Source organism: Lysobacter sp. BMK333-48F3 (assembly GCF_019733395.1).
Taxonomy (GTDB): Bacteria; Pseudomonadota; Gammaproteobacteria; order Xanthomonadales; family Xanthomonadaceae; genus Lysobacter.
Map to the genome: position 1 here is coordinate 4,863,069 of NZ_JAIHOO010000001.1, position 197,896 is coordinate 5,060,964.

Consider the following 197,896-nt stretch of genomic DNA (forward strand, 5'->3'; position numbering starts at 1 on the left):
CCCGGGCCAAGGCGAAAGCCGCCGGCCGACCGCCGGACTGAACCGTTCACCCGCCCCACTGCCTCCGCATCGTCCGCATGCCCAAGCCCGCCTCGCGCCAGCGCCCCGCACACCCCTCCGCCGACTCCGGACCGAAGGCCGCCCGCTCCGCCGCAACCGCCGCGCCCAAGGCCGCGACGTCCAAAGCGGCGCCGTCCAAAGCGCTGCCGTCCAAAGGCGCGAGGTCCAAAGCCGGCACGGCCCAGCCGGCGCCGTCGAAACCGCGTCCGTCGCGATCCAAGGCGGCGACAGAGATTCCGTCGACGCCGCGCGCAGCGGCCAAGCCGAACCGGTCCGCGTCGTCCTCGCCGGCATCCAAGCCGCGCGCCGGCAAGCGCACGCCGCGCTTGAGCCCGGCCGAAGCCGAGGAGATGTTCTCGCGCCTGCGCGCGCTCAATCCGCACCCGACCACCGAACTGGAATACGCCACGCCGTTCGAATTGCTGGTCGCGGTCGCGCTGTCAGCGCAGGCCACCGACGTCGGCGTCAACAAGGCCACGCGCAAGCTGTTCCCGGTCGCCAACACGGCGCAGGCGATCGCCGCGCTGGGCGTCGAGGGGCTCAAGCCGTACATCGCCACCATCGGCCTGTTCAACACCAAGGCGGCGAACGTGGTGGCGCTGTCGCAACAGTTGCTGGAGCGTCATGGCGGCGAAGTGCCGCGCGACCGCGCCGCGCTCGAAGCCCTGCCCGGCGTCGGCCGCAAGACCGCCAACGTGGTCCTCAACACCGCGTTCGGCGAGCCGACGATGGCGGTCGACACGCATATCTTCCGGGTCTCCAACCGCACCGGCCTGGCTCCCGGCAAGGACGTGCGCGCGGTCGAGGACGCGCTGCTGAAAGCGGTGCCGGCGCAGTACCTGCAGGACGCGCACCACTGGCTGATCTTGCACGGACGTTACGTTTGCAAGGCGCGCAAGCCCGATTGCCCGCATTGCGCGATCCGCGATCTGTGCCGCTTTACGGACAAGACGCCGGGCGAGCCGGAGCCCGTAGCCATCTGATTCGCAAGGAAATCCGATTCGACGCAGGACGGTTGCGCCGGCGTCATCGCGCGGTCATCCCGGAGAAATAAGTCAGATCTGTCACATTTACGCAACTTTCACACCCTAGCCTGCGCGCCATCACTCCACGCCTCAGGGCTAGACCATGAAACTCTCGCGTAACACCCTCGCCGTAGCGTTGCTCGCCGTGCTGGCCGCTCCCGCCGCGCATGCCGAAGTCGCGCTGGACGTCATCGGCGACTCCGAAGTCTCCTTCGAAGGCCTGCTGCAGGCGGATTACAACGATTTCAACAGCGACGTCCTGAACCTCAACGCCGACCTGCCGGACGGCAAGGACAGCGACAACGAGCTGCGCCGCGCCGAGCTGGTCCTGAAGGGCAAGGGCCCGGGCAACATCGAGTGGGTCGCCGGCTACGACGCCAAGGCCGACAAGTTCCTCGACGTCAACGTCAAGTACAAGCTCGGCGGCGACAGCAACCACTACATCCAGGTCGGCCAGTTCAAGCAGCCCAACAGCCTGGAAGAGCTGTCCTCGACCAAGAACAACGACTTCGTCTCCAAGGCGATGGTCACCAACACCTTCGGCGTCGCCCGTCGCCTCGGCGCCGCCTACAGCTACGGCACCAACGACTGGAGCATCACCGCCAGCTACTTCGGCCGCGAGCTGACCCGCAACCTGGCGCACGGCGCCGGCTTCGGCCTGCGCGGCACCTTCGCCCCGATCAACGAGAAGGGCAACCTGCTGCACTTCGGCCTGTCCTACGTCGACCTCGACACCGACGCCGACACCGCCCGCATCCGCACCCGTCCGCAGGCCGACCTGGCCGCCGGCCGCCTGGTCGACACCGGCAACATGCTCAACGTCGACCGCCAGAACACCATCGGCGCCGAGGCAATGTGGGTGCGCGGTCCGTTCAAGCTGCAGGCCGAGTACATGCGTTCGGAATTCGACCGCTACGCGACCCGCGCCAGCACCCAGCCGGGCAAGAAGTTCACCGGCGACAGCTGGTACGTCAGCGGCGTGTGGAACATCACCGGCGAAACCTGGGGCTACAAGGCCGGCGTGCCGACCACCCCGCTGCCCGACGAACCCGCCAGCGGCATGTGGCAGGTCGGCGTGCGCTACGACAAGATCGACCTCAACGACGGCTCGCTGCGCCCGGGCGCGACCCCGACCGCGGCGCCGATCGTCGCCGGCGTGCTCGGCGGCGAGATGGACGCCTGGACCGTCGGCGTGAACTGGTACTGGCGCTCGAACTTCAAGTTCATGCTCGACTACTCGATGGTCGACAGCTCCAAGTACATCGGCCGCACCAGCGCGACCTACTCGCAGAACCCGCGCTACAACAACCGCACCTTCAACCGCGTGGTCGACGACAGCCCGAACATCATCACCGCGCGCGTCCAGTTCTACTGGTAAGCGGTTCCGGTCATCTCTCCCCCTCCGATCGGCGACGGTCGTTACGGGCGCGGCGCTGCCGCGCCCTTATTTTTCCCGCGCCACGGCCCGCGCCGTGTCATCCGGCTGTCACATAAGTGCCTCGCAGCGGTCATCGGACCGTTATCAAATGCGCGGCAACGGTTACGTGCCAGCCGTCTCTTTTCAGGAGCCCACCGTGTTCAAGTCCCTGTCCTTCCGCCTGAGCGCCATCGCCATGGCCAGCGCGCTCGCCGTCACCGCGCAGGCCGCCGACGTCACCGGCGCCGGCGCTTCCTTCGTCTACCCCGTGATGTCGAAGTGGTCGGCCGACTACGCCAAGACCACCGGCAAGAAGGTCAACTACCAGTCGATCGGCTCCGGCGGCGGCATCGCCCAGATCAAGGCCGCGACGGTCGATTTCGGCTCTTCCGACGCCCCGCTCAAGCCCGAGGAACTGGCCAAGTTCGGCTTGGCCCAGTTCCCGTCGGTGATCGGCGGCGTGGTGCCGGTGGTCAACGTCCCGGGCGTGGCCTCCGGCGCGATGAAGCTCGACGGCGAGACCCTCGCCAACATCTTCCTCGGCAAGGTCACGATGTGGAACGACCCGGCGATCGTCGCCCTCAACGGCGGCCTCAAGCTGCCGGCGAAGAAGATCACCGTCGTCCACCGCTCCGACGGTTCGGGCACCACCTTCAACTTCGTCAACTACCTGTCCAAGGTCAGCGGCGAGTGGAAGAGCTCGGTCGGCGAAGGCACCGCGGTCAAGTGGCCGACCGGCATCGGCGGCAAGGGCAACGAAGGCGTGGCCGCCTACGTCAAGCAGATCCAGGGCGGCATCGGCTACGTCGAGCTGTCCTACGCGCTGCAGAACAAGATGGCCTATTCGCGCCTGAAGAACGCCGACGGCAAGTACGTGCTGCCGACCGACGAGACCTTCTCCGCCGCCGCCGCGAGCGCGCAGTGGGCGACCGCCAAGGATTTCTACCTGGTCATGACCAACGCGCCGGGCGAGAACTCCTGGCCGATCACCGCGACCAACTTCATCCTGATGTACAAGCAGCCCAAGAACGCCGCCGGCGCCAAGAACGCCAAGGAATTCTTCCGCTGGGTCTACGCCAACGGCGACGCTCAGGCCAAGTCGCTGGACTACGTGCCGCTGCCGGACGCGCTGGTCAAGCAGATCGAGACCTACTGGTCGGCGAACATGAACTACTGATCGGTCCGGAGGCGACCGGACCGGGGGGTTATCGGTCGCCGCCAGGGGAAGCAGATCGCGCAACGGGCCTTCGGGCCCGTTGTTGTTTTTGGGGATTGGGGGCGGGGCAGCTAAATCCCTCCTGCCGTCGTTCCCGCGAAGGCGGGAACCCAGGGCTACACCGAGGCAGGGCGCTGAAGTCTCTGGATCCCCGCTTTCGCGGGGATGACGGCCTGGGAGTTTCAGCCCGCATCCCAAATCCCAATCCCGAATCCCGACGCCGGGGCGTTTGTGACCGCCAGACCGCAGCCCGCCCCCAACACCGTCATCCCCGCGAAAGCGGGGATCCAGAGACTTCAGCGCCCTGCCTCGGTGTAGCCCTGGGTTCCCGCTTTCGCGGGAACGACGGCAGGAGAGGATGCCGCTCTCCCACACCGTCATCCCCACGATCGCACCATCCCGCCCCCCGATCCCCCGATCCTCAGGGCCGCGAACGCCCTCCCGTATCGCCCGTGCCGCGGTCACGCCCGAATCCCGACGCCGGGGCGTTTGTGACCGCCAGACCGCAGCCCGACCCCGCCAAACCGCGACGTCCGGCACCCGGAACGGCGCTTCGCTACAGATTCATTACCGATCCATGTCATAGCGGTGTAACAAAAAGATCATCAAATGGCGCCACCCAGCCGGCGCCCACGCCGGCCCCTCCTGGAGCAGTCATGAAATCGCCGGCCCGTATCGCCGTCCTCTCCCTCGCCATCGCGCTCGCCGCCGCGGCGTGCTCGGGCAGCCAGTCCCCGGCCCCGGCCGGCGACGCCAAGACCGAGGCGGCCGCCCCGGCCGGCGACCAGGTCGCCGCCCAGATCACCGGCGCCGGCGCCACCTTCATCTACCCGCTGCTGTCCAAGTGGTCGGACGACTACCACAAGGCCACCGGTGCCAAGGTCAACTACCAGTCGATCGGCTCCGGCGGCGGCATCGCCCAGATCAAGGCCGGCACGGTCGATTTCGGCTCCTCGGACAAGCCGCTGGCCAGCGACGAGCTCGCCGCCGCCGGCCTGGGCCAGTTCCCCTCGGCGATCGGCGGCGTGGTGCCGGTGGTCAACGTCGACGGCATCGCCCCGGGTCAGCTGCGCCTGACCGGCCCGCTGCTGGCCGAGATCTTCCTCGGCACGGTGGCGAAGTGGAACGACGCCAAGATCGCCGCGGCCAACCCGGGCGTGGCCCTGCCCGACCTGAAGATCAACATCGTCCACCGCTCCGACGGCTCGGGCACCACCTTCAACTTCTCCAACTACCTGTCCAAGGTCAGCCCGGAGTGGAAGACCAAGGTCGGCGAAGGCACCTCGGTGCAGTGGCCGGGCGGCGTCGGCGGCAAGGGCAACGAGGGCGTGGCCTCGTACGTGAAGCAGATCAAGGGTTCGATCGGCTACGTCGAGCTGGCCTACGCGCTGCAGAACAAGATGGCCCACACCCAGCTGCAGAACGCGGCCGGCCAGTTCGTCCAGCCCAGCGCCGAGGCCTTCCAGGCCGCCGCCGCGACCGCGGACTGGGCCAACGCCAAGGACTTCAACCTGGTGATCACCAACGCCGCCGGCGAGAAGTCCTGGCCGATCACCGCGACCAATTTCATCCTGATGCACAAGCAGCCCAAGGACGCCAAGCGCAGCGCCGACACCCGCGCCTTCTTCAAGTGGGCGTTCGAGAACGGCCAGTCCCAGGCGCAGTCGCTGGACTACGTGCCGCTGCCGGCGGAACTGGTCAAGCAGATCGAGGCGTATTGGGGCGCGGAGTTCAAGTGACGTTCTGACCCGCGCCCGCGCAGCGGGCGCGGCTTTGTCGGAACGTCATTCCCGCGCAGGCGGGAATCCAAAGCCTTCAGCGCCGTGCCTCCTACCTGGAAGCCACGTCGCGATGAAGCCCTGGATCCCCGCCTTCGCGGGGATGACGGCACAACACTTCACCGCAACACCCGCCAGCAACCCCAATCCCACGCGTGGCCCCGCCGGACCGACACCCGCCAATGAACGCGACCGCCCTACCCGCCGCCCCGACCGCGCCCGCCGCGCGCGACGTCAAGGACGCGCGCAACGACCGCCTGTTCCGCTACGCGCTCACCGCCACCGTCGTCTTCGTCCTGTTCGCCCTCGCCAGCGCCGCCCTGTCGATGCTGTGGGGCGGCCGCCACGTGCTCGCCCATGAGGGCCTGAGCTTCTTCGTCACCGCCGAATGGAATCCGGTCGAGGACAAGTACGGCGCGCTGGTACCGATCTACGGCACCGTGGTCACCGCCCTGATCGCGATGCTGATCGCGGTGCCGGTCAGCTTCGGCATCGCCTTCTTCCTGACCGAGGTCGCGCCGCGCTGGGCGCGCGGTCCGATCGGCACCGCGATCGAACTGCTCGCCGGCATCCCCTCGATCATCTACGGCATGTGGGGCCTGTTCGTGCTGGTCCCGGTGATGACCGAACACGTCACCCCCTGGCTCAACGACAACGTCGGCACCTGGCCGGTGATCGGCAAGCTGTTCCAGGGCCCGCCGCTGGGCATCGGCATGCTCACCGCCGGCATCGTCCTGGCGATCATGGTGATCCCCTTCATTTCCTCGGTGATGCGCGAAGTGTTCCTGACCGTGCCCACGCGGCTGAAGGAATCGGCCTACGCGCTGGGCTCGACCCGATGGGAAGTCAGCTGGGACATCGTCCTGCCCTACACCCGCTCGGCGGTGATCGGCGGCATCTTCCTCGGCCTGGGCCGCGCGCTCGGCGAGACCATGGCGGTGGCCTTCGTGATCGGCAACTCGGTCAACTTCTCGGCCTCGCTGCTCGAACCCGGCACCACCATCGCCGCGCTGATCGCCAACGACTTCGGCGAAGCCACCGAGACCTACCGCTCGGCCCTGCTGCTGCTCGGCTTCGTACTGTTCATCGTCACCTTCGTCGTGCTCGCCGCCGCGCGGCTGATGCTGCTGAAACTCTCGCGCAAGGAGGGCACCTGATGAGCGCCGCCGCCAACGCTGCCCTGCAGCAACGCCATCGCACCGCCGACGCGTTGTACCGGCGCCGCCGCCTGATCAACGCCGTGTCGGTGCTGCTGGCAAGCGCCGCCGCCGGGTTCGGCCTGTTCTTCCTCGGCTGGATCCTCTACACCCTGATCGCCAAGGGTCTGGGCGGGATCAACTGGGCGCTGTTCACCCAGAACACCCCGCCGCCGATGCAGGAAGGCGGCCTGATGAACGCCTTCTTCGGCAGCGCGGTGATGTGCGCGATCGCGATCGCGATCGGCACCCCGCTGGGCATCGCCGCCGGCACCTGGCTGGCCGAGTACGGCGCGGGGCGCAAGATCGGCACCGTGGTGCGCTTCGTCAACGACATCCTGCTGTCGGCGCCGTCGATCGTGCTCGGCCTGTTCGTCTACACCCTGGTGGTGATGCAGACCGGCGGCAATTTCTCCGCCCTCGCCGGCGCGATCTCGCTGGCCTTCATCGTCCTGCCGGTGGTGGTGCGCACCACCGACGAGATGCTGCGCCTGGTTCCGGCGCAGATGCGCGAAGCGGCGCTGTCGCTGGGCGTGCCGCAGTGGAAGGTGATCGTGCAGGTGCTGTACCGCAGCGCCTCGGCCGGCATCGTCACCGGCGTGCTGCTGGCCCTGGCGCGCATCTCCGGCGAGACCGCGCCGCTGCTGTTCACCGCCTTCGGCAACCAGTACTGGAACCACAACGTGCTGCAGCCGATGGCCAGCGTACCGGTGGTGATGAACCAGTTCGCCGGCAGCCCGTACGAGACTTGGCAAACCCTGGCCTGGGCCGGTGCCCTGGTCCTCACCTTCTTCGTCCTGATCGTCAGCCTGCTCGCCCGCACCCTGGTGCTGCGCAATCGGATCTCCAATGACTGACCTGTCCAACATCTCCGTCGCCCGTACCCCGGCCGCCATGAACGAGCCCCGCCTCACCGTCGCCACCCCGGAGCGCGCGGCATCCGCCGACGCGCCGGTCAAGCTCGCCGCGCGCGGCCTGAACTTCTACTACGACAAGTTCCACGCGCTGAAGAACATCGACCTGGAGATCCCGGAAAAGCGCGTCACCGCGCTGATCGGGCCCTCCGGCTGCGGCAAGTCGACCCTGCTGCGCATCTTCAACCGCATCTACGCCCTGTACCCGAAGCTGGAGGCGCGCGGCGAAGTGCTGCTGGACGGCGAGAACATTCTCGATGCGCGCTATCCGATGAACCGGTTGCGCAGCAAGGTCGGCATGGTGTTCCAGAAGCCGGTGCCGTTCCCGATGACCATCTTCGAGAACGTCGCCTACGGCATCCGCCACCACGAAAAGCTGTCCAAGTCGGAAATGAACGACCGCGTCGAGCAGGCCCTGCGCCAGGGCGCGCTGTGGGACGAAGTCAAGGACAAGCTCGGCCAGAGCGCGCTCGGCCTGTCCGGCGGCCAGCAGCAGCGCCTGTGCATCGCCCGCGCCGTGGCCCTGCGCCCGGACGTGCTGCTGCTCGACGAACCGACCTCGGCGCTGGACCCGATCTCGACCAGCCGCATCGAGCAGTTGGTCGAGGAGCTGAAGAAGGACTACACCATCGCGATCGTGACCCACAACATGCAGCAGGCGGCGCGCGTCTCCGACTTCACCGCCTTCATGTACCTCGGCGACCTGATCGAGCACGGCGCGACCGAGCAGATCTTCTCGCAGCCGACCAAGCAGCAGACCGAGGACTACATCACCGGCCGGTTCGGTTGATGTGGCCGGGAATGGGGAATCGGGAATAGAGAATGGTTAAAGCACTCCTCCCAGTCTCCAGGAATCTCCCGCCCTCCCCGCTTCGTCTTTTCCATTCCCTATTCCCCATTCCCTATTGCCGACCATGACCATGCACGACCACATCGTCAAAAGCTACGACGACGAGCAGCGCCGGCTGCTCGACGAGACCCTGCGCATGGGCGAAATGGCGGCCGCTCAGCTGGAAGCCGCGCTCGACGTGGTCCAGCGCCGCGACGACAAGGCCGCCGAGCGGATCATCGCCAACGACGAGGCGATCGACGCGCTGGAGCAGGAGATCAGCCACGACGTCATGAAGCTGGCCCTGCGCGGCCCGATGGCGCGCGACCTGCGCGAGATCCTGGCCGCGATCCGGATCGCCTCGGACATCGAGCGGGTCGGCGACTACGCCGCCAACGTCGCCAAGCGCTCGACCGCGCTGAACCTGGCGCCGCCGCTGCCGCACGTGGCCGGCCTGCACGCCCTGGGCACCCTGGCGGTGGCGCAGCTGCGCGACGTGCTGGTCGCCTACCGCGACAACGACGTCGAGCTGGCGCAACGGGTGCGCGCGCGCGACGCCGAGATCGACACCGCCTATACCGGCCTGTTCCGCGAATTGCTGACCTACATGATGGAAGACGCGCGCAGCATCACCGCCTGCACGCACCTGCTGTTCATGGCCAAGAACATCGAGCGCATCGGCGACCACGCCACCAACATCGCCGAGAACGTCTGGTTCCTGGTCAAGGGCGAGCATCCGCTGCCGCCGCGCGAGAAGCGCGACGACACCAACACCGCCAGCCCGGTCTGAGCCCGCGGACGGACGCCGAACGCGCCCGTCCGCGCTGCGCCGCAACATAATCCGGCCTGCGCCGAAGTCCGGCCGGCAGGCTCGCCTTCGCCGTTGCCGCCGCGCCGTGCCGGCGCGGGCCGGCCGATGAATCGCGATTTCGCCGCGATGCCGCGCATGCAAACGGTTTCATGCGGCGCGGACTGAATCCGTTCTGAACAAAACGCGACCCAGGTCGCGTTGCGCGAACCCGTTCGCCCCTCCCCCGACTCTTGGTACATGCCCGCAGCGCTGCGCGGCGGTGTATTTTGGCAACCCGGAGGAGGACCGGCATGACCCTGCTGATGGCCAACGGAGATTTGGCGGCGGCCCGCTCGGGCGATCGGGCGGCGCTCGAACGCGTGCTGACGCATTCGCGCCAGGACCTGCGGCGCTACGCCGAATTCCACTGCGTCATCAACGACGTCGAGGACGCGGTCCAGGAAAGCCTGATCACCGTCTCGCGCAAGCTGCGCGACCTGCGCGTGCTGGAATGCTTCGTGTCGTGGACCTTCCGCATCGTCAAGCGCGAATGCAACCGGCTCAAGCGCGCCCGGCGCCTGCTCGCCGGCCAGCCGATCGGCGAGGAGATCATGCCGGTGACGACCCCGGAACCGGTCGAGTGGCGCCACGACGTCGCCGCCGCGCTGGAATCCCTGCCCGCGCACTACCGCGAGATCATCCTGTTGCGCGACCTGGAGGGGCTGACCGTCGAAGAGCTCGGCGCGCGCCTGGACATGACCCGCGAAGCGGTCAAGTCGCGCCTGCACCGCGCCCGCGTGCTCGCCCGCGAGTACCTGCAGACTTGACCCCGCGCCGCCCGCCGCATGGCACCCGGCCGCGCCGGATTGCGTATTCCCTTTGGTTCGACCCACGCTCTGTACCCGCAAACCCGAATTCAGCGCAAACCACGGACCCGACCTGTCGGACCGTCATCCCAACCGGCGGATAACCGCCGACATCGCCACGTAGGAGTCATTCCATGTCCAAGCAAATCAAGAAGCCCGTCGCCCTCGCCCTCGGCGCCACCCTGATCGGCGGCCTGAGCCTGTCGGCTTCCGCGTTCGCGATGACCGATCTGTCGCAGGGCTACCTGCTGGGCGCGCAGTCGGCGCAGACCGCCGACAAGGCCGTCGACGCCAAGGCCACCGACGCCAAGAAGGCCGAAGGCACCTGCGGCGCAGACAAGAAGGCGAAGGAAGGCAGCTGCGGCGCCGACAAGAAGGCCGCCGAGGGCAAGTGCGGCGAAGGCAAGTGCGGCGCCGACAAGAAGAAGCACGCCGAAGGCAAGTGCGGCGGCGACAAGAAGGACGCGGCCAAGCCCGCCGACGCCAAGCCGGCGGCCAAGAAGGCCGGCGAGGGCAAGTGCGGCGAAGGCAAGTGCGGCGGTTCGGTCTAATCGCCGCCACGCGATGACGATGGACGGCACGCGTCCCCTGAAACCGGATGCCGTCGGCCTCGGCCTGCGGCGGGCCCTGCTGGGCCCGCTGCAGTCCGCCGCGGACGGGGATTTCGATTTCCTCGAATGCGCGCCGGAGAACTGGATCGGCGTCGGCGGCCGCTACGGCGAGGCCCTGCGCGAACTCGGCGCGCGCCACCCGCTGGTCTGCCACGGCCTGTCGCTGTCGCTGGGCGGCACCGAAGCGCTGGACGAGACCTTCCTGGTCCGGGTCCGGCGTTTCCTCGACGAGCACCGGGTCGCCTGCTACAGCGAGCACCTGAGCTACTGCAGCGACGACGGCCACCTCTACGATCTGCTGCCGATTCCGTTCACCGAAGAGGCGGTGCACCACGTCGCCGCGCGCATCCGCCGCACCCAGGACCTGGTCGGGCGCCGGATCGCGATCGAGAACGCCTCCTACTACGCCGCGCCGCACCAGGAGATGAGCGAAATCGAGTTCACCCTGGCGGTGCTGGCCGAGGCCGACTGCGAGCTGTTGCTCGACGTCAACAACGTCTACGTCAATTCGATCAACCACCGCTACGACGCGCGCGCCTTCCTGGCCGCGATGCCGGCCGAGCGGATCGCCTACCTGCACGTCGCCGGCCACTACGACGAGGCCGAAGACCTCAAGGTCGATACCCACGGCGCGCCGGTCAAGGATGCGGTGTGGTCGCTGCTCGGCGAGGCCTACCGGCTGTTCGGCCAGCGCCCGACCCTGCTCGAACGCGACTTCAACTTCCCGCCCTACGAAGAGCTGGTCGGCGAACTCGGCCAGGTGCGCCGGATCCTGGCCCAGGCCGCGCCTGCCGCCGCCCGCCGCGCGCGCGGCTGAGCCCCCATGAACGACGCTCCCTCGCGCCTGCGCGCGCAGCAGTTCGAACTGACCCGGCACCTGCGCGACCCGCAGGCCAGCCCGGCCCCGGCCGGCCTGGAAGACCGCCGCCTGGGCATCTACCGCGACCTGTTGTTCAACAACATCGAAGGCCTGCTGGCCGGCAATTTCCCGGTCATCCGCCGCCTGCTCGGCGACGAGCGCTGGCCGCGCATGGTGCGCGACTTCTATCGCGACCACCGCTGCCGCACGCCACTGTTCCCCGAGATCGCGCGCGAGTTCATGCGCTACCTGGAGCAGCGCGAGAACGCGGACGACCCGCCGTTCCTGTCCGAGCTGGCGCATTACGAATGGGTCGAACTGGCCCTGCAGCTCAGCGAAGCGCAGGCGCCCCGCGACGACGCCGGCATCGCCGACGCCGACCTGCTCGAACACCCGCCGCAACTGTCGCCGCTGGCCTGGCCGCTGGCCTATGCCTGGCCGGTACACCGGATCGGCCCGGATTTCGAGCCCGACCGCGCCCCCGCCGCGCCGAGCCTGCTGCTGTTGCGCCGCGAGGCCGACGGCGAGGTCCGCTTCTCCGAACTCAGCCCGCTGGCCTACCGCCTGATCGAACGCATCGGCGAGGCGCCGCAGTTGAGCGCGCGCGAACAACTCGCCGCGCTCGCCGCCGAGGCCGGCAGCGACGATCCGGCCGGGTTCCTCGAACTCGGCCACGGCCTGCTGCGGCAGATGCGCGCCAACGCGGTGATTTTTTTCGCCGCGGCGAACCCTTCGGCCTGAGCGGCGCCTCTTATCGGTAAAGCGCCGGCATTTCCGGCGCGACCGTGGAGTGCCCGCAATGCCGTCGTTCTGCCTGATCAAGTCCTGCCTGTCCTTGCGCGACCGCCTCGCCGGCGTCGGCGCCTGGCTGGCGCCCGTAGGCCTGCGCCTGATCCTGGCCTGGGAATTCTTCGAATCCGGACGCGAGAAACTGCGCGGCGAGAACTGGTTCGGCGAAATCATGGCCAACTTCCCGTTCCCGTTCGACCGCGTGCCGGCGTCATTGAGCTGGTCGCTGGCGACGTGGTTCGAACTGCTCGGCGCGGCCGCACTGCTGCTCGGCCTGGCCACCCGCTTCGCCGCCGCTTCGCTGTTCGCGCTGACCGTGGTCGCCACCGCCGCTGTGCACTGGCCGCAGGACTGGATGGGCCTGGCCCAGTTGGCGCAAGGCTATGCGATCCGCGACAGCGGCGCCGGCAACTACAAGCTGCCGCTGATCTTCCTGGCCATGCTGTGGCCGCTGATCCTCGGCGGCGCCGGGCGGCTGAGCCTGGACGCCCGGCTGACGCGCCGCGCGGCGCTGCCGGCGACCGCGCCGCGCGCCGATCTGTTCGGCTGGGGCCTGGTCCTGGCGCCGTTCGGCCTGCTCGTGGCGATGCTGCTGCCGGCGCCGGGCCTGGCCCTGGCCGGACTCGGCGCGGCGGCCCTGCTCGTCGGCGCCCGGCGCGCGCCGGGCTGCACGCTCGCGCCGGCGAACTGAACCGCCCCTGCCTGCCGCCGCGGCCGGACCGCGGCGGCGGCCATGCGCGAGGCCGGGGCCGCGTACGGACGAAGGCTCAGCATCAACCTGCTAGGCTTTCGTCCATGATCGAAACCGGCCCCATCGCAACCGCCCCCGTCGCGCCCCCTACCCTCGCCACCCGTTTCCGCGGCTACCTGCCGGTGGTCGTCGACGTCGAGACCGGCGGCTTCGACTGGAACAAGCACGCCCTGCTGGAAATCGCCGTGCAGCCGCTCGAGCTCGACGGCGAAGGCCGGCTGGTGCCGGGCGCGGTCGCCAGCGCCCATGTGGTGCCCGCCCCGGGCACCCTGATCGACCCCAAGTCGCTGGAAGTCACCGGCATCGACATCGACCATCCGTTCCGCGACGCCAAGCCCGAACGGCAGGCGCTGGAGCAGGTGTTCGCGCCGGTGCGCGAGGCGGTCAAGCGCCACGGCTGCCAACGCGCGATCCTGGTCGGCCACAACGCCCACTTCGACCTCAACTTCCTCAATGCCGCGGTCGCGCGCAGCGGCCACAAGCGCAATCCTTTCCACCCCTTCAGCGTGTTCGACACCGTGACCCTGGCCGGCGTCGCCTACGGCCAGACCGTGCTCGCCCGCGCCGTGCAGGCCGCCGGCCTGTCCTGGAACGCGCAGGAGGCGCATTCGGCGGTCTACGACACCGAACGCACCGCCGAGCTGTTCTGCAAGATCGTCAACGCCTGGCCGGCGGGCGCTGCGCGCGGCTGAACCTGGCGTAATTCAACGACACGGACCGTCGATGGACGAATACCGTTGGATCCCCGGCCAAGGGCCGGACCGAACCGCCTTGCAGCGCCTGCGCGCCCTGACCCGAGTGCCGAAGCAGCCGATGGGCGAAGCCTGGTTCATGGGCGAGACGCGGCGCATGTACCCGGCGCTGATGCACGACGATCCGTCGCGATGGCCGCGGGACGAACTCGACTCGGCGCTGTACGAATTGGCTTCCGGACCGGTCGCGTTCGGCCCGCTGCGCGAGTGGAGCCTGTGGTTCGCGTTCCTGCTGCCGCGCGCGCTGGAACTGCTCGGCCGATCCGACGCGGCAGCGTTCGACGACAGTCGATTGCTCAGCGGCCTGATCACCGCCACCTTCGTCCATTATCCCGATGGCGAACGACTGCCCGCGAACCTGCGCCAGGATTTGCTGGATACGTTGGGGCGAGCAATGTTCGCGCCTTCGCTATGGAACGCATCGGGCATGCAGAAAAACGCCTTCTGCTCGCCGTGGCAGCGCGGAACCCGGCACGGCGACATGCTCGACCCGAGCGACGCGTTTTCCGCCTCTTGCATCTTGATCGCAACCTACCTGGATCCCGAGCGACTCGCCCACTGGCTGGATTCGGTCATGCGCATCGCCGACCCGTTCTGGCGCGCCGGCTGGGTGGTCTGGCTGGCCGGCGCGGCGCCGGTCCTCATCGATGGCGCTTATCCGAGCGCGCTGGACAGCGGCGGCTTCCACCTCGCCGATTGGCTCAACGCCCATCTGCTGGACGCGCCCTCGAAGCCGATCGTGCCGGACGTGCTGCCGGCGGCATTCGTCGATGCGGAACGGCGCCAACTCCTGCAGGCATCGCTGAGGCGGAACCTGGATCGCCGCCGGCTGCAGCAGTGGGGCGCCGACCTGCGCCAAGCCGGCGCGCCGCGCGGCGAAGCGTTCGAGTACGTCTTGTGGCAGTACGACAGCGCCGCCGAGGCCGTGGCCGAGCGCTATCGGCTCGACTGAGGCGCATTCGCTATCCCGCGCGCCGATGTTGCGCGCGCGCAACATGCCCGCCCTGGCCGCCCGCCTCGTGCGGCCTCGTTTCCTGGAGTGCGAGCGGCGCTGTGCCGCCGATCCGGCCCGCGACGCGGGTCGCGGCCCAGGACGGGAGGACAGGATGTTCGCTTTCGACGACGAGCAGTTTCTCGATGGCTATCGCCGGCGCTTCGGCCCGCTGCGGGCCGATCTGGTGCAGGCGCTGCGCTTCCTGATGGGGCGCATCGAACAGGACCGCAGCTTCAGCGACAGCGCGGTGCACCGGCAGCAGATCGCCTATTGCATGGCCACTTTCAAGTGGGAGACCGCGCATACCCTGCGCCCGATCGACGAGTTCGGCGACGATGCGCGCTTCGAGCGCCTGTACGGCGCGCACACCCGGATCGGCAAGACGCTGGGCAATACCAAGCCCGGCGACGGCGCGCGCTACCACGGCCGCGGTTACGTGCAACTGACCGGCCGCACCAACTACGAACGCGCCGGCAAACTGCTCGGCGTCGACCTGCTGGGCAAGCCCGACGACGCCAAGCAGCCGGAGATCGCCTACGCGATCGCGATGGAAGGCATGAAGAAGGGCTGGTTCACCGGCAAGAAGCTCGACCACTACTTCAAGCCGGGCCAGGCGCCGAACTACGAAGACGCGCGGAAGATCATCAACGGCATGGACAAGGCCCAGACCATCGCCGACATCGCCCGCCGCTTCGACGAGTTGTTCGCCAGTTCACTGGAGCCGGCGTGATCGGCGGCCACGCCCGCATCGCTGCCGCAGCGACGCGGGCGTGTCCGGTCAGGCGAGCTTGAGACCGACCAGGCCGGCGACGATCAGGGCCATGCTGCCGATGCGCAAGGCATTCGCCGGTTCGTTGAACAGGACGATGCCGAGAATCACCGTGCCGACCGCGCCGACGCCGACCCAGATCGCGTAAGCGGTGCCGACCGGCAGCGACTTCATCGCCAGGCCGAGCAAGCCGACGCTGATCGCCATCGCCGCGACGGTGCCGACCGACGGCCACAGCCGGGTGAAGCCTTCGGTGTACTTCAGGCCGATCGCCCAACCCACTTCGAACAGGCCGGCGAGAACGAGCAGAATCCAGGGCATGACGCAGCTCCCATGCAGATGGGGCCGTCCCCTGACGAAAACGCGCGCCGCTGTCGGGCTGCGCGGACCCGGGTCGTCCCGGATCGCGGCGCAGTATATCGACGCCCGGCGCGGACGGAGCGCCGGCGCGAGCTCGGGGTCAGCGGGGGGTTACAGAGGCCGACGGCGCGTGAAGACCCGGGATGGAGCTTTCACGTTCGGGGCCTCAAGCAACGCGGAGGAAACAGGAACGAGTGGAGCGGGAACGGCGCGTCGGTGCCTTGTTCGCCTAGTGAGACTGGCGCTGGGACGAAGCCGGACCGGGCATGAAGGCGCGGGGAAGCGCCTACACGGGGCTCAACGAACCCCAGGGCCTGCGCCGCAGGCGGGATGCCGCGGTCGCGGCTTGCGACCGAAGGAAATCCCTGTGGAACGCCGCTCCTACCGCTTGGCGCGAACGCGCGCCACGGAGGAGCGGAACTCGCGGCCCAGGACCGGGCCATTCGTTACTCGTTGCTCGGCACTCGTTCCTTCCCAAGCGCCGCGCCGGCCGCGGGTTCCGCGGCCTTTCGCTTACACGCCCCCTGGCTTCAGCCGCGCTGGCGCACGGCTTCGAACAGGGTCACGCCAGCGGCGACCGAGACATTCAGGCTTTCCACACCGCTGGCGGCGTTGCCGCCCGGCATCGGGATCTTGACCAGTTGGTCGCAGGTCTCGCGGGTCAGGCGGCGCAGGCCGTCGGCTTCGCCGCCGAGCACCAGGGCGACGTTGCCGCGCAGGTCGATCGCGTACAGCGAGGCCTCGGCTTCGCCGGCCAGGCCGTAGATCCACACGCCCAATTGCTGCAGGTCGCGCAGCGCCCGCGCCAAGTTGGTCACCGGAATCACCGGGATGCTGTCGGCGGCGCCGGCGGAGGTCTTGCGCACGGTCGCGTTGACCTGCACCGACTTGTCCTTGGGGATGATCACCGCGGTCGCGCCGGCGGCGGCGGCGCTGCGCAGGCAGGCGCCGAGGTTGTGCGGGTCTTGCACGCCGTCCAGTACCAGCACCAAGGCGCGGCCTTCGGCGGATTCGATCAGGCCTTCCAGCTCGTTCTCGTTCCAGGTCTTGGCCGCGGCATAGCGCGCCACCACGCCCTGATGGCGCAAGCCGCCGACCACGCCGTCCAGGGCCTGGGTCGCAACCCGGCGCACGTCGATGTCGGCGCGGCGCGCTGCGGTCTCGATCTCGGCCAGACGCGGGTTCTTGGCCCCGGCTTCGATCAGGACCTCGCGCACGTTCTGCGCATCGTGTTCGATCGCGGCGGACACGGCATTGATGCCGGCGATCCATTGTTTCTGGCTCATGGGACTTCCGTGGGGCTGGGAGGCCGCGCGGCGGCCGGAACGGCGGCGCGGCGGGGGCGGACGGCAATTCTAAGCTACCCGGCCGCACCGGGCCCGGTGCGGCCTCAGGAGCCGATATCGCGGGCAGCCCCCCAAATGCAGTTCCCCCCTTTGAAAAAGGGGCCAGGGGGGGATTGGCTTTGGCTTTGGCTTAAGCCCTCCTCACAGCAAGAGCAAATCCCCCGCGCCGCTGGACCATGACAAAACCGATTGACGCAAGGCGCTCGCCCCCTTTGCCAAAGGGGGCAGTGATTACGGCCAGTGTCCGACACGGCCGTAGGAATCGACGCCCGGGCGCCTCCCAAGCGCAGTTCCCCCCTTTGAAAAAGGGGGGCCAGGGGGGATTTGCTTTGGCTTTGGCTTTGGCTTGGCCCCACCCTCACCGCAAAAGCAAATCCCCCGCGCCGCTGGAACACAACAAAACCGACTAACGCAAGGCGCTCGCCCCTTTGTCAAAGGGGGCGGTGGTTCAGCGGCGACGGTGCGGGAGTGCTGGATCGAGGCGGCGCTGGTTCGAATGCGCGGCGGCCACCAGGCCATCGGACGCCGGCGCCTCAGTACTTCTGCTTGACCCGCTTGGCCGGCTGGCCGCGCGGGGGCAGCGGCTTCACGCCGCGTTCCTCGACCAGGCGGAAGTCGATCTTGCGGTCTTCGACGCTGGCCTTGAGCACGATGATGTCGACCCGGTCGCCGAGCCGGAACTCGCGGCCGGTGCGCTCGCCCTGCAGGGTTTTTCGGATCGGGTCGAAGTGGTAGTAGTCGTGCGGCAGCTGGGTCACGTGGACCAGGCCGTTGACCTTGGACTCGTCGAGTTCGATGAACAAGCCGAAGCTGGTCACGCCGCTGATGACGCCGGCGAACTGGCCGCCGACGTGCTGCTCCATCCACGCCGCGCGGTAGCGCTCGTCGACCTCGCGCTCGGCCTCGTCGGCGCGGCGCTCGCGCTCGGAGCATTGCAGCGCCAGCGCCGCCATCTGCCGCGGCGAGTACTCGTAGGCGGCCGGATTGACGCCGCTCAGCGCGTGCTTGATCGCGCGGTGCACCAGCAGGTCGGGGTAGCGGCGGATCGGCGAGGTGAAGTGGGCGTAGGCCTCCAGCGCCAGGCCGAAATGGCCGACGTTCTCCGGCGCGTACACCGCCAGACTCTGGCTGCGCAGCAACACCGACTCGATCAGCGCCGCATCGGCGCGTTCGCGGATCTTCTTGAGCAGCGCGGTGAAATCGCGCGGCTCGACCTGGTTCCAGGCCGGCATGCGCAGCTTGAACTCCTCGAGGAACTCCTGCAGGTCGGCGTACTTCTGCTCCGGCGGCCGGTCGTGGATGCGGAACGGCGCCGGCACCCGCTGCGCGATCAGGTACTTCGCCGCTTCCACGTTGGCGGCGATCATGCACTCCTCGATCAGCTTGTGCGCATCGTTACGCTGCAGCATGCCGGCCTGCACCACCTCGCCGTCCTTGCCCAGCACGAAGCGCACTTCGCCGGATTCGAACTCGATCGCGCCGCGCTTGGCGCGCGCCTTGGACAGCACCTGATACAGCTGGTGCAGGCGCTGGATATGCGGCAGCAGCGAGCCGATCTGCGCCTGCGCCTCGGCCTTGGCCTCTTCGGGCACGTCGCCGACCGCGTTCCAGACCTGGGTGTAGGTCAGTCGGGCATGCGAATTCATCACCGCTTCGTAGAACCTGGACTCGCCGACCTGGCCCTCGCGATCGATCTGCATGTCGCAGACGAAGCACAGCCGGTCGACCTTCGGGTTCAGCGAACAGATGCCGTTGGACAGGGTCTCCGGCAGCATCGGCACGACGAAGCCGGGGAAGTACACCGAGGTCGCGCGCTTCTGCGCTTCCTCGTCCAGCGGCGTGCCCGGACGCACGTAATGCGAGACGTCGGCGATCGCCACCACCAGGCGGAAGCCGTTGCGGTTGCTTTCGCAATACACGGCGTCGTCGAAGTCCTTGGCGTCCTCGCCGTCGATGGTCACCAGCGGCATCGCGCGCAGGTCGACCCGGGTGGCGGCGACCGACTCGGGTACCGTCAACGGCACCGCGGCGGCCTCGTCCAGCGTGGCCTGCGGGAACTGGTCGGGAATTTCGTGGCCGTGGATCGCCGCCTGCACCGCCAGCGAGGCGGTCAGCTTGTCGCCGAGCACGGCCAGCACGCGGCCGATCGGCGGACGCTTGGGGTCGGGCGCCTGGACCAGTTCGCACACCACCAACTGGCCGTTGTGCGCGTCCATCCGCGCGTCCGGCGGAATCTGCACGTTGCGCTGGATGCGGCGGTCGTCGGGCACCACGTAGCTGATGCCCTGCTCGAGGGTGAAGCGGCCGATCAGGCGGTTGAGGCGCCGCTCCAGCACTTCGACGATCGCGCCTTCGCGGCGGCCGCGGCGGTCGACGCCGGTCACGCTGACCAGCACCCGGTCGCCGTGCATGGCCTTGCGCATCTCGAACGGCGGCAGGAACAGGTCGTCGCCGCCGGCCTCCGGGCGCAGGAAGCCGAAGCCGTCGGGGTTGGCGATCACCACCCCGGGGATCAGGTCCATCTGCGCCACGGGGGCGAACTCGCCCTTGCGGTTCTGCAGCAACTGGCCGTCGCGCAGCATCGCGCCCAGGCGCTTGGCCAGCGCTTCGGCGCGCTCGGGTTCGGTCAGCTGCAGGCGCTGCGCCAGGTCCTCGGCGGTGACCGGGCCGTCGGCCGCGATCAGGGTCTGCAGGATCAGTTCGCGGCTGGCGATCGGCTGCGCGTAGCGCATCGCTTCGCGCTCGGCGTAGGGGTCGTGGTAGGCGGGCGCGCGGCCTGCGGCGGCCGGGGCCGCGGACTTCTTGCGCGGGCCCTTGGCCTGCCCGTGCTGGAGATTCTCCGGCAGCCAGGCCGGGCGCGGCGCCGCATTCTTGCGGTTGCGCGGGGCGGCGGACTTGCCGGCGGTGGTGCGGGAGGGGGTTTTGCCGCCGGTGTTTCCGGTCTTCTTGCTCTTCGTTTTTTTGGTCATGGCCGCTATGGTCGCACATCGCCATGAACGCGGCGTCTGGACGCGCCCCGGCGGTCCGCCCCGTCCGACGCGCGGTCGCGCCCTGCCCTCGCGTTGCGCTGCGGCAAAGCACGTTGCGGGAAAGCGTAAACGCCGCGCCATCGCCGCGCGACGACGCACGCCGATATGCAAAGACGCGCACAGATCCCGCGCGGCGATTTCCCCCAGGCCGCTTGCGCTCGCGGCGCTTGCGCGAAGCCCCGACCACCGCACAAAAACCGCCTCCGGCGCGGCTTAGGGTCGCCACGTCCGCCGCTCGCGCGGACCGGCGGCTGCCTCGCCGACCTCCCCTCAGACTTCCAAGGAAACGCACGATGATCCGCAACAACGCGCTTTGCCTCGCGCTGCTCGCCGGCCTGTCCGGCGCGTCGGCCCACGCCGCCGGGCCCGCGACGGTCGAAATGGATTCGGCGCCGGTCGTCGAAGCTCCCTCGGCCGGCGCCATGGGCGCGGCCGAATTCGCCGTTTCGGCCAAGACCGGCGCGGTGCGTCCGATCAGCCTGGTCCGCCCGACCGACCTGGAACGCTCGGCGCTGAAGCAGCGCCGCGTGCAGCAGGACAAGCACGGCCAGCCGCTGGAAATCGGCTTCGCCCGCGACATCGCCCGCAGCGACATCGACCTGCGCACCCTGGCCTGGCAGCCGCTGGCCGACGGCGGCCAGGCGGCGCGCCTGGAACTGCGTTCGGAAACCGCGGTGGCGCTGCGCGCCGGCCTGTCCCTGCGCGGCGCCGGAGCGGCCTCGGCGGTGCTGCATTTCGCCGGCAACGACGGCCGGGTGTTCGCCGCGCGCGGCGCCGAGTTCGCCGGCAACGCGGTCGGCTGGTCGCCGCTGGTCGCCGGCGACACCTTGAGCGTGGAAATCGTGCTGCCCAAGGGCGTCCGCCGCGACGGCCTGCGCCTGAAGGTGCCGCAGCTCTCGCACCTGGACGTCAGCCCGGTCGCCAGCGAACGCGAGTTCCAGGCCCTGGTCGGCGAAAGCGACTATTGCGAGAAGGACATCGTCTGCCGCACCAGTCCGCCGTCGGGCTTCGTTTCCACCGCCAAGTCGGTCGCGCGCATGACCTTCACCAGCGGCGGCGGCACCTACCTGTGCACCGGCACCCTGCTCAACAACAACCACTCGCCGAAGAAGCGCCTGTTCTGGACCGCCGCGCACTGCATCAGCACCCAGACCGTGGCCAATTCGCTGCAGACCTACTGGTTCTACGACGTCACCACCTGCGGCGGCAGCACGGTCAACCCGGCCTACACCACGCTCAGCGGCGGCGCCTACCTGCGCCACGCCAACCGCACCCGCGACACCGCCCTGCTGGAGCTGAAGAGCGCGCCGCCGGCCGGCGCCGTGTACGCCGGCTGGTCGAGCTCGGCGATCGGCTCCACCGGCACCGCGATCGAAGGCATCCATCACCCGGCCGGCGACGTCAAGAAATACTCGCTGGGCTCGGTGACCGGCCTGTCGACCTCGATCGACGGCAAGTCGCCGCTGTATCGCGTGGTCTGGAACACAGGCGTCACCGAAGGCGGCTCCTCGGGCTCGGGCCTGTTCACCGTCACCAGCAGCGGCGGCTACCAGCTGCGCGGCGGCCTCTACGGCGGCTATTCCTATTGCAGCGCGCCGCGCGACCCGGACTACTACTCGCGCTTCTCGGACATCTATTCGAGCGTGTCGAGCTACTTCAACCCGTGATCGGTCCCGCGTCGTCCGCCGCCGCGCGCGGCGGGCGACGCATCGCAGCCGCCCCGTGTAGGAGCGGCGTGAACCGCGACATCCGCAGCGACGTACGCAAGCGGCGCTGGCCGAAGCCGCGGGGCAACTGGAGACCGTTCGGAAGACGCCCGACGACTCGCGACTTCAGATGCGACCGTGGAATTGCACCGCTTCGGTTGTCGCGGCTTATGACCGGAGGAAATCCCCGTGGGACGCCGCTCCTACAGGCGGCGTCCCTGCCTCCGTCCAGGAAAACAGAACGGCCGCTGCGCAGGCAGCGGCCGTTCGATGCATCGACGCGTCGCGAACGACGGCTCAGGGCCAGGGCATCTCGCCCTTGGCGACCTTGGCGCTGATCTCCAGCGACAGCTCGCCGCCGAGCTGCGGATAGCGTTGCTTCAAGGCCGCGATCAGGGCCTTGGCGTCCTTGGCCTTGGCCGCCTCCTCGTCGAAGGCGCGGATGTAGTCGGCGCTGAAACGCACCGCATCCAGGGTCTGCGCCGAGCCGGGGGCGAAGTGGCCGGGGATCACCGTCTGCGGCTGCAGCGACTCGATCTTGGCCAGGGTCGCCAGCCAATCCTGGTGCGATTTCGGCGTCTGCGTGTCGGCCATGAACAGATGCTCGCCGGCGACCACCGGCACGCCGCCGGCGACGGTGCGGATCGACGGGATCCAGACGAAGCTGCGGTCCGGGCTGGGGCCGTCCAGGCCGACGATCTGCAGGCTCTGCCCTTCCAGCTCGATCCGGTCGCTCTGCAGTACCTGCGGCACCACGATGCGCTTGGGCGCGTCGGCGCCGAGCTTGGGCCCCCAATAGGCCAGCTTGCCGGCCTGGGTGCTGCGGATGTGCTCGACCGTAGGCGCGGTGGCGAGGATTTCGGCTTCGGGGAAGGCCTCGTGCAGGGTGTCCAGGCCGAAGTAGTAGTCCGGGTCGCCGTGGCTGATGTAGATCGCGCTCAGGCGCTTGCCCGAGGCCTGGATCCGCTCGACCAGTCGGCGCGCATCGGCGGCGGAGAACTGGGCGTCGATCAGCACCGCGTCCTTGGCGCCGACGACCAGCACCGAGGCGACCTGGAACAGGCCTTTCTCGCCGGGGTTGTAGACCTCGGTCTTGAGCGGCGCGGCCACGGCGACCGGCGCGGGCGCGGCGGCGGTCGACGCCGGCGCTGCGGCGGGCGCGGCTTCGCGTTGGCAGGCGATCAGGCCCAGGCTCAGGCCGGCGGCGGCGAGGGCAAGAAACAGACGGGTTCGGGACATGGCAGGGCCTCATGACGGTCGGACGGGCGAAGCGGCGCGGCTGAGCCGGTATACCGATGCCGGCACGCAGGACGCGTGAGGCGGGCCGGCCGGCCCGGTCGGCTGCGGCATGTCCGGCAGAATAGTTGACCGAAACGACGCTAAAAACGGCGCATCAGTCGACTATCTGTTGCACATAACAGACATATCCCGTTCCGATCGCGCCTGCGGCGGCTCGAGGCCGCACCGGGCTGGAAACCTTTAAAATTGCCATTGCAGGTTACAAGCGCGCGATCTACCCTGCCCGCATCCACGAGGGAAGCCTATGCGCCTGGAACCCCACGACTTCCGCCCGGCCGATCTGGTCGGCGGCGATCCGGCCCTGGATCTGGTCAACACCGTCACCGCGCGCGACAGCGAACCGCGCGACTGGCTCGACGGCTACCCCGCCCTGCTCGACTGGGCCGCGCGCAGCGGCGCCTTCGCCGAGTCCGACCTGGGCCGGTTGGACGCGCTGCGGCGCGAATCGCCCGCCCAGGCCGCGGCGGCGCTGAGCCGCTGCAAGCAACTGCGCGAGGCCTTGTGCGAAGCCCTGTATGCGCTGGCCGGCGGACGCGCGCCGGCGCCGAGCGCGCTGGACGCCATCGACCGCGCCCGCCTCGATGCGTCGCGCGCCGCGCAGTTGGTGTCCGACCGCGGCCGGCTGCGCACGCAGTGGTCGCCGCAACGTTCCGGGCTGGATTTGATCGCGCACGTGATCACCGCCTATGCGATCGACCTGCTCAAGGACCCGCGCATCGACCGACTGCGGGTCTGCGACGGCCGCGACTGCGGCTGGGTGTTCGTCGACACCTCCAAGAACGGCCGCCGCCGCTGGTGCGACATGGCCACTTGCGGCAACGTCGCCAAGGCGCGGCGTTTCCAGCAGCGCCATCGCGAAGCGGACTAGGATCGCCCGTCATGACCGCTCCGCGCGTCCGACTGCACGGCGACCTGCGGGCCGTGTACGTGCTCGCCCTGTGCCTGCCGCTCGCCGCCGCAGCGGCGGGCGCGCCGCCCGCGCCGGTCCGCTGGACTCCATCGGTCCTGGCCAGCGACGGCTACGAGTCTTCGCCGAGCTTCAGCCCGGACGGCGACGAAATCGTGTTCATGCGTAGCGACCGCAATTTCGCCGCCTGGCGCCTCTTGCAATCGCGCTGCGAGCGCGGCCGCTGGTCGCCGCCGCGCCCACCGGCGTTCGCCAGCGCCGAAGCCGGCGTCGACGCCGATCCGGCCTTCAGCCCCGACGGCCGCCGGCTGTATTTCGTCTCCTCGCGCCACGACCCGCGCCGCGAAGACCTGGACATCTACGTGGTCGAGCGTCGCGGCCGCGACGGTTGGTCGGCGCCGCGGCGCCTGCCGGCGCCGGTCAACTCGCCGGCGTCGGAGCTGTTGCCGCGGCCGACCGGCGACGGTCGCCTGTATTTCGGCTCCAGCCGCGACGGCGGCCATGGCCAGGGCGATCTGTACCTCGCCCGGAGCGATGCCGACGGACGCTGGACGGTGGCCAACCTCGGCCCGCCGCTGAGCAGCGCCGGCAACGAATACGAAGCCGACGTCTCCGGCGACGGCCGCCGGTTGGTCGCGGTGATCGATCGCGGCGACCGCTCGCACCTGTATCGGTTCGAACGCGAGCGCGGCGTGTGGCGCGAGCGCGGCCGCCTGCCCGCGCGCGAGGACGTGTTCCAGGTCGGCCCGCTGCTGTCGCCGGCCGGCGACCGGCTGCTGTTCGCCCAGGCCGACGGCGAACGCTCGGGCGAACTGTTCCTGCTCGACCTGGTCGAGGCGCCGGACCGCCGCTGGCCGCCGGCCTGCGGCGCGCCGTCGGCGCGGCCGCGCGAGGGCCGGGACTAAGTCGCGGTACCGGCTGCCGGCGCTTCGGCGCCGGCCGCGCCGGCGCGCGGCTTGGGCGCGATCAGCGGGGTCTGCTGCATATTGCCGTACAGCAGCGGCACGCCGGCGCGGGTGCCGCCGACCAGTTCCAGTTCGAAGCGTTCGGCGTCGCGACGGCGGATGTCGGCGACCACCTCGCCGGCTTCGTCGGCCGGCACGCCGAGTTCGACCAGCGCCGCTTCGCCGAAGCGCATCGCCGACTCGAACGTCTCGCGGATCTGCAGGTCGACCCCGGCGTTGACCAGTTCCAGCGCGTGTTCGCGGTCGAAGCTGCGCGCCAGCACCTTGGCCTGCGGGAACTGGTGCCGCACCAGCTGCACCGTGGTCGTCGCCGCAGCGCGGTCGTCGATGCAGATCGCGATCAGCTGCGCGCTGCCGGCGCCGGAGGCGTGCAGCACGTCCAGGCGGGTGCCGTCGCCGTAATAGACCTTGAAGCCGAAACTCTGCGCGCTCTGGATCATCTCCACGTCGGTGTCGATGATCGAGACCTCGACCCCGCGCGACAGCAGCGATTGGCAGACCACCTGGCCGAAGCGGCCGAAGCCGACCAGCAGCACGCTGCCGCTGAGGCCGTTGGGCTCGTCCACTCCTTCCAGCGACAGCGCCGCCTTCGGCGCCAGCCGGCGCAGCAGCAGGATCGCGATCGGGGTCAGCGCCATCGACAGGACCACGATCGCGGTCAGGTTGGCGCCGGTCTCGGCGTCGAGGAGGCGCGCGCCGACCGCGGCCGAGAACAGCACGAAGGCGAACTCGCCGCCCTGCGCCATCAGCACCGCGCGGTCCAGCGCTTCGGTGTGGCAGGACTTCAGCAGCCGCGCGACCGCGTAGATGCACGCCGCCTTGGTCAGCATCAGCACCAACACCCCGCCGACGATCGACGGCCAGTTCGCCGCCACCACGAGCAGGTCCAGCGACATGCCGACGCTGAGGAAGAACAGGCCGAGCAGGATGCCGCGGAAAGGTTCGACGTCGGCTTCGAGCTGGTGGCGGAAAGTCGATTCCGACAGCAGCACCCCGGCCAGGAACGCGCCCATCGCCATCGACAGCCCGCCGATCTGCATCAACAGCGCGGCGCCCAGCACCACCAGCAACGCGGCCGCGGTCATGACTTCGCGCGCCTTGGCCGCGGCCAGCAACCGGAACAGCGGGTTCAGCAGCCAGATGCCGGCGGCGAGCAAGGTCGCCAGCGCGGCCAGGGCGATGCCGATGTCGGCCCAGCGCGAACGCGCCGCGCCGTCGGCGACCGCATCGGCCGGCGCCATCAGCGCGACCAGGGCCAGCAGCGGCACGATCAGCAGGTCCTCGAACAACAGGATCGAGACGATGCGCTGGCCGCGCGGCAAGGCCAGGTCGCCGCGCTCGCCGAGGATCTGCATCACGATCGCGGTCGAGGTCAGGACGAAACCCATCGCACCGATGAAGGCCACCACCGGCGGAAAACCGAACAGCAGCCCCACCCCGGTCATCGCCGCCGAGCAGACCAGGATCTGCACGCTGCCCAGGCCGAAGATCTCGCGCCGCAGGCTCCACAGGTGCGAGGGCCGCATCTCCAGGCCGATCAGGAACAGGAACATCACCACGCCGAGTTCGGCCACGTGCAGGATCGCCTGCGATTCGGCGAACAGGCCCAGGCCGAACGGCCCGATCGCCAGGCCCGCGGCCAGGTAGCCGAGCACCGAACCCAGGCCGATGCGCTTGAAGACCGGCACCGCGACCACCCCGGCGGCGAGCAGCACCACCACCTTCACCAGTTCGCTGCCCTGCGCTTCGGCCGCCATGGTCCCACCTCGCTTGCGTCTGGATCGTATCGGTCGCAGCCGCGCCGCAGCGCGCTCCGTCGCGACAGCCTAGCAGGCGCGCCGATGCGGTCTGAAGCCGGGCGTCCGCCGTCGCCGCGTTGCTATGATCGCCGCCTGCCGACCGTCATCGAAGGACTCGATCATGCTCCGCCGCGCGCGCGCCCTGGCTCCGGCCGTCGTACCGTTCGCCGCCGGCGCGCTCGCCGCGGCGGCATTGACGGCCGCATCGCCGGCACGCGCCGCGGGACCGGCCAACATCGCCGCCTCCGATCGCAGCGCCTGGCCGCAGCCGCTGAACGCCCCGGCCGCCTTCGACCGCGCCTCGCGCGCCGAGATCCTCGCTTTCGCCCACCAACTCGCGCTCAGCGAAACCCTGGACGACGAGGCGCTGCGCGCGCGCCTGGGCCTGAAGCAGATCGACCGGCCGGCCCTGGAACGCATCCGCGGCCGCTTCTGGCAACGCCTGGCCGCCGGCTACCGCAGTGCGCTGGGCAGCTGCGTCCGCCAGGACGTCTTCTGCGCCCCTGCCGGCGACGCCGCCGCGCTGCGCGCCCTGGCCCTGCGCTTCCAGGCCGCGCCGGAGCCGGCCTACGCGGCCTGGTACGCCGATGCGGCGCGCTTCCATCGCACCTACCTGGACGAGCAGCTGCGCCTGGCGGCGCTGTTCCCCCGGGTCAGCAGCGAGATCGACACCTATTCCGCGGTCGAGTCCGATGGCAGCGAGCTCGGCGACCGCCGTTTCCTGCTCAGTTTCGACGACGGCCCGACCGCGCCGGGCGGCAACACCGACCGGCTGTTGCGCAGCCTGCGCGAGCTGCGCCTGCAGGGCACCTTCTTCGTCCTCGGCGAATCGCTGCAGCGCCGCGGCGACGACGCCGCCCGGCTCTACGCCGGCATGTGCGTGGCCTCGCACGGCTGGCAGCACCAGTCGCATGCGCGCTGGCCGCAATGGCAGGACTCGGTGGCTCGCAGCAGCGCGCTGGTGGCCCAGCGCGTCGGCAGCGGTTACGTGCCGCTGTTCCGTCCGCCCTACGGCCAACGCCTGGCCGACAGCGGCGCCTTCTTCCGCGCCCAGGGCCTGCGCGTGGCCTTGTGGAACATCGACAGCCAGGACTGGAACGCCAAGGTCTCGGCCGATGCGGTCGGCCAGCGTTTGCTCAGCCTGATGCTGCTGTGGCGGCGCGGCACGATCCTGTTCCACGACGTGCACGACAAGGCCCGCCAGGCGCTGCCGTGGCTGCTGCGGCAGACCCGCGGCGCCGGGGTGGAGTGGGTGGACTGCAAGCGCTATCCCGCGTCTGCTGGCTGAGCGCTCCGGTTCGCGCGAACCCCGGCGCGCGCCGCGAGATACGGCGTTCGCGGCGAGCGGAAAAACGCGACGAAACCCGGCCTGGCGCGACGGTTTCGCTGGACGCCGCACGAGTTTTTAGAACTGTCGTGCGGCCGTCGGAACGTCGCAATCGCTGCGTCGCCCCTGACCCAGAATGAGCTTCGGCCCGCCGCCCGAGGCGGGCCGGCTCGGACCGCGACGGACGCGTCCGCGACGATCGCTCGTTGCCCGCCCCGCGCGCATTCAAACCATCACGCAAGGAACTGCGTATGACCCATCATCGCTCGCTCGCGGCTTGCGCCGCCACCGCCCTGCTCATGCTCGCCGCGCCGCTGGCCTCGGCCGCCACGCCGCCGCCGGATACCGAACTGCACGTCAACATCTGCGGCGCCTACACCGCCGACATGTGGCTGGACTTCGGCAACAGCGGCAGCACCGCCACCGTGGTCGCCAAGGCCAGCGTGCGCCAGGGCTTCAGCCCGCCGGCGCCTGCACCGGCCTGGTACATCGTCACCGCCCAGGTCTCCGGCCGCAGCCACGACGGCGTCCCGGTGACCACCGACTCGCAGTCGCTGGACGGCACCTACAGCTTCCCGGGCACGCCGGCGCGCAAGGGGCTGAGCGTGTTCCGCAGCTCGACCTGCGAACTGACCGGCAAGGCGATCGTCGAAGTCGCCTGTCCGAACGGCGGCTCCGACATCAAGACCCTGACCGTCAGCTGGCCGCGCTGCGGCACTTGATCGTCGCGCTGTCCGCGCGGTCGCGGACAGCCACCCCGCATCGGGCGCCATGACGGCGTCCGATGCGTTCCACGCTCAGACCAGCGCAGTTCGGATCAGCGCGGCTCAGATCAGCACGGCTCAGACCAACGCGGACTGGTGCACACCGGCCACCGCGCGCCCGGACGGATCGGCGGCGTTGGCGAAAGCCGCGTCCCAGGCGATCGCCGCCGGCGACGAGCAGGCGATCGACTTGCCGCCCGGCACCGTCTGCGCGCAGGCCTCGCCGGGGAACTGGCGCTCGAACAGGCTGCGGTAGTAGTACGCCTCCTTGGTCTGCGGGGTGTTGATCGGAAAACGCACCGCCGCCGCGGCGAACTCGCGGTCGCCGACCTGGGCTTCGGCATGCGCCTTGAGGCCGTCGATCCAGCCGTAGCCGACGCCGTCGCTGAACTGCTCCTTCTGCCGCCACAGGATCTCCTTCGGCAGATAGCCCTCGAAAGCCTCGCGCAGGACCGCCTTCTCGATCCGTCCGGCCGGCTTGTCGACCATCTTGGCCTGCGCGTCCATGCGCATCGCCACGTCGAGGAATTCCACGTCCAGGAACGGCACCCGCGGCTCCACGCCCCAGGCCATCATCGACTTGTTCGCGCGCAGGCAGTCGTAGCTGTGCAGCGCGTCGAGCTTGCGCACCAGTTCCTCGTGGAATTCGCGCGCGTTCGGCGCCTTGTGGAAGTACAGATAGCCGCCGAAGATCTCGTCCGAACCTTCGCCCGACAGCACCATCTTCACCCCCATCGCCTTGATCCGCCGCGCCAGCAGGAACATCGGCGTGGACGCGCGGATGGTGGTGACGTCGTAGGTCTCGATGTGGGCGATCACGTCCGGCAGCGCGTCCAGGCCCTCCTCGAAGGTGTAGGTGAAGCCGTGGTGCACCGTGCCCAGCGCCTTGGCGGCGATTTCCGCCGCGGCCAGGTCGGGCGAGCCCTCCAGGCCGATGGCGAAGGAATGCAGGCGCGGCCACCAGGCCTCGGCCTGATCGTCTTCCTCGATCCGGCGCCGGGCGAAGCGCGCCGCGCAAGCCGCCACCAGCGAGGAATCCAGGCCGCCGGACAGCAGCACGCCGTAGGGCACGTCGCTCATCATCTGCCGGTGCACCGCGCGCTCGAAGGCCTCGCGCAGCTCCTGCAACGAGACCTCGACCCCGCGCACCGCCTCGTACTCGCGCCACGGCCGCTGGTAGTACTTCACCGCCACCCCGACTTCGCTGTCGTAGTAGTGCCCCGGCGGGAACGGCGCGACGTCGTCGCACAGCCGCGCCAGCGCCTTCATCTCCGAAGCCACCCACAATCGGCCGTCGGCGTCGTGGCCCCAGTACAGCGGACACACCCCGATCGGATCACGCGCGATCACGTAGCGGCCGCGCGCCGCATCCCACAGGGCGAAGGCGAAGATTCCGTTGAGCCGGCCGACCCACTCGCCGATCTCGCCGCCTTCGCGGTACAGGGCGTTGATGACCTCGCAGTCGGACTTGGTCTGGAACGCGTAAGGCGTACCCAGTTGCTGCTCGAGTTCGCGATGGTTGTAGATCTCGCCGTTCACCGCCAGCGCCAGCTCGCCGTCGGCCGAACGCAGCGGCTGCGAGCCGCCGGTGGGGTCGACGATGGCCAGGCGCTCGTGGACCAGGATCGCGCGCGGCTCGACGCTGACCCCGGACCAGTCCGGACCGCGGTGGCGTTGGCGCGCCGACAGGGACAGCGCCAGCGGGCGCAGCGGGCGCAGGTCGGCGCCGGGACGCAGGTCGAACAGACCGAGGATCGAGCACATCGGGGTATCTCCAGGAGGGGGTGAGCGGCGGTTGAGGTGGGATGGGAAAGCGTTTCGGGGGCCTGAAACGCAAGAAGCCCGCACTTCGCAGTGCGGGCTTCCTGAGCGATTTAGCGTGTGTTGCGCGCGCTAATCGCCGGCCCGCGGGAGGCTGGCGTTATTGCGGTTATTGTTGTTGGCGCGCACGTTGGCCACGGCCGCGCAGGCGCTGCCGGCGCGAGTGGCGCTGCGGCGGTCGGCGATGGCGGACGGGAAGGTCATGAGCCGATCCTGCTTGAGGATCGCCCCGGATGCAAGCGCCCCCTCCCCACCGCCCCCGGGAGTGCGCCCCGCCGGCCGCCCCTCCCCCCTTGAACACTCCGCTCTCGCAACCCCGCGAGACCAGTCCCATTCCCCATTCCCCATTCCTGACTCCCGACTCCCGACTCCCGATTCCCGATTTCCGCCCTCCCGTAACAAGCTAAGCTCGCCCACGGAGGAACCCCATGGCCAAATGGATCAGGCGCGCTCTGCTCGCGCTGTTGTGCCTGTCGTTGATCGGCGCCGTCGCAGCCTGGTGGCTGCTGCGCGGCAGCCTGCCCCGCCTGGACGGCGAACTCGCCCTGGCCGGCCTGTCCGCGCCGGCGAAGCTCGAACGCGATGCATTGGGCGTGGTCACGGTGGACGCCGCGAACCCGGCCGACGCGGTGCGCGCGCTGGGCTTCGTCCACGCCCAGGAACGCTATTTCGAGATGGACCTGTTGCGCCGCACCGCCGCCGGCGAGCTGTCGGCGCTGTTCGGCGAACGCGCGCTCGACTTCGACCGCCGCCACCGCGTGCACCGCCTGCGCGCGCGGGTGCAGCAGCATCTGGCCGAGTTCAGCGGCGACCAGGCGGCGCTGCTGCAGGCCTATGCCGAAGGCGTCAACGCCGGCCTGCGCGGGCTGTCGCGCAAACCCTGGCCTTATCTGCTGCTGCGCAGCGAGCCCGAGCCGTGGACCGTGGCCGATTCGGCCCTGGTCGGCTATGCGATGTACTTCGACCTGCAGGGCGGCGACAACGCGCGCGAGTTGGCGCTGTGGCGGATCCGGCCGCATGTGCCGCCGGCCCTGTTCGCCCTGCTGACCAATCCCGGCAGCAGTTGGGACGCGCCGCTGTACGGCGCGCCGTTCGGCGATGCGGCCCTGCCGAGCGCCGAGCAACTGGACCTGCGCAAGCTGCCGGCGCCGGCCTCGGCCACGCTGATCCCCCTGCCCTTCCTCGACGAGATCGGCAGCAACAACTTCGCCGTCGCCGGCAGCCTGACCGCGGACCGCCGCGCGATCGTCGCCGACGACATGCACCTGGGCCTGCGCGCGCCCAACATCTGGTTCCGCGCGCGCCTGCGCTACCCGGATCCCGGCGCGCCGGACGGCCGCATCGACGCCTCCGGCTTCACCCTGCCCGGCCTGCCGGCGGTGGTGGTCGGCAGCAACGGCCATGTCGCCTGGGCCTTCACCAACAGCTACGGCGACTGGGCCGACTGGTCGCTGCAGCCCGGCTGCGCCGCCGGCGCCCCGCCCGCGAGCTGCGCCGGCCTGCGCGTGCACGAGGAAACCATCGTCGTCGCCGGCCGCGCGCCGGAAAAACTCATCGTCCGCGAAACCGCCTGGGGCCCACTGCTGCACGACAACGCCGACGGCAGCGCGTTGGCCCTGCGCTGGAGCGCGCACCTGCCCGGCGCGCTCAACCTCGGCCTGGCCGAGCTGCAGCGCGCGGGTTCGGTCGACCAGGCGCTGCAAGCGGCCCGCACGGTGGCGATGCCGGTGCAGAACCTGGTGGTCGGCGACCGCGCCGGCAAGATCGCCTGGCGCCTGCTCGGCCCGATTCCCGAACGCGAGGGCTCGTGTACCACCGACGCGCTGGCCGAGAACGCCGATGCCGACGGTCGCCCCCTGCAGGTACCTACCTGCCCGCCGTGGACGATTCAGACTGCGGATGCGCCGGACCTGGTGGCGCCGCCGTCGGGGCGTTTGTGGACCGCGAACACGCGTACGCTCGACGGCCTGGAACTGGAACGCATCGGCCAGGGCGACTATGTGCTCGGCGCGCGCGCCGGCCAGATCCGCGACGGCCTGTTCGCCAAGCAACGCTTCAACGAACGCGACCTGCTGGCGATCCAGCTCGACGACCGCGCGCTGTTCCTGCAGCGTTGGTGGCGCTTGCTGCAAGACCAGGGCCGGCACGCGCAGCAAGCCGGCGACTCGCCGGCGCTGGCCGCGCTGGCGCAGGCTGCGCAGCGCTGGGAAGGCCGCGCCGAACCGGGCTCGGTCAGCTACCGCATGGTCCGCAACTGGCGCCGCGCGGTGTTCATCCGCATCGCCAACGGCCTGACCGCACCGGCGCAGGCGGCGTTGGGCGCGCAGTTCGAAATGCCCGACCTCAAGCAACTCGAAGGAGTGATCTGGCCGCTGCTGAGCCAGCGCCCGGCGCACCTGCTGCCGCGCAGCGAACGTTCCTGGGACAGCCTGCTCGAGCATGCCGCGCGGGACGTGCTGGACGAACTCAAGGTGCCGCCGGGACCGAACGCGGCCGCGCAATTGGCCAGGCACCCCTGGGGCGAGCACAACACCGCCTCGATCTGCCATCCGCTGGCCTCGGCCCTGCCCGGCTTCGCCCGCGGCGCGCTGTGCATGCCGCCGGACCAATTGCCCGGCGATGCGGCGATGCCGCGGGTGCAGCGGCCGAGCTTCGGTGCGTCCGAGCGCATGGTGGTATCGCCCGGTCACGAAGCCGACGGCATCGTGCACATGCCCGGCGGCCAGAGCGGCCATCCGCTATCGCCGTTCTGGGGCGCGGGCCACGACGATTGGGTCCACGGGCGGCCGACGCCGTTCCTGCCCGGGCCGGCGAAGTACAGGCTGGAGTTGCGGCCGATCGAGTGAGCGGCCGACCTCGGAGCGGCCGCCGCGATCCGCAACATCGCGGTCGCGGCCTGTGACCGAAGGAAATCCCGGTGGAACCCCGCTCCCTCGAGGGAGCGGCTGATTTTTTGGGTAGTTCCCTACGAATCTGGACCAGATTAGGCTGGTTCCAGATGCAAAAATGTCCTGTTTGCCAACGTGCGCGGCCATGGAAATTGAGCGATGGACGGCTCAAGTGCCGGGCGTGCGCCCATCGCTTTCGTCCGGCCGTCTTGGCCTGGGAATCGGTCCGATTGAGCGCTTCCCAGAAGCGGCAACTGATCGAACGTTTCGCTCTGGGCGTACCGGTCTACCGGCAGCGATTCCGGCCCGTATGCAGCCCGGCCACGGCAGAAAAGTTCTACCGCGTCCTGCGGGCTTGCTGCGCCTTCGAAGAGCAGTGGCGAGGGCCGTTCGATGGGGTCGTGGAATGCGACGAAACTACGTTTGGCGGCATACGTCATGGCAAAACCGGTTGGGGCGCCGCCGGCAAGGTGATCGTGTTCGGCATCGTCAAGCGCAACGGCCAGGTCAAGGCCATGCCGATCGCGGCGCACGATCGCGACAGCGTGATGCAGCAGATCGAGGCGCACACCCGCGAAGGGTCGCTGTACTACACCGACCGCTGGCAGGCGTACGCCACGCTGAAGCTACGAGGCGACCACGTGATGATCCGCAAGGAGAAGGGCAAGCCGGTCGGACGCGACCACATCAACGGCATCGAAGGCTTCTGGAGCTACGCCAAGAACTGGTTAGCCCCGTACCGTGGGGTGCCCCGCCAATTCTTCCATCTGTATTTGGGTGAAGTTTGCTACCGCTACAACCACCGGGCCGAAGATCTGCAAGCCTTGCTGGACAAGGCTCTGCGGGTCATAGACCTTGACCAAATCACTCCACTTTTGGTCCAGAAACGTTAGGAATTACCATTTTTTGTAGGAGCGGCGTGAGCCGCGACCGGGGACCCACGTCGTGCCCGTGCGCCGCGCAATCGCAACGAAGCGATCGCGCGCCTGCGCCCGCCTCAGCCGTTCTCGATCAGCAAGCGCTCGATCAGCGCCAGGTACAGCTCCGGCAAGGCCTCCAGGTCGGCCACCGAGACGTTCTCGTCGACCTTGTGGATGCTGGCGTTGACCGGGCCGATCTCGATGCACTGCGCACCCAGCGGCGCGATGAAGCGCGCGTCCGAGGTGCCGCCGCCGGTGCTTTCCTCCGGCGCGGCGCCGGCGAAGCGGCCCAGCACCTCGCGCGCCGCGGCGCGCAGCGGACCTTCCGGGGTGTAGAACGGCTCGCCGCCGCGGAACCACTGCAACCGGTACTCCAGGCCGTGCGCGCGCAGCACCTGCTCGCACTCGCGCTCCAGCCGCTGCGCGTTCCAGTTCGGGTTGTAGCGCAGGTTGAACAGCACCTGCAGCTCGCCCGGAATCACGTTGTTGGCGCCGGTGCCGGCGTGGATGTTGCTGATCTGCAGCGAGGTCGGCGGGAAGGTCTGGTAGCCCTCGTCCCAGCGCCGCGCGGCCAGTTCCGACAATGCGGGCATGGCCTGGTGGATCGGATTGCGCGCCTTGTCCGGATAGGCCACGTGGCCTTGCACGCCGATCACGCTCAGCGTCGCCGACAAGGTGCCGCGCCGGCCGACCCGCAACAGGTCGCCCAGCGTGCGCGTCGACGAAGGCTCGCCGGTGACGCACCAGTCGATGCGCTCGCCGCGGGCGCGGAAGGTCTCGGCGACCTTGCGCACGCCGTCGATGGCGTCGCCTTCCTCGTCCGAGGTCAGCAGCAAGGCGACCCGGCCGCGGTGGCCGGGATGGCGCGCGGCGAAACGCTCCAGCGCGACCACGAACGCGGCCACGCTGCCCTTCATGTCGGCCGCGCCGCGGCCGTACAGCACGCCGTCGCGGATCTCGGGCCGGAACGGGTCGCTGGCCCAGCTCTCGGCCGGACCGGACGGCACCACGTCGGTGTGGCCGAGCAGGACCAGGGTCGGCCCCTCGCCCGCGCCGTGGGTCGCCCACAGGTTGTCGACCTCGCCGTAACGCAGGTGCTCGCAGGCGAAGCCGGCGCGCTGCAAGCGCTGCGCGATCAAGTCCTGGCAGCCCAGGTCGGCCGGCGTCACCGACGCGCGCGAAATCAGTTCGCAGGTCAGCGCCAGGACTTCGCTGGGCGCGACGGCGCTCACGAGCCGATCCCGAAGCGCTGCTTGAAGCCGTTGTCGCTGAAGCCCTGGCTGACCTTGCCGTCGTCGGTGACCACCACCGGCCGGCGGATCAGCTGCGGATACTCCTTCAGCAACAGCTTCCACTCCGCATCCGAGGCCGGCTCCTTGCGGTTCGGCGGCAGGGTGCGCCAGGTGGTCGAAGACTTGTTGATCAGGCTGTCCCAGCCGCCGAGCTGGTTCTTCCATTCGATCAGCGTTTCCGCGCTCTGCCGGTTGTCGCGGTAGTCGACGAAGCTGTGGGCGACGCCGAAGCGGTCGAGCCACTTGCGGGCTTTCTTGCAGGTGTCGCAGTTGTTCAGGCCGTAAAGAGTGGTCATGGCTGTCTCATCGATGTCGCTTTGATCGTGGCGATGCGTTGCTTGAGTTCGCCGGCCAACGGGTTCGGCTTATAGGGAAGGCAGTCGGACGCGGCGGACAACGGCACGAAGGCGATACGGTCGCCCAGCGCGCCGGCGCGGTCCAGCCGCAAGCTCAACCGGGCCGGATTGGTGTTGCGGGTGACGCTGACGTCGACGATGTCGCGCAACGCGACGGTCTGCTCCAGTCCGCCCTTGCGGACCTTGAGTTTATCGCCGTCGTCCAGCACTTCGTCGGCCAGATCGGCCGTGTAACGGCGCACGACGAAGAACCCGACCGCGATCATGAGCGGCAGAACCAAGACAGGGGTGGATCCGGCCGGCTCGTTGAACAGCAAATACAAGAACGAGAGGCTCGGCAGTCCCAAAAAAAACGCCGGAAACACCTTTTTGTAGCAGAACGTCATCGACGACGAGATCCTGCGCACCGTCAGCCCCCCGATAGTTTGCAACGCATGGTTTTCGGCGCGCTGCGCAGCGCTCGCGCACGGCCATCGACTCGACCGCACCGCTCTTTCATCGCCGTGAGGAGGGCCCGGGCCGCGCATCGCGCATCTGGCCCACGCGCCTCTCCAGATCGGCCACCGCCGGGTGCTTGCGATACCCCGGCCATGGATCGCCCAAGGGCAAAAAAACGATGTGCCGGCCCAGGACGCCGGGCTTGCGCAGTTCCAGCATGAGTTGGCCGCGCTGCAGCCAGCCGGCCGGGCGCAGCGCTTGCACATCGGCAAGCGCCACCCGGGTCTCGACCTTGCCTCGCCGCACGCGCAGCACGTCTCCGGCCCACTCGACCTCATCGGCCAGTCCCCAGTTCAGCGGCAGGAACGCCGCCGATACTGCCGCATAGGTGCCGAACACGGTGGCCGCCCACATCACCGGAAATCCCGCTGCGTAGGTCGCCGCGCATGCGATCGGCAGGAACGCCAGCGGCAGCAGCGGACGCCACTTGCGCCAGGCCGTCCAGGGCGACGAGATCCGCAGCATGCGGGCGGCGTCAGTCCGCCAAGCCGCGCAGCAGGTCGTTGATGCTGGTCTTGGACATCGTCTTGGCGTCGACCTGCTTGACGATCACCGCGCAGTACAGCGAGTGCGAACCGTCCTTGGCCGGCAACTGGCCGGACACCACCACGCTGTACGGCGGCACGTAGCCGTAGGAGATCTCGCCGGTGGCGCGGTTGTAGACGCGGGTGCTCTGGCCCAGGAACACGCCCATGCCGATCACGCTGTGGTGGCCGACCACGAAGCCTTCGACCACTTCCGAACGCGCGCCGATGAAGCAGTGGTCCTCGATGATGGTCGGCGAGGCCTGCAGCGGTTCGAGCACGCCGCCGATGCCGGCGCCGCCGGACAGGTGGCAGTGCTTGCCGATCTGGGCGCAGGAACCGACCGTGGCCCAGGTGTCGACCATGGTGCCTTCGCCGACGTGGGCGCCGATGTTGACGAAGCTCGGCATCAGCACCACGTCCTTGCCGATGTAGGCGCCGCGGCGGGCGATCGCGCCGGGCACGACGCGCGCGCCGAGCTTGCGGAAATCGCTTTCGCCGTAGCCTTCGAAGCGCGCCGGCACCTTGTCCCAGAACGGCGCCGGATCGGCCTCGACCACCTGCATGTCGTTGACCCGGAAGTACAGCAGCACCGCTTTCTTCAGCCATTCGTTGACCTTCCAGCCGCCCTCGCCGTCCGGCTCGGCGACGCGGAACTCGCCCTGCTCCAGGCCGGCGATGACCCGCTCCACGGTCGGCCGGGTCGAACCTTCGATCTCGTCCGGGGTCAGCATCGTGCGCCGTTCGAAGGCGCTGTCGATCATGAACTTCAGCTCGTCGGCGCCCGGCGCTTCGTGGCTCTTCTTGGCCGTCTTCTTCGCGGCCTTCTTGGTGGTCTTCTTGGCGGGGGGGCTCATCGGCTGTCTCCTTCGAGGCAGGCCAGCAACGCGTCGCGCAGGGCCTGCTGTTGCGTTTCGTCGAGCGCACGGTCGCGCCCGTCGGTGATCTGGAACACGTCCTCGGCGCGTTCGCCGAAGGTGGCGATGCGCGCGTCGTACACGCGCAGGCGCTGCTTGCGCAGGGCCTGGGCGACGTCGGCCAGCAGCCCCGGCCGGTCGGTGCAGACCAGGCTCAGCGTGGTCCGCGCCGGCGCCGCGCCGTCGTGCTTGCGGTAATCGGAAAACTCGATCTGCGGGGCGATGCGGAAGTGGCGCAGGTGGCGCGGCTGGGCGCGCCGCGCCGGCTGGATCCGCTCCAGTTCGCCGGCCAACGCCGACTCGAGCCGGCGCTCCACGTCCTCGGCGCTCGGCGGCTGGCGCGGATCGGTCGGCACCACTTCGAAGGTGTCGAAGATCGCCCCGTTCGGGCCGTCGAGCACGCGCGCCTGCTGGATCGCCAGGCCGAGCCGATCCAGGGTGGCGACGATCGCCGCGAACAGGCCGTCGCGGTCGGGCGAATGCACGAACACTTCCAGGGCGCCGGCATGCGCGCCGCCGTGGGCGCTGACCGGCCGCGCGCGCACCCGGGTGTCGCCGAGCGCGACGCCGCGCAGCGAAGCCGCCTGCCAGGCGATCTGGTCGGGCCGGCCGCGCTGGAAGGCGATCTCCGGCATGCGCGCGAACAACGCGGCGATTTCCTCGTCGCGGGCGCCGAATGCGGCCAGCATGGCCTGCGCCGCCTCGCGCGTTTCCGCCGCGCGCTCGGCGCCGGCGACCGGATGTTCCAGTCCGCGCCGCAGCGCCAGCCGGGTCGCGGTGTACAGGTCGGCCAGCAGCCGGTCCTTCCACGCGTTCCAAAGCTTGGGCGACGTGCCGGCGATGTCGGCGCAGGTCAGCAGATAGAGATGGTCCAGGTGCTCGCGGTCGGCGACCTTGGCCGAGAAGCGGTGGATCACTTCCGGGTCGGCGATGTCCTGCTTCTGCGCGGTCACCGACATCAGCAGGTGATGGCGCACCAGCCATTCGATCAGCGCGGTGTCCGACTCGCTCAGGCCCATGATGCCGCCGAACGTGCGCGCGTCCTCGGCGCCGAGTTCGGAATGGTCGCCGCCGCGGCCCTTGGCGATGTCGTGGAACAGCCCGGCCAGCAGCAGCAGTTCCGGCTTGCGCAGGCGCGGCCAGACTTCGTGGGCGATGCTGAAGCGCTCGTCGGCCACGCCGGAAGCGAAGCGGGCCAAGTTGCGCAGCACCGCCAGGGTGTGCTGGTCGACCGTGTAGACATGGAACAGGTCGAACTGCATCCGCCCGGAGACTTTCGAGAACGCCGGAATCCAGCGCCCGAGCACGCCCAGCCGGGCCATGCGCTCCAGCGCGTGCACCGGGTGCGGGCCGCGCAGCAGCTTGAGGAAGCGCTCGCGCAGCGCCGGCTCGGCGCGCTCGAAGCTGGGCACCTTGGACAGCGCCTCGGCCAGGGCGCGCGCGGTCTGCGAGTGCAGACCGCGAATGCGGTCGTGCGCGGCCCAGGCCGCGAACAGGGCGAAGATCTCGTGCGCGTCGCTCGGCCACTCCGGCTGGCTGGCGGCGATGTAGTCGCGACGCAGTTCGAAGGCCTCGTACGGCGTTTCCAGCGGCTGCGGCTGGGCCTCGCCCTCGATCTGCTCCTCGAAGCGCTGCAGCAGGCGCTCGCCGATCCGCAGCACCAGCGCGGCGCTGCGGTAGAAGCCCTGCATCATCTGCTCGACCGCCAGGCTGTCGGCGTGGTCGACATGGCCCAGGCGCTCGGCGAGCAGTTTCTGGTAATCGAAGCGCAGCCGCTCTTCGCGCTTGCGCGCGACCAGGTGCAGGCCGAAGCGCAGGCGCGACAGGGCGCGGCGCTCGCGCTCCAGGGTCGACAGTTCGTCGGGGCCGAGCTGGCCGATCGACAGCAGCGATTCCAGGTCGGCGGTGCCGATGATGCGCAGCGCCATCCAGTGCAGGGTCTGCACGTCGCGCATGCCGCCCGGGCCTTCCTTGAGGTTGGGCTCGAGGTTGTCGGCGGTGTCGCCGTAGCGGGCGTGGCGCTGGCGCAGTTCCTCGCGCTTGGCGATGAAGAACTCGCGCGCCGGCCACACCTGCGAGGTGGAAATCGCCGCCTGCAGGGCCATCTGCGCGACCGCGTCGGCGGCGATCGGGCGCGCTTCCAGCATCGCCGTGGCCACGGTCAGGTCGGCCGCGGCCTCGGTGCACTGCGCGGCCGAACGCACCGCGTGGCCGACCGGCAGGCCGGCGTCCCACAGCGCGGCGAAAAACTCTCCCAGCGCTTCGGCCCGGGCCGCCTGGGCCTCGGGCTCGGCCAGCACCAGCAGGTCGATGTCCGATTGCGGGAACAGTTCGCCGCGGCCGTAGCCGCCGACCGCGAACAACGCCAAGTCCGCGCCGCTACCCAGGTGACGCTGCCAGGCGGCGCGCACCTGCGCGTCGACCGCGTCGGCGCGGGCGCGCAGCAAGCGGTCGATGTCGGCGTCGCCGTCGCGGTCGAAACGTTCGGCCAGGGCGGCGTCGACCGCGGCCAGGGCCGCGCGGATCGCCGCCGGAGTGCCGGCCTCGGGCGCGGCGTCGTCGGCCGCGACGGGTGCGGTCATAGGTCGTTGTCGTCGCCGGGCACGCGGGTCAGGATTTCGACGCCGTCTTCGGTCACCGCAATGGTGTGCTCCCACTGCGCCGACAACTTGCGGTCCTTGGTGACCACGGTCCAGCCGTCCGGCAGCGTCTTATGCCGATAGGTGCCTTCGTTGATCATCGGCTCGATGGTGAAGGTCATCCCGGGCACCAGCTTGAGCCCGGCGCCGGGCTGGCCGACGTGCAGGACCTGCGGGTCTTCGTGGTAGACCCGGCCGATGCCGTGGCCGCAATAGTCGCGGACCACGCTGAAGCGCTCGGACTCGGCATAGGTCTGGATGACGTGGCCGATGTCGCCCAGGGTGATGCCGGGCCTGACGATGCGGATGGCGCGGAACATCGCCTCGCGGGTCACCTCGACCAGGCGCTTGGCCATGACCGACGGCGTGCCGACGTAGTACATGCGGCTGGTGTCGCCGTGCCAGCCGTCCTTGATCACGGTGACGTCGATATTGACGATGTCGCCGTCCTTGAGGATCTTGCCGTCGCTGGGAATGCCGTGGCAGATGACGTTGTTGACCGAGGTGCAGACGGTCTTGGGGAAGCCCTTGTAACCGACGTTGGCGGGAATCGCCTTCTGCACGTTGACGATATGATCGTTGCAGATGCGGTCCAGTTCGCCGGTGCTCACGCCCGGCTTCACGTGCGGGGCGACCACTTGCAGGACCTCGGCGGCCAGTCGGCCGGCGACGCGCATCTTCTCGATGTCTTCGGGGGTTTTGATGGTGTAGGCCATGGCCGGGATTATCGCCTATTAACGCCCCGGCCATCACGGTTCGCGGACCGCCACGGCCGCGACGCAGCGTGCCGCCGGCGCCGCCCGTCGATCCGGAAAATCTCACGCATCAGTGAGATGCCGGCTTTCGCGCCTGCCGCCCTTGCCCGCCAGGCACGGATTTGCCCTGCCGGCCCGCCGCGCTTACAATTCCGCGGCTGTGCGCCGGACCGGGTTCCCGGATCGGCCGCGCCGTCCACGCCGGACGTCACCGGCGAATACACACCTGTCGCCCCAATTCGTGCCGGGGTGCCGCGAAATCGGCCGCAAGCCGATCCGCGGTTCGGACACGAAAGCGCCAGGGAGGCCCAACCCCGGAACCATCGCCACGCGGCCAGGCCGCGCGGCAGCGCCCTCACCTATCGCGGCGCCGGTTCCACTGCCTTCGGAGTCTTTGCAATGCCCCAGATCACCATGCGTCAGATGCTGGAAGCCGGCGTCCACTTCGGCCACCAGACGCGCTACTGGAACCCCAAGATGGGCCCGTACATCTTCGGCGCCCGCGGCAAGATCCACATCATCAACCTCGAGAAGACCGTTCCGCTGTTCAACGACGCGATGAACTTCATCTCGGGCATCGCCCAGAAGCGCGGCACCATCCTGTTCATCGGCACCAAGCGCTCGGCGCGCGAGTCGATCAAGGAAGAGGCCGAGCGTTGCGGCATGCCGTACATGACCCAGCGCTGGCTGGGCGGCACCCTGACCAACTTCCGCACCGTCAAGCAGTCGGTGTCGCGCCTGAAGGAACTGGAAGCCGGCGAAACCGACGGCACCTTCCTGAAGATGGTCAAGCACGAAGTGCTGGGCCTGCGCCGCGAGCGCGCCAAGCTGGAAGCCTCGCTGGGCGGCATCAAGGACATGAACCGTCTGCCCGACGCGCTGTTCGTGATCGACATCGGCCATGAAGACATCGCGATCAAGGAAGCCAAGAAGCTCGGCATCCCGGTCATCGCCGTGGTCGACACCAACTACGATCCGGCCCTGGTCGACTACGCCATCCCGGGCAACGACGACGCCATCCGCGCCGTGCAGCTGTACGCCCGCGCCGCCGCCGACGCCGTGCTCGAAGGCAAGGCCGCCGCTCCGTCGGCCGGCGTGCGCGAGGAAGAGTTCGCCGAAGCCGGCGAAGAAGGCGCCGCCAAGGACGACCGCAAGGCCCCGCGCGGCCGCGCGCCGGCCAAGAAGGGCCCGGCCCCGGCCGCGAAGAAGGCCGACGGCGAAGCGCCGGCTGCCGAGTAAGCGTCATGTAATGCAGCCGCGCCACACTGCGCGGCTGCGATTACCCGTATCCGTTCCGGGCAGCCGCCGCGCAAGCGGCGATGCGTCGCCGCGATCCGCGATGAAAGCGCGGCCTGCGCCGTCCCTGCCCGGACTTTATCGAACACCCGAGGTAACCCCATGGCTGAAATCACCGCTTCCCTGGTCAAGGAACTCCGCGAGCGCACCGGCGCCGGCATGATGGAGTGCAAGAAGGCCCTGACCGAAAACAACGGCGACCTCGACGCCGCCGCCGAGTGGCTGCGCAAGTCGGGCATCATCAAGCTCGAAAAGAAGGCTGATCGCGTTACCGCCGAAGGCCGCATCGCCGTCGCCCAGAACGGCGGCAAGGCCGTGCTGGTCGAGATCAACTCCGAAACCGACTTCGTCGCCAAGGACAGCAATTTCGTCAGCTTCACCGACACCGTCGCCCAGGTCGCCCTGAGCTCCGGCGCGGCCGACGTGGAAGCCCTGAAGGCCGCCAAGCTGCCGTCGGGCGAGACCGTCGAGGAAACCCGCGCCGCGGTCATCGCCAAGATCGGCGAGAACATTCAGGTCCGCCGCATGGTCGCGATCGACAGCGCCAACAACGTCGCCGCCTACGTGCACGGCGGCAAGATCGGCGTGCTGATCGAGCTCAAGGGCGGCGATGCCGACCTGGCGCGCGGCCTGGCGATGCATGTCGCGGCGATGAACCCGCCGCACATCAAGGCCAGCGACGTGCCGGCCGCGTTCGTCGAGAAGGAAAAGGAAATCGAGCTGGCCAAGATGTCCGAGAAGGACAAGGCCAAGCCGGCCGACATCCTGGAGAAGATCATCGGCGGCAAGATCGCCAAGATCGTCAACGAGGTCACCCTGTACGGCCAGACCTATGTGCTCGGCGACCAGACCGTCGAGCAGGTGGTCAAGGCCGCCGGCGCCGACGTGGTCGGCATGCACCGCCTGGCCGTGGGCGAAGGCATCGAGAAGCAGGTCGACGACTTCGCCGCCGAAGTCATGAAGCAGGCCGGCCTGGCGTAAGCCGAGCCGCTGCGAAGCGAGACGAAAAAGGCCGCGGATTCCGCGGCCTTTTTCTTTGTTCGGGAATCGGGAATCGGGAATCGGGAATCGGGAGTCGGGAGTCGGGAGTCGGGAGTCGGGCGACAGCGTATCCGCCTGCCGTCATGCCCGCGCAGGCGGGCATCCAGGGCTTCATCGCGACATAGCTCTGTAGCCACATGGCTCTGAAGCCCCTGGATCCCCGCCTTCGCGGGGATGACGACTGGAGGCCGCAGGACAGCGCGCAGGACGGCAGCGGACCGCCGCGCGGCCTCACTCGATGGGTGGACAGGATTCGGAGTAGTACGAACTCTGCGACAGGTACACCCACTGTCCGCCGCTCCAGCGGTACTTGACCGTGACCACCTCGTAGGCCCAGCCGCGGTCCTCGCAACTGGTCTGGCTCATGATCTCGCCCTCGGCCGGATCAGCCTGGGCCGCCACCGGCAGCACCAACAGCAGGCCCGACAGGCCCAGCGCGCGCAACGCATTCCGATACGTCATCTCACCCCTCCTGGGAACGGCGAACGTCTCGCCGGCGTCGATCTTAGCCAGACCGGGCCGCGGCGCCCGCGCCGTACCCTGTCAGATCCGACAGGCCGGCCGCGGCAACCACGACCGCCGTCGCAAAGCCACGCGCCAAGGGCGGGCACGGACACAAAAAAGGCCGCGTCGTCGACGCGGCCCTCGGCAGTCCGGGCGCAGGCGCCCGCGGGCTCAGCCCTGCTGCTGGAAATACACCTCTTCGTACGGCTGCACCACGACCCAGCCGGTGCCGGCGAACTTGAGCTGCACGCTCTCGCCCGAGCCGCGGCCGAACAGGGTGCCCAGCGAGATGTCGGTGACGATGTCCGGGCTCAGCCCGCCCGACCAGGCCACGGTCGCGTTCGGGTCGGTGAACACCGGCTGGTCCGGGGTCACCGCCAGGGTCAGCGGCTCGTAGTGCGAGGTGATCGCGACCACGCCCTGGCCGCTGAGCTTGATGTTGAACAGGCCGCCCGAGACCATGCCGGCGACCTTGCGCATCATCTTGATGTCCGAGGCGATGCCGTCCTCGTAGGCCAGCACGTCGTTGCCGTTGACGAAGATCGACTCGCCGTTCAGGCGCAGCAGGGTGATCTTCTTGCCGGCGTCGGCGATGTAGACCCGACCCTGGCCTTCCATCTTCATCAGCTGGGTGCCTTCGCCGCTGATCGCCTTCTTCAGCAGATTGCCCAGGCCCTGCTCCAGCACGCCCTGGCGGACGAACTTGACGCCGCCGCGGTAGGCGACCATCGAGCCGGCCTTGGCCCAGACCCGGCCGTTGAGCTTGACCTCGAGCAGGTGCGAGCTTTCCAGTTCGAACGCCTCCTGGCTGAGGTCCTTCTGCTTGGAAGCCTCGAGGAATTCGTTGAGATTCTTGATCGACACGGTCCATCTCCTTGGGTGGTGCGCGGCGCGCGCCGCGGCGGCGCCGGCGCGATGCGGCGGTCCCGCCATGGGACCGGCGGCGCGATGATACGGGATCGCGGCGGCGCTACGATGGCGAAACCGGTCGCGGTCGGCGCGCGACGGCGATCGCACCCCGCCGCGGCCTCGGCGACGGCCGCCGGAGCGCGTGGGTTACCCCAATCGCGCCCAAACCGCGAGCGATCGGCTCGATTCCGCACGCCGCAGCATGGAGGGCTTGGGCTACAATTCCGCCGCCCCGTCGCTCCCCCGAGAAAGCCCATGTCCCAGCTCGCCTATCGCCGTGTCTTGTTGAAACTTTCCGGCGAGGCGCTGATGGGCGACGAGGATTACGGCATCGATCCCAAGGTGATCGGCCGCCTCGCCCGCGAGGTCATCGAAGTCCAGCAGGCCGGCGCCGAAGTCGCGCTGGTCATCGGCGGCGGCAACATCTTCCGCGGCGCCGGCCTGGCCGCCGGCGGCATGGACCGGGTCACCGGCGACCAGATGGGCATGCTCGCCACGGTCATCAACGCCCTGGCCATGCAGGATTCGCTGGAGAAGCTCGGCGCCAAGGTGCGGGTGATGAGCGCGATCAAGATCAACGACGTGTGCGAGGACTACATCCGCCGCCGCGCCATCCGCCACCTGGAAAAAGGCCGCCTGGCGATTTTCGCCGCCGGCGTCGGCAGCCCGTTCTTCACCACCGACTCGGGCGCCGCGCTGCGCGCGATCGAGATCGGCGCCGACCTGCTGCTGAAGGCGACCAAGGTCGACGGCGTGTACGACAAGGACCCGAAGAAGCACAGCGACGCGGTGCGCTTCGACAAGCTCAGCTACGACGAGGTGATCAGCCGCGACCTGCAGGTCATGGACACCGCTGCGTTCGCGCTGTGCCGCGACAGCGAACTGCCGCTGCGCATCTTCGACATGAGCCAGCCGGGCGTGCTGCTGAAGATCCTGCGCGGCGAGAACATCGGCACCCTGGTGCAGGGCCGCGGCTGAACCCAGCCCGCCCCGCGCCGATCGCGACGGCCGCCCTCGGGCGGCCGTTTGCGTTCGAGGACCGGCGAGCGCGACCGCCGCCGTCCCGGCCGGCTCAGCCTTCGCGGCTGAACTCGCGCGCCGCCTGGGCCGCCTCGCGCGCGGCCTGCTCGGCCTCGCGGGTCGCTGCCGCGGCTTCGCGCATGGCCTGCGCGGCCGCGCCCCGGGCCTGTTCGGCGATGCGCTCGGCCTCGACCTGCCCGCCTGCCGCACGGCGCGCCTGCTGCTCGGCGCGGGCGGCTTCGCGCGCTGCCCGATGCGCCTGCTCTTCGGCCCGGGTGGCGTGCTGCCGAGCAATCGCCTGCGCCCGCTCGGCCACGCGTTGTCCGCGCTCGGCTTCGCGCCGGCCCTGCTCGGCCGCGCGCTCGCCTTCGATCCGGGCCGCGCGGGCGTGGCGTTCGGCCTCGCTCGCCGCCACCGCCGCTTCGCGCCGCGCGCGTTCGCCGGCGATCTCGGCCTGGCGCGACTCGCGCATCATCCGCTGCAGCCGTTCGCGCGTCGCCGGATCGACGACCTCGCGGTAAGCGCCGTCGTCGCCAATTCGGTAGTAGCGCTCGCCGCGCACCGCCCAACGCTGGTCCGGCACGCCGGCGCCGCGTTCGGTGATGTGGGTTTCGCCGGCGCTTTCCCCGGCGCGATCCGGGTCGACCTTGGCCTGTACCGGCTGGGCGATATCCGCGGCGGCGATCCGGTACGGGGCCAGACCGAGCGCGGCGACAGCGGCGGTCAGGCATAGGGCGAGCAGGCGCGAAGTCGGAACGGCGTTGTGCAGCATGGTCAGTCTCCTCTTGAGGATCAGATAGGTCGGCGAGGCGCTGGCGAGGCCGGCCTGCGGCCGCGGACCGACGCCCAGCCGCACCAGCAGGCGGCCGTAGTCCTGGGCGGCGTAGCGCCGGCTGTCGAGCACGGCCGCATCGACCGCGGCCTCGCGCGCCAGGGCGTACTCGCGCGCGATCAGGTGGGCGAGCGGGTGGAAGAAAAACAGCCATTGCGCCGCGGCCGGCACCCAGCCCCACCACAGGTCGCCGCGACGCAGGTGTTCGAGTTCGTGGTGCAGGGCCATTTCCAGTTCGGCCGCGCTCATGCCCGCCAGCCGCGCCTGCGGCAGCAGCACCGTCGCCGGCCACGGGCCCAGCAACTGCGGCGATTCGATCTGCGCCGACAGCCGCAGCGCCGGCATCCGGCGCAAGTCGAGCGCGACGCCGAGCCGATGCCAGATCTGCAGCGCGGCGGGGTGTTCGCAGCGTTGCGAATCGGCCAGGCGGCGGCGCGCGGCGCGCCAGGCCCGAGCCTGCGGCGCCAGCATCGCCAGGCAGCCGGCCAGCCACAGCCCGGCCAGCACCAGCGACCAGACCGGCAGGTCCGGGCCGGCGTGCGGCGCCGCATTCGCCGCTTCGCCGGCGGCGATCGCGAACGGCAGGCGCTCCGGCCAGGGCGCGGCCGGCAGTCCGTCGCCGGCGGCCAGCGCCGGCCACCACGACGGCGCCGACAACGCCAGCGGTGTCGGCCAACACAGGCCGATCAGCAACTGCAGGGCCGCCAGCCACCACAGCCGGCAACGCGCCGCCGCGCTCAGCCGCGGCAGCCAGCGGCAGGCCGCGGCCACCAGCGCCACCAGCAACAGCGATTGCAGGCTCGCCGCCGCCAGCCTGGCGATCAGTTCCGACACCCAGTCCGCATCGATGCCCATGTCAGCCGTCCTTGCGCCGCGATTGCAGTTGCGCGACCAGTTCTTCCAATTCGCCCAGTTCCTCGTCGCTGACCTCGCCGCGCTGCGACATCCAGGCCACGAACGGCGACAGCGAGCCTTGCAGGGTGTTGGCGACGAACTGGCCGACCGCCGAACGCATGACTTCGTCGGGCGCGGTCGCGCTGGCGTAGCGGTACACGCCGCCGGCCTTGCGCCGGCGCAGGAAGCCCTTGGCGCGCAGGCGCTCCATCATGGTCAGCACGGTCGAACGGGCCAGGCCGCGGGCCTGGCCGTAGTCGGCCGCCACTTCGCCGACCGAGGCGTCGCCGCGCTCGTCCAGGTAATGCAGCAGGGCCAGTTCCTGGTCGCCGATCGATTTGCGGTTCATGGACCCTCCTGACTACGTCTGTAGTCAGAGTGCGTTTGACTACAGGCGTAGTCAAGCGGCCGAAAGTCATGGGTCCGGGGCGGCGGGACGGCGGCGGGAGCGCTCCGGCAGCGCCGCTCCAATCTCGGATTCCGTGCCCGGCTGCCGGGTTTAAAGCCGCGCCGCGGCGGCCTGTAATAGTGTTCGTGCCCGGCCGCGTGACAGCATGGCCGCATGCATTCCCACGGCCACCATCACCACGCCCACGGCGGCACCCGCGCCTTCGCCGCGGTGACCTTGATCAACCTCGCCTACACCGTGCTCGAGGCCGGCTACGGTTTCGCCACCAATTCGCTGGCGCTGCTGTCCGATGCCCTGCACAACCTCGGCGACGTGCTCGGCCTGGGCCTGGCCTGGGGCGCCGCCGCCCTGGCCCGGCGCAGCCCCACCGACCGCCACACCTACGGCTGGCGCCGCGCGACCCTGCTCTCGCCGCTGGCCAACGCGCTGCTGCTGGTCGCCTTTTCCGGCGCCCTGGGCTGGGAGGCGATCCGCCGCTTCGGCGCGCCGCCGCAGATTCCAGCCTTGCCGGTGATGCTGGTCGCGGCGATCGGCATCGCGGTCAATCTGGGCGCGGCCTGGCTGGTGCGCGACGGCCACGAGCACGACCTCAACCGCCGCGGCGCCTTCCTGCATTTGATGGCCGATGCCGCGGTGTCGCTGGCGGCGGTGCTGGCCGGCGCCGGCATGTGGCTGACCGGCTGGGCCTGGCTCGACCCGGCGATCGCCTTGCTGATCGGCGCGGTGGTCGCGATCGGCGCATTCGGCCTGCTGCGCGAAAGCTTCGACGCGGCGATGGACGCGGTGCCGCGCAGCATCGACCGCGGCGAAGTCGAGGCGCTGCTGCGCGCGCAGCCGGGCGTGGAGACCGTGCATCACCTGCACATCTGGTCGCTGGGCGCCGGCGAGATCGCGATGACCGCGCACATCGTGCGTCCCGACGACAGCGACCACGACGCTTTCATCGACCGCCTCAACCGCGAGCTCGACCGCCGCTTCGGCATCAATCATCCGACCCTGCAGGTCGAGCACGGCCGCGCCTGCGAGCACGACCGCCACGACCGCGCGCCGCACGGCGGCCACGGCCATGGCCACGAGCACCATGAGCACCACGATCACGGCCACCGCCACGATCATCATCACCACGAAGACGGCTGCGGCCACGACCACCAGCACGGTCACGACCACGCCGCCGGCCACGATGGCGACCATCCGCACGATCACGATCGCCCGCACCCGCATCCGCAGCGTCCGAACCCCGGTCCATCGGCGTCGCGCTGAGGTTCATGCTGCATCGCAGCGAATCGCGCCGGGGCGCCGGATCTCCCACGATCCCTGCCCTCCGGCGCGCGCAAACCGTGACCGCCGACGCCCGTCGCACCGCCCCTGCGGCCCCTGCGCGGCCTCCTCGGGGCGGCCGCCCGGCCCGCAAAACCCGCCCGAGCCCATATAATCCCGCGATTACCCTTGCAGTTACCGTTACGAAAGGACCGGAGCCGGCGATGCTCAACGACATCAAGAAAGACGCACAGAACCGCATGGCCAAGAGCGTGGAAGCGTTCCGCCACGATCTGACCAAGGTCCGCACCGGCCGCGCCTCCACTGCGCTGGTGGACCATCTGAAGGTCAACTACCACGGTTCCGACATGCCGTTGAACCAGGTCGCCAGCGTCCAGGTCAGCGATGCGCGCACCCTGACCATCACCCCGTGGGAAAAGCAGATCGTCGGCGCGGTCGAGAAGGCCATCCTCGCCTCCGACCTGGGCCTGACCCCGAACACCGCCGGCACGGTGATCCGGATCAACCTGCCTGCGCTGACCGAAGAGCGCCGCAAGGAGCTGACCAAGGTCGTGCACAGCGAAAGCGAGAACGCCAAGGTCGCGGTCCGCAACATCCGCCGCGACGCCAACCATCAGGCCAAGGAACTGCTCAAGGACAAGAAGGTCACCGAGGACGAGCTGCGCCGCTTCGAGGACGAGATCCAGAAGGTCACCGACAGCGCGATCAAGGACGTCGACGGCGTGGTCAAGGCCAAGGAACAGGAGTTGATGGCGGTCTGATGCCGCCAGGCGCCGCACGCGGGTTCGACTGAACTTCCGCGCGCCGCGCCGGTCCAGTTCCGGGTTCCGCGCGCGCGGGGCCCGGCTCCGCCCGGCCGCCATCCCCCGTCAACGGCCGACCGTCCGCCTACCGAGATTCCCGTCATCGGCGCCATGCCCAACGAGTCCGCCCCCTCGCCCGCCCGCATCCCGCGCCACCTCGCCGTCATCATGGACGGCAACGGCCGTTGGGCCGAACGCCGGCGCCGGCCGCGCATCATCGGCCACCGCGCCGGCGCGCGCACGGTCAACGTCTGCATCGATTTCTGCATCGCCCGCGGCATCCAGGCGCTGACCCTGTTCGCGTTCTCGAGCGAGAACTGGGGCCGCCCGGAGGACGAAGTCGGCGGGCTGATGAAGCTGTTCCTCAACGCGCTGGAGCGCGAAGTCGAAGAGCTGCACCGGCGCGGCGTGCGGGTGCGCTTCATCGGCGAACGCGACCGCTTCTCGCCCAAGATCCGCGAACGCATGGCCGCGGCCGAGGCGCAGACCCGCGCCAACGACCGCCTGCACCTGACCATCGCCGCCAGCTACGGCGGCCGCTGGGACATCGTCCAGGCGGCGCGTTCGCTGGCCGCCGACGTCGCCGCCGGCCGGCTGGCCGCGGACGCGATCGACGAATCCCTGTTCGCCTCGCGGATTTGCCTGGCCGACCTGCCGCCGCCGGATCTGTTCATCCGCACCGGCGGCGACACCCGGATCAGCAATTTCCTGCTCTGGCAGCTGGCCTATACCGAACTGTGGTTCACCGAGGCGCTGTGGCCCGAACTCGACGAGGCGATGCTGCAACGCGCGCTGGACGAGTTCGGCGGCCGCGAGCGGCGCTTCGGCCTGACCGGGGCGCAAATCGCCGCCCAGCCCAAAGAGACCGTTGAATGACCCGAACCCGCCTGCTCGCCGCGCTGGTCATGGCGCCCGTCGCGATCGCTGCGATCCTGCTGCTGCCGACGCCGTGGATGATCGCCGTGGCCGCGGTGCTGTTCCTGGCCGGCCTGTGGGAGTGGTTCGACCTGGCCGAGATCGAGGACACCCTGTCGCGCACCGTGCTGCTGGTCGCGCACCTGGCGCTGATGGTGACCATCGTCTGGGCTTCGCGCGGCGGCGGCATGGGCGCGGTGCAGGCGCCGTCGATGGTGTTGTTCAAGATCGCCTCGCTGGTCGGCGTGGTGTGGTGGCTGCTGGCCCTGCTGTGGCTGCAGCGCTTCCAGTTCGCCAGCAACCACGAGACCTATGCGCGCGCGTTCAAGCTCGCCGCGGCGGCGCTGAGCGTGATCCCGGCCTGGTGCGCGCTGGCCTGGATCCACGCCGAGGGCCCGAACGGCCATTGGTGGCTGCTGACCGCGCTGGCCGTGGTCTGGGCCGCCGACAGCGGCGCCTATTTCGCCGGACGCAAGTTCGGCATGCTCAAGCTGGCCCCGCGGGTCAGCCCGAACAAGACCGTCGAAGGCCTGATCGGCGGCGCGATCGCCGGCGTCGCCGCCGGCGTGGGCTTTTCGCTGCTGGCCGGCGCCCGCACCGAGCAACTGCATTGGATCGCGCTGGTGTCGCTGGCGGCGGTGCTGTTCTCGGTGATCGGCGATCTGTTCGAAAGCCTGCTCAAGCGCCATGTCGGGGTCAAAGACTCCGGCCACCTGATCCCGGGCCACGGCGGCATCCTCGACCGCATCGACGGCGTGCTCGCCGCGCTGCCGGTGTTCGCGCTCGGCAAGGCCATCTTCGGGTTCTGATCCGGCCATGACTGCTCCCGCCCGCAAGGTCGCCGTACTCGGCGCCACCGGTTCGATCGGCACGTCCGCGCTGGACGTGATCGCGCGCCATCCCGATTCGCTGCGCGCCAGCGTGCTCGCCGCCGGCGGCAAGGTCGACGCCCTGCTCGCGTTGTGCGAACGCCATCGCCCCGAGCACGCGGTGATCGCCGACCCGGGCGGCTTCGCCGCGCTGCGCGACGGCCTGCGCGAACGCGGCCTGGCCACCCAGGCCCATTGCGGCGACCAGGCCCTGGTCGAGCTGGTCGGCTCGCAGGTCTGCGACACCGTGGTCGCGGCCATAGTCGGGGCGGCCGGGCTGACCTCGACCCTGGCCGCCGCCCGCGCCGGCAAGCGCCTGCTGCTGGCCAACAAAGAGTCCTTGGTGCTGGCCGGCGAGCTGCTGATGGACGCCGCCGCCCAGGCCGGCGCCTGCATCGTGCCGATCGACAGCGAGCACAACGCGATCTTCCAGTGCCTGCCCGACGCGCACGCCCACGCCGGTCTCAAGCGGATCCTGCTGACCGCCTCGGGCGGCCCGTTCCGCGGCCGTACACGTTCGCAGCTGACCGAAGTCACCCCGGAACAGGCGGTGGCCCATCCCAAATGGTCGATGGGGCCGAAGATCTCGGTCGATTCGGCGACGCTGATGAACAAGGGCCTGGAAGTGATCGAGGCCCACCACCTGTTCGGGGTCGGCGGCGAACGCATCGAAGTGCTGGTGCACCCGCAGAGCCTGGTCCATTCGCTGGTCGAATTCGTCGACGGCTCGACCCTGGCCCAGCTCGGCCTGCCCGACATGCGCACCGCGCTGGCGGTGGGCTTCGGCTGGCCGCAGCGGATCGACTCGGGCGTGGCCGGACTCGACCTGCTGGCCCACGGCCGGCTCGATTTCGAGCGCCCCGACCTCGCCGCCTTCCCCTGCCTGCGCCTGGCCTTCGAGGCCCTGGCCGCCGGCGGCACCGCGCCGGCGGTGCTGAACGCCGCCAACGAAGTGGCGGTTTCAGCGTTTCTTCAGCGGCGCATCGGTTTCCTAGCGATACCGGCGCTGGTCGAGGACACCCTCGCCGCGCTCCCCTCCCAACCGGCCAGTTCGCTGGCGGCGTTGCGCGACGCCGACGAACGGGCCCGCCGCCACGCCGAACAGGCGATCGTTCAACGAGCCTGAACCATGGCAGCAGCCCAGCCACCGTCGTCGAGGCAGCCATGAGCGAGGTCCTGGGATCGCTGTGGTGGCTCATCATCAGCATCGGCTTGCTGGTGACCATCCACGAGTTCGGCCATTTCTGGGTCGCCCGCCGCTGCGGGGTCAAGGTGCTGCGCTTCTCGATCGGCTTCGGCAAGCCGCTGTGGCTGCGCAAGGGCGCCGACGGCACCGAGTACGCGATCGGCGCGATTCCGCTCGGCGGCTACGTCAAGATGCTCGACGAGCGCGAATTCGAGATTCCCGACGCGCTGATCCCGCAGGCCTTCAACCGCAAGCCGGTGTGGCAGCGCATCGCCATCGTCGCCGCCGGCCCGGTCGCCAACCTGATCCTGTGCGTGGCCCTGTTGTGGGGCATGTTCGTGATCGGCCGCCCCGACTTCGCGCCGGTGATCGGCGACGCCGTCGGCCTGGCCGCCGAGTCGGGACTGCGCCGCGGCGACAGCGTGCTGCGGATCGGCGACCGCGACACCCCGACCTGGAGCGAGGTGCAACTGGCCCTGCTGCCCTACGCGCTGGACCGCGAGAACGTGGCGGTGCGGATCCGCGCCGAGAACGGCGCGCAGGCCACTCGCCAACTGCAGCTGTCGCGCCTGCCGGCCGAGTTCGACGAACGCCGCGCGGTGCAGATCGTCGGCCTCAGCGGCCGCCACGAGCTGCGCCCGACCGTGATCGGCCGGATCGCCCCGGGCGCCCCGGCCTGGGGCGTGCTGGCCGAGGGCGACCGGGTCACCGCGCTCGACGGCGATCCGGTGCGCAGCTGGGACGACCTCAGCGCGGCGGTGACCAAGCTCGGCGAGCGCGGCGGCGCGGCGATGATAGAAGTGGCCCGCAACGGCGACCGCCTGGCCCTGGAAATCGCCCCCAAGCGGATGGCCAGGCCCGACGGCAAGGCCTACTGGGGCCTGGGCCTGACCTCGGCCGCCGTGCCCGAGCCGGCGCGCGACGCGGTGCTGCGCTACGGCCCGCTGCAGGCGGTGCCGGCGGCGCTGCGCGAGGGCGTGCACCAGACCGAGCAGTTGTTCGCGATGATCGGCCGCGCCTTCACCGGCCGGGTCTCGCTGCAGAACACGGTGGCCGGCCCGGTGACCATCGGCCGCGCCGCCAACGCCTATGCCCGCAACGGGCCGGCCTGGTATCTGCAGCTGCTGGCCCTGCTGTCGCTGAGCCTGGGCATCCTGAACCTGCTGCCGATCCCGATCTTGGACGGCGGTCACCTGCTGTATTACCTTATCGAGCTGGTCAAAGGCAGCCCGGTCAGCGAGCGCGTGATGGCGGCCGGACATTTCGTCGGCCTGGCCCTGATCGCCAGCCTGATGGGCCTGGCGTTCTACAACGACATCCTGAACAACTTGGTGCGCTGATGCCGGCCTGACGCTCGAACGAACGCTTTGCCCTCTATCCTGCCGCACTTCGACCCGATGCCCGACTGCCGGCATCCAGCCCCAAACGGACGTAATGATGACGCGAATCCCTAATCGCCGCCTGCTCGCCCTCGCCCTTGCCACGGCAATGACCTCGGCGCCGGCGATTCCCGCGATGGCGCAGTCCGCCGATCCGTTCTCGCTGGGCGGCGGCGCGCCGAACGCTCCGGCACCGGGTTCGTTCACGGTCAGCGACATCCGCATCGACGGGTTGCAACGCATCTCCGCCGGCACCGTCTTCACCTACCTGCCGGTCGAGCGCGGCGACACGATGGACACGGCCAAGGCCGGCGACGCCATCCGCGCCCTGTACAAGACCGGCTTCTTCGAAGACGTCCGGCTCGACCGCCAGGGCACCATCCTGGTGGTCACCGTCGCCGAGCGTCCGGCGATCAACAAGCTGACCCTGACCGGCAACAAGGACATCAAGAGCGAAGACCTGCTCAAGGGCCTGAAGGAAATCGGCCTGGCCGAAGGCGAGACCTTCGACCGCCTGGCCCTGGACAAGGTCACCCAGGACCTGACCCGGCAGTACAACAACCGCGGCAAGTACAACGTCGAGATCACCAACTCGGTGAACCGCCTCGACCGCAACCGCGTCGACCTGACCATCACCGTCAAGGAAGGCAAGGCGGCCAAGATCCGCCACATCAACCTGATCGGCAACGACAAGTTCGAGCAGAAGGACATCCTCGACGGTTGGGAATCGCGCGAGCACAACTGGCTCAGCTGGTACCGCCGCGACGACCAGTACTCGCGCGAGAAGCTGTCCGGCGACCTGGAAAAGCTCAACTCCTATTACCTCGACCGCGGCTACGTCGACTTCAGCATCGACTCGACCCAGGTCGCGATCAGCCCGGACCGCCAGGACATGTTCCTGACCGCCGGCGTCACCGAGGGCGACCAGTACAAGGTCGCCAGCGTGCAGGTCACCGGCGACACCATCCTGCCCAAGGAAGAGATCGAGAAGCTGGTCATCGTCAAGCCGGAACAGATCTTCTCGCGCCGCCTGCTCGAGATCAGCTCCGACGCGATCACCGCGACCCTGGGCAACGTCGGCTACGCCTTCGCCCAGGTCAATCCGATCCCGGACGTCAACCGCGAGAACAAGACCGTCGGCATCAACATGCAGGTGGTGCCGGGCCCGCGCGTCAACGTGCGCCGGATCGTGTTCAAGGGCAACACCCGTACCGCCGACGAAGTGCTGCGCCGCGAAATGCGCCAGTTCGAAGGCACCTGGTACTCGCAGGCGGCGATCGACCGCTCCAAGATCCGGCTGCAGGGCCTGGGCTATTTCGAGAACGTCGACGTCGAGAGCAAGCCGGTGCCCGGCACCAACGACCAGGTCGACGTGGTCTACAACCTCAAGGAAACCACCTCCGGCAGCTTCGTGTTCGGCCTGGGCTATTCGCAGCTGGGCAAGCTGACCACGCAGATCCAGCTGTCGCAGAACAACTTCCTCGGCAGCGGCAACCGCGTGTCGGTGCAGGCGCAGCGCAGCCGTTACCAGTCGCGCTACGACTTCTCCTACACCAACCCCTACTTCACCGACGACGGCGTCTCGCTGGGCTACAACCTGTCCTGGCGCGAACTCGACTACTCCGACTTCAACACCGCCCAGTACTCGACCACCAACGGCACCGCCCAGGTCGTGCTCGGCGTGCCGCTGACCGAGACCGACTCGGTGACCGGCCTGCTCGGCATCGACAGCAACGAGATCCTGGCGTTCGAGAACACCGCGCCGCCGAGCATCATCGATTACCTCGACGCGCTCGGCCAACGCACCTTCCACGCCTGGCGCGCGCAGATCGGCTGGGGCCGCAACAGCCTCAACCACGCGCTGACCCCGACCGCCGGCACCCAGCAGCGGGTGTGGCTGGAAGCGACCCTGCCGGGCTCGACGGTCGAGTACTACAAGATCAACTACAACTTCTCCAAGTTCTGGCCGCTGTCGCGCCACCTGGTGCTCAACACCCGCGCCGAACTGGGCTACGGCGACAGCTACGGCAAGGACAGCAGCCGGGTCGTCGACCGCGACGGCACCGGCCCCAACCCGCCGAAGACCATCACCGCGACCGGCCTGCCGTTCTTCGAGAACTTCTACGCCGGCGGCGTGCGCTCGGTGCGCGGCTTCACCGACAACACCCTCGGCCCGCGCGAGGCCGCCTTCGTCGGCGCGACCTACAAGCAGCCGCTGGGCGGCGCGTTCAAGACCACCGGTTCGCTGGAAATGTATTTCCCGACCCTGCTCGACACGCCGGCCGCGCGCATCTCCGCGTTCCTGGACTTCGGCAACGTCTACAAGGACTACGACGCCTTCGACGCGGGCGAGCTGCGCGCCTCGGCCGGTATCGCCCTGATGTGGCGCTCGCCGATGGGCCCGATCTCGATCAGCTACGCGTTCCCGTTCAAGAAGCAGGGTCCGGAGTACAACGCGCAAGGCCAGCAGGTCGACCGCGGCGACGAGCTGGAACGCCTGCAGTTCACCTTCGGCGGCACGTTCTGATCGCCGACCGCGCTTTGGGCACCCCGCTGTGAGCAACGACGGTTACACCGCGCAGGAACTGGCCGAGCGCTTCGCGCTCGGCTTGCGCGGCGACGGCGCCGCGCGCGTGCTCGGCGTCGGCACCCTGGCCCGGGCCGAGCCCGGCCAGCTGGCCTTCCTCGCCAATCCCAAGTACCGCGCCCAGCTCGCCGCGAGCCGCGCCGGTGCGGTGGTGATGCGCGAGGACGACGCCGAGGGCTACGCCGGCACCGCGCTGATCGCGCGCGATCCCTACGCCGCCTTCGCCAAGATCTCGGCCCTGTTCGAGCCGCGCCCGCTGCGCGAACCCGGCATCCACGCCTCGGCCGCGATCGATCCCAGCGCGGACGTGTCGCCCCAGGCCCATATCGGCCCCTTCGTCAGCATCGGCGCGCGCAGCCGCATCGAGGCCGGCGCCATCGTCGGCCCCGGCTGCGTGATCGGCGAGGACTGCGTGGTCGGCGCCGGCAGCGAACTGATCGCCCGGGTGACTCTGGTGACCCGGGTCCGGCTCGGCCAGCGCGTACTGATCCATCCCGGCGCGGTGCTCGGCGCCGACGGCTTCGGCCTGGCGATGGAGGCCGGCCGCTGGCTCAAGGTGCCCCAGCTCGGCGGCGTGGTGGTCGGCGACGATTGCGAGATCGGCGCCAACACCACCATCGACCGCGGCGCGATCGAGGACACGGTGCTGGAAGAGGACGTGCGCCTGGACAACCAGATCCAGATCGGCCACAACGTCCGCATCGGCGCCCACAGCGCCATGGCCGGCTGCTCGGCCGCGGCCGGCAGCGCCCGGATCGGCCGCTACTGCCTGATCGGCGGCGGCGCCGGCGTGCTCGGCCATCTGGAGCTGTGCGACAAGGTCGTGATCACCGCGATGAGCCTGGTCACCAGCTCGATCCGCGAGCCGGGCGAGTACTCCTCCGGCACCCCGCTGATGGACAACCGCAGCTGGCGCAAGAACGCCGCCCGGTTCAAGCAGCTCGACGCGATCGCCCGCCGCAACCCGCGTCCGCGCGAGGACGGCTGAGCCGCCCTGCCCCGGCGCCACCATACGCCGGCGCCACACCCGCGGCGAAAACTGCGGGACAATGGGCATTGCGGCGCAAGCCGATCACGACGGGCCGCGGACGGACCGCGGACTCCCAGCGCAGGACGCGCATAACGGAAGAACCCAAGAAGATGAGCCAGACCCTGCAACTCCCGCTCGACGTTACGGCGATCCAGAAGCTGCTGCCGCACCGTTACCCGTTCCTGCTGGTCGACCGCGTGGTCGAGTTCGAAGCCCACAAGCGCGTGCTCTGCCGCAAGAACGTGAGTTGCAACGAGCCCTACTTCAACGGCCACTTCCCCGGCCACCCGGTGATGCCGGGGGTGCTGGTGATCGAAGCGCTGGCCCAGGCCGGCGGCATCCTGACCCAGCTCTCGCACGGCGGCGTCGCCGACGGCCGCCTGTTCTACCTGGTCAAGATCGACAACGCCAAGTTCTCGCGCATGGTCACCCCGGGCGACTGCCTGGAGCTGGAAGTCACGCTCAAGCGCACCATCCGCAACATGGCCATCTACACCGGCGTGGCCCGCGTCGACGGCGAGCAGGTCGCCTGCGCCGACATCGTCTGCGCCGAGGTCAAGGAGTGACGCGATGAGCGCCACGATCCACCCCACCGCCTTCGTCGAACCCGGCGCCCGCCTCGGCGACGGCGTCGTGGTCGGCCCGTTCTGCTACATCGGCGATCAGGTCGAGGTCGGCGACGGCACCGTGTTCGGCCCGCACTGCGTGGTCCACGGCCCGACCCGGATCGGCCGCGGCAACCGCTTCTACGCCCAGTGCGCGATCGGCGGCGATCCGCAGGACAAGAAATTCGCCGGCGAACGCACCGAGCTGGAAATCGGCGACGACAACGTGTTCCGCGAGTTCGTCACCGTCAACCGCGGCACCGGCAACGGCGGCGGCCTGACCCGGATCGGCAACGGCAACTGGTTCCTGGCCTACACCCACGTCGCCCACGATTGCCAGGTCGGCAACCAGTGCGTGTTCTCCAACAACTCGACCCTGGCCGGCCACGTCACCGTGGAAGACCAGGTGATCATGAGCGGCTTCTCCGGCATCCATCAGTTCTGCCGGATCGGCGCGCACGCCTTCATCGGCATGGGCGCGCTGGTCAACGGCGACGTGCCGCCGTTCCTGATGGTCGCCCAGGACGGCTACGGCCGCCCGCGCGGGATCAACAGCGAAGGCCTCAAGCGCCGCGGCTTCGACGCCGAACGCATCGGCGCGATCAAGCGCGCCTACCGCACCTTGTACGTCTCCGGCGCTTCGCTGGAAGAAGCGCGGGCCAAGCTCGAGGACATCGCCGCCGACAGCCCGGACGTGCGCGCCCTGCTCGACTTCATCGGCAACGGCGAGCGGCCGCTGCTGCGCTGAGCCCGCCCGCGGCGGGACGGCGCCGGCCGTCCCGTCCTGCGCAGCGCTTCCCATCCGATTCCGCGTCGCGGCGCCCCGCGCGCGCCGAGGCGCGCGGCGTGATCGCCGCCCGGCTTGGCCCACGACCGCGATCACCCGCCTGGGCAGGATCTGACCCTCGGGGACGACGTTGGCCCCACGACAGGGCACAATGCGACGGCAAGTCCGGTTTCCCCCGCTGACGCCCGTCGCGCGCCGCGCCTCGCCGCCGCGCCCCACGGCACGAACTGGAACGTCACAGCGCCGATGAATGCCGCCGCTACCGCCCCGATCGACGAGATCTTCCCCGCTCCGCCGCCTCCGCCGCCGCGCTACGCCCTGATCGCCGGCGAGGCCTCCGGCGACCTGCTCGGCGCCGCCCTGATCGAAGAGCTCAAGCGCCGCCACCCGGGCGCCGAATTCGTCGGCATCGGCGGCGAGCAGATGCGCGCGGCCGGGATGGACACCTGGTTCGACGCCGGCGAACTGGCGGTGATGGGCCTGTCGGAAGTGCTCAAGCACCTGCCGCGCCTGTTGCGCCTGCGCCGCGACGTGCGCCAGCGGGTGCTGGACTGGAAGCCCGACGCGTTCATCGGCATCGATGCGCCCGATTTCAATCTCGGCGTCGAACGCTGGCTCAAGCAGCGCGGCGTGCGCACCGTGCACTACGTCAGCCCCTCGGTCTGGGCCTGGCGGCGCAAGCGCGCGCAGAAGATCGGCCACAGCGCCGACCGGGTGCTGTGCCTGTTCCCGATGGAGCCGCCGATCTACGCCGAGTTCGGCGTCGACGCGCGCTTCGTCGGCCATCCGCTCGCCGACGAGATGCCGATCCACCCCGACCGCGACGAAGCGCGGATGAACCTGGGCCTGGACGAAGAAGCGCCGGTGCTGGCGATGCTGCCGGGCTCGCGGGTCGGCGAAATCGAACGCCTGGCCGGCGACTTCCTCGCCGCCGCGGCGCTGATGCTAGCCGCCGAGCCGCGCCTGAGCGTGGTCGCGCCGATGGCCAACGCCGCCTCGCGCGCCGCGTTCGAACGCATCCTGCAGGCGCACCCGGACGGTGCGCGGCTGAGCCGCGCGCTGCGCATCGTCGACCGCGGCGCGCGCACGGTGATGGTCGCCAGCGACGCGGTGCTGCTGGCCTCCGGCACCGCCACCCTGGAGGCGATGCTGGCCAAGCGGCCGATGGCGGTGGCCTACAAGGTCGCGCCGCTGACCTATGCCCTGGTCAAGGGTCTGGGCATGCTCAAGGTCGACCACTACGCCCTGCCGAACGTGCTCGCCGGCGAAGCGCTGGTGCCGGAGCTGATGCAGGCCGAGTGCACGCCGGAGAACCTGGCCGGCGCCTGCCTGCGCTGGCTGCGCGACCCGCAAGCCGCCGCCGCGCTGTTGCCGAAGTTCCAGCGCATCCACCTGGAGCTCAAGCGCGACGCCTCGGCGCGCGCCGCCGATGCGATCGAGCAGTTGATCGGCGAGAATGCGGCGAGCAACGCCTAGCGTTCGAGATCGACGGCCGGCGCAGCGGAACCGGGAACGAGTACCCGCCTGCGCACCGGCTTCGATCGGTTTTCCCGCCCTTTGCATGTCCTGCCCTTTGCGCCGGCCTCGTTCTTCGCCGCTCGCTCCTCTCCACTCATTCCTCTGCACCCGCCCGCTGCCTTGAACGCCCCCGCCGCCACCGTCCGCCCCCGCGCCAAGCCGCGCCTGATCGCCGGCGTCGACGAGGCCGGGCGCGGCCCGCTGGCCGGGCCGGTGGCGGTCGCCGCGGTGATCCTGAACCCGCGCCGGCGCATCGAAGGCCTGGACGATTCCAAGAAGCTGACCGAGGCCCGCCGCGAGGCGCTGTTCCCGCTGATCCAGGAACGCGCCCTGGCCTGGCGGATCGAATTGGTCGAGGTCGAGGAAATCGACCGGATCAACATCTTCCACGCCACCATGACCGGCATGCGCCGCGCGGTGCTGGCGCTGAACCCCGGCGCCGACCTGGTCCGGGTCGACGGCAACCGCCTGCCGTCCGGCCTGCCCTGCGCCGCCCAGGCGCTGGTCGGCGGCGACGCGCTGGAGCCGTCGATCATGGCCGCCTCGATCCTGGCCAAGGTCGCCCGCGACCGGATCATGCGCGGCCTGCACGAGCAGTACCCGCACTACGGCTTCGACCAGCACAAGGGCTATTCCACCGCCGCCCACCTGGCCGCGCTCAACGCCCACGGCCCCTGCCCCCAGCACCGCCGCAGCTTCGCCCCGGTGCGCATCGCCGAAGGCCAGTTGGCCTTGTTCTGAGCGCGTCTGCGCGGCGCGAGATCGGCGCTGGCGGTCGCGGCTTGCGCCGCTGCTACTGCAACGATACGCACTGTTGCTTTTGCTTTTGCTTGAAGAGCTCGGCGCAGCAACGAACTTGCGAGAACGACCGTAGACCCGAAGGGCGGCGCACAGGATGTGCGCCGTTTTTCGATAGGACAAGGATGTCCTATCGAAAAATCCCCGCGCCGGCACCGAACTCGCAGGGGAGGTTTGCGCAAGACGCGTTTTTCTTTGGTGACTTTCTTTTGGGGCGCCAAAAGAAAGTTACCCGCCCGCTTGCGGGCGGAAGCTTCGCATTTGAAGCCTTCGAACGACAGACGCGGCGAGACCGACACAGCGCGGTCGCGGCTCACGCCGCTCCTACAGGGCGCCAAAAGAAAGTTACCCGCCCGCTTGCGGGCGGGTAACTTTCTTTTGGCGCCCTGTAGGAGCGGCGTGAGCCGCGACCGCGCTGTGTCGGTCTCGCCGCGTCTGTCGTTCGAAGGCTTCAAATGCGAAGCTTCCGCCCGCTTGCGGGCGGAAGCTTCGCATTTGAAGCCTTCGAACGACAGACGCGGCGAGACCGACACAGCGCGGTCGCGGCTTGCGCCGCTCCTACAGGGAACCGGCGACACCGGTCGTCAGAGAGGGCGCGCAAGTGCGGGCGCTACCGCCGATCGGCTGAATGCGCGCTCCCTGCCATCGGTCACAGCGACTTCATACCGGCGCGCCCACACTGCCGACAGGCGCAGAGTCACCCCCTGCAGACCCTGCAGGTTCGCGTCGCCGCCGGCCCGCGACGCGCGCCGCCGCCTCCCCCGTAGGCCGGACGCGAGGTGTTCCCATGCGCATGCCTCACCCCACCCCGACCGCCGAGCCGCTGCCGTTCGAACGCGACGCCGTCGCCCCGCCGGTGCCGCCGGCCTACCAACCCGCCCTGGCGATCCGGCCCGCCGCGATCGCCGAATTCGACGCCCTGGTCCACGAACTGCAACCCGATGCCGCCCGGGTCGACGCGGCGCGGCTGCAGCGCCTGGCCGGCTGGCTGGCCGCGTTGCCGGCCAGCGAAGCCCGCCGCGTCATCGACGACCGCATGCAGCGGCTGCAGGAGCTGCACGCGATGGTCGACGACCCGGCCTGGGACTGCGATCCGGCCCTGCGGGTACGCCTGGACAAGCTGTTCGCCTACATCGACCGCAACGACGACCTGATCCCGGATCCGACCCCGCTGCTGGGCCTGCTCGACGACGTGCTGCTGCTGGAACTGGCCTGGCCGACCTTCGCCGCCGAAGCCGACGACTTCCGCGACTTCTGCGCCTATCGCCGGCTTGAGCACCCGCACGGCGAACCCGCCGAACAGCGCGCGGCCTGGATGCGCGACCGCCAGGCCGAACTGGCCCTGTTGCAGCACAACGCCCGGGTCAACGACAGCCACTACGCCAACGGCCGCACCCCCGAGCCGGTGTTCCGGATCGCCTGACCCGACCCGCGGCCGCCCGGCTGTTGCGGCGGCCGCCGCCACCCGCCTTCGGCGCCGCCGAAGGCCCGGGCGTCCGACGCCGCGGGCGCCCGCGCGCACCGGTCCGCGCGCCGCACGAGCGCGCGCCGCCGAGGACCTCGCCGGGAAAGTTTTCGCCGCGTGGTGAGATTCCACGCAGTGCGCCGTCGCGGCCGGTTTCCAGCCCTGTCAAGGCTTGTCCCGAGCCGCCGGGCTGATACCCTGCAATCCGGCACGCAACCGCTGCCGTCCCCCGGCTTGGCATCATCACGGCACGGCCGCAGAACCGGTACGCATGTCCGCTCCATTCGTTCATCTTCACTTGCACAGCGAGTACTCGCTCGCCGACTCGACGATCCGCATCGGCGATCTGGTCAAGCGCTGCGTCGCTCACGGCCAGCCCGCGGTCGCCCTGACCGATCTCGACAACCTGTTCGCCGCGGTCAAGTTCTACAAGACCTGCGAAGGCGCCGGGATCAAGCCGATCATCGGCGCCGACGTGCACCTGGCCGACGGCAACGAGGCCGCCTCGCGCCTGACCCTGCTGTGCCGCGACCGCGGCGGCTACCTGACCCTGTCGCGCCTGCTGACCCGGGCCTGGATGGAAGGCCACCGCACCGAAGGCGTGGTGCTGCGTCCGGAATGGCTGCGCGAGGACAACGACGGCCTGTTCGCCATGGCCGGCCGGCACAGCCTGGCCGGGCGCCTGGCCGCGACCAATCGCCACGAGCTGGCCCACGCCTGGCTGGTCGACTGGCAGGGCGTATTCGGCGATCGCCTGCACCTGGAACTGACCCGCACCCGCCGCGACGGCGAGGAAGCCTTCAACGCCTTCGCCCTGCACGCCGCCGGCAAGCGCGGCCTGCCGGTGGTGGCCAGCAACGACGCGCGCTTCCTCGACGCCGACGGTTTCGACGCGCACGAGGCGCGGGTGTGCATCGCCTCCGGCCGCGTGCTCGACGACCCCAAGCGGCCGCGCGACTACAGCGAGGAGCAATACCTCAAGTCCAGCGAGGAAATGGCCGAGCTGTTCGCCGACGTGCCCGACGCGATCGACAACGCGCTGGCCCTGGCGACGCGCTGCAACGTCGAACTCAAGCTCGGCGAATACGCCCTGCCGGCGTTCCCGGTGCCCAGCGACCACACCATCGAATCCTGGCTGCGCTCGCAATCGCGCGAGGGCCTGGCCAAGCGCCTGGAGAAGAATCCGCTCGCCCCGGGCAAGACCCGCGAGGAGTACGACGAACGCCTGGAAGTCGAGCTGGACGTCATCATCAAGATGGGCTTCCCCGGCTACTTCCTGATCGTCGCCGACTTCATCAACTGGGCCAAGGACCACGAGATTCCGGTCGGCCCGGGCCGCGGTTCGGGCGCCGGCTCGCTGGTCGCCTGGGCGCTGGGCATCACCGACCTGGATCCGCTGCCCTACGACCTGCTGTTCGAGCGCTTCCTCAATCCCGAACGCGTGTCGATGCCCGACTTCGACATCGACTTCTGCATGGACCGGCGCGACGAGGTCATCGACTACGTCGCCCGCAAGTACGGCCGCGACCGCGTCTCGCAGATCATCACCTACGGCACCATGGCGGCGAAGGCGGTGGTGCGCGACGCCGGCCGCGTGCTCGGCCATCCCTACGGCTTCGTCGACGGCATCGCCAAGCTGATCCCGAACACCCTGGGGATCTCGCTCGACGACGCCCTGGGCGAGTCCGAGGCGGCGCGCAAGAATCCCGAACTGGCCTCGGCCGACCTGATCCAGCGCTATCGCAACGAAGACGACGTGCGCGACCTGATGGATCTGGCGCGCAGCCTGGAAGACCTGACCCGCAACGCCGGCAAGCACGCCGGCGGCGTGGTGATCGCGCCCAGCCCGCTGTCGGACTTCTGCCCGCTGTTCGCCGAACACGACGGCGAGGGCCGCGGCAAGAGCCCGGTGACCCAGTTCGACAAGGACGACGTCGAAGCGGTCGGCCTGGTCAAGTTCGACTTCCTCGGCCTGCGCACGCTGACGATCATCGATTGGGCGGTGCGCGCGATCAACAAGCGCCGCGCCAAGGAAGGCAAGGAGCCGCTCGACGTCAACGCCCTGGAGCTGACCGACAAGGAAACCTACGAGCTGTTCGCCCGCGGCGACACGGTCGCGGTATTCCAGTTCGAATCGCGCGGCATGCGCGAGCTGCTCAAGCGCGCCAAGCCCGACACCTTCGAAGACATCATCGCCCTCGCCGCGCTGTTCCGTCCCGGCCCGCTGGGCTCGGGGATGGACAAGGACTGGGTCGACCGCAAGCACGGCAACGCCGAGGTCACCTACCCGCACGACTCGCTGGAACCGGTGCTGTCGCCGACCTACGGCGTCATCGTCTACCAGGAACAGGTGATGCAGATCGCCCAGGTCCTGGCCGGCTACACCCTGGGCGGCGCGGACATGCTGCGCCGCGCGATGGGCAAGAAGAAGCCTGAGGAAATGGCCAAGGAGCGGGCCAAGTTCGAGGCTGGCTGCGCCGAGCGCAACATCCCGGCCAAGCAGGCCAGCCCGATCTTCGACTTGATGGAGAAGTTCGCCGAGTACGGCTTCAACAAGTCGCACTCGGCCGCCTACGCCCTGGTCGCCTACCAGACCGGCTGGCTCAAGCGCCATTACGGCGCCGAGTTCATGGCCGCGACCTGTTCGTCGGACATGGACAACACCGACAAGGTGGTGAACTTCCTCGACGAAGCGCGGGTGATGGGCATCACCGTGCTGCCGCCGCACGTCAACGAATCGGAGTACATGTTCGAGGCGATCGACGCCGACACCATCCGCTACGGCATCGGCGCGGTGAAGGGCGTCGGCCGCGGCGTCTGCGAGGCGATCGTCGAGGCGCGCCGCGCCGGGCCGTTCGTCGACCTGCTCGACTTCTGCAAGCGCGTCGACAGCGGCAAGCTCAACCGCCGCGCGCTGGAAGCGCTGACCCATGCCGGCGCGCTCGACGGCCTGGGCAAGAACCGGGCGAGCCTGATGATCCAGCTGCCGGAAGTGCTCAAGGCCACCGACCAGTTGGCCAAGGAGCGCGCGGCCGGCCAGGTCTCGCTGTTCGGCGGCTTCGAGGCGGCGGCGCCGGCGCTGCACCTGGACCTGTCGGAAACCGAGGAGTGGCCGCTGGCGCAGATCCTGCACGGCGAGCGCGAGACCCTCGGCCATTACCTCAGCGGCCACCCCTTCGATCCTTACCGCGAGGAACTGCGCGGCTTGGTCGGCAACGACCTGGGCGAGTTGGAGAAGATCTGGGAAGGCCGCCCGGAAAGCGCGCGCGGCGGCTGGCGCCCGGAGCTGGAGGTCATCATCGCCGGCCAGGTGGTCGGCCTGCGCAAGAAGGGCGACAGCCAGATGTTCGTGCAGATCGAGGACGGCCGCGGCCGCCTGGAGTGCGCGTTCTTCTCCGAGACCTATAGCGAGTTCGCTTCGATGCTGGCGCGCGACCGCCTGCTGGTGATCCAGGGCGGCCTGCGCGAGGACTCCTTCAGTGGCGGCTTCGCCCTGCGCGCGGCGCGCTGCTGGGACTACAACCAGGTCTGCGCGCGCTACGCCCAGCGGCTGTCGCTGCGGGTCGACCTGCGCGTGCCCGGCGCCTGGCAGCGGGTCGACGCCTTGCTGGCCAAGCAGCGCCCCGGCAACACCCCGATCCGGCTCGACCTGCTGCGCCAGGGCGCGGCCGGCATGCTCGACCTGAACGGCCCGCAGTCGGTGCGCATCGACGCCGAGCTGACCGGCATCCTGCGCGCCCAGCCCGGGGTCCGCGCGGTCAAGCTGAGCTTGAACAAACCCTGGGCGCAGAGCTAGGAAACAGTGGGTCGTAAAGAGGAACGAGCGGACCGGGCGCCGTCCCGGGTTTCTCGTTCCTCTGCACGGGTTGCTTAGCCCGGAACCGTGGCGCTCCTCACGCCTGCGAAGTGCCACCGATGCCCCGTTCCTCTTGACGCGCTTCCCGCCGCGCCCCATGCCCCTCGGTACGGTCCGCCCCCCTAGGCTAGACTGTGCCTCGACCTAGGCCCACGGCCCCCGAATGAATCCGAACTACCTCGACTTCGAGCAGCCCATCGCCGACCTGGAAGCCAAAATCCAGGAACTGCGCCACGCCAGCAGCGGCCCGGCCGTCGACATCGATGCCGAAATCCACGCCCTGCAGGACAAGCTGCGCCTGCGCACGGCGCAGATCTTCCGCGACCTCTCGTCCTGGCAGATCTCCCAGCTCGCCCGCCACCCCGCCCGCCCCTACACCCTGGATTACCTGCGGGTGATGTGCGACGAGTTCCAGGAACTGGCCGGCGACCGCGCCTTCGCCGACGACAAGGCCATCGTCGGCGGCCTGGCCCGCATCGCCGGCCGCAGCGTGGTGGTGATCGGCCATCAGAAGGGCCGCGACACCAAGAGCAAGATCAAGCGCAATTTCGGCATGCCGCGTCCGGAGGGCTACCGCAAGGCGCTGCGGCTGATGAAGCTGGCCGAGCGTTTCCGCCTGCCGCTGCTGACCTTCATCGACACCGCCGGCGCCTGGCCGGGCATCGACGCCGAAGAACGCGGCCAGTCCGAGGCGATCGCGCGCAATCTGATGGAGATGGCCGAGCTCAAGACACCGGTGATCTGCACCGTGATCGGCGAAGGCGGCTCCGGCGGCGCGCTGGCGATCGGCGTCGGCGACCGCACCTTGATGCTCGAATACAGCACCTATTCGGTGATCACTCCGGAAGGCTGCGCATCGATCCTATGGAAGACCGCCGAGAAGGCCAAGGACGCGGCCGAACAGCTCGGCCTGACCGCCAAGCGCCTGCACGACCTGGGCCTGGTCGACAAGATCGTGCGCGAGCCGATCGGCGGCGCGCACCGTAATCCCAAGCAGATGGCCACCCGCCTGAAGGCGGTGCTGCTCAACGAACTCGACGCGCTGGAAGGCGTGCCGACCGAGCAGTTGCTGCAGCGCCGTTACGAGCGCTTGCGCAGCTACGGCGCTTACGAAGCCGCGTAACGCGACGACAACGCGGACATGGACGTCCGGACCGCCCCACCCCGCAACGACGCCCGGCGCTGGCCGCTGCGGGCGTTCGGCTATCTGGCGGCGCTGCCGGTGGCGCTGTTCTGCCTGGCGGTCGCGTTTTGCTATGGCCTGTACTGGCAGGGCCTGGCCGATATCCCGGCCGAGTTGCCGCAAGCGCGGCGCACGTATCCAACCGAGTTGCGCCGCTTGTACTGGCGAGCGCACGACGGCCAAGGCGAGATCCGCCTGCCGCGATCGAGTTCGCCGCGCCTGGCGAGCGAGCTGTTACGGATTGCGGCAAGCAGCCAAGCGCGACCGCCGAGACCGTCCGCGGCCTGGCAGGTCCTCAGCCAGTCCGCCCGCGTAATGCTGGCCGAACTCGAACCCGCGCCGGGCCCGAATTTGCGCCGGCACCAGACCGAATTCTCGCTGCAGATCCTGCTCAGCCGCGAGCGCAGCGGCGAGCAGTTGATCGACTACCTGCTCGATCGCAGCTACTTCGGCCAGGACGCAGCCCATCGACCCATCCACGGCATCGAAGCCGCCTCGTCGCACTACTACGGCCTGCCGGTCGAACGACTGACGGCCGCCGAACAGCTCGCCCTGCTGGTGCTGCCGCGCGGTCCGTACTACTTCGATCCGGCTTGCAATCCCGAGCGGTTCCAGCAGCGCTATGCGTTCCTGCTCGGCCGCGTCGGCCTGGTTCCGGCGAACACCACCGAGCATTCCCCGCCTCCGCGCATGCGCATAGGCGGATGCTCACGCAAGGCACGCGCCAAGCCGGTTGCACCGAACGTCGAGCCATCGACGACTTAGACGGAAGTCGCAGCCGGTGAAACGAATCCGGCGCAGGTTATCTACCTTGCCGCTCCTGCCGGCCTGAAACTCGGCTCGTGCGCCTGCCGCCAATCCGATGCGCCGGCACCGGGACCATCGCCCACGCCTGAGTTCCAAGCCCGCTGATAGCGTTACGCCAGTCGCGGCTTCGCCCCTGATTCGCTCACGGCGCTGCACGACCGGATCGGCCTCGCAGCCGCGCCTCTGCGAGTTCCGCTCCGGAATCCGTTCGGACGCTGCCGCCGGTGGGGCAGGCCCCATTACGACCGTTGCCGCCTGCAGCCGCATGCGCAGGCGACCTCGCATCGATGGCATCGCCCCCCCTTCCACCGCCGACCCGTGTGCGGCGGCGAGAGTCTTTCACACCACTCACTACAGACTTCCCGATGATTGCAGAACTCTATTGGCTACCCGCCTCGACTTCCTTGCGCCTGGCTCTGGCACCGAGACCGCGCGCCGGCGACTGGCTAGACGACGAGATGCGGGCCTGGGCCCGGACAGGCGTCGATGTCGTGGCGTCGCTGCTCGAGCCGCAGGAGATTCGCGAACTTGGCCTGCACGGCCAGGAACAGGCTTGCCGGGTTTCGGGCATGCGCTACCTTTCGTTTCCGATCGCAGACCGCCAGGTTCCGCCCTGCCTGCGGGCGACGCGGCGTTTCTGCGGCGCGCTTGCCGACGACCTGCGCTCGGGGCTGGCCGTCGTCGTCCACTGCCGCGCCGGCATCGGCCGCAGCGGATTGATCGCAGCCTGCGTACTGCAGGAATTCGGCATCACCGGCGATGCGGCGTTTGCGATGCTCGGCGCTGCGCGGCGGGTTCAAGTACCGGACACCGAGCAACAAGCGCAGTGGGTGCGCGACTATGCGGCGCACCGCTCCTTGAGCGGGTCGGCCGAGCCTCGCGCCGATGTTCACCAGGCGCGCTGATACTGCTCCGGCACCTGCAGACTCGCGCCCAGCTCGCGCGCGGCGCGCTGCGGGAAATACGGGTCGCGCAGCAACTCGCGCGCCAGCAGCACCGCGTCGGCCTCGCCGTCGGCGACGATGCGCTCGGCCTGCGCGGCTTCGGTGATCAGGCCGACCGCGCCGGTGGCGATGCCGGCTTCGCGGCGGATGCGCGCGGCGAACGGCACCTGGTATCCGGGTTCGACCGGAATGCGCGCGTTCGGCACCAGGCCGCCGCTGGACACGTCGATCAGGTCGACGCCCAAGTCCTTCACCTCGCGCGCCAGGGCGACGCTCTGCTCGATGTCCCAGCCGCCGTCGGCCCAGTCGGTGGCGGAGATGCGCAGCCACAGCGGCAGCCGCTCCGGCCAGACTTCTCGGACGGCGGCCAGCACTTCGCGCAGCAGGCGGGTGCGGTTGTCGTAGCCGCCGCCGTAGCGGTCGTCGCGCCGGTTCGACAGCGGCGACAGGAACTGGTGCAGCAGATAGCCGTGCGCGGCGTGGATCTCGACCAGTTGGAAGCAAGCGTCGAGCGCGCGCTGCGCGGCGGCGGCGAAATCGTCGACCACGGTGCGGATCTCGATCGGCGACAGCGCGCGCGGCACCGGCGACTCGCTGCGGAACGGCAGCGCCGACGGCGCCACCGGCAGCCAGCCGCCGTCGGCCGGCGCGACCGGCTTGCCGCCCAGCCAGGGCGCTTCGACGCTGGCCTTGCGCCCGGCATGGCCGAGCTGGGCGCCGACCGCGGTGCCGCGCGAACGCAGGAAGCAGTTGATCCGGTGCCAGGCCTCGGCCTGGGCGGTGTTCCACAGGCCGGTATCGGCCGGCGAAATGCGTCCTTCCGCCGATACCGCGCTGGCTTCGCTGAGGATCAGCCCGGCGCCGCCGACCGCGCGGCTGCCGAGATGGACCAGATGCCAGTTGTTCGGCAGCCCGTCGACGGCCGAGTACTGGCACATGGGCGAGACCACCAGGCGGTTGCGCAAGGTCAGCGACCGTTGCGCGAGCGGAGCGAAAAGCCGGGACACGGCACGATTCCTAGAGGGGATTATGGGTAAAAACGGTAGCGATCCCGGCGCGCCGGCGCAGCATCATCGATGGGTTGCTGCATCCCGCCGCCGTGGCACCATGAACCGATGCCCCTCCCCCGCGCCGATGCGATCGTTTCCGCCCTGCGCGAGCTGCCGCCGACGCCGCTGTGCGTGGCCTACAGCGGCGGCCTGGATTCCAGCGCGCTGCTGCACGCCCTGGCGGCCTCGGCGCAGGCGCGCGCGCAGGGCCTGCGCGCCTGGCACGTGCACCACGGCCTGCATCCGCAAGCCGACGCCTGGACCGCGCATTGCGCGCGGATCTGCGCCGGACTCGGCCTGGAACTGACCGTTTCGCGGGTATCGGTTGAAGCCGGACGCGGCGACGGGCCGGAGGCCGCGGCGCGGCGCGCGCGTCATGCCGCCTTCGCCGCCGGCCTGGGCGCGGGCGAGACCCTGGTCCTGGCCCACCACCGCGACGACCAGGCCGAAACCCTGTTGCTGCGCCTGCTGCGCGGCTCCGGCCCGGACGGGCTGGCGGCGATGCGCGAGCAGCGCGACTGCGGCCGCGGCAGGCTGTGGCGGCCCTTGCTGGCGCTGTCGCGCGCGCAACTGCAGGCCTATGCGCAGGCCCAGGGGCTGGAATGGATCGACGACCCCAGCAATGCCGACCCGGCTTTCGACCGCAACTTCCTCCGCCTGCGCGTGCTGCCGCTGCTGCGCGAACGCTGGCCGCAGGCCGATGCCGCGTTCGCCTTGTCGGCGCGGCTGCAGGACGAAGCGGCGCAACTGCTCGAACAGGACGACGCGCTGGCGCTGGCCGCGGCGCGCAGCCTGGACCCACAGGCGCTGTCGCGCAGCGCGCTGCGCGGGTTGACGCCGGCGCGGCGCGCGCGGGTGCTGCGGCGCTGGATCGCCGAACTCGGCCTGCCGCCGCTGCCGGCCGCGGGCGTGGCCCGGATCGAGGACGAATTGCTCGACGCGCGCGCCGACGCCGAAGCCGAGTTCGCCTGGCACGGCGCGGTGGTGCGGGCCTGGCGCGACCTGCTGCATGCGCAGCCGCAACGCCCGGCCCTGCCGGCCGACTGGAGCGCCGAGTGGGACGGCCGCGCCGCCCTGACCCTGCCCGACGGCGGGCAATGGCGCCTGCTCGGCGCCGAGGCCTTCCCGGCGCCGCTGCGCGCGCATGCGCGGCGCGGCGGCGAGCGCATCGTCCTGCCCGGCCGCGACCACGGCCACGCGCTCAAGCAGGCGCTGCAGGACCTCGGCGTACCGCCCTGGGAACGGCGCCGGCTGCCGCTGCTCAGCGACGCCGGCGGCGAGCTGCTCGCGGCCGGCGATCTGCTGTATTCGGCGCGCCTGGACGCCTGGCTGCGCGAATGCGGCGCGCGCCTGGTCTGGCGCCCCTGACGCAGCGCGCGCCTGCGCCGCATTGACCCGGCCCGGGAGCGGCCGCACACTTCTCCCATGCCTCGCAAACCCGCCAACGAAGCCTCGCCGGTGGCCGATTTCGAACAGTCGCTCGACGCGCTCGAGCAACTGGTCGAGAAGATGGAACACGGCGAAATGAGCCTGGAAGAATCGCTCGCCGCCTACGAACGCGGCGTCGGCCTGTACCGGCGTTGCCAGACCGCGCTGGAACAGGCGGAACTGCGCGTGCGCCTGCTCAGCGACCCGCAGGATCCGGCCAGCGCCGAACCGTTCGGCAACGCCGGCCCGCCGGGCAGCGATATCGATGCCTGATGCCCGCCTGGGCGAGGACCGCCTGAGCGCTTGGCGCGGGCGGGCCGACGCCGCCTTGACCCGCGCCCTGCCGGCGCCCGACGCCGAGCCGCAGCGCCTGCACCAGGCGATGCGCCACGCCGTGCTGCTCGGCGGCAAGCGCATGCGTCCTTTACTGGTTTACGCCTCCGGCGCGCTGTTCGACGCCGCGCCGGAAACCCTGGACGCGCCGGCCTGCGCGGTCGAGCTGATCCACGCCTATTCGCTGGTCCACGACGACCTGCCGGCGATGGACGACGACGCCCTGCGCCGCGGCCAGCCGACCGTGCACGTGGCCTTCGACGAGGCCACCGCGATCCTCGCCGGCGACGCGTTGCAGTCGCTGGCCTTCGCCGTGCTCGCCGATGCGCCGGCCGCGGCCGACGTGCGGGTGGCGCTGATGCGCACCCTGGCCGAGGCCGCCGGGGTCGCCGGCATGTGCGGCGGCCAGGCGTTGGACATCGACGCCACCGGCCGCGGCGAACGCCTGAGCCTGGCCGCGCTGGAGCGCCTGCATGCGCTCAAGACCGGCGCGCTGATCCGCGCCGCGGTGCGGATGGGCGCGCTGTGCGGCGGCGCCGACGCCGACGCCTTGGCGGCGCTGGACCGTTACGCGCATGCGCTCGGCCTGGCGTTCCAGGTTCGCGACGACATCCTCGACGTCGAAGGCGACAGCCAGACCCTGGGCAAGACCGCCGGCAAGGACGCGGCGCAGGACAAGTCCACCTTCCCGGCCCTGATCGGCCTGGACGCTTCGCGCGCGCGCCTGGACGAGCTGGCGGCGGTCATGGAGCAGGCTTTGGCGCCGTTCGGCGCGCCTGCGCAGGCCTTGCGCGCGCTCGGCCGCCTGGCGATCGAACGCGACCGCTGAGCCATGCGGCGCCGCGCTCGCGGCGATCGCTTCCGACCCGCTTCGACTCGATCGGCATGGGCCGCCCGCATCGTCGGGCAGCGTGCGCCTGCGCGAACGGACCGGCGCGGACGCGCCGGCGCAAAGCGGTTGCGCAAAAAAAACGAAGGCGGACCGTAGTCCGCCTTCGTCGTGTCTCGCAACGATGTCGCGCGCGATCAGTTGACCAGGCGCAGCGTCATCGGATAGCGGTAGGCCTCGCCCTTGTTGGCGGACAGCGCGGCGAGGATGGTCAGGACCAGCCAGGCCAGGCCGACGACCAGCATCAGCAGGAAGCCGATCAGGACGATGGTCAGGATCGCGCTGACGATGAAGGCGATCAGCACGGTGATGTTGAAGTTCAGCGCTTCCTTGCCCTGTTCGGCAGCGAAAGGCATGGTGTCCTTCTTGATCAGCCAGACCACCAGCGGGCCGAGGACAGAGCCGAAGGGAACGATCAAACCGACCAACGTGCTCAGATGAGCCAGCATGCCCCAAGTCTTCTCGTCCTGACTGATTTCGTTCATTACGCTTCCCCTACGTGTTTGATGGTCGTGTTTGGTGGCCGTGCTTTTGGTGGCCGTCTTGACGGTCGACGACAAGGCCCACGGCGGACATTGTCGCCCTCGCCGGCATCATAAACCTTTCCGCGTCACAGAATAAGCACGCGACCGCTTGCGGCAGCGGCCGCGCCGTGCAACGTAGCGCGGCCTGCGATCCGGCCATCGGGCCCGCAGCGGGCCGCGCGCACGGACGCGTTGCGACTCAGGTCGCACGCCAGCCCGACAGCGGCGCGATCGCGCGGCTGTCGGGAAACAGGCCGGTTTCCAGCACCCGTTCGGGCACTCCCAGGTGCTCGCCGGCCAGCGCCTTGAACAGCGCGCGCAGGTCGGTGGTGGCGCGCAGGTCGCGGCCTTCGTTGAGCTGGTTCGGGCCCAGGCCGGGCCAGTCGCCGGCGATGCGTCCGCCGCGCACCGCACCGCCGCACAGCAAGGCCATCGCGCCGGTGCCGTGATCGGTGCCGCCGGTGCCGTTGACCTGGGCGGTGCGGCCGAACTCGGTCACCACCGCGATCACGCTGCGCGACCAGGTCGCGCCGAAACCCTCGCGCGCGGCGGCCAGGCCGCGATCGAGCTCGGCCAGCTTGCGCGCCAGCTGCTGCGCCTGGTTGCGATGACTGTCCCAGCCGCTGTCCTCGACGAAGCCGATCCGCGGCCCGCCGTCGGCGCCCATGCGCTCGCCGGCGACGCGCATCGCCTCGGCCAGGGCGAACGCGCCCGTCCCCGCGCGCGTCTGCGCGACGACCTGGGCCGAGCGCTCGAAGGTCTCGCCCAGGCGCGGATCGGCGGCGTACAGCGGTCCCAGCGTCTGCAACAGTTGCGGATCGACCGCCTTCGGCAACGGCGGCCACCAGTTGCTCGCGCGCTCGCTGCCGCGCAACGCCAGCGGCATCACCGCGGCGACCGCGAGCGCGGACTGGCCGGCCGGCAACGCGCTCACGCAGCGGCCCAGCCAACCGTCGCGCGCGCCGCCCGGGCGCGCGGTGCCGTTCTCCAGGCAGTCCTGGGCGTCGAAATGCGAGCGTTCGCGATACGGCGGCGCGACCGCGACCACCGGCAAAGCCTGCCCGGCGCGGTACAGGGCCGCGGTTTCGGTCATCGCCGGATGCAGGCCGAACAGGCCGTCGATACGGATCGGCTCCTCCACCGCGGCGGCGGCGCGCAGGCGCGCATAGACCGGATCGGCGTACGGCGGCAGCCAGTGCAGGCCGTCCAGGCCGCCGCGCAGCAACACCACCAGCAGGCGCGTATCGGCGGCCGAACCGGCGCGCGCGGCGGCGCCGGCCGCGGCCGGGAACAGGGTCAGCAGCGCGCTCGCGCCGAACGCGGCGAGCAGACCTCGACGTTGCGGATCCATCTCATACCCTCCACTGGAACGCGGGACCGGCGAACAGCAACGCATGGCCTTCGCTGGCCGAGCCGGCGCGGCGCAGGCCGATCGCGAAATCGCCCTGCACCGCGCGCTCGCCCAGCACCGCCAGCGCGCGCGGATACGGCGCGGCGCCGCGGCTGTCGATGCGCGCGGCCAGCATCTGCGCGGCCTGGATGCGCTTCCACAAGCCGTCCGGACTGCTCCAGTCGGCCGCGGTGTCGGCGAAGCCGGCCGGCGAGCGCGGAGTGAACACCGGCTGGCCCAGGCGCGCAAGCAAGCCGGTCAGGGCGCGCGAGTCGACCGCCAGTTCGCCGGCGCGCAGCGCGGAAATCACGAAGTCGTTCGGGGTCTTGAACTTGCGCGCGTCGGCGCTCCAGGCCGCGTCGCTCTCGACCAGCGCCCGGTACATCGCGCGCAGGTCGCCGTCCGCTCTCAGATAGGCCTGGGCCATGCGCTCGACCAGCGGCTTGGGCGGTTGGTCGGCGACGAAATGGCGCGCCAGCTTGAAACTCAGATGGCGCGCGGTGGAGGGATGGCGGGCCAGGTCGGCCAACACCGCGCGGCCCTGCTCGACCCCGCCTTCGGCATAGTCGCGGCCGAGCACCCGCCGCGCGCCGGGCTCGTGGGTGCGGGCGCGGAACACGAAACCGCTGTCGGGCGCGCGATCGCCGTAGTCCTGGGCCTCGTTGGAATTGAGCGCGCTCCAGCCGGTGATCGCGCGCGCCAGCTCGACCACATCCTCCTGGCGGTAGCCGCCGTCGACGCCGAGCGTGTGCAGTTCGAGGATTTCGCGGGCCAGGTTCTCGTTGAGCCCGCGCCGCTCGCGGCGCAACTGCTCGGCGCGCTGCGCGGCGACCGAGTCGTTGCCGATCGAGATCGCATTGTCCAGGTAGCGCAGCATCGCCGGGTGGGTTTCCACCGCCAGCAGCATGTCCTGGAAGCGGCCGAGCACGTGCGGCCGGATCGCCTCGCGCTCCATCGACGCGGCGTACAAGCGGGTGTCGCCCTTGTCGGCGGAGACCGCGAAATGGTTCGACCAGAACTGCACCAGCCGCTCGACGAACGGCGCATCGGTATGCGCGGCGTGGGAAAAGCGCGCTGCGTATTCGCTTTGCTGCTGTTCGCGCAATTCCCGGCGCATGTCCGCCGAGCGCCGGTCGGCACGGCCGCCGCTGCCGTTCTCGTCGCTCGTCTCGGCGTTCATCGCGGGCGCCGCCGCGGCCATCGCCGGAGCGTCCGCCGCCGCGCCTGCGGTGGATTTGCGCTGCGCCCGCGCCGCGCGCGAGGCGGCCAGTTGCGCGTGCTCGCGCAGCATCGTCGCCGCGCTGCTGGGCAGGCCCTGGAACTCGGCCTGCGCCGGCACGCGCGCCAGTTGGGCGAGCAGGATCTCGCGCCCGTCGCCGCTGCGTTCGAGTTCGCCCGGCCTCGCGCCGAGCCCGAAACGATTCGCGGCCGTCGCCTTGCTTGCGCTCATGCGGCCTCCCGGAAGTGGACTTCCAGGATGAACGTCCCAGCTGAGCCTACGTTGACCGGATCGGGCCGGGGCCCGATCGGCAGTGCGATACCGCTTAGCGGTTCTCAGTCTGCGGCGGTTTCGCCGGCGACGGTCATGCGCCCGACCAGGATCGAACCGGTGCGCACGTGCGAGCGGTAGTCCACGTCGCTGCCGACCGCTTCGATCGCCGCGAACATGTTGCGCAGATTGCCGGCGATGGTGATGCCGTCGACCGGATACTGGATCTCGCCGTTCTCGACCCAGAAGCCGGCGGCGCCGCGCGAGTAATCGCCGGTGACCGCGTTGACGCCCTGCCCCATCAGCTCGGTGACCAGCAGGCCGCGGCCCATGTCGCGCAGCATCGACTCGAAATCGCCGGCGTTGGCGGCGACCTGCAGGTTGTGCACGCCGCCGGCGTTGGCGGTGGTCTGCAGGCCGAGCTTGCGCGCCGAGTAGCTGCCCAGCACGTAGCGCTGCAGCACCCCGCCGCGGACCAGCGAGGACTCGCGCGTGGCCACGCCTTCGGCATCGAACGAAGTGGAGCGGAAACCGCGCGGCAGGAACGGCTGCTCGTCGAGCTGGAACCAGGACGGGAACAAGGCGCTGCCGACGCTGTCGACCAGGAAGCTGGCGCGCCGGTACAGGGCGCCGCCGCTGACCGCGCCGAGCAGGTGGCCGATCAGCGAACGCGCGCTCTCGGCCGCGTACAGCACCGGGTACTCGCCGGTCGGGATCTGCCGCGGCGCGAGCCGGGCGACGGTGCGCTCGCCGGCGCGGCGGCCGACGCTGACCGCCGATTCCAGGTCGTCGGCGGCCAGCGCCGAGCTGTACCAGCCGTCGCGCTGCATGCCGTCGCCGCGGCCGGCGATCAGGGCGCAGCCCAGGCTGTGCTGGGTGCTGCGCTCGCGGCCGAGGAAGCCGTGCGAGTTGGCGTAGACGCCGAGGCTGGCGCCGGTGCCGATCGAGGCGCCGTCGGAGTTCTCGATCCGGGCGTCGGCGGCGCGCCCGGCCGCTTCGCAGGCCAGGGCCAGCTCGACCGCGCGGTCGGCGTCGATCAGCCAGGGATGCCAGGTGTCGAATTCGCGCAGGTCGCCGGCCATCAGGCCGGCGTCGGCCAGGCCGGCGGCGCTGTCGTCCTCGGTGTAGCGGGCGATCGCGCAGGCCTGCTCGACCGTCGACTCCAGGCTTTCCGGACGCAGGTCGGCGGTGCTGGCGCTGCCCTTGCGCTGGCCGAAGTAGACGGTCACGGCGATGCCGCGGTCGCGGGTCGCCTCGACCGTCTCGACCTCGCCCATGCGGACGTTCACGTTGAGGCCGGTCTCTTCCGAACAGGAGACCTCGGCCTGGCTGGCGCCGCGCGCCCGCGCCGCCGCCAGCAGGCGCTCGGACAGGTCGGCGAGCGCGTCCAGGCGCGCTTCGGGGTCGGCGAAGGTGTGGGCCAGAGCGGCCGGACTCAGGGCGACTGCGTTCAATGTCTTATCCTTACGCTGTGCGGCGCCGCGGGCGCCGCCGATTCTTGTTCAGTTTGCAGGTTAGAGAGAGGTTTTGCGATGCGCGGCAGAGACGAGGACACCGGCGAATTCTTCAGCCCCAGCCGCAGCCAGAACCGGCGCGAAGCGCTGGAAGTGCTGGCCCTGGGCGAAAAACTGGTGGCGCTGACCGAGGCCCAGCTGGCCAAGCTGCCGGTGCCCGAATCGCTGCTGCCGCACATCCGCGAATGCAAGCGCATCACCGCCCACATCGCCCACAAGCGCCAGCTGGCGTACCTGGCCAAGCAGATGCGGCGCGAGGACGACGAGGCGCTGGAAGCCTTGCGCGACGCCCTGGACGAGAACGGCGAGGCGGCGCGGCGCGAAGTCGCGGCCATGCACCGGGTCGAGAACTGGCGCGAGCGCCTGCTCGACGGCGGCGACGCGGCCCTGGCCGAGCTGCTGGACGAATACCCGCAGGCCGACCGCCAGCGCCTGCGCCAGCTGGTCCGCAACACCCTGGAAGAACGCAAGCGCAACAAGCCGCCGCATGCCTTCCGCGAGCTGTACCGCGAACTGCGCGATGCGATCCTCGGCGCGCGCGATTCCGGCGACGAAGCCGACGACGACGCTTCCGAGCACGACTGAACCGCGCCGCGGGCGAGCGCCAGGGCCATCGACGAACGATTGCTCCACATCGAGACCTGGCGCACCCGCTTCATCGCCGAAGGCATCGAGGCTATCGATGCCTTCGTGCTCGAGTATCCGGCGGCGGACAAGCAACGGCTCAAACGGCTGGTGCAGCAGGCGCAGGCGATAAAACACCGCTACGGCACGCCGCGCCGGCTGCTGCGCCATCTGCGCGCGCTCGACTTGGCGCGCTGAGCCGCGTCGCCCGCTCCGCCGCGGCGACGATCACGACTGGGTGCCGCCGACGGTCAACTGGTCGATCAGCAGCGAAGGCTGGCCGACCCCGACCGGCACGCTCTGCCCGTCCTTGCCGCACACGCCCACGCCCTCGTCCAGGGCCAGGTCGTGGCCGATCATGCTGACCCGCTGCATGGTCTCCGGACCGTTGCCGATCAGGGTCGCGCCCTTGACCGGCGCGGTGATCCTGCCGTCTTCGATCAGATAGGCCTCGGTGGCCGAGAACACGTACTTGCCGCTGGTGATGTCGACCTGGCCGCCGCCGAAATTGACCGCGTACAGGCCCTTCTTGACCGAACGGATCATCTCCTCCGGATCATGGGTGCCGGCGAGCATGTAGGTGTTGGTCATCCGCGGCATCGGCAGGTGGGCGAAGGATTCGCGGCGGCCGTTGCCGGTCGGCGCCATGCCCATCAGCCGCGCATTGAGGGTGTCCTGCATATAGCCGACCAGCACGCCGTCCTCGATCAGGGTGGTGCAATTGGTCGGCGTGCCCTCGTCGTCGATGTTGAGCGAACCGCGCCGGCCTTCCAGGGTGCCGTCGTCGACGATGGTCACGCCCTTGGCCGCCACCCGCTGGCCCATCCGGCCGGCGTAGGTCGAGGTGCCCTTGCGGTTGAAATCGCCTTCCAGGCCGTGGCCGACCGCCTCGTGCAGCAGCACGCCCGGCCAGCCCGAGCCGAGCACCACCGGCATCACCCCGGCCGGCGCGTCGATCGCTTCGAGATTCACCAGGGCCTGGCGCAGGGCCTCGCGCGCCAGCCGCTCGGGGCGGTCGCCGCCGAGCAGTTCGGCGTAGCTGTAACGGCCGCCGCCGCCGGCGTAGCCGCTTTCGCGGCGGCCGTTGTGCTCGACGATGATCTGCACGTTGAGCCGCACCAGCGGGCGCACGTCGCCGGCCAGCACGCCGTCGCTGCGCGCGACCAGGATGGTGTCGACCCCGCCGCTGAGGCTGACGATGACCTGCTTGACCCGCGGGTCGGCGGCGCGCAGCAGCTTGTCCAGCCGGCGCAGCGCTTCGACCTTGGTTTCGTTGGCGACCGAATCGATCGGATCCTCGCTCGGGTACAGCGAGCGGCCGCCGCCGCGCACCAGGGCGCGCGCCGCATGGGCGTTGCCGTCGCGGGCGATCGCCCGCGCCGAGCGCGACGCCGCCAGCAGGGCTTCGCCGTTGATCTCGTCGGAATAGGCGAAGCCGGTCTTCTCGCCGCTGATCGCGCGCACGCCGACGCCCTGCTCGATCGAATGCGAGCCGTCCTTGACGATGCCGTCCTCGACGCTCCAGCTCTCGCGGCGCGCATGCTGGAAGTAGAGATCGCCGAAATCGACGCCCGGACCGAGCAAGGCGCCGAAGCTGCGCTCCAGGCCGCCGGCGTCGAGCCCGGCGGGCAGCAGGAGGCGGGTTTCGGCGATCTGCAGAGGAAGGGTCATGGGGGAACCGTGAAGTCGTGGAAAGGCCATCTTAGGCGGCCGGAACGGCGCGTGGACGAGGCGGACGGCGAAAAACGCCGATCGCGCCGCTCCTGCGCACCGGGAACGTAGGACAGATGGTGGCGTGAGGGCCGCCGATCAATCCCGGCGGCGCCCGGCGCGGCCGGCGTTCAGCCGGCCGGCGGGGCCGGCGCGGCGGCGGCGCGGGTCTGTTCGCGGGTCACCACCTCGACCTTGGGCTCTTTCCACGGCCCGGTGACCCGGTAGGTCTTGGAAGCCAGGCTGCCCAAGGGCTTTTGCAGCACCGCATTGGCGGCGGCGCCGATCGCCGCGCCGACCGGGCCGGCGGCGAGCGCGCCGACCGCGGTCAGTACGTTGGCCGCCTTGGGCCGCACTTCGATGGTCTGGTCGTAGCGCTGCGCGCGCAGGTCGGCGGCGCCGCGGATCGAGATCGCCGCCGCCGGGCCGTCGATGGTCAGGTCGTCGCTGCGCGCGCTGCCGTTGCCGAAGCGCACCGTGCCGCCGATCCGGTCGAAGGCGAAGCCCTTGGAGAACAGGTCGCGGAAATCCAGGGTCAGCCGGCGCGGCAGCTGGGCCACGCTGAGCAGGCCGAGCACGCGGCCGGCGCCGGGCTCGATCTCCAGCAGGCGGCCGTCGCGCGCGTCTAGAGTCAGGCTGCCCTCGAGCGAGCCCAGGGCGAAACCGGCCGGGCTGCCCGGCCAGCCGGCCTCGAACGTGGCCTTGGCCCGACCGCCGCCGATCTGGTTGGCGAAGCCGAAGCCGTTCATCAGCGCGCCGACGTCGCCGCTGTCGACGCTGAGGTTCAGGTGCGTGCGGGCGTTGCCGCCGCGCCCGGTCCAGTCGCCGCTAAGGTCGATCGACTGCTTCGGCGCGCGGGTGCTGATCTGTTCGATGCGCATCCCGGCCGGGGTCGGCCGGGTGCGCACGCTGGCCTTGCCGAGCGCGGCGTCGCCGACCCGCAAGTCGGCGATGTCGAGCAACAACGCCGGGATCTCGGACGGATGCAGGCCCTGCTCCGCGCCTGCGCCCGCGGCATTCGCCGCAGCCGCAGCCGAGGCCGGCGCGCCCGCGCTGGCGTTGGCATTCGCGCCGCCTGCGCTGCCTGCGCCGGTACCGGGCGCCGCTGCGGCCGCCTTTGCCGGCGCCCGCCAATGCACGCGGGCGAAGCGGCCGGCGATGGCGCCGCTGTCGCCGCCGGGAATCAGCACCGCGCCCTCCAGGGCCGCGCCCTCGGCGCGCACCGCGGTGGCGCCGCGCGGCGCCGGCGCGACGATGATGCGGGTATCGGGGAACTGGCCGCCGATCAGTTGCAACTGCTGCGCGCTCACGTCGATGCGCTGCAGGGGCAGCCCGCCGCCCGCGCCTTCGCCCCCGCCGTCGCCATGCGCCAGCGCGATCCAGTCGACCGCATCGAGTTGCGCGGCGCGGCCGGTGGCGATCAGGCCGCTGGCCGGCGGCGCCTCGTCGACCCGGTTGCCGCCCAGCACCACGCGCACGCCGGTGCGGCCGTTGGCGGTGCGCGCGCGCAGCGCCAGCACGTTGCCCAGCGAAACGCGCACGTCGCCGCTGCCGAGCGGCAGCGGGGTTTCGACCGTGGTCGGCAGGCTGGCCGCGGCCGGCTTGGCCAACGGCGCCGGCAGGGTCAGCGCGGTGCCGACCAGGTTGGTCTGCAGGCGCAGCATGGTCGGCACCGGCGCGGCCACGCCGGTGGCCTTGACCGCGGTCGTCGCGCCCGGGCTCTTGGGAATCGAAATCGCCGCGGTCCACAGCGAGCGGCCGTCCAGATAGGGCTTGAGCCAGGCCAATTCGTCCGGACCGCGCGCGATCATCTCGTCGGCGCCGGAGGCGGTATCCAGCGCGGCCTCGAACACGTTGCCGCGGTCGCGCACGTATTCGTCGCCGGCGCGCAGCGACAGCTTGCCCGGCGCGCCCTCGTGCTGCACCGCCAGTTCCTCGGCGCCGAAACCGCCGCGGCCGTACTCGGCGCGGCCGCGCACCTGCTCGAAGGCCAGCTTCCAGCGCGGGTCGGCCAGCTTGGCGTTGTCCAGCGCGACGGTGCCGGCGATGTGGGTGCGGCTGTTCGGCCGCAGCGGCAGTTCCATCTCGAAACCGACCTGGGCCGGGCCGCTGGCGCGCACGTTGTTCAAGGTGTCGGCGTGATCTTTCTGCAGCGGACTTTGCTTGAGCAGGGCCACCAGTTGCGCCGCGTCGGCGGCGCCGTCGGCCTCGACGCGCAGGCGGCCGTCCTTGTAGTGATCGATGCCGGCTTCGATCCGGCGCACGCCGACGCCGGCCAGGCGGCCCTTGCCGGCGACGCTGAAGCCGTCGGCGACGAAGCGCACGTCGGCGTCGAGGCCTTCCACCGCCGGCCAGTCGGGCTGGAATTTCACCACCGCGCCTTGCAGGCGGGCGCTGGCCTCGAACAAACCGTTGTTGCGGTTGAACGGCCAGTCGTCGAGATCGCCGGAGACCACCGCGTGGGCATCGCTCAAGCGTCCGCCGACCAGGGCGGTGTCGAGCCAATGCAGCAGGTTCGCCGACATCTTGTCGCGGATCCAGAAACCCTTGGCGACCGGCACCTGGGTCGGGTCGAGGTCGGCGGCGATGTCGATCCACGGCCGGCTGCCGTCGCCTTGCCACCACAGGCCGCCGCGCGCATGCACGCCGAAGTCCTTGCCCTGCACGCGCAGCGCGGTGGTGCCGACGCGCCAGCCGGCGCCTTCGCGCCAGCCGCCGACGCGGCCGTCGAGGCTGACCGTATGCGCCACGCCGAAGCCGGTCGGCCAGTCGAAGCGCATCGGCGAGTTCGGGTCCAGGTCGAGCACGAAGCCGTCGGCGTCGCCTTCGAAACGGCCCGACAAGCCTTGCAGGCCCGGCGAGGAACCCACCGCGTCGAAGCCCAGCGCCTGGATCCTGCCGCTGGCGAACAGCGGCCCGTTGCGGCGCCCGTCGATCGCGATCTCGCTCAGCGACACGCGCGGCTTGGCGGTTTCCAGCCAATGCCGCAGGCGTTCGGGCAAGGCGTCGCTGAGCGCGAGCACCGCGATCAGCGGACCGGCGTCGATGCGCGGGGCGCGCAAGGCGTAACGCTCGCCGCCGGCGACGGCCAGGCCGTCGAGCGACTGCGCCTGCTCGCCGCTGCCGATGCGCAGGCGCTGCGCGTCGTAGCGCCAACCCTGCTCGGTCAGGCGCCAGTACGACAGGGTTTCGACATGTTCGAATTCGGTCCGCGCCGGCGGGCCGGCGGCCGCCGCGCTGCCCGCGGCGCGCTCGGCGCGCAGGCCGACCCGGTCGAGCGCGGCCGACACCGTCACCGCCGCGACCCGATGCCCGCGCAATTCGCCCCAGGCCTCGGCGCGGCCCTGGCCGGACTCGACCCGGATGCCGGCCAGCTTCAACAGCGGCGACCAGCCGGCCAGATCGGCGCGGGTCGCGCCGGCATAGGCGCGGCCGTCGCCGCGGCGGCGATCGAAGTCCAGCACCGCGTCCAGCGGCGTCGACGGCGCGCCGGCCACGCCGACGCTGGGCCAGACCCGCGCGCCGGCGCGCACCCGCGGCCCGTCCACGCGCAGGCGCAGATCGATCTTGGGTATCCGCGCATCGACGCCGAGAGCGGGCGCGATCACCGCCAGCTTGCCGTCGACCACCTGCAACTCGCCCAGGCCTTCCAGCGCCGACAGCGGGTCGCGCTGCGGCGCGGTGTCCTGGCCCGGCAAGCCGCGCACCTTCCAGCGACCGTCGGCGGCGCGCTCCAGGGTCAGGTCCAGACCCTTCAGGCGCAGCTCGGAGAACGACTGCCCCGGCAGCAGGCCGGCATACACCGAAACCAGCATCTCCGCATCGCCGATGGTGAAGGCCTGCGCGCCTTCGCCGATGCGCAAGCCGTTCAAACGCAGCAACGGCCCGCGCCGGGTCCATTGGGTCTCGACCCGGTCGAACGCCACCGGCCGCCCGGCGCGCTGGCTCAACCACTGCGCGACCTGCTCGGGATGGCTCTCGGCCAAGGGCAGCACCTGGCTCGCCGCGCCCAGCAGCACGGCGACCAGCACCAGCACCACCGCGACGCCGTAGAAGGCGCCGCGGCGGGCCATGCGCAGGCGGCGGCGCAGCGGGGTGGGCATCAGCGCGCCGCTCCGGGTCGCGCCGGGAATGGGGAATGGGGAATGGGGAGTCGAACAAGCAAGAGCTTGCTTGGCTGGCGCCGGACGCACGGCCGCGCCGAACCGCTCTCACGATTCCCCATTCCCCATTCCCGATTCCCGCCCTCAGAGCAACACGACATCGAACTGCTCCTGCGCATACTGATCGTCGGCCTGGAAGCGGATCGACTTGCCCAGGAATTCCTCCAGTTCGGCGACCGCGGCGGATTCTTCGTCGGTGATCCGCGCCACCACCTTGGGCGAGGCGATCACCAGCAGGCGCGCGGCGTCGAACTGGCGCACCTGGCGGACGATGTCGCGGAAGATTTCGTAGGTCACGGTTTCCGGGGTCTTCAACGTGCCGCGGCCGCCGCATTCGTGGCAGGCCTCGCTGAGCTGGCGCTCCAGGCTTTCGGTGGTGCGCTTGCGGGTCATCTCGACCAGGCCCAGCGGCGAGAACTCGTACACCGTGGTCTTGGCGTGGTCGCGGGTCAGCGCCTTCTCGAGCTGGCGCAGCACCTGGCGGCGATGCTCCAGGTCGGTCATGTCGATGAAGTCGATGATGATGATCCCGCCCAGGTTGCGCAGCCGCAGTTGCCGGGCGACCGATTGCGCCGCCTCCAGGTTGGTCCGGTAAACGGTCTCTTCCAGGTTGCGTTGACCGAGGAAGGAACCGGTGTTGACGTCGATGGTGGTCATCGCCTCGGTCTGGTCGATCACCAGGTAGCCGCCCGACTTCAGCGGCACCTCCTTGTCGAGCGCGCGCTGGATCTCGTCTTCGACCCCGTACAGGTCGAAGATCGGCCGCGCGCCGGTGTAGTGCTCGATCTTTTCGGCCAGGCCCGGCATGTACTGGGCGGCGAAGCTGCGCAGGCGTTCGCAGGTTTCGCGCGAGTCGACCTTGACCTTCTCCACGTCGCGCCGGATCAGGTCGCGCACCGCGCGCAGCGGCAGGCTGAGGTCTTCGTAGACGCGCTCGCCGACCTTGCAGCTGCGCGACTTCTCGGCGATCAGCGCCCAGGCCCGGCTCAGGTAGGCGATGTCCTCGGCCAGCGCCTCTTCCGGCTGGCCCTCGGCGTTGGTGCGGACGATGTAGCCGTGATGGTCGGCCGACGGCGCCAGCGCGGTCACCAGGCTCTTGAGCCGGGCGCGCTCGCCTTCGTCCTCGATCCGCGCCGAGACCCCGACCACCCGGGTGCGCGGCAGCAGCACCAGGTAGCGCGAGGGAATGCTGAGCTGGGTGGTCAGGCGCGCGCCCTTGCTGCCGATCGGGTCCTTGACCACCTGGACCACGATCTCCTGGCCCTCGCGCAGCAGCTCGGCGATCGGCCGGGTCGGGGTCGGCGGCAGCGGCGCCTCGTCGCCCTCGCTCTCGCCGCTCTGGCTCGGCTTGACGATGTCGGCGGCGTGCAGGAACGCGGCGCGCTCCAGGCCGATCTCGACGAACGCCGCCTGCATGCCGGGCATGACCCGCTGCACCTTGCCCTTGTAGATGTTGCCGACCACGCCGCGGCGCCAGCCGCGTTCGATGTGCAGCTCCTGCAGCATGCCGTTTTCGACCACGGCGACGCGGGTCTCGCGCGGGGTGACGTTGACCAGGATCTCTTCAGTCATGGGGGCGGCGCGGGGTCCAGGGCGGGCGGCGGAAAATCGGGGGACGAGCCAGAGAAGCGAGGTGCAGGCGGCCGGCGCCGCCGGCGCTAGCCGAGGCCGAACTGGCGCAGCAACTGCGCGGTTTCGTACAGCGGCAGCCCCATCACCCCGGAGTAGCTGCCGGACAACCGGGTCACGAAGGCCTCGGCCGCGCCCTGGATCGCGTAGGCGCCGGCCTTGCCTTCCGGCTCGCCGCCGGCCACGTAGCGGGCGATGGTCGCCTCGTCGAGCTCGGCGAAGCTGACCTCGGACACCGACACGGCCTGGGCTTCGCGCGCGGGCGAGACCAGCGACACCGCGCTGATCACCCGGTGGGTGCGGCCGGACAGCCGGCGCAGCATGGCCGCCGCGTCGGCCGCGTCGCGCGGCTTGCCGAACACCTCGTCGTCGAGCACGACCTCGGTGTCCGAGCCCAGCACCACCGCGGCCGGATTGCCGACCACCTTGAGCAGGCCGGCGCCGGCCTTCTCGCGCGCCACCCGGCGCACGTAGTCCTCGGCCGGCTCGCCGGGCTGGCGATGTTCGGGCACGTCGAGTTCGAGCAGGCCGAATTCGTGGCCCAGGCGGGCCAGCAATTCGCGTCGCCGCGGCGACTGGGAGGCTAGATAGAGCATGCGCGAAAGCATAACCCGCGCTGACTGAGCGCCAGCCGACATTCCCTCGCGCAAACCCCGTCACGAATCACGGTTCGTTAACCAGTTCAGCAAGACCCTTACCTCGTCACCCAAGGAGCTCCACATGATCCGGTCGCCGTTCCTGCGTTCCGCCCGCACGATGCACCCCGCCGTCCCCGCCCCCCGCCCCGCTTCCCGTTCGGCTTCGCTGCGCCCGCTGGCGCTGGCCGCCTTCCTCGCCTTCGGAGCCGTCACCGCCATGTCCGCGTCCGCCCAGACCACGCCCTACGTCGCCACCGACGGCACCTTGTTGTCGGTCTCGGCCGAGTCCCAGGCCAAGCGCACCCCCAACATCGCCACCGTCTCCACCGGCGTGGTCACCCAGGCTGCCGACGCCAATGCGGCGATGCGCGCCAACGCCGAGCAGATGGCCAAGGTGGTGGCCGCGATCAAGGCCGCCGACATCGCCGAGCGCGACATCCAGACCAGCGGCATCAACCTCAACCCGCAGTACCGCTACCAGGAAAACCAGCCGCCGCAGATCACCGGCTACCAGGCCAACAACAACGTCAACATCGTCATCCGCGACATCTCCAAGGTCGGCAAGATCCTCGACTCGCTGGTCGCCACCGGCGCCAACCAGATCAACGGCCCGAGCTTCGACCTGGACGACAAGGACAAGGAAGCCGCCTTCGACGAAGCCCGCCGTGGCGCGATCGAGAAGGCCCAGGCCCGCGCCGACATGTACGCCAAGACCCTGGGCATGAAGGTGCGCCGGATCGTCAGCGTCAGCGAAGGCGGCCGCTTCGCCCCGCCGATGCCGATGCCGATGATGGCCATGCGCATGGAGAAGGCCGGCGCCGCCGCCGATACCTCGGTCTCGCCGGGCGAAAACACCTTGTCGATGAACCTCGACGTGGTGTTCGAGCTGGGCAAGTGATCATGGCCGGCGCCGACAAGCAGCCCCCGCGCGGGCCCGACGGCAAGCCGGCGCGCGCGCCGGGCTATCCGGAGCCGCAGCCGCGCGACCGCGAGGACGCGCAGCGGCCCAAGCGCCCGCCGCCGTCGCCCGACGAGGGCGGCCTGAAGCGCAAGCCCGGGACCGGCCCGGACCCGGCCGAGGACTGAGCGGCGCCGCCCTCGCCGGCCGCCCGTGGCGGCCGCAACGATCGACCCGACGAGGCCCGCGCAAGCGGGCCTCGTTGTTTGTGCCCGCCTGGACCGCAAGTGGCCCACGGCCTAGGCCCAGGCGAGCCGTTGCCGTCCATTCAGCCAGATCCGGACCGCGCCCAGCTCGGCATCTGCGATCTCGCTGTCCTGATCGCACCTGCATCCTCGGCGATTCTGCTGCGATCTGCGTCCAGGACGCCGACACCGATGCGCCCCCTCGCACCGACCAAAGTCGCAAACGAGAACCGCTTGCGTTTGGCAAACGTACGGAGCAGTTTGTGATCGAAAGCCGGCTTCAGATTCGACCCCGTTCGCGGTAACCGCACGTTGATTGTCGTTGTGTCGATCATCCAAGGAGGAAGCCCATGGTTCGTGCGATCCCCTCTTCCCACCCCCGCCAGCCGCTGGACGGCGTGCGCATCGCCGGCAATACCGGCGCGATCGCGTTCAATACCGTGATGCTGTTGCTGCTGCTGGCGCCGCTGAGCGCGCCCAAGCTGATCCTGCCCAAGGCCGACGACGGTCCGATCATCCAGTTCATCCGCCCGCCGGTGCTGATCGAGCCGCCGCCGCCGAAGCCGGAAGAGCCGCTGACGATCCGCCGCGAGCCCGCGCCGCCGGTCAGCCAACCGATCCGCACCGAACCGACGCCCTCGATCGTGGTCGACAACCCCGAGCCGGGCCCGACCGACTTCGTCGGCATCGAACAGCCGCATATCCAGGTCGCCAAGGCCGACCCGCCGGCCGGCTCCAACCCGGGCATCCAGACCGGCGCCAGCCTGCAGGCCCTCAACAATCCGGCCCCGCCCTACCCGCCGCAGGCGGTGCGCGAGAACCTGACCGGCGTGGTCGAACTGGAAATCCTGGTCGGCATCGACGGCAAGCCGATCGAGGTCAGCGTGGTCCGCAGCAGCGGCCACCGCCTGCTCGACCAGGCCGCACGCCGGGCGGTGCTGAGCCGCTGGACCTTCCAGCCGGCGATGCGCGACGGCCAACCGGTCCAGGCCCGCGGCCGGGTGCCGATCGAGTTCAAGTTGGCGCAGTGAGCGCGCGTGCAACAGCGAAAACCCGGGCTTTGCCCGGGTTTTTGCTGTTGCTGCGGGAATGGGGAATCGGGAATCGGGAATCGTAAGAGCAGGTCGCTGTTGCTGTTGCTCTCCGATTCCCTATTCCCCATTCCCGATCACCGGGCTACGCCCGGTGATACGGATGATTCGCCAACAACGCCGCCGCCCGGTACAGCTGCTCGGCCGCGACCAGGCGCACCAGCATGTGCGGCAGGGTCAGCGGGCCCAGCGACCATTGTTCGTCGGCGCGGGCCAGCACGTCGGGGGCGTGGCCTTCCGGGCCGCCGATCAGGAAGGCCAGGTCGCGGCCCTGGCCGCGCCAATGCTCCAGGCGCTGCGCCAGTTGTTCCGAGGTCCATAGCCGGCCGCGTCCTTCCAGCGCGACCACGCAGGCGTTCTTCGGCAGCGCGGCGAGCACCCGCGCGCCTTCGTCCTGGGTCGCGCGCGCGGCGTCGCGGCCCTTGCCGCGCAGGCCGGGCTCGATCTCCACCAGCTCCAGCGGCAGCCAGTGCGAGAGGCGTTTCTGGTATTCGCCGAAGCCCTCGGCGACCCAGCGCGGCGCGCGTTCGCCGACCGCGATCAATCTGCTTTTCATCCGCGCATGGTAGCCAAGCGCGGCACCTCATCGCGCGCTTGTCATATCCCGGTTACCGCGCCGGCCTAGGGTGCAGGGTTCCCCCGCCCCCCAGCCCCGCAGGAGTATCCCGATGGATGCGTTCGCCCCCTCCCGCCGCCAGGTCCTCAAGAGCAGCGCCGCCGCCATGGCGGTCGGCGCGATCGGCAGTCTCGGCGCCTTGTATTCGCGCCAGGCCGAGGCCGCGACCGACCCCAGCCGCATCGCCCCGGTGCCGAGCCGCTACGGCCCGCTCGCGCCGGTCGCCGACCTCAGCACCGGCTTGCCGCTGCTGCAGTTGCCGCGCGGTTTCAGCTATCGCTCGTTCGCCTGGAGCGGCGACCGCATGGCCGACGGCCGCCCCTGTCCGGACCGCCACGACGGCATGGCCGTGGTCGCCGCGCGCCGCGTGCCGCATCGTCCGCACGGCCGCGGCCACGCCAGCCACGAGCTGGTGCTGATCCGCAATCACGAACGCGGCGCCGGCACCTCGCCGATCCAGGCGCCGGGCATGTACGACACCGGCACCTTCGCCGGCGGCCAGCCCGGCGGCGGCACCACCACCCTGCGCTACCGCTACGACGGCGGCCGCCACGGCGGCGGTTGGGACAGCGCCGAGTCCAGCCTCGGCGGCACCATGGTCAACTGCGCCGGCGGCCCGACCCCGTGGGGCACCTGGCTGAGCTGCGAAGAGATCAAGAGCAATGCGGTGTCCAGCACCGGCCGCAAGCACGGCTACGTGTTCGAAGTCGACCCGCGCAGCGAGCGCACCACCGGCCGGCCGCTGATCGGCCTGGGCCGCTTCAGCCACGAAGCGGTGGCGATCGATCCGCGCACCGGCATCGTCTATCTGACCGAGGACGACCGCAACAAATCCGGCCTGTACCGCTTCATCCCCAACGACCGCTTCGGCCGCCCGGGCTCGCTCGAACACGGCGGCCGGCTGCAGGCCGCGCGCGTGCGCGGCAAGCGCAACGCCGACCTGACCACCGCCTCGATCGGCAACGAGTTCCAGCTCGAGTGGGTCGACATTCCCGATCCGGACCTGGATTCGATCGTCGCCCCGAACGGCTTCCCCGACATCGGCGCCGGCGACACGCTCAGCGGCCCGTTCGCCCAGGCCTGGAGCGAAGGCGGCCTGCGCATGAGCCGCGGCGAAGGCATCTGGTACAGCTACGGCAAGATGTTCATCGTCGACACCAGCACCGGCGTCGACGCCCAGGGCCGCAAGGGCCGCGGCAACGGCACGGTGTGGGTGCTGGATCTGTTCACCCAGCGCCTGCGCGCGCTGTTCGTCAGCAATCACCAGCTCGCCGCGCACAACCCGGACAACATCACCGTCAACGTGCGCGGCGGCGTGGTGCTGTGCGAAGACCCGGACGCCGCGCCGGCCGGCAGCCCCGACGAGTACGGCCCGGGCACGCGCCTGCTCGGCCTGACCCGCGCCGGCGAATCGTTCTACCTGTGCAAGAACAACGCCGAGCTGACCTCCAGCCAGATCGCCGACGCCGGCAAGCAGGTCGCCGAAGGCGATTACCGCGACAGCGAGTTCTGCGGCGCCTGCTGGGATCCGGCCGGGCGCACCCTGTTCGTCAACATGCAGAGCCCGGGCATCACCTTCGCCATCACCGGTCCCTGGGAACGCGGCCCGCTGTAAAGCCGCCGGCCGCCGCCAACGTGCGGCGGCGGCCGGCCCGATCCGCGATCGATGCGGAACGACAAAGGCAAAGAAAAAGGCCCGGCGCGAGCCGGGCCTTTCTCGTGTCGCGGGCGCCGTCGCCGGCGCCCCGCGCGCGGATCAGCGCAGGTTGTCTTCGATCACCTGGATCTTGACCCGCTTGCGCAGCTCCGAGGTCAGCTCGCGGCCTTCCTCGTAACCGCCCAGCTGCGAGATCTGGGTGCGCATCATGTCCAGTTGCGCCGGCGGGATCTCGGTCTTGCTGCCCGGCACCACCTTGTCGACCGCGAACACCGCGACCCGGCCGTCCGGCAGCTTGGCCTTGCCCGCGCTGGCCTTGCCGGCGGCCGGCGCCTTCAGGGCGAAGATCGCTTCGCTCACTTCCGGGGTCGGCAGGGGCATGCCGCGGGCCACGTTCGGCACCGCTTCCGGCGCCGACAGCTGCTTGGACGCGGCCACCGCGGCCAGGGTCTCGCCGGCGTTGACGCGCGCGACCAGCGCCTGCGCTTCCTGCTCGGCCGCCTTGCCGGTACGGTCGGCGCGCACCGCGGCGATCACCTTGTCGCGGACCTGGGCCAGCGGCAACGCGCGCTCCGGGGTATGCGAGACGACCCGGATCAGCACGCTGTGCTCCTGGCCGATCTCGATCGGATCGCTGACCGTGTTGTCCTGCAGGCGCGCTTCGGAGAACGCAGCGCGGATCACCGCCGGGTTGGCGCCGATGCCGCCGTTGTTGAGCGCCGCATCGCGGGTGATCGGGCCGGTCTTCATCACCGCCAGGTTCATCGCCTTGGCCGGTTCGGCCAGCGAAGTCGGGTTCTTGTAGACCATGTCGACCAGCTTGGCCGAGAAGTCGTTGAACGCGCGCTCGCGGCCGGTCTCGCTCTCTTCGCGCAGCAGGGTCTCGCGCACCGCTTCGAACGGCTGCACCTGGCCGGCCTTGACCTCGCGCACCACGATCACGTGCCAGCCCGACTCGTCCTTCACCGGCGCGCTGACTTCGCCGACCTTGAGCTTGAACATCGCGTCTTCGAACGCGCCCGGGAAGGTGCCCTTGTTGATCCAGCCCAGGTCGCCGCCGACCGCCTTGGAGCCGAGGTCTTCGCTGTTGGCGCGCGCCAACGCGGCGAAATCGGCGCCGACGGCCTTGGCCTGGCCGGCGAGCTGCGCGGCCTTGGTTTCGGCGGCCTTCTGCGCCGCGGCGTCGGCGCCGGCGGCGACGTTGATCTGGATGTGCGAGACCAGGCGCTGTTCTTCGGCGACGAAGCGGCTCTTCTCGTCCTCGTAGCGCTTGCGCAGCGAGGCTTCGGTCGGCGCGCCCGGCGGCGGCAGGGTCGCGCCGGTCAGCTCGACGTACTCGAGGATCACGCTTTCCGGGGCGCGGAAATCCTTGCCGTGGCCGTCGTACCACTTCTGGATGTCGGCGGCGGCGACTTCGGCGGTGTCGGCGGCCGGCGGCGGCATCAGCAGCAGGCTGACGTCGCGGCGCTCGCCCATCAGCTTGATCAGGCGGTCCATCTCGGCCTGGGTCAGGAAGCTGCTCTGGCCGACGTTGCCGACGATGATGTTCTCCATCAGGCGGTCGCGCACGAACTGCTCGAACTCGGTCGGCGACTGCGGCGGCTGGCGCATCTGCAAGCCGTACAGGTAACGCTCCTGGCTGAACTTGCCGGTGCCGTCCTGGAATTCGGGCACGGCCTGGATGGTCTTGACCACCGCGCCGTCGGCGACCGCCAGGCCTTCGACCTCGGCGGCGAGCATGCGCACGCGCTCGTCGATCAGCTGGTCGAGCACCTTGCGCTTGCTTTCCGGCTTCTCGAACTCGCGCGCGTCGAAGGCCTCGCCTTCGGCCGCGCGGCGGCGGTCGCGCTCGCGCTGGAAGCGCTCGTCGAACTCGGAACGCTCGATCGCCGCCTTCTTCCACAGCATCGACGCCGGCCACCACGACGGCGCCGAACGCCACCACGACGGCGCGATCTCGATCCGCGCCACGGCGTTGTCGACCCGCTGCACCAGGTACTGCTCGATGCCGACGAAGGCGAAGGGAATGATCAGCAGGCCCAGGATCACCGTGGCGATCCAGCCCGAGGTCTTGTCGCGAAGTGTCTGCAGCATGTTCCGGGTCGCGTTCAGTCGTAAGCCGGACAGTTTAGCGCGGTTCCGGGCGGCGGGCGGAGGCCGGCGACGCCGGTCGCAATCCGCCCGGCCGGGCCCGGTCCGCCCCGCTGTCCGGGCCGCTCTCCGGCCCGGTCGCCCGGCCGCACAAGCCGGCCGGAGCAGGCGCCGAACCATGCTGCACAGCAAAACGAAAACGCGCCGCGACCGCGGTCCGCGCGGGCAAAAGAAAAGGCGCCGTTTCCGGCGCCTTCGGCAAAACTGGCGGAGTGGACGGGACTCGAACCCGCGACCTCCGGCGTGACAGGCCAGCATTCTAACCGACTGAACTACCACTCCGCGTTTTGAACTCGGTGCAACCGAACCCGACTCGTACCCGCTTGGATCCCGTCGTTGGACGGATCCGGCAGAAGACCAGGCCGAACCTGGTGGGTGCTGAGGGTTTCGAACCCCCGACCCTCTCCTTGTAAGGGAGACGCTCTACCGCTGAGCTAAGCACCCCGAGTCTAGGGTTCCGCTGGCGACTGCCCCTGGCAGCCCCGGCGAGTTGCTTAGTTTACAGCGTCCTTCAGAGCTTTGCCAGCCTTGAAGGAAGGATTCTGCGAAGCGGCGATCTTGATGGTCTCGCCGGTCTTCGGGTTGCGGCCCTGGCGAGCGGCGCGCTTGCGCACCTGGAAGGTGCCGAAGCCAACCAGCGTAACAGTGTCGCCCTTCTTGAGCGCCTTGGTAACGACATCGATCAGCGCGTCAACGGCAGCGGTAGCGTCGGTCTTCGACAGCTCTGCGGTTTCGGCGACTGCCGCTACGAGTTCGGCCTTGTTCATTATTTTCTTTACTCCTATGCGGATAGACCGCGTGTTCTGAGAATCGCCGCGACGTTGCGGCGTCGCTACGATCAAGCGAGCCGCGTCGCAGTTTTGTGATGAATGCCTGCGACGCGGTTGCGGTCGTTATACCAGCGGCATATTAGGGGCGCAAGCTGGAAAGCTAGCTGTGGCGCGGCTTTCAGCGGTTTTCGACGTTTCCGACAGGCGGCCCGAATCAGTGCTTGACGTCGGGCTGAGTCGCCGCCTTGCCGCTCTCGCGCACCGGGATTTCTTCCTCCCCGGAAGCGCTCGGCGGCGCGATCGGACGCTCCAGTGCGAGGTCGAGCACTTCGTCGATCCAACGCGCCGGCACGATCTTCAGCCCCTGGGTCACGCTCTTGGGCAGGTCGGCCAGATCCTTGCGGTTCTCGTCCGGGATGATCACCGTGCGGATGCCGCCGCGCAGCGCGGCGAGCAGCTTTTCCTTCAGTCCGCCGATCGGCAGCACGCGCCCGCGCAGGGTGATCTCGCCGGTCATCGCCACGTCGGCCTTGACCGGGTTCTTGGTCAGCATCGACACCAGCGCGGTGGCCATGCCGATGCCGGCGCTGGGGCCGTCCTTCGGCGTCGCGCCCTCCGGCACGTGCACGTGCACGTCGTGCTTCTGCAGGAACTCCACGTCGATGCCCAGCCGCTCGGCGCGCGCGCGCACCACCGACAGCGCCGCCGACGCCGATTCCTTCATCACGTCGCCGAGCTGGCCGGTCAGCAGCAGCTGGCCCTTGCCCGGCACCAGGGTCGCTTCGACCTGCAGCAGGTCGCCGCCGACTTCGGTCCAGGCCAAACCGGTGACCAGGCCGATCTCGTTGGCTTCCTCGGCGCGGCCGAAGTCGTAACGGCGCACGCCCAGGTACTTCTCCAGGTTCTTGGAGCCGACGCTGACCGCGCCTTCCTTGCTCTTCTTCTTCGGCCCGGCCAGGGCGATTTCCTTGACCACCTTGCGGCAGATCTTGGAGATCTCGCGCTCCAGGTTGCGCACGCCCGATTCGCGGGTGTAGTAGCGCACGATGTCGCGCACCGCCGATTCGGCGATCTTGATCTCCTCGACCTTCAGGCCGTTGGCCTTGATCTGCTTGGGCAGCAGGTAGCGCATGGCGATGTTGAGCTTCTCCTCCTCGGTGTAACCCGGGATCCGGATCACTTCCATGCGGTCCAGCAGCGGACCGGGGATGTTGAGCGAGTTGGAGGTGGCGACGAACATCACCTCGCTGAGGTCGAGGTCGACTTCCAGGTAGTGGTCGTTGAAGGCGTTGTTCTGCTCCGGGTCGAGCACTTCCAGCAGCGCCGAGGACGGATCGCCGCGGAAGTCCATCGACATCTTGTCGATCTCGTCGAGCACGAACAGCGGATTCTTGCTGCCGACCTTGTTGAGGTTCTGCACGATCCGGCCCGGCATCGAACCGACATAGGTGCGGCGGTGGCCGCGGATCTCGGCCTCGTCGCGCACGCCGCCCAGCGACATGCGCACGAACTTGCGGTTGGTGGCCTTGGCGATCGACTGGCCGAGCGAGGTCTTGCCCACGCCCGGCGGGCCGACCAGGCACAGGATCGCGCCCTTCATGTTCTTCACCCGGGTCTGCACCGCGAGGTACTCGAGGATGCGTTCCTTGACCTTCTCCAGGCCGAAGTGGTCGGCGTCGAGCACGTCCTGCGCGGCCTTGAGGTCCTTGCGGATCTTGCTGCGCTTCTTCCACGGCACGCCCAGCAGCCAGTCCAGGTAGTTGCGCACCACCGCGGCTTCGGCCGACATCGGCGACATCTGCTTGAGCTTGTTGAGCTCGTTCTTGGCCTTGGTCTCCACCGGCTTGGGCATGCCGGCTTCGGCGATCTTGCGCGCGAGCTCGTCGACGTCGTTGGGCGCGTCGTCGATCTCGCCGAGCTCCTTCTGGATCGCCTTCATCTGCTCGTTGAGGTAGTACTCGCGCTGGCTCTTCTCCATCTGCGACTTGACCCGGCCGCGGATGCGCTTCTCCAGCTGCTGCACGTCGATTTCGCCGTCGACCAGGCCGACCAACTGCTCCAGGCGCGCGCCGATCTCGTGCGTTTCCAGCAGCTTCTGCTTGTCGCCGATGCGCACGCCCAGGTGGGCGGCGACGGTGTCGGCCAGGCGGCCAGGCTCGTCGATGCCGGCCAGGGTCTGCATCAGCTCCGGCGGCAGCTTGCGGTTGGTCTTGACGTACTGCTCGAACAGGCCCATCAGCGAGCGGGCGATGGCCTCGATCTCGCGCTCTTCGCGATCGATCACCGGCTCGACCGACGCAGCCTGGCCGGACAGCGCGCCGTCGGCCTCGACCACTTCGGTGACGCGCACGCGCGACACGCCCTCGACCAGCACCTTGATGGTGCCGTCGGGCAGCTTGAGCAGTTGCAGCACCTGGGCCAGGGTGCCGATCTCGTACAGATCGGCGGCGCCCGGGTCGTCGGTCTCGGCGGACTTCTGCGCGACCAGGAGGATGCGCTTGTCCGCTTCCATCGCCAGGTCGAGGGCGCGAATCGACTTGTCGCGGCCCACGAACAGCGGGATCACCATGTGCGGGAACACGACCACATCGCGCAGCGGCAGCACCGGCAGGGTCATGAATTCGGCGGAAGACTGAGTCATCGGGGGTCTCGACAAGCGTGGGGTGAGGATGCCGGGGCATCCAGGCTCCCGTTATGGGGGTGCCGGCCCGAGAGCGCAAGCAATGCCTGCCGGGCGGCCCGCAAAATCGACAAAAACCGCTTGAAAATCATCGCCTTGTGATACAAAGCCGAGCCCGGGACAGAGCATTCCAGCCGCCCGCCCCATCGCCAGGACGCCACCGATGCAACGATTGCAGGACGCCATCGATCAATACAACGCAAGCCGGGCCCGCTACTGGGACGACGACTACAACACCTTGCTCGCCGCCGGCCCGGCCGAGCCGGCGCAGCTCGAGCGGCTGCAGGCGCTGGAACCGGCACCGCTGCCGGCCGAACTGGTGGCGTTCTATCGCCGCTACGGCGGCCTGCACAACCGGGACAACACCGAATCCCATTGCATGGAACTGCCGGCGCCGGAGCAATTGGCCGATGGTCTGGAGCAGGCCGACGGCTACGCCCGGATCCGCTCGCTGGGCCTGGCCGACATGATCGTCTACAGCTGGGGCAACGACCGGCCGGAGTTCGCCCCCGGCCGTGCTTTCTCGCAAGCCGACCTGGACGAGCTGAACGGGCGCTACCGCTGCTACGGCTGGTACCGCACCTACACCGTGCTGGAAAGCGCCTGGTACCTGTACGCCGACCCGGACGGCCGCTTCGGCGCCCTGTTCTACGACCAGGACCGGTTCGACGCGGCCGCGCGCGAGCTGCGCGCCCTGCTCGCCGCCAGCCCGGCCCGGCAGAGCCTGGAGCAGGCGCTGTGCGAGGGCGTGGAGCGGATGCGCGCGGCGATGATCGAGTGGTGCGACGAGGACGCCTGAACGGGCGACCCTGTTCTGCGGCGACCGCCCCGCCCGCGATCGGGCGCCAGTCGCCGGCGGAGCCGGAGCGGGCCGCCCCGGCTGCGCGGACTTGACCCCGCGTCGAGCCAGAAACGAAGCGCCCCGCCGGAGCGGGGCTACAAACGAACAGCCCCCGCCGGAGCGGGGGCCATAAACCGATCGCCCCCGCCGGAGCGGGGGCCAAACCAATCGCCCCCGCCAAGGCGGGGGCGAGGTGCTCACTCGGCCGAAGCCACCTTGGGCTGGGCCGGCGCGCTCTGGTAGATCAGGTAGGGCTCGGACTTGTGCTCGATCACCGACTCGTCGACCACCACCTTGCTGACGTTCTCCAGCGAGGGCAGTTCGTACATCGTGTCCAGCAACACCGACTCGACGATGGTGCGCAGGCCGCGCGCGCCGGTCTTGCGCTTGAGCGCCTTGCGCGCGATCGCCGCCAGCGCGTCCGGACGGAACTCGAGCTCGACGCTCTCCATCTCGAACAGCTTGCGGAACTGCTTGGTGATCGCGTTCTTGGGCTCGGTCAGGATCGAGATCAGCGCGGCTTCGTCCAGCTCCTCCAGGGTCGCGACCACCGGCAGGCGGCCGACGAACTCGGGGATCAGGCCGAACTTGATCAGGTCTTCCGGCTCGACCTCGGCCAGCACCTTGCCGATGTCGGCCTTGCGCTCGCTGCTCTTGACCTTGGCGCCGAAGCCGATGCCGCCGGCCTCGGTGCTGCGCTGCTGGATGATCTTGTCCAGGCCGGCGAACGCGCCGCCGACCACGAACAGGATGTTGCGCGTGTCGACCTGCAGGAATTCCTGCTGCGGGTGCTTGCGGCCGCCCTGCGGCGGCACGCTGGCGATGGTGCCTTCGATCAGCTTCAGCAGCGCCTGCTGCACGCCTTCGCCGGACACGTCGCGGGTGATCGAGGGGTTATCGCTCTTGCGCGAAATCTTGTCGATTTCGTCGATGTAGACGATGCCCTGCTGCGCCTTCTCGACGTCGTAGTCGCACTTCTGCAGCAGCTTCTGGATGATGTTCTCGACGTCCTCGCCCACGTAGCCGGCTTCGGTCAGCGTGGTCGCGTCGGCGATCGTGAACGGCACGTTGAGCAGGCGCGCCAGGGTCTCGGCGAGCAGGGTCTTGCCCGAACCGGTCGGACCGACCAGCAGGATGTTCGACTTCGACAGTTCGACGTCGTCGTTCTTCTGCCGGCTCTCGATGCGCTTGTAGTGGTTGTACACGGCGACCGCGAGCGTGCGCTTGGCGCGCTGCTGGCCGATCACGTACTGGTCGAGCACCTCGAGGATCTCGCGCGGCTTGGGCAGGTGGCTGCGTGCCGACTGCGCCTTTTCCTCGAGCTCCTCGCGGATGATGTCGTTGCACAGCTCGACGCACTCATCGCAGATGAACACGCTCGGGCCCGCGATCAGCTTGCGGACCTCGTGCTGGCTTTTACCGCAGAACGAGCAATACAGGATCTTGTTGCTGTCGCCCGTGCTGCGTCCTTGTCGATCGTCGGTCATGCGTTGGCCCGTTGGTGCTCTAAATCGTACTCGTGTTCCGGAGCGGGTCCGGCGGCCCGGGCCGCCGCAGCTCGTTCAGCTGTCACGGCCCGAGGATAACACAGCGGTCCGCCCCCGCCTTGGGTCGGGGGCCGGACGGTTATCCGATGCGGATCAATGGCTTGCGGCCCGCGTCGTTCAGACCGACTGGATCGTCTCGTCCGGACGGCGTTCCAGCACCTGGTCGACCAGGCCGTAGTCGCGGGCGGCCTCGGCGCTCTTGAAGTTGTCGCGCTCGGTGTCGCGCGCGATGGTCTCCAGGGACTGGCCGGTGTGCTTGGACAGGATCTCGTTGAGGCGCTGGCGCAGGGTCAGGATCTCGCGGGCGTGGATGTCGATGTCGGTGGCCTGGCCCTGGAAGCCGCCCAGCGGCTGATGGATCATGACCCGCGAGTTCGGCAGCGCCAGGCGCTTGCCCTTGGCGCCGGCGGCGAGCAGCAAGGCGCCCATGCTGGCGGCCTGGCCGATGCAGATCGTGCTCACGTCCGGCTTGATGTACTGCATGGTGTCGTAGATCGCCATGCCGGCGGTGACCACGCCGCCCGGGGAGTTGATGTAGAAGTTGATGTCCTTCTCGGGATTCTCGGCTTCCAGGAACAGCATCTGGGCCACGATCACGTTGGCGACGTGGTCGTCGACGCCGCCGACCAGGAAGATCACCCGCTCCTTGAGCAGGCGCGAATAGATGTCGTAGGCGCGCTCGCCGCGGCTGGTCTGCTCGACCACCATCGGCACCAGATTGAGGGCTTTGGTCAGGTTATCCATTTCGACGGCACCTATTGACTGACATAGAAGTTGCGCTTGTTAACGCAAGCGCGGCCCGACCAACTTGGGGCCGGCCGGGCCGCAGCGCAAGAGGCGCGATTGCTAATTGCTCGCGCGCCGGCGCGAACGCCCGATCGGGCATGCTCGCGCCGGCACGGACCCGGCTCAGGCCGGGCGGATCGCTTCGCTGAACGACAGCGGCTGCTCGGTGTGCTGGGCGCGCTCGGCGATCCAGTCGATCACCTGCTCTTCCATCACCCGGTTCTGCAGGCCGGCCATCAGCTGCTGGTCGTTGCGGTACAGGTCGATCACCTGCTGCGGCTCCTCGTAGGTCGAGGCGATCAGGCGCAGGGTCTCGTTGACGCGCTTGGGCTCCAGGCGCAGCTCGTTGCGGCGGGCGATCTCGCCGACCAGCAGGCCGACCAGGACGCGCTTGCGCGCCGCATCCATGTAGTTCAGGTGGGCGTCGGCCGGGGCTTCGATCTGGCGGCCCTGGCGGCGGGCCTGCTCGACGGTCTGCCAGACCATGTCGCGGGCTTCGGCCTCGACCAGCTTCGGCGGCATTTCCACCGACTCGTAGGCGGCGATCAGCTGCTCGCCGACTTCGCGGCGCAGGCGGGTCATCAGCGCGCCCTTGAGCTCGCGCTCCAGGTTGGTGCGGATGTCGTTGCGGAACTGGTCCGCTTCGCCGCTCTTCACCCCGAAGCTCTGGATGAACTCGGCGTCGACTTCCGGCAGGACCGGCTCGGACACGTTGTTGAGCTTGAGGTGGACCTTGGCCTGCTTGCCGGCCAGCTGCGGCGCGCGCCAGTCGGCCGGGAACTCGACCTCGGCGACGGTCTCGTCGCCGGCCTTGACCCCGACCAGGGCCTCTTCCAGCGGCTTGAACATCGATTCCGAGCCGATCACGGTGCTGCCGTATTCGGCGCCTTCGGCCGGGAAGCGCTCGTCGCCGATCTCGGTCCAGGTCTCGACCTCGACCACGTCGCCGGCCTGCGCGGCGCGCTCGGCCTTCTGCAGGGTGCGGCGCTGCAGGCGCAGGTTCTCGATCATCGCGTCGATGTCGGCATCGGCGACTTCGGAGGTGTGGCGGACGATGTTGAGCTTGGCCACGTCGATGTCGCCGAAGTCCGGCACGACTTCGAAGGTGGCGACGTAGGACAGGGTCTCGCCGGCGTCGGCCGCCGGCTCGATGCGCGGCTGGCCGGCGATCTGCAGCTGTTCCTGGCGCACGGCGTTGCTGAAGCCTTCGCGCAGCATGCCGTCGAGGATCTCGGCGCGCACCTGAGCGCCGAAGCGCTGCTCGATGACCTTGGCCGGCACCTTGCCCGGGCGGAAGCCCTTGATCTTGGCGCCGCGCGCGATCTCGCGCAGGCGGCCGCCGACCTGGTTCTCCAGGTTCTCGGCCGGGAAGCTGAAGGTCAGTCGGCGTTCGAGCGAGCCCAGCGATTCGAGCGAAACTTGCATATCCACTCCTGCGACCGCGGCCCCGCCGCGGCACGAATGTTGATGATCCTGTCCGGCCGCCGGCTATAGCGACAGCACCAGCCAGCGGAACTTGCTAGTTTGGCCGATAAAGGTCGCCGCTGCCAGCGCCCGCAGGCGGCAAATCCCCTCCGGACGGGGTTTTGCGCGCAGTTCGGCGGTTTTTTTGCGCCGCCGGGCACCGCCGCGGCGGCCCGGACGGGCACGGGGGCGGGTTCGCCCACCCCACCCAACGGTATCCCGGGGCATTGAGACGCTCGACCCCGCCGGCACGGGCGCCGCAACCGCGATCGCCGGCGAAGGCCGTCTTACTGCGGAATCTGCGCCAGCAGCAGCGACTGCCGCCGGCTGGCCTTGTGGTGCATGGCCAGCGCCCAGGCCAGCTCCGGCTTGGCCCGGACGACCAGATCGAAGCTGTCGCGGATGCAGCGGTCGATGCGCGGGCCATACCCGCCCAGCAACGCGGCGGCCAAGGCCGGCACCACGCGTTCGAGCAGCAGTGGATGTTCGCCGACCGCGGCCGCCAGGGCCCGCAAGGCATGCGAGCGCCGCAGATGGTGCGGCTCGGTCTGCGCCAATCGCACCAACTTCGCGACCTGCCCGCCCGCCGCCTCGCTCCCGGCATCGGCCAGGCCACGGATCGGCCAGGCCGATACGGTCACGATGCGGTTGACCTCGTCCTGTTCCCAGGCGGCCGCCAGCGCCGACATCAACGCCCGCTCACGCTCCGGGCCGCTCAGGTACTCGGCCGCCATCGACAAGGCCTGGCAGCGGTACCAGGGGTGCCCGATGGCGCGGGCCGTGGCGAGTGCGCGGGCGGTGTCCAGCAGCGCGAGTTCGCCGGCGCGCTTGCGCCCCGCTACGTCCTCCCGGGTGACTTCCATTTCGCTCATGCCGGTTCCTTCCGATGCCGCCAGTCCGGTAAACCGCGATCGCTGCGGCAGGAACATCCACCCGCTCCGGCTGGGCGGCCGGCAACGCGGGATAGGTGCGATCCGCGCACTCGTCGCGCCGACGGCCGGGCTGGGCGGGTTCCCTGGGTGGGCTCGCTGGCCGAACTCAAGGACCGGACGGGTTGGTCGGCCATTGTTGCTTTCGTCGCGGACTAGTCTCGACCCGCCTACGTGGTGCGAAAGGCGGGACTCGAACCCGCACGCCTTGCGGCGCTGGAACCTAAATCCAGTGCGTCTACCAATTCCGCCACTTTCGCATGCGCCGGTACGCGCGGTGCCGGCGCATTCTAGCGGCCGCGCCGGGGGAACCGCCACGACTGTCGCGCAAGCGGTGGCGGCGCGCGCCGCCGTCACGGTCGCCGCCGTCGGCACGATCTTCCGCCCGCCCGGGGTACGGCACGGCCTTGCGAGGGCGCTATGCTCGCCCGTCCCCAGCGGAGAACGCCCGTGCGCGAGCTGTACCCGGAAATCGAGCCCTATCGCAGCGAACGCCTGCAGGTCGACGCGATCCACGAACTGCACATCGAGGAATGCGGCAACCCGGACGGGTTGCCGGTGCTGTTCCTGCACGGCGGCCCCGGCGCCGGGGTCTCGCCTTATCACCGCCGTTTCTTCGACCCGGCGCGCTACCGCATCGTCCTGTTCGACCAGCGCGGCGCGGGCCGCTCGACGCCGGCCGCGGAACTGCGCGAGAACACCACCTGGCACCTGGTCGCCGACATCGAAAAGATCCGCGCCCACCTCGGCATCGAGCGCTGGGTGGTGTTCGGCGGCTCGTGGGGCTCGACCCTGGCCCTGGCCTACGCCCAGGCCCATCCCGAACGCGCGCTGGGCCTGGTCCTGCGCGGCATCTTCCTCGGCCGCGATTTCGAGCTGCGCTGGTTCAACGAACTCGACGGCGGCGCGCGCTACATCTTCCCCGAGCGCTGGGCGCGCTACCTGGCCCATATCCCGGCCGAAGAACACGGCGATCTCACCGAGGCCTACTGGCGCCGGCTCGACAGCGCGGACCCCGAGGTGCGCCTGGCCGCAGCGCTGGCCTGGAGCGACTGGGAAGGCGGCGGCAGCACCCTGGTCCACGACCCCGACGGCGCCGACACCCGCGAGGAGCCGCAGGTCGCGGTCAACGTGTCGCGCAACGAGGCGCACTACTTCCGCAACCGCGTATTCCTGCAGCCGGACCAGTTGCTGCACGGGGTCGACCGGATCCGCCATATCCCGGCGACGATCGTGCACGGCCGCTACGACATCATCTGCCCGGTCGCCAGCGCGATCGACCTGGCCCGGGCCTGGCCGGAAGCCGAGCTGCGCATCGTCCTGGCCGGCCACAGCGCCGCCGACCCGGCGATCATCGACGCCCTGGTGAGCGCCACCGACGCCCTCGCCGATCGCTTCGGCTGACCCACGCCCGCCGCCGCTCCTGGCCTTCGGGACGGGAGCGGCGCGAGTCGCGACCCACCGGTGCGATACCGCGCGCCTTGTCCGATGCCGGGCCGCCTCACCGCCTGCAGGCGCGGCGCGAGCCGCAACAGCCCCGCACTTGCAGCGGCAGCGCCTGCCCGGCCGCACCGCTGACGGTGGCCGCGCTCGACAGCGGCGTGGCGCTGGGCTTGCTGGCCAACGGCGCTACGATGACGGTGACGCTCGCCTGCACGGTGAATTGAGGGCAACGCAACCGCAAGGCACGGCGGTACCGCGGCGCTGCGAAGCGCGACCCGATAGGTCGCGCGCGCCCGACAGGACGGCGCGGTTCGGCTCGGCCTCAGCTCCGGTCCGGATCGCGCCCCAGCACCCGCACCACCGTGCTGCCCTGGTAGAGCGCGACGAAGTAGCCGGTGTCGGTCAGGTACCAGTAGATGCCCGGGTGGAAATAGCCCGGCCAGCCGTTGGCGTTGCTCCACAGGATGGCGTCGTTGAAGTCGCGCACGGTCAGGATGCCGTAGGCTTCGAAGCTGGCGCGATGGCCGCCGGCGGCCTGGGTGCCGCTGTTCCACAACGGACGCAGGTCGGCCACGCGGTAGAACACCAGGTTGCCGTCGTGCTGCATGCTGAGCTTGTACTGGCCGTTGTTCGAATAGATCTCCTCGCCGGCCCAAAGCTGGGTGCCCTGCGCGATCTGCTTCGAAGCCGATTGCGCGAACGCGGCCTGTGCGCAGGCCAACAGCAAAGCGAACAGCGCGGCCCGCATCCAATGCCTTGCGATGATGTTCATGACGCCTCCTTGTCGGTACGAAGCCGCAGCTGATCGCAAGCGCGGCGCCGGATCAAGCGCGACTGCCACTTGCGAATGGCCTGGCCGCGCCAAATGTGATCGCGGCGGGGTTCGCGGCGTGACCGGAGGCGATGGGCCGGCGCCCGGAGCTGCAGGGGCGGCGTTGATATATTGCGGTTCCTCCCGCCCGCGACGGATGGCGCCGCAACGTATGGACCGCGTACTGCTCAAGCTGGACGACTCGGCGCCGACCTGCCGGATCGGCTACCAGACCGGCGCCGCGCTGCTGGTCGAAGCACTGCGCAGCGACGGCACGCCGCTGGTGGCGGTGCGCTTGCGCGACTGCCTGATCGTGCGGGTGCAGAACGACCGTCCGCGACTGACGGCCACCGGGCGCGCGGTGCCCGAGGATTTCCTGTTGATGGAATTCACCGGCGACAGCGACTTCAAGCAGGAAGCCGGCGGCTGCTACACCCGCGAGCAGGGCGAGCCGAGGCACTTCTATCTGAGCGTCGGCGACGAAACCATCGACGTGATCGCCTTCGCCGAACCGGAGATCCTCCGCTAGGCGACGCCCCGGCACCCCGGCGTGCACAGCGCGCACAGCTGCTGTGCGCGCGCGGGGCTGCCTGGGTTCGGCGGCGGCGCGCAGCATGGCGCCTCCCATCCAGAGGCCCACGCCCATGCGACTGACTTCCCTGCTCGGCATCGCCACCCTCGGCATCGCCGCCCTCGGCCCGCTCGACGCGAGCGCCGCCCAGGCCCATCCCACCATCCGCGCCATGGCCGGCGCCGCGCCGATCGCCGAACTGCAAGCCGACAAGACCGTGCTGGTGGTGATCGACTTCCAGAACGAGTACTTCGCCGGCGGCCGCATGCCGATCCCCGACGGCGCGGCGGCGCTGCGCCAGACCCAACGCCTGCTCGACTTCGCCGACCGCCATCGGATCCGCGTGGTCCACGTCCGGCACGTGCTGCCGGCCGGCGCGCCGCTGTTCGCCGAAGGCGGCGAAACGGCGAAGTTCCATCCGGCGATGCAGCCGCGCAAGGACGAACCGGTGGTGCAGAAGGACACGGTCAGCGTATTCGCCGGCGCCTCCGCCGCGACCATGGACCGGCTGCTGCGCGAGGCGAAGGCAGACACCCTGATCCTGGCCGGCCTGCAGACCCACGCCTGCGTCGCCGGCGCCGCCCGCGACGCCGCCGCGCGCGGCTACAAGGTGCTGGTGTCCTCCGACGCCACCGCCACCCGCGACCTGGACCTGCGCGACGGCGCCCGCATCGGCAACGCGCAACTGCACGCCGCCGCCCTGGCCGAAATCGAAGACACCTTCGGCGACGTGATGCCGACCGAGCGGATTCTCTCGCTGCCGGTGCGCTGATACCCTGGGGCTGAACGCGGCATCCGCACTGCGCGGATGCCGCCCTGTCGATGCGATGGCGGAGGCCGCGATGGATCAGTTGTCCGCGATGCGCACCTACCGCTGCATCGTCGAAGCCGGCAGCTTCACCCGCGCGGCCGAACGCCTGGGCACCACCCACACCTCGCTCTCGCGCCAGCTGCGCCAGTTGGAAGAGCACCTGGGCGTGCGCCTGCTCAACCGCAACAGCCGCGGCCTGACCGCGACCGAAGCCGGCCAGCGCTATTACCGCGACTGCCTGGACATCCTCGAACGCGTCGACGCCGCCCGCCAGGCGCTGAGCGCAGACGCCGCACAGCCGGCAGGCCGGCTGCGGCTGAGCCTGCCGCACGCGGTCGGCGCCCTGGAACTGGCGCAGTGGCTGCCGGAGTTCATGCGCCGCCATCCGCAGATCGAACTGGACCTGTCCTGCGACGACCGCATCGTCGACCTGGTCAAGGGCGGCTTCGACCTGGCGATCCGGATCAGCGAGGCGCTGGCCGACAGCCGCCTGGTCGCGCGCGAACTGGCCGCGTTCGAACGCGTGCTGGTGGCGGCGCCGTCCTACGTCGCCCGGCACGGACTGCCGCGCGCGATCGCCGAGTTGGCCGACCATCGTCTGCTGGCCTATGCCGGCGACGGCCGCGGCCTGGCGCTGGGTTCGCAACGCGGCGAAGAGTTGTCGGTCGAATTCGACGCCCGGCTGCGGGTCGACTCGATCCTGTCGCTGCATGCCGCAGCCGTGGCCGGCCTCGGCATCGCCGCCTTCACCTTTCCGACCGTGCGCGATGACCTGGCTGCGGGACGCCTGCTGCGGGTTCTGCCGCAACATCACGCCGGCCGGCGCCGCTATTACGCGGTCTATCCGAACGCGCGCCAGTTGCCGCCGAAGGTGCGCGCCTTCGTCGAGTATCTGCGCGCGCACTACGCCGCGGCGGCCGTCCCGCCGCAGGACTGAGCCTGCCGCCCTTGCGGCGTCCGCCGGCGCATCAATTGGGGTGAAACATCATCCCCGCGACCTGCTCCAGGAACCGCATGCAATCGCAGGCCGCCGCTTCGCCGTCGCAGACGATGCCGTACAGCATGACCTGGTAGCGGCCGCTGCGCGGATCGCGTTGCGCGCTCCAGACCCGGCTCTGCCCTTCGCCGAGGTACTCGGGCTTTTGCCGCACCCACTCCACCGGCCAGGGAAAGGCGCGCTCCGCCTCGGGCGGGCGCGCGACGGCGAGCGTGCCCGAGGCGAACCCCAGCGCCTGGGTCGGCGATACGAAGATCGTCACCGACACATCGACCTGATACTCCGCCTGCGGCGTCCGCTCAGTGCCCAAGAACCGACTCCGGCAGCTTCATTCCCGGCGTCCAGCCGCTGCGCTGCAGGAAGGCCTTGGGATCGTCCATCTCGATGATCGCCTTCAGCGCTGCCTTGCGGTCCTTGGACTGCAGGTAGTAAGCCTTGACGATGCGGTAACCGACCCAGTAGCCCAGGTCGTAAGGCTGGTCGGAACCCGGGCGGTAGTCGTAGAACCATTGGCTGATGTCGGTGCCGTCCATGGCCTGGACGAAGGCGGTCTCGATCTGCGCCTCCTTGCCGCGGGTCCAGCCGGCGTGCTTGCCGTTGCCGACCCCGCCGGAGGTCAACTCCGCCAGCAGTTCGGCGGTGCCCTCGGCCAGGGCGAAGCGCAGCACCGTCGCGTTCGGGTCGCCCGGCTCGAACTCGGTCTGCAGGGTCTGCTGGATATGGCCGTACTCGTGGGCGATGACTCGGACGAAGCGCTCTTCCAGATCCGGATGCATGAAATCCGCGGCGCACAGCGCCTCCAGGCCCAGGGTCACGCCGGCCGGGTTGGTGATACCGACCGGCTTGCCGCGTCCTACCACGATCGCCACCGGCGGAAACTTCGCCTGCGGGTAGAGTTCGGCCAGTTCGGCGAACACCGGCAGCAGGCGCCGCTTCACCGCCGGCAGCACTGCCAGGCAGTCCTTGGCCTTGGCGTAGATCGCCGGCTCCGCGCTCATCCGCTCGGCGATGCGCTGCGCGGTGACTCGGCGCGCCTGGGCGAACTCGTGCAGGCTCTGGGTGCCCTGCGCCAGATAGTCCCGTTCGATCTGCTCCACCGTCGGCCGGCCATCGGTGGCGTCGTACAAGGCGTAGAAACGGGTCACGTCGTCGGTGCGGATATCCGGCCCGCGACGCGGTTCGGCCGGCGCGGCGGCGGCCGCGGCCAAGGCGGCGAACAAGGCGGTAAGACGCAACAGTCTGGGCATGGTCCTGGATCCTGATGAGGCGCGGCGCGGCAGGGCGTCGGTCGGCCACGTCTGCGGCGAAGGGCCGGGGTGCGAACGATGGCCCGGCTCACTCCAGGCCGGGGTCGCGCGGCACCCCGGCGGAACGGCGCAAACGCAACGCGCGCGCCGCCGCAAGCGCCGCGGCGCCGGCAAGCGGCGCACGGATCGGCGGGTGCGGTGACGCGGTCCCACGGTGCATTGCCGAGCGGGTCGACTCGCGCATCACCGCACATCCGCGGCGCGACCGGAAGTGTTTTTTTGTGACCGGACTCGATCGCCGCTCGCGGCGGCGATGTCCGGCGCGCGGACGCAACGACGCGGGCCGGACACGCTCCCTGCGCCGATGCGCCGCCCTATTCTCCGCGCAGCCCGCGTCGGCCAGAATCGAGCGCCCGCCTCCACCTTCGCCCGCCATGCCCGCCCCACCCCGCCAGGACCTCTGGACCGGCACCCTGCTGCTCGGCGAACACGTCGCGGTGCTGCAGGGCCGGGCCGGCGGCAGCCTGCGCCATGCCCATTACGCGCATCAGCTGCTGCTCAGCGAGCACGCGCCGTGGCAGGTCGAGATCGACGGCGAGCGGCGCGAGGGGCGACGCCTGTGGCTGCCCTCGTTCCAACCCCATGCCGTGCTCGCCGCGCCGGCGGACGGCTGCACGGTGTTCCTGGAACCCGGCCATGCCGACGTCGCCGCGGTGCTGCGGCAACTGCCGCAACTGCCGGCGCGATTGCCGGCGTTGCAGCCCTTGTTGCCCGGCCTGTGCCGCGCGCAAGCGCTGGACCGGCGCCTGCGCGCGGCCGTCGCCGAGATCGGCGCGCGATTGCCGGACGGCATCGCCGCGACCGACATCGCCCAGGCCGCGCACCTGTCGCCGAGCCAGTTGCACCGGCGCTTCCAATCCGACCTGTCCATCACCCTGCGCGGCTGGGTGCTGTGGCGACGCCTGCGCCATGCCCTGGTCCGCCACCTGGCCGGCGACAGCCTGACCGCCAGCGCGCATGCCGCCGGCTTCGCCGACCTCGCCCACCTGTCGCGCAACCTGCGGCGCATGTTCGGCATCGGCGCGGCGCAGCTGCGCGAGTTGCGATTGCGCCGCTACGACAACGACTGAGCGCCTGTCCTTCGCAGCGCCGCCGGCAAGGCCGGTTCGGCCTTCTGCGGCAAGCGGGCGAACGGCGCCCGCAACTGATCGAGATAGTCGCGCGGGTAATCCGGCTGACTGCCGATGCCCAGGTCGCCGCCGCCGATCCGATAGCCCGGCGCGTCGAAGGCGGTGCCGAGCAACCGGTCCCAGACGGTGAAGAACAGGCCGAAATTGACGTCGCCGGCGCTGCCGTAGCGCAGATGATGGAATCGGTGCAGCGGCGCCCAGGCCATCAGCCGCCACAGCGCCCCGGGCCGCATGTCGACGTTGGCGTGCTGCAGCAGCAGTTGCACCGCGATGGCGAAGGCCAGCACCGCCGCCACCGGCTGCGGCATGCCGAGCAGCAGCAGGGGCAGCACGCCGCCCAGCGCTTCGACTGCCTGATGCAGCGGATGCTTCATCAAGCCATTGAAGCCGTACATGCGGGTCACGCTGTGGTGCACCGCGTGCAGGCGCCACAGCCAGCCGACGCGATGGCTGGCGTAATGCATCAGGGTGATGCCGAAATCGGCGCAGACCACCGCCAGCAGCAGCTGCGCCGCAAACGGCCACTGGCTCGGCCAGGCCTGCCACGCCACCCAGCCCGCCGCCAACGGCACCAGCGCGATCGAGGCCAGGTTCAGGCCTTCGTTGACCAGCGCATGGGCGACATCGCGGCCGCGATCGCCGTGGTCGCGGTTGAACGCCGGATCGTAAGGCCAGCGCCGCTCGGCCAAGAACGACAGCCCTATCGCCAGGGCCAATCCCGGCAACAACCACAGCGCGCTGCCGTGGCGATAGCCGACCCACCACGCCGCCGCGGCGACGAAGCCGAACAGAAACACAGGCGCATACAGACGCAATATCCAGGTCTTCACAGTCGCTTCCGCACAGAACGGGAGCCACAGCCTCGCCTGCGCGGCGGATGCGCGGCTTGAACAAACCGCGCATGCGCTCAGCGCCGAATCGGCCCCAGACGCTGCGTTATCCAGTCCACCGCCTCCACGACGGTATCGGCGCGGGCGCGCTCGCCGGCGCTTTCGAGCGCGAACGGGCATTCGCCGCTCGGCGACTCCAGCTGCAGTTCGTCCGGATACGGTGGAAGGCGGAAGAACCACAGCCCGTCGTCGTCCGCCCCCGGGTGCAGGACCCGCAGGCGCTCCACCTGCAATTGAGGCTAGGCGTAGACAAGAGTCCGGATGATTCGGTCGATATCGCGCATGGCTTGCTCGGTTTGACTGTCCGCCGCCGTATCGGTCGGGCCCGTCCTAGATCACGCAGGCGAAGGTGGATGCGATCCATCAAATCCAACCAGGGGGCGCCGCGCAAGCTGCGAGCGCCCTGCGAAGAGACGCACGGACGGGTCAGCTGCGCAGGATCTTGTCCAGCGGCTTGCCCTTGGCCAACTCGTCGACGAGTTTGTCGAGATAGCGGATCTGGCGCATCAGCGGGTCTTCGACCTCTTCCACCCGCACGCCGCAGACCACGCCCTTGATCAGCGCGGCGTTCGGATGGATCCGCGGCGCTTGCGCGAAGAAGGTCCGGAAATCGCTGCCGCTTTGGATCTGCCGTTCCAGCCCGGCCGGGTCGTAGCCGGTCAGCCAGGCGATGATCCGGTCGACCTCGTCCTTGCTGCGGCCCTTGCGTTCGGCCTTTTGCAGATAGAGCGGATACACGCTCGCGAACGCGGTGGCGAATATTCGATGCTGCGCCATGTCCATGCCTCCATCGATGCGGTGCTGCGCACGCCCGCGCACGGACCGGGCCGGGCCGCGCGGCTGGTCGGCCGCACGGCAGTCGCGCTCAGGTCCGGGCGGGAACATGCTGCAGCCATTGGCGCAGGATGGCCTTGAGCGCATCGGCCTGCGCGTCCACCTCGCCGGGCCGGGTGAAACTCACGCAGGCCCGGTCCGGCCCCAACCATTGCAGCAGGCCCGCCGGGTCGTCGATCGCATCCGGCGGCATGAGGCTTTTCTTCGCGCCCAGATGGAGGATCAACTGCAGCGGCACCTTGCCGTTGAGGCGCAGGGTGGCGAAGTGTTCGCCGGCATGGAAGCTCGGCGCGTTCCACTTGATCTCCTCGCCGATGCCCGGCCCGAGCGAACGGATCGTTCGCCGCAGCGCCTCGACCTCCGGCTGGAGCGGGGGCGCGAGCGCCGCGACGAAAGCATCGACGGACGCCGCGGGTTTGGGCTTGGGACTGGCCATATTCCCTCCTGGACGGCCGACGCAGGTCGAGCGGTCGGTCTGGGCCGGCAGCGGCGCCGTGCGGGCGCCGGCCGCCGGTTCGGTGCCGGCCCCAGAGTACCCGGTCGCGCAACGGATGTCGGTTTGCGATCGAAGCGGGCGCCAGCGCGCTTCGATCGGCGCCGGAGCGTCGCTCGCCGGATCAGCGCGGGGGTTCGAGTTCCGGGATGACCGCCGCGGCCAACGGCGCGAGCACCGACCAGCCGAGGGTCGCATACAGGCTGCGGCCCTCGTCCGTCGCGACCAGCAGCTGCGGCGTGGCCGCGGACCGCTTCGCCGCGCCGAGCGCGATCATCACCGCGACGCCCAAGCCTTTGCGCCGGTGCGCCGGCGCGGTTTCGATCCGGTCGTAGACGAAGACCTCATCGGTTTCCGCCGCGCAACCGCTTGCGGCCAACTCGCCGTCGGGGGCGAAGACGCTGGCCCGCGCGACCGGACCGACCCGGTCCACCTGTACCCGGTAGCCGTCCGGCAGCGGCCTGGTATCCGCGCTGGCGGCGCTGGCGAGCATGAAATAGTTGATCGGCTGGATTTGCCAACGCGCCGGCAGCGCGCTGCGCAGTTCCTCGTCGGTGCCGCACAGCTTCAGGTAATGCCGCGGCGCGACGATCTCGTCGGCGACGGCACGCAGACCGTCGCATAGCTGCGGGAACACCCAGCGCTTGGTTTCCTTTTCCGAATGGGTATCCACCCGGAAGCCGCCGCGATCGAGGACCGGTGGCGGCGAGCCGCGGCCGATGGAATGCGCGGCCTGCCAGGCGAGAACGAGCTTCGGATCGATGCGGGATGAGGTCATGAGGGATAAGTGGAGGTGCGCGAAAAGAAGGCGCGCTCCGGCGATCACACTGTCGTGCCGATCGGCTCCCGGCCGCGCGCCGCCGTGGTTCGCGACTAGAGCATCGTTCCGTCTCAGCAGCCAAGACGGCCGCCGCGGCCGAGTCCGAAGGACAGCCCGGGCAAACCGCCGCAGGACGCATTGCGCTCATACCCCGCAGAGCGCACCGTGCGGAACGCATCACGTACGCGCGCCATCGCAACGAATGCCGCAAGCGCAGGGAACCTCCTGCATCGCGTTCGTTCGTTGGCTAGCTAGTTACCGCCCGCCGCAACCGCGCCGGCCGGCGCGCGCCTCGCGCGATAAGGACGGACAAAGAAAAAGCCCCAGCGTTTCCGCTGGGGCTTTCCGGGATTGGTGGGCCGTCAAGGATTCGAACCTTGGACCTATTGATTAAGAGTCAACTGCTCTACCAACTGAGCTAACGGCCCGGTGAAGCTAGGAGCGAAATGATACACCAGTATTTCGCACCGCACAACAACTTCAAATTACTGCATTACCGCGTACTGCCATGCAACTGGGGTGGCTGAGGGGACTCGAACCCCCGACATCTGGAATCACAATCCAGTACTCTAACCAACTGAGCTACAGCCACCATAAAACGTTCGGAACGCACCGCCATTCGGCCCACGTTCCACTGCGATTTGGCGCGCCCGGCAGGAATCGAACCTGCAACCACCGGCTTAGAAGGCCGGTGCTCTATCCGGTTGAGCTACGGGCGCCAGTCGAACAATCTTAACTGACGGCCGGCCTGGGACGGATGGTCGGGGCAGAGGGATTCGAACCCACGACATCCAGCTCCCAAAGCTGGCGCTCTACCAGGCTGAGCTATACCCCGAAGGGACTTCCTAGGCACGCCAATGCCGCGAAAGGCCGCATAGTGTGGTCGGCGATGCGGTCCGTGTCAATCGTCTCGACGCATTCCGAAACGCACGCCGAACCGACCGGGTTCGCAGCACTCGTTTCGGGCATCGCCGCCTTGGCCGAATCCGGCGGCGCGGCTGGGCCCGCCGTCCGGCCGATCCGGCCTCCGCCGGCCCCGTGTATGCTTCGGCGGTCGGCCGGTCTCCCGCGCCGCGCCCTATCCAGCGATACGTTTCCCAAGGAGCAACACATGCGCAGCGGCAATCCCGCATTGAAGGAATCGACCTTCCTCGACCTCGGCAGCGGCGCCGTCGTGCGCGGCAGCGACCAGGCGATGACCCTGAACGGCACGGTCAACAAGACCGGCATCCTGCTGCTGCTGACGGTGCTGACCGCTTCCTTCGCCTGGAACCAGATCCAGATCACCCCGCAGGGCGCGGTGGGCGCCACGCCCTACCTGCTCGGCGGCGCGATCGGCGGCCTGATCCTGGCCCTGATCACCAGCTTCAAGCACGCCTGGGCGCCGGTCACCGCGCCGCTGTACGCGCTGGTCGAGGGCTTCTTCCTCGGCGCGATCTCCTCGATGTTCGAGGCCCGCTTCCCGGGCATCGTGATCCAGGCGGTGATGCTGACCTTCGGCACCATGTTCGCGCTGCTGTTCGCCTACCGTTCCGGCCTGATCAAGGCGACCGAGAACTTCAAGCTCGGCGTGGCCGCGGCCACCGGCGGCATCTTCCTGATCTACCTGGTCAGCATGGTGCTGCGCCTGTTCAACATCAACATCCCCTACATCCACGAGTCCGGCATCATCGGCATCGGCTTCAGCCTGTTCGTGGTCGTGGTCGCCGCGCTGAACCTGGTGTTGGATTTCGACTTCATCGAAACCGGCGTCGAGCGCGGCGCGCCCAAGCACATGGAGTGGTACGCGGCGTTCGGCCTGATGGTCACCCTGGTGTGGCTGTACGTCGAGTTCCTGCGCCTGCTGTCGAAGCTGCAGTCGCGCAACTGATCCGGCCGCATCGGTCGGGCAGAAAGGGGCGCCACGGCGCCCCTTTCTTTTTGCCCCTTCGAGAGCGTCCGCGGCGGATACGAAAACGGCGCCTCGCGGGCGCCGTTTTCGCGATCGGGCGACGGGCGCCCGCTGCGGAACTCAGAAGCGGTCGTCGTCCTGGATCTCGAACTCGCCTTCGATGCCTTCCTTCGCCGGCGGCTGGTCGCCGACCGTCCACAGGCGCTCGAGCGCGTAGAACTCGCGCACCCGCGGCAGCATGACGTGGACGACGACGTCGCCGAGGTCGACCAGCACCCACTCCGCCTCGCGCTCGCCTTCCACGCCCAGCGGCATGACGTCGAGGTTCTTGGCGAACTTCACCACTTCGTCGGCGATCGACTTGACGTGGCGGGTCGAGGTGCCCGAGGCGATCACCATGTAGTCGGTGACGCTGCTCTTGCCGCGCACATCGATTTCCACGACATCCTTGGCCTTGAGTTCTTCCACCGCGGCATGGACCGTCTTGAGCAGCAGCTCGGTCGGCGGCGGCGGGTTCGGCAGCTGGGTCTTGATGACTTGGGCTTGGCTGGTCAAGGGACGATCGGCTCTGTCTTCGGATGTGCCGGGATTATACCGGAGCGTCGGGAACGGCCACGTCATAGAGCCCGTGCCGCTCGATGTAGGCGGCCACCGGCGGCGGCACCAGGTCCGCCCAGGGCTCGCCGGCGGCGATCCGGGCGCGAACCTGACTGGCCGATTCAGCCTGCAACGGCTGGCGCAGGCGATAGACCCGGCCGGCCGGAGCCTGGCGCAGCGCGTCCACCGATGCCGTCTCGCGTCCGGCTGCGAACGGAATCCGCTCGGCCTCCAGCGGGCTGCCGGGGCGTTCGGCAATAACAAAATGGGCCAGATCGAACAGCGCCTGCCATTCGCGCCACTGCGGCAGGTCGAGGAAGCTGTCGGCGCCGACCAGCAGCGCCAGCGGCCGCGCCGCACCGACCTCGGCGCGGACCTCGCGCAGGGTTTCGACCGTGTACGAGCGGCCGTCGCGGCGCAGCTCGCGCCGGTCGACCACCAGGCCGGGTTCGCCGGCCACGGCCAGGTCGAGCATGCGCGCGCGATGCGCGGCGCTGGCGCCCGGCACCGCGCGATGCGGCGGATCGGCGGCCGGCATCAGCCGCACCTGCGCGGCCAGCGCGTCGCGCGCGGCGCAGGCGATGGCCAGGTGGCCGTCGTGGATCGGATCGAAAGTGCCGCCGTAGAACACCAGCAGATCGGCTTCGCCGTCGTTCGCCGCACGCATCGGCGGACCTCAGCCCGGCGACAGGGCGAGCAGGCGCAGCGCGCGCGGTTCGGCGACCGCCAGCAGCAACCGCTCCAGCGCGACCCAGGCGTCGCCGGCCTCGCGCCCCTTGGCCATGCGGTCGACCCGCCCGGCCTGGGCCAGCAACGCCTCCCAGCGGCGCGCGTCGTGGCGCTGCAGCGCGCGCCGGTACATCGGCTGCTTGGAATCCCAGATCCGTTGCGCCTTGAACTCGGCGGCGATGTTGCCGCCGCGCGCGTTGACCCGGGCCAGGGCCGCGGTGCGCTGCAGTTCCATCACCACCATGCCGAGCAGTGCCGGCACCGCCTCGCCCTCGGCGCGCAGGCCGGCGAGCATGCGCGAGACTTGCGCGCCCTGCCCGTTCATCGCCGCGTCCAGCACCCGGAACACGTCGAAGCGCGCCGCGTCGGCGACCAGCGCCTGCATGCGTTCCAGGTCCAGCGGTTGGCCGTCGGACAGCAGGGCGAGCTTGTCGACCTCCTGCGCGGCGGCGAGCAGGTTGCCCTCGACCCGGTCGGCCAGGCTTTGCACCGCCTCGCGCTCGGCGCGCAGGCCGCGCGCGCGCAGGCGGCGCTCGATCCATTCCGGCAGCTCGTGCGGCTTGATCGCCCAGGCGACGGCGACGTGGCCGATGCGGGCGATCGCCTCGCTCCACTTGCCGCCGTGCTGCTTGCTCCACTCGCCGGCGGTGACCAGCAGGCTCACGTCCTGCGGCGGGTCGGCGCAGAAATCGGCAATGACCTCGGCGCCCTCCTTGCCCGGCTTGCCGCTGGGCAGGCGCAGCTCGAGCAGGCGCCGGCTGGCGAACAGGCTGGGCGCGCGGAACGCGCCGGCCAGCGCGTTCCAGTCCGGCTCGCGCTGGTTGCCTTCGGCTTCGAACACTTCGCGTTCGCCGATGCCCTGCTTGCGCGCGGCGGCGCGCACCGCGTCGGCGGCCTCGAGCACGCGCAGCGGCTCCGGCCCGGCGATCAGATAAGCCGGGCGCAGCGGTTCGGCGTCGAGTTGGCCGAGCAGGCGTTCGGGAGTCAGTTCCATGATCGGCGATGCCTCATCGGCGCGAGCCGGGCGCCGCTCAGCGCCGCTCGCTGACCGCGCCGACTCGGCGCAGCACCGCGGCGCTCATTTCGCGACGCAGCTCGCGCATCAGGATTTCGCGCTCGCCCTCGGTGCCGATCGCGTTGACCGGGTTGGCGACGTAGTCGCGCGCCAGCTCCACGCTCTGTCGCGGCAGCAGCGCCGAGCCGTCGGCCTTGCGCAGTTCGAACACCACCGCGTAGCGCAGGGTGTACTCCTGCACGCGGCCGAGTTCGTCGAGCGCGGCCGGGGTGTCGCCCCAGCGCTCGGACATCAGGTCGAGCACCGCGACTTCGCTGCTGTCCGCGGTCGCCGGCACCGCGCCGGCGCGGGTCAGGGCCTGGGCCAGCGATTCGGCCAAGGGGCTGTAGCGGTCGGAGGAGACCACCCGCACCGGACCGAGGTCGGGCGGCAGGGTCAGGGCCTGGCGCAACTGGAAGCCGCAGGCCGACAGGGCCAGCACCGCGGCCGCGAGCGAAGTGCGCACGGCGGCGCGCAGAAAGGGGGAGCGAGGCGTCATGGGGCAAAGTCTGGACGAGGCGGCTGCGGGCATCAATAGCGGAGCCTGAACCGCGCCGCCTTGTCGCGCCATGGCGCGACTCAGTACCGGATCTCATGCCCGGCAAACAGCGCCTGCGGGGTTTGCGCGCCGGGCAGCGCCAGCAGCCGCTGCTGCCAGGCCTGCACCGCCGGCCAGCGCTCGGCCCAGGTCCGCGCCGGGAAGCCGGCGGCTTCGGCCCAGGGCTCGACCGCGTAGAACAGGTAGCCGTTGCAGGCCACGTCGGCGATGGTCGGCGCCGCTCCGGCCAGCCACGGCGTGGCGCTGAGCTGGGCCTGCAGGCGGTCGAGGTCGGCGATCGAGCGGCGGTCGTACCAGGCCAGCACCGCCGGGTCGTAGCCGCCGAACTGGCGGCCGTAGCGCGAGTGGGCGACGTTGAGGCTGACCCGGTTGGCCTCCCAGCTCAGCCATTCGCGCACCTGCAGGCGCTGGTCGAGATCGGCGCCGTCCAGGCGGTCCTCGCGCTCGGCCAGGTAGTCGAGGATCACGTTCGACTGGCACAGCACCCGGCCGTCGATGCGCAGCACCGGAATCTCACCGTGCGCGGCGAGCTCGCGGAACTCCTGCGAGCGTTGGTCGCGCGGGCGGCGGATGTCGACCTGGCGCTGTTCGAACTCGATCCCGAGCAGGCGCAGGGCCAGGGCGACCTTGTAGCTGAAACCGGAATCGGGGTGGCAGTAGAGGATCGGGGTCATGGCGGGCGGGTCGGAGATGGGGTTGGGGATGAGGGTGGGAGTAAGAGCGGAGCAAATCCCCCCTGCCCCCCTTTTTCAAAGGGGGGAACAGCAACCGCAACAGCGCCAGCAACGGCAACAGCCAACAGCAACACGACAACAGCCAACGGCGCCAGCGCCAGCTACGACAACGATGCACCCACCTACCGGGTTCCCCCCTTTGAAAAAGGGGGGCCAGGGGGGATTTGCCTTGCGCTGTTGCCTTGCGCTGTTGCCTTGCGCTTTTGCCTTGCGCTTTTGCCTTGCGCTCTTGCCTTGCGCTCTTGCCTTGCGCTCTTCCCTACTCCGTCGCCTCCCGCTCCGCGCTTGCGGCTTCGAAGCGGTCAGCTGGCGACGATGTTGACGATCTTGCCCGGCACCACGATCACCTTGCGCACGGTCAGGCCTTCCATGTACTTGACCGCGTTCGGCTCGGCCAGGGCCAGCTGCTCGATCTCGTCCTTGGGCGTGTTGACCGCCACCTCGATGGTGCCGCGCAGCTTGCCGTTGACCTGCACCGCCAGGGTCACCGCGTCGCGCGCCAGCGCGGCCTCGTCGGCCTGCGGGAACGGCAGGTCTTCGAGCAGGGTCTCGGCGTGACCCAGCGCCTGCCACAGCGCATGGCTGGTGTGCGGGGTGATCGGGTTGAGCAGCAGCACCATCGCTTCCAGCGCTTCCTGGCGCAGGGCGCGGCCGTTGTCGCCGGCGTCGTCGAACTTGTACACGTGGTTGAGCAGCTCCATCACCGCGGCGATCGCGGTGTTGAAGCTGTGGCGGCGGCCGTAGTCGCCGCCGACCTTCTGCACCGCCTCGTGGATCTGCCGGCGCAGGGTCTTCTGCGGCGCGCTCAGCGCGGCCGCGTCCAGCGCCGGCGCGGCGCCGCCGTCGGCGTGCTTGTGCACCGCCGTCCACAACCGGCGCAGGAACCGCGCCATGCCTTCCACGCCGGCCTCGTTCCACTCCAGCGACTGGTCCGGCGGCGCGGCGAACATCGAGAACAGGCGCACCGTGTCGGCGCCGTACTTGCCGACCATCAATTGCGGGTCGACGCCGTTGTTCTTCGACTTGGACATCTTCTCGGTGCCGCCGATCTGCACCGGCTGGCCGTCGGCCTTGAGCACCGCGCCGGTGATGCGGCCGCGCTCGTCGCGCACCGTCTCCACGTCGGCCGGGTTGATCCAGTCCTTGGACCCGTCGCCGTTGTCGCGATAGAAGGTCTCGGCGATCACCATGCCTTGGGTCATCAGGTTGACCGCGGGCTCGTCGCTGTTCACCAGCCCCTGGTCGCGCATCAGCTTGTGATAGAAGCGGAAGTACATCAGGTGCAGGATCGCGTGCTCGATGCCGCCGATGTACTGGTCGACCGGGGTCCAGTACTTGGCCCGCTCGTCGACCTGCTGGGCCGCGCCCGGCGAGGTGTAGCGGGCGTAGTACCAGCTCGACTCCATGAAGGTGTCGAAGGTGTCGGTCTCGCGCTCGGCCGCGCCGCCGCAGCTCGGGCAGGTGGTCTTGCGCCAGTTCGGATCGGCCTTGATCGGCGAGGCGACGCCGCTGAACTCGACGTCCTCCGGCAGCACCACCGGCAATTGGTCCTCAGGCACCGGCACGTCGCCGCAAGCCGGGCACAAGATCACCGGGATCGGGCAGCCCCAATAGCGCTGGCGGCTGACGCCCCAGTCGCGCAGGCGGTAGTTGACCCGGCGCGCGCCGCGGCCGTCGGCCTCGAAGCGCGCGGCCAGCGCGTCCAGCGCCTGCTGGAAGTCCAGGCCGTCGTACTCGCCCGAATTGACCAGCCAGCCGCGCTCGGTGAACGCGGCCTGCTCGGCGATGCCCTGCACGAACTGCTCGACCACCTGCACCGCGGCGCTGGTCTCGTACACGTCGACCGCGGGCGCACCGCCCAGGGCGCTTTGCATCGGGTCCTTGTGCGCGATCAGGTCCTGGCCGATCTCGGCCAGGGCGTCGCGCACCGCGTCGGGCACGATCACGGTCTTGATCGGCAGCTGATAGCGCTTGGCGAACTCCCAGTCGCGCTGGTCGTGGCCGGGCACGGCCATGACCGCGCCGGTGCCGTAGTTCATCAGCACGAAGTTGGCCACGTACACCGGCACCGCTTCGCTGGTGACCGGGTGGATCGCGCGCAGGCCGGTATCGCGGCCGCGCTTTTCCTGGGTTTCCAGCTCGGCCTCGGACACCCCGCCCTGGCGCAGTTGGGCGATGAATTCGGCCAGGTCGGCGTCGCCTTGCGCGGCATGTGCGGCCAGCGGATGCTCGGCGGCGATCGAGACGAAGCTCACGCCCATCAGGGTGTCCGGACGGGTGGTGAACACGGTCAGCGGCTCGACCGCGGCGCCGTGCTCGTCGACCACGTCGAAGCGGATCTCCAGGCCCTCGCTGCGGCCGATCCAGTTGCGCTGCATGGTCTTGACCGCATCCGGCCAGCCCGGCAGCGCGTCCAGGCCGTCGAGCAGCTCCTGCGCGTAGTCGGTGATCTTGAGGAACCACTGCGGGATTTCGCGCTTTTCGACCAGGGCGCCGGTGCGCCAGCCGCGGCCGTCGATGACCTGCTCGTTGGCCAGCACGGTCTGGTCGACCGGGTCCCAGTTGACCACCGAGTTCTTGCGGTAGGCCAGGCCCTGCTTCATCAGGCGCACGAACATGCGCTGCTCGTGGACGTAGTAGTCCGGGGTGCAGGTGGCGAACTCGCGCGACCAGTCGATGGCGTAGCCCAGCTGCTTCAGCTGCGCCTTCATGTGGGCGATGTTGGCGTAGGTCCACTTCGCCGGCGCGGTCTTGTTCTTGATCGCGGCGTTCTCGGCCGGCAGGCCGAACGCGTCCCAGCCCATCGGCTGCAGCACGTTGTGGCCGGTCATGCGCTTGTAGCGGCTGATCACGTCGCCGATGGTGTAGTTGCGCACGTGGCCCATGTGCAGCGCGCCGGACGGGTACGGCAGCATCGACAGGCAGTAGTACTTGGGCTTGTCCGACGATTCGTCGACCTCGAACGCGCGGGAGTCGTCCCAATAGCGCTGGGCGGCGGATTCGACCGCGCCCGGGTCGAAGGCCTTGGTTTCGTGCTTGGGGTCGTGCGATGCGGGGGAGACGTCGGTGGACACGGGCAGGCGGGAAGCGAAAGGACAGGACCGGCAAGCCTACCGCAGCGCACAAACCGCCGCCATGCGCGGCGCGGCGCGAGCCGGGCCTTTTTTGCCGGTCTAGGTCCCGCCGACCATGACTCTTGGCATCGGCCGCGGCCGCCGGGGCCTGGGTAGGATCGGGCCTTTCTCCGCCCCTTCCGCACCGGAAAACCGCCCATGACCCGCCTTGCCGCCGCCGTCGTCACCGTGCTGTCCGCCGCTGCCCCCGCCCTCGCCGGGGCCGCTCCCGCCGCCGCCGAGCCGGTGGCGCTGCAATGCGGCCGCCTGTTCGACGCACGCAGCGGCAAGATCCTGGAGGCGCGCACGGTGGTGGTCCGCGACGGCAAGGTCGCCGAGGTCCTGGCCGGCCGCGCCGAGGCCCCGGGCGCGCGCGCGATCGACCTGTCCGGCCACACCTGCAGCCCCGGCTGGACCGACCTGCACGTGCACCTGGGCTCGCAGTCCAGCCCGCAGAGCTATTCCGAGGGCTTCCGCCTGGACGAGGTCGACTACGCCTTCCGCGCGGTCGGCTACGCCAAGAAGACCCTGCTGGCCGGCTTCACCAGCGTGCGCGACCTCGGCGGCGAGGTCAGCCCGCACCTGCGCGACGCGATCAACCAGGGCCTGGTCGACGGCCCGCGGATCTGGGCCGCGGGCAAGTCCATCGCCACCACCGGCGGCCACGCCGACCCGACCAACGGCTACAACGACGCGCTCTCGCACCTGATCGGCCCGCCCGGCCCGACCGAGGGCGTGATCAATTCGATCGACGACGCCCGCCAGGCCGTGCGCCAGCGCTACAAGGAAGGCAGCGACGTGATCAAGATCACCGCCACCGGCGGCGTGCTGAGCTACGCCAAGTCCGGCGACGCGCCGCAGTTCACCGTCGAGGAGGTCAAGGCCATCGTCGACACCGCGCGCGACTACGGTTACCGCGTGGCCGCCCACGCCCACGGCACCGAGGGTATGAAGCGCGCGATCATGGGCGGGGTGACCTCGATCGAGCACGGCACCTACATGACCGACGAGGTCATGAGCCTGATGAAGCAGAAAGGCACCTGGTACGTGCCCACCGTCTACGCCGGCCGCTTCGTCGCCGACAAGGCCAAGCTCGACGGCTACTTCCCCGAAGTGGTGCGGCCCAAGGCGGCGCGGATCGGCGCGCTGATCCAGGACACCGCCGCCAAGGCCTACAAGAGCGGGGTCAAGATCGCCTTCGGCACCGACATGGGCGTCGGCCCGCACGGCGACAACGCGCGCGAATTCCTCTACATGGTCGAAGCCGGCATCCCCGCCGCGGTGGCCCTGCAGGCCGCGACCATCCGCGCCGCCGAAGTGCTGGGCGTGGACGACCAGGGCACGATCGAGCCTGGCAAGCGCGCCGACATCGTCGCCGTCCCCGGCAACCCGGTCGAAGACATCAACGCGGTGCTGAAGGTCGACTTCGTGATGAAGGACGGCCAGGTCTACAAGCAGGCGCTTTGACTTCTAAGGGACGGAGGGGGTTAAGCCCGCTTAACCCCCTCCGTCCCTGTCGCGGCCCCGCTCCGCTTCGATAGCGCTGGGCTAAGGCCTGGCCTGACCGACGTCGCCGATGCGCGTATCGGTCGCGATCCAGTTGACCTCCCAGCTGCGCCCGCCGTCTTCCGAGTACGCCTGCTCGAACCGCGCGGTGTCGGCGGCGATGCGGGTGATGACGAAGCGGACCAGCACGGCCTTGCCGTCGAGGTCCTCCTGCCCGTAGAACTCGCCGCGCCCCAAGCGGAAGCCGCCATGGACCGGAGACGTCAACGCGCCATTGCGCAGGCTGGCGTAGTGCAGATTCCACTGCCGCACCTGCGGGTTGTACAGGCGCAGGTTCAAGCCCTCGATCTGCCCCGCCGCCCCCTGCACGCGCAGCTCGACCAGGTTGGCGCGCCCGCCCATCACCTTGCGCACGACGCTGGTGCCGGAGTACTCCAGCCACTCCTGCGACCCCGACAGCGGGTTCGCCAGCCTGCGTAATTCGGTTCTCCACACGCCGATCTCCCAGTCGAAATCGTGCTGGCCGTCACTGGGCAAAGCCTGGGCCACGCCATGCCGCGGCGACTGTTGCGCGATCGCGTTCGGCGCCAGCAGCGCGATCGCCAGGCAGGCACGGCCGATCCATTTCGATCCCTTGCGTTGCATCGTCTCGTCCTCGCTCCCATGATGCGGCGAGGATGCGAGCGCGAGGCCGCCATGAACAAGAACGCACCTGCAGGTAACCATTCCAGACCAAATCCGGACCCACTAAATCCGGCCCGCTCCAATCCGGCCCGGCCCAATCCGCTCGAAGGCTGCCCGCTGGCGGCGGCCTTCGCAGCGATCGGCGGCAAATGGAAGCTGACCATTCTGTACTGGCTGGCGCATGGCGAACTGCACTTCGCCGGCCTGCGCGGCCGGGTCGCGCCGATCTCGCCCAAGGTGCTCGCCGAGCAACTTCGCGAACTCGAAGCCGACGGCATCGTCGTGCGCACCCCGACCGGCGTGGTGCCGGCGCCGGTGATCTACCAACTCACCGATTACGGCCTGACCTTGTCGCCGATCGTCGAAGCGGTACGGGTATGGGGCGAAGGCCACCTGCAGCGCTCGTCGGCGCGACAGCGCAGCGACGGCATGGGCTGCGGCGAACGCCTGCGCCCGCGGACGCAGGCCTGACGGTCCGGATCGATTGCGTCGACCGCCCCTGTCGCGGCATCGTGGCGGATGTCGTTCCTGGAGCCCTCCAGCATGTTCAAGGATTGGATCGCACTGTGGCGGCCGAAGCGTTCCGATGTCGCCGCCCATATCGCCGCGCTGAAGGCCTTGCCGTTCCTCGCCTACGAAGGCCGCCGACTCAACGGAAACGGCGAGCGCTGGCGGAGCTTTCATTTCCGTGTGAGCGGCACCGACTGGGTCGCGATCCTGCACGACCAGGGCGCGAACACGGCACCGTGGACCATCTTCGCGCGCCGGCCGCCGGGCACCACCTACGGCGGTTCGTTCTCGAGCTTCGAACGATTCCTGGGCCAGATACCGAACGAACTCCAGGCAGGCTTTAGCGAGAACGCTCACCTGTTTCATCCCGCCAATCCGTCGGCATGAACAGGCCCTTATCTGGACCTCTGGACCTCTGGACCTCTGCAGCTCACCTACTGGCGCAAGAACCGGCGACTGTTTTGTAGACGAATGTTAAGGAGACCGCCGGACAGGGCGGGCGTAAACTCGACCCAAGCTGCGCGCTCGACCACGTCAATCGAATTCCCGGCAAAGGACGTGCTATGCCCCTCCCCTTCCGCCCTGTCGGATCTGCCGCCATCGGCCTGCTGGCCTGCTTGGCGCTGGCCGGCTGCGCACAGAAGCCAGCTCAGGCTTCTCCCCAGGGAAAGGACGCCCCCATGACTCAGCCCGTCCCCGAGAGCGGCGAACGCGCCGCGGATGAAGTGGCCGCGATGCTGGACCGCATCGCACGAGAGTCCACGAACACATCGGCCGCACCGCCACAGCCCGTCAACGAACGACCGGCCGCACAGGGCAAGGCACTGACTGCAAACGAATTGATCGCAATCACCTTGCAGCTCATCGATAGCCTCAGGTCTTCGCGAGATCTATCCCCGGAACGCGTCGGCGACGCAGTCGGGGTCGAACTTTCCGAACGCAACGGAAACAGCGTCAAGGGAGCGTTGGCGGAGGGCGGAACCTATTCCATCTCAAGCCAGGCGCTCTATCGCGAGCGACCCGACAAGTGGACGACCAGCATTTTGCTGCTCCCTTCTGGAGCAGATTCGAATTGCACATTCCCCCTTGAGACTCTGCGCCGACACACGGCGACAAAAGGATTTCGGGCCACGGAGAACATACGTCGCCGCGATGGGGGCGAACGCGCCTTGTATCGCTTGCCGACGACAGCCGAAGACATCGAGTTCGTCATAGAAGCCGATGTCGCACGAGCCACCGGCTCTCCGCCTTGCATCCGCGAACTGATCATCGAAGCCAATACTGAAGAGGATCGGTAATGAGCCAGATGCGCGCGGAAATCAGGCCTCTGCTCGAAGAGTTTGCGCAACAGGACGGACTACCGCCCAACGCGGTGTCCGATCTTGAGGCGACGATCGCCAGTTCGCCCTACTTGCAGAACGTCATGGCGAGCGCCATCAAAGGCGGAACGCTGAAGCATCTGGCCATCACCGACGCACCGCACGAAGGCGGGCGCTATGTCGGCTCCAGCGGAACGATCAACCTGGACGTCGACAACTTCAATTCGAGCCAGTCCCGAAGCTTGCTGGCTCATCGCGACAACTTGGCGGTCATACTTGGGCACGAAGCGGGGTACGCCCTGCTGGCCGATGCGGAACTGCGCGAGCGCTACAAGCTGAGTTACGAGACAACCGATGCCATCCGGGCCGCTTCGCGCGACGGTACTGCGGCCGACCTGACCGCTTCGGTGGAACGTTACCTTAGCTTCACCAGGAGAAATGAGGCGCTGGCTGAGTTGATCGGCCTCAATTCCCTGGCCAGCCGCACGACCGGCGGCGTCGCCGCCGCATTCGATCGCGATAAATTCCTGGCCCGGGCAGATCCATCGACACCCTGCATCGAGAACGGGATTCTGGCCGAAGGCATCGCACTAGGCGAAGGCGGCATCCAGTTCACCGGCAACAAGCTCATAAGCCCCGCCGTGGAGGCCGTGGCGCAATGCTATGCGGACAACGCCTCAAGCTTGGGACAGCACGGCGACTCCGGCTATCGGGCGTACTACGGCGGCGGTCTCATGGAGACCCTGTACGAGGCCCGTCGGGAATACGCCAAGGGGACGACGATGCACGTCCCCGATATCGAACTCGATCTGGCAAAACTGAAATTGGATCCACGCAAGATCGAACGCGCTGGGGTGGACCTGGGTGGCCGCGGAAACTCTTTCGACTTTATCGACACCAGCGCCGGCCGCCGCGAGTACGAATCCGTATCTCACACCCACTCAGGGCGAGCGGCACAACCGACAAATCCGCGCGAGCCTGTGGCCAGAACCGAGGCACCGGACGCGCCCACCTTCCGAGCGGACCATCCCGATCACCCCGACCATCCCGCGTTCGACAGTATCCGAGCGGCTGTACGCGCTGACGGAAGATGGGACGACGAGCAGTCCAGCAATATCGCCGCAGCACTGCTACGAGAGCACAAGGCCGACCCGCTCAGCCATCGACTCGACCGCGTAATCATCGGCAACACGACCGCGCAAGGCGAGACCAACGTGTTCGCTGTCTACGCACCTCATGGCGGCAAAGATCCATTTTTCACCACCCGAGTGGAAATGAACGCGGCGGCCCGGATTCCCGCCGAGCGCAGCCTCGAACAGATCGAGCAGATCAACCGGCAACAAGCCCAAGAGCTCAACCGATCCCAGCAATGGGATACGCAACTGCAAAGCCAGAACGTCAATCGGATGACGATGTAGCTGGGATGCCGCAGCTAGCGGCACTGCGACGGCATTGCTGTCATGCCGCTCTGCCGCGTGAATCCGATCACGGCAGCGCCCTATCAGGCATGCCATAAGCATGCCGCCGGCCACACCCGGCAGGAGTTCCTATCTCGCCACCCGGGCCTCGTCCGTCCGCGTCAGCGCGCGTGCGGCGCCGCCCCACGAAAACGGAGTTTCGCCATGACCCGATCGCAATCCCTGCTCGCCGTCTGCGCCCTGGTGTTCGGCGGTGCGTTCTCGATCGCCACCACCCAGGCCGCGCCGCCGTGCCCCGACTGTTATTACCCGTATCGGGCCTGCATGCGTTCGGCGACGACGCCGGCCGAGCAGCAGGCCTGCTCGGACGAGTACCAGGAGTGCTATGCGATGTTCTGTTCGATCCCCTGATCGAACTCGCGCGCCGATCCGCGGCGCTCGGCAGCGGGCCCGGTGCGCCGGGCTTCGCTGTCGGCGCGGCTCAGACGCGGCCGGCGCGCGGCGCCATCCACGCCGCGCCGGCGTAGGTGCCCAGCCACAGCAGCAACGCCAGGCGCTGCGCGGGAGGCGCCGCGACCAGGCGCAGTTCCGAGCCGATCACGATCGCCAGCACCGCGGCGGCGCCGGTCGCGGCCAATGCGGCCAGCGCGGGTCGGGTCTTGCGCGCGCCCAGGGCGAGCAGCGCGGCGCCGGGCACGAAGGCCAGCCACCACAGCATCCAACTGGTCGCGTGCAGGCGGCTGGCATGGGCGTCGAGGTCGGTCGGGTCCAGGCTCAACAGGCCCTGCCCGGCCCAGGCCAGCGCCGACAGCGCGCACAGCCAGGCGCCGATGCGCGCAGCGGCGCCGAGCGCGTCGTAGCGTTCGCGCAGGCGCCAGGCCAGCGCGGCCAGCAGCAGGCCCGGGACGATGAAGCCGAACAGGTTGAACGCAGCCGCGCGCGCTATGCCTTGCGCGCCGAGCAGGCCGGGCGGGTGGCGCCAGTGCGAATAACCGTCGAGCGCGGCGCCGAAGCCGAGCAAGGCTCCGAGGCAGCATACGGCCGCGAGCAGCGCCAGGGCCGGTTCCAAGCGCAGGCGCGGGTCGGCCGAATTCGATGCGCGCGGCGCCGGGGCGCCGGCGGCGGAAGCGCCGGGCGTCGCCGGACCGGGCCTGGATGAGCGTTTCATCGTCACATGCTAGCGTGCGCACCGACCCGGCGCGCTTGCCTTGCGTCCGCGCCGCCCCCACCTCCGAGTTCGCCCCGCGCGGACTTTGCGCGCCGAACCCTTGAAGAGCCAGCCGATGACCGCCACCGCCCTGCCCCACGTCTTCGACGCCACCACCGAACGTTTCCAGGAAGAGGTGCTGCAGAAATCGCTGCAGACGCCGGTGCTGGTCGATTTCTGGGCCGATTGGTGCCAGCCTTGCAAGGTGCTGGGGCCGATCCTGGAAAAGCTGGCCGGCGAATACAACGGCGCGTTCGAGCTGGCCAAGGTCGACGTCGAGGCCGAGCAGCAGCTCGGCGCGGCGTTCCAGATCCGCTCGATCCCGACCGTGTTCCTGATCAAGGGCGGCCAGTTGGTCGACGGCTTCGCCGAAGCGCTGCCGGAAAGCGCGGTGCGCGAGTTCCTCAAGCATCACGGCATCGAGCCGGGCGAAGCGCCGGCCGAAGCCGAGCCCGTCGAAGCCGCACCGGTCGATCCGCACGCCGAAGTGGTGCGCCTGCGTCGCGAAGCCGCCGAACAGCCGGACAAGCCCGAGCTGCAGCTCGACCTGGCCCTGGCCCTGCTCGCCACCGGCGCCGCGCAGGAATCGGAGCAGTTGCTCGACAGCCTGCCGGCCAACCTGGCCACCGACGACCGCAGCCTGCGCGCCCGAGCCCGGCTCGGCTTCCTCGCCGTGACCCGCGACGCGCCGCCGCTGGAAACCCTGGAGGCCGCCATCGCCGCCCAGCCGGAGGACCTGCAGGCGCGCTACCTGCTCGGCGCGCGCCTGATCGCCGCCGGCCGCGACCAGGCCGGCCTGGACCAGCTGATCGAACTGCTGCGGCGCGACCGCGGCTACCAGGAAGGCCTGCCGCGCAAGGCCCTGATCGACGCCTTCCGGGTGGTCGAAGACGCCGATCTGGTCGGCCAGTACCGGCGCAAGATGTCCTCGCTGCTGTTCTGAACGGGCCACGCCCGGGTCGGCCGCGCCGCCCCGGGGTTGACTATACGCATGCGTATGGCAGGATGGCGGGGCCTCGGCTCCCGCCCTCCCCAGCATCGCCCGCATGAAAGCCAGCACCCTGCGCCACGGCCTCAACCTGTGGCCGCCGTTTCTGTTCTCCGGCATCCACGTCGCCGCCATCGCGCCCGATTACCGCCGCGCCGCGGTCGAACTGCGCATGCGGCCGTGGAACCGCAACTACGTCGGCACCCACTTCGGCGGCAGCCTGTTCGCGATGACCGATCCGTTCTGGATGCTGTTGGCGCTGCAGGCCCTGGGCAAGGACTACATCGTCTGGGACCGCTCCGGTTCGATCGAATTCGTCAAACCCGGGCGCGGAACGGTGCGCGCCGAATTCGTCCTGGACGACGCGATCCTGGACGAATTGCGCGCCGCGACCGACGGCGGCGAGAAATGCCTGCGCTGGTTCGACACCGACATCGTCGACAGCCAGGGCGAGGTTGTCGCCAAGATCCGCAAACAACTGTACGTGCGACGCAAGCGCGACCGGCGCTAACGGCGCCGTAACCTGCCAGGCCCCAAGCTGTGACCGCGTTCGCAGAGCGAATCGCGGCAGCGTCCGACTGTGCTCCCCTTGTCATCACGGTCGAATAACAGACACACTAGCTCGAATGCGGGCACTGGCGGCGGGATTGCCGACCGGTCGCGATATGGGGCCGCGATGTCCACCACGAACCATCCAACCGAAAGCGCGAGCGCTCCGATGCCGGAGATTCCGGGCTATCGGCTGCGCGCGATCATCAACCACGGCGGTCTGTCGACCGTCTACCTGGGCGAGCAAGCCGCGCTCGGCCGCGAAGTCGCGGTCAAGATCATGCTGCCGCACGCATTGGCCGACGAAGTCAGCCGGCGCCGGTTCGAGAACGAAGTGCGCACGATCGCGCGCCTGGAACATCCCAACGTGGTCGGCATCCACGAAGTCGGGCGCACCCGCGAGGGCCTGCCCTACTACGCCATGCCGTATCTGCCGCTGGGCCATCTGGGCAAGCGCATCGAGCAGGGCTTCGCCGGCGGCGAGCGCGAGGTGATCGCGATCGCCGAGCCGCTGTTGGCGGCGCTGGAATACGCTCATGCGCGCGGTGTGGTGCATCGCGACGTCAAGGCCGAGAACGTCTTGTTCGACATCGCCGAGCGGCCGTTGCTGGCCGACTTCGGCATCGCCCTGCGCCGCGGCTACGGCGCGCGCATGACCGCGACCGGCCTGGCGGTCGGCAGCACCGCCTACATGGCGCCGGAGCAGGCGCGCGGCGAAGACGTCGACGGCCGCGCCGACCTCTACAGCCTGGGCGTGCTGATCTGGGAAATGCTGACCGGACGGCTGCCGTTCGAAGCGCCGGATGCGCTGTCGATGGCGGTGATGCACGCGCAGGACCCGATCCCCAAGTTGCCGCCGGCGCTCAAGCACTGGCAGCGCTTCATGAACCGCGCTTTGGCCAAGCAGCCCGAGCAACGCTTCGCCGACGCGGCCGAAATGGCCGCCGCGATGGCCGAGATCAAGCACCGCGGCGAGATGTCCGCGTTGGCCCGCGGCATGGCCCACCTGCGCCCGCTCAAGCGCTGGGCCACGCCGGCCTGGGCCGGGCTGGCGGTGGTCGCGATCGCCCTGGTGACCCTGGCCTTCGGCCTCAACCGGGTCGAGAAGGACGGTTTCTTCCGCGCCCAGCCCGCGGCCGATGCGCAACGCAGCGCCGCGGCCGAGCCCGATCCGACCCAGGCGATGATGGCGCCGCTGCCGACCGCGCCGCTGCAGGATTCGCTGCAGTCCGCGCGCAACTACATCGCCCAGGGCCGGCTGGCCGCGCCGGCCGACGCCAACGCCTACAACAGCCTGCTCACCGCCTGGCACCTGGACAGCACCGATCCGGAAGTCGCCGCGGTGGTCGAGGAACTGACCCAGGCCTTCGCCGAGGAAATGGCCCGCGACCTGCGCGAAGGCCGCGACCAGCGTGCGCGCGAGCATCTGGTCAACGCCACCGCGCTCGGCCAGCAGACCGGCACCGCCGATTCGGCGGCCCAGCGCGGCCTGCGCGAAAAGGCCTCTGCCGCGCTGGAGGCCCGGCTCGAGCAGGCCGCACGCCGCGGCGACGGCGCCGACGCCGGCAAGGTGATCGCCCTGGCCGAGGAGTTCGGCCTGCCGCGCAACGTTTCGACCCGGCTGGTCGCGCAGGCGCGCGGCATCGCCGGCGACGGCGCGGTGGCGCGCGGCGCGCCGGGCGCGATCGCCGCTTCGCCGACCGCCAGCGTCGCGGTCAGCTTCAATCCGCGCCCGGTCAGCCGCGGCGAGTACGCGCGCTTCGCCAACGCCAACGGCCGCACCCCGGCGCTGTGCCGCGAACGCGTCTCGCTGTTGCGGGTGATCGCGCCCAAGGACTGGCGCGCGCCGGGCTTCGACCAGGGCGAGGCCGAGCCGGTGGTGTGCGTGTCGATCGCCGACGCCGAAGCCTATGCGCGCTGGTACAGCCAGCAGACCGGCCGCAGCTACCGCCTGCCGACCGCCGAGGAAGCCCAGCGCATGCCCGCCGCCGGCGGCCGCGCGTTGTCGATGTGGTCCGGCGACTGCGGCCGCAACTGCCAGCAGCGCCAGGTCGGCGGCACCTCCTGGCGCAGCCGCACCGCGCAGCGCCCGCTGAGCGGCGGCCGCGGCTACGACGACGTCGGCTTCCGCCTGGTGCGCGAACGCTGAGACGACGGCCGCGGCGACGCGGCCGTCATTCATTGGGACGCCCTCCTGTAGGAGCGGCGTAAGCCGCGACCAACCGAAGCGACGCAATACCACGCCGTCCTCCGAAGCCGACGACTCCACAGCCCCCTTCCGATCTACCGGGCTTCGGCCACCACGCTCGCATCCACCGCTGCGGTTGTCGCGGCTGACGCCGCTCCTGCAAGGGTCTGCGCCGCCGCGGGCGGGGCGGTGCGCCCCCTTCCGAACCCACGCCGCCATGCGGCCGCCGCGGCATGGCCGTTAGAATCGACGCCATGCGCCCGCCTACCCTGCAACGCCTGTTCCTCACCGGCCTGTTGACCCTGCTGCCGATCTGGCTGACCTGGGTCGTGGTCAAGTTCGTGTTCGTGATGCTGTCGGACATCAGCCGGCCCTTGATCGGACCGCTGCTGCAGGACCTCGCCCTGGCTCATCCGCAAACGCTGTCCTGGCTCGGCGCGCAGTGGGTGCAGACCGCCCTGGCCCTGATCGCGACCCTGGCGGTGATCCTGCTGTCCGGCGCGATGGCGCGGGTGGTGGTCGGCCAGACCGTGCTGCGCTGGTTCGAATCGCTGATCAAGCGGGTGCCGCTGGCCAGCATCGTCTACGGCAGCGCGCGGCAGTTGCTCGACATCCTGCAGACCAAGCCCGACGGCACCCAGCGCGTGGTCCTGATCGACTTCCCGCACAACGAGATGAAGTCGATCGGCTTCGTCACCAAGGTCCTGCGCGAGGCCGGCAGCGGCCGCGAACTGGCTGCGGTGTACGTGCCGACCACGCCCAACCCGACCTCGGGCTACCTGGAAATCGTGCCGGTGGAAAAGATCACCCCGACCGACTGGACCGTCGACCAGGCGATGAGCTTCATCATCTCCGGCGGCGCGGTGTCGCCGGAGATGATGAAGCTCATCGCCTGGTCGACGGTCCAGTCGGTCGGGGTGATCTTTTCCACCGGCACGATCTCCAGCTCGGCCGGCAGGTTCAGACTGAAACGGCGGCCGTCGTCCAGGCGCACCGGGTGCGGGGTCAGCGCGGCCGGCGCGGCGGACGCGGAGGCGGCGGCGAGGGCGACAACGGCGAAGGCGGCGCAGCGCAGGCGTTGCAACAGGCGTGAGGTCATTGCGGACGATCCATGTCGGGGGCCGCGGGCGCGGCCCCCGACATGGATCGTCCGCAATGACCTCACGCCTGTTGCAACGCCTGCGCTGCGCCGCCTTCGCCGTTGTCGCCCTCGCCGCCGCCTCCGCGTCCGCCGCGCCGGCCGCGCTGACCCCGCACCCGGTGCGCCTGGACGACGGCCGCCGTTTCAGTCTGAACCTGCCGGCCGAGCTGGAGATCGTGCCGGTGGTGCAGGGCCTGAAGCGGGTGCGCTTCTTCGCCCGCAGCCCGGACGGGCGCCTGTTCGTCACCGACATGCACGACCTCAGCGACAACCAGCGCGGCCGGGTCTACGCGCTGGACGGCTGGGACGAACAGAAGGAGCGCTATACCAAGGTATCGGTCTACCTGGACAAGCAGCGCAATCCCAACAGCGTCGCCTTCTATACCGATCCCTCCGGCAAGAGCTGGCTGTACGTCGCCAACACCGACAAGCTGCTGCGCTACCGCTACCGCAACGGCGACCTCAAGCCGTCCTCGGAACCGGAGGTGCTGGCCAGCTTTCCCGACTACGGCCTGAGCTACAAATACGGCGGCTGGCACCTGACCCGCACCCTCGCCTTCGGCGGCGACAAGCTCTACGTCTCGGTCGGCAGCAGTTGCAACGCCTGCGTCGAAAAGGAAGACGTGCGCGCGGCGATCCTGCAGATGACCCCCGACGGCAGTGGCCGCCGTTTCTACGCCACCGGGCTGCGCAACGCGGTCGGCCTGCTGTACCGCAACGGCCGCCTGTACGCGACCAACCAGGGCTCCGACCACCTCGGCGACCAAAAGCCCGACGAAACCCTGTTCGAGGTCCGCGACGGCGCCGACTACGGCTGGCCGTACTGCTACCACAGCCAGGGCAAGCCGCTGGCCGACGCCAAGTTTCCGCGCAAGGCCGGCTGCGCCGCAGTGCCCAAGGCGCTCGCTTTCTTCCCCTCGCATGCCTCGGCGCTGGGCCTGAGCTGGTTCCCCGCCGCCGACGGCGGCCTGCTGCGCGACGAGTTCCTGGTCGCCCTGCACGGCGCCAGCAAGCTTTCCCTCGACCACGGCTACCGCATCGTGCGGGTCAAGGCCGACGGCCGCAGCGGCGGCGAACTGGTCAGCGGCTTCCTCGCCGGCGGCAAGGTCCTGGGCCGCCCCTGCGACGTGCTGCGCACCGGCCGCGACAGCTTCCTGTTCACCGACGACAAGAGCGGAGTGATCTATCGGGTGAGGCCGAAGCGGTGAGCGCGAACCCGTCGCCGATCGCGGCCGCCAGCGGCGAAGGCACGCGTACCCTGCAGGATCGCGCGCTGCGCTTGTTCATCGTGTTGGCGGCGTTCTTCTGCGTCAACGCGGCGCTGGCCGAGTTCATCGGAGTCAAGATCTTCGCCCTCGAAGACACCCTGCGCATCGCACCCTTGCAGTGGAACCTGTTCGGCCAGACGGGCTCGCTGAACTTCACCGCCGGCACTCTGCTGTGGCCGGTGGTGTTCCTGATGACCGACGTGGTCAACGAGTTCTTCGGCCGTCGCGGCGTGCGCTTCATTTCCTGGCTGGCGACGCTGCTGATCGCTTACGGTTTCCTGTTCGCGTTCGCGGCGATCGCGCTGGCCCCGGCCGGCTGGTGGGTGACCGCGGCGCAGGCGCAGGGCGTGCCGGATTACCAAGCCGCATTCGCGGCGATCTTCGGCCAGGGCCTGTGGAGCATCGGCGGTTCGCTGGTGGCTTTCATGCTCGGCCAGCTGATCGATGTCTCGGTGTTCCACCGCATCCGCAGCGCCACCGGCGAGAAACACGTGTGGCTGCGCGCCACCGGCTCGACCGCGGTCTCGCAGTTGGTCGACAGCTTCGTCGTGCTCTACATCGCCTTCGTGCTCGGCCCGCAGCATTGGCCGATCCCGCAGTTCCTGGCGATCGGCACGGTCAACTACGGCTACAAGATGCTGGCCGCGTTCGCGATGATCCCGTTGATCTATCTGCTGCGGCGCTGGATCCACCGCTACCTGGGCGAAGCGCGCGCGCGGCAGCTGCGCGAAGAAGCCGCGGCGGACTGAGCGGGCAACGCCGCCGGACGACGAGCCCCGATCGTCCGGGCTGCGGCGACTGCGCTCGCGTACACCGCTGCGGTGGTCGCGGCTCACGCCGCTCCTACAGGCGGTAGGTCCGGGCTTCGACGGATGGCGCAAGCCTTGAAGATTCTGCGCGTCCCGTGGTCGCGGCTTGTGACCGAAGGAAATCCCCGTGGGACGCCGCTCCTACCCCGTAAGCAACAGCGGCGCCCAGCGTTGCCGTTGCCGTTGCCGTTGCCGTTGCCGTTGCCGTTGCCGTTGCCGTTGCCGTGAAGAGCATGGCGCAGCCTCGATCTCGCGAGAACGCCCTGAAGCCCCGGAGGGCGGGCCGCAGGGATGCGGCCCGTGCGCAGCCAGGCCAGGGATGGCCTGTGCGGAGCAGCCCCGCGCAAACCTCGTCCCATAGTGGCTTTTGATTCGAAACAGGAATGGCGTTTTCTTTGGTTACTTTCTTTGTCGCCTTGGACAAAGAAAGTGACCCGGCCGCTTGCGGACGGAAGCTTTGCTTTGGAGCTTTAGACGCCGCGAGACCGCAAGAACGCGGTCGCGGCTTACGCCGCTCCTACAAGGGCACAGGACAAAGACGCGGCGAACGGGCGAGATGGCGGTCGCGGCTTGCGCCGCTCCTACAGGGGCGCAGGACAAAGACGCGGCGAACGGGCGAGATGGCGGTCGCGGCTTGTGACCGAAGGAAATCCCTGTGGGACGCCGCTCCTACAGGGGCACAGGACAAAGACGCGGCGAACGGGCGCGATGGCGGTCGAAGCTTGTGACCGAAGGAAATCCCTGTGGGACGTCGCTCCTACCTCACAGGGCCGCGGACGAACGTCAGCCCAAGCCCAGGCCGGCGCGGACCTTGTCGCGGTAGCTCGCGCCGCTGCCCAGGCGCAGGCCGTTGGCCATCCGCAACAGGTAGCGCCCGCCGTCGAGGTGCTCGATGTCGCGGATCGCATCGACCCGGACCAGGCGCGAGCGATGGATGCGCAGGAACCGGCCCGGGTCCAGCCGGCTTTCGATCCCGCTCATCGTCTCGCGCAACAGATAGGACTGCGCGCCGCAGCGCAGCTCGACGTAGTTGCTCTGCGCCAGCACGCATTCGATCTCGTCGACCGCGATCAGGCGCAGGCGCGCGCCGACCGGCACCGCCAGGCGCTGCGGATAGGCCTGGCCGTCGGCCGCCTCGGCCGCGCGCGGCGCCGGATCGCGCATCCGCCGCACCCGCGCCAACGCGGCCGCCAGGCGTTCGGCCGAATACGGCTTGAGCAGGTAATCGGCCGCGTCGGCGTCGAAAGCGCGCAGGGCGTGATCGGCATAGGCGGTCACGAACACCACCTGCGGCCGGCGCTGCGCCGGCAGCGCTTCGAGCACGCCGAAACCGCTGAGTTCGGGCAGGCGGATGTCGAGGAACACCACGTCCGGCTGCAAGCGGCGCAAGGCGGCGATGGCGCTGTCGCCGTCGGCGCATTCGGCCACCACCTCGACCGCGCCGGCCTGGTCGAGCAGGCGCCGCAGCCGCGCCCGCGACATCGCCTCGTCGTCGACCACCACCGCGCGCAGCGGGGCCGGGTTCATGCCGCCGCCTCGTCCGGCGTCCAGCGCCGGTACGGCAATTGCAGCCGCACGCAGGTGCCGCCGGTCGGGCGCGCGCCGATCTCGAGGCGATGGCCGTTGCCGTACAGGCATTGCAGGCGCGCGCGGGTGTTGCTGAGGCCGACGCCCTGGCCGGGCGCGGCGGCGCGCTGGCCGCCGTCGTCGCTGACTTCCAGGATCAGCCGGTCGGCCTCGCGCTGCGCGCTCACCGACACCGCGCCGGGCGTGACCCGGGTGGCGACCGCGTGGTGGATCGCGTTCTCGACCAGCGGCTGCAGCAACAGCTGCGGCACGCTGGCGTCGAGCAGGGCCGAATCGATCGCCCACTCGACCTGCAGGCGCTCGCCGAGGCGGATCTTCTCGATCCCGAGGTAATGGTCGAGCGCGACCAGTTCGTCGCGCAGCGCGATCTCCTGGGTGCGCGAATTGTCCAGGCTGTGGCGCAGCAAGGCGCCCAGGTCGACCAGCATGCGGTCGGCGCCGTCGGGGTCGCGGTGCACCATCTCGGCGATCGAGTTCAAGGCGTTGAACAGGAAATGCGGATTGAGCTGGGCCGACAGCGCCTCCAGCCGCGCCCGCGCCAGCCGCGACTCCAGTTCCAGGGTCTGGCGCTCGCGCGCCCGCGCGCGCGCCGCGTAGGCGCCGGCGTGGGCCACGCCGACGATCATCCAACTGCTGAGGGTGTTGTTGAGCACGCTGGTCGCCAGCACCTGGCCCGGCGAGGGCAAGGCTTCGTACCAGCCGATCCAGCGGTTCAACAGCAGCACCGCGCCGGCGCGCGCCACGATCACCGCCGCCACCGCCAGTCCCTGCAGGCACAGCGCGCGGGCGACGCGGCCGCGCTCGATCGGCTGCCGGCGCACGCATTCGAACAGGAACAGGGTCAGCGGCACCCACAGCCAGGCGCTGGCCAGTTCCTTGCGCAGGGTGCCGCTCCAGTCCGGGGCCTGGCCGGCGGCCTCGTGCATGGTCGCGATCTGGCCGACCCAGACCAGCCCGCTGAGGGTCCACCAGCCGAGTACCGCGAGCAGCAGCAAGGTTCGATCGCGCATGGAAGCGGATGCTGGACCGACGCGGGCGCGCTTGCAATCGCAGGCGCGGCGTTCGTCACCGGGCGGCTCCGGTTCGTCCCCCACGCCGTCGCGGCGCGCAGCGGCCGGCGCAGGCTGCGCCCACCTTCCGCTTCCGCAAGGACACCGTCATGCGCCGTTCCCTGCCGCTCGCCTGCGCCCCCCTGGCCTTCGCCCTCGCCGCCAGCCTGCTGGTCCTGGCCGCGCCGGTCCGCGCCGGCGACGCCTGCCCGGAGGTCCGCCGCTACGGCGACGGCAGCCTCAACACCGCCGGCTGGGAGTGGCGGCTGAGCTTCAGCCCCGACCGCCGCCGCGCCTATTGGTCGCACACCGCCGGCTGGTGGCCGGGCACGCGCGAACGCGCCACGATCCGCACCGCATCGCGCGACGGCGAGGGCTGGAGCGCGCCGCAGACGGCCTCGTTCTCCGGCGTGCACAGCGACATGGACCCGTTCGTCTCGCCCGACGGCCGCTGGCTGGTGTTCTCCTCCGAGCGCCCGCGCCCGGACGGGCAAGCGGCGAAGATGGACCTGTGGATGGCCCGGCGCGGCGCGCACGGCTGGAGCGAACCGCGCCACCTCGGCGCCGCGGTCAACAGCGCCGGCGACGAGCTCTACCCGAGCCTGGACCGCCACGGCCACCTGTATTTCGCCAGCGAACGCGGCGGCGAGTGGAACATCTACGTCAGCCGCCGGCTGCGCCACGGCGGGTACGCCCCGGCACAGCCGGTCGCGGGCGGGGTCAACACCGCCGAGCGCTGGGAGTTCAACCCGGAAATCTCGCCCGACGGCCGCACCCTGCTGTTCACCCGCCTGGACCTCCCCGACGCGCTGCCCGACCAGGGCCACGGCTGGGGCGACCTGTACGCGGCGCGGCTGCGCGACGGCCGTTTCGGCACCGCGGTCAACCTCGGCCCCTGCGTCAACACCAAGTGGGACGAGTTCCATCCGACCGTGCTGTGGGAGCGCCGGCAGCTGTTCTACGCCCGCGACATCGGCCAGCCCAGCGACTTCTACACCACCCGCCTGCGTCTGCCCGATCTCGACGATTGAGCGGGACCGCCGCGCGCGACCGATCGGACCGGAACGCCGGCGCGCCTCGCGCCGGCGTTCCGCGACGTCGCGCACGCCGCCGTCGCGGCGGCGCATGACCTTCGGCGCTTGCCGCGGCATGGCCCGCACGGGAGCCTGCGGGTCCGTCCGTTGCGAACGCCCGTTCCCATGACCCCAACCCCGTTCCGACCGGACCCGGCGCGCGCCGCGCGTCCGGCCGCCGTGTCCCGCCTCGCCCTCGCCGCGGCCCTGAGCGCCGCGCTCGGCCTGGCCCTGCCCGCCGCCGCGCTGGCCGCCGACGCCGGCACGCCGGCGCCGCGCGTCACCGTGCAGACCAAGGCCGAGAAACTCGATCGCCTGTACGAGCAGTACTGGGAAGAGACGCTCAAGCTCAATCCGCTGCTCGCCACCGCCCAGGGCGACCCGCGCTACAACGACCAGTTGCAGAACTTCGCCAGCGCCGATTTCCGCCGCCGCAGCCGCGAGTTCGACCAGCGCTGGCTCAAGACCATCGAGTCGGTCGGCTCGCAAGGCCTGTCGGCGCAGGACCTGCTGAGCTACGAGATCTTCGTCCGCGAAGCGCGCATGGACCTGGAGGCCGAGCGCTTCCCGGGCTGGATGCAGCCGGTCAATCAGTTCAACAATTTCGCCGCCTCGATCGCCCAGCTCGGTTCCGGCGCCGGCTCGCAGCCGTTCAAGACCGTCGCCGACTACGACAACTGGCGCAAGCGCGCCGCGCTGGCGCCGGCGGTGTTCGACCAACTGATCGCCAACAGCCGCGAAGGGACCAAGCGCGGCGTGGTCCAGCCCAAGGCGCTGATGCTGAAGGTGTTGCCGCAGCTCGACGCGCTGATCAAAACCCGCGCCGAGGACAGCCTGTTCTGGAAGCCGGTGACCAACTGGCCGGCCGGGTTCTCTGAGCAGGACAAGGCGCGCCTGAGCGCCGAATACCGGCAGATGATCGAAACCGAGCTGATGCCGGCCTATACCCGCCTGCGCGACTACATCAAGAACGACTACCTGGCGCAGGCGCGCGACAGCGCCGGGCTGGGCGCGCTGCCCGACGGCGCCGACTGGTACGCGTTCAACGCCCGCCGTTCGACCACCACCGAGCTGAGCCCGGCGCAGATCCACCAGATCGGCCTGGACGAGGTCGCGCGGATCCACGGCGAGATCCGCAAGGTCATGGCCGAGGTCAAGTTCCAGGGCTCGCTGCAGGACTTCTTCAAGTTCATGCAGAACGATCCGCGCTTCGTGTTCAAGGACGAGCCGGCCCTGCTCGCCCACTACCGCGGCCTGGAAGCCAAGATCAACCGCAAGGTGCCGGAGCTGTTCTCGCTGACCCCGAAGGCGCCGTTCGAGATCCGCCCGGTGGAGGCTTTCCGCGCCCAGTCCGCGGCCGGCGGCTCGTACATGCGGCCGAGCGAGGACGGCAGCCGGCCGGGCATCTTCTACGTCAACACCTACGACCTGCCGACGCGCAAGACCTGGGACGCGGAAGACCTGTACCTGCACGAGGCCATTCCGGGCCATCACTTCCAGCTGGCCCTGCAGCAGGAACTGAGCGAGCTGCCGAAGTTCCGCCGCTTCGGCGGCGCCACCGCCTTCACCGAGGGCTGGGGCCTGTACGCCGAATCGCTGGGCCGCGACCTGGGCGTGTACACCGATCCCTACAACTACTTCGGCTATCTGCAGAACGAGCTGTGGCGCGCGATCCGCCTGGTGGTCGACACCGGCCTGCACAGCAAGGGCTGGACCCGCGAGCAGGTGATCGCCTACATGCTGGAGAACTCGGCCGAGAGCGAGACCCAGTCCACCGCCGAGGCCGAACGCTACATGGCCATCCCCGGCCAGGCCCTGGCCTACAAGATCGGCGAGCTGCGCATCATGCAGCTGCGCAAGCGCGCCGAGCAGGCCCTGGGCACGCGCTTCGACATCCGCGAATTCCATGCCGAAGTGCTCAAGGACGGCGCGGTGCCGCTGGACGTGCTGGAGCGCAAGATCGACCGCTGGATCCAGTCGCGCCGCGGCTGAGGCCGGGCGCCGGCGGCCGGTGGGACGGCCGCCGCCCCCTGCCCGGACGAGACCCGGGGCAAGACCGAGGACCGGCCCGCGACGGGCCGGTCCGGTTCCGTACAGCGAACCCGGGCCGGGCGGCGCTAGGATGCCCCGGAGGTCCGGGCCGACGTTCCGTGCCAGTCGCTGCGGAAAAAATGTGATGGAAAGCGCATAATTGGCGGTTGCAATGCCGCTGCCGCCCCGTCGGCCCCGCTGTCCCACCCAGCTACGGAAAACGGATGCATCCCACCTCAGCGCTCCCGCTCCCCGCCCTCGTACGCGCCGTGCGCCGCCTGGCCGCCGCGCGCCGGCCCGCCGCCGCGGCCGCCCTGGGCGGCCTGCTCCTGCTGGGCGCCGGCCTGGCCCAGGCCGAGGACTGGGCCTACCGGGTCCGCCCCGGCGACACTTTGTGGGACCTCGGCGCCAAGCACCTCAAGGTCGGGGTCAACTGGCGCAAGCTGCAGGAATACAACCGCATCGCCGACCCCTACCACCTGCCGCCGGGCTCGCGCATGCAGTTCCCGATCGGCTGGCTGCGGATCGAACCGGCCAAGGCGCGGGTGATCGCGGTGCGCGGCGCGGTCAATCTGCTGCCGCCGAGCGCCGCGCCCAGCACGAGTCCGGCCAAGCTGGTCAGCGAGGGCATGCGCATCGGCATCGGCAGCCGCCTGGAAACTGGGCCCGGCGCCAGCGCCACGCTCGAGTTCGCCGACGGCTCGCGCCTGCTGGTGCAGGACAACAGCAGCGTGGTGTTCGACCAGCTCAGCAGCTACGGCAGCACCGGCATGGTCGACACCCGCATGCGTCTGCGCCGCGGCCGTACCTTGAACCGGGTCATCCCGGCCAAGGGCCCGGCCTCGCGCTACATCATCGACACGCCCTCGGCGACCTCGAGCGTGCGCGGCACCCATTTCCGGGTCAGCGCCGGCGATGAGGGCGCGGCCGACGCGACCGAGGTGCTGGAAGGCAAGGTCGCGGTCGGCGCCCAGCACAGCCAGGTGCTGCTGCGCCCGGGCTACGGCACCGTCGCCGCGGCCGGCGCCGCGCCGGCCGCGCCGATCGCGCTGCTGCCGCCGCCGGCCTGGTCCGACCCGCAGACCCGGCTGGAGCAGTTGCCGGCCGAACTGGCCTGGGCGCCGGTGCCCGGCGCGGTCGCCTACCGGGTCGAAGTGGTGCGCGACGACGCGCCGGAAGTGCTGCTGTTCGAAACCCGCACCGCCGACACCCGGGTGCGCATCGACGAGCTGCCGGCCGGACGCCAGCGAGCGCGGGTGCGCGCGGTCGCCGACAACGGCCTCGGCGGCCGCGACAGCGAGCGCAGCTTCGTCGTCCACGATCTGCCGCCGCCGCTGACGATCAGCCCGATCGACGGCCAACGCATCGGCCTGCCGCGGCCGCGCTTCGAGTGGGCCCGCGCCCAGGGCGCCGAGCGCACCCGCCTGCAGGTCGCCGCCGACGAGCGATTCGCACAGCCGCTGATCGATGCCGAGGTCGACGGCCAGCGCTTCCGCCCGGCACTATCCCTGGCTCCGGGCCAGTACTATTGGCGCGTGGCTTCGCGCGATGCGCAGGGCCGGGTCGGCCGGTTCGGCAACGCCTTGCCGTTCCAGGTCAGCGACGCGCCGGCCGATCCCGGCCTGGAAGCGCCGCAAGCCGCGCAGGGGCGTCTGACCCTGCGTTGGCAGAAGGGCGAACCGGGCCAGCGCTATCGCGTGCAGATCGCGCGCAAGCCCGATTTTTCCACGCTGTTGCTCGAAGAGGTGGTGGACGTGCCGCAGATCGAACTCAAGCGCCCCGGCGGCGGCCGCTGGTACGTGCGCGTGCAGACCGTCGAGGACGACGGCTACGCGGCGGCGTTCGGCCCGCCGCAGGAAATCCGCCTGCCCTGCCGCCTGTGCTACGGCGCGGGCGCGGCGGGCGCCGTCCTCCTGCTGCTGGCTCTATGACCTTCGGCGCCCGGTCCTGGCTGTTGCGCGGCGCGACCGCGCTGGTCGTGGCCGGCCTGGCGGCGCTGCTGACCGTAAGCGGCGCCACCTGGCGCCTGGACGATTTCTTCTACGACCTGCACCTGTCGGAATGGGGCTATGCGCCCGACGACGACGTGGTGATCGTCGCCATCGACGACCGCAGCCTCAACGAACTGGGCCAGTGGCCGTGGCCGCGCGACATCCACGCCCAGATGCTCGACCGGCTCGGCTACGCCGGCGTGCGCGGAGTGGCGCTGGACCTTGTCCTGACCGAGCCCGACCGCAACGGCGACCAGCACGACCGCACCCTCGCCGCGGCGATGCGCCGGCTCGGCCGCGTCGCCCTGCCGGTGATCACCGCGCCGCTGCGCCAGAACGCGCCGCCGGTCGAGGTGCTGCCGACCCCGCTGATCGCCACCGCGGCCACCACCCTGGGCCATACCGACATCGAACTCGACGCCGAGGGCACCACCCGCGGCATGTACCTCAAGGCCGGCCTGGGCGAATCGCGCTGGTCGGCGCTGGGCCTGGCCCTGATCGGCCTGGAGCCCGGCACCGCGCCGCATCCCCTGCCCGGCCTGCGCCGGCCGAGGTCGCAACAGGGCTCGCCGTACCAGTGGACCCGCGACAACTACGTGCGGATCCGCTTCGCCGGCCCGCCCGGCACCTTCGGCCAGGTCTCCTACGCCGACGTGATCAACGGCCAGGTGCCGACCGAACTGCTGCGCGGGCGCTGGATCGTGGTCGGCGTCACCGCCACCGGGCTGGTGCCGAGCTACCTGACGCCGATGGCCGACGACGCGCGCATGCACGGCGCCGAGTACCAGGCCAACGTGATCGAGATGCTGCTGCACGATCGCGCGATCGTGCCGCTGCACCCGCTGTGGCAGGCGCTGCTGGCCGCGGCGATGCTGTTTGCGGTGGTGTTGCTGATGCTGCATCCGCGCCTGGAACGGCCCTTGCTGGTGACCGGCAGCGGCGCCCTGCTGACCGCGATCGGCAGCGTCGCCCTGCTGCGCCTGGGCAACGTCTGGTTCGCCCCGGCCACGACCATCGTCATGATCGCCCTGGCCTACCTGCTGTGGGTGATCGGCCACCTGCGCCATTGGCGCCGCGAAGCCAACCTCGACACCCTGACCCAGCTCGGCAACCGGCGCCGCTTCGACCACGTGCTGCAGCGCGAACTGGCCAGCGCCCGCCGCACCCGCGCGCCGCTGTCGCTGGCGCTGATCGACGTCGATTTCTTCAAGGCCTACAACGACGCCGAAGGCCACCGCGCCGGCGACAAGCTGCTGCGCGAGATCGCTGAGATCATCGCCGCGCACGCGCGCCGCCCGCGCGACCTGGCCGCGCGCTTCGGCGGCGACGAGTTCGCCCTGATCCTGCCGGACACCCACGTCGAAGGCGCCGCGCGCGTCGCCGACGGCATCCTCGACGACATGCGCAAGCTCGACGCGCGCTACGGCAAGGCCTCGGCCGACCAGCGGGTCAGCCTCAGCATCGGCCTGTACACCTGCGTGCCGGGCGTGCACACCCACGTGCGCACCCTGTTCGACGCCGCCGACGCGGCGCTGTACCAGGCCAAGGAAAACGGCCGCGACCGCCGCGTCGCCAGCCGGCTCGGCAGCGCCGAGCCCTGAGCGGCGGCCGCGCCCGGCCCTCCCGATCGTTCCTCAGGGCGAGACGAAGGTGTCGGCGCCGGCGAGGATGTGATCCCAATCGAACTGGCTGTTGGGCCGCGCCAGCTGCCACAAGGTGCGCAGTCCGCTGCTGGTCGGACCGTCGACGCAGGTGCCGGTCCAGGCGGTGATGCTGCCGATCTGGTTCCAGCGCACGGTGAAGGCATAGGTGGTCAGGTTGCTGCCGCCCGGCTGCGCCGGCGCGCTGTTGACCCAACCCACCAGCGGATAGAACCCGGGCGCGCCGCTGCTGGTGCGGTACTGGCCCTGGATCGCGCCGCTGCGCGGATCGTAGGCGGTGATCCGCATTTCCGAACCCATCTGGTTGCGCCAGGTGCCGACCGGGTTGCCGCAGCGCACCTGGGCGGCGGCTTCGGCCTCGGCCTTGACCGGTTGCTTGGCGTGCAGCGTGGGCGCCGCGGCGGCGATGGCCAGCGCGGCGATGACGAGAGTTGCGCGTTGCATGAGTGAAGCCTCCGTAGGTGGACCGGCCCCCGCCGCGTCCCGCGACGCGACGGCCGATCCCGGTCATCGGAACCGTGCCTTTTCGCCCCGGCCATCACGCTCGTTCAAACGGGGATCGCGCACACGGTTTGACCGCGCATCGCAGTTGCGAATGCGGTTGTGGATGCGCAGGACGTATCTGAGACGCAACGCTTGGCACACAAACGTGTGCGTTTGCTCGATGCCGCGCGCGATGCGGTTGCGACGACGAGGGACGGCTTCTCGGGCGGCATGTGCTTGCGTATGTCGCTTGCGTGTTTGCCGGGCGCTGCGCGCGGTGCGGTGGCGGTGGACGGTTGATCGGGTTTCGGCTGAGGCGCCTGCGTGCGTGGCTTGTGTGCTTGATGAACGCTGCTTGATGGCGATGGCCGGTTGGCCGGGCTTCGGGTGGGGGCGCTTGCGTACGTCGCTGCGGTTGTCGCGGCTAACGCCGCTCCTACAGGGGATGGCGCCGCATTTGCGGCAAGAAAAAGGCCGGCTTGCGCCGGCCTCTTCCTGGATCCGCTTGCGCGGGACGATCAGCCCGCGTTGCGGTCGCGGCGCTGTCCGCCCTGGCCGCCGCCGCGATGCTGCTTCGGACCGGCGTGCGCATGGCGCGGCGCCGGCTTGCCGTGCGGACGGTGGCTGGGCTTGCGCGGCGCGTTGTTGCCGCGGTTGCCGCCCGGACCGGGACGGCGCGCGCCCGGCGCGTCGGAGCCCATCCGGATCGGGCGCGACGGCTCGTAGCCGGCGACCGTCACCATCTCGATGTCGTCCTTGAGGATGCGCTGGATCTGGCGCAGCAGGCCGCCCTCGTCCGGCGACACCAGCGACAGCGCTTCGCCGCTGGCGCCGTTGCGGCCGGTGCGGCCGATGCGGTGGACGTAGTCCTCGGCCACCATCGGCAGATCGAAGTTGATCACCAGCGGCAGGCTGGGGATGTCCAGGCCGCGCGCGGCGACGTCGGTCGCGACCAGCACCCGCGCCTTGTTCGCCTTGAAATCGCGCAGCGCCTTCTGGCGCTGGGCCTGGCTCTTGTTGCCGTGGATCGCCACCGACTTCAGGCCGGCGTCCTCGAGCTGCTCGGCCAGGCGGTTGCAGCCGTGCTTGGTGCGGCCGAACACGATCACCTGATCGTTCGGGCGCGCGGCCAGGATCTCGATCAGCAGGTCGCGCTTGCGGCCGCCGTCGACCGGATGCACGCGGTGGCTGATCGCATCGGCCACGGCGTTGTTGGCGGCGATCTGCACCTGGCGCGGCTCGCGCATGAATTCCAGCGCCAGCTGCTTGATCTGCGCCTCGAAAGTGGCCGAGAACAGCAGGGTCTGGCGCGAGGCCGGCAGCCGGCCGAGGATGCGCTTGATCGCCGGCAGGAAGCCCATGTCGAGCATGCGGTCGGCTTCGTCCATGACCAGCAGTTCGACCGCGTCGAGCTTGGCGCTGCCGCGCTCGAGATGGTCGATCAGGCGGCCCGGGGTCGCCACCAGCACGTCCACGCCGCGACGCAGCGCGTCCAGCTGCGGGCCCATGCCGGCGCCGCCGAAGATGGCGTGGATGTTCAGGCGCAGGTACTTGGCGTAGCCGCGCAGGCTGTCGCTGACCTGCAGCGCCAGCTCGCGGGTCGGCGCCAGGATCAGCACGCGCGGCTTGCGCTGGCCGCCGCCCTGGACGGTGGCCAGGCGGTGCAGCAGCGGCAGGCCGAACGCGGCGGTCTTGCCGGTGCCGGTCTGGGCGCCGCCGAGCAGGTCGTGCCCGGCCAGGGCCAGCGGGATCGCTTCGGCCTGGATCGGGGTCGGGGTGGTGTAGTTCTGTTCGGACAGCGCGCGCAGCAACGCGGGCGCCAGCCCAAGCGATTCGAACGTCATGGTGAAACTCCAGCTTGCGCGGCGTCGACGACGGCGCGGGCAGCGAGCCTGCGGCCGATCGCGGACGATCGCGTGACGACTCCAGCGTTCCCTTGAACCGCGCTGCGAGTGATCGGATGAACGGCGCCGGATGCTCCGGAACCGTGTCTGCGCTACGAAAGACGTGCGGGATAAGGTCGCGCCGGCGAATCCGAGAACTCGGTGCGGGGCGACAGGCAACCTGGGAAACGTACCCTTGCGGGGAGGCAGCCGTGCGCTGAACGGGGCGGACTTTACGCGAAAACCCGCTTCTCCGCCAGCCGCGGCGGTTTCGGCCCGACTGGCGCCGACCCGGCGTTCAGGCTGGAAGGCCGCGCGGGAGCGACGCAGCGTTCCTCGCTGTCCGCCTCTGCCGGGCTCCTCGATCTCCCAAGCCCCCGGAACGCATTCCCCCCTTTGAAAAAGGGGGGCTAGGGGGGATTTGCTTTTCCGCCGGACAATACGATCGCCCTGCGCTCTCGCGGGCGACAGCAAGAGCAAATCCCCCCTGCCCCCTTTTCAAAGGGGGGAATGCGTTCCGGGGGCTTGGGAGATCGAGGAGCCCGGCAGAGGCGGACAGCGAGGAACGCTGCGTCGCTCCCGCGCCACCTTCCAGCGCGACCGTGGCACGTCCCAGCACGCCCCTCGCACGACCCTTGCGCCCCCGCCCGAAGCCTCCCCCCCTTTGAAAAGGGGGCAGGGGGGATTTGCTCTTGCTGTCGCCCGCGAGAGCGCAGGGCGATCGTATTGTCCGGCGGAAAAGCAAATGCCCCCTAGCCCCCCTTTTTCAAAAGGGGGGAGGCTTCGGGCGGGGGCGCAAGGGTCGTGCGAGGTGCGTGCTGGGGCGTGTCTAGGTCGTGCCGCGGTCGTGATCGCGACGAATCCGATCAGAGGGCAGGCAGGCGGGCTCGCCGCGCCGCCTGCCCCGGCCTGCTCACAACTGCTTGCGATTATCCGCCGGCACCCGGTCGATCAGCTTGTTGTACGGATCGAAGCCGACCTCGTACGGCGCCTCGTCGACCACCACGGTCAGCTTCGGCTCGGCCTCGGTGATGCGCCGGCGCTCCAGCCACAGCGGCTTCTCGTCGCTCTCGTCGCCCGAGGGGCCGCGCGCGAACACGCCGATCTCGATCCAGTCGTCCATCTTGCCCGGGCTCTCCTTGCCCTTGCCGTCGGCGTAGCGCTTGGCCGCGTGCAGCCGCATCGTCACTTCGTACTTTCCGTCGGCGCGGCGCTTGGCGCTGGCCTCGACCACCCGGTTGTCGTAGAAGCTGATCTTCTCGAACAAGTCCTCGATCAGGCCGTGCTGGTCCGGCTTGGCCTCAGCGCGCAGATAGCTCAGCAGCTCGGCCGAGTTGGTGTACGGCGGCGCCTGGTAGGCCTTGTCGCGCAGGAAGCGCTGCAGGGCGCGGTTCACCGCCGCCTCGCCGAGCTCCTCGCGCAGCCGGTAGAACACCAGCGAGCCCTTGCGGTAGTGCACGTAGGGCTGGTTCTCGACCCGCGCCAGCGGCAGTTCCTCGACCCGCTCGCCGCCGCGGCCGGACAGGTACTCGTCCAGTTCGTACTTGAGGAAACGGCGCATCTTGGCCCGTCCGTACTCCTTCTCCATCACCATCAGCGCCGAATACTGCGACAGCGACTCCGACAGCACGGTCGAGCCCTGGGTGGCGGCGCCGATGACCTGGTGCGCCCACCACTGGTGCGCGATCTCGTGCGCGGTGACGTAGAACACGTAGTCGATCTCGTCCGGGTCGCGCAGGTCGGCGATGAAGCCGATCGATTCGGAGAACGGGATGGTGTTGGCGAAGCTCTGGGCGAAGCGTTCGTAGCCGGGGAACTCCAGGATCCGCACCTGGCGATGCTGGTACGGGGTGAAGTTGGCCTGGAAATAATCCAGCGACTTGCGCGAAGCGTCGATCATCCGGTCGACGTTGAAGGCGTGGCGGGGGTCGTAATAGATCTCGATCGGCACGCCCTTGTGCTCGGCGCGGCGCACTTCCCAACGCGCCGACAGGTAGGCGTAGAACGGCATCATCGGCCGGTCCATCGCGTAGTCGAAGCAGCGCCGGCCGTCGCGGCGGTACTCGCGCTGCAGGTAGCCCGGCGCCAGGGCGATCTGGTCCGGCGCGGTGCAGACCGTGGTCTTGAACGCGATCCAGTCGGCGTCGGTGGCGATGTAGTGGTTGGCGCGCGCGGCCTGGTCCTCCAGCTTGGCCATCCGCGGCAGCTCGCCGAGGCCGCGCTTGCGGCGCTCGTTGCGGTCGTCCAGTTGGCCGTCCTGGTCGTAGCCGAAGTGCGGCAGCTCGTTGGAGTTGAAGAAGCTGCCGTTCTCGACGATCGAGGTCTCGCCCGGCTCGTTGGCGAAGCCGCGCTGGGCGTAGCTCTGGCGGAAGTCGAAATTGCGCTGTTCGCCGGGCTGCATCGGCCGGTCGAGGCGGTAGATGCGATAGCCGATGCGGCGGTCGTCGCTGACCAGCTTGGCGCCGCCGAATTCCATCCGTTCGATCCGCACCTGCGGCGAGTAGCTGACGTGCAGCTCGCCGATCGGCGTCGGGTGCGGGTTGGCGATGCGGTAGCGGCCGGTCACGGTCACCGCCAGCCGCTCGGGCTGCAGATCGACCCGATTGTCGACCGCGAGGATGCGCGGCTGCGCCAAGTCCTTGTAGCGGCGGTAGCGGGTCTCGTACTCGGCCTGCTCGTCCATCGCCAGGTCGGACGGCTGGTAGCGGTTGAGTACGTTGGTGTTCCAGAAAATGAAGGCGCCGGTGGCGACCCAGCACGCCGCGACCGCGGCCAGGACCAGGCCGGGACGGCCGCGCAGGCGTTCGCGCGCCACCGCGGTGCGGCCGCGCCAGCCCGGCACCACGCCGCGCACCCAGAACGCCGCCGCCAGCAACAGCAGGGCGAGCAGGAACAGGCCCCAGTAGCCGGTGAACCACAGCCGTGCGGCGAGGAAATGGCCGAACCCGTTCAAGTCCGAATACGGCACGCTCGGGGCGCGACCGTAGTTGTACAGGTTGTGCTCCAGATCCAGGTAGCGCATCCCGATCTTCAACAGCATCACCAGGATCACCACGCCGTAGCCGGCGTAGCGGTTGTTGGTCAGCACCTGCATCGCCAGCGCCAGCCCGCCCATCATCACGAACGGAGTCGAGTCCAGCAGCAGTTTCTGCAGGTACAACGCCGGCTCGAGCGCGGTGTAGCCGTTGACCAGTTGGAAGCCCATCGCCGCGACCGCGCCGACCGCCTGGAAGCTGGCGATCACCGCGATCAGGCAGACGAACTTGCTCGCCAGCGGCAGCCCGTTGGGCACCGGCATCGCATCGACCACCTCGGCCAGGCGCACGCTGCGCTCGCGGAATACGAGCTCGCCGGCGTAGTACAGGACCACGAAGATCAGCATGTAGCTGTAGGAGCCCTGCAGCGCATCCAGCATCAACGCGGTGGTCGGGTAGGTCTTGGTGCCGAACATGCTCTGCATGACGCTGACCGAACCGAGGAAGTTCAGCAGCGCGAACGCCAGCATCACCAGGAACGGCACGCTGCGGAACACCCCGAGCAGGTCCATGCGCAAGCTGTGCCAGAACTGGCTGCGGCGCGCGCCGGCGTCGAACCGCGGCGCGACCTTGGACAACACCAGCGGCGGCGCGGCCGGCGCGGCCGCGGCGGCGCGGCGGCGTTGCCACCAGCGCGGCTTGCCGGTGCCGGCGCGCATCGGCTTGAACAAGGCGAAGGCGAAGCCGATCACCGCCAGGCCCAGCGCGCTCCACAGCAGCCGGTTGGCCAGCAGGAAGCCGTCGACCGCCGGCAGGGCGCGGTTGTATTCGTCGGCCGACCAGTAGCGGATGCTGCGGCCGAACGCGGTCGTGCCGAACGGATCGAGCAGGGTCGCCAGCCACTCGTTCTGCAGGTCGCGCATCAGCACGCCGGCGATGCTGCTGAGCAGGAAGAACCCCATCGCGCCCAGGTACACGACCAGCAGCTTGCGCGTGGTCAGCGCCAGCAGGGTCAGCAAGGCGCCGCAGACGATCAGGTTCGGCAGCACGAACACCGCGAAGCCCCACAGGTAGGGACGCAGCGAGAAGGCGCCGACCCGCTCCGGATCGACCCAGGGCATCAGCGGCCCGAGCATCGCGCCCACCGCCACCAGCAGGTACAGCACCAGGCAACCGGCCAGGGCCGCGGCGAGGCGCCCGATCAGGTAATCGCGCTTGCGCATCGGCGTGGCGAAGAACAGGTCCGCGGTGCCGAGTTCGAAATCGCGCAACAACGCGCCGGCGATGAACACCATGATCGCGAACAGCCCGACCACGCTGAAATTTCCCAGCAGGTTGACGATCACCACCGGCGCGTTGCGGTCGACGTTGCCGACCGCGCCGCCCATCTGCACCGCCTCGCTGCTGGTCAGGGCGAAGGCGAGCAGGCCGTAGACCGCCGCAAACAGCCACAACAGCGGCGAGCGCAGTTGCTGGCGCAACTCGAAACGGAAGAATTCCAGGATCATGGGCGCGCTCCGCTCAGGCCGCGACGCGCGAGTGCTGGCGCAGGCGCTGGAAGTACACGTCTTCCAGGTCCGGCTCGACCGGCTCGAAACCCGGCTCCGGGGCGTCGGCGCTGAACACGTGGATCACCGGCTGGCCGCCGACCAGGCGGGTCGACAGCACGGTGAAGCGGGTCTCGTAGCTGGGCAGCTCGGCCTTGGTCACCTGCTTGCGCCAGACCTGCGCGCGCAGCGCGTCGATCGCCGCGGCCGGTTCGCCGGTCAACAGCACCTTGCCCTTGTTGACGATCGCCATGGTCGGGCACAGGTCGGTCACGTCCTCGACGATGTGGGTCGACAGGATCACCGCGACCTGCTCGCCGATCTCGGCCAGCAGGTTGAGGAAGCGGTTGCGTTCTTCCGGGTCCAGGCCGGCGGTGGGCTCGTCGACGATCACCAACCGCGGCTGGCCGAGCAGAGCCTGGGCGATGCCGAAGCGCTGGCGCATGCCGCCGGAATAGGTGCCGAGCTTCTGCTTGCGCGCGCCCCACAGATTGACCTGGTGCAGCAGGCCGTCGACCACCTCGCGCCGCTGCTTGCGCTGGCTCAAGCCCTTGAGCACGGCGAAATGATCGAGCAGGTCCTCGGCGCTGACCTTCGGGTAGACGCCGAAATCCTGCGGCAGATAGCCCAACTGGCGGCGCACGGTGTCCTTGTCGCGCAGCACGTCGATCGGCTTGCCGTCGGCGCCCTCGAGCGTGGCGCTGCCGGCGTCGGCCTCCTGCAAGGTCGCCAGGGTGCGCATCAGCGACGACTTGCCGGCGCCGTTGGGGCCGAGCAGGCCGAACATGCCGCGCGGAATCTCCAGGCTGATGCCGTCGAGGGCGCGCACGCCGTTGGCGTAGGTCTTGGTCAGATCGCGGATGGTCAGCATCGCTCGGTCCCTGTCGTTGCCCGTTGGACGCGGCCGGCGGCCGCGAATGGCGGTCCGCGGCGCGCGCGGACGTTTCGTCCACGATGCTAGCGACGGCGAGCGCCGCGCCCATGGCCGAATGGTCTACGTGACCGATGGCAGGGGGCGGAATGTGACCGGAAGCGTCTAACCGGCGCCGCCGCGGTACTCGCGCGGCGACACGCCGTAGCGCTTCTTGAACGCCACCGACAAGTGGCTGTGGCTGGCGAAGCCGGTCTCCAGCGCGATCGTGGCGATGTCCTGATCGCCGTCGCGCAGGCGCAGGCAGGCGCGGCGCAGGCGTTCGCCAAGCACGTACTGGATCGGGGTCGCGCCGAACGCGGCGCGGAACGCGATCAGCAGGCGGTGCACGCTGAGCCCGGCGATCTCGGCCAGCGCGGCCAGCCGGATCGGTCGATCCAACTGCGCCTGGATGTAGTCCTCGATGCGCCGGCGCTGCAGCTGCGTCAGTTGCGCCGGCGGCGCGGCCCGCGCCGGCGGCCCTGGACCGTATTCGCGCAACAGGTGCAGGCCCAGGGCCTGGCCCAAGGCCTCGCGCAGCATCGCGGCCAGCTCGTCGTCGGCGCCGCTGAGTCCGGCCAGGCGCGCGGCCAGGCCGTGCACGAACGGGTCGCGCTGCTTCATCCGCGCGCCCAGCCCGGCCGCCGCCCTGCGGCAGGGGTCGAACCGGGCCGGGTCGATGCTGAGTTCGGCGTAGGCGATCTGTCCGCCGAGGGCTTCGCCTCGATATTCGCGCCCGGCCGGGATCAGCCACAGGTCGCCGGGCGCGGGCGGCAGGCGCAGCCGGCCGGCGCCCTCGATGCGCGTGTCCAGGCGCCGCATCGCCCCGTCGAGGTGGACGATCAGGGTGTGGCGGTCGTGCTGCAGCCGCCACTGGGTCGGCTCGGCGATGCTTTCGGCGGCGAAGGCGAACTCCAGCCCCGGCGCCAGGCTCAGTTCGCGGTTGAAGGCCAGCCGGCGCGCGCCGGTCCAGTCGCGCACCGCGGCCGCGGCCAGCGCGGCGTCGCCGCGGGCGCCGGCTGGCCTTCAACCGCGAACTGAGCCTGGCGCCGGGGCTGGAGTTCGCCTTCGCCGCCGAAAGCATCGCCGAGCCGACCCAGTGGCGGCTGCAGCACGACCGCCACACCCTGATCGTCCACCTCGACGGGGCGATGCGGCGCCTGGACACGCGCATCGAGGGCGCCGGCCGGCTGCGCCTGCCGCCCGCGCCCGGCGACCTGTGGCTGATCCCGGCCGGGCGCGAATATCGAGGCGAAGCCCTCGGCGGACAGATCGCCTACGCCGAACTCAGCATCGACCCGGCCCGGTTCGACCCCTGCCGCAGGGCGGCGGCCGGGCTGGGCGCGCGGATGAAGCAGCGCGACCCGTTCGTGCACGGCCTGGCCGCGCGCCTGGCCGGACTCAGCGGCGCCGACGACGAGCTGGCCGCGATGCTGCGCGAGGCCTTGGGCCAGGCCCTGGGCCTGCACCTGTTGCGCGCATACGGTCCAGGGCCTGGCCCAAGGCCTCGCGCAGCATCGCGGCCAGCTCGTCGTCGGCGCCGCTGAGTCCGGCCAGGCGCGCGGCCAGGCCGTGCACGAACGGGTCGCGCTGCTTCATCCGCGCGCCCAGCCCGGCCGCCGCCCTGCGGCAGGGGTCGAACCGGGCCGGGTCGATGCTGAGTTCGGCGTAGGCGATCTGTCCGCCGAGGGCTTCGCCTCGATATTCGCGCCCGGCCGGGATCAGCCACAGGTCGCCGGGCGCGGGCGGCAGGCGCAGCCGGCCGGCGCCCTCGATGCGCGTGTCCAGGCGCCGCATCGCCCCGTCGAGGTGGACGATCAGGGTGTGGCGGTCGTGCTGCAGCCGCCACTGGGTCGGCTCGGCGATGCTTTCGGCGGCGAAGGCGAACTCCAGCCCCGGCGCCAGGCTCAGTTCGCGGTTGAAGGCCAGCCGGCGCGCGCCGGTCCAGTCGCGCACCGCGGCCGCGGCCAGCGCGGCGTCGAACAGGGCGGCCACCTCGGCCGGCCGGGTCAGGTCGCCCTGCTGGGCGAAGGCCTCGGCGCCGGCGGCGCGGACCGCGGCCACGGTCTCCTCGGCCGCGGCACGGGTGGCGTCGGAGTTGTAGTGGACGGCGATGCCGGCGGCGCCGGCCTGGGCGAGATCGCGCGAGATCAGGCCGCCGAGGTTCTTGGCGCCGCCGGCATCGCCGTCCACTACAACTCCGACGCCACCCGTGCCGCGGCCGAGGAGACCGTGGCCGCGGTCCGCGCCGCCGGCGCCGAGGCCTTCGCCCAGCAGGGCGACCTGACCCGGCCGGCCGAGGTGGCCGCCCTGTTCGACGCCGCGCTGGCCCGGTTCGGCAAGATCGACATCGCCGTCAACACCACCGGCATGGTGATCAAGAAGCCGCTGATCGAGGTCAGCGAGGCCGAGTACGACCGGATGTTCGCGGTCAATTCCAAGGCCGCGTTCTTCTTTATCCAGGAAGCCGGCAAGAAGCTCGCCGACGACGGCAACATCTGCACCATCGTCAGTTCGCTGCTGGCCGCGTACACGCCCTACTACGCCGTCTATCCGGGCAGCAAGGCGCCGATCGAGCACTTCACCCGCGCCGCGTCCAAGGAGTTCGGCGCGCGCGGCATCTCGGTCAACGCGGTCGGTCCCGGGCCGATGGACACGCCGTTTTTCTATCCGGCCGAATCGCAGGAGTCGGCGGCCTACCACGCCACCGCCGCGGCGCTCAGCGGCCGGACCAAGAGCGGCCTGACCGAGATCCAGGACATCGCCCCGCTGGTCCGGTTCCTGGTCGGCGAGGGCTGGTGGATCACCGGCCAGACCATCTTCGCCAACGGCGGCTACACCACCCGCTGATCGCGCCGGTCAGGACGCGCGCTGCAGTCGATGCCTGCGGCCGGTCCGGCGTCCGCAGCGGCCGCAGGCCGGGCGGCACGCGCCTGCACGTCGCCTGCACGCGCCGCCGCCAACCATGCGCGGGACGGACGGGTCCGCCGCCCGTCCGCGCTTCGCAGGGGGAACATCATGCATACGGTCCTGGTTCTGCTCGCCGGCTTCGCCCTGCTCGGCCTGTGCCTGCTGATCGCGCGGCTGAGCGCCGGCCGCGGGCCAGCGCCGTTGCGCAAGGCCGCGGCGGCGTTCGTGCCGCTGTGGCTGATCGGCGCCGGAATCAATCTCTGGATCGGCGTGGATCGCGCCGGCTACAGCGTCGCCGAGGAGTTGCCGATCTTCCTGCTGGTATTCTCGGCGCCCGCGCTGGCGGCGCTGGCGCTGTGGTGGAAGTTGTCCCGCCGTTGAGCCCTGCGCAACGCCAGCATCTTTATCGCCACCGCTTGCACCGATGACCGCCCATCCACGCCCCACCCTGCTGCGCTCGCGCGAAAACGGCCACGCCAAGGTCGGCTTCAGCGAACTGTTCTTCGACCTGGTGTTCGTGTTCGCGGTCACCCAGCTTTCGCACACTCTGCTCGAACACCTCGACACCGGCGGCGCGCTGCGCGCCGGCCTGCTGTTCCTGGCGGTGTGGTGGCTGTGGATCTACACCTCGTGGGTGACCAACTGGCTGGACCCGGAGAAGGTCCCGGTGCGGCTGATGATCTTCGGCCTGATGCTCGGCGGCCTGTTGCTGTCCGCGTCGCTGCCGCAGGCCTTCGGCGCGCGCGGCCTGGTCTTCGGCGCGGTGTTCGCGGCGATGCAGGTCGGGCGCACCGCGTTCATGCTGTGGGCGCTGCGCGGCGGGCGCAGCCCGGGCAACTTCCGCAACTTCCTGCGCATCCTGGTCTGGCTGTCGCTGTCGGCGCTGTTGTGGATCGGCGGCGGCCTGGCCGAGCCGGAGCCGCGGCTGTACTGGTGGCTGGGCGCGGTCGCGATCGAATACCTCGGCCCGGTCTCGTATTTCCGGGTTCCCGGCCTGGGCCGGTCGAGCCTGTCCGACTGGGACGTGGAAGGCGGGCATCTGTCCGAACGCTGCGGCTTGTTCATCATCATCGCCCTGGGCGAATCGATCCTGATCACCGGCGCCACCTTCGCCCGGCTGGACTGGAATCCGGCCACCGTCGCCGCGTTCTGCATCGCCTTCCTCGGCAGCGTGGCGATGTGGTGGATCTACTTCGACAGCGGCGCGGCGCGCGGCGAACACCGCATCGTCCACGGCGACGACAGCGCGCGACAGGCGCGCCTGGCCTATACCTACCTGCATCTGCTGATCGTCGGCGGCATCGTCGTCTGCGCGGTCGCCGACGAATTGGTGCTGGTGCATCCCGATCATGCCGAACCGGCCGGCATCGCCGCGATCGTCGGCGGCCCGGCGCTGTACCTGCTCGGCTGCGCGCTGTTCAAGTGGGTCACCAATACGCGCAAGCTGCCGCCGCTATCGCACCTGGGCGGCCTGGCGATGCTGGCCGCGCTCGCTCTCGCCGCCGGCCCCTGGCACCTGTCGCCGCTATGGCTGGGCGCGGCCACCACCGCGGTGTTCATGATCGTCGCGGCGTGGGAGACCATCGCCTTGCGGCGAGCGTAGGCGCGGGCGCTCCGGCACTACGCCAGGCCGAGAGTCGTGTCGCGATGAAGCCCTGGGTTCCCGCTTTCGCGGGAACGACGGCAGGCCTCTGACGCGGTACTTCTCCTCCATCGACCGGCGTTTGTATCCCATCGTCATGCCCGCGAAAGCGGGTATCCAGAGACTTCAGCGTCCTGTCGCGATGCCGGCCGGGTTTGCGTCGTCGCCAAAGCGACGGCAGGCGAGGTTCGCGAACCGATGCGCGCACCGCGGCCGCTGCGAACGGCCGGCCCACGCGGATTCGCAAGAGCATGTGAAGGCCGCCCGCGACGCGGCTGTTACAATCGCCGCGTCCACCGCACCGGAGCGCACCGCTCCGCTTGCGCCGTCACCGCTACGGCCATGGCTCGCGTTCGGACCTTCCCGCTCAGCTTCGCGCGCCGCATCGGCGCCGCACACCGTCCGCGCCCGGCGCAGGCGCGTTTCGCCGAGTCCGTTTCGTGCGCGAGGTCGCTGCGCAACCCACCGTGCGCGTCGCGCACGACCGCAGCGCGCCGCGCTCGCGCGCCATGCGCGCGCCCCGACAGGAGTATCCATGGTCTTCCGCGTTTCGATCGTCCTGCTCGCTCTCCTGGTCGCCGCCGGGGTACTGGCTCCGGACGCGTTCAACGCATCGATCCGGTCCGTCCTCGCCCCGACCCTGGCCCATGCCGGCTGGCTGTATCTGCTGATCGTGTTCGCGGTGCTGCTGTTCTTGCTCTACCTGTGTTTCGGCCGCTTCGCCCAGCTGCGCATCGGCGGCGACGACGCCGAACCCGAGTTCTCGCGCCTGAGCTGGCTGTCGATGCTGTTCGCCGCCGGCATGGGCATCGGCCTGGTGTTCTGGGGCGCGGCCGAGCCGCTGTCGCACTACCTGCATCCGCCCGAGGGTCTGGCGGCGCAGAGCCAGGAAGCGGCGCGCGCATCGATGCGCTACGCGTTCTTCCACTGGGGCCTGCATCCCTGGGCGGTGTACGCGCTGGTCGGCCTGGCGATGGCCTGGTTCCAGTTCAATCGCCGCGGCCGCGGCCAGATCAGCGACCTGCTGGAACCGGTGATTCCGATCCGGCACCGGCGCTGGGCGGGACCCGCGGTCGACATCGCCGCGGTGGTCGCCACCGCGATAGGGGTCGCCACCACCCTGGGCTTCGGCACCATCCAGATCTCCGCCGGGCTGGCCCGCGTGTTCGGCCTGAACCAGACGCCCGCGTTGCAGCTGTGCGTGGTCGCGGTCGCCTTCGTGCTGTACATGGCCTCGTCGCTGACCGGCCTGCATCGCGGCATCAAATGGATGTCCAACCTCAACCTGGCCCTGGCCGCGGCCCTGCTGGCCTTCGTCCTGGTGTGCGGGCCGACCGGCTTCGTGTTCGAAACCTTCACCACCACCCTGGGCAGCTACATCAACCAGTTGCCGAACATGAGCCTGCGCATGGCGCCGTTCTCGCGCGATCCCTGGGTCGGCGAGTGGACGATCTTCTACTGGGCGTGGTGGATCGCCTGGGCGCCGTTCGTGGGCAGTTTCATCGCCCGCATCTCGCGCGGCCGGCGGGTGCGCGAGTTCGTGTTAGGCGTGGTCCTGGTGCCGGCGCTGATGAGTTTCCTGTGGTTCTCGAGCTTCGGCGGCAGCGCGCTGTGGGCGCAGATGTTCGGCGGCGCCGACCTGGCCGGCGCGCTGGCGCAGGGCTACGAGCAGGTGCTGTTCGCCCTGCTCGAACAGCTGCCGGCGGCGCGGGTCGCCTCGATCGCCGCGATCGCCCTGTTGATGATGTTCTTCGTCACCTCGGCCGACTCGGCGACCCTGGTCCTGGCCAGCATGTCCAGCCAGGACCGCGCCGATCCGCCGCTGTCGCGGCGCGCGCTCTGGGGCGCGGTGCAGGCGCTGATCGCCGTCGCCCTGTTGCTCGCCGGCGGGCTCGACGCGCTGCAGGGCCTGATCATCGTCGCCGCGCTGCCGTTCGCCCTGCTGCTGGTGCTGGTGCTGGTCGCGCTGTACCGGGCGCTGGACCGCGAACATCGCGAGCGGCAACGGCTGGAGACCCGCCAGCGACACGCGATGCAACGCTGGCTGGCGCGCGAGGCGGCGGACTGAACCGGTCCGCCGCCGCGGCCGTCATTGCACCGTGCAGGAGAACACCAGGCTGAGGTTGGCGCCGACCGGCAGCGTTCCGAGCGCGAGACCGGCGGTCAGATGGCTGATCAGAATCGGACTCGGCGTGGTCGGACAGGCGCCGGCGGTGGCGCTGCTGCAGGTCACCGTATTGCCGGCCGGGCAGTTCAGGCCGGTGCCCGGCGTGTCCTGCACCAGCGCGCCGGTCACCGCCACCGGACCGTTGTTGGTCACCTTCACCGTGTACTGGGTCGTCGCGCCGCGCACCACGGGATCGTTGGCCTGATCGTTGTCGCCGGCCAATGGAGTGTTGGTCTTGGCGATGACCAGATCGGCGACCTGGGCGACATTGGTGAAGGTGCAGACGATGGTGCTGCCCGAGGCGGTGGCCGCCGCATCCAGGGTCACGCTGCGATTGGCCAGATCGTTGCTCGCGGTTCCGCCCGCGCCGAGGCCGGTGCAGGAAATGCCCCCGAGCAGGTACCCCGCCGGCAACGGGCCTTCGCTCAGCGTGGTCGCGGTATTCGCCGCGGTCAGCACCTGCACCGGACCGGCCACGCCGGTGCCGGCGACGGTGGTGGTGATGTCGTGGTTGGCGATGCCGTTGTTGCCGCTGAACGAGAACGTGCCGGTGCCGTTCTCGGTGACCTTCACCGCTTGCACCGTCGGCAACCGGGTATTGGTCGCCACGCAGCTGACTTCGCTGAGATTGGCATTGGCCGTGTTCGGCGTGGTCGGCGGCCCTGCCGGGGCGCTGATCAGGCTGAAGAAGGTGCGCGTGGTGCCGGCCGCGCCCAGGACGACGTTGGCGCCGGAGCGGTCGGTGCAGGCGATGCTGGAGCTGTAGCTGCTCAGACTGGTGCCGGTGCCGGCGGTCTCGCTGACCGTCAGCAGCGTGCTCAGCGGCACCGGCACCCAATTGGTGGTGCCGTTGTGGCCGACGTTGGAAACCGCGCCGCTGTTGGTCTGCACCGCGGTCGCCGAGGCCGGCACTATCGACAGATTGAACAGTCCCGGATCGGACGTCGGCACCAGCGCCTTGGTCAGGCGCACGCGCGGCAGCAAAGTGATCGGGTAATCCTCGACTTCGCCGCTGTCGGCCAGGCCGGTGGCGTTCTGCACTTGCGAGGTCGTATAGCCCACGCGCAAACGCATATAGCTTTCGCCGGCGACGTAGGTCGCACCGACCGGAATCGTCCAGCTCAGCGGCACGTTGCCGTTGCCGCTCACGTTGGCGCAGGCACGCTCGCCGGTTGCGAAGCTGCCGTCGCGGTTGAAGTCGATCCAGCCGCACAATTGCGGCGTGGCGCCGGATACGGTCTGGAACCCGGCCACCGGCACCGACAGGCTGTAGTTGTCGACGCCGACCGGCGCCAGCGTGCCCAGAGCGTTGTCGGTGTCGCCGGCCGCGTTATTGCTGGCGACCGGACTGGTGGTCGGCGCTGGGGTTATGAAAGCGGTGTCGACGCCGCCGGACAGAATCGGATCGACCGTAAGCGAAGCGCCGAGCGTCAAACCTGAATTGACGTGACCGGCCATGCCGTAGCTACTCGGGGCGTCGCTATAGTCTTCGTCCACCGTCACGGTAACGCCGTAGCCGTCGGAAGCTCCAACGGCTCCGGTGGTGTTGGTGGGATTGCCCATGCCGATTCCCAGCGTCGCCGTGAGGAAGGTGCCGTTAAGCTGCGCGGTCCCGCAACCCGACGTGCTCGCCGGGTTGCTACAAGCTATTGCCGGCGCGCTGGACGAGGGCCTCAGCACCGTGCCCGCCGACTGGGTCGACAACGCGCCTCCGATAACCGTCCAGGTCGCGCCTGAAGGCGCAGTCATGAATGTGGCAGAGAATCCCACAGGACCGCCCGCACCGCCGACGCGCGCCAGGTGGAACCGTGGATTCACCACGGGGCGACTGAATTGATAGGCCAGGGTTCCGTGCGGCTCCTGCGCACCGGGAGCCAGCGAAGCGGTGCCGGTGACCGGAGTCAAGAAATTGAAGGTGACCGCGTTGAGGGCGATCCGGGGCTCGTAGACGGTGGGCGGATTGCCGCCGAACGCCGAACCGGCGAGCGAAACCGTGGTCGGCGAGGTTCCTGCCGGGGTCGCGGTCAGGGTCAGTCCAGAGGCATAAGTCACCGAGGTACCGGCCGCGTTGGGCGCCTGGTTCTGCTCGGCGGCCCACGCTAGCGATGTCGGCAACGCCAAAGCCAATGCGGCGAGCGGTATCAGGCCGCGGTTGCCGTCGGTCTCGTTGCCTCGCGACCGACAATGCTTTTCGGAGCGCGCACGATGGCTGCGCAACCTTGATTTGCGACGATGAAGCGAGGCGACGATTGCGGCGCCGACGCCGATACGGTACAGCCCACCCTGAATCCATTCGAGCGCGCTCATGCGGCCTCCTCAAGCCATTACAAGATTGGCGTGAGCTGGCGCAACAACCATGCCAAGGAGTGCCCGCCGGCCGAAATCCCCTGCCGGCCTGAGGACCCCAGATGCTGACGCCTCGGAAAGCACACTAATACGTGATTCTCATCACAAATAAGTGACACACATCGACTATTTATGACCGCACAGGGCCGCGTCGTAACACCGCTGCAGCATGTGACCGGATGAAGGGCGTGCGTCTTCCTTCATCGCCGCTGACTCAAACCACCAGCTTCATCCCCGGCCGCGCCAACACCACCTCCACCCCATAACGCTCGCCGATCTCTCCGGCCAGCGCCTCGCGCGCCTTGTCCTCGCCGTGCACCAGGGCCAGCGGCGGATGGCCGGCGATGTGCCCGTACCACTCGATCAGGCCGCGCTGGTCGGTATGCGCCGACAGGCCGCCGATGGTGTGGCGCTGGGCCAGCGCGCGCACGTCGCGGCCGTGGATGCGCACCCATTGCGCGCCGTCGACCAGGCGCCGGCCGATCGTGCCTTCGGCCTGGTAGCCGACGAACACCACATGGGTCTGCGGCTTGCCCAGGTTGTGCTTGAAGTGATGCAGGATGCGTCCGGCGTTGGCCATGCCCGAGCCGGCTATGACTATCGCGCCGCGCTCGATGCGGTTGATCGCCATCGACTCTTCGGAGCTCTGGGTGAACTGCAGGTTGGGCAGGCGGAAGGGGTTGGGGCGGTCCTGCCAGACCCGCGCCGCGTCCTGGTCGAACAGTTCGGCGTGGCGGTCGTAGACCTCGACCACCTTGGCCGCCATCGGGCTGTCGACGAAGATCCGCCAGCGCGCCAACTGCCATTCGTCCCAATACTTGGCGAACCAGTACAGCAGTTCCTGGCTGCGGCCGACCGCGAACGCGGGGATCAGCACGTTGCCGCCGTCGTTCCAGGCCGCGTCGAGCACCCGGCCGAGTTCGAGGATGGTCTCGGCGCGGTCCTTATGCAGGCGGTCGCCGTAAGTCGATTCCATCAGCACCAGGTCGGCCGCATCGATCGGCGCCGGGTCGCGCAGGATCGGCGTGCCCTTGGGCCCGAGATCGCCGGAGAACACCAGCTTGCGCCCTTCCGCCCACAGTTCGACCACCGACGAGCCGAGGATGTGGCCGGCCTCGCGGAAGGCGATGTCGATGCCCGGCAGGATCGTCTCGCGCGCATCAAAGGCCAGCGCGCGCACCTGGCCCAGGCTGGCTTCGACATCGTCGCGGGTGTACAGCGGCAAGGCCTCCGGCTCGCCTTCGCGGCGCCGGCGGTTGCTGCGTTCGGCTTCGCTTTCGGAAATCGAAGCCGCGTCGAGCAGCATGATCCGCATCAGCTCGGCGGTCGCGGCCTGGGCGTAGATCGGCCCGCGGAAACCGCGCCGCACCAGCAGCGGCACCCGGCCGATGTGGTCGATGTGGGCGTGGCTGATCACCAGCGCGTCCAACTCGGCCGGCTCGAAACCGAACGGGTCGAAGTTGCGCCGCTCGGCCTCGGGGCTGCCCTGGATCATCCCGCAGTCGAGCAGGATGCGCCGGCCGGCGGCATGGACCTCGTGCAAGGAACCGGTGACCTCGCCCGCCGCGCCGTGGAAATGGACTTGCATCGCTGGACCGCCCCGCTTGCCGTGGAAAGCCCGAACGCTAGCACGCGCCCGGTGCCCGGCCGGTCGCGGCCCTGCGCACAGCCGATGCGCAAACCGGGCAAAGCTGAACGAGCCCGCGCCCCCCGACATGACCTTCGACACCCTTCGCGGCGCTGGAACGGGACTATCGTCCGGCCGTGTCCCGGGCCCGACGGCACATACGGCCCCGAATCCGCGACAATCCCGCTTCCCTTTTCCACCAGCGTCCACCCCAACGCTTTCACGCCAACGCCTTCCCGGCCGGAGCCCGCTGTGACCCTCAAGAAACCGCAAGTCCTGTTGCTGTCCCTCGCCATCGCCACGGCCGTGGCCGCCTGCGGCAAGCAGGAAACCCCTGCCCCGACCGCGCCGGCCGACAGCGCCGCCAAGCCGGCCGAGGCCACCGGACTCAAGCTCGACGAGAGCAAGCTGCCGCCGGTCAACCGCTTCGCCCTGTCCGACCTGGACAGCAGCAAGGACGCCTGCACCGACTTCGGCGGCTACGTCAACGGCAAGTGGCTGGCCGCCAACGCCATTCCGGGCGACCGCACCTCCTGGGGCGCGTTCGAAATGCTCGACGAGCGCTCGACCGCGGTGCAGCGCCAGATCGCCGAGCAGGCCGCGGCCGACACCAAGGCCACCGGCGTGGAGAAGATCGTCGGCGACCTGTGGGCGTCCGGCATGGACACCGCCAAGATCAACGCCCAGGGCCTGGAACCGCTGAAGGGCGACCTGGCCAAGATCGATGCCATCGACAGCCCGGAGAAGATCGCCGAGTACCTGCGCGCCTCCGCCGCGACCGGCGACAACCCGCTGTTCGGCTTCGGCGCCGAAGCCGACTTCAAGGATTCGGCCAACAACATCGCCTACGCCGCGCAGGGCGGCCTGGGCCTGCCGGACACGCCGTACTACTTCGACGCCAAGCACAAGGAAAAGCTGGCCAAGTACGAGGCCCACATCGCCAAGGTGCTCGAGCTCGGCGGCACGCCGGCGGCCGACGCGGCCAAGCAGGCCAAGGACGTGGTCGCGTTCGAGACCCGCCTGGCCAAGGTCTCCAAGTCGCGCGAACAGCTCTCGCGCGACGTCTCGCTGTACTACAACCCGGTCAGCCCGGCCGACGCCGACAAGCTGACCCCGAACTTCTCCTGGACCAAGTTCTTCGAATCGCAGGGCGTGGCCCTGCCGAAGATGTTCTCGCTGGCGGTGCCGGCGTTCCACCAGGAAGTCAGCAAGATGATCGGCGAGGTCCCGGCCGACCAGTGGAAGGCCTACCTGCGCTTCCACGCCATCGACGGCGCCTCGCCGTACCTGTCGGACGCCTTCGTGCAGGAGAACTTCAACTTCTACAACCACGAACTGCGCGGCCAGAAGGAACTGAAGGAGCGCGGCAAGCGCGTGCTCGACACCATCGAGGGCCAGGCCGGCGAAGCGCTGGGCCAGATGTACGTCAAGGTCGCGTTCTCGCCCGAGTCGAAGGAGCGCATGCAGACCCTGGTCAAGAACCTCAGCGAGGCGCTCAAGGTCCGCATCGAGAACCTGGCCTGGATGAGCGCCGACACCAAGAAGAAGGCGCTGGAGAAGTGGGCCAGCTTCACCCCGAAGATCGGCTACCCGGACAAGTGGCGCGACTGGACCGGCCTGAACACCAGCCGCGACAGCTACTACGCCAACGTCAAGGCGGCCAACGAGTTCAACTACAAGTGGAACCTGAGCAAGGTCGGCAAGCCGGTCGACAAGACCGAGTGGGGCATGCCGCCGCAGATGGTCAACGCCTACTACAACCCGCTGCAGAACGAGATCGTGTTCCCGGCCGCGATCCTGCAGCCGCCGTTCTTCGACCCGAAGGCCGACGACGCCACCAACTACGGCGGCATCGGCGCGGTGATCGGCCACGAGATGACCCACGGCTACGACGACCAGGGTTCGCGCTTCGGGCCGACCGGCAACATGGAAGTGTGGTGGGCGCCGAGCGACGCCAAGGCCTTCTCCGGCCTGACCGACAAGCTGATCGCCCAGTTCAACGGCTATGAGGCGGCGCCGGGCAAGTTCGTCAACGGCAAGCACACCCTCGGCGAGAACATCGCCGACCTGGGCGGCCTGGCCACGGCCTACGACGCGATGAAGAAGGCCGCGGGCGACACCCCGGACCCGAAGACCGACGGCCTGACCCGCGACCAGCGCTTCTTCCTCAACTGGGCCACGGTGTGGCGCCGCAACTTCACCGAGAAGGAAATGGAAGTGCGCCTGCAGACCGACGAGCACGCGCTGGCCAACTTCCGCGCGATCGGCGCGCCGTCGAACCTGCCGGCCTTCGCCGCCGCGTTCTCGTGCAAGCCGGGCCAGCCGATGGTCCGCGAGGGCGACAAGCAGGTCGTGATCTGGTGATCGACCGCGGCGCGGCCGACCGGCCGCGCCGCACAGGCGCACAGGGACGGAGGGGGTTAAGCAGCGCTTAACCCCCTCCGTCCCCTTAGCCAGCCGCAAAGCCCGGGATTCCCGGGCTTTCGTTTTTTGGGATTTGGGATTTGGGATTTGGGATTGGAGTAATCGCAAGCTGCCACGCCAATCGTCTCGTCATCCCCGCGAAGGCGGGGATCCAGAGACTTCAGAGCCATGCCGCGGTGAAGCCCTGGATCCCCGCCTTCGCGGGGATGACGGCTGGAGTACGCCGCGACCTGCAGTCTCGTGCATCTCCAATCCGTAATCCCTAATCCCTAATCCCTAATCCCCAATCCCCAATCCCGAACCCCCAATCCCGTCCCACAACCCATTCATCGCTCCCCCACGCGAGATTGTTAAACTCGCCCATCCCCAGGATGGAATACGCGATGTCGACCCTACGCCCGCTTGCCTGCGCCCTCGCCCTCAGCCTGATCGCCGGCCTGGCCTCGCCAGCCGCCGACGCCGCCAAGAAGAAGGCCGCCGCCAAGCCCAAGGCGCCGGCCGCGGCTTCCGCCTGCAGCGACTTCTACGCCAGCGCCAACGCCGACTGGCTGCGCGCCAACCCGCTGTCCGGCGCCGGCTCGGTCTCGACCCTGGAGCAGCTCGCCGGCAACGCGCGCAAGCAGCAGTTGGAACTGCTCAACAGCGCGATGACCGCGCCGCAGGGCAACGTGCAGAAGCTGCTCGGCGACTTCTGGGCCAGCGGCCTGGACGAGGCCGCGGTCGAACGCGACGGCGCCCAGCCGATCGCGCCGCTGCTGTCGCGCATCAACGCGATCAAGAAGGCCAAGGACATCCCGGCCTCGATCGCCGCCCTGCACCAGGTCGGCATCCCGGTCGCTTTCAACTTCGGCGCCGACATCGACCTGCAGGATCTGGAACGCCACATCGGCTACTTCAGCCAGGGCGGCCTGGGCCTGCCGGATCCGGCCTACTACACCCGCAGCGACAACGACACCCGCCAGCTGCTCGGCCACTACAACAACTACGTGCAGAAGATCCTGGCCCTGACCGGCACGCCGAAGGACAAGCTGGCGGCCGAGTCGCAACAGGTGATCGACCTGGAGACCCGCATCGCCCGCGCCTCCAAGCCGCTGCCGGACCTGCGCGATCCGCGCGCCAACTACGCCCGCGTCGCGGTGGCCGACGTGGCCAAGCAGTACAAGCGCATGCAGCTGGGCGATTTCCTCAAGGCCCAGGGCGTCAGCGACGACAGCGTCTCGCTGGCCAACCCGCAGTTGTTCGCCCAGCTCGACGGCCTGGTCGCCACGCTCAAGCCCGAGCAGTGGAAGACCTATCTGCGCTGGCGGGTCGGCGACGCGATGGCGCCGTACCTGGCCAAGCCCTTCCGCGACGCCGAGTTCGAATTCCGCGGCCGGGTGCTGCGCGGCCAGGCCGCGCCGCCCGCGCGCCAGCAGGCCGTGCTCGACGCGATCACCCTCGCCGCCGGCCCGATGGTCGGCCACGAGTACGCCGCGCGTTACCTGCCGGCGGCCACCGACAAGCGCGCCGAGCAGATCGCCGACCAGGTCCGCGAAGCGCTGGCCAAGTCGATCGACGCCGACACCCGCTTCTCCGACGCGGTCAAGAACGAGGCCCGCGCCAAGCTGGCCAAGCTCAAGATCGAAGTCGGCACGCCCAAGCGCGACCTGGACTACACCGTGCAGCCGATGGGCCGCGGCAGCTTCGGCAGCAACATGCTGATCGCCTCGACCTGGCGCCACCGCGAGGAAATGAAGCGGATCGGCCGCGGCAACGCCGACCGCCGCTGGGACGTGCTGCCGCAGGAGCCGTCGCTGGCCTACGACATCGCCCAGAACCGCCTGATCGTCACCGCCGCCATGCTGCAGGCGCCGGTGCTGGACCTGAGCAAGCCCGAAGCGGCGCAATACGGTTCTTACGGCGCCCTGGTCGGCGCCGAGCTGACCCACGGCTTCGACAACCGCGGCCGCTACGTCAACGCCAAGCAGGAAGTGCGCGACTGGTGGACGCCGAACGAAGTCGCCGCCTGGGAAGCCCTGGGCAGCCGCGTCGCCGCGCAGTACAGCGCCGAGGCCTATCCGGGCCTGAGCGGGACCAAGGTCAACGGCGGCCAGGTGCGCGACGTCGCCATCGCCGACCAGGCCGGCCTGGAGATCGCCTGGACCGCCTACCGCGGCGCCGCGCCGTCGGCCAACAAGGACGCCAACCAGGCCTTCTTCCGCGCCTGGGCCGGCCTGTGGGCGCAGCAGCTGAGCCCGGAAATGGCCGCGCAGCGTTCGGCCTCGGGCATCCACGCCCCGGGCCTGTGGCGCACCAACGTGCCGCTGTCCAATCTGCCGGCGTTCGGCGAGGCCTTCGGCTGCAAGGCCGGCACGGCGATGCAGCGCAAGGCCGATCAGCAGATCAAGATCTTCCCCTGATCGCTCGAACGCTTGAGGCGGCCTGGCCGTCGTAAGCCGCGACTGCAAGTCGCAACGAAAAGCCCGGCGCAAGCCGGGCTTTTTCTTATCCGTCGCCCGCTCGCACTCTGGCTTGGCCCGCCGCTGCGGGCAGCGCCGCTCAGCGCAACGCGAACGAACGCAAGGCCGAGGTTTCGGTGTCGATGTCCAGCACCCGGCCGTGCGCGTCGAACAGCAGCAGATGCCCGGCCTGCTCGCGCACCGCCACGCCCAGCCCGGGTTCGGGCCATTCGATCTCGGCCACCACCTGCCCGGCCAGATTGAGCGCATAGGCGCGCGCGCGGCGCTCGTCCTGCAGCCAGGCCAACAGGCCGGCGTCGAGGGTGCGCAGGGTATGCCAGAACGGCTGCGCGGCTTCGCTCGGCGGCGCCAGCGTCGCGCTGCGCCGGCAGCCGCTCCATTCGTAGATCAGCAACAGGCCGCCCTCGGCCTGCGGGTCGGCGAACACCGGCAGCGCCGCGGCGTGCGGATGCAGATACACCGACTCGCCCTCGCCCGGCGTGCGGATCGGATTGCGCGAGACCAGCGCGCGCCTCGCGCCGGTGCGGTAATGCCAGGCCGAGGCGTACTCGCGCTCGCGCACCAGGTACACCTCGTCGCCGGCGAAGTACTGGGCCGCGACCACCGGCCCGCCCAGGTCGCCGACGCTCCACAGCGCGTCGAGGCCGGGCCGCGCCGCGTCGAGCACCGCGATGCGCTCGTCGGCGACCACCGACCAGGCGATGCCGTCGTAGCGGTCGGCGAAGAACTGCAGGCGCATCGCGCCGAGGTCGTCGACGCGATGGCGGACCAGGTCCAGCCGGGTCACCCGCGCGATCGCGTCGCGCCGGATCACCGCCAGCGCGACCTGGCCGCTGTCGCCGATCACCAGATGCGAAGCCGGCACCGGATAGCGGCGCAGGCACTGGCCCTGACGATCGACCACCGCCACCCCGGCCTCGCCCAGCGCGACCAGATAGCGGCCGCCGCCGAGCGCGGCGACGTCGAGCGGGCGCTGCAACCCCGGCGCGGGATCCAACCGCAGCCGCGCCGGCTCGCCGGTGCGGTCCCATAGCCGCTGGCGCGGCAACGGCGGCGTCTGCAGCGCCGGCAGATCGGCCTGCAGCCAGGGGTCGCGCGACAGCTTCAGCAGCCGCTGCAGTTGCTGGGCGTCGAGTTCGTTGGCGCCGAGCGCGCGATCGGCCGCCAAGGCCGGCAGCACCCGCGTCGCCAGCAGAGCGAGCGCACGATTCTGGCCTTTGTGCGCGGCCAGGGCCTGGCCCAAGGCCGCGCGCGGCGCCGGCGCCGCGGCCGGGTCGGCCAGGGCTTCGATCCGCGCCGCGTAGTGGACGAGCGTGTCCGGCAACAGTGCGGCGCGCTGCACCAGGGCCGCGGCCGACAGTTCGGCGCCGGCGTCCTCGGCCGCCAACAGCCAGCGCGCGGCCTGCTCGCGCGAGTCCGGGTCCGGCCACACCGCGTCGACCGCGGCCAACCAACGGCCTTGTTCGACCAGGGCCTGGCCCCATTCGCGGCGCAGGGCCAGGGCGTGCTCGGGATGTCCGTTCTCCAGCATCGCCACCGCGCTGGCGAACGCGCCGTCGCGGCGCGCGACCAGCACCGCGCGCTCGCGGTCGCCGGCCAGCATCAGCAAGCGGATCACCGTATCGGCCGGCATGTCCCAGCCCAGCGCGAGTTCGGCGGCCTGTTCGTTGCGCTGGTGGCGGACCAGATAGTCCAGCGCTTCCTGGCGCACGTTGAGCAATTCGGCCAGCACGAACGCAGCCTCGTCGACCCGGCCGTCGCGGTCCAGGCGCTGGAACGCGGCGCGGTAGCGCTTGCGCAACAGCTCGCGGGCCATCTCGCCGATGTCGATGTTCAGTCCGTACGACGCCTTGCCGTGCAGGCCCAGGTCGGCGCGCCGTCCGGGCAGACCGAAGCCGGCACCGACGCTGGGATCCTGGCCATCGATCGGCAAGGCGTGACGCAGGGCCTCGAGCAGATCGCCGCGGTCGAACTGCTGCATCAATCGGCGCAGGTAAGCGCCCTGGCGCGCGCCGAGCAGGCTCGATGCGCGGCTGGCGACGGCCAGGCGCTCCAGCCACTGGCGCCACGCCGTCGGCGCCGGCGGAGTCCGCCGCGCGGGCACCGCGCCCGTCGTCGCCGCGCGCCCCGGTTCGGCGCCGCGGCCCAACAGCCATCCGGCCATGCGTTCGCGCGTAGCGGCGACGCGCTGCCACCAGCCCTCGCCGCCTTCGCGACCGCGCGCCAGCCGCTCCAGGAAGGCCTCGCGCTGCGCGCTCGGCGCCGGCACCCGCGGGCCGAACACCTCGCGCACCGGCTTCACCGGCAGGCGCTCGCGCCGGCCTTCGGCGACCGCGTCGCTGCAGTCGTAGGTCGGGTAAAGCGGGTAATCGTCGAGGCCGATCGCCAGCGACGGATCCAAGGCTTCGGCCCGGCTCAGCTCCAGGCTGAGCAGCCCGCCGCCGAGACTCAGATGCAGATCGGCCGGCGCCAGGCCGGCGCGCTCGGCTTCGCTCAGCGGCCCGGAATACAGCGCATGGGCGCCGATCCGGCACAGCGGCAGCCCCGGCGCGCGCTCGCAACGCATCGGCCGCGGCGGATCGAAGCACAGCAGGTCGCCCTGGGCGAAACGCCAGGCGCGGCAACCCGGCGCCCAGGCCTGCAGGATCCGTTCGGCGCGCGATTCCGGCGCCAGCCAGGCGGCGTCGAACCACAGCGCGGCCACCTGCTGGCGTCCGCGCCAGACCGGGTGGCGCGCGGCGGCGCGCGCGTTCGCGGCGGTGCCCGGCTCAGTCATCGCCGCCCTCGTAAACCAATACGTCCCGCCCTTGATGACGCAGGATCGTCAGCCGCCCGGACACATCGATCAGGGCGATCGTATCGGCCGCCGCGGCGACGCTGGCGACACTGATCTTCTGCGGCGAGGCGTACAGCGTGGTGCGTTCGCGCTCGCCGATCCGCACCACCGCGCGGCGCTCGGGGTCGAGCGCGATCAGGCCGGGGCCGTCCTGCGGCATCGGCGCCAGGCCGATCACTTTCCACTGCGCGCCGAGCGCGAGTTCGAAATCCTGCTGGCCCTGCCGCGCGCTGCGCCGCCACACCCGCCAGCGGCTGTGGCGTTCGCCGCCGCGTTGGCCGGCGCGGAACTCGACCGCAACATCGCCCTGCCAACCGTCGCTACCGACGTGGCCGAACAGGAAGCCCACGCTGGCCTCGCCGGTGCAGGGCAGCGTCGACAGCGTGCTGCTTCCGTCGCGATCGAACCGGCACACCTGCACGCCCTCGCCGCTGCGCTGCAGATAGAACGCGCGCTGCGGCGGCATCGCGGCGAAGCCGATCACGCCTTCGAGCACGCGATAGCCGGGCGGATCGCAGCGGCGGCCGTTGCGCGGATGGCGCGCGCTCCAGCACAGCAGATGGCTGCCGCTCCACAGCAGCAGATGGCGCTGCCCGTCGCGCCCGTCGAGGTCGGCGCATTGCATCAGCCGCGCCTGGCCGGGCGCCGCGTTGAGATGCTGCGGCAGCGGATGCGGCAGGCTGCCCCAATTGGCCAGTTGCCAGGCATCGAGGAACTGCGAACGGGTCAGCACGCCGGCGAAATGGCGTCCGCTCAGACACGCGGCGAGCAAGTGCCGGTGCTTGGCCCAGCGCGTGGTCTTGGGCGGCAACAGGCGTTGCGACTCGTGCGGCGGCGTCAACCGCTGCACGTAGGCCGCGCTCTCGCCCGCCCACAGCGTCGCCACCGAACGTCCGTCGGCGGCGACGATCGGCGGTTGCTGCCGCGACAGCCGCGCGCTGGCCGGGATCTTGTGCCGGGTCGCGGCGAGGCGCTCGAATTCGCCGCGCAGCAAGCGGCTGGACGGTTCCGGATCGGGCAGCCGCAGGCGCAGTTCGCGCCGCGCCTGGCGCGCCGCGACGGTGACCGCAAGCTCGTCGGCGTCGGCGCGGATCACGTCGACGCGATGGCCCAACGCATAGCCCGGCGCATGCGCGCCGACCGACCAGCGCTCGCTCGGGCTGGGCTCGGCCGCATCCAGCGCCTGCGCCCACTGCGCCTGCAGATCGCCGGCCAGGCCGCCGCCCGGCTCCGCGCTGGCGCGCGCCTGCGCCGCGCCGCCCGGGGTCAGGCTGCGCGCGCTGAGCAGGCGCTTGAGCGCCAACGGCGAATCGGCCTCGTGCAGTTCGCCGGGTTGGGCCAGCACGCCCCACAGAAAGCGCGCGCCGGCGGCCTGGGCGCGCTGCGCGAGCAGGATCCATAGCGCGGCATGGACCAGGCGCGGCGCGCCGAGCTGGCCAGGTCCCGTGTCGAACACCGCCACAGTCAAGGCATCGACCTGGCGCGCGACCAGTTTCGGATTCAGGAACAGATGCTCGCCGCCCGCGGCGCGCCGGTCGAATTCCTCCGGCGCCGCATCGGCCAGCGCCCACTCGCTGAGCAGCAGGCGCTCGTAGGAGCCGCGCCGGCGCAGATCGTCGATGCCTTCCGGCTCGGCCGCGCCGCGCTGGGCGCGCATGCGGAACGCGCCCAGCACCGGGTGCAGGCGCAGCAGCAGTTCGCCGAGCACGCCGGCGATCTCGGCGTCGAACCAGATCAACCACGGCGCCCAGGGCTGGAGCGTGTCCGGCAGGCGCATCGCTCAGTCCCGCCAGTGGGCGCGGATCCGCGCCAGCAAGGCGTCGCTGGCCGGCAACGCGCGCTGCAACGGCAGCAGCCGGCGCGGCGCGCGCAGCATCGCCAGCGGCGCCGGCCCGTGCCGGCGCGCGATCGCCCGCGCCAGCAGGTCCAGCGGCAGGTCCGGCCGTTCGTGGGTCGGCAGCCACAGCGTGGTGGCCTCGGCGCGCGGCGCCAGATAGACCACACCCTCGCACCAGGGCAGGGCCTCGGCCGCGCCGGCGACGATCAGGCTGTCGTCGTTGGCGGTCAGGGCCAGGGTTTCGCGCGCATGCGATTGCAGCCGCTCGACCGCGTCGAGCAGGCGTCGCGATGCCGCGCCGATGCCGATCGCGCCTTGCGGCGTCGGCGGGGCCCCCTCAGCCCGCCAGTGCCAGTTCATACCGGCGCCGTTATCCGCGCGACCAGCCGCGCGCGCTCGGCGGCGAGTTCGGGGGGAATCGAGACGGCGTCGAAGTTGGCGTCGATCTCGCGCAGCACCGCTTCGGCGCCGGCGTTGTCGCCCGCGGCCGCCACCAGGCTGGCGCGTGCGGCCTCCAGCAGCCGCGCCTCGCGCGACAAGGGCTGCAGCACGGCGTATTCGACCGCCGCGCGCAGGGTCGGGTTGGCCGCCGCCGACAGCGAATCGCGCAAGGCGTCCTGCGCCGCCGCCTGCGCTTCGCGGGTCGGCATGACGTAGAACAACGGCCACAGGTCGGCCTCGCTGGCGCGTTCGCGCCCGGCCAGCACCGCCGCGGCGGCGATCAGCCGCTGCGCCTTGACGATGCGCCGGTCCGACAGGCCCAGGCCGGCGCTGCGCAGCTTGCGGATCGCGTCGGCGAGCAGACCGCGCGCGGTACCCAGATCGACCTGGTCGACGCAGCGGCTCAGCGCATCGATGTCGGCCAGGTCGGCGTAGTGCTGCGGGCGCGCGCGGCCGGCTTCCCAGCCGCCTTCCAGCAGCGCTTCCAGTTGATGGTCCGGCACCGGTTCGACGAACAGGTGCAGCAGGAAACGGTCGGCGAAGGCCGCCAGCGACTCGTCGTCGGGCAAGGCGTTCGCGGCGCCGACGCAGACCCGCAGCGGACAGGCCAGTTGGGTGTGGCCGCGGCGGAACCGGCGCTCGTTGAGCACCCCGAGCAAGGTGTTCAGGATCGCGGTGGAGCCGAGGAAGACTTCGTCGAGAAAGGCGATCTCGGCCTCGGGCAGCATGCCGCTGACATCGGTTTCGACCACGCCCTCGCGCAGCCGGCGCAGGTCGACCGGACCGAACAGTTCCGAGGGCTCGGTGAAGCGTCCGAGCAGGTATTCGAAATAGCGTCCGCCCAGGGCCGCGGCGACCCGGCGCACCACCGCGCTCTTGGCGGTGCCCGGCGGGCCGAGGATCAGCAGGTGTTCCTGCGCCACCGCGGCCAGCACGATGAGCTCGGCGAGCTGTTCGCGTTCGACCAGCCCGGTGGTGGCGGCGTGTACCGCTTCGCGGACGCGGGCGGCGGCCTGCTGCGCGGCGGAGAGTTCGTGCTCGGGCATCATCGACGGCCGGAATCCTTGGCGTACGGGGACGACGGCACGCGGACCGTGGCCGGCCTCCCCAGGGCTGGCGTAAGGGCGCGACACCAGCAACCCGGCGCCACCTGCGCACTGTAGGCGCGGGCATGCACGAACCGCAACCTGCGCCACGTACTCTGAACGCCGCGCCGGTCTATCCTGCCCGGTTTTTCATTACCCTAGGGCCTCGCCACGCCCGGCCAGGACGCCGTCATGCCCGAAACTCCGCTCGAGGACCTGCTCGCCGCATTCGCGGCCAGCCCTCAGAATTCCGCCCTCGGCGCACTGGTGCTCAAGGCCTGCCTGAACGCCGCCGACCCGGACGCCCTGCTGCGCGCGCTCGAACTCGGCGGCGAAACCCTGCTCGCCGAGCCGGCGCAGCGCGACGCCGCCTGGCGGCTGCTGCTGCAGCACCGCCGCGACGCCGAGGTGGCCCGACTGGCGCCGGCGAACTCGGCCGCCGCGCTGCTGGCGCGTTCGCGGCTGAGCCTGGAAGACGGCCGCCGCGACGAGGCGCGCGCGCTGTACCAGCAGGCGATCGCGCTGAATCCGGCGCTGGAAGACGCCGCCCTGGCCAACGAGCTGGCCGGCAAGGTGATCTCCCTGGCCCATGCGCGCCGGCAACAGGATGCCGCGCCCGGCAACCGGCTGCAGACCAGCGTCGCCAACGACGATACCGACGCCGAAGACGTGGTGCGCCTGCTGCAACCGGCGCAGGAGCGGATCGCGTTCGCCGACGTCGGCGGCCTGGACGAGGTCAAGCAGCAGATCCGCCGCCGCATCATCACCCCGTTCCTCAAGCCCTCGCTGTTCGAGCGTTTCAAGCGCCGCTCCGGCGGCGGCATCCTGCTGTACGGCCCGCCCGGCTGCGGCAAGACCCTGCTCGCCCGCGCCACCGCCGGCGAATGCGGCGCGCGCTTCTACAACGTCGCCATCACCGACGTGCTGGACATGTACATCGGCGAGTCCGAGCGCAAGCTGCACGCGATCTTCGAGCAGGCGCGGCGGACCGCGCCGTCGGTGGTGTTCTTCGACGAGGTCGAGGCGATCGGCGGCAAGCGCCAGCATTCGCGCGAAGCCGGCTCGGCCAAACTGGTCAGCCAGTTCCTGACCGAACTCGACGGTTTCGGCCAGAACAACCAGGGCGTGCTGATCCTCGGCGCGACCAACGTGCCCTGGGCGGTGGATTCGGCGTTCCGCCGGCCCGGCCGTTTCGACCGGGTCTTGTTCGTGCCGCCGCCGGACGAACCGGCGCGGCGCGCGATCCTCGACCTGCTGCTGCGCGAGCGTCCGCTCGACGGCGCGATCGACGCCGCCGAACTGGCCCGGCTGAGCTCGGGCCATTCCGGCGCCGACCTGCGCCACCTGGTCGAAAGCGCGATCGACGAGGCGATCGACGATTCCATCGCGCAGGGCCGCGAAGTGCCGTTGAGCATGGCCCACCTGCGCACGGCGCTGAAGGACAGCCGCGCCACCACCCTGGAATGGCTGACCACCGCGCGCAACCACGCCCGCTACGCCAACCAGGGCGGCCAGTACGACGAAGTGCTGGAGTTCCTCAAGCGCCACGGAGGCGGCTGATGGCGGCCTCGGTCTATCGCCTGCCCGACGAACCGCTGCCGTCGGGCCTGTCGCGCTACGCGGTCGATCCGCTGTGGCCGATGCTGACCCTGATGCTGGCCGGCAACGGCTTCGGCCTGGCCTGGTTCGCGTTCAACAGCTTCGCCCTGGGCAGCCCGACCCGCGGCCGCGAACTGGCCCTGCTGGCGCTGAACCTGGCCGGCGCGGTGGCGCTGCTGTGGCTGCTTGGCGCGCTCGGCCAGGCCGGCTGGCTGCCGCCGCGCTACATGGCCTATGCCCTGCTGTCGGTGATCACCCTCAAGCTCGCCACCGGCTACGCGCTGTACATGATGCAGCAGCGTTGCTTCGAGCTGTGGGAGTACTACGGCGGCGCGGCCCGCAACGGCCTGCCGCTGTTGATCCTGGCGACTTTGTTCGCGCGCCGTCTGTTCGATCTGCAATGGCCGGCGCTGCTGCGCATGGTGTTGGAATGAGCCTGGAGCCGCGCGCATGAGCCTGGACCTGTCCCGCCACGCCCTCGCCCTGGCCCGCCGCCATTACGGCCACGGCCAGGTCGACCAGGCCATCGACGTGCTGCTGCACCTGCTCGGCGAACAGCCAGAGCAGGCCGAGGCGCACGCCCTGCTCGCGTTCTGCCTGCTCAAGCGCAAGCGCCTGCACGTGGCCGCGCTGGAAGCCGCGCGCGCGCTCGAACTGGAACCCGAGTCGGTGTCCGCGCACCTGGCCGCGGCCCTGGTCGCGATCGCGCGCCGGCGCCTGGCCGAGGCCGAAACTCATTTGAACGCGGCGCGCGAGCTCGACCCGGCCTCGGCGGTGATCGAGGACGGTTTCGCCCGCCTGCACCAGGCTTGGGGCCACGACGAGCGCGCCCTGGAACATGCGCGACGCGCCTGCGAACTGGAGCCGGACGATCTGGATTACCGCGCCCTGCTGGCGACGTTGGAATTCCGCCGCGGCGACCGCGGCGCGGCCGAAGCGCTGGCGCGGGAAGTGCTGGAACTCGACCCCGAGCACCTGGAAGCGCTGTGCGTGCTCGGCCACTGCGAACTGGCCGCCGGCCGCGTCGACGACGCGCGCCAGCATGCGGCCTGGGCGGTGCAACTGGACCCGATGGACGAACAGGCGCTGACCCTGCTGGCGGCGGTCAAGGCCCGGCGCAGCCCGCTGCTGGGCCTGTGGTGGCGCTTCCAGAGCTACCTGACCGCCGGCTCGCGCACCCGCACCGTGGTGATGCTGCTCGGCCTGTTCCTGCTCTACCAGGTCGGCATGATCGCGTTGAGCCAAAACGGCCTACAGCGCTGGACCCTGCCCTTGTCGCTATTGTGGCTAGGCTTCTGCGCCTACACCTGGATCGCCCCGGGGCTGTTCTGGCGCTCGGTGAAGAAGGAACTGCAGCAGGTAACGCTGCGCCCGGGGTTCTGATCGACGCGCCGGTTTGCCGCGCGATCGCCCAAAAGCCGCCGCCCGCGTCGTTGCCGTTGCCGTTGCCGTTGCCGTTGCCGTTGCCGTTGCCGTAATGAGCTTGGCGCCGCTCCGATCTTGCGAGAACGCCCTGAAGCCCCGGAGGGCGGCCCGCAGGGATGCGGGCCGTGCGCAGCCAGGCCAGGGATGGCCTGTGCGGAGCAGCCCCGCGTCCGCTCCGTCCCATAGTGGCTCTTGATTCGAAACAGGAATGGCGTTTTCTTTGGTTACTTTCTTTGTCGCCTTGGACAAAGAAAGTGACCCGGCCGCTTGCGGACGGAAGCTTTGCTTTTGAAGCCTTCGAATACAGACGCCGCGAAACCGCAACAGCGCGGTCGCGGCTTACGCCGCTCCTACAGGGGCTTAGGACAAAGACGCGGCGAACGGGCAAGAACGCGGTCGCGGCTTGCGCCGCTCCTACAGGGAGGCAGGACAAAGACGTGGCGAGATTGGAGGATGGCGGTCGCGGCTTGTGAACGAAGGAAATCCCTGTGGGACGCCGCTCCTACAGGGGGGGCGCAGGACAAAGACGCGGCGAACGGGCGAGATGGCGGTCGCGGCTTGTGACCGACGGAAATCCCGTTGGCGCGCCGCTCCTACCCGCAAACTCGCAGTAATGCGGCTACTTCACCACCCGCAACTTCGACGCCTTGCGCCGCTGCAGCAGCGCCTCGCGGCGCGCATCGCGGCCATTGCCGCCCTGGCCGCCGCTCGGCGGACGCCGGCGCCAGTAGAGAATCGTCAGCCAGCCGATCAGCATGCCGCCCAAATGAGCGAAATGCGCCACCCCGCTGCCCTGCGCGAACACGCCGTACACCACCGCGGCGACCGCGTAGATGATCACCAGAGTGCGCGCCTTGAGCACGATCGGGAACGGCAGCAAGGTCACCCGCCGCAGCGGGAACAACATACCGTAGGCCAGCAGCAGACCGTAGATCGCGCCCGACGCGCCCAGGGTCAGGTAGAACTCGCCGTGCCGCACCGCGTAGGAAGCGAACAGCAGTTGCAGCAGGCCCGAGCCGACCAGGCAGACGAAGTAATAGACGGCGAAGCGCTTGGCACCCCAGTGGTACTCCAGCGAGGCGCCGAACATCACCAGGGCCAGCATGTTGAACGCCAGGTGGCCGACGCCGCCGTGCAGGAAGCCGTAGCTCAGCAACTGCCAGGGCAGGAAGCCCGGGCCGGCGGACTCGAGCTGCGCCGGAAGCCACGGCCACAACTCCAGCCACAGCACCCACGACCGCGTCGACGGGCTCAAGCTCAACAGCCATTGCAGAACGAACGCGGCGACATTGGCGATCAGCAGTTTCCTGGTGACCGGCGGGATACTGGAAAACATCGCGACTCCTCGGACCGGCGGCTATGGTAGCCGCTGCCCCGCCGCAGCGCCGTGAGCGCGATGTGGATACGCGTTGCGCGGGCGGGCGGCGTTCATTCCGGCGGCCCCCAGATCTGCGAGTCCAGGGTCGCCGCGGCGCGCTGTCCCCGCACCCGCCCCTTCTCCACCGTCACGCCCTCGGCGCGCAGGCGCTGGGCCTGCTCGCGATAGCCCTTGGAGCCCTCGGGAAAGGCGATCCGCCCGTCGGACCGCAGCACCCGGTGCCAGGGCAGCTTGGCGTCCTCGTTCTCGCTCAGCAGGCGCGCGACCAGGCGCGCCCGGCCCGGCAGGCCGGCGCGGCGGGCGACCTCGCCGTAGCCGGCGACCTGGCCCTTGGGAATCGCGCGGATCGCGGCGCGGATGCGTGCGGCGGCAGTTTCGCTGTCCATCGCGGTAGCATAAGGCGCTGTAGCGCGCAGGAGTCGCCCCCATGCAGTTCGAACAGATCCGCCAGCACCTGACCCGGACCGGGTTCCATCTCACCGTTCACGACGAGAGCGTGATCTGCATCGAGCTCTCGCTCGAGCAGGGCACCCGCCACCAGGCGATCTTCCTGTCCGAGCTGATGGACGACGACGGCCGCCCGTTCCTGCGCGTGGCCACGGCGATCGCGCCGACCACCGGCCTGGACGCGCGCCGCGCGCTGGCGTTCAACTGGGAAAGCCACGTCGGCTACCTGGCGATCGGCGATCTCGACGGCGTGCCTTACCTGCACCTGTGCGAGAACCGTCCGCTGGAAAGCCTGGACGGCGCCGAAGTGCAGCGCCTGGTGCTGGAGATCGGCGGCGTCGGCGATCGCATGGAGCGGGTGCTGTCGGCCAACGGCGACCTGCTCTGAGTTCGGCTTGCGCTTGGCTGCCTGCGCCTGGCCGTTTCGCTCGCCGCTTTTGCGGCAGCGGCGCCGCGCAGGTATTTCCGCCAATCGTGAGCCGCGAGCGCCATCCCTCAATCCGGCGGCGTCTTCGTCCCAAGCCCCTGGCAGGAGCGGCGCCCCACGGGGATTTTCTCCGGCCATAAGCCGCGACGACCGCAGCGACGTACGCAAGCGCCGTCGCCGAAGCCCGGGCATCCGGGCTTCGTTGTTTTCGGGGCGGGCGGGTCGGCGGGTTTCGGGCCGCAGCGTGGTATCCCACCGCTTCGGTGGTCGCGGCTGACGCCGCTCCTACAAGCGACGCCAACCTCGATCGCCCGCCCCCCTTCCAAGCACCGCGATTCCCCCCTTTGAAAAAGGGGGGCCAGGGGGGATTTGCTCTTGCTCTTGCTCTCGGCAGGTACCCCGAAGACGCCGTTCCGCGCTCGCGGCTCGCCCCGCCCCTACCCCGCCCTGCAGATTCCGCGCAAAAGAAAAGCCCGCTCGAAGCGGGCTTTCTTTGCTCGGAACCTTGCCGATACGGCGCGACGCTCAGGCCCAGCCGAACGCGCGCATCAGCTCGAACAGGCCGTAGGCGATGCCGCCGGCCGCCGGGATGGTCAGGATCCAGGCCCAGATCATCTTCTCGACCACGGTCCACTTGATCGAGTTGAAGCGCTTAGCCGTGCCCACGCCCATGATCGCGGCGGAGATGTTGTGGGTGGTCGACACCGGGATGCCCAGCGAGGACGCGAACATGATCACCGAGGCGGCGCTGGTCTCGGCGGCGAAGCCGTGGATCGGATGCAGCTTGACCAGCTTGTGGCCCAGGGTCTTGATGATCCGCCAGCCGCCGGCGGCGGTGCCGGCCGCCATCACCACCGCACAGGTCAGCTTGATCCAGGTGTCGATGTCGTTGTTGGCGATCGCGCCCGGCGAAGGGTGCAGGAACGCCAGCCACGCCGGCAGGTTGTCCAGGGTGCCGGCCTGCTGCGCGCTGATCAGGGCCAGGGCGATGATGCCCATGGTCTTCTGCGCGTCGTTCATGCCGTGGGCGAAGCCCATGCCGGCGGCGCTGAGCAGCTGCGCCTTGCCGAAGAAGCCGTTGACCCAGCGCGGCCGCGCGGCGCGGCGCAGGATGCCGCCGCTGCGGGCCATGAACGAGATCAGCGCGAACAGCACGCCCATCACCAGGAAGCCTGCGGCGAAGCCCAGCACCGGCGAGGTCACCATCGGCACGATCACCTTCCACAGCACGCCGGCGCTCTTCCAGATCGGCTCGGCCGGATGCGACCAGACCACCGCGTGCCAGTTGTTCGACGCCGCCGCGACCGCGGCGCCGCACAGGCCGCCGATCAGCGCGTGCGAGGACGAGGACGGCAGGCCCAACCACCAGGTGATCAGATTCCAGATGATGCCGCCGAGCAGGGCGCACAGGATCAGCTGCGAGCCGATCTCGACCACCCCGGCGTCGATCAGCCCCGAGGCGATGGTCTTGGCCACCGCGGTGCCCCACAGCGCGCCGACCAGGTTGGTCGACGCGGCCAGGATCACCGCCTGCATCGGCGACAGCACCTTGGTCGCCACCACGGTGGCGATGGAGTTGGCGGTGTCGTGGAAGCCGTTGACGTACTCGAAGATCAGCGCCGCGAGGATCACCACCAGGACCAGCGTAAGCATGGCGCGGGCCTCAGGAGTTCTTGAGCACGATCTGGTAGGCGACCACGCCGGCCTCGCGGCAGCGGTCGATCGCCTTCTCCAGGATCTCGAAGAACTCCTTGAGCAGGAACATCTGCAGGTTGTCGAGCTGGCCGGAGTAGATGTCGCGGTACAGCTCCAGCATCAGCCGGTCGGCCTCGTTCTCCAGCGCGCGCAGCTGGTCGTTGAGCGCTTTCATCGGCTCCAGCTTGAGCTGGCGCAGCTGATGGACCATCTTCACCACCACCGCGGCGGCCTGCTCCAGCATCGCCGCGCGCGGGGCGAAGTCGATGTGCTCCAGGTGGCGGGTGGCCAGCGAGTAGCGATCGGCGAACTTCTCGACCTGCTTGGGAATCTTGTACAGGGCCGAGCTCAGCGCCTCGATGTCCTCGCGCTCGATCGGGGTGATGAAACTGTCGACCAGTTCCTGGCTGATCTTGTCCGAGGTCTCGCGCTCGCGCTGGCGGGCCAGCTTGAACGCGTCCAGGGCCGGCTGCCGGTCGGCCGCCTTGAGCATGTCGTGCAGGGCCTTAGTGCTGTCGTGGGCGGCGACCGAGGCCTCCTCGAGCAGGGTGTAGAACTGGTTGCCTTGGCCGAAAATGGTCTGCAGGGAAAACATGCTGGGGTGCCTCTGGCCTGTGGCCGCGGTTGCCGGCCGCCAGGGCCGAAGGGGTTTGCGGGCGCGATTATGACGGTTTGAGGCGCGCCCGCCCACCTTGACGCCGGTCGCGGCCGCCCCCATCCGACCGGCATGGGCCGCCGCGACGCCGGCTGCGCGCGGCTTTCACGCCTCTGCCGCGCCGCCGCGGGCACAGTCGGTTGCGGACGGGCCCGACCCCGGACCCGGCGAACCGGACCGCTGGACTGGCCCGCCCAACCGGCCCGCCAAGCCGGCCCGCTGAACCACCCTGCTAAGATCGGTGCCGGCCCGACCGTCCGGTTTCGCCGGCCGCTCCGCCCCCCTTCCCGCTTTTCCGCCTCGCACAATGGACGACGACCCAAAACCGCCGCCCGGCCGCTCCCCGGCCCGCTTCCGCCGCGCAATGCGCCCCCTCCGTGATTCCGCCGGCCGCAGGAGGCATTGCCGATGCTGGAACTTCTGATCGTCGCGGCCCTGATCGTCCTCAACGCCTTCTTCGCGATGTCGGAGATGGCCTTGATGACCTCGCGCAAGCTGCGCCTGAAGCAGATGGCCGAGACCAGCCGCGGCGCCCGCACCGCCCTGCAACTGGCCGAGCATCCCGACAATCTGTTGTCGACCGTGCAGGTCGGCATCACCGCGATCGGCGTGCTCACCGGCACCTTCGGCGGCGAATCCATCGGCCTGGCCATCGCCGGCTGGATCAGCGGCATCGTGCCCGATGCGGCGCAGTACGCGCGCAGCATCGGCATCGGCACCGCGGTCACCCTGATCACCGCCTCCAGCGTGATTTTCGGCGAGCTCATTCCCAAGCGCCTGGCCCTGACCAACCCGGAGAAGATCGCCAGCACCGTGGCGGTGGTGCTCGATGGCCTGGCCCGCTTCGCCAAGCCGGTGGTGGCCGCGCTCGGCGCGATCAACCGCGCCGTGCTGCGCCTGCTCGGGATCAAGGACGACGCGCGCAGCGAGATCAGCGAAGAAGAGATCCGCCTGCTGGTGACCGAAAGCCACGAGCAGGGCGTGATCGACGCCGACGAGCGCAAGATGATGAACCGCGTGCTCAGCCTCGGCGACCGCACCAGCGAAAGCCTGATGACGCCGCGCACCCGGATCGCCTGGCTGGATGCGTCCGCGCCGCTGGAAGAGAACCTGGCGATCATGCGCGAGTCGCCGTTCTCGCGCTTTCCGGTCTACCGCGGCGGCGACCAGGACGTGCTCGGCGTGCTCGAAGCCAAGAGCCTGCTCGCCACCCTGGGCGTGCCGGGCGCGGAACCGGACCTGTTCGGGCAGTTGCGCGAAGCACTGTTCGTGTCCGAATCGACCCATGCGCTGAAGCTGCTGGAGATCTTCCGCGAGGAACAGCAGTCGCTGGCCCTGGTGGTCGACGAATACGGCGACGTCGCCGGCCTGGTCACGGTCAACGACCTGATGGGCGCGGTGATCGGCCGGGTCCAGACCGCCGAGTCCGACGATCAGCCCGGGCCGGTGGTACAGCGCGAGGACGGCTCCTACCTGATCGACGGCGCCCTGCCGGTGGAGGAATTGCGCGAAGTCATCGGCGGCGGGCGCCTGCCGAACGAGGACGAGCACGATTTCCACACCGCCGCGGGCATGGTCATCGCCCATTTCGGCCGCATCCCGCACGTCGGCGAGTACTTCGCCTGGCCGGGCTGGCGGATCGAAGTGATCGACCTGGACGGCCCGCGCATCGACAAACTGCTGTTGCAGCCGCAGGCCAAGGCGCAGGAGTCCGGCGACGATGAGCTCGGCGGCTGATCGCGGCCCCGACGCCGGCGACGACGAGCGTCCGCGCTCGCGCCGCCGGCACGGCCCGCGCCCGCACGAGGCCGGCACCCGCGCCCTGCTCGACGCGATCGTCGCCGGCGATCCGGACGAGGTGGTGCGCTTCGGCGACGTGTTCGCCGGGCTAGGCAACCGGTCCTTCGGCATGCTGTTGTTCGTCTCCACCCTGCCCGCCTTCATCCCGATCCCCGGGGTCGGCGGCGCGGTCAGCGGCCCGCTGGTGGTGCTGGTCGGCCTGCAATTGTTGATCGGGCTCAGCAAGCCGTGGCTGCCGGGCTTCGTCGCCCGGCGCGGGCCGCATCGGCACGCGATGGCCAAGTTCCGCAACCTGCTGGCGCCGTGGCTGGCGCGGCTGGAACGGGTGGTCCGCCCGCGCGCGACCTACCTGCTCGACCACCGCCTGGCCAACGCCTTCACCGGCCTGCTGCTGATCCTGCTCGGCATCCTGCTGTCGCTGCCGATTCCGTTCACCAACTTCCTGTTCGGCGCGCTGTTGCTGCTGTTCGCCTTCGCCCTGCTCGAACGCGACGGCAAACTGATGGGCCTGGCCTGGATCGCCGGCACCGCCGCGGTCGGCGTATTCGGCATCCTCTCCGGGACCCTGGCCCAGGCCGCGGCGGAATGGATCGATCTGGCGCGCAGCAAGATCGGTTGAGGCGGCACCGATCACCGGTTGCGTCAAAGCTTCCGTCCGCAAGCGGCCGGGTCACTTTCTTTGTCCAAGGCGACAAAGAAAGTAACCAAAGAAAACGCCATGGCTGTTTCGAATCAAAAGCCACTATGGGTCGGGGCCGACGCGGGGCTGCTCCGCACAGGCCATCCCTGGCCTGGCTGCGCACGGCCCGCATCCTTGCGGGCCGCCCTCCGGGGCTGCAGGTCTTCTCGCGAGTTCGGTCCCGCGCCAAGCTCTTCATGGCAACGGCAACGGCAACGGCAACGGCAACGGCATGCAGTGCTTAATGGGTAGGAGCGGCGTCCCACGGGGATTTCCTTCGGTCACAAGCCGCGACCCCCATCGCGCCCGTTCGCCACGTCTTTGTCCTGGGCCCCTTGTAGGAGCGGCGTAAGCCGCGACCACGTTCTTGCGGTCTCGCGCTGTCTGTCGTTCGAAGGCTTCTAAAGCTCCAAAGCAAAGGGTCGATGCCGCAAGCCAGACTAGCCGCCCCGAATTTGCGGTTGTCTTTGCGGTTGCCGTTGCCCTAAAGAGCTTGGCATCGCTTCGAACTCGCGAGGCCGCCCTGAAGCCCCGGAGGGCGGCCCGCAGGGATGCGGGCCGTGCGTAGCCAGGCCAGGGATGGCCTGTGCGGAGCAGCCCTGCGCAGGCTCCGTCCCATAGTGGCTTTTGATTCGAAACAGCCACGGCGTTTTCTTTGGTTACTTTTGACCGAAGGAAATCCCGTGGGACTTTGTCGCCTTGGACAAAGAAAGTGACCCGGCCGCTTGCGGACGGAAGCTTTGCTTTAGAGCTTTGAAGCTTTAGAAGTCTTCGAACGACAGACACCGCGAGACCGCAAGAACGCGGTCGCGGCTTACGCCGCTCCTACGAAGGGCGCAGGACAAAGACGCGGCGAACGGGCGCGATGGCGGTCGCGGCTTGTGACCGAAGGAAATCCCCGTGGGACGCCGCTCCTACCTCTTAAGCACTGCATGCCGTTGCCGTTGCGGTTACTTTTGACCGAAGGAAATCCCGTGGATGGGACTTTGTCGCTTTGGACAAAGAAAGTGAACCGGCCGCTTGCGGACGGAAGCTTTGCTTTGGAGCTTTGAAGCTTTAGAAGCCTCCGAACGGCACACGCCGCGAGACCGCAGCAGCGCGGTCGCGGCTTATGACCGAAGGAAATCCCTGTGGGACGCCGCTCCTACAGGGGGCGTAGGACAAAGACGCGGCGAACGGGCGCGATGGCGATAGCCGCGCGACCGCTTACGCAGTCAACAGAGCGCGGAATTCCTGGGCGTTGACCGGGTGACCCAGCCAATAACCCTGGGCCAGGTCGCAGCCGCGCTCGCGCAACACCGCGTACTGACCTTCCTTTTCCACGCCCTCGGCGACCACGGTGATGCCTAGCGAGTGAGCCATGGCGATGATCGCCGTGGTCAGGGCCAGGTCGTCCGGGTCGCGCAGCACGTCGGCGATGAAGCTGCGGTCGATCTTGACCCCGTCCACCGGCACCCGGCGCAGATGGCTGAGCCCGGAGAAGCCGGTGCCGAAATCGTCCAGCCACACCTTGACCCCGCTCGCGCGCAAACGCGCCAGCAGGTTGCTGGCGTGGATCTCGTCGCCGATCACCGCCGTCTCGGTCAGTTCCAGGTGCAGATGGTGCGCCGCCAGCCCGGTGTCGTGCAGGCAGTCGGCCACGGTCTTGGGCAGGTCGCCGCTGCGCAGCTGGCGCGGCGAGACGTTGACCGAAACGAACAGCGGCTCGGCGTCCGGGCGCGCGCGCTGCCAGGCCATCGCGTCCTCGCAGGCCGCGCGCAGCACCTGCGGCCCCAGGGTCTCGATCATGCCGCTCTGCTCGGCCACGTCGATGAATACCGACGGCGCGATCAGGCCCTGCTCGGGATGCTTCCAACGCAGCAAGGCCTCGGCGCCGACCATCGCGCCGTCGGCCAGGCGGTACACCGGCTGGTAGACCAGGCTCAGTTCGCCGCGGTCCCAGGCGCCGCGCAACTCGTGCTCCAGGTGGACGCGGCGCTCCACCGCCTGGTCCATCGCCCGGCTGTAGAAGCGGTAGCAGTTCTTGCCGGCGACCTTGGCCTGGTACATGGCGATGTCGCCGTTCTTCATCAGCCCGGTCGCGCCGGAGGCGTCCTCCGGGTACAGGGTCACGCCGATCGAGGTGCCCAGGAACACCTGCCGGTCGTGGACCACGATCGGCTGGCCGAGCTCGCCGACCAGCACTTCGGCCAGGTGGCTGGCGATGGTGCGCGCCTCGCCCTGGCGATCGTCCTCGCCCTCGACCAGGATCACGAACTCGTCGCCGCCGAAGCGCGCCAGCAGCGCGTGCTCGCCGCCGATCCGCAGCACGGTCTGCTGGATGCGCTGGGCGAACTGCAGCAGGACCTCGTCGCCGGCGTCGTGGCCGAGGGTGTCGTTGACCCGCTTGAAATCGTCGATGTCGGCGAACAGCAGCGCCAACTGGCCGCCGCCGTCGCTCAAGTGCAGCAGGCGCTGGTCCAGCGCCTCGCGGAACGCCAGCCGGTTGGCCAGCCCGGTCAGGGCGTCGGTGTAGGCCATGCGGCGGATGTCGCGGTCGTGGCGGGCCAGGCTCTGGCTCATGCGCCCGAACGCGCGCATCAGGTCGCCGACCTCGTCGTTGCCCTGCCCGCCCGCCGGCGCGCTGTCGAAGTGGCCGTTCTCGATCGCCAGGGCGGCGTCGGCCAGTTGCCGGATCGGCTTCACCAGCCAGCGTTGGATCAGCCACAGCATCAGCCCGCCCAAGGCCAGCAGGCCCACGCTCAACACCCCGACCCACAGCAACTGGCGCCGGCCGAGTTCGTTGAGGCGGTTGCGCAGCTTGTCCAGGGCGCCGTCCTGGTAGGCACGCATGGCCTTGAGGTCGTAACCGACCCGGACCCCGCCCAGGCGCTGCTGGCCGATCTTGATCGGCGCCGACACGTCCAGGGTGGTTTCGGTCCATTGCGCGTGCAGGCCCTGCGCGCGCACCACCTGCGCCGCGATCGCATCGTCCATGCGCTTGCCGTAGCTGGGGATTTCCTCGCTGCCGTCGTGGACGACGTTGCCGTCGCTGTCGTAGACCAGCACGTAGCGCACGCCGGGGTTGTTCATCGCCGCGCGGCCGAGTTCGCCGATCGCGTCCAGGTCGAAGTAGTACAAGGGATTGGTCAGCGAGCCGGCCAGTTGCCCCACCTCGCCCTCGCCGTGCCGGCGCAGGCTTTCGGCCATGGTGTCGCGCATCGCCTCGCGGCTGATCCCGACCACCTCGCTCTGGGTGCGCTCCTGCCGTACCAGCAGCATCGCGATCAGCACGGTCACGACCAGGAAGGCCACCGCCATCATCGCCAGGAACTTGGCCTGCAAGCCGGCGCGCAGGTTCATTCGACCTCCGCGCGAACCCGCGCGACGCCTTCGCCGATGTGATCCAGGCTGCGCTGCGAAGCGGCGTCGATCGGCAGGAAACGGGTGGTCTTGAAGAAGCGCAGTAGGGCCTCGCCGGCGTCCGGGTCGCCGGCGGCGTCGATCAGCACCTCGCGCAGGCGCGCGGCGACCTTGGGATCGAGATCGCCGCGGACCAGTTCCAGCGCGCGCGGATACTGTTCGCTGCGGCCGATCACCACCAGGTCGCGGCGGAACGCGTCCGGCACCCGGCGCGGGTTGTCCCAGTCCAGATTGCTCATCACCCCGGCGTCGACCAGGCGCTTGTGCACCCAGGTCGAGATGTTGAGCTCCGAGCGCGCGAACAGATAGCCGACCGCGCCGCGGTTGATGCGGTCGGTCGGCGACAACAGGATCTCCAGCGCCAGGCCCTGTTCGAGCAGGGTCGCCGCCGGGACGAAATACGCGCTGGTCGAGGACGGGCGCTGGAAGGCCACGTTGTGGCCGCTGAGGTCCTTGAGCGTGCGCAGGCCGCTGTCGCGGCGGGCGAAGAACACCGAATGGTAGTGGCTGACCCCGTCGCGCTCGGTCAGCAGCAGCGGCCGGGTCTGCGCGCGCTGCTCCAGCAGCATCGCCGTGCCGGCGGTCTCGCTGACCCAGTCGACCCGGCCGCGACGCAGGTAGCTGGCCATCTGCTGGGCGTCCTTGGCCATCAGGATCCGGCCTTCGCGGATGCCGACGTCGGCCATGCGCGGGACCACGTAGTCCAGCAGCGGCTTGAGCTGTTCGTAATGGGTCTTGGGATCGTCGCTGATCCGCCCCAGCACCAGCACGTGCGCATCCGAGCCGTCCTTGTGCCCGCCGGGCACGTCGTGCGGCCTGGCCGCCGGCGCGGTCGCGGCGAAGGCGCCCAACAGGACCAGGACCAGCGCCCACCACGAACCGGAATTCCGCGCGCTAACGCTCAACAGTCGTCACCTGGTCGGATTGCCTAGCGAGCGTAATCGAAACCGAGCCCGGACCGGAACCGGGGCCGCCCCACCGTCCATCGGTCCGCGACCGCCGCCTCAGTCGCCCCGCGCCGGGACCGCCCCTTCCGCAGCATGCCCCTTCCGCAGCACGCCCCTTCCGCAGCCCGCCCCGGCCTCATGCCGCCCCATGGAACTCGCCTCCCAAGACACCCGACGCTGTTCCCCCCTTTGCCAAAGGGGGGCCAGGGGGGATTTGCTCTTGCTCTTGCTCTTGCTCTTGCTCCCGCCGCGACCGCCCCCGCGAAGACCTCAGCGCTTGTCCCCCGCCAGCATCGCCATCCGCTCCACGTCCGCGAGCACCCCGCGCAGCAGCCGCACCTCGCGCTCGTCCAGGTCGGCGCGCAGGAACAGCCGGCGCAGCTTGCGCATCGCCGAATCCGGGGTGCGGCCCTTGTGGAAGTCGATCGCATCCAGGGCCTCGCCGAGCTGGCCGAAGAAGCCCTCCAGTTGCGCGTGCGAGGCCGGCGGATCGCGCCGCTCGTAAACGCCGCCGGCGGCGGTCGCGGCCAGCGCGGCCATGCGCAGTTCGTAGCTCAGCACCTGCACCGCGGCGCCGAGGTTCAACGAGCTGTAGGCCGGATTGGCCGGAATGTGCACCGCCGCATGGCACAGCTGCAGTTCCTCGTTGTCCAGGCCGGTGCGCTCGCGGCCGAACACCAGCGCCACCTCGCCGCCGCCGCGGGCGCGGCCGTCGATGCGCGCGGCCGCCTCGCGCGGGGCCAGTTCCTCCAGGGCGATGCGCCGGCTACGCGCGGTGCAACCCAGGACCAGATGGCAGTCGGCCACCGCCGTGGCCAGGTCGGGCAGCACGCTGGCCGCCTCCAGCACGTCGTCGGCGCCGGCCGACATCGCGTAGGCGTCGCGGTCCAGCGGCTTCTCCGGCGCGACCAGGACCAGGCGCGACAGGCCCATGGTCTTCATCGCCCGCGCCGCCGAGCCCATGTTGCCCGGGTGCTGGGTGCCGACCAGGACGATCCGGATGCGCGCGGCGGCGGGGTCGGCGGCGACGGACGCAGCCTCAAGTGAGTTGGCATTTTCGGGCGCCTGGACCGGCGCCAGGGGGTGACGGGGATCGGTGTTCATGCGCAGATGGTAAACTCCCCGCCCCGGCCCAGCGCCGGTTCCGCTCTTTCTCCCCGCCAGTCCCGCCCCTCCTCCCACGTTCGAGGCCGTAAGCCATGCAGAAACCCGCCGTCACCCTCATGGTCAAAGCCGCCCGCGCCGCAGGCAACGTCCTGCTCCGCCACATGCACCGCGTGGACGCGCTGAACATCGTCGAGAAGGGCCGCATGGACTACGCCAGCGAGGTCGACCGCCTCGCCGAGGCCGAGATCATCAAGGAATTCCGCCGCGCCACCCCGGACTACGCCATCCTCGGCGAAGAGCACGGCCCGCTCGGCCAGGCCCGCTTCACCTGGGTGATCGACCCGCTCGACGGCACCAGCAACTACCTGCACGGCATCCCGCATTTCTGCGTCTCCATCGCCCTGTGCGAGAACGGCGAGCCGATCCACGGGGTGATCTTCGATCCGCTGCGCAACGACCTGTTCACCGCCAGCCGCGGCAGCGGCACACAGCTCAACGAAAAGCGCGTGCGCATCGCCGAGCGCAAGGAATTGAACGGCGCGATGCTGATCACCGGCTTCCCGCCGCGCGAGCGCGCCAACGCCAGCGCCCACCTCAAGTGCCTGGACAACCTGCTGATCGACGTCGAGGACGTGCGCCGCACCGGTTCGGCCGCGCTCGACCTGGCCTACGTCGCCTGCGGCCGCGCCGACGGCTACTTCGAAGCCGGGCTCAAGCCCTGGGACGTCGCCGCGGGCGTGCTGATGGTGCGCGAAGCCGGCGGCAAGGTGGTCGACTTCCGCGGCCGCCCGACCGGGCCGATGGACAACCGCGGCCTGCCGCCGCGCCAGATCGTCGCCGGCAACCTGCGCGTGGCCGACGCGCTGCAGCAGCGGATCGTCAACACCGGCTACGCCAACGCGTTCGACTGATCCGCACCGCCTCGGCTCGCGCCGCAGCGAATGCCAGAACGCCGCGACCGGGTCGCGGCGTTTTTCGTTTGCGCGTAGGCGGATGCGGCGGCCGCCCGTCGCCGCTACATTGGCGCCGGCCGGCGCGTGCCGGCGAAACGTTCAAAGGACTGAGCCGATGAGCAAACCCGAAATCTACGTCAGCACCGACGTCGAGGCCGACGGCCCGATCCCGGGGCCGCATTCGATGCTGAGCTTCGCCTCGGCGGCCTATCTGGCCGACAAGACCCTGGTCGGCACGTTCTCGGCCAACCTCGACACCTTGCCGGGCGCCGAAGGCCACCCCGACACGATGCGCTGGTGGGGCGACAACCGCGCCGCCTGGGAGGCCTGCCGGCGCGACCCGCAGCCGCCGCAGGCGGCGATGCGCGCCTACGTCGAATGGCTGGACGCGCTGCCCGGAAAGCCGGTGTTCGTCGGCTATCCGGCCGCCTACGACTTCCTGTTCGTGTACTGGTACCTGATCCGCTACGCCGGCCGCAGCCCGTTCTCGCATTCGGCGCTGGACATCAAGTCGTATGCGATGGCGGTGCTGAAGACCGACTACCGCGAGTCGACCAAGCGGCGCATGCCCAAGGCCTGGTTCGACCGGCTGCCGCATACCCACGTCGCCCTCGACGACGCGATCGAACAGGGCGCGCTGTTCTGCAACCTGCTCGCCTTCTCGCGCAGGGACGCAGGGGGTTAAGCGCGCTTAACCCCCTGCGTCCCTGGGTCGCTGGCGCCTCGGGGGATCACACCGCCCGCGCCGTCACCGTCCAGGTCGCGCCCATCATCGCGATGCCGCGCTCGCGCGCGAGTTCGCGCAGGGCGCCGCGCAGGCGGGCCTCGGCGCGCGCGCGCACGGCCTCGTCCTGGGCCGCGAGCAGGCGCGCGACCGGGCCGACCCGCAGCACCTGGTCGTAGGCATCGGCCGCGGCCGCGTCGGGGTCCTCGCCCTCGCCGAGATAGAACGGCGCCTGGAACGCGCTCAACTCGATCGCGCCGAAGCCGGCCGCGCCGAGCACCTGCTCGATGCGCTCCGGTTCGGCCAGCGCGAACGGGCCCGGCGCGCGCGGGTCGACGCTCGGCAGGTCGATTTCCGCGGCGATCGCGCGCAGCGGCCAGCGGTACCAGTCGTTGCGCTCGGGCGCCTGCCAGCAGGCGAAGGCCAGCCGGCCGCCGGGCTTGAGGGTCTTGCGCAGTTCGGCGAAGGCGGCGACGGGGTCGTCGAAGAACATCACCCCGAAGCGCGAGAACAGCAGGTCGAAGCGCGCCGGCTCGAACAGCGGCCGGCTGGCGTCGGCGAGGCGGAACTCGACCGCCAGCCCCAACGCGGCGGCGCGCTCGCGGGCGCGGCCGAGCAAGGGTTCGGACACGTCGACGCCGACCACCGAGCCGCCGGCGCCGACCGCGCGCGCCAGTTCGAACGCGGTCGCGCCGGCGCCGCAGCCGATGTCCAGCACCGTCTCGCCGGGCTGCGCCGCCGCGGCCGCGAGCGCGGCCCGGCCATAGGCCTCGGTACGCCGGTCGAGCCAGTCGTTGTAGGTCAGCCAGCGCTCGCCGACGGCGCCGTTCCAGTCGTCGATCTGTTGCTTGTTCGCCGCGGTCATCTCGTCCTCTGCGCGATGCGGGCCGCGGCGCGCGCTGCGAGCGCGGCGCCGGCGCGGCCGCCGGAACCGCGATGATCCTCCCGCGCGGCGCAAAGAAAAAGGCCGCGCATGGGCGCGGCCTTTTCTTGCAAGCCCGGCGCCGATACCACAGGCGCCGGCAGGCAGGCTTACGGACGGCGCGCCAGCGCCGCCTCGTCCTTGGCCTTGGGCAGCAGGTCCTGCTTGCTGACCTTCAGCAGGCCCAGGGTCAGCAGCGGGCAAGCGACGAAGATCGACGACAGGGTGCCGATGATGATGCCGATCATCTGCGACTCGGCCATGCCGCGCAGCGAACCGCCGCCGTAGATGTACAGCGCGACCACGGTCAGGAAGGCGACGAACGAGGTGATCACCGTACGCGACAGGGTCTGGTTGATCGACTTGTTGAGCACGGTCTCCGGATCGGCGCGCATCGAGCGGAAGTTCTCGCGCACGCGGTCGAACACCACGATGGTGTCGTTGATCGAGTAGCCCATCACCGACAGGATGCCGGCCAGCACGGTCAGGTCGAACTCGTGGCCGGAGATCGCGAACCAGCCGGCGACCACGATCACGTCGTGCAGGGTGGTGATGATCGCGGCGACGGCGAACTTCCATTCGAAGCGGAAGGCGATGTAGATCAGGAAGCCGACCACCACGAACAGCAGCGCGTACAGACCGTTGAGCGCCAGCTCGCGGCCGACCTGCGGGCCGACGAACTCGTTGCGCAGGATCTTGGCCTGGTTGTCAGCGCCCGACACCGCCTTCATCACCGCCTCAGCGGCGTGGGCGGTGGCGGCCGAGCCGGAATCGCCCTCGCGCGGCTGCAGGCGGATCAGCAGCTCGTTGCCGGCGCCGTAGGTCTGCACCTGGGCGCTGTCGTAGCCGTCGGCGGCCAGGCGCTCGCGCACCGTGTCCAGCGAAACCGGCTTGGCCAGGTGCAGCTCGACCAGGTTGCCGCCGGTGAAGTCCAGGGCGTAGTTGAAGTTGCGCGTGGCCATGGCGCCGATGGCGACGAACATGATCAGCGCGGCCACGGCGATCGAGACCCAACGCAACTTCATGAAGTTGATGTTGGCGTCGTTGGGCAGCAGGGTCAGCGGGAAAATAGTCATGTCTGGGTTCTCCCGTCAGATCGCGATGGACTTGAGCTTGCGGCGGTTGCCGTAGAGCAAGGTGGCGATGCCGCGCGAGACGGTCACGGCGGTGAAGACCGAGGTCAGGATGCCGATGATCATGGTCATCGCGAAGCCCTGCAGCGGGCCGGTGCCGAACGCCAGCAGCGCCAGGCCGGCCAGCAGCGCGGTCATGTTGGAGTCGAAGATCGTGCCGGAGGCCTTGTCGTAGCCGCTGGCGATCGCCGCTTGCGGCGGCACCCCGGCGCGCAACTCCTCGCGTATGCGTTCGTTGATCAGCACGTTGGCGTCGACCGACATGCCCACCGACAGGGCCAGGCCGGCGAAGCCCGGCAGGCTCATGGTCGCGCCGATCATCGACATCAGCGCCACCACCATCAGCAGGTTCAGCACCAGCGCCAGGCAGGTGATCAGGCCGAACATGCGGTAGTAGATCAGGAAGAAGGTCAGCGCGAACACGAACGAGTACAGCACCGCGGTGGTGCCGCGCTTGACGTTGTCGGCGCCCAGGCTGGGGCCGACCACGCGCTCTTCGACGAAGGTCATCGGCGCGGCCAGGGCGCCGGACTTGAGCTGCTTGGCCAGGCTGTTGGCCTCGTCGCGGCTCAGGCCGGTGGTCTGGAAGTCCTTGCCGAACACGCCCTGGATGGTCGAGGAGCTGATCACCCGCTCTTCGGTGCGAGTGGTGCGCACTTCCTTGCCGTCGACGATCTCGGTGATCGGGATCTGCTCGACGTAGACGATGCCCAGGCGCTTGCCGACGTTTTCCAGGGTGTGGTTGAGCATGCGCTGGCCGCCGATGGCGTTCAGGGTGATGCTCACGCTGGGCTGGCCCTGCTGGTCGTTGCCGGGGATGGCGTTGACCAGCTGGTCGCCGGACACCAGCAGGCGCTTGGACAGCAGCAGCGGCTGCTTGGCCTCGTTGTAGTACACGCGCGCTTCCGGCGGCACGTTGCGGTCGCGCACGGCGGCCGCGGCGGCGGCTTCGTCGCCGACCACGGCGCGGAATTCCAGGGTCGCGGTGGCGCCGATCTGGCGCTTGGCCTCGGCGGTGTCCTGCAGGCCCGGCAGCTGGATCACCACCCGGTCGGTGCCCTGGCGCTGGATCACCGGCTCGGCCACGCCGAAGGCGTTGATGCGGTTGCGCAGGGTGGTCAGGTTCTGCTCGATCGCGTCGAGCGAGATGCGCTGCAGCTCGGACGGCGGGATGTTCAGGGTCAGGGTGCGGCCTTCCAGGTCCTGGGTCAGGGTCGGGAAGGCGGTGCGCAGCTGCTTCTGCGCCTTGTCGGCGTCGGCGTTGCCGGCCAGGGTGGCGACGATGGCCTCGTTGCCGCGGCGCACCACCGAGGTGTAAGGCACGGCGCTGTCGCGCAGGGTCGCGCGCACGTCTTCGACGTAGGCCTCAAGGCGCTTGTTCAGCGCCGCGGCCTGGTCGACCTGCATCACGAAGTGCACGCCGCCCTGCAAGTCCAGGCCGCGCGGCATCGGCTTGGCGCCGAGCGATTCCAGCCAGCCCGGCACGGTCGGCGCCAGGCTCAGCGCGACCACGTAGTCGCTGCCGAGCTTGGGCCGCAGCAGGTCGGCGGCGCGGGTCTGCTGCTCGGTGTCGTTCAGGCGCACCATCAGGTTGCCCTGGTCTTCGACCTGCACCGACTTGGTCGGAATCTTGGCCTGGGCCAGCAGATCGGCCGCCCGCTTGGCCAGCGCGGCGTCGATCTGGGTGCTGCCCGACCGCGCCGCGGAAATCTGGACGGACGGGTCCTGCGGATAAGCGTTCGGCAGCGCGTACAGCACGCTGACGACGAGAACCACCAGGATGGCGAAGTATTTCCAGCGCGCGAAGGTCAGCATCGAAAACCCCTGCGGCGGCCTCCCCGGCCGCCGCGATTGAAGATGGCGTGGCAGCGTCGGATCAGGCCGACTTCAGGGTGCCCTTGGGCAGCACGTTGGCGATCGCGCCCTTCTGCACGCGGATGCGCACGTTGGCGGCGATTTCCACGGTGATGAAGTTCTCGCCGATGTCGGTCACGGTGCCGGCGATGCCGCCGTTGGTCAGCACTTCGTCGCCCTTGGACAGCTTTTCGAGCATGCCGCGGTGTTCCTTGGCGCGCTTCATCTGCGGGCGGAAGATCAGGAAGTACATGACGGCGATCAGCACCAGCGGCAGGACGAGGCCGCCGAGGCCGCCGCCGAACAGGCCGCCCTGCGGCGCGCCGGCCGGCGCGGCCTGGGCGTAGGCGGGGGCGATCAGGAGGTCGAGCAGGTTCATCGTGAAGTCCTGGAACGAAAATAGTCGGGGATTATGCCACGCCCGGACCGGGGCCAACGGCGGCCGCGGAATGGGGTCCGCGGCACGTTTTTGGCCACGCATTCGCCGGCGTTCGGAGCGGTCGGCGGCCCCGGGCGGGGCGGTTGCGGCCGTGGCCGGGCCCGGCGGCCCGGTCGGTCCGCCTGCGGCCGATCAGCTGCGGGCGGCGTAGAAGGACTCGCGGAAGGCGGCAAAGGTTCCCTGCTCGATGGCCTGGCGCATCTGCGCCATCAGGCGCTGGTAGTAGCGCAGGTTGTGCAGGGTGCCGAGCATCGGCCCGAGCATCTCGTTGCAGCGGTCCAGGTGGCGCAGGTAGGCGCGGCTGAAGCCGTTGGCGCAGGCATAGCAGTCGCAGCCCTCCTCGATCGGGCGCAGGTCGCGCTCGTACTTGGCGTTGCGCACCCGCACCGTGCCGGTGGAGGTGAAGTAATGGCCGTTGCGGGCGTTGCGGGTCGGCATCACGCAATCGAACATGTCGACGCCGCGGGCGACCGATTCGACCAGGTCTTCCGGCCGGCCCACGCCCATCAGATAGCGCGGCCGGTCGGCCGGCAGTTGCGGGCAGGTGTGTTCGAGCATCTCGTTGCGCTCGGCCTCCGGCTCGCCCACCGCCAGGCCGCCGATCGCGTAGCCGTCAAAGCCCAGCGCCTGCAGGCCCTCGGCCGAACGGCTGCGCAGGCCGTGGTGGACGCCGCCCTGGACGATGCCGAACAAGGCCGCATCGTTGCCCTCGTGAGCGCGCTTGGAGCGCTCGGCCCAGCGCAGGCTCAGTTCCATCGACTTGCGCGCGACCTCCTCGGTGGCCGGGTACGGCGTGCATTCGTCGAAGATCATGACGATGTCCGAATCCAGCACGCGCTGGATGTGCATGCTCTCTTCCGGGCCGAGGAAGACCTTGCTGCCGTCGACCGGCGAGGCGAAGGTCACGCCCTGCTCGGTGATCTTGCGCCGGTGGGCGAGCGAGAACACCTGGAAGCCGCCGGAGTCGGTCAGGATCGGCCCGTTCCAGCGCGCGAAACCGTGCAGGCCGCCGTGGTCGCCGATCACGTCCAGGCCCGGACGCAGGTACAGGTGGAAGGTGTTGCCGAGGATGATCTGCGCGCCGAGCTCGCGCACCTGCTCGGGCATGATGCCCTTGACCGAGCCGTAGGTGCCGACCGGCATGAACGCCGGAGTCTCGACGGTGCCGCGCGGAAAGGTGAGGCGGCCGCGGCGCGCGGCGCCGTCCTGGCCTAGCAGTTGGAACGACATGCGGCTCATGCGCGGGCTCCTTGATCGGGGTGCGGGGCGCATGGGGC

At 69.9% G+C, this 197,896-nt stretch carries 169 protein-coding genes, 7 tRNA genes and 2 pseudogenes (1 of these 178 running past the window's edge); 91 read left to right on the top strand and 87 right to left on the bottom strand.

Translation table 11 applies throughout. From position 1 onward, the window contains the following. Window positions 1-41, top strand: the final stretch of a protein-coding gene (locus K4L06_RS20885) for a hypothetical protein (protein ID WP_221673205.1). The gene continues 397 nt to the left of window position 1, outside the view; only the last 41 of its 438 coding nucleotides appear in the window; its start codon lies beyond the left edge, outside the window; it ends in the stop codon at window positions 39-41. A gap of 5 nt (window positions 42-46) precedes the next feature. Here K4L06_RS20885 and K4L06_RS20890 read toward each other — a convergent pair whose 3' ends face one another. Then, entirely contained in the window at window positions 47-358 is a 312-nt protein-coding gene (locus tag K4L06_RS20890) for a hypothetical protein (protein WP_221673206.1), read from the bottom strand. Window positions 359-386: 28 nt separating this feature from the next. On the opposite strand from K4L06_RS20890, the gene nth reads away from it, so the two are divergent. The 16 genes from nth to K4L06_RS20970 all read left to right on the top strand — a co-directional run bounded on the left by nth (window position 387) and on the right by K4L06_RS20970 (window position 15,577). Beyond that, complete coding sequence (gene nth / locus K4L06_RS20895) at window positions 387-1,043, top strand: endonuclease III (protein WP_343225795.1); 657 nt, start codon at window positions 387-389, stop codon at window positions 1,041-1,043. 145 nt (window positions 1,044-1,188) lie between these two features. After that, on the top strand, window positions 1,189-2,463 hold the full coding sequence (locus K4L06_RS20900) for an OprO/OprP family phosphate-selective porin (RefSeq protein WP_221673207.1): 1,275 nt from the start codon (window positions 1,189-1,191) through the stop codon (window positions 2,461-2,463). Between the two features lie 235 nt (window positions 2,464-2,698). Further along, window positions 2,699-3,679, top strand: a complete 981-nt coding sequence (gene pstS / locus K4L06_RS20905; RefSeq protein ID WP_255595762.1) for a phosphate ABC transporter substrate-binding protein PstS — start codon at window positions 2,699-2,701, stop codon at window positions 3,677-3,679. A 695-nt stretch (window positions 3,680-4,374) separates the two neighbouring features. Continuing rightward, complete coding sequence (gene pstS, locus K4L06_RS20910; RefSeq protein WP_221673209.1) at window positions 4,375-5,457, top strand: phosphate ABC transporter substrate-binding protein PstS; 1,083 nt, start codon at window positions 4,375-4,377, stop codon at window positions 5,455-5,457. Window positions 5,458-5,678: 221 nt separating this feature from the next. Then, window positions 5,679-6,653, top strand: a complete 975-nt coding sequence (gene pstC / locus K4L06_RS20915) for a phosphate ABC transporter permease subunit PstC (protein ID WP_221673210.1) — start codon at window positions 5,679-5,681, stop codon at window positions 6,651-6,653. Then, window positions 6,653-7,549: a phosphate ABC transporter permease PstA gene (pstA, locus tag K4L06_RS20920; RefSeq protein WP_221673211.1), complete on the top strand. Its 897-nt coding sequence runs from the start codon at window positions 6,653-6,655 to the stop codon at window positions 7,547-7,549. The genes pstC and pstA overlap by 1 nt, the downstream gene beginning before the upstream one ends. 37 nt (window positions 7,550-7,586) lie before the next feature. Then, complete coding sequence (gene pstB, locus K4L06_RS20925) at window positions 7,587-8,396, top strand: phosphate ABC transporter ATP-binding protein PstB (protein ID WP_221673721.1); 810 nt, start codon at window positions 7,587-7,589, stop codon at window positions 8,394-8,396. A gap of 124 nt (window positions 8,397-8,520) precedes the next feature. Then, window positions 8,521-9,225, top strand: coding sequence for a phosphate signaling complex protein PhoU (gene phoU, locus K4L06_RS20930; protein WP_221673212.1), 705 nt, complete (start codon window positions 8,521-8,523; stop codon window positions 9,223-9,225). Between the two features lie 311 nt (window positions 9,226-9,536). Continuing rightward, window positions 9,537-10,052 carry an RNA polymerase sigma factor gene (locus K4L06_RS20935; protein WP_221673213.1) on the top strand — a complete coding sequence of 172 codons (516 nt, stop codon included), beginning with the start codon at window positions 9,537-9,539 and terminating at the stop codon, window positions 10,050-10,052. 173 nt (window positions 10,053-10,225) lie between these two features. Continuing rightward, the gene (locus K4L06_RS20940) at window positions 10,226-10,642 is read left to right on the top strand and encodes a hypothetical protein (RefSeq protein ID WP_221673214.1); all 417 of its coding nucleotides are present in this window, start codon (window positions 10,226-10,228) and stop codon (window positions 10,640-10,642) included. A 19-nt stretch (window positions 10,643-10,661) separates the two neighbouring features. Next, window positions 10,662-11,519 carry a DUF692 domain-containing protein gene (locus K4L06_RS20945; protein ID WP_255595389.1) on the top strand — a complete coding sequence of 286 codons (858 nt, stop codon included), beginning with the start codon at window positions 10,662-10,664 and terminating at the stop codon, window positions 11,517-11,519. 6 nt (window positions 11,520-11,525) lie between these two features. Further along, window positions 11,526-12,302 (top strand): putative DNA-binding domain-containing protein, encoded by a 777-nt coding sequence (locus K4L06_RS20950; protein ID WP_221673216.1) that lies wholly within the window; start codon window positions 11,526-11,528, stop codon window positions 12,300-12,302. 58 nt (window positions 12,303-12,360) lie between these two features. Further along, a complete protein-coding gene (locus K4L06_RS20955; RefSeq protein ID WP_221673217.1) occupies window positions 12,361-13,041 on the top strand; it encodes a DoxX family protein in 681 nt (226 codons plus the stop codon). Between the two features lie 104 nt (window positions 13,042-13,145). Next, window positions 13,146-13,793: a ribonuclease T gene (rnt, locus tag K4L06_RS20960; RefSeq protein ID WP_221673218.1), complete on the top strand. Its 648-nt coding sequence runs from the start codon at window positions 13,146-13,148 to the stop codon at window positions 13,791-13,793. A gap of 79 nt (window positions 13,794-13,872) precedes the next feature. Next, window positions 13,873-14,805 carry a hypothetical protein gene (locus tag K4L06_RS20965; RefSeq protein ID WP_221673219.1) on the top strand — a complete coding sequence of 311 codons (933 nt, stop codon included), beginning with the start codon at window positions 13,873-13,875 and terminating at the stop codon, window positions 14,803-14,805. A 154-nt stretch (window positions 14,806-14,959) separates the two neighbouring features. After that, window positions 14,960-15,577, top strand: a complete 618-nt coding sequence (locus K4L06_RS20970; protein WP_255595392.1) for a glycoside hydrolase family 19 protein — start codon at window positions 14,960-14,962, stop codon at window positions 15,575-15,577. Between the two features lie 48 nt (window positions 15,578-15,625). On the opposite strand, the gene sugE is transcribed toward K4L06_RS20970, so the two are convergent. The 3 genes from sugE to rnr form a co-directional block, all read right to left on the bottom strand. After that, window positions 15,626-15,937 (bottom strand): quaternary ammonium compound efflux SMR transporter SugE, encoded by a 312-nt coding sequence (gene sugE, locus K4L06_RS20975; RefSeq protein ID WP_221673220.1) that lies wholly within the window; start codon window positions 15,935-15,937, stop codon window positions 15,626-15,628. A gap of 569 nt (window positions 15,938-16,506) precedes the next feature. Then, window positions 16,507-17,262 carry a 23S rRNA (guanosine(2251)-2'-O)-methyltransferase RlmB gene (gene rlmB / locus K4L06_RS20980; RefSeq protein ID WP_221673221.1) on the bottom strand — a complete coding sequence of 252 codons (756 nt, stop codon included), beginning with the start codon at window positions 17,260-17,262 and terminating at the stop codon, window positions 16,507-16,509. A gap of 593 nt (window positions 17,263-17,855) precedes the next feature. Beyond that, window positions 17,856-20,291 (bottom strand): ribonuclease R, encoded by a 2,436-nt coding sequence (gene rnr, locus K4L06_RS20985; protein ID WP_221673222.1) that lies wholly within the window; start codon window positions 20,289-20,291, stop codon window positions 17,856-17,858. A 353-nt stretch (window positions 20,292-20,644) separates the two neighbouring features. Between rnr and K4L06_RS20990 the strand changes: the two genes are divergently transcribed. Continuing rightward, window positions 20,645-22,018, top strand: a complete 1,374-nt coding sequence (locus tag K4L06_RS20990) for a trypsin-like peptidase domain-containing protein (protein WP_221673223.1) — start codon at window positions 20,645-20,647, stop codon at window positions 22,016-22,018. Window positions 22,019-22,354: 336 nt separating this feature from the next. Here K4L06_RS20990 and K4L06_RS20995 read toward each other — a convergent pair whose 3' ends face one another. Continuing rightward, on the bottom strand, window positions 22,355-23,296 hold the full coding sequence (locus K4L06_RS20995; RefSeq protein ID WP_221673224.1) for an MBL fold metallo-hydrolase: 942 nt from the start codon (window positions 23,294-23,296) through the stop codon (window positions 22,355-22,357). A 304-nt stretch (window positions 23,297-23,600) separates the two neighbouring features. On the opposite strand from K4L06_RS20995, the gene K4L06_RS21000 reads away from it, so the two are divergent. Further along, window positions 23,601-24,224, top strand: a complete 624-nt coding sequence (locus tag K4L06_RS21000; protein ID WP_221673225.1) for a CGNR zinc finger domain-containing protein — start codon at window positions 23,601-23,603, stop codon at window positions 24,222-24,224. 11 nt (window positions 24,225-24,235) lie between these two features. Beyond that, window positions 24,236-25,168 (top strand): hypothetical protein, encoded by a 933-nt coding sequence (locus tag K4L06_RS21005; RefSeq protein WP_221673226.1) that lies wholly within the window; start codon window positions 24,236-24,238, stop codon window positions 25,166-25,168. Here the strand turns inward: K4L06_RS21005 and K4L06_RS21010 are convergent. After that, the gene (locus tag K4L06_RS21010; RefSeq protein WP_221673227.1) at window positions 25,165-26,985 is read right to left on the bottom strand and encodes a monovalent cation:proton antiporter-2 (CPA2) family protein; all 1,821 of its coding nucleotides are present in this window, start codon (window positions 26,983-26,985) and stop codon (window positions 25,165-25,167) included. The genes K4L06_RS21005 and K4L06_RS21010 overlap by 4 nt on opposite strands. A gap of 163 nt (window positions 26,986-27,148) precedes the next feature. Here K4L06_RS21010 and K4L06_RS21015 point away from each other — a divergent pair, with 163 nt between their 5' ends. Both K4L06_RS21015 and K4L06_RS21020 read left to right on the top strand, forming a co-directional pair. Next, window positions 27,149-28,315 carry a polysaccharide deacetylase family protein gene (locus K4L06_RS21015; protein ID WP_221673228.1) on the top strand — a complete coding sequence of 389 codons (1,167 nt, stop codon included), beginning with the start codon at window positions 27,149-27,151 and terminating at the stop codon, window positions 28,313-28,315. A gap of 290 nt (window positions 28,316-28,605) precedes the next feature. Continuing rightward, complete coding sequence (locus K4L06_RS21020) at window positions 28,606-29,076, top strand: hypothetical protein (protein ID WP_221673229.1); 471 nt, start codon at window positions 28,606-28,608, stop codon at window positions 29,074-29,076. Between the two features lie 120 nt (window positions 29,077-29,196). On the opposite strand, the gene asnB is transcribed toward K4L06_RS21020, so the two are convergent. Both asnB and K4L06_RS22695 read right to left on the bottom strand, forming a co-directional pair. Further along, entirely contained in the window at window positions 29,197-30,882 is a 1,686-nt protein-coding gene (gene asnB, locus K4L06_RS21025) for an asparagine synthase B (protein ID WP_221673230.1), read from the bottom strand. 129 nt (window positions 30,883-31,011) lie between these two features. Next, window positions 31,012-31,143 (bottom strand): hypothetical protein, encoded by a 132-nt coding sequence (locus tag K4L06_RS22695; protein ID WP_255595393.1) that lies wholly within the window; start codon window positions 31,141-31,143, stop codon window positions 31,012-31,014. Window positions 31,144-31,367: 224 nt separating this feature from the next. On the opposite strand from K4L06_RS22695, the gene K4L06_RS21030 reads away from it, so the two are divergent. Then, on the top strand, window positions 31,368-33,785 hold the full coding sequence (locus K4L06_RS21030) for a penicillin acylase family protein (RefSeq protein WP_221673231.1): 2,418 nt from the start codon (window positions 31,368-31,370) through the stop codon (window positions 33,783-33,785). Between the two features lie 272 nt (window positions 33,786-34,057). Next, window positions 34,058-34,720, top strand: a complete 663-nt coding sequence (locus K4L06_RS21035; protein ID WP_221669514.1) for an IS1595 family transposase — start codon at window positions 34,058-34,060, stop codon at window positions 34,718-34,720. Between the two features lie 104 nt (window positions 34,721-34,824). Here the strand turns inward: K4L06_RS21035 and dapE are convergent, their stop codons facing one another. From dapE to map, 7 genes and pseudogenes are all read right to left on the bottom strand, one after another. Continuing rightward, a complete protein-coding gene (dapE, locus tag K4L06_RS21040; RefSeq protein ID WP_221673232.1) occupies window positions 34,825-35,979 on the bottom strand; it encodes a succinyl-diaminopimelate desuccinylase in 1,155 nt (384 codons plus the stop codon). Further along, window positions 35,976-36,335: a Spx/MgsR family RNA polymerase-binding regulatory protein gene (locus tag K4L06_RS21045; protein WP_221673233.1), complete on the bottom strand. Its 360-nt coding sequence runs from the start codon at window positions 36,333-36,335 to the stop codon at window positions 35,976-35,978. Before K4L06_RS21045 ends, dapE begins: the two co-directional genes overlap by 4 nt. After that, window positions 36,332-36,781 carry a hypothetical protein gene (locus K4L06_RS21050; protein WP_221673234.1) on the bottom strand — a complete coding sequence of 150 codons (450 nt, stop codon included), beginning with the start codon at window positions 36,779-36,781 and terminating at the stop codon, window positions 36,332-36,334. The genes K4L06_RS21045 and K4L06_RS21050 overlap by 4 nt, the downstream gene beginning before the upstream one ends. 109 nt (window positions 36,782-36,890) lie before the next feature. Beyond that, window positions 36,891-37,358 carry a hypothetical protein gene (locus tag K4L06_RS21055; protein WP_221673235.1) on the bottom strand — a complete coding sequence of 156 codons (468 nt, stop codon included), beginning with the start codon at window positions 37,356-37,358 and terminating at the stop codon, window positions 36,891-36,893. Window positions 37,359-37,368: 10 nt separating this feature from the next. After that, window positions 37,369-38,265 (bottom strand): annotated as a pseudogene (gene dapD / locus K4L06_RS21060) (2,3,4,5-tetrahydropyridine-2,6-dicarboxylate N-succinyltransferase); the annotation flags it as partial. Between the two features lie 5 nt (window positions 38,266-38,270). Beyond that, window positions 38,271-40,916: a [protein-PII] uridylyltransferase gene (gene glnD, locus K4L06_RS21065; protein WP_221673237.1), complete on the bottom strand. Its 2,646-nt coding sequence runs from the start codon at window positions 40,914-40,916 to the stop codon at window positions 38,271-38,273. Next, on the bottom strand, window positions 40,913-41,689 hold the full coding sequence (map, locus tag K4L06_RS21070; RefSeq protein ID WP_221673238.1) for a type I methionyl aminopeptidase: 777 nt from the start codon (window positions 41,687-41,689) through the stop codon (window positions 40,913-40,915). Before map ends, glnD begins: the two co-directional genes overlap by 4 nt. A 438-nt stretch (window positions 41,690-42,127) precedes the next feature. Here map and rpsB point away from each other — a divergent pair, with 438 nt between their 5' ends. Continuing rightward, window positions 42,128-42,967 carry a 30S ribosomal protein S2 gene (gene rpsB, locus K4L06_RS21075; RefSeq protein WP_221673239.1) on the top strand — a complete coding sequence of 280 codons (840 nt, stop codon included), beginning with the start codon at window positions 42,128-42,130 and terminating at the stop codon, window positions 42,965-42,967. Between the two features lie 159 nt (window positions 42,968-43,126). Further along, the gene (gene tsf, locus K4L06_RS21080; RefSeq protein WP_221673240.1) at window positions 43,127-44,005 is read left to right on the top strand and encodes a translation elongation factor Ts; all 879 of its coding nucleotides are present in this window, start codon (window positions 43,127-43,129) and stop codon (window positions 44,003-44,005) included. 291 nt (window positions 44,006-44,296) lie between these two features. Here tsf and K4L06_RS21085 read toward each other — a convergent pair whose 3' ends face one another. Together K4L06_RS21085 and K4L06_RS21090 are read right to left on the bottom strand one after the other, a co-directional pair. Continuing rightward, on the bottom strand, window positions 44,297-44,527 hold the full coding sequence (locus K4L06_RS21085) for a hypothetical protein (RefSeq protein WP_221673241.1): 231 nt from the start codon (window positions 44,525-44,527) through the stop codon (window positions 44,297-44,299). Between the two features lie 213 nt (window positions 44,528-44,740). Then, window positions 44,741-45,433, bottom strand: coding sequence for an AIM24 family protein (locus tag K4L06_RS21090; protein WP_221673242.1), 693 nt, complete (start codon window positions 45,431-45,433; stop codon window positions 44,741-44,743). Window positions 45,434-45,733: 300 nt separating this feature from the next. On the opposite strand from K4L06_RS21090, the gene pyrH reads away from it, so the two are divergent. Continuing rightward, window positions 45,734-46,456 (top strand): UMP kinase, encoded by a 723-nt coding sequence (gene pyrH / locus K4L06_RS21095; protein ID WP_221673243.1) that lies wholly within the window; start codon window positions 45,734-45,736, stop codon window positions 46,454-46,456. Between the two features lie 94 nt (window positions 46,457-46,550). Here the strand turns inward: pyrH and K4L06_RS21100 are convergent, their stop codons facing one another. Further along, complete coding sequence (locus K4L06_RS21100; protein ID WP_221673244.1) at window positions 46,551-48,185, bottom strand: M56 family metallopeptidase; 1,635 nt, start codon at window positions 48,183-48,185, stop codon at window positions 46,551-46,553. Between the two features lies 1 nt (window position 48,186). Then, a complete protein-coding gene (locus tag K4L06_RS21105; protein ID WP_221673245.1) occupies window positions 48,187-48,573 on the bottom strand; it encodes a BlaI/MecI/CopY family transcriptional regulator in 387 nt (128 codons plus the stop codon). Window positions 48,574-48,786: 213 nt separating this feature from the next. On the opposite strand from K4L06_RS21105, the gene K4L06_RS21110 reads away from it, so the two are divergent. The 17 genes from K4L06_RS21110 (at window position 48,787) to K4L06_RS21190 (ending at window position 70,604) form a co-directional block, all read left to right on the top strand. Further along, complete coding sequence (locus K4L06_RS21110; RefSeq protein WP_221673246.1) at window positions 48,787-49,893, top strand: cation diffusion facilitator family transporter; 1,107 nt, start codon at window positions 48,787-48,789, stop codon at window positions 49,891-49,893. Window positions 49,894-50,114: 221 nt separating this feature from the next. After that, window positions 50,115-50,672, top strand: coding sequence for a ribosome recycling factor (gene frr / locus K4L06_RS21115; RefSeq protein ID WP_221673247.1), 558 nt, complete (start codon window positions 50,115-50,117; stop codon window positions 50,670-50,672). Window positions 50,673-50,825: 153 nt separating this feature from the next. Beyond that, window positions 50,826-51,590 carry a polyprenyl diphosphate synthase gene (uppS, locus tag K4L06_RS21120; protein ID WP_221673248.1) on the top strand — a complete coding sequence of 255 codons (765 nt, stop codon included), beginning with the start codon at window positions 50,826-50,828 and terminating at the stop codon, window positions 51,588-51,590. Continuing rightward, window positions 51,587-52,438 carry a phosphatidate cytidylyltransferase gene (locus tag K4L06_RS21125; protein ID WP_221673249.1) on the top strand — a complete coding sequence of 284 codons (852 nt, stop codon included), beginning with the start codon at window positions 51,587-51,589 and terminating at the stop codon, window positions 52,436-52,438. Before uppS ends, K4L06_RS21125 begins: the two co-directional genes overlap by 4 nt. 7 nt (window positions 52,439-52,445) lie before the next feature. Continuing rightward, entirely contained in the window at window positions 52,446-53,624 is a 1,179-nt protein-coding gene (locus tag K4L06_RS21130) for a 1-deoxy-D-xylulose-5-phosphate reductoisomerase (RefSeq protein ID WP_221673250.1), read from the top strand. Between the two features lie 38 nt (window positions 53,625-53,662). Further along, window positions 53,663-55,024 carry an RIP metalloprotease RseP gene (gene rseP, locus K4L06_RS21135; RefSeq protein WP_221673251.1) on the top strand — a complete coding sequence of 454 codons (1,362 nt, stop codon included), beginning with the start codon at window positions 53,663-53,665 and terminating at the stop codon, window positions 55,022-55,024. A gap of 97 nt (window positions 55,025-55,121) precedes the next feature. Beyond that, window positions 55,122-57,590, top strand: coding sequence for an outer membrane protein assembly factor BamA (gene bamA, locus K4L06_RS21140; RefSeq protein WP_221673252.1), 2,469 nt, complete (start codon window positions 55,122-55,124; stop codon window positions 57,588-57,590). A 28-nt stretch (window positions 57,591-57,618) separates the two neighbouring features. Beyond that, window positions 57,619-58,638, top strand: a complete 1,020-nt coding sequence (gene lpxD / locus K4L06_RS21145) for a UDP-3-O-(3-hydroxymyristoyl)glucosamine N-acyltransferase (RefSeq protein WP_221673253.1) — start codon at window positions 57,619-57,621, stop codon at window positions 58,636-58,638. A 152-nt stretch (window positions 58,639-58,790) separates the two neighbouring features. Continuing rightward, a complete protein-coding gene (fabZ, locus tag K4L06_RS21150; protein ID WP_221673254.1) occupies window positions 58,791-59,246 on the top strand; it encodes a 3-hydroxyacyl-ACP dehydratase FabZ in 456 nt (151 codons plus the stop codon). Between the two features lie 4 nt (window positions 59,247-59,250). After that, window positions 59,251-60,033 (top strand): acyl-ACP--UDP-N-acetylglucosamine O-acyltransferase, encoded by a 783-nt coding sequence (gene lpxA / locus K4L06_RS21155; protein ID WP_221673255.1) that lies wholly within the window; start codon window positions 59,251-59,253, stop codon window positions 60,031-60,033. Window positions 60,034-60,318: 285 nt separating this feature from the next. Then, window positions 60,319-61,548: a lipid-A-disaccharide synthase gene (lpxB, locus tag K4L06_RS21160; RefSeq protein ID WP_221673256.1), complete on the top strand. Its 1,230-nt coding sequence runs from the start codon at window positions 60,319-60,321 to the stop codon at window positions 61,546-61,548. Window positions 61,549-61,710: 162 nt separating this feature from the next. Further along, entirely contained in the window at window positions 61,711-62,331 is a 621-nt protein-coding gene (gene rnhB, locus K4L06_RS21165; RefSeq protein WP_255595396.1) for a ribonuclease HII, read from the top strand. A gap of 850 nt (window positions 62,332-63,181) precedes the next feature. Next, window positions 63,182-63,811: a hypothetical protein gene (locus K4L06_RS21170; protein WP_221673257.1), complete on the top strand. Its 630-nt coding sequence runs from the start codon at window positions 63,182-63,184 to the stop codon at window positions 63,809-63,811. Between the two features lie 313 nt (window positions 63,812-64,124). Further along, a complete protein-coding gene (dnaE, locus tag K4L06_RS21175; protein ID WP_221673258.1) occupies window positions 64,125-67,649 on the top strand; it encodes a DNA polymerase III subunit alpha in 3,525 nt (1,174 codons plus the stop codon). A 223-nt stretch (window positions 67,650-67,872) separates the two neighbouring features. Beyond that, entirely contained in the window at window positions 67,873-68,832 is a 960-nt protein-coding gene (locus K4L06_RS21180; protein ID WP_221673259.1) for an acetyl-CoA carboxylase carboxyltransferase subunit alpha, read from the top strand. Window positions 68,833-68,850: 18 nt separating this feature from the next. After that, entirely contained in the window at window positions 68,851-69,657 is an 807-nt protein-coding gene (locus K4L06_RS21185; protein ID WP_221673260.1) for a transglycosylase domain-containing protein, read from the top strand. 407 nt (window positions 69,658-70,064) lie between these two features. Beyond that, complete coding sequence (locus K4L06_RS21190; protein ID WP_221673261.1) at window positions 70,065-70,604, top strand: tyrosine-protein phosphatase; 540 nt, start codon at window positions 70,065-70,067, stop codon at window positions 70,602-70,604. Here K4L06_RS21190 and K4L06_RS21195 read toward each other — a convergent pair. Continuing rightward, window positions 70,589-71,650, bottom strand: coding sequence for an NADH:flavin oxidoreductase/NADH oxidase (locus K4L06_RS21195; RefSeq protein ID WP_221673262.1), 1,062 nt, complete (start codon window positions 71,648-71,650; stop codon window positions 70,589-70,591). The genes K4L06_RS21190 and K4L06_RS21195 overlap by 16 nt on opposite strands. Before the next feature lie 108 nt (window positions 71,651-71,758). Here K4L06_RS21195 and tilS point away from each other — a divergent pair, with 108 nt between their 5' ends. Genes tilS through ispA form a run of 3 tightly spaced genes read left to right on the top strand, consistent with a single transcriptional unit; the run spans window position 71,759 to window position 74,282 of the window. Continuing rightward, window positions 71,759-73,060 carry a tRNA lysidine(34) synthetase TilS gene (tilS, locus tag K4L06_RS21200; RefSeq protein ID WP_221673263.1) on the top strand — a complete coding sequence of 434 codons (1,302 nt, stop codon included), beginning with the start codon at window positions 71,759-71,761 and terminating at the stop codon, window positions 73,058-73,060. A 57-nt stretch (window positions 73,061-73,117) separates the two neighbouring features. Then, a complete protein-coding gene (locus K4L06_RS21205) occupies window positions 73,118-73,393 on the top strand; it encodes an exodeoxyribonuclease VII small subunit (protein ID WP_221673264.1) in 276 nt (91 codons plus the stop codon). Beyond that, the gene (ispA, locus tag K4L06_RS21210) at window positions 73,386-74,282 is read left to right on the top strand and encodes a (2E,6E)-farnesyl diphosphate synthase (protein ID WP_221673265.1); all 897 of its coding nucleotides are present in this window, start codon (window positions 73,386-73,388) and stop codon (window positions 74,280-74,282) included. The genes K4L06_RS21205 and ispA overlap by 8 nt, the downstream gene beginning before the upstream one ends. 197 nt (window positions 74,283-74,479) lie before the next feature. On the opposite strand, the gene K4L06_RS21215 is transcribed toward ispA, so the two are convergent. From K4L06_RS21215 to pmbA, 4 genes are all read right to left on the bottom strand, one after another. After that, complete coding sequence (locus K4L06_RS21215; RefSeq protein WP_255595397.1) at window positions 74,480-74,827, bottom strand: DUF4870 domain-containing protein; 348 nt, start codon at window positions 74,825-74,827, stop codon at window positions 74,480-74,482. A gap of 238 nt (window positions 74,828-75,065) precedes the next feature. Next, complete coding sequence (locus K4L06_RS21220) at window positions 75,066-76,217, bottom strand: DUF1501 domain-containing protein (protein WP_221673266.1); 1,152 nt, start codon at window positions 76,215-76,217, stop codon at window positions 75,066-75,068. Window position 76,218: 1 nt separating this feature from the next. Next, window positions 76,219-77,706, bottom strand: a complete 1,488-nt coding sequence (locus K4L06_RS21225; RefSeq protein WP_221673267.1) for a DUF1800 domain-containing protein — start codon at window positions 77,704-77,706, stop codon at window positions 76,219-76,221. Between the two features lie 104 nt (window positions 77,707-77,810). After that, on the bottom strand, window positions 77,811-79,184 hold the full coding sequence (pmbA, locus tag K4L06_RS21230; RefSeq protein ID WP_221673725.1) for a metalloprotease PmbA: 1,374 nt from the start codon (window positions 79,182-79,184) through the stop codon (window positions 77,811-77,813). A gap of 93 nt (window positions 79,185-79,277) precedes the next feature. Between pmbA and yjgA the strand changes: the two genes are divergently transcribed. Beyond that, entirely contained in the window at window positions 79,278-79,844 is a 567-nt protein-coding gene (gene yjgA, locus K4L06_RS21235) for a ribosome biogenesis factor YjgA (protein ID WP_221673268.1), read from the top strand. A 27-nt stretch (window positions 79,845-79,871) separates the two neighbouring features. Then, window positions 79,872-80,081, top strand: a complete 210-nt coding sequence (locus K4L06_RS21240) for a DUF615 domain-containing protein (protein ID WP_343225826.1) — start codon at window positions 79,872-79,874, stop codon at window positions 80,079-80,081. Window positions 80,082-80,111: 30 nt separating this feature from the next. Here the strand turns inward: K4L06_RS21240 and tldD are convergent, their stop codons facing one another. From tldD to K4L06_RS21260, 4 genes are all read right to left on the bottom strand, one after another. Beyond that, window positions 80,112-81,554, bottom strand: coding sequence for a metalloprotease TldD (tldD, locus tag K4L06_RS21245; RefSeq protein ID WP_221673270.1), 1,443 nt, complete (start codon window positions 81,552-81,554; stop codon window positions 80,112-80,114). Between the two features lie 170 nt (window positions 81,555-81,724). After that, entirely contained in the window at window positions 81,725-85,696 is a 3,972-nt protein-coding gene (locus K4L06_RS21250) for a YhdP family protein (RefSeq protein ID WP_221673271.1), read from the bottom strand. A gap of 144 nt (window positions 85,697-85,840) precedes the next feature. Next, window positions 85,841-87,328 carry a ribonuclease G gene (rng, locus tag K4L06_RS21255; protein ID WP_221673272.1) on the bottom strand — a complete coding sequence of 496 codons (1,488 nt, stop codon included), beginning with the start codon at window positions 87,326-87,328 and terminating at the stop codon, window positions 85,841-85,843. Window positions 87,329-87,414: 86 nt separating this feature from the next. Further along, window positions 87,415-87,981, bottom strand: coding sequence for a Maf family protein (locus K4L06_RS21260; RefSeq protein ID WP_221673273.1), 567 nt, complete (start codon window positions 87,979-87,981; stop codon window positions 87,415-87,417). A gap of 160 nt (window positions 87,982-88,141) precedes the next feature. Between K4L06_RS21260 and K4L06_RS21265 the strand changes: the two genes are divergently transcribed. The 3 genes from K4L06_RS21265 to K4L06_RS21275 all read left to right on the top strand — a co-directional run bounded on the left by K4L06_RS21265 (window position 88,142) and on the right by K4L06_RS21275 (window position 90,197). Next, a complete protein-coding gene (locus K4L06_RS21265) occupies window positions 88,142-88,921 on the top strand; it encodes an SIMPL domain-containing protein (protein ID WP_221673726.1) in 780 nt (259 codons plus the stop codon). A gap of 2 nt (window positions 88,922-88,923) precedes the next feature. Further along, the gene (locus tag K4L06_RS21270) at window positions 88,924-89,109 is read left to right on the top strand and encodes a hypothetical protein (RefSeq protein WP_221673274.1); all 186 of its coding nucleotides are present in this window, start codon (window positions 88,924-88,926) and stop codon (window positions 89,107-89,109) included. A 407-nt stretch (window positions 89,110-89,516) separates the two neighbouring features. Then, on the top strand, window positions 89,517-90,197 hold the full coding sequence (locus K4L06_RS21275; protein WP_221673275.1) for an energy transducer TonB: 681 nt from the start codon (window positions 89,517-89,519) through the stop codon (window positions 90,195-90,197). A 145-nt stretch (window positions 90,198-90,342) separates the two neighbouring features. On the opposite strand, the gene rlmH is transcribed toward K4L06_RS21275, so the two are convergent. Further along, entirely contained in the window at window positions 90,343-90,813 is a 471-nt protein-coding gene (gene rlmH / locus K4L06_RS21280) for a 23S rRNA (pseudouridine(1915)-N(3))-methyltransferase RlmH (RefSeq protein WP_064748763.1), read from the bottom strand. A gap of 112 nt (window positions 90,814-90,925) precedes the next feature. Here rlmH and K4L06_RS21285 point away from each other — a divergent pair, with 112 nt between their 5' ends. Continuing rightward, on the top strand, window positions 90,926-92,488 hold the full coding sequence (locus K4L06_RS21285; protein WP_221673276.1) for an alkaline phosphatase PhoX: 1,563 nt from the start codon (window positions 90,926-90,928) through the stop codon (window positions 92,486-92,488). A gap of 141 nt (window positions 92,489-92,629) precedes the next feature. Here the strand turns inward: K4L06_RS21285 and K4L06_RS21290 are convergent, their stop codons facing one another. The 5 genes from K4L06_RS21290 to lon form a co-directional block, all read right to left on the bottom strand. Continuing rightward, window positions 92,630-94,624 (bottom strand): peptidyl-prolyl cis-trans isomerase, encoded by a 1,995-nt coding sequence (locus tag K4L06_RS21290; protein WP_221673277.1) that lies wholly within the window; start codon window positions 94,622-94,624, stop codon window positions 92,630-92,632. Window positions 94,625-94,886: 262 nt separating this feature from the next. Further along, window positions 94,887-94,963 (bottom strand) — tRNA-Asp (locus K4L06_RS21295). An 87-nt stretch (window positions 94,964-95,050) separates the two neighbouring features. Next, window positions 95,051-95,125, bottom strand: a tRNA-Val gene (locus K4L06_RS21300). A 50-nt stretch (window positions 95,126-95,175) separates the two neighbouring features. Then, window positions 95,176-95,523: an HU family DNA-binding protein gene (locus K4L06_RS21305; protein WP_255595399.1), complete on the bottom strand. Its 348-nt coding sequence runs from the start codon at window positions 95,521-95,523 to the stop codon at window positions 95,176-95,178. Window positions 95,524-95,665: 142 nt separating this feature from the next. Next, on the bottom strand, window positions 95,666-98,092 hold the full coding sequence (gene lon, locus K4L06_RS21310) for an endopeptidase La (protein WP_221673278.1): 2,427 nt from the start codon (window positions 98,090-98,092) through the stop codon (window positions 95,666-95,668). A 202-nt stretch (window positions 98,093-98,294) separates the two neighbouring features. On the opposite strand from lon, the gene K4L06_RS21315 reads away from it, so the two are divergent. After that, a complete protein-coding gene (locus K4L06_RS21315; RefSeq protein WP_221673279.1) occupies window positions 98,295-98,930 on the top strand; it encodes a hypothetical protein in 636 nt (211 codons plus the stop codon). A 239-nt stretch (window positions 98,931-99,169) separates the two neighbouring features. On the opposite strand, the gene clpX is transcribed toward K4L06_RS21315, so the two are convergent. The 5 genes from clpX to K4L06_RS21340 all read right to left on the bottom strand — a co-directional run bounded on the left by clpX (window position 99,170) and on the right by K4L06_RS21340 (window position 103,958). Then, complete coding sequence (gene clpX / locus K4L06_RS21320; protein WP_221673280.1) at window positions 99,170-100,459, bottom strand: ATP-dependent Clp protease ATP-binding subunit ClpX; 1,290 nt, start codon at window positions 100,457-100,459, stop codon at window positions 99,170-99,172. A 177-nt stretch (window positions 100,460-100,636) separates the two neighbouring features. After that, window positions 100,637-101,263 (bottom strand): ATP-dependent Clp endopeptidase proteolytic subunit ClpP, encoded by a 627-nt coding sequence (gene clpP, locus K4L06_RS21325; protein WP_221673281.1) that lies wholly within the window; start codon window positions 101,261-101,263, stop codon window positions 100,637-100,639. 165 nt (window positions 101,264-101,428) lie between these two features. Beyond that, window positions 101,429-102,730, bottom strand: coding sequence for a trigger factor (gene tig, locus K4L06_RS21330; RefSeq protein WP_221673282.1), 1,302 nt, complete (start codon window positions 102,728-102,730; stop codon window positions 101,429-101,431). Window positions 102,731-103,056: 326 nt separating this feature from the next. Continuing rightward, entirely contained in the window at window positions 103,057-103,698 is a 642-nt protein-coding gene (locus K4L06_RS21335; protein ID WP_255595400.1) for a hypothetical protein, read from the bottom strand. Window positions 103,699-103,873: 175 nt separating this feature from the next. After that, window positions 103,874-103,958, bottom strand: a tRNA-Leu gene (locus K4L06_RS21340). A 190-nt stretch (window positions 103,959-104,148) separates the two neighbouring features. Between K4L06_RS21340 and pip the strand changes: the two genes are divergently transcribed. After that, window positions 104,149-105,102 (top strand): prolyl aminopeptidase, encoded by a 954-nt coding sequence (gene pip / locus K4L06_RS21345; RefSeq protein WP_221673283.1) that lies wholly within the window; start codon window positions 104,149-104,151, stop codon window positions 105,100-105,102. Between the two features lie 77 nt (window positions 105,103-105,179). After that, complete coding sequence (locus K4L06_RS21350) at window positions 105,180-105,365, top strand: hypothetical protein (protein WP_221673284.1); 186 nt, start codon at window positions 105,180-105,182, stop codon at window positions 105,363-105,365. Window positions 105,366-105,463: 98 nt separating this feature from the next. Here K4L06_RS21350 and K4L06_RS21355 read toward each other — a convergent pair whose 3' ends face one another. Beyond that, on the bottom strand, window positions 105,464-105,913 hold the full coding sequence (locus tag K4L06_RS21355) for a hypothetical protein (protein ID WP_221673285.1): 450 nt from the start codon (window positions 105,911-105,913) through the stop codon (window positions 105,464-105,466). A 211-nt stretch (window positions 105,914-106,124) separates the two neighbouring features. Here K4L06_RS21355 and K4L06_RS21360 point away from each other — a divergent pair, with 211 nt between their 5' ends. The 3 genes from K4L06_RS21360 (at window position 106,125) to K4L06_RS21370 (ending at window position 108,271) form a co-directional block, all read left to right on the top strand. Next, window positions 106,125-106,481, top strand: coding sequence for a hypothetical protein (locus K4L06_RS21360; RefSeq protein WP_221673286.1), 357 nt, complete (start codon window positions 106,125-106,127; stop codon window positions 106,479-106,481). Window positions 106,482-106,596: 115 nt separating this feature from the next. After that, a complete protein-coding gene (locus K4L06_RS21365) occupies window positions 106,597-107,295 on the top strand; it encodes a cysteine hydrolase (protein ID WP_221673287.1) in 699 nt (232 codons plus the stop codon). Window positions 107,296-107,365: 70 nt separating this feature from the next. Further along, window positions 107,366-108,271, top strand: coding sequence for a LysR family transcriptional regulator (locus tag K4L06_RS21370; protein ID WP_221673288.1), 906 nt, complete (start codon window positions 107,366-107,368; stop codon window positions 108,269-108,271). 31 nt (window positions 108,272-108,302) lie between these two features. Here the strand turns inward: K4L06_RS21370 and K4L06_RS21375 are convergent, their stop codons facing one another. Continuing rightward, entirely contained in the window at window positions 108,303-108,641 is a 339-nt protein-coding gene (locus K4L06_RS21375; protein ID WP_221673289.1) for a hypothetical protein, read from the bottom strand. Further along, window positions 108,631-109,578, bottom strand: a complete 948-nt coding sequence (locus K4L06_RS21380; RefSeq protein ID WP_221673290.1) for a DUF2268 domain-containing putative Zn-dependent protease — start codon at window positions 109,576-109,578, stop codon at window positions 108,631-108,633. The genes K4L06_RS21375 and K4L06_RS21380 overlap by 11 nt, the downstream gene beginning before the upstream one ends. Window positions 109,579-110,012: 434 nt before the next feature. Between K4L06_RS21380 and K4L06_RS21385 the strand changes: the two genes are divergently transcribed. Next, window positions 110,013-110,708: a helix-turn-helix transcriptional regulator gene (locus tag K4L06_RS21385; RefSeq protein WP_221673291.1), complete on the top strand. Its 696-nt coding sequence runs from the start codon at window positions 110,013-110,015 to the stop codon at window positions 110,706-110,708. On the opposite strand, the gene K4L06_RS21390 is transcribed toward K4L06_RS21385, so the two are convergent. The 9 genes from K4L06_RS21390 to K4L06_RS21430 all read right to left on the bottom strand — a co-directional run bounded on the left by K4L06_RS21390 (window position 110,693) and on the right by K4L06_RS21430 (window position 114,640). After that, window positions 110,693-111,598, bottom strand: a complete 906-nt coding sequence (locus tag K4L06_RS21390; RefSeq protein WP_343225797.1) for a sterol desaturase family protein — start codon at window positions 111,596-111,598, stop codon at window positions 110,693-110,695. The two genes, K4L06_RS21385 and K4L06_RS21390, sit on opposite strands and share 16 nt — an antisense overlap. 77 nt (window positions 111,599-111,675) lie before the next feature. After that, window positions 111,676-111,891, bottom strand: coding sequence for a hypothetical protein (locus K4L06_RS21395; RefSeq protein ID WP_221673743.1), 216 nt, complete (start codon window positions 111,889-111,891; stop codon window positions 111,676-111,678). A 193-nt stretch (window positions 111,892-112,084) separates the two neighbouring features. Continuing rightward, window positions 112,085-112,435 carry a DUF2200 domain-containing protein gene (locus K4L06_RS21400; protein WP_221673293.1) on the bottom strand — a complete coding sequence of 117 codons (351 nt, stop codon included), beginning with the start codon at window positions 112,433-112,435 and terminating at the stop codon, window positions 112,085-112,087. Window positions 112,436-112,523: 88 nt separating this feature from the next. Next, window positions 112,524-112,928, bottom strand: a complete 405-nt coding sequence (locus tag K4L06_RS21405; RefSeq protein ID WP_221673294.1) for a DUF1801 domain-containing protein — start codon at window positions 112,926-112,928, stop codon at window positions 112,524-112,526. A 181-nt stretch (window positions 112,929-113,109) separates the two neighbouring features. Beyond that, entirely contained in the window at window positions 113,110-113,811 is a 702-nt protein-coding gene (locus K4L06_RS21410; protein WP_221673295.1) for a hypothetical protein, read from the bottom strand. A gap of 346 nt (window positions 113,812-114,157) precedes the next feature. Further along, window positions 114,158-114,233: transfer RNA gene (locus tag K4L06_RS21415), tRNA-Lys, on the bottom strand. Window positions 114,234-114,320: 87 nt separating this feature from the next. Beyond that, window positions 114,321-114,397: transfer RNA gene (locus K4L06_RS21420), tRNA-His, on the bottom strand. Between the two features lie 50 nt (window positions 114,398-114,447). After that, window positions 114,448-114,524, bottom strand: a tRNA-Arg gene (locus K4L06_RS21425). 39 nt (window positions 114,525-114,563) lie between these two features. Continuing rightward, window positions 114,564-114,640 (bottom strand) — tRNA-Pro (locus K4L06_RS21430). A gap of 276 nt (window positions 114,641-114,916) precedes the next feature. On the opposite strand from K4L06_RS21430, the gene K4L06_RS21435 reads away from it, so the two are divergent. After that, window positions 114,917-115,675, top strand: a complete 759-nt coding sequence (locus K4L06_RS21435; RefSeq protein WP_221673296.1) for a Bax inhibitor-1/YccA family protein — start codon at window positions 114,917-114,919, stop codon at window positions 115,673-115,675. A 141-nt stretch (window positions 115,676-115,816) separates the two neighbouring features. Here K4L06_RS21435 and rsfS read toward each other — a convergent pair whose 3' ends face one another. The 6 genes from rsfS to leuS form a co-directional block, all read right to left on the bottom strand. Beyond that, a complete protein-coding gene (gene rsfS / locus K4L06_RS21440) occupies window positions 115,817-116,251 on the bottom strand; it encodes a ribosome silencing factor (protein ID WP_221673297.1) in 435 nt (144 codons plus the stop codon). 34 nt (window positions 116,252-116,285) lie between these two features. After that, a complete protein-coding gene (gene nadD / locus K4L06_RS21445; RefSeq protein WP_221673298.1) occupies window positions 116,286-116,960 on the bottom strand; it encodes a nicotinate-nucleotide adenylyltransferase in 675 nt (224 codons plus the stop codon). 9 nt (window positions 116,961-116,969) lie between these two features. Continuing rightward, entirely contained in the window at window positions 116,970-118,016 is a 1,047-nt protein-coding gene (holA, locus tag K4L06_RS21450; RefSeq protein WP_221673299.1) for a DNA polymerase III subunit delta, read from the bottom strand. A 37-nt stretch (window positions 118,017-118,053) separates the two neighbouring features. Continuing rightward, the gene (gene lptE, locus K4L06_RS21455; RefSeq protein ID WP_343225798.1) at window positions 118,054-118,542 is read right to left on the bottom strand and encodes an LPS assembly lipoprotein LptE; all 489 of its coding nucleotides are present in this window, start codon (window positions 118,540-118,542) and stop codon (window positions 118,054-118,056) included. Window positions 118,543-118,655: 113 nt separating this feature from the next. Continuing rightward, window positions 118,656-119,309: a glutathione S-transferase family protein gene (locus tag K4L06_RS21460; protein ID WP_221673301.1), complete on the bottom strand. Its 654-nt coding sequence runs from the start codon at window positions 119,307-119,309 to the stop codon at window positions 118,656-118,658. 362 nt (window positions 119,310-119,671) lie between these two features. Further along, window positions 119,672-122,443: a leucine--tRNA ligase gene (gene leuS, locus K4L06_RS21465; RefSeq protein WP_221673302.1), complete on the bottom strand. Its 2,772-nt coding sequence runs from the start codon at window positions 122,441-122,443 to the stop codon at window positions 119,672-119,674. A 198-nt stretch (window positions 122,444-122,641) separates the two neighbouring features. On the opposite strand from leuS, the gene K4L06_RS21470 reads away from it, so the two are divergent. After that, window positions 122,642-123,949: an amidohydrolase family protein gene (locus K4L06_RS21470; RefSeq protein WP_221673303.1), complete on the top strand. Its 1,308-nt coding sequence runs from the start codon at window positions 122,642-122,644 to the stop codon at window positions 123,947-123,949. 81 nt (window positions 123,950-124,030) lie between these two features. Here K4L06_RS21470 and K4L06_RS21475 read toward each other — a convergent pair whose 3' ends face one another. Then, window positions 124,031-124,633, bottom strand: a complete 603-nt coding sequence (locus K4L06_RS21475) for a hypothetical protein (protein WP_221673304.1) — start codon at window positions 124,631-124,633, stop codon at window positions 124,031-124,033. Between the two features lie 51 nt (window positions 124,634-124,684). Between K4L06_RS21475 and K4L06_RS21480 the strand changes: the two genes are divergently transcribed. From K4L06_RS21480 to K4L06_RS21500, 5 genes are all read left to right on the top strand, one after another. Next, the gene (locus K4L06_RS21480; protein ID WP_221673305.1) at window positions 124,685-125,143 is read left to right on the top strand and encodes a helix-turn-helix domain-containing protein; all 459 of its coding nucleotides are present in this window, start codon (window positions 124,685-124,687) and stop codon (window positions 125,141-125,143) included. Window positions 125,144-125,215: 72 nt separating this feature from the next. Further along, on the top strand, window positions 125,216-125,569 hold the full coding sequence (locus K4L06_RS21485; protein WP_221673306.1) for a hypothetical protein: 354 nt from the start codon (window positions 125,216-125,218) through the stop codon (window positions 125,567-125,569). Window positions 125,570-125,862: 293 nt separating this feature from the next. Then, the gene (locus K4L06_RS21490) at window positions 125,863-126,480 is read left to right on the top strand and encodes a hypothetical protein (RefSeq protein ID WP_221673307.1); all 618 of its coding nucleotides are present in this window, start codon (window positions 125,863-125,865) and stop codon (window positions 126,478-126,480) included. After that, window positions 126,480-127,919, top strand: coding sequence for an XVIPCD domain-containing protein (locus K4L06_RS21495; protein WP_221673308.1), 1,440 nt, complete (start codon window positions 126,480-126,482; stop codon window positions 127,917-127,919). Before K4L06_RS21490 ends, K4L06_RS21495 begins: the two co-directional genes overlap by 1 nt. A gap of 204 nt (window positions 127,920-128,123) precedes the next feature. Beyond that, window positions 128,124-128,330, top strand: a complete 207-nt coding sequence (locus K4L06_RS21500; protein ID WP_221673309.1) for a hypothetical protein — start codon at window positions 128,124-128,126, stop codon at window positions 128,328-128,330. Window positions 128,331-128,400: 70 nt separating this feature from the next. Here K4L06_RS21500 and K4L06_RS21505 read toward each other — a convergent pair whose 3' ends face one another. Then, window positions 128,401-129,087: a DUF998 domain-containing protein gene (locus tag K4L06_RS21505; RefSeq protein WP_255595404.1), complete on the bottom strand. Its 687-nt coding sequence runs from the start codon at window positions 129,085-129,087 to the stop codon at window positions 128,401-128,403. A 115-nt stretch (window positions 129,088-129,202) separates the two neighbouring features. On the opposite strand from K4L06_RS21505, the gene trxA reads away from it, so the two are divergent. The 4 genes and pseudogenes from trxA to K4L06_RS21525 all read left to right on the top strand — a co-directional run. Then, window positions 129,203-130,069, top strand: a complete 867-nt coding sequence (gene trxA / locus K4L06_RS21510) for a thioredoxin (protein ID WP_221673310.1) — start codon at window positions 129,203-129,205, stop codon at window positions 130,067-130,069. 103 nt (window positions 130,070-130,172) lie between these two features. Further along, complete coding sequence (locus tag K4L06_RS21515; RefSeq protein WP_221673311.1) at window positions 130,173-130,625, top strand: DUF4442 domain-containing protein; 453 nt, start codon at window positions 130,173-130,175, stop codon at window positions 130,623-130,625. Between the two features lie 207 nt (window positions 130,626-130,832). Then, window positions 130,833-132,812 carry a bifunctional serine/threonine-protein kinase/formylglycine-generating enzyme family protein gene (locus K4L06_RS21520; RefSeq protein ID WP_255595405.1) on the top strand — a complete coding sequence of 660 codons (1,980 nt, stop codon included), beginning with the start codon at window positions 130,833-130,835 and terminating at the stop codon, window positions 132,810-132,812. A gap of 272 nt (window positions 132,813-133,084) precedes the next feature. Next, window positions 133,085-133,726, top strand: a pseudogene (locus K4L06_RS21525) (DUF502 domain-containing protein); the annotation flags it as partial. Here the strand turns inward: K4L06_RS21525 and K4L06_RS21530 are convergent. Then, a complete protein-coding gene (locus K4L06_RS21530; RefSeq protein WP_221673744.1) occupies window positions 133,627-133,950 on the bottom strand; it encodes a hypothetical protein in 324 nt (107 codons plus the stop codon). The pseudogene K4L06_RS21525 and the gene K4L06_RS21530 overlap by 100 nt on opposite strands. Window positions 133,951-134,006: 56 nt before the next feature. On the opposite strand from K4L06_RS21530, the gene K4L06_RS21535 reads away from it, so the two are divergent. Together K4L06_RS21535 and K4L06_RS21540 are read left to right on the top strand one after the other, a co-directional pair. Next, window positions 134,007-135,200 carry a PQQ-dependent sugar dehydrogenase gene (locus K4L06_RS21535; RefSeq protein ID WP_221673312.1) on the top strand — a complete coding sequence of 398 codons (1,194 nt, stop codon included), beginning with the start codon at window positions 134,007-134,009 and terminating at the stop codon, window positions 135,198-135,200. Further along, window positions 135,197-136,009, top strand: a complete 813-nt coding sequence (locus K4L06_RS21540) for a queuosine precursor transporter (protein WP_343225827.1) — start codon at window positions 135,197-135,199, stop codon at window positions 136,007-136,009. The genes K4L06_RS21535 and K4L06_RS21540 overlap by 4 nt, the downstream gene beginning before the upstream one ends. 843 nt (window positions 136,010-136,852) lie before the next feature. Here the strand turns inward: K4L06_RS21540 and K4L06_RS21545 are convergent. Both K4L06_RS21545 and K4L06_RS21550 read right to left on the bottom strand, forming a co-directional pair. Next, window positions 136,853-137,596: a response regulator gene (locus K4L06_RS21545; RefSeq protein WP_221673313.1), complete on the bottom strand. Its 744-nt coding sequence runs from the start codon at window positions 137,594-137,596 to the stop codon at window positions 136,853-136,855. Continuing rightward, a complete protein-coding gene (locus K4L06_RS21550; RefSeq protein WP_221673314.1) occupies window positions 137,593-138,666 on the bottom strand; it encodes a histidine kinase in 1,074 nt (357 codons plus the stop codon). Before K4L06_RS21550 ends, K4L06_RS21545 begins: the two co-directional genes overlap by 4 nt. Before the next feature lie 149 nt (window positions 138,667-138,815). Between K4L06_RS21550 and K4L06_RS21555 the strand changes: the two genes are divergently transcribed. From K4L06_RS21555 to K4L06_RS21570, 4 genes are all read left to right on the top strand, one after another. Next, window positions 138,816-139,736: a hypothetical protein gene (locus K4L06_RS21555; protein WP_221673315.1), complete on the top strand. Its 921-nt coding sequence runs from the start codon at window positions 138,816-138,818 to the stop codon at window positions 139,734-139,736. A 267-nt stretch (window positions 139,737-140,003) separates the two neighbouring features. Then, complete coding sequence (locus K4L06_RS21560) at window positions 140,004-141,770, top strand: DUF885 family protein (protein ID WP_255595771.1); 1,767 nt, start codon at window positions 140,004-140,006, stop codon at window positions 141,768-141,770. A 308-nt stretch (window positions 141,771-142,078) separates the two neighbouring features. After that, window positions 142,079-143,740 carry a FecR domain-containing protein gene (locus K4L06_RS21565; protein ID WP_343225799.1) on the top strand — a complete coding sequence of 554 codons (1,662 nt, stop codon included), beginning with the start codon at window positions 142,079-142,081 and terminating at the stop codon, window positions 143,738-143,740. Next, on the top strand, window positions 143,737-145,401 hold the full coding sequence (locus tag K4L06_RS21570) for a CHASE2 domain-containing protein (RefSeq protein WP_221673318.1): 1,665 nt from the start codon (window positions 143,737-143,739) through the stop codon (window positions 145,399-145,401). Before K4L06_RS21565 ends, K4L06_RS21570 begins: the two co-directional genes overlap by 4 nt. Before the next feature lie 33 nt (window positions 145,402-145,434). On the opposite strand, the gene K4L06_RS21575 is transcribed toward K4L06_RS21570, so the two are convergent. The 7 genes from K4L06_RS21575 to K4L06_RS22825 all read right to left on the bottom strand — a co-directional run bounded on the left by K4L06_RS21575 (window position 145,435) and on the right by K4L06_RS22825 (window position 155,452). Then, complete coding sequence (locus K4L06_RS21575) at window positions 145,435-145,905, bottom strand: avidin/streptavidin family protein (RefSeq protein ID WP_221673319.1); 471 nt, start codon at window positions 145,903-145,905, stop codon at window positions 145,435-145,437. Window positions 145,906-146,462: 557 nt separating this feature from the next. Further along, a complete protein-coding gene (locus tag K4L06_RS21580) occupies window positions 146,463-147,788 on the bottom strand; it encodes a DEAD/DEAH box helicase (protein WP_221673320.1) in 1,326 nt (441 codons plus the stop codon). Window positions 147,789-148,740: 952 nt separating this feature from the next. Then, window positions 148,741-152,310, bottom strand: coding sequence for a M1 family aminopeptidase (locus K4L06_RS21585; RefSeq protein ID WP_221673321.1), 3,570 nt, complete (start codon window positions 152,308-152,310; stop codon window positions 148,741-148,743). A gap of 13 nt (window positions 152,311-152,323) precedes the next feature. After that, complete coding sequence (locus tag K4L06_RS21590; protein ID WP_221673322.1) at window positions 152,324-153,220, bottom strand: ABC transporter ATP-binding protein; 897 nt, start codon at window positions 153,218-153,220, stop codon at window positions 152,324-152,326. Window positions 153,221-153,385: 165 nt separating this feature from the next. Further along, window positions 153,386-154,240 (bottom strand): AraC family transcriptional regulator, encoded by an 855-nt coding sequence (locus K4L06_RS22820; RefSeq protein ID WP_221673323.1) that lies wholly within the window; start codon window positions 154,238-154,240, stop codon window positions 153,386-153,388. Further along, window positions 154,192-154,728: a hypothetical protein gene (locus tag K4L06_RS21600; protein WP_221673324.1), complete on the bottom strand. Its 537-nt coding sequence runs from the start codon at window positions 154,726-154,728 to the stop codon at window positions 154,192-154,194. Before K4L06_RS21600 ends, K4L06_RS22820 begins: the two co-directional genes overlap by 49 nt. Continuing rightward, complete coding sequence (locus tag K4L06_RS22825) at window positions 154,661-155,452, bottom strand: KR domain-containing protein (protein WP_343225800.1); 792 nt, start codon at window positions 155,450-155,452, stop codon at window positions 154,661-154,663. The genes K4L06_RS21600 and K4L06_RS22825 overlap by 68 nt, the downstream gene beginning before the upstream one ends. Here K4L06_RS22825 and K4L06_RS21610 point away from each other — a divergent pair. The 4 genes from K4L06_RS21610 (at window position 155,363) to K4L06_RS21625 (ending at window position 159,879) form a co-directional block, all read left to right on the top strand. Next, window positions 155,363-156,109, top strand: a complete 747-nt coding sequence (locus tag K4L06_RS21610) for an SDR family oxidoreductase (RefSeq protein WP_343225801.1) — start codon at window positions 155,363-155,365, stop codon at window positions 156,107-156,109. The two genes, K4L06_RS22825 and K4L06_RS21610, sit on opposite strands and share 90 nt — an antisense overlap. 168 nt (window positions 156,110-156,277) lie before the next feature. After that, window positions 156,278-156,550: a hypothetical protein gene (locus tag K4L06_RS21615; protein WP_221673326.1), complete on the top strand. Its 273-nt coding sequence runs from the start codon at window positions 156,278-156,280 to the stop codon at window positions 156,548-156,550. 43 nt (window positions 156,551-156,593) lie between these two features. Beyond that, a complete protein-coding gene (locus tag K4L06_RS21620) occupies window positions 156,594-157,772 on the top strand; it encodes a low temperature requirement protein A (RefSeq protein ID WP_221673327.1) in 1,179 nt (392 codons plus the stop codon). Between the two features lie 574 nt (window positions 157,773-158,346). Beyond that, window positions 158,347-159,879, top strand: coding sequence for a BCCT family transporter (locus tag K4L06_RS21625; protein ID WP_221673328.1), 1,533 nt, complete (start codon window positions 158,347-158,349; stop codon window positions 159,877-159,879). Between the two features lie 21 nt (window positions 159,880-159,900). Here K4L06_RS21625 and K4L06_RS21630 read toward each other — a convergent pair whose 3' ends face one another. Beyond that, a complete protein-coding gene (locus tag K4L06_RS21630; RefSeq protein WP_221673329.1) occupies window positions 159,901-162,285 on the bottom strand; it encodes a GEVED domain-containing protein in 2,385 nt (794 codons plus the stop codon). A 253-nt stretch (window positions 162,286-162,538) separates the two neighbouring features. Further along, window positions 162,539-163,912, bottom strand: coding sequence for an MBL fold metallo-hydrolase (locus K4L06_RS21635; RefSeq protein WP_221673330.1), 1,374 nt, complete (start codon window positions 163,910-163,912; stop codon window positions 162,539-162,541). A 291-nt stretch (window positions 163,913-164,203) separates the two neighbouring features. Here K4L06_RS21635 and K4L06_RS21640 point away from each other — a divergent pair, with 291 nt between their 5' ends. Beyond that, window positions 164,204-166,315, top strand: coding sequence for a M13-type metalloendopeptidase (locus K4L06_RS21640; protein WP_343225802.1), 2,112 nt, complete (start codon window positions 164,204-164,206; stop codon window positions 166,313-166,315). Between the two features lie 443 nt (window positions 166,316-166,758). Further along, a complete protein-coding gene (locus tag K4L06_RS21645; RefSeq protein WP_221673332.1) occupies window positions 166,759-168,774 on the top strand; it encodes a M13 family metallopeptidase in 2,016 nt (671 codons plus the stop codon). Window positions 168,775-168,913: 139 nt separating this feature from the next. On the opposite strand, the gene K4L06_RS21650 is transcribed toward K4L06_RS21645, so the two are convergent. Genes K4L06_RS21650 through K4L06_RS21665 form a run of 4 tightly spaced genes read right to left on the bottom strand, consistent with a single transcriptional unit; the run spans window position 168,914 to window position 174,994 of the window. After that, the gene (locus K4L06_RS21650) at window positions 168,914-171,610 is read right to left on the bottom strand and encodes a bpX6 domain-containing protein (RefSeq protein WP_221673333.1); all 2,697 of its coding nucleotides are present in this window, start codon (window positions 171,608-171,610) and stop codon (window positions 168,914-168,916) included. After that, window positions 171,603-173,447, bottom strand: coding sequence for a hypothetical protein (locus K4L06_RS21655; RefSeq protein ID WP_221673334.1), 1,845 nt, complete (start codon window positions 173,445-173,447; stop codon window positions 171,603-171,605). Before K4L06_RS21655 ends, K4L06_RS21650 begins: the two co-directional genes overlap by 8 nt. Window positions 173,448-173,450: 3 nt before the next feature. Beyond that, window positions 173,451-173,867, bottom strand: coding sequence for a hypothetical protein (locus K4L06_RS21660; protein WP_221673335.1), 417 nt, complete (start codon window positions 173,865-173,867; stop codon window positions 173,451-173,453). Continuing rightward, entirely contained in the window at window positions 173,864-174,994 is a 1,131-nt protein-coding gene (locus tag K4L06_RS21665; RefSeq protein WP_221673733.1) for an AAA family ATPase, read from the bottom strand. The genes K4L06_RS21660 and K4L06_RS21665 overlap by 4 nt, the downstream gene beginning before the upstream one ends. A gap of 231 nt (window positions 174,995-175,225) precedes the next feature. On the opposite strand from K4L06_RS21665, the gene K4L06_RS21670 reads away from it, so the two are divergent. The 3 genes from K4L06_RS21670 to K4L06_RS21680 are packed head-to-tail and all read left to right on the top strand — an operon-like array spanning window position 175,226 to window position 178,015. Continuing rightward, window positions 175,226-176,593 (top strand): ATP-binding protein, encoded by a 1,368-nt coding sequence (locus K4L06_RS21670; RefSeq protein WP_221673336.1) that lies wholly within the window; start codon window positions 175,226-175,228, stop codon window positions 176,591-176,593. Next, a complete protein-coding gene (locus tag K4L06_RS21675; RefSeq protein ID WP_221673337.1) occupies window positions 176,593-177,066 on the top strand; it encodes a hypothetical protein in 474 nt (157 codons plus the stop codon). The genes K4L06_RS21670 and K4L06_RS21675 overlap by 1 nt, the downstream gene beginning before the upstream one ends. 16 nt (window positions 177,067-177,082) lie before the next feature. Next, window positions 177,083-178,015, top strand: a complete 933-nt coding sequence (locus tag K4L06_RS21680) for a tetratricopeptide repeat protein (protein ID WP_221673338.1) — start codon at window positions 177,083-177,085, stop codon at window positions 178,013-178,015. Window positions 178,016-178,676: 661 nt separating this feature from the next. On the opposite strand, the gene K4L06_RS21685 is transcribed toward K4L06_RS21680, so the two are convergent. Then, the gene (locus K4L06_RS21685) at window positions 178,677-179,393 is read right to left on the bottom strand and encodes a rhomboid family intramembrane serine protease (RefSeq protein ID WP_221673339.1); all 717 of its coding nucleotides are present in this window, start codon (window positions 179,391-179,393) and stop codon (window positions 178,677-178,679) included. Window positions 179,394-179,485: 92 nt separating this feature from the next. Next, window positions 179,486-179,821 carry an MGMT family protein gene (locus K4L06_RS21690; protein ID WP_221673340.1) on the bottom strand — a complete coding sequence of 112 codons (336 nt, stop codon included), beginning with the start codon at window positions 179,819-179,821 and terminating at the stop codon, window positions 179,486-179,488. 41 nt (window positions 179,822-179,862) lie between these two features. Here K4L06_RS21690 and K4L06_RS21695 point away from each other — a divergent pair, with 41 nt between their 5' ends. Next, window positions 179,863-180,270 (top strand): hypothetical protein, encoded by a 408-nt coding sequence (locus K4L06_RS21695; protein ID WP_064748436.1) that lies wholly within the window; start codon window positions 179,863-179,865, stop codon window positions 180,268-180,270. 564 nt (window positions 180,271-180,834) lie between these two features. Here the strand turns inward: K4L06_RS21695 and K4L06_RS21700 are convergent. Then, window positions 180,835-181,962, bottom strand: coding sequence for an inorganic phosphate transporter (locus tag K4L06_RS21700; protein WP_221673341.1), 1,128 nt, complete (start codon window positions 181,960-181,962; stop codon window positions 180,835-180,837). A 10-nt stretch (window positions 181,963-181,972) separates the two neighbouring features. Continuing rightward, a complete protein-coding gene (locus K4L06_RS21705) occupies window positions 181,973-182,599 on the bottom strand; it encodes a DUF47 family protein (RefSeq protein ID WP_221673342.1) in 627 nt (208 codons plus the stop codon). A 468-nt stretch (window positions 182,600-183,067) separates the two neighbouring features. On the opposite strand from K4L06_RS21705, the gene K4L06_RS21710 reads away from it, so the two are divergent. Together K4L06_RS21710 and K4L06_RS21715 are read left to right on the top strand one after the other, a co-directional pair. Beyond that, on the top strand, window positions 183,068-184,396 hold the full coding sequence (locus K4L06_RS21710; protein WP_221673343.1) for a hemolysin family protein: 1,329 nt from the start codon (window positions 183,068-183,070) through the stop codon (window positions 184,394-184,396). Beyond that, entirely contained in the window at window positions 184,380-185,078 is a 699-nt protein-coding gene (locus tag K4L06_RS21715) for an exopolysaccharide biosynthesis protein (protein ID WP_221673344.1), read from the top strand. Before K4L06_RS21710 ends, K4L06_RS21715 begins: the two co-directional genes overlap by 17 nt. Window positions 185,079-186,344: 1,266 nt before the next feature. Here the strand turns inward: K4L06_RS21715 and K4L06_RS21720 are convergent. From K4L06_RS21720 to K4L06_RS21730, 3 genes are all read right to left on the bottom strand, one after another. After that, a complete protein-coding gene (locus tag K4L06_RS21720) occupies window positions 186,345-188,480 on the bottom strand; it encodes an EAL domain-containing protein (protein WP_221673345.1) in 2,136 nt (711 codons plus the stop codon). Continuing rightward, window positions 188,477-189,346 carry a phosphate/phosphite/phosphonate ABC transporter substrate-binding protein gene (locus K4L06_RS21725; RefSeq protein WP_343225828.1) on the bottom strand — a complete coding sequence of 290 codons (870 nt, stop codon included), beginning with the start codon at window positions 189,344-189,346 and terminating at the stop codon, window positions 188,477-188,479. The genes K4L06_RS21720 and K4L06_RS21725 overlap by 4 nt, the downstream gene beginning before the upstream one ends. Before the next feature lie 411 nt (window positions 189,347-189,757). Then, window positions 189,758-190,591: an RNA methyltransferase gene (locus K4L06_RS21730; protein WP_221673346.1), complete on the bottom strand. Its 834-nt coding sequence runs from the start codon at window positions 190,589-190,591 to the stop codon at window positions 189,758-189,760. 95 nt (window positions 190,592-190,686) lie between these two features. Between K4L06_RS21730 and K4L06_RS21735 the strand changes: the two genes are divergently transcribed. Both K4L06_RS21735 and K4L06_RS21740 read left to right on the top strand, forming a co-directional pair. Beyond that, a complete protein-coding gene (locus tag K4L06_RS21735) occupies window positions 190,687-191,505 on the top strand; it encodes an inositol monophosphatase family protein (RefSeq protein ID WP_221673347.1) in 819 nt (272 codons plus the stop codon). Between the two features lie 157 nt (window positions 191,506-191,662). Beyond that, on the top strand, window positions 191,663-192,232 hold the full coding sequence (locus K4L06_RS21740; RefSeq protein ID WP_221673348.1) for a hypothetical protein: 570 nt from the start codon (window positions 191,663-191,665) through the stop codon (window positions 192,230-192,232). A gap of 46 nt (window positions 192,233-192,278) precedes the next feature. Here the strand turns inward: K4L06_RS21740 and K4L06_RS21745 are convergent, their stop codons facing one another. From K4L06_RS21745 to tgt, 5 genes are all read right to left on the bottom strand, one after another. Continuing rightward, on the bottom strand, window positions 192,279-193,136 hold the full coding sequence (locus tag K4L06_RS21745) for a class I SAM-dependent methyltransferase (protein WP_221673349.1): 858 nt from the start codon (window positions 193,134-193,136) through the stop codon (window positions 192,279-192,281). A gap of 167 nt (window positions 193,137-193,303) precedes the next feature. Further along, window positions 193,304-194,269: a protein translocase subunit SecF gene (gene secF, locus K4L06_RS21750; RefSeq protein ID WP_221673350.1), complete on the bottom strand. Its 966-nt coding sequence runs from the start codon at window positions 194,267-194,269 to the stop codon at window positions 193,304-193,306. Window positions 194,270-194,284: 15 nt separating this feature from the next. After that, window positions 194,285-196,141, bottom strand: coding sequence for a protein translocase subunit SecD (gene secD / locus K4L06_RS21755; protein WP_221673351.1), 1,857 nt, complete (start codon window positions 196,139-196,141; stop codon window positions 194,285-194,287). A 61-nt stretch (window positions 196,142-196,202) separates the two neighbouring features. Next, complete coding sequence (gene yajC / locus K4L06_RS21760; protein ID WP_221673352.1) at window positions 196,203-196,559, bottom strand: preprotein translocase subunit YajC; 357 nt, start codon at window positions 196,557-196,559, stop codon at window positions 196,203-196,205. A gap of 192 nt (window positions 196,560-196,751) precedes the next feature. Then, window positions 196,752-197,858, bottom strand: a complete 1,107-nt coding sequence (gene tgt, locus K4L06_RS21765) for a tRNA guanosine(34) transglycosylase Tgt (protein WP_221673353.1) — start codon at window positions 197,856-197,858, stop codon at window positions 196,752-196,754. Window positions 197,859-197,896: the final 38 nt, after the last annotated feature.

What these genes read in the sequence shown, in the direction of transcription:
- K4L06_RS21250 (WP_221673271.1), bottom strand. Translation starts at nt 85,696, where the DNA reads ATGCCCACCCCGCTGCGCCGCCGCCTGCGCATGGCCCGCCGCGGCGCC.
- K4L06_RS20940 (WP_221673214.1), top strand. Translation starts at nt 10,226, where the DNA reads ATGTCCAAGCAAATCAAGAAGCCCGTCGCCCTCGCCCTCGGCGCCACC.
- K4L06_RS20955 (WP_221673217.1), top strand. Translation starts at nt 12,361, where the DNA reads ATGCCGTCGTTCTGCCTGATCAAGTCCTGCCTGTCCTTGCGCGACCGC.
- K4L06_RS21290 (WP_221673277.1), bottom strand. Translation starts at nt 94,624, where the DNA reads ATGCTGCAGACACTTCGCGACAAGACCTCGGGCTGGATCGCCACGGTG.
- map (WP_221673238.1), bottom strand. Translation starts at nt 41,689, where the DNA reads ATGGCCTACACCATCAAAACCCCCGAAGACATCGAGAAGATGCGCGTC.
- K4L06_RS21520 (WP_255595405.1), top strand. Translation starts at nt 130,833, where the DNA reads ATGCCGGAGATTCCGGGCTATCGGCTGCGCGCGATCATCAACCACGGC.
- K4L06_RS21505 (WP_255595404.1), bottom strand. Translation starts at nt 129,087, where the DNA reads ATGAAACGCTCATCCAGGCCCGGTCCGGCGACGCCCGGCGCTTCCGCC.
- K4L06_RS21535 (WP_221673312.1), top strand. Translation starts at nt 134,007, where the DNA reads ATGACCTCACGCCTGTTGCAACGCCTGCGCTGCGCCGCCTTCGCCGTT.
- K4L06_RS20950 (WP_221673216.1), top strand. Translation starts at nt 11,526, where the DNA reads ATGAACGACGCTCCCTCGCGCCTGCGCGCGCAGCAGTTCGAACTGACC.
- K4L06_RS21005 (WP_221673226.1), top strand. Translation starts at nt 24,236, where the DNA reads ATGACCGCTCCGCGCGTCCGACTGCACGGCGACCTGCGGGCCGTGTAC.
- tsf (WP_221673240.1), top strand. Translation starts at nt 43,127, where the DNA reads ATGGCTGAAATCACCGCTTCCCTGGTCAAGGAACTCCGCGAGCGCACC.
- pstS (WP_221673209.1), top strand. Translation starts at nt 4,375, where the DNA reads ATGAAATCGCCGGCCCGTATCGCCGTCCTCTCCCTCGCCATCGCGCTC.
- pstA (WP_221673211.1), top strand. Translation starts at nt 6,653, where the DNA reads ATGAGCGCCGCCGCCAACGCTGCCCTGCAGCAACGCCATCGCACCGCC.
- pstC (WP_221673210.1), top strand. Translation starts at nt 5,679, where the DNA reads ATGAACGCGACCGCCCTACCCGCCGCCCCGACCGCGCCCGCCGCGCGC.
- K4L06_RS21000 (WP_221673225.1), top strand. Translation starts at nt 23,601, where the DNA reads ATGCGCCTGGAACCCCACGACTTCCGCCCGGCCGATCTGGTCGGCGGC.
- K4L06_RS21645 (WP_221673332.1), top strand. Translation starts at nt 166,759, where the DNA reads ATGTCGACCCTACGCCCGCTTGCCTGCGCCCTCGCCCTCAGCCTGATC.
- K4L06_RS21270 (WP_221673274.1), top strand. Translation starts at nt 88,924, where the DNA reads ATGGCCGGCGCCGACAAGCAGCCCCCGCGCGGGCCCGACGGCAAGCCG.
- bamA (WP_221673252.1), top strand. Translation starts at nt 55,122, where the DNA reads ATGACGCGAATCCCTAATCGCCGCCTGCTCGCCCTCGCCCTTGCCACG.
- asnB (WP_221673230.1), bottom strand. Translation starts at nt 30,882, where the DNA reads ATGTGCTCGATCCTCGGTCTGTTCGACCTGCGTCCCGGCGCCGACCTG.
- K4L06_RS21615 (WP_221673326.1), top strand. Translation starts at nt 156,278, where the DNA reads ATGCATACGGTCCTGGTTCTGCTCGCCGGCTTCGCCCTGCTCGGCCTG.
- K4L06_RS21620 (WP_221673327.1), top strand. Translation starts at nt 156,594, where the DNA reads ATGACCGCCCATCCACGCCCCACCCTGCTGCGCTCGCGCGAAAACGGC.
- K4L06_RS20945 (WP_255595389.1), top strand. Translation starts at nt 10,662, where the DNA reads ATGGACGGCACGCGTCCCCTGAAACCGGATGCCGTCGGCCTCGGCCTG.
- rnr (WP_221673222.1), bottom strand. Translation starts at nt 20,291, where the DNA reads ATGACCAAAAAAACGAAGAGCAAGAAGACCGGAAACACCGGCGGCAAA.
- K4L06_RS21500 (WP_221673309.1), top strand. Translation starts at nt 128,124, where the DNA reads ATGACCCGATCGCAATCCCTGCTCGCCGTCTGCGCCCTGGTGTTCGGC.
- K4L06_RS21705 (WP_221673342.1), bottom strand. Translation starts at nt 182,599, where the DNA reads ATGTTTTCCCTGCAGACCATTTTCGGCCAAGGCAACCAGTTCTACACC.
- K4L06_RS21545 (WP_221673313.1), bottom strand. Translation starts at nt 137,596, where the DNA reads ATGAACCCGGCCCCGCTGCGCGCGGTGGTGGTCGACGACGAGGCGATG.
- K4L06_RS21650 (WP_221673333.1), bottom strand. Translation starts at nt 171,610, where the DNA reads ATGACTGAGCCGGGCACCGCCGCGAACGCGCGCGCCGCCGCGCGCCAC.
- K4L06_RS21110 (WP_221673246.1), top strand. Translation starts at nt 48,787, where the DNA reads ATGCATTCCCACGGCCACCATCACCACGCCCACGGCGGCACCCGCGCC.
- phoU (WP_221673212.1), top strand. Translation starts at nt 8,521, where the DNA reads ATGACCATGCACGACCACATCGTCAAAAGCTACGACGACGAGCAGCGC.
- K4L06_RS22695 (WP_255595393.1), bottom strand. Translation starts at nt 31,143, where the DNA reads ATGACCTTCCCGTCCGCCATCGCCGACCGCCGCAGCGCCACTCGCGCC.
- pyrH (WP_221673243.1), top strand. Translation starts at nt 45,734, where the DNA reads ATGTCCCAGCTCGCCTATCGCCGTGTCTTGTTGAAACTTTCCGGCGAG.
- uppS (WP_221673248.1), top strand. Translation starts at nt 50,826, where the DNA reads ATGCCCAACGAGTCCGCCCCCTCGCCCGCCCGCATCCCGCGCCACCTC.
- K4L06_RS21020 (WP_221673229.1), top strand. Translation starts at nt 28,606, where the DNA reads ATGACCCATCATCGCTCGCTCGCGGCTTGCGCCGCCACCGCCCTGCTC.
- tig (WP_221673282.1), bottom strand. Translation starts at nt 102,730, where the DNA reads ATGCAAGTTTCGCTCGAATCGCTGGGCTCGCTCGAACGCCGACTGACC.
- K4L06_RS21105 (WP_221673245.1), bottom strand. Translation starts at nt 48,573, where the DNA reads ATGAACCGCAAATCGATCGGCGACCAGGAACTGGCCCTGCTGCATTAC.
- K4L06_RS21355 (WP_221673285.1), bottom strand. Translation starts at nt 105,913, where the DNA reads ATGAACATCATCGCAAGGCATTGGATGCGGGCCGCGCTGTTCGCTTTG.
- K4L06_RS21550 (WP_221673314.1), bottom strand. Translation starts at nt 138,666, where the DNA reads ATGCGCGATCGAACCTTGCTGCTGCTCGCGGTACTCGGCTGGTGGACC.
- K4L06_RS21185 (WP_221673260.1), top strand. Translation starts at nt 68,851, where the DNA reads ATGGACGTCCGGACCGCCCCACCCCGCAACGACGCCCGGCGCTGGCCG.
- K4L06_RS21470 (WP_221673303.1), top strand. Translation starts at nt 122,642, where the DNA reads ATGACCCGCCTTGCCGCCGCCGTCGTCACCGTGCTGTCCGCCGCTGCC.
- K4L06_RS21680 (WP_221673338.1), top strand. Translation starts at nt 177,083, where the DNA reads ATGAGCCTGGACCTGTCCCGCCACGCCCTCGCCCTGGCCCGCCGCCAT.
- K4L06_RS21400 (WP_221673293.1), bottom strand. Translation starts at nt 112,435, where the DNA reads ATGGCGCAGCATCGAATATTCGCCACCGCGTTCGCGAGCGTGTATCCG.
- K4L06_RS20990 (WP_221673223.1), top strand. Translation starts at nt 20,645, where the DNA reads ATGATCCGCAACAACGCGCTTTGCCTCGCGCTGCTCGCCGGCCTGTCC.
- fabZ (WP_221673254.1), top strand. Translation starts at nt 58,791, where the DNA reads ATGAGCCAGACCCTGCAACTCCCGCTCGACGTTACGGCGATCCAGAAG.
- K4L06_RS21030 (WP_221673231.1), top strand. Translation starts at nt 31,368, where the DNA reads ATGGCCAAATGGATCAGGCGCGCTCTGCTCGCGCTGTTGTGCCTGTCG.
- K4L06_RS21580 (WP_221673320.1), bottom strand. Translation starts at nt 147,788, where the DNA reads ATGACGTTCGAATCGCTTGGGCTGGCGCCCGCGTTGCTGCGCGCGCTG.
- lon (WP_221673278.1), bottom strand. Translation starts at nt 98,092, where the DNA reads ATGACTCAGTCTTCCGCCGAATTCATGACCCTGCCGGTGCTGCCGCTG.
- K4L06_RS21100 (WP_221673244.1), bottom strand. Translation starts at nt 48,185, where the DNA reads ATGGGCATCGATGCGGACTGGGTGTCGGAACTGATCGCCAGGCTGGCG.
- rng (WP_221673272.1), bottom strand. Translation starts at nt 87,328, where the DNA reads ATGACTGAAGAGATCCTGGTCAACGTCACCCCGCGCGAGACCCGCGTC.
- K4L06_RS21405 (WP_221673294.1), bottom strand. Translation starts at nt 112,928, where the DNA reads ATGGCCAGTCCCAAGCCCAAACCCGCGGCGTCCGTCGATGCTTTCGTC.
- lpxA (WP_221673255.1), top strand. Translation starts at nt 59,251, where the DNA reads ATGAGCGCCACGATCCACCCCACCGCCTTCGTCGAACCCGGCGCCCGC.
- K4L06_RS21170 (WP_221673257.1), top strand. Translation starts at nt 63,182, where the DNA reads ATGCCTCACCCCACCCCGACCGCCGAGCCGCTGCCGTTCGAACGCGAC.
- K4L06_RS21670 (WP_221673336.1), top strand. Translation starts at nt 175,226, where the DNA reads ATGCCCGAAACTCCGCTCGAGGACCTGCTCGCCGCATTCGCGGCCAGC.
- tldD (WP_221673270.1), bottom strand. Translation starts at nt 81,554, where the DNA reads ATGACCCTTCCTCTGCAGATCGCCGAAACCCGCCTCCTGCTGCCCGCC.
- yjgA (WP_221673268.1), top strand. Translation starts at nt 79,278, where the DNA reads ATGCGCGGCAGAGACGAGGACACCGGCGAATTCTTCAGCCCCAGCCGC.
- K4L06_RS21215 (WP_255595397.1), bottom strand. Translation starts at nt 74,827, where the DNA reads ATGAACGAAATCAGTCAGGACGAGAAGACTTGGGGCATGCTGGCTCAT.
- K4L06_RS21045 (WP_221673233.1), bottom strand. Translation starts at nt 36,335, where the DNA reads ATGACCACTCTTTACGGCCTGAACAACTGCGACACCTGCAAGAAAGCC.
- nadD (WP_221673298.1), bottom strand. Translation starts at nt 116,960, where the DNA reads ATGCGTGCGGCGAACGACGGCGAAGCCGATCTGCTGGTGTTCTACGGC.
- trxA (WP_221673310.1), top strand. Translation starts at nt 129,203, where the DNA reads ATGACCGCCACCGCCCTGCCCCACGTCTTCGACGCCACCACCGAACGT.
- K4L06_RS21015 (WP_221673228.1), top strand. Translation starts at nt 27,149, where the DNA reads ATGCTCCGCCGCGCGCGCGCCCTGGCTCCGGCCGTCGTACCGTTCGCC.
- rlmB (WP_221673221.1), bottom strand. Translation starts at nt 17,262, where the DNA reads ATGAGCCAGAAACAATGGATCGCCGGCATCAATGCCGTGTCCGCCGCG.
- K4L06_RS21125 (WP_221673249.1), top strand. Translation starts at nt 51,587, where the DNA reads ATGACCCGAACCCGCCTGCTCGCCGCGCTGGTCATGGCGCCCGTCGCG.
- K4L06_RS21690 (WP_221673340.1), bottom strand. Translation starts at nt 179,821, where the DNA reads ATGGACAGCGAAACTGCCGCCGCACGCATCCGCGCCGCGATCCGCGCG.
- ispA (WP_221673265.1), top strand. Translation starts at nt 73,386, where the DNA reads ATGCCTGATGCCCGCCTGGGCGAGGACCGCCTGAGCGCTTGGCGCGGG.
- K4L06_RS21480 (WP_221673305.1), top strand. Translation starts at nt 124,685, where the DNA reads ATGAACAAGAACGCACCTGCAGGTAACCATTCCAGACCAAATCCGGAC.
- K4L06_RS21370 (WP_221673288.1), top strand. Translation starts at nt 107,366, where the DNA reads ATGGATCAGTTGTCCGCGATGCGCACCTACCGCTGCATCGTCGAAGCC.
- rlmH (WP_064748763.1), bottom strand. Translation starts at nt 90,813, where the DNA reads ATGAAAAGCAGATTGATCGCGGTCGGCGAACGCGCGCCGCGCTGGGTC.
- K4L06_RS21485 (WP_221673306.1), top strand. Translation starts at nt 125,216, where the DNA reads ATGTTCAAGGATTGGATCGCACTGTGGCGGCCGAAGCGTTCCGATGTC.
- K4L06_RS20995 (WP_221673224.1), bottom strand. Translation starts at nt 23,296, where the DNA reads ATGTCCCGAACCCGTCTGTTTCTTGCCCTCGCCGCCGCCGGCCTGAGC.
- secF (WP_221673350.1), bottom strand. Translation starts at nt 194,269, where the DNA reads ATGACTATTTTCCCGCTGACCCTGCTGCCCAACGACGCCAACATCAAC.
- K4L06_RS21055 (WP_221673235.1), bottom strand. Translation starts at nt 37,358, where the DNA reads ATGCTGCGGATCTCGTCGCCCTGGACGGCCTGGCGCAAGTGGCGTCCG.
- secD (WP_221673351.1), bottom strand. Translation starts at nt 196,141, where the DNA reads ATGCTGACCTTCGCGCGCTGGAAATACTTCGCCATCCTGGTGGTTCTC.
- rnt (WP_221673218.1), top strand. Translation starts at nt 13,146, where the DNA reads ATGATCGAAACCGGCCCCATCGCAACCGCCCCCGTCGCGCCCCCTACC.
- K4L06_RS21180 (WP_221673259.1), top strand. Translation starts at nt 67,873, where the DNA reads ATGAATCCGAACTACCTCGACTTCGAGCAGCCCATCGCCGACCTGGAA.
- K4L06_RS21315 (WP_221673279.1), top strand. Translation starts at nt 98,295, where the DNA reads ATGCAACGATTGCAGGACGCCATCGATCAATACAACGCAAGCCGGGCC.
- rseP (WP_221673251.1), top strand. Translation starts at nt 53,663, where the DNA reads ATGAGCGAGGTCCTGGGATCGCTGTGGTGGCTCATCATCAGCATCGGC.
- tilS (WP_221673263.1), top strand. Translation starts at nt 71,759, where the DNA reads ATGCCCCTCCCCCGCGCCGATGCGATCGTTTCCGCCCTGCGCGAGCTG.
- K4L06_RS21365 (WP_221673287.1), top strand. Translation starts at nt 106,597, where the DNA reads ATGCGACTGACTTCCCTGCTCGGCATCGCCACCCTCGGCATCGCCGCC.
- K4L06_RS21435 (WP_221673296.1), top strand. Translation starts at nt 114,917, where the DNA reads ATGCGCAGCGGCAATCCCGCATTGAAGGAATCGACCTTCCTCGACCTC.
- K4L06_RS21385 (WP_221673291.1), top strand. Translation starts at nt 110,013, where the DNA reads ATGCCCGCCCCACCCCGCCAGGACCTCTGGACCGGCACCCTGCTGCTC.
- K4L06_RS21745 (WP_221673349.1), bottom strand. Translation starts at nt 193,136, where the DNA reads ATGACCGCGGCGAACAAGCAACAGATCGACGACTGGAACGGCGCCGTC.
- rpsB (WP_221673239.1), top strand. Translation starts at nt 42,128, where the DNA reads ATGCCCCAGATCACCATGCGTCAGATGCTGGAAGCCGGCGTCCACTTC.
- K4L06_RS21190 (WP_221673261.1), top strand. Translation starts at nt 70,065, where the DNA reads ATGATTGCAGAACTCTATTGGCTACCCGCCTCGACTTCCTTGCGCCTG.
- K4L06_RS21590 (WP_221673322.1), bottom strand. Translation starts at nt 153,220, where the DNA reads ATGCTGACCATCCGCGATCTGACCAAGACCTACGCCAACGGCGTGCGC.
- clpP (WP_221673281.1), bottom strand. Translation starts at nt 101,263, where the DNA reads ATGGATAACCTGACCAAAGCCCTCAATCTGGTGCCGATGGTGGTCGAG.
- K4L06_RS21515 (WP_221673311.1), top strand. Translation starts at nt 130,173, where the DNA reads ATGAAAGCCAGCACCCTGCGCCACGGCCTCAACCTGTGGCCGCCGTTT.
- K4L06_RS21205 (WP_221673264.1), top strand. Translation starts at nt 73,118, where the DNA reads ATGCCTCGCAAACCCGCCAACGAAGCCTCGCCGGTGGCCGATTTCGAA.
- K4L06_RS21495 (WP_221673308.1), top strand. Translation starts at nt 126,480, where the DNA reads ATGAGCCAGATGCGCGCGGAAATCAGGCCTCTGCTCGAAGAGTTTGCG.
- pstB (WP_221673721.1), top strand. Translation starts at nt 7,587, where the DNA reads ATGAACGAGCCCCGCCTCACCGTCGCCACCCCGGAGCGCGCGGCATCC.
- K4L06_RS21225 (WP_221673267.1), bottom strand. Translation starts at nt 77,706, where the DNA reads ATGAGCGCAAGCAAGGCGACGGCCGCGAATCGTTTCGGGCTCGGCGCG.
- K4L06_RS21695 (WP_064748436.1), top strand. Translation starts at nt 179,863, where the DNA reads ATGCAGTTCGAACAGATCCGCCAGCACCTGACCCGGACCGGGTTCCAT.
- K4L06_RS21380 (WP_221673290.1), bottom strand. Translation starts at nt 109,578, where the DNA reads ATGCCCAGACTGTTGCGTCTTACCGCCTTGTTCGCCGCCTTGGCCGCG.
- K4L06_RS21010 (WP_221673227.1), bottom strand. Translation starts at nt 26,985, where the DNA reads ATGGCGGCCGAAGCGCAGGGCAGCGAACTGGTGAAGGTGGTGGTGCTG.
- K4L06_RS21490 (WP_221673307.1), top strand. Translation starts at nt 125,863, where the DNA reads ATGACTCAGCCCGTCCCCGAGAGCGGCGAACGCGCCGCGGATGAAGTG.
- K4L06_RS21735 (WP_221673347.1), top strand. Translation starts at nt 190,687, where the DNA reads ATGCAGAAACCCGCCGTCACCCTCATGGTCAAAGCCGCCCGCGCCGCA.
- K4L06_RS21285 (WP_221673276.1), top strand. Translation starts at nt 90,926, where the DNA reads ATGGATGCGTTCGCCCCCTCCCGCCGCCAGGTCCTCAAGAGCAGCGCC.
- K4L06_RS21130 (WP_221673250.1), top strand. Translation starts at nt 52,446, where the DNA reads ATGACTGCTCCCGCCCGCAAGGTCGCCGTACTCGGCGCCACCGGTTCG.
- K4L06_RS21460 (WP_221673301.1), bottom strand. Translation starts at nt 119,309, where the DNA reads ATGACCCCGATCCTCTACTGCCACCCCGATTCCGGTTTCAGCTACAAG.
- K4L06_RS21720 (WP_221673345.1), bottom strand. Translation starts at nt 188,480, where the DNA reads ATGAACCTGCGCGCCGGCTTGCAGGCCAAGTTCCTGGCGATGATGGCG.
- K4L06_RS21625 (WP_221673328.1), top strand. Translation starts at nt 158,347, where the DNA reads ATGGTCTTCCGCGTTTCGATCGTCCTGCTCGCTCTCCTGGTCGCCGCC.
- pstS (WP_255595762.1), top strand. Translation starts at nt 2,699, where the DNA reads ATGGCCAGCGCGCTCGCCGTCACCGCGCAGGCCGCCGACGTCACCGGC.
- K4L06_RS21335 (WP_255595400.1), bottom strand. Translation starts at nt 103,698, where the DNA reads ATGTTCCTGCCGCAGCGATCGCGGTTTACCGGACTGGCGGCATCGGAA.
- holA (WP_221673299.1), bottom strand. Translation starts at nt 118,016, where the DNA reads ATGGAACTGACTCCCGAACGCCTGCTCGGCCAACTCGACGCCGAACCG.
- K4L06_RS21085 (WP_221673241.1), bottom strand. Translation starts at nt 44,527, where the DNA reads ATGACGTATCGGAATGCGTTGCGCGCGCTGGGCCTGTCGGGCCTGCTG.
- K4L06_RS21265 (WP_221673726.1), top strand. Translation starts at nt 88,142, where the DNA reads ATGCACCCCGCCGTCCCCGCCCCCCGCCCCGCTTCCCGTTCGGCTTCG.
- lpxB (WP_221673256.1), top strand. Translation starts at nt 60,319, where the DNA reads ATGAATGCCGCCGCTACCGCCCCGATCGACGAGATCTTCCCCGCTCCG.
- K4L06_RS21730 (WP_221673346.1), bottom strand. Translation starts at nt 190,591, where the DNA reads ATGAACACCGATCCCCGTCACCCCCTGGCGCCGGTCCAGGCGCCCGAA.
- K4L06_RS21700 (WP_221673341.1), bottom strand. Translation starts at nt 181,962, where the DNA reads ATGCTTACGCTGGTCCTGGTGGTGATCCTCGCGGCGCTGATCTTCGAG.
- K4L06_RS20935 (WP_221673213.1), top strand. Translation starts at nt 9,537, where the DNA reads ATGACCCTGCTGATGGCCAACGGAGATTTGGCGGCGGCCCGCTCGGGC.
- frr (WP_221673247.1), top strand. Translation starts at nt 50,115, where the DNA reads ATGCTCAACGACATCAAGAAAGACGCACAGAACCGCATGGCCAAGAGC.
- K4L06_RS21275 (WP_221673275.1), top strand. Translation starts at nt 89,517, where the DNA reads ATGGTTCGTGCGATCCCCTCTTCCCACCCCCGCCAGCCGCTGGACGGC.
- K4L06_RS21260 (WP_221673273.1), bottom strand. Translation starts at nt 87,981, where the DNA reads ATGCTCTATCTAGCCTCCCAGTCGCCGCGGCGACGCGAATTGCTGGCC.
- K4L06_RS21475 (WP_221673304.1), bottom strand. Translation starts at nt 124,633, where the DNA reads ATGCAACGCAAGGGATCGAAATGGATCGGCCGTGCCTGCCTGGCGATC.
- dnaE (WP_221673258.1), top strand. Translation starts at nt 64,125, where the DNA reads ATGTCCGCTCCATTCGTTCATCTTCACTTGCACAGCGAGTACTCGCTC.
- K4L06_RS21665 (WP_221673733.1), bottom strand. Translation starts at nt 174,994, where the DNA reads ATGCCCGAGCACGAACTCTCCGCCGCGCAGCAGGCCGCCGCCCGCGTC.
- K4L06_RS21555 (WP_221673315.1), top strand. Translation starts at nt 138,816, where the DNA reads ATGCGCCGTTCCCTGCCGCTCGCCTGCGCCCCCCTGGCCTTCGCCCTC.
- K4L06_RS21050 (WP_221673234.1), bottom strand. Translation starts at nt 36,781, where the DNA reads ATGACGTTCTGCTACAAAAAGGTGTTTCCGGCGTTTTTTTTGGGACTG.
- K4L06_RS21635 (WP_221673330.1), bottom strand. Translation starts at nt 163,912, where the DNA reads ATGCAAGTCCATTTCCACGGCGCGGCGGGCGAGGTCACCGGTTCCTTG.
- K4L06_RS21360 (WP_221673286.1), top strand. Translation starts at nt 106,125, where the DNA reads ATGGACCGCGTACTGCTCAAGCTGGACGACTCGGCGCCGACCTGCCGG.
- sugE (WP_221673220.1), bottom strand. Translation starts at nt 15,937, where the DNA reads ATGCCCTGGATTCTGCTCGTTCTCGCCGGCCTGTTCGAAGTGGGTTGG.
- K4L06_RS21630 (WP_221673329.1), bottom strand. Translation starts at nt 162,285, where the DNA reads ATGAGCGCGCTCGAATGGATTCAGGGTGGGCTGTACCGTATCGGCGTC.
- K4L06_RS21530 (WP_221673744.1), bottom strand. Translation starts at nt 133,950, where the DNA reads ATGACCTCACGCCTGTTGCAACGCCTGCGCTGCGCCGCCTTCGCCGTT.
- clpX (WP_221673280.1), bottom strand. Translation starts at nt 100,459, where the DNA reads ATGACCGACGATCGACAAGGACGCAGCACGGGCGACAGCAACAAGATC.
- yajC (WP_221673352.1), bottom strand. Translation starts at nt 196,559, where the DNA reads ATGAACCTGCTCGACCTCCTGATCGCCCCCGCCTACGCCCAGGCCGCG.
- K4L06_RS21655 (WP_221673334.1), bottom strand. Translation starts at nt 173,447, where the DNA reads ATGCGCCTGCCGGACACGCTCCAGCCCTGGGCGCCGTGGTTGATCTGG.
- K4L06_RS21715 (WP_221673344.1), top strand. Translation starts at nt 184,380, where the DNA reads ATGAGCTCGGCGGCTGATCGCGGCCCCGACGCCGGCGACGACGAGCGT.
- K4L06_RS21660 (WP_221673335.1), bottom strand. Translation starts at nt 173,867, where the DNA reads ATGAACTGGCACTGGCGGGCTGAGGGGGCCCCGCCGACGCCGCAAGGC.
- K4L06_RS21740 (WP_221673348.1), top strand. Translation starts at nt 191,663, where the DNA reads ATGAGCAAACCCGAAATCTACGTCAGCACCGACGTCGAGGCCGACGGC.
- K4L06_RS21710 (WP_221673343.1), top strand. Translation starts at nt 183,068, where the DNA reads ATGCTGGAACTTCTGATCGTCGCGGCCCTGATCGTCCTCAACGCCTTC.
- K4L06_RS21585 (WP_221673321.1), bottom strand. Translation starts at nt 152,310, where the DNA reads ATGATCCTGGAATTCTTCCGTTTCGAGTTGCGCCAGCAACTGCGCTCG.
- tgt (WP_221673353.1), bottom strand. Translation starts at nt 197,858, where the DNA reads ATGAGCCGCATGTCGTTCCAACTGCTAGGCCAGGACGGCGCCGCGCGC.
- K4L06_RS21685 (WP_221673339.1), bottom strand. Translation starts at nt 179,393, where the DNA reads ATGTTTTCCAGTATCCCGCCGGTCACCAGGAAACTGCTGATCGCCAAT.
- K4L06_RS20970 (WP_255595392.1), top strand. Translation starts at nt 14,960, where the DNA reads ATGTTCGCTTTCGACGACGAGCAGTTTCTCGATGGCTATCGCCGGCGC.
- K4L06_RS21675 (WP_221673337.1), top strand. Translation starts at nt 176,593, where the DNA reads ATGGCGGCCTCGGTCTATCGCCTGCCCGACGAACCGCTGCCGTCGGGC.
- K4L06_RS21570 (WP_221673318.1), top strand. Translation starts at nt 143,737, where the DNA reads ATGACCTTCGGCGCCCGGTCCTGGCTGTTGCGCGGCGCGACCGCGCTG.
- K4L06_RS20900 (WP_221673207.1), top strand. Translation starts at nt 1,189, where the DNA reads ATGAAACTCTCGCGTAACACCCTCGCCGTAGCGTTGCTCGCCGTGCTG.
- glnD (WP_221673237.1), bottom strand. Translation starts at nt 40,916, where the DNA reads ATGACCGCACCCGTCGCGGCCGACGACGCCGCGCCCGAGGCCGGCACT.
- K4L06_RS21220 (WP_221673266.1), bottom strand. Translation starts at nt 76,217, where the DNA reads ATGGATCCGCAACGTCGAGGTCTGCTCGCCGCGTTCGGCGCGAGCGCG.
- K4L06_RS21575 (WP_221673319.1), bottom strand. Translation starts at nt 145,905, where the DNA reads ATGCAACGCGCAACTCTCGTCATCGCCGCGCTGGCCATCGCCGCCGCG.